This is a genomic window from Bradyrhizobium sp. ma5 (assembly GCF_042258955.1).
Taxonomy (GTDB): domain Bacteria; phylum Pseudomonadota; class Alphaproteobacteria; order Rhizobiales; family Xanthobacteraceae; genus Bradyrhizobium.
Genome location: NZ_CP170156.1, coordinates 3245395 through 3472153, shown reverse-complemented (window position 1 = coordinate 3472153; position 226759 = coordinate 3245395). Strand labels below are relative to the sequence as shown.

The window sequence follows — 226759 nt, the reverse complement described above, 5'->3', positions numbered from 1 at the left end:
CGCCGGACACATCAGCAGCATGGTGTGGAACGGCGTCACCAGGATGCCCTCGTTCATGTAGAACGCATGCAGCAAGGTCTCGAGATCCGGTTGCCGGCCGGCGATGACGTCGGCGCCGCTACGCGGCGGGCGTGGCATGAACATGATCTCGGCACGCGCGCCGATCTGCGTGACGTGCCAGGGCAGACCGGCCGCTTCGATCAGCCGGCGGGCTTCCTGCGCGAGCCAGGTCGCGGTTCCGATCATCCGTTCGTAATTCGCTGATGTCAGGACCTTCTCCAGTACCGCGCGCATGGTGGCGACCGTCAGCGCGTTGCCGGCGAGCGTACCGCCGAAGCCGAGATGCGCGGACTGCCGTTTGCGCGGATTGACGTGCGGAACGAGCTTCCAGAGCCGCTCGGCGATCTCCTCGCTGAGACCGAACACGCCGGCGGGGATGCCACCCGCGATCGCCTTGCCGGCGACGAAGATGTCGGGATCGAGCCCGTGGCTCTCCGTGTAGCCGCCCGGTCCGCAGGACAGCGTATGCGTCTCGTCGATGATGAGCACGGTGCCGGCGCGGCGGGTCAGGTCGCGCAACGCCTGGTGAAAGCCAGGGTCGACCGGGATCATGCCGAAATTCGTCATCAAGGGCTCGGTCAGCACGCAGGCGACATCGCCATGCGCCAGCGCTGCCTCGAGTGCTGCGACGTCGTTGAACTCGACCACCCGGCTCACGTCGTCATGATCGATGCCGTTGGGATGGATCATGTTGCGCAGGCCGACGCGGCCGTCGCGGATCTCGACATGCGCCTCCTCGACGCCGCCATGGTAGCAGCCGGAGAACACCAGCACCTTGCGCCGGCCGGTGATCATGCGCGAGATGCGGATCGCGGCGCGGTTGGCGTCGGTCGCCGACGTAGTCAGCGTCCAGTATTTCGGACCGAAGCGGCGCGACAGCTCGGCGCCGACCCAGAGACTGTCCTCCGTCGGCAGCATCATGGTCGCGCCGCGCTTGAGCTGATGCAGCGCGGCCTCCGTCACCGCCTCCGGCGCGTGCCCGCACATGCCGCCGGTGTCGCCGAGGCAGAAATCGATATAGTCGCGGCCGTCGATATCCCTGATATGCGCGCCCAGCGCTTCCTCAACATAAACGGGGAAGCCGCCGGCCCAGCGCCGCATCCAATGCGACGGGCCGCCGTAAAGGTAGTGCTGCCGGCCTTGCTGCCAGGCCGCCGCCGATCGCGGATGCAGCGCCCGGAAACGTTCCTGCTCGGTATCGAGCAAGCGGTTCAGAACGCCTGCGCGCTCGGTAGTTGCTGATGTCATAGCGCGATCCAGGCGGTCTTGAGGTCGGTATAGGCGTCCAGCGCGTGGAGCGACTTGTCGCGTCCGAAGCCGGATTGCTTGAAGCCGCCGAGCGGTACCGTGATATCGGCGCCGCCATAGGCATTGACGTGCACGACGCCGGCCCTGATGGAGCGCACCATGCGATGCGCCGTCGACAGGCTTCCGGTCCACACCGCCGACGCAAGTCCATAGGGTGTCGCATTGGCGAGCGCTGTGGCCTCTTCCTCGCTGTCGAACCGCGTGACTGATAGCACCGGACCGAACACCTCCTCGCGCCAGACCTCCATCGACGGCGTCACTTCGGTGAGGATCGCGGGGGCCATGAAGTTGCCGCCGCTCTCGACGCGGATCTGCTCGCCGCCGGTCAGCCGCTTCGCGCCCTGCGCTTCCGCGCGGGCAACCGCGTCCAGATTCTTGCGCAACTGAGCCTTGCTCGAAATGGCGCCGATATCCGACGTCAGATCGAGGGGATCGCCGACCCTGAGCTTTCCGGTCGCGTCGAGCAGCGCATCCATGAAGCGGTCATAGATCGCGGACTGCACCAGCAGCCGCGAGCCGGCGACACAGACCTGGCCCGAGTTCCGAAAGATGCCGTTTGCGGAGACCTTGGCCGCATGTTTGATGTCGGGCACATCGGCAAACACGATATTGGGCGACTTGCCGCCAAGCTCGAGGTGAACCCGCTTCAGGTTCGACCGCGCCGAGCATTCCAGCAGCCGCCGGCCGACCGCGCCCGAGCCGGTGAAGGCCAGCACATCGACATCCATATGCAGCGCGAGCGCCTCGCCGGCCGATGCGCCGCGACCGGTGACGACGTTGAGCACGCCGTCGGGCAGACCCGCTTCGCTCGCAAGCTCGGCGAGCCGCAGCAGCGTCAGCGAGGCCAGCTCCGGCGGCTTGACCACGACGGAGTTTCCGGCAGCGAGCGCGGGACCGATCTTCCACGCCCCGATCATCAGCGGGAAATTCCACGGCACGATGACGCCGACGACGCCGAGCGGCTCGCGATGCACGAGCCCGAGCACGTCACCTGAGGTCGGCGCGATCTCGCCATACACCTTGTCGATCGCCTCGGCGTAGTACCTGACGGTGCCAGCCGCCGACAGCGGCTCGGCCTTGTAGGCCATGCTGATTTCGGTGCCGTTGTCGCGCACACCGAGCACCGCGATCTCAAGCGCGTGCTGCTCGATCAGATCGGCGAACCGCAGCAGCACCTTCTTGCGCTGCGCCGGTGCCGCGCGCGACCAGCTTCCCTGCTCGAAGGCCTGCCGTGCCCGCTTCACCGCAACGTCGACATCGGCCGCATCACCGTCTGCAATGGTCGTCAGCAGCGTGCCGTCGATCGGCGACACCACATCGAGCCGTGCCTCGCCAAATGCCGGCGTCGGCCGGCCGCCGATGAAGAGCTGCTGGGCCGGAATTGCGGCCGAACGTAACAGATCGATCTGGGCTTGCTGCATGCGTGATCATTGTGACGGTGACAAAAGCGGCTCCCGGCCGGAGACCGCTGGCATGGTGCAATCCTCGCCAAATCAAGGCTTTGGCAGCAATCAACCGATAGGTGGATGTTGCCGCGGCCAGCGCCCTCATAGCGTGATCGCACGATGGCCGAACGCCCTGCCCGCTGGGTGCAAACCAACTCGTCCACATCCCTCACGCCGCCGGCGAGCCGAAGGTCATGCCCGAGATCACGCAGCCCCGCATTCTTCTGATCGGCACCGGAGACACCAAGGCCGACGAACTGCTGTTCATGAGCGCGTGCATCGCCCGCGCCGGCGGCACGACGATCATGATGGACATCAGCGTACTCGGCGATCCGCCGTATCAACCCGCTCACGACAAGCACGCGGTGGCGGCGGCTGCAGAGACCACGATCGCGGCGATAGCATCCAGCGGCGACGAAAATTCCGCGATGTCGCTGATGGCCGTTGGCGCGGCAAATCTGGCGCGCGAGCTTGCGGCGCGCGATGCGATCGACGGCGTGATCGCGATCGGCGGCACCATGGGCACCGACCTTGCGCTCGACGTCGCACAGGCGCTGCCGCTCGGCCTGCCGAAGCTGATCGTCTCGACCGTCGCCTTCTCGCATCTGATCCCACCCGAGCGCGTCGCCGCCGATCTGATGATGATCCTGTGGGCCGGCGGCCTCTATGGCCTCAACGGCACCTGCACCGCCGTGCTGTCGCAAGCCTGCGGCGCGATCGTCGGCGCCGCGAAAAGCGCCATCAAGCCGAGCCGGGATCGGCCGGTGGTTGCGATCACCTCGCTCGGCAAGAGCTGCCTGCGCTACATGGTGGAGCTCAAGCCGCAGCTCGAGCAGCGCGGCTACGAGGTGGTGGTCTTTCACACCACAGGCATGGGTGGCCGTGCCATGGAGTCGATCGCGGCCCAGGGCGGCTTCGCCGCGGTGCTGGATCTTAGTCTACAGGAGGTCGCCAATCAGCTCACCGGCTCCGTGGTCAATTCAGGTGCCGACCGGCTGGAGAATGCGGGTAGGGCCGGCATTCCGCAGATCGTCGCCCCCGGGGCCGTCGACATGGTCGACTTCCCGGCATGGCTTGGAGTTCCGAGCGAGCTGTCGGATCGGCCGTTCCACGCACACAACCGCTTGCTCGCGTCGGCGACATCGGGAGCCGCCGATCGCCGCCGGATCGCCCACGCGATTGCGGAGAAGCTGGCCGGCGCCAGTGCGCCGGTCGCCTTTGTGCTACCGGCCGGCGGCATCCAGCAATGGGACCGCGAAGGCGAAGCCCTGCACGATCCGGACGCCCTCACCGCCTTCGTCGACGCGATGCGGTCGGCGGTCCGGCCACCGGTCGAGCTGCACGAGATCAAGGACCACATCAACAGCGCGACGTTCAACGAAACGGTGCTCGGCATCTTCGACCGTTGGGTCGCGGCCGGTATCATCCGCCCCGGCCGCGCGACGGTTGCCGCATGACGAGGCCACTCGCAAAGGCGCTGGTGCTCGACTTCGGCGGTGTCATCTCGAAAACCCTGTTCGAGACCCACGATTTGACCGAGCATGCGCTCGGGCTCGCGCCATGCACGCTGAAATGGCTCGGACCATTCGCTCCCGATAGCGATCCACTCTGGGCTGCGATGCAACGTGGCGAGATTTCCGAACGCGACTACTGGCTGACGCGCAGCCGCGAGGTCGGGCGCATGGTCGGCGAGGACTGGCGCGACATGGAAACCTTCGTGAAGCGCGCGCGCGGCGCCGATCCCGACACCGTGATCCGCCCCGAGGCGGCGCGCGCGATCACCCTTGCCGCCGACGCCGGGTTCCGGCTTGCCATTCTCTCGAACGAGCTCGACCTGTTCTACGGTGCGGATTTCCGCAGCCGTCTTTCGATCCTCAAGCGGTTCGAGGCCATCGTCGACGCGACCCATACCGGGATCCTGAAACCGGACCGGCGCGCCTATCAAAGCGTGCTGGACGAACTGGCGCTGGAGGCAGAAGATTGCATCTTCGTCGACGACCAGCGCCGCAACATCACGGGCGCCGCCGCGTGCAACATGCGCACGGTGCTGTTCGACGTGCGCAATCCAGCGGCGTCCTACAGCGAGGCGCTGCGGCATTTCGGGTTGCAATTCGATTAAAGCGTTTTCGAGCGAAGTGAGTACCGGTTCGCACGGAGAAAGCGCGTTAACGACAGAGAGCGATCATGCGCGACAGAAACTTCCTGGTTGAGAACAACGCCAAGCCGATCTGGCACCCGATGGCCCATCCTGCCGAGATGCGGGCGCAGCCGCCGCGGATCGTGATGAAGGGCGAAGGCGTCCACGTCACCGACATCGACGGCAAGACCGTGATCGATGCGGTCGGCGGCTTGTGGAACGTCAACCTCGGCTATAGCTGCGATCCGATCAAGCAGGCGATCTCAGATCAGCTCAGCGCGCTGCCCTATTATTCCGGCTTCCGCGGCACCTCGAGCGGCCCCTCGATCGAGCTCGCCTACGAGCTCACCGAATGGTTCAAGCCGGAAGGCATGGTTCGCGCCTTCTTCACGTCAGGCGGATCGGACTCGGTCGAGACCGCGCTGCGGCTGGCGCGGCAATACTGGAAGATCAAGGGACAAGCCGACCGCACCAAGTTCCTGGCGCTGAAAAAGGGTTATCACGGCACCCATTTCGGCGGCGCGTCGGTCAACGGCAACGCCAATTTCCGCCGCAACTATGAACCGATGCTGCCCGGCGTATTCCATATCCCGGCGCCGTCGACCTATCGCAATCCCTTCAACGAAACCGATCCCGCCAAACTCGCGCAGCTTTGCGCGGCGGCGATGGAAGAGGAGATCGCATTCCAGGGCGCAGACACCATCGCAGCCTTCATCATGGAACCGGTGTTGGGGGCCGGCGGCGTCATCGTGCCGCCGGACAGCTTCATGAAGTTCATGCGCGAGATCTGCGATCGCCATGGCATCCTGATGATCGCGGACGAGGTCGTTACCGGCTTCGGACGCACCGGCGCGTGGTCCGGCTCGCGGCTGTGGGGCGTGAAGCCTGACATGATGACGATGGCCAAGGCGATCACCTCGGGCTATTTCCCGCTTGGTGCGACGCTGATCGGCGAGCAGGTCGCGGAAGCCTTCGAGGCTGACACCACCAATTTCGGCTCGATCGGCCATGGCTATACGTATTCGGGCCATCCGGTCGGCTGCGCCGCGGGTATTGCGGCGCTCGCCGAGACCCGCCGCCTCAAGCTCGACGAGAATGCCGCCGCGCGCGGCAAGGACCTTGCGCAGGCGTTGGCCGCGCTCAAGGCGAAACATCCGCTGGTTGGCGACGTCAGGGGCAAGGGCCTGATGGCCGCGCTCGAGCTGGTCGCCGATCGCGACAGCAAGAAGCCCGCCGACAAGAAGACCATGGCGAAGGTGGCAGATAGCGCCTACGAGGCCGGCGTGATGCTGCGCGTCTCCGGCAACAACCTCATCCTGTCCCCGCCCCTGATCCTCACCGCGCTGGATGTGAAGGCGATCGCCGAAGGGATCGACGCCGGCCTCTCAGCGGCCGGCTGACGTGCTATTGGGCTTCCCTCGTCATTGCGAGGAGCGATAGCGACGAAGCAATCCATATCTCCACAAGCGGCGGGATGGATTGCTTCGCTTCGCTCGCAATGACGGGGAAGGACTACACGCAGAAGTCATCGCGCGCTGACGCAAGCGATAGCGCGCTCGAACAGCGCGCCATCCGCCTTGTCGCGGTCGAGGCAATCGGCGAGCGATGCCGCCGACATCCTCTGATCGGTGCAGAAGATCCGCATGAAGTCGGCCGCGAGCGCGACCTTGCGCGGCGCGGATTGGCGCTGCCAGTCGCCGCTGCTCAGATAGAGCAAGGACGCATCGTCAGCGCCGCTTTCGGCCGCCGCGCCGTGCGCGGCCGGCTGCACCGCCAAGAACGCCAGCAGCGCGCCGGCCATCGCCCCGATGCGATGCGCGCGGCCCCTCATTTGGTGTCCTTGGCATTCACCATCGGCGGCACGTCGAGCGCGGGATTGCGATCGAAGAAGTTGAATGGGCGCAGCCGGAAGCCATGCCACAGGCCCGGCATGACCGGCCAATCCTCGGCGCGCGGCACGTGGCGGAAGCCGACCGTGTACCACAGCACGAGGTCGCGATCCTCGATCGGCCGCTTTGCGGCGGTCCATTTCGGCAAGCCATCGACCTCAGGATTCTCGTTTGGATACATTCCCGCGGCGTATCTCTCGTCCTTGGCGTAGGCCGAGGTCCATAGCGTGTAGGCGCTGAAGCCGGCGCGCAGCTGGATCGGATCGTCCTTGGCGAGCAGCGAGACGTCGGAGTGGCCGGGCATCAGCTGATAGCTGGTGCGATAGCCCTGCTTGTTGGTCTTGCCCGTACTTTCGATCCTGAACTGCGCCGCGCTCAGCGGCGTCGTGATCGGCCCTTCGGTCGCGACCGGCCTGGTGTCGACCTGCCAGAGGCTCTTGCGCTGGCCTTCGTCCAGCCGGCGGACGCTGAAGCGGTCCTCGACCAGCCGGTTCGAGGTGCCGTCGACGTCCATGTCGATCCGGAACGTCATGTAGTGATCGTGATTGACCGCCAGCAGCCGCTCGTCGACCAGCGTCCCGTAGGCCGTATCCTGCGCGGCCGTCGAGTCGCTCAGTGTCCGGCTGGCGACGCCCTTGGTCGCATCGATGCCGTAGGCGCCGAGCCGCACGTCGATATTGCCGGCGCGGTCGAACACGTAGTCCACCAGATAATCGTAATTGCCGACCACCGGCGCCATCCGCACCACCAGCTCATTGTTCGGTCGCACCTCGGCGGTGTTGTTGATCAGCTCGCTGTGGCGCCAGATCGGATCCCCGGTCGGGCGCTCGAAGATGCAGACCGCACCCTTGGAGACGACAGGCATGCCCTTGGTGTCCGAGATCGTCAGATCGAGATAATGCGCGCCTTCGGGGCAATCGATGCCGCGCTGCAATTCGCTGGAGAGCACGCCGAAGCCGTATTCGCCGATATCCATATAGGCGCGGAACGACCAGGTCGGCGAAGGATCCATATAGGGCACGAACATCTCGCTCGCCGAGATCTGGTACGCGATGTCGCGGGACGTGCCGTGATCGTCGTAGCGGATCAGCGACAGCACCGCGCCGACGCGCGGCTCGAGCCGGACATGGAACGACCAGTTGTCCCAACGGACTTGGCCGCCCTCCACCTTCACATTGCTGCCCTCGGGCGCGGTGATCTCGATCGGCTTCGGCGGCTTGCGGTATTTTCCGGAGTCGGCGTAGGCATGCGAGGGCGTCTGCGCCGGCGGCGGCACCACGCCGAGATCGGTCACCGACAGCACCGTTTTGCTCTTGAGATCGACCTGGGCAACCAGGTTCTCGATCGGCTTGCCCCAGATATTGTTGGCTGCGCCCGTGGTGTCGACACAGGGAACGTTGAGCAGGCGGCGGCCTTTCAGGGCCGGATCGCTCACTGGACCGACCGTCAGCGGCAGGCACAGCACATTGTGGAAATCGGTGATGCCGCGCTTGGCCATTGCGGCGATCCAGCGCGGGTCCTGCTTCGGCAGATCGCCGGCCGACATCAGCTCGTCGATGGTCAGCGCGGCCTCGTGATCCCTGACCTCGTCCCAGCCGCGCAGGCTGCGCGCGGCGAGGTCGATATGCGCTTCGTAGAGATGCCCGCCACTCAGCAGCGTCACGTTCGCGCGTCGCGTGAACGGCTGTCCGGGCTTCCACGCCCGCACCTCGTCCTTGGGATCCTCGTCGACCGTCATGGAGACGACCCGCGTCGCATCGTCGAACTTGCCGGCGCCGCGGAGGATTTCGGAGACCGAACGGATTTCGTCCGTCGTCAGCCCGTCCATCGGGTGCATCGCGGCCGCCTGCGGCCACATCCTGCGCTCGGCCTGCGCCGGCAGCGTCGCTGCCATCGTCACCGCAACCAGGCCGGCCAATGCCCATCCGCCATGCCGCAAAACTAGAGCCATCACGCCCTCCACTCAAAGCCAGAACGGTCAGAATACAAGCAAAGGTGACGGCGTGAAGGCCTGCCTCACCCGGTAACCCGTTCCGACGCGCCTGGCAGGATGGCGGCCGCGGCCGGCCGCGGCGCGGCACGGTGGACGTCGAGCAGCCGTACGCCGAGACGGTCGCGCAACGCCGGCCAGATGCCGCGCGGCGCCACGATCATCACGACGACCGCAATGATGCCGAGCCCAACCAGATACCAGCCGCCGGACAGGCCGAGCGGTCCGGTCATCACTTCGCGCAGGCCGAAGAAGATGATGACGCCGAGGATCGGGCCCTCCAGCGTCCCGATACCGCCGATGATCACGATGAACATCATGTAGACGGACCAATTGACGTCGAACGCCGCGAGCGGCGCGATGAACAGATTGCCCATGAAACTCAGCGCACCCGCAAGCCCGCATCCCGCCGCCGACAGCACGAAGGCGATGAAGCGGTTGTGCCGGACGTCGACGCCGACGCTCATCGCGGCAAGATCATTGTCGCGCACGCTCATCAGCCCGAGCCCGAAGCTCGAGGTCATCATCTTGTACAGGGCCGCGATGGTGACGAGCGTCAGGCCACCGGCGAGCCAGAACATGGTCGGTTCGAACCAGTCGAAATCGATCAGCTTGCTGGTGGCGAGCGGCACGCCCGAGGTGCCGCCGACAGCCTGCGATTTCATCGTGAAGGCGCCGATGATCTCGGCGAACACCCACATCGCGATCGAGAAATAGGCGTCGCGCAAGCGAAACAACGGAAAGGCGATGATCGCCGCGACGGCCGCGGCCACCAGCGGCGCCACCGGCAGCACCCAGATCGGGGTCACCTCGAGCCAGCCGGAGGTCAGGAACAGCGCATAGGCGCCGAAGGCGATGAAGACCTGATGGCCGAGCGACACCAGCCCGGCGTAGCCCGCCAGCAGGTTCCACATCTGCGCCATCGTCAGCAGCAGCAGGCATTCGGTCGCGAGCCGCAGGATGCCCTCATTCAGCACGAAGGGTGCGCCGGCGATGACGGCGACCAGCACGATGGCACAGGCGAGGAGAATTGTCCGTGTCGGCATCTGCGTCATACCCTGCTCGACACGAGACCCGATGGGCGGATCAACAGCATGATAAAGAACAGGAGATGCGCGTAGAGCAGCCCCGCGTTCGGATCGATCTTCAGACCGATCAATTGCGCCATGCCGAGCGCGATGCCGCCGAGCAGCGCGCCCCAGAACGAGCCGAGCCCGCCGAGCACCACGACCTCGAAGGCGATCAAGAGCCGCTCGGCGCCCGAGAACGGCGTGAAGCTCGACCGCACCGCAAGCAGCACGCCGCCGATCGCGCCGAGCGCCAGCGACAGGCCCATGACATAATTATAGACCCGGTCCGGCTTGACCCCGGACAGCCGCACGATGTCGCGGCGGTCGGCGGTGGCGCGCACGATCCGTCCGAACTCGGTGTGGCGCAGCACGAGTTGCAGCGCCATGAACAGCAGCGCGGCAAGCACCAGGGTCAGCAGCGGCATGATGCCGATGTTGAGGCCGGCGATTTCCAGGCTGGCGCGCGACAGTTCACCGACCTGCAGGCTACGCACGTCGGCGCCGAAGATCTCGACCATGACGTTGCGCAGGATCACCGAGACGCCGAAGGTCAGTAGCAGCGGCGACAGCGGATCGGGCGACGTCACGACCCGGTTGACGATGGCGGCCTGGTAGAGCCAGCCAACCGCAAAGGACAGTGCGATCACCGGGATCAGCATCAGCAGCGGCGACACCTGCGGAAACAGGTTGGAAAGCAGCACGGCGCAGAACGCGCTCAGCACCATGAACTCGCCATGCGCGATGTTGACGACGCGCATCACGCCGAACACCAAAGCGAGCCCGATGCCGAGCAGGCCATAGAGTCCGCCCAGCAGGGCTCCGTTGATCAATGTCTCAACCCAGATCATGTCGTGCCAATCCTGGCTAGTTACCGAAATAGGCGTGGGTCAGCTGCTCCGGCTGCAATCCTTGCGCCGGACCGGTCAGCGACACACGCCCCTTCAACAGGCAATAAATTCGTTCAGAGGTCGCGAGCGCGCGCTTGACGTCCTGCTCGACCAGCACGACGGCGGTGCCCTCGCGGCGAATGTCGGCAAAGGAGCGATAGATCTGCTCGACCACGACAGGCGCGAGCCCGAGCGAAATCTCGTCGCACAGCAGCAGCCGCGGGTTCGACATCAGCGCGCGACCGATCGCCGCCATCTGCTGCTGGCCGCCGGAGAGCTGGCCCGGAAACATCCGCCGCCGCTCATCCAGGATCGGGAACAGGTCGAACACCCGCCGCAGCGTCCAGCTGCCCTTGCGACGGTTGACGCTGCCCATCAGCAGGTTCTCCTCGATGGTCAGCGAATCGAACAGCAGCCGGCCCTCGGGCACCATGATGAGGCCGAGCCGCGACACTTCTTCGGCCGGCATCTGCGAGATGTCGATGCCGTCGAAATGTACCGTACCGCGCCGCTCCTCATTGAGCCCGACCAGCGCCTTCAGGAACGTCGATTTGCCGGCGCCGTTGGCGCCGACCAGCGCCACCGCCTCGCCGTCGGCGACGGTGAAATTCATGTCGAACACGGCCTGGAGATCGCCGTAGAAGATCTGCAGGCCGTTCACATCAAGCAACGCCATCGGCCTTCAATCCCATGTAGATCTCGCGCACCACGGCGCTATCCATCACCTCGGCCGGCGGCCCTTCCAGCACCTTGCGGCCGAAATCGAGCACCAGGATCCGATCCGAGACCGCGCGCAGCGCGTGCGGAATGTGCTCGATCCAGATCATGGCGTGATCTGCCTTCACCGACTTGATGATGGCAACGAGGCGCTCGACCTCGGGCTCGGTCAGCCCCGCGGCGATCTCGTCGAGCAGGATCAGTTTTGGCTTCGAGGCCAGCGCCTTGGCGAATTCCAGCCGCTTGCGGTCGATCAGCGGCAAGGCGCCCGCGAGTTTGTCCGCTTTGGCGTCGAGCCCGGTCCGCTGCAGCACCTCCATCGTCCAGTCGGACGCCGCGTCGCCATAGAGGCCCGCACCGTAGGACGCTGCCACCAGCGCGTTCTCGTAGACCGACAGATGCGGAAACGGTTGCGGGATCTGGAACGCGCGACCGAGCCCCATCCGTGCCCGGCGATGCGGCGGCAGGCTTGATATCTCCCTGTCGTCGAGCATGATCGAACCGCCGTCGGCCGTGAGCAGGCCGACGATCAGGTTCAACAGCGAGCTCTTGCCGGCACCGTTCGGGCCGATCACGCCAAGGCATTCGCCGCGCGCCAGCTCGAAACTGACGTTGTCGGCGACCACGATCTCGCCGAAACGCTTCGACAGCCCGCTGACGCGCAGAAGCGGTGCCATCTCAGGCCAGCTTGGAGAGCAGCTGGAGATCGGCCTGCTTCGGGATGAACGGCGCCGTCCCGTTGTGCACGATGAGCAGCTCGTATTTCGCCTTGCCGCCCTTGGTCTTGCGCCATTGCCCGCCCGACAGCGACGTGACCGCGACGTTCTTGATCGGGCTGTCCTTGAACTTCACCCGGCCGACGACCGTCTCCATGTCGAGACCGGCGATCGCATCGCGCAGCGAGTTCTTGTCCTTGGGATCGCTGTTCTGCAACGCCGCGAGCCCGACCTCCCACAGCGCATGGGCGTAGCCGATCGGCTGGGTCCATTGCTTGCCGGTGGTCTTCTCCCACTCCGCGGCAAGCTCGGCGGCGCTCTGCCCGGTCAGCGAGGACTTGAACGGATAGGCCGGCGTCCACCACACCTCGGTCGACATGCCGTCGCCGCGATCGCCGAGCGCGTTCACCGCGGCCGGGAACAGGAAGGCTGCCGCCACGGTGCAGATCTGCGGCTTGAAGCCGGCCTGCGCCGCCTGGTTCCACAGCGTCACCCAGTGATTGCTGAAGGTGAAGCCGGAGACGATGTCGACGCCGTTGTTCTTGAACGAGGCGATCTGGTTGGTGAAATCGTCGGTCGCGATCTGGAACTTGCCGGCCGAGAATTCCTGATAGCCGGCGCCCGAGATGCCAGCCGGCAGGCCGAGCTTCGGATCGGAGAACGCCTGGCCCGGCGGATTGTCGATATAAAGTGTGCCGACCTTCTTATTGGTCTCGACCGACTGCCACATGCCGAGGAAATTCCTCGCGACGTCGTCGGCGCCCCAGAAGAAGTGATAGCTGTAGGGGAAGCCCTTGTCCGGCGTCGACTTGCGCGGGAACATCCAGCCCTGCCACGGCACCTGGGTCGAGATGGTGGGAATGCCGCGGGCGTCGGCGAGTTCCTGCACCGGCGGCTGGGCGTCACCGTCCTCGATCAGGATCAGGTCGCACTTTTCACGGAGCACCAGTTCACTTGCGATCACCGACGAGCGGTTCGGGTCGGATTGATTGTCCTTGAATACCAGCTCGACCTGATAGGTCTTGCCGCCGATCTTCAGGCCATCCTTCAGCCGCGCTTTGATGCGCTCGTGGATCCAGGGATCGGGCTCGGCGAACTGCGCGCGGACGCCGGAGAGGCATCCAACCCAGCCTATCTTGATGGTGTTGCCGGCGGCCCGCGCGACGTTGACCAGCGGCACGTTCATCGCCGATGCGAGGCCGGTGGCACCGGCCGCTTTCAGCAGCGTGCGCCGGTCGAGCCGGCCGGACGATGTCGTCTTTGAATTCTCAGTCATGTCCCTCTCCCCTCAATAAATGTTTGAAGCAAGTCTCGCCTACGCCGCCGACCGCTGGATCGCCGTGCGGCTCACCGCGGCAAATTTGCACAATGTGTTTTCGATGATCTGGCGCGAAATGCCGCGCACGATGAAGACCAGCCGCGAGCGCCGGTCCGCCGACGGCCAGCCCTGCAACGTGATCGGCGGATGGAACACGTGCTGGACGCCATGCACCACGACCGGCGCATCGGGCTGTTCGGCGACATGCACGATCGCTTTGAAGCGCAGCAGGTCCTCGCCCTTGAGCGCCGCGACATAATCGAGCCAGCGCGCAAACGCATCGCGCTGGATCGGCTCGTCGATGATCAGGCTGTAGGAGGATACACCGGCATCGTGCGCACGATGGCTGTGATGCCCGCAATCTGCGCCGTCGCAATCATGATCGGCGTGATGATGCGGCGCGTTCGCCGCCTGCGATGCCAGATCGAACCAGCGCACTACGTCGGCCGAGCGGGCCGACGGATCGAACAGTCCGGCATCGAGAACCCTCGCCGGATCGACCATCCCGTTCCGTACATGCGCGCGCGTCGCGACCGGATTGATTGCAGCGAGCCGCGCCTCGAGCCGCGCCAGCGCATCATCAGGGGCAAGGTCAGTCTTGGTCACCAGCAGCCGGTCGGCGACCGTGATCTGCCTGACGGCTTCACTGTGCGCCTCGAGCGTATGTGCACCATTGACGGAATCGACGGTCGCGACCACGCCGTCGATCCGGTAACGGCTGACGACATCGGGCGCCGTCATCAGCGTGTGCAGCACCGGCACCGGATCGGCGAGCCCGGTGGTCTCGACCAGCACGCGGTGGAACGGCGGGATCGCCCCGGTGGCGCGGCGGGCGGCGAGATCGGCCAGCGTCTCGATCAGATCCTCGCGCACCGAGCAGCAGATGCAGCCATTGTCGAGCAGCGCGAGGCGGTCCTCGCTGCTCTCGACCAGCAGATGATCCAGCGCCACCTCACCGAACTCGTTGATGATGGCGACGACGCCATTGAGCTCCGGCTGGCGCAGCAGATGGTTCAGCACCGTGGTCTTGCCGCTGCCGAGGAAACCGGTCAGCACCGTGACCGGGATCTGATCCGCCGTGTCCATCACGCGCCCCGCTGGTAGACCTTGCGGCCCTCGAAGAAGGTCATCTCGACCCGCGTGTCGGCAAGCTGGTCCGGCGGGATGTCGAAGATCATCTGGTCGAGCACGATCAGGTCGGCCGACTTGCCCACCTCGATCGAGCCGATCGATTGGCCGAGACCGGCCGCGCGCGCGGCGTCGATGGTGTAGATGTCGATCACGGTGGCGAGATCAAGCGCCTGCTCCGCCCACAGCGACTTGCCGGGAAAATCCCCGGTTGGATTTTGCCGGGTCACCATGCCTTCGATGCCCTGCCAGGGATCCGGGATCGGGATCACCGGCCAGTCCGAGCCGCCCGCCATCAGCGCGCCGGCCGCTTTCAGGTCCTTGTTCGGCCAGAAGCGCTGCGCGCGCTCCTCGCCCATCGCGGCCTTGTGCGCCTCAAGGAAGACGGTCGGATACCAGATGATCGGCGACAGATCGGCTGCGACGCCGAGCTCGGCGAAGCGCTTGATGTCGTCGGGCGCGATGTAGCTCGCATGCGCGATCTGGTGGACCAGATGGGTCGCCCCGTTGAAGCTGCGCACGACATCGATCGCGTCCAGCGCCTGCGTCACCGCGGCATCGCCCGCGCAGTGGATCTTCGCCGCGAGGCCGAGCTTCTCGCAGCGCCCGAGCCAGCGGATCAGATCGGGCACGGTCAGCATGGTCGATCCGCGGAAGCAGCAGCCGCGCACGGGATCGGCCAGATAAGGCTCGTGGAACGCCGCGGTCTTGGCGCCAGGCACACCGTCGAGGAACACCTTCACATAATCCGGCATCACATGCGCACCGCGATAGTGCTCGCGCAGCGCAAACAGCTCCTCGCCGGCCTTGCCGAACATGAAGCCCGGCTCGACCACCGGCATCGCGCAGACCGCCCAGGCGGTCAGCTCGCCGCGATCGTCGAGCCCCTTCAGCGCCGCCATGATCGGCTGCATGCTGGCGGCGTCGATGAAGGCGGTGACGCCATACGTGTTGAGCACCGAGATCGAGCGCGCCACCGCCGCGCGGTCCATCTCGGCTGTGTAGTGACCGGAGGCCGCGAGCGCCCGCTCGACCAGGCCGGAGGCGGCCTCGATCATGATCCCGGTGAGCGTCCCGGTCTTGAGGTCGCGGCCGATCTCGCCATCGGTCGGATCGGGGGTGTCGGCCTGCACGCCGGCCAGCCGCAGCGCAGCCGAGCTAGCCCAGCGATTGTGATAGGTGTCGTCGCGCAGCACGACGGGATGCCCGAGGCACGCCGCGTCTAGCAGCGCGCACGACTCCGTGGTGTTCATCTCGTTCAGGAGATTGTTGCCGAACTGCCCGCCGACGATCCAGGCGCCGGGTGCAGCCGCGGACGCCGCCTTGTGCAGGGTCTCGGCGATCCTGGGCACACTGTCGGCGTTGGAGAAGCGCAGCTCGTAGAGATCGGCCTGCCCGCCCATCATGATGTGATTGTGGATGTCGACGATCCCCGGCATCGCCATGCGTCCGCCGAGATCGACGGTCTTGGTCCCCTCGCCGATCAGCGCGGCGACGTCGCGCTCGTCACCGACGGCGACGAACCGGCCCGCCTTGACCGCCGCGCATGTGGCCCACGGCAACTCCCGGTTCGACGTGTAGATCCGGCCGTTGCGGAAGACCGTGTCGGCGAATGTCCTGTTCATACGGAGCAACTTCTCGATTGGGAAAGTCCGGAGCGTTCAGCCTTCGCCGTGCGGTGCACAGGTCGGAACCGCGCACGGCGCCGGCATGGTGACAAAGGTTCGGCATGTCAGCGTCGGGAACAATCCACCATCCGGTGGATGCTACGGCCTGACGGATTCAGGAGGCGGAAACGGGCAGCCGTCGGGGAGCCGCGCGATCGACGCGGCTCCCCTTTTTCTCCGTCTCGCGCGGTACGCCGGCGCGTGCGCTACTTGGTGAACATCGGACGTTTGGGCGGCGTCGCCGGCTCGTCCGGCGCCCACAACCGGAAGCTCAGATTGGCGAACACCGAGTAGCCCTTGGTGATCGACGCGGTATCGATTCCGGGCGGGCCCGCGGTGCCGCCGGAGGCGTTCGAGGAGAACTCATGCGTCGCCCAGACCGTCAGCGCGGCCGGTCCGAAATTGTAACCGACCAGGCCGCCGCCGGCCCAGATGTTGTACCGATTGACGTTGATCGCGCCGTTGTAGAACGCGCTCGACGTATCGCCGGTCACCTGCCCCGCATAGTAGGCGATCGGCCCGAAGGTCCAGTTGCCGGTCGTCTTGGCGGCGGTGAACTCGGCGTGGAAGACGTCGCCCGAGCGATTAGCCGGTGATCGAGTTCCTGGTATTGATCTCATGGTACAGATTGGCCGTGAGATTCCAGCCGTCCTTCAGGTAGGACACGACCAGCTCGGGCTGGAACGTCCACCAGGGATTGCCGACATTGTTCAGGCCGGACGGACCGCTGATCGACCCGTTCGGCACATACATGCCGAGGCCGGTCTTGACGAAGAAGCCGCTGTCGCCGAGCTTCCAACTCAACTCCCCCGGCACGATGAAGGTGTTGTGCATCCCGGCCTGCTGGACATTAATTGGCCCGCCGACATCGGCCATGATCCAGGGCTGCACGATCACCGCGTCATACGTCGCGCCGAGGAACGTCCAGCCCGGCACCCACAACAGACCGGATGCTTCGACGGCGGCGTGGACCGGCGTCGACGCACCACCGACGTTGGGCGCACCCGGGCCGACGATGTTCGCCTGATAGGTGAAGACCTGATTGAAGCTGTAAAGTCCGGGCGGCGGCGTGCCGGCCGTGCCTCCGCCGAGCGTGATGCCCGGCTTCTGCGCCCAACCGGGAGAACCGAACTCGTACGCATTGGCCGATGTTGCACCCGCACTCGCCATGATCAGCGCGGCAATGGCAATCTTTCGATGTGTTGTCATGTAGCCCCCTTGTCCCCACCGCACTGCGCTGCATTGCGATCGACGATCGATCGTGCAGGCTCCGCGCGGAGCGGGCGAAATCTAGGAAGGGGATTTCAACCGGCGTTATCCGGAATCGGCAGAAGCAACCACAGTGCAGTGAATATTCCTAGCGTGAGGCGGATGCGACACGCTGCACGGTGTGCGAGGGCAGCTCGCCGAACAGCTGCCGATAATTTTCGGTGAAGCGGCTCCAGTGCCAGAAGCCCCACCGCGCCGCGACGTCGCCGATCGAGACCGGCTGGCCGGTCGCGGCAAGCGCACGCAGCTCGCGGCGCACCGCGTTCAGCCGCAGCGTGCGCAGATATTGCAACGGCGTCAGCCCGAGCGCGTCCTGAAAGCATCCTTGCAGCGTCCTGCGGCTGATGCCGACATGACGGCAGAGTTCGGCGATGCGCGGCGGATCCTCGACCCGCTCGAACACATATTCGCGGATGCGATCGACCGTCTGCTTTTGTGCGGTGCAGCTGCGAACGTCGGTCCAGTCGTTCTCCGACAAGACGCCGGCCAACGCATCGACGAGGGTGTCTTGAAGCGAACTGCGCACGTGCTCGAACCCGAGCGCCGGTCCCAGCCGCTCGCCCTGATCGCAGAGCCGGCGAAGGCCATGCTGAAGACCGGCGAGCCCGGGTCCGCTGAAGAAATGCTGCTGCCCGCGAAGTCCCGCGATGAAGTCGGCGGCGCGGGTCTCGCCGAGCCCATCCAGGCATGAAAACAGCCGATCGCGGGCGACCGCAACCGACACGACGTCGACCCGCGTCGACGTCAGCAACGGCAGCAGGTTTGCGCCGTCGCTCAGCAAGAGCTGCGGAAACTCCAGCAGACGGCCGTTGTAGTATCCGGGATTGGATATCGCGAGCGGCAGGCTGAAGACGAGTGCATCCGGCCAGGCAGAGCCTTGCTTGAGCAGGGCCTGCGTCGTCGTCTCCCGGACGATCTCCAGACCGCGGAGGCGGATCATCACCAAGCGTCCGGCAAACCTTCCCGACGACACCTGGTCCATTCGCATGTTCCAGCCGCTCATGCGACCGGCATAGTCGTTCGCATCGACCGACTCGACGATCGACACGCCGGCCATGTCGGCCGCGGCGCGCTTGTCGCTCATGATGCACTCCCCCAGCATCCAGCTTGGTGGGCGCGGAGGGCGGTAACAATCAACCGTTAGAACGATACCGTCGAGGTAACCTGGTTTGTCCCTAGAAACCCAGTGCGAGCCCGTCCTTGCGATGGTCGGAGGCGCCGAGCAGAACGCCGCGCGCATGGTCGATGCGGATCGCCTGGCAGCCGCCGATCGGCTCCTCGGAGAAGCGGGCATCGTGGCCGCGGGCGCGAAGATCGTCGCGGATCGCTGGCGATATCGTCGTCTCCAGCGACAGCGCGCCGTCGAAGGCAAACGAGCGCGGTGCCTCGGCGGCCGCCTGGATGTCCATCTTCAGATCGAAGATGTTCGACAGCAGATTGGCATGGCCGGCGGCCTGGTAGTGCCCGCCCATCACCCCGAACGACATCACGGTCTTGCCGTCCTTGCGCAGCAGGCCCGGAATGATGGTGTGCATCGGGCGCTTGCGCGGCCCGATCGAATTGAGGTGTCCGGGCCTGGCGCGGAAGCTCCAACCACGGTTGTGCAGCAGGATGCCGGACTTCGGCGCGTAGATGCCGCTGCCGAACGGATAGAACAGCGAATTGATCAGCGAGACGGCGTTGAGATCGCGGTCGACCACCGTGACATAGACGGTGTCGCGATGCTCGACATCGTCCCAGATCGCGGGCGCGGAGGCGCGGCTCATGTCGATCTTGCTGCGGATCCTCCCGATATAGTCGTCGGCAAGGAATGCGGCCGGATCGACCTTGCTCGTCGAGGGATCGCAGAAGAAGGCATCGCGCGCGCGGTAGGCCGTCTTGGTCGCTTCGGCCAGCAGATGGATCCGATCGGCCTGCGCCAGCGTGCCGACATCGAAGCCGGCGAGTGTCCGCAGGATCATCAGCGCCGCCAGGCCCTGCCCGTTCGGCGGGCACTCGATCACGTCGTGATCATGGTAGCGCGCCGAGATCGGCCGCACGTAGTCCGAGCTCTGCGCGGCGAAATCCTCGGTGCTGTGGGCACCACCCAATCCACGCAGGATGCCGGCCATCTCGTCGGCGGCCTCGCCTGCGTAGAACGCCTCGCGCCCGTGCTGCGCGATCCGGTGCAGGGTCCGGCCAAGCGCAGGCTGCGTGCGGATGTCGCCGACCTCAGGCGCCTTGCCGCCGGGAAGGAATTGCGCAGCGGCATTGGCGTCGATCTCGATCCGCGCCCGGAAGCGGCGCCAGTCCTCCGCGACGCGCGGCGTCACGCAGAAACCCTGCTCGGCCGCCGCGATTGCCGGCCGGAAGATCTCCTCCAGCGACCTGCTGCCGTGATCGGCGACCAGCCTGCACCATGCGTCGACGGCACCCGGCACGGTCACAGACTCGGGCGCGGTCGGCGGAATGTCGCGCGCGCCGCTGCCGGCATATTTTTCAGTATCGGTGCCGGCGGGCGTGCGGCCCGAGCCGTTCAACGCGATCGGCTCGCCGGCCTTGGGCGAATACAGCGCAAAGCAGTCGCCGCCGATCCCGGTCATCTGCGGCTCGACCACGCCCTGCACCGCCACCGCGGCCACCGCGGCATCGACGGCATTGCCACCGGCCTTCAACATCTCGACCGCGGCAAGCGTCGCCTGCGGGTGCGAGGTCGCGGCCATGCCCCGCTCCGCAACCGCCACCGAGCGGCCGATGGCCATGAAATCACGCATGTCGAATCCTTCAATGTTCGTGAGCGGCAGCCGCTCGCCAACATTGTCGAAAACGACACCGGTCCTTGGGGGATTCTCTGCCGGCCGCGCGGTGAGCGGCAATCCACCTAACGGTGGAGCGGGTGAACGCGCGGGCGAAGCGAATAGCGAAGCTCGGACAGATCATGTCACGAGAATGCGGATGCTTGACCCACAGGCCGTGCAACGAACTCGGCGTCGTCCCGGCGAAGGCCGGGACCCATTACCACCGAAGGTGATTGTTGCGCGACGCTGGGGCCACATCTTTCCTTACCAACACAACCCTGTGGTTATGGGTCCCGGCCTTCACCGGGACGACGGGAGGAAAGAGCCGCGCCCTCAATGCGGCCGCGACATCAGCGCGACGACGGCGGAGCGGGTCTCGACGCCGAGCTTCTCGAAGATATGGATCAAATGCGTCTTCACCGTCGCGAGACCGATGCTCAGGCATTCGCCGATCTCGCGATTGGTGCGGCCGCAGCACAACAGCTCGACCACTTCCATCTCACGCGAGGTCAGCCCGTAGCGCGCCGGCTCATCGGCGTTCGACGACAGGCGGCTGGTCAGGTTGAATTCGAGATAGTCGTGGATCTTCTCGGCGATATGCATGCTGCCGTCGGGGATCGCGCAGCCCGGCGCCCAGAGCACGCTCATTCCGGCCACGATCCGGTCGTTGCGGCGGAAGAAGAACTCGATCATGTCGGCGACGCCGCACTGGCCGGCGAAGGCACGGTAGGTCGCCGCCTCTTGCGATGCGCACTGGTTGAGCGCGACGCTCAGCCGGGCAATCGGCCGGTTGCTCGCGGAGCGCGGATGCAACGGATCGAGCCGGTTCATGCCCGCAAGATACTGGTCGTGGAAACTCGGCGGGACGTTGCTAGAGAGCACGAAGCGGTTGAGGGTCAGATTGCCGTCGACCTCGTAGAACGCGGTTGCCGAGCCCTCGAGAATCCCCCGTGCGAACTGAATGGCCTGTGTGGTCGCCGGATCCGGTCGGCCCAGAAGCGCGATCATGACCTACCTCCCGATGTTTCCCGATGGCGAACGTCTGCGCGTCGCATGGCCGGCACGCTGGGGCAGACGCAAGGCGTAGTCAAGCAAATTGCGGGCCAAACACACATCCCGGAAACGGTTACGCCGGAGTAACCTGATAACCCCCTCCACCATCCGGTTGATTGCGGGCAACGCGACCGACGCGGAACTTTCGCACACCTCCCAATGTCATTGCTGGATCAAGAATGAATTCGCGTCGCATCATGGCCGCCTTCCCGTCGGCGGCCGACGAACAAGTCACGCTCGCCAACTGGCGTCAGCACCCGTTCAGCGAGTGGGCATTCCGCAACGTCCGCGAGCTGCTACCCACCGCCAACATCCCGCGCGCCTCGACGCCGGCGCCGCGGTCCTTTGCGCCGCGCTATCTCGACGACGTCAGCTTCGCTGACCCGCGCGGCGAGACGATCGGCGTCGGCCAGGCCCTGCGCGCAAGCCACACCGACGGCATCGTCGTGTCGCATCGCGGACAGGTCGCCTTCGAATGGTATGCCCACGGCCTGACGCCGGACACCCCGCATCTGATCTTCTCGGTGAGCAAGTCGGTCGCCGGAACGCTCGGCGGCATCCTGGCCGATCAAGGCAAGCTCGATCCCGACGCGCCGGTGACGCGCTATATCCCGGAGATGGAGGGATCGGTCTATGGCGGCGGCTGCACGGTGCGCCACCTGCTCGACATGAGCGTCGGCATCCGCTTCGACGAGGACTACATGGCGCGCGACGGCGACGTCATGAACTACCGGCGCGCGACCGGCTGGGAGCCACCGGACCCGACCGTGCCGCCGAGCAATCTGCGCGACTATCTGCGCACGCTGCGGCCGAATGGCACGCCGCATGGGCAAACCTTCCACTACGTCTCGACCAACACCGACGTGCTGGGCTGGGTCTATGAGCGCGCTTGCGGTGTGTCCTACGCGAAAATCCTCGCGCAATATCTGTGGCAGCCGATGGGCGCCGAGCACGATGCCTACATCGCCGTCGATTCGCGCGGCGCGGCGCGCGTCGCCGGCGGCATCTGCGCGACACTGCGCGATCTTGCCCGTTTCGGCGAGATGATGCGCAATCACGGCATCAGCAACGGACGGCAGGTGGTGCCTGGCTGGTGGGTCGACGACATCAGGCAGAACGGCAATGCCGAGGCATGGTCGCGCGGAGACCTGACCAAGGTGTTTCCGAACGGAAATTACCGCAACAAGTGGTACACGATCGATCGCAACGAAACCCCGTTCGCCGCGGTCGGCATCCACGGCCAGTGGATCTACATCGATCCGGCCAACGAGACCGTGATCGCGCGCGTCTCCTCGCAGCCGCTGCCGATGGATCTCGATCTCGACCACATGTGGATGCGCGGCTATCGCGCGATCGCGGCCAGACTTGCCGGCAAGGCCTGATACGGGAGAGCCAACGACGGCGCGCTATTCGATCGGCGGCCGCCGCGTATGCCAATCCGTTACCGATTGGAATGCGGTACCCGCGCGGACCAGCACGTCCTCAGAGAGATGCGGGCCGACCAGCTGCATGCTGAGCGGCATCTGGTCCGACGCCATGCCCATCGGCAGCGTGATGGTCGGGCTGCCCGAGAAGTCGAATACCGCCGTGAAGCGCAGGATGTTCAGGAGGACGTTGGGGTCGGCGCCGTATTCGCTCATCTTGGTGAGCGTCGGGATCGGCACCGGCATCGTCGGGATCAGCAAGAGATCGATATCCTCGAACATCGCGGCGAGGCTGCCTGCGAACTTCAGCCGCTCATGATGGATCGCGGCGATGTCGACGCCGCTGGTCGCCCTGCCCTGCTCGATGAGTTGCGCAAGGTCCGGTCCGTATTCCGACTTCCGTGACGGATAAGTATCGAGGTGCGCCTCCGCCGTCTCGACCGAGCACATCGCGATCCACTGGCTGACTAACTTCTGATAGGGCGGGAAATGCACCTCGCGGATCTCGGCGCCGAGATCGGCCAGCGTGCGCTCGGCCTGCACTAAAGCGGCGACGACCTGCCGGTCGATCCCCTCCTGGGTGTACCTGCGATCGACGCCGATCCGCAGGCCTCGTATGCTCTCGCCGACACCGGCCAGATAGTTCGGCACCGGCGCCCGCAAGGCAGTCGGATCGTTGGCATCCGCGCCGGCGATGACGCCGAGCATTGCTCCGGCGTCGGCCGCGCTGCGGCACATCGGGCCGACGTGATCGAGCGAGTCCGCCAGCGGGAAGACGCCGTGGCGGCTGACGCGGCCCCAGGTCGGCTTGATGCCGGTCAAGCCGCAGGTGGCCGACGGAAACCTGATCGAGCCGCCGGTGTCGCTGCCGATCGAACCGTAGCAGAGCCCCGCCGAGGTCGCGACGCCCGATCCGCTCGACGACGAGCCGACCCAGTAGTTCACATTCCACGGATTGAGCGGGGCCTGCACGGCCGGATGGTGGCTGGTATAGGCGCCCTCTGTCATCTTGAGCTTGCCGAGCGTGACCGCGCCGGCGACCTCGAGCCTATCCACGATCGTGGCATTGAAGGACGGAATAAACTTGGCGTGGATCGTCGTGCCGCCGGCGGTCGGCGCAAACGTCGTGTAGCAGAGGTCCTTCAGCCCGATCGGAACGCCATGCAGCGGGCCGCGCCAGATGCCCCTGGCGATCTCCGCATCGCGCTGCTTTGCCTGCGCCATGGCCCGCTCCGCAAGGACGAGCGCGTAGCCATGAAACTGCCCATCGAGCTTCGCGATCCGGCCGAGGATTGCCTCTGTGATCTCCGACGATTTCGCTTCGCCGCGGCGAATGAGCCCGGAGATCTCGGTGATGGACTTGTAGTGCAATGGATCCGCTGACATGTCGTTGTGGCCCCGGCTAGAACTGGACGCCGCGCGTCAGGGCACCGTCCACGACGAGGTTGGTCCCCGTGATGAAGCTCGCCGCCTTGCTCGCCAAGAACACGGCGGCGTTCGCCATCTCCTGCGGCGTGCCCATCCGGCCGGTCGGGTTGAGCGCCAGCGCCGTCTTGTACAGTTCGGGATTGCCGTCCTTGATCATGTTCCAGACGCCGCCCTCGAAATAGGTGTTGCCCGGCGACACCGAATTGGCCCGAATGCCTTTGGCCGCGAGCTGGTAGGCCAGCCCTTGCGTGTAGTGGATGATCGCGGCCTTGAACGTCCCGTAGGGACCGCTGGCAAAATCAACCTCGCGCCCCGACACGCTGGAGATCGTGACGATCGCCGCCGCCGCGCTCTTCTCGAGATACGGCATCGCCGCATTGACCAGCCGCACCGTCCCCATCATGTCGGTGGAGAATTCCTTCTCCCAGCTCTCCTCGTCCTGCCCGATCGACAGCGCGCTGACGTTGGCGACCACGACGTCGATGCCGCCGAGCTTGGACGCCATGTCGGCGACCCAGGCCTTCAGCGCCGGTCCGTTCGAGACGTCGACCGCACCACCGAAGGCCGCATTGCCCTTGGTCTTGATCGCGGCAACCGCAGCGTCGACATCCGCCTGGTTGCGCGCGCAAATGCCGACATTGGCACCCTCCGCTGCGAATGTGTCGGCGATCGCTCTGCCGATGCCCTTGGTGCTGCCGGTCACGAGAACCTTTGCTCCCTTGAGTCCCAGATCCATGTCCATTCCCTCCGTTGTTATCGATTATGGAACGCGTACTTCCTCACCACACGGCGTGGCCGATCAGAGCAGCAATTGCGCACGAACACTGTCCGCGTTGACCTCCTCACCGGCCAGCGATCGCGTGATCTTGCCCTTTTCCATGATGTAGCAGCGCTGGGCGATCGCCAGGATGGTGTCGAGGTTTTGCTCAACAAAAATGATCGTCGTCCCGAGCTCGGTGCGGAACGATTGCAGCGCCTCGCAGATGTGCTGCACGATCGAGGGCTGGACGCCCTCGGACGGTTCGTCGAGGATCATCAAGGATGGATTGCCGATCAGAGCGCGGCCAATCGCAAGCTGCTGCTGCTCGCCGCCCGACATGGTGCCCGCGATCTGCCGCCGGCGCTCCTTCAGGCGCGGAAAATACGTATAGACGAGCTCCGGCAGCTTCTTTCCGTCGGGGCCGCCGATCAGCTCGCCGACCTGCAGGTTCTCCTCGACACTCATCTGCGGAAACACGTCGCGACCCTGCGGAATGTAGCCGAAGCCGGCGCGCGCCCGCGCATCGGCCTCGAGCTGCGTCACATCCTGATCCATGAAGGTGATGGTGCCGCGCCAGCTCTGCAGCAGGCCGATCAGGCAGCGCATCAAGGTCGACTTGCCGACGCCATTGCGGCCGATCACGCCGACGATCTCGCCCCGCGCGACCTGCATGCTGACGCCCTGCAGGATCGGCGTTGCGCCGTAGCCCGCCCAGAGTCCCGATACGTCCAGGATGCGATCAGTGGGCATGGGTCTTACCCAGATAGATTTCCGCGACTTTCTCGTCTTCCAGAATTGCGTCGAGGCTGCCGCGCGCGAAGATCTTGCCAAGATGCAGAACGGTGACCCGTTGCGCGACCTGACGCACGAACGCCATGTCGTGCTCGACGACAAGGACCGTCATGCCCTCGGCGTTGAACGACTTGATCAGTTCGCCGGTCTTGTAGGTCTCCTCCGGCGACATGCCGGCGGTCGGCTCGTCCAGCAGCAGAAGCTGCGGCTGCAACGCCAGCGCCATTCCGATCTCCAGCCATTGCTGCTGGCCGTGCGACAGCGCACCGGCGAGCTTGACAGAGTCCTCCGCCAGATTGAGCAGCGCCAGCAGCCGCTCCTCCTCAGCCCGGCATTCCGCACCCGAGAGCCGCTCCTGCAGCGCGATCTGGATGTTCTGCCGCACCGGCAATTCCTTGAACACGCTCGGCGCCTGCATCTTGATGCTCATGCCGCGCTGCACCCGCGCGTAAGGACGCTCGGCGGTGATATCGACGGAGTCGAAGAAGATGCTGCCGGTGGTCGGCGGATAGAGGCCGACGATCAGCTTGAACAGCGTGCTCTTGCCGGCCCCGTTGGGCCCGATCAGGCAATGGACCTCGCCGGCATTGACCGTCAGGTCGACGTCGAAGACGGCGGTCAATCCACCGAAACGCTTCGATACGCCTTTCACGTCAACGAGGGCCATGGATCAGGTCTCATCCGATTGCAGACGGCCGGCATCCGCCAGCGCAGGAGCCTCGTCGCGCCGCTGGCGCCTGCCCCACCAGTCGACGACGAGCTTGCCGATTCCAAGCACAAAGCCCTGCGGCGCCAGCATCACCGTGGCGAGCAGGAGCACACCCATCAACACCAGTGCGGCCTGCTGGCTGTAGATTGTGATGGTCTGGAAGCCGAACAGCAGCAGGAACGATCCGACCAGCGTCGCGGTGAGATCATTGCGTCCGGAGAACGCCACCCAGACGATCGGCATCGCCGCCGCCGGCAGGCCGATGCTGGACGGCGTGATGAACTGCCCCCAGGACGTGTACAGCGCGCCGCTGAGACCCGCGAGGCCGCTGCCGATCACGAATGTCAGGAGCTGGTATTTGCGGACGTCGTAGCCGAGCATCTCGGCGCGCTGCGGGTTTTCCCGCGTCGCCACGATCACGTTGCCGATGCTCGAGTTCACCAGCATGCGCAGCGCGACGTAGACGATCACGATCAGTGCAATCATGAGGTAATAGAGCGCCGACCCCTCGATATCGAAGCTGCCGACGGTGAGCGGGTCCATCCCCTTCATGCCGTTGAAGCCGTTCAGCCGCGCCGGACCAATGTGCCATTCTGGTCCGGCGGTCTGCCCGAGGAAGAAGGCCAGCACCAGCGTCGCCGACAGCGTCACGATGCCGAAGAAGATCCCGCTGATGCCGCCCCAGATCATGAAATAGCCGAGGATCCCTGCCGCCATCATCGCGATGACGACCGAGAGCACGAGTGCTGCGATCGTGGCCGTGCCCCCGCCCATGTTGATGGCGAGTACGCCATAGCCGTAACCGGCGATGCCGAAGAAGAAGGTCTGGCCGAACGACAGCATGCCGCCGTAGCCCCACATCAGGCAGAGCCCGAGCGCCATGAAGATCCAGATCAGGAAGTAGGCAAAGTTGCCGACATCGTAGGAATCAGCGAACAGCGGATAGATCAGCGCGCCCGCCAACACGGCAAGAAAGCAGGACCAGAAGATCTTTCCGCGTCCGAGCGTCTGCGGACCGTCGAGCAGCTTCAACATCGGAAATTCCCGTCTAGCGCCCACGACGAACCAGCACGCTGGATAGCCCTTCAGGCAGCACCCGTATGATCAGGATGACGGCAAACAGCATGCCGATCTGCCCAATGATCTGGCCATAACTCGCGTTCAGCGCCATCCTGATCATGGCCAGGAACACCGCCGCCGGCGCGGTTCCGAGCAGGACATTGGCGCCGCCAATCACCACGGTGACAAAGCTCTCGACCACGAAGGTCGCGCCCATGGTCGGGATCAGCGTCATGGTCGGCGCGTAGAGCGCACCGCAGAGCCCCGCGAGCGCCGTGCCTATCCCGAAGCTGATGGAATAGATGCGCCCGGTGCGCGCACCGAGCGCCTTGGCCATTGCCGCATTTTGCATCGTGGCGCGCGCGATCACGCCGAAGCGCGTCTTCATGAAGATAATGTAGAGGCCGGCCAGCACGGCGACCGCGCACCCGAACAGCACAAGGCGATAGGTCGAGAACGTGTAGCCGCCGATCGCAAAACTTCCTTCCGGCGTGCCGATGCCGCGCACCGCGGAGCCAACGATCAACAGCATCGACTGGGTCACGATCAGGCTGAGGCCCCAGGTCGCCAGCAGCGAGTCCAGCGGACGCTTGTAGAAGCGCCGCACGATCAGCAACTCGACGATCATGCCGATGATCCCCGCGGTCAGCGCGGCCAGGATCTGGGCGATCGGGAGCGGCACGCCGAGATTCACGAGCCCGACCGTCACATAGGCCCCGCACATGATGAACTCGCCATGCGCCATGTTGATGACGCCCATCATGCCGAACACGATGGCAAGGCCCGCCGCCGACAGGATCAGGAACGCGAAGACGTCGGCGAACTGATAGAACAGCGAGAAGAGTTCAGCCGACATTCCGCTCTCCGTGATCACGGCGCCGCATCATTGCGGCGCCCGTTCGCTTCAAACTCGAGATGCAGAACACGAGCAAGATTCGTGCCCGCGCGCGTCACGATTTGCTGGGAAGATGGCTCGGCGTGTACTGATCCTTGTCGTTCTTCTTGGTGAGGTCGCAGCCGATCTCGCCAAGCCAGTATGGCTGGATCGTCCCGTAGTCCTTCTCGACGGTCACCTCATGCTTGGGTCCGACCGAGATCAGGCGCATGCGGTGCGACGTATGCTGGCTCTTCGGATCGATGCAGACCTTGCCCTCGGGTGCGTCGATGCAGGCATCGCCGGTCGCGATCACCTTGCGCATGTCCTCGAGCTTGGTCGACTTCGCCTTCTCGACCAGCGCCTTGTACATGTAGAGCGCGTTATAGGCGTTGTAGCCCATGTCGTTGATGTAGAGCTCGTCCGGGAACTTGGCGTGCCAGCGCTTTTTGAAATCGTTGGCTTCGGGCGTGTCGATCTCCTCGAACCAGTTGGCGGTCGCATGCATGTTATTGAGCGCCGGCGGCTTGAACCGCTTGTGCTCGAAGCCGAGCATGACCTTGATCGAGGACCCCATCGGCAGATTGAGGTTGGCGGCGGCCGCCTGCTCGAAGAACGAGTCCTGCGCGGCGCCGACATTAATCGTGAGCAGCCAATCCGGCTTCGCCTTCTGGATGTTCTGGATCGTCTGCGCGAACTGCGACACGCCGAGCGGGATGAACTCCTCTCCCACGACCTCGCCGCCGAGATCCTTCATGATCTTGCGGTTCCACTCGGCGGAGATCTGGCCGAAATTATAGTCGGCCGCGATAACGTAGACCTTCTTGCCGAACTTCTGGACCATCCATGGGATTAGCGTCGAGAACTGCTGCTCAGGCACCGCGCCCATGCTGACCATGGAGGCATCGCACACGCCGCCTTCATACTGGTTCGTGTAGAAGTATGGCGTCGAGGTGCGATCGACGATCGGACGCAACGCCTCGCGCGACGCAGAGGTGATGCCGCCGATCAGCACATCGACCTTGTCGCGGTTGAGCAGCCTTCGGCCGAACTCCTGGTAGCGGGCATTGTCACCTTGGGGATCAAGGTGAATCAGCTCGATCTGGCGGCCGAGAATGCCGCCGCTCTTGTTGATCTCCTCGACCGCGAGCTGCGATCCATGCAGCTTCGGCATGCCCATGAATGCCAGGTCGCCGGAGACATCCTCCAGCAAGCCGACCTTCAGCGGCGGGTCGGCCGCCTGAGCGGCACCAATTGCAGCCGTCCCGAGCACGGCACCAAGCAAAGCCATTCCAAATATACGCCCCGAATTCATCGCGATGTTCCTTGTTGAAAGATGTTGGACGTCACGCCTTGAGGTAATTCTTCAGGATCGACGCCCCCATCGTGTACTTGGGGTCGACCATGTTGCCGAGCCGCATGCGGCCGGCCTGGCTGAGCAGCATGTAGGCGTCGATCTCGTCGAAGCCGTAGTCGGCACTCATCCACCGCACGAGCTCGCGATAGGCGATCCGCGCGGCGTCTTCGAGCGGCCGCGCGCTGCCGATCGTCATGATGAAGTCGCGCGTCTCGAGCCGCGGCCAGGCGAAGCTCCAGTTCTTGATCAGATCGATCTGCAGCGTGACGGTGGCGCGCTGTTCGAGCGCGACGCCCGAGAGCTCTCCGTCGCCCTGCGTGGCATGGCAGTCGCCGACATAGAGCAGCCCGCCTTCGGTATGCACCGGAAAATAGATGATGGAGCCAGGTGCGACGTCGGGCAGATCCATGTTGCCGCCGTGATAGTCGGGCTGCAGCGAAGAGATTGCCTCGATCTCGGGCGACACGCCGATCGTGCCGATGAACGGCTCGTACGGCAGCGTGATCTTGTCGTTCCAGCGCACGCCGTTGCGGTCGACATGCAGCTTCTTGACGCGCTCCGGCAGCGGCGGATTGAGTAGCGCCGTAGATGCCGTTCCGACCAGGCCGCCGAACTCCGGAATGATGCAGGTGGTGCCGGCCGGCTGCGCGCCGCGGGTCTCGACATCGCGGATATAGACGGCGAGGCAATCGCCCTTCCTGGCGCCCTTGACCGCGATCGGCCCGCATTGCGGGTTCAGGTAAGGAAAGTTCAGCTTCGCCGTGGGGCTGTCGCTTTCGCTGGTGAGCACGCCGCCGAAGGCATCCTCGGTCTCGACGACGACCACCCCGCCGGGATCGATCGACAGCGTCGGCTTGGCATAGGGTCCATAGACGTAATGGAAGCTGCCCTGCTGCTCGATCGTCAAACTATGGGTCGTGCCTGTCGCGCCCTTGGCGACGGCCCGCTTGGCCATGATGGAACTCTTCAACCAGTCTTCGGTCATGCGAACGGCTCCTCAACTCAGATCGCGGGATGGCGCTTGTGCCAGTCGGTGACGCGCTGGAAGGCATCGCCCGCACGGACGAGACTTGTCTCGTCGAAATGGCGGCCGACAAACTGGAAGGCGACCGGACCGCCGTTCGGCGCGAAGCCGCCGGGAAGCGTCACGGTCGGGCTGCCGGTCATGTCGAACGGGCAGGTGAAGCGCAGCAGCCCGGTAATCAGCGACGGGTCCTCGCCCAGCGCCGCCATCTTGGCCAATGTCGGCGCAGCGAACGCCTGGGCTGGAACCGCGATGAGATCGATCGTCTCGAACAGCAGCCGCACGGCGCCGCGAAATGCTTCGCGCCGCAGCACGATCTTCTGATAATCCATGCCGGACAGCGCGCGGCCGAGGTCGAGCAGGCCGGCGAGCGCCGGACCGTATTCGTCCTTGCGCGCGGGATAGGTTTCTTCGTGCGCAACGGCCACTTCGATGCCGCACAGCGGGAACCAATCCTCGATCACCGCTTTCGGATCAGGGAACGTGATGTCCTTGATCTTCGCGCCGAGATCAGCGGCAACCCGCAACCCTTCGCTGAGCACCTTGCCGGCAGCCTCGTCAGTGCCCTCGCTGGTCCAGCGCCGATCGACGCCGATCGTCATGCCGCGCAGGTCTCCGGACATACCGGCGAGATAATCAGGCACGGCCAACGGCACGGATGTGGTGTCCTTCGGATCCTGGCCGGCGATCACGGCGAGGATCGCGCCGCAATCGGCCGCGCTGCGCGCCATCGGGCCGATGTGATCGAGCGTGGCCGCGAGTTCGAAAGCGCCGTAACGGCTGACACGGCCCCAGGTCGGCTTCAGCCCGGTGATGCCATTGGCAGCCGAGGGAAAGCGGATCGAGCCGCCGGTATCGGTTCCAAGCGATCCGAAGCAAAGCCCCGCCGCGGTGGCGACGCCGGAACCGCTCGACGATGCGCCGGACCACAGATCGGCATTCCACGGGTTCTTCGGCGGATCGATCTTCGGGTGATGATCGGCATAGGCGCCCTCGGTCTGCTGCAGCTTGCCGAGGATCACAGCACCGGCATCCTTCAGCCGCGCGACCACCGTGGCATCCTCACCCGGACGGAACTCGCGATGAATGGTCATGCCGTGCGCGGCGGGCGCGCCCTTGACCCAGCACAAATCCTTGACGGCGATCGGCACGCCGTGCAGCGGCCCCTTGATCTTGCCGGAGGCGATCTCCTTTTCGGCTGCCGCGGCGTCAGCAAGCGCTGCCTCGCCCATCACATGGGCATAGCTCTTGAGCTTGCCGTCGAGCTGCTCGATCCGCCCGAGCATCGCTCTTGTCACCTCAACCGACGAGAGCTTTTTGGCCTGGATTTGCTGCCCGACCTCAATGAGCCCGAGATTGTGAAGTTCCGTCGTCGGCATCGTTTCTCATCCCCGCACTTGGCACGACGCAAGCGCAGGCACTGCCCATCACCGCGCATGCGCCTCCGGCTTGGCGACACGGATGTGTCGCCAATTTGTTTTGGCGGCAAAAGCAAAAAGCCACCCGCCCCTCCAAACGAAGGTGACGAATGGCCCAAATGCCGCGGCTATGAACTATCGCGTGGGTCCGGGATCGAACGGAGCACTCTGCGCGGCGATCGGGACGTCATCGGCCAAATCGACGCACGCAAGGTTCGACAGGAAGCCCTGTAGGAGAAAATTCTAAGGAGGTGTGCAGCGCGTTGTCAACGAGGCTGGCTGCACAAATTTCGCGAGGTGCTGCGCAGCAAATCGGCATGACCTCTTGCACCGGCCTCTGCGAAGATGGTTTCCTGCATGAAGTGCACTGAAAGTCTTCGATGACAAAGCCGTCCATTCCCGTTGGGATTATCTGCTCGCAGCATGGGCCCTATCAGGCCATGGGGCGCGAGATCCTGAAGAGCGCCATGATGGCGGTCGACGAGATCAACGAGCAGGACGAGTTCGACTTCGCGATATCGGCACATGTCCGCGATCCCCGCGGCATCATTTCAGAATACCATACGGTCTGCGATGATCTCATTCGCAATGTCGGGGTCGAGCACATCATCGGCTGCTACACCTCGGCCTCGCGCAAACAGGTTCTTCCGATCGTCGAGCGCACCGACCGCCTGCTCTGGTATCCGGCGCGCTACGAGGGGTTCGAATGCTCCGACAACGTCATCTATGTCGGCGCCTCGCCAAATCACAACGTGCTGCCGCTGGTGCGCTACGTGCTCGACAATCTGTCGCGCGAGATCTTCTGCGTCGGCTCCAACTATGTCTGGACCTGGGAAACCAACCGCGTCACCCGCGAGCTGGTGACGGCGGCGCGGGGACGGATTCTGGCGGAACGCCTGCTCGAGCTCGGTGAGAGCGCAGTTACGCACATCGTCGACGAGATCGTGCGGCGCCGGCCGCCGGTTGTCTTCAACACGCTTGTCGGCAGTTCGAGCTATGATTTCATCCGTGCGTTTCATGCCGCAACCCTTGCTGCGGGTCTCGACATCCCGATGCTGAGCTGCAGCCTGTGCGAGCCCGAGCTCAAGATCGCAGGTCCCGCATCGGCCGGCTGCATCACGTCGTCGGCCTATTTCGAAAGCATTCGCCTCCCCGAGAACCAGGCCTTCGTCGCGCGCTGGAAGGCGCGTCACGGCGCGCACAGCAGCCCGTCGGTGGACGGGCAATCCGCCTATGTCGCGGTCTATCTGCTGGCCCGCGCGCTGCAACGTGCCGGCACATCCGATATCGGCGAGGTGCGGCGCGCCGCAGCCGGCCATCGCTACAATTCGCCACAGGGTCCGGTCTGGATCGACGGCAGCAACAACCACTGCGTCTTGACGCCGCGGCTCGCCGTCTCCAACGCCGAAGGACAGTTTGACATCTTCTGGGAAGCTGAAGCTCCGGTTAGACCGGATCCCTATCTGACGCAGCTCGACATCGCCGCCGGTCCCGCAAGGGATGGAACGTTGCCGAATGCGCCGCATTTGCGGGTCGTGAAATGAGCAAGCCGTCATCATTTTCGCTGCGCGGACGCAATGCGCTCGTCGCCATCAAGGACGAGCGCGACGCCACCATCGTCAGGCGTCAGTTCGAGCGTCTCGGGATCGACATCGTCACATGGGATGGCGACGCCGATATCGACTGCCGGCCGGATGTGACGCTGATCGACGACGAGTTCCTTCCGCTCACCTCGCCGGCGCAGCGCGCATCGCTTGGGCGAAGCCCGGTCATCGCCCTGCTCGGCACCGAGACGCCGAGCCGCCTGAAGCTGGTACTCGACCTCGATCCGGCCTCGTTCCTGGTCAAGCCACTGCGCTCGGCCGGCATCTATGCCGCGCTTGTCCTGGCCTTCGAGCGAAGCGAGCGCACCAGCGAGCTGAAGCAGCAGGTGCTCAAGCTCGAACAGCGTCTTCGATCCCGCCGCGTCGTGCTCGCCGCCGTCCTTCAGGTCATGCACACCCATGCGCTGGCCGAGCCGGCCGCCTTTGCGCTGATCCGGCGGACGGCCATGGAGCAGCGCAAGACCATCGAGGAGCTCTCGGCCGAGATCACGGCAAACGGCTCCCTGCCCCGCGCGGCCGGCTAGACCTTACGACTATTTCTTCAGTTCCGCATAAAGCTGCATCACCCGTTGCGGCAATACCTCGATCCGGGGCACCCGGAGCGCGTGGCGCTCGCCGAAAATGCGATCGAGCTGCGGAAATCTGTCCTCACCGATGCCGAAGGCAAAAATATCGGCGCCGCGCCGCCGCAGCTGCTGAGCGGCACGGCGCGCGTCCTCCACCAGATATTGCGGATCGGGCACATCGACGTCGGACGGCTCACCATCGGTCAGAACCAGCAACACTTTGCGGAATGCGCGTCGTCCCGCGAGGTAGCCCCCGGCGTGGCGCAACGCGGCACCGAGCCGGGTGGAATGGCTGCTGCCAAGGCCCGCGAGACGCGAACGCACCACGGCGTCCATCGGCTCCTCGAAGCTCTTGATGCGGAGATAGCGCACGCGCTCGCGGCCGTCGGAGCTGAAGCCGTGCACCGCGATCGCGTCATTGGCGGCCTCGACCGCCGTTGCCATGATCGCGGCGGCCTTGCGCTCGACGTCGAGAACGGTCCGGCCGCGACGATCGCGGTCCGCGGTCGATTGCGACAGGTCCAGCAGCAGCAGAACGGCAAGATCGCGCGGTCCCGGCGCATCGCGCTGGTAGACCCTGGGCTCGCTGATACTGCCGGTACGACGTTCGATCGTCAGTGCGATCGCCGCATCGATGTCGAGCGCTTCGCCGTCGCGCTGGCCCTTGTGTCTGATACGGCGGCCGATTGAGGCGTCGCGGGTCAACTCGGTGATCCAGCGCATCGCCTCGGCATCCGTCGAAGGGTCGAACGGCTGGGCGGATACCGCTGCATCAGCCTCCAGGATCGTGGTCCAGTCCGCCCGCTCGGTGCGCGTGGCATAGTCCCATTCCGGGTAGGTCGCGGCCGGAAATCCATCCAGCAGGGTCACTGCCGCAGCCTTCGCGCGCAGCGTCTCGTCGGGCCTTGCATCGTTGTCGGTGGATTTTCCATCGGCGTCGTCGCGGCGCTCGATCCGCACGGAATCGACCGCAAGTTCGATCGTCTCGGCCGGGCTGTCCGGCTGATCGCCAAAATCCCACAGCGCCAGATTGTCATCGCGATAGGCCGGTTCGACGACGTAGCTCTTGGCATTGAACTGCAGCCGCATCTGCCCGATGTCGTTGCCGAGCAGCCCGCCGATCTCGCGGCTGATGGCCGGATCAATCCAGCGGCCGGCGGCTTCGGCAAACAGCGCGCGCCCCTTGGTCACCCACGCATCCGGATCCTGATAGTCCGGATCGATCAGCGCCCGCGCCAATCGCATCATCAATCCGGCGGCAGTTGCCTGGCCCGTTGGCGTCGCAGTGTGAAACGGCAACCACAGCCGGCGCAGCCCCGGCATCTCGCGAAGCGTCAGCGTCTCGACCCTGGCATCCTCGATCAGCGAGACCAGCGCAATCTGCAGCGCCTTCAACCGCCCCACGGGAAAGCGGACGGTGGAGTGCACCAGATGCGCGCCGGCATGCGCGACCGCCGCGAGATAGATGCTGTCCGCCTCCTCACCCGCGAAACCGGGAAAGGTCTCCGGGAGGCCGATCAGGCCGGCGGCGAGCGAGGCACGCCGCGGCACCGGCGTCGGTGCAACGGCAAGCTTGCGGAAACGCGGCTTCCTGTTCCACAGCGCGAGCGTGGTTGCGGCGAGGCGCTTTTCCAGCCGTGCAAAATCATCGCCGGTCCGGCCGACCGCGAACAGCCGCACCGAGAGCGGATCGTCGAGCGCGAAATAGGCGCGCCGGCGCGATGCGCGGCCGCCGCTTGCGCGCAGGCCGGCCGAAACCCAGGCGGAAAAATCATCGGCCCCGGCATGTGCGAGCAGCGGCTCCAGCCGGCCGATCGCAAGGCCCACCGATTCCGGGCCTGCATCTGCGAGTTGGCCAAGCGCTGCAAGAACCGCGGTGAGTTCTCCAGCACCCGCAAGCCGCGACAGCACTTTGGACAATTCGGTCAGCAGCCCATGGGCGGTGCGGCTTCCGGCGCTGCGGCCGATATCGCCCGCGGCGCGTCCGATCGCGATCAGATCATCGGTCGATCGCGGCGCCTGCCATTGCTCCGATAGCTTTAGAAAACCCAGCACCACGGCCTGGCCGAGGTTGGCCTCGAACAGGTCGTGCACCGCCTCGTCCCAGGCCGTCAGAAGATCGAGCGAACCCATCCGGTGCAAGGCGGCCCGCGCCGACTGCACCGCCAAGGCGATCTCATCGTGGCCGCGCAACAGTGCCGCAAGCCGGCGTCCGGATCGGAAGCCATCGAGCGAACTGATTTGCGCGACCGCCACCTCCGGGCTTCCATTCACGCAGAGGCCGAAATCACGTCACGCAACGTGTTCCTGGTGTCCGCATCATCGGTCAAGGGAACGACGATCGTGGTCTCGCACGCCTTTTCGAGGCTGATGCCGCATCCGATCAAGCGGCCAGCATTGACCAGCATCCGGGTCGAGGCGCCTTCGTCGAGGCCCTGGCCCTTCAGGTTGCGGCTGTGCTGGGCGATCTTCACCAGCAGATCGGCGAGGTTGGGTTCGATGCCGGCCTCGCGCGACACCACCTCGGTTTCCGCCGACCGGTCGGGGTAACCGAAATCCAGCGCCGCAAAGCGCTGCTTGGTGGATTCCTTGAGGTCCTTGATCGCGCTCTGGTAGCCCGGATTGTAGGAAATCACGAGCTGAAAGTCCGAATGCGCGTGGATCAGCTCGCCACGCTTTTCCAGCGGCAGCACACGCCGATCGTCGGTCAAGGGATGGATCACGACCGTGGTGTCCTGGCGCGCCTCGACGATCTCGTCGAGGTAGCAGATCGCGCCGAGACGCACTGCCGTCGTCAGCGGCCCATCGCTCCATACCGTACCCTCGGCATCGAGCAGCCAGCGTCCCACCAGATCCGCCGCTGTCATGTCCTCATGACAGGCGACCGTAATCAGCGGACGGCCGAGCCGCCAGGCCATGTATTCAATGAAGCGGGTCTTGCCGCAGCCGGTGGGGCCTTTCAGCATCACCGGCATGCGGTTCGCATAGGCTGCACCGAACAGTTCGACCTCATCCTTGAGCGGCCGGTAATACGGCTCCTGGCGGATGCGGTACTGATCGAGCAGCAAAGCGGGATTGGACAAGCTCACGCCTCCCATGATCGCGCAGGCAGCCGTTCGCAACCGTTCGAACTCACGATGCGAGCAGCTCCTTGAGCTTGGTATCGATGAAGGCGACATCGACCGGGTTGGTCCCCGGCCCGCCCGCGAAATGGCCCCAGATCGACGGTACCGGCACGAACTTGGCGTTCGGCATGTTCGCGACCTCGTTCTCGCTGTCTTCAGGCGGGAAGTAGAGATCCGTCCGCCCGGGCATGACATAGGCCTTGGCCTTGATCGCCTTCAGCGCAGCCTTGAAGTCGCCATTGTAGATCTCGTTGGCGCTGATGTCGCCGTTCTGCCAGGTCCACAGCATGGTGAGCAGGTTGTTCGGGTCCTTCGGCAGGAAGAAGCCTTCCCAGAATGCCACCAGGAAATCCTCCAGCGACGAATAGCCCATCGTCTTGATGTCGAGCTGCTCGCGGTAGAAGGCCTGCGAAAAGCCCCAGCCGGCATAGACCCGCGCGGCGGCGCGCAAGCCGCGAGCCGGCTTGTCGGTGTACCAGCCCTCCTTCCAGGCCGCGTCTGCCGTGAGCGCGGCTTTCACGCCTTCGAGGAACACATAATTGTGGCGCGAGCATTTCGCCGAGCCGCAGAACGGCGCCAGCAGGTCCATCATATCGGGATAGAGCGCGCCCCAATGGAACGTCTGCAACGCGCCCATCGACCAGCCGACCACCAGACGGATGTGCTTGATGCCGAATTTTTCGGTCACCAGCCGGTGCTGGGCGCGGACATTGTCGTAGGCCGTTACCTGCGGAAAACGCGGCCCGTTATACGGCTCCGGCGTGTTGCTCGGCGACGACGACAGGCCGTTGCCCAGCATGTTGGGAATGATGATGAAGTACTTCGCCGGATCGAGCGCCATGCCCGGCCCGATCAGCCATTCATTGTCGTAGTGCTGGCCGGAGTACCAGGTCGGATAGACGATCACGTTGTCCTTGGCCGCGTTGAGCTGGCCAAACGTCTTGTAGGCGAGCTTGCAGTCGCGGAGGGTCGCACCGCGCTGCAAGGTCAGATTGCCGAGATCATAGATCTGATAGTCGACGCTCATTGATGTACCCTTCTTGCTTGATCGAGCTTGTCGCTTATGCGGGGCGCGCTACCTTTTCGGTGGAAGACTCCACCCGCGCGATCGCCCCGTACACGATGCCGGCGATCAGCGCGGCTGATATCGCAGTGGACAGCCCCGGCATCAGATTTTCAACCGCAAATGCGCACAGCGACCCGATGCCCCAGGCGATGAACGGCTTCGCGCGCCAGTCGACGTCCGCACGCGACCCGGTGCGCAACAAATACTGATCGACCAAGATGATCGCACCGATCGGCGGCACGAGGATGCCGAGCAGCGACAGCCACTGGATGAAGAACGCCCAGACGTTGCCCGCGGCAACCACGATGCCAATGGCGCCGAGGATCACGGCCATCAGCCGCATGTTGGTCCCGAGGATACGGGACCAGCCGGTGGCCGCATTGTAAAGACAGTGCGAGCAGACCGATCCGAGATTGGCGTAGAGGAAGATGAAGGCGAGAATGCTGAGCCAGGTGAGCTGCTTGCCGTTCATGTAGCCGAACATGTTGTCGACGCCGAACGGGTTGGCGTTCGGAACCGCAAGCGCAGCCGTCATCACGCCACCGACCAGCATCGCCACCAGATTGGCGAACGGAAACGCGCTGAACGTGGCAAACAGGGACGCCCGTGGGCTCGGCGCCCAGCGGTTGAAGTCAGCAGTCACCGTGCCGGCGTCAATGAACAGCGCAAGCACCACCGTCAGGCCGACGCCCATCGACATGCTGGCGACGCCGTTATTGCCGGCATAACTGAAGATCGCCGCTGCCGTCGTGGTCGAGGCTGCATCGGCTGCGACCCAGAGGCCGAGGACGACAAACAGCGGCACCGACGCAAGCCCGATATAATGCAATCCCTTCACGCCGACGAAGGTGATCCCGATATAGAGCACGCCAGCGACGATGGTCATCGCCACATAGTTGAGGCCGTAGGTCGAGGAGATCAATGCGCCCGTGATGCCGGTCTGCACCGCATACCAGCCGAGCAGCAGGGTCGACAGCAGGCCCGACGCCAGCACATAACCCTTCTTTCCGAACACGATGCTCGCGATCAGCGCGAAGTTCATGCCCTTCCGCGTGCCGATCAGGCCGAGTGCGCCCACATAGGCGAACATGATCAGATTGCCGATGATCATGGCCACCAGTGCGTTCTTGAAGCCCATGCCCAGCACCAGCAACGATCCCGTCATGGCGCCGGTGATGATCATCGGAAAGCCCAGCCACACCATGGTGACCGAGAAGGCGCTGCGCCGGGCGCTGATCGGCACCGGCTCGTGCTCGAATTCATGGCCGAGAAGTTCGTCGATCTGCCCTTCGGACTGATGCACCAGCCCGCTATTTGCTTCGCTGCTCATGGTAACCCCCGTTTCCCGCTGCAACAGTTTCAGAATCGCGCCGGCGCGAATGATCGCGCCGGCACGGCTCGCCGTTTCCAAATCAACGATGTGCGACTTTCTGGTTCGGAATGCCCTCGATCGGACACTCGTCGGTCCCGACGGTCGGACGCGTCATGGCTTCAACCATCTCGCGCGTACCTTCGGGGTCCGTGATCCAATTCTTGTAGAAGGTGTACGGACAGACCGCGTGGCCGCGATCGCCCTCTCCGGAGTTGATCAGGCCGGTGTAGCCGCGGTGCATCAGCTTGAAGAGATGGTTCTGCGACTGCATGTTGCGGCGGGCATCGCGGATCAGCGACACCGAGAGCTGGGCGTACTGGATGCCGTTCTCCTCGGTGCCGCACTCGCCGAGCGTCCGGCCGTCGAAGCCGATGAGCGCAGAATGGCCGAAGTAGGAATAGACGCCGTCGAAGCCGGAAGCGTTGGCGACCGCGACGTAGCAGTTGTTGGCCCAGGCCATCGACTTCGAGATCTGGATCTGCTGCTCCTTGGCCGGATACATGTAGCCCTGGCAGCGGACGATCAGTTCGGCGCCGCGCATCGCGCAGTCACGCCAGATCTCCGGATAGTTGCCGTCGTCGCAGATGATCAGGCTGATCTTCAGGCCCTTCGGCCCCTCCGAGACGTAAGTGCAGTCGCCGGGATACCAACCCTCGATCGGCACCCACGGCATGATCTTGCGATACTTCTGGACGATCTCGCCCTTGTCGTTCATCAGGATCAGCGTGTTGTACGGCGCCTTGTTGGGATGCTCCTCGTGGCGCTCGCCGGTCAGCGAGAACACGCCCCAGACCTTGGCCTTGCGGCAGGCATCGGCGAAGATGCGGGTTTCCTCGCCCGGCACGGACGAAGCCGTCTCGTACATCTCCTTGGAGTCGTACATGATGCCGTGGGTCGAGTATTCCGGGAAGATCACGAGATCCATGCCCGGCAGGCCGAGCTTCATGCCCTCGACCATCTTGGCGATGTTGCGCGCGTTATCCAGCACCTCGGCCTTGGTGTGCAGGCGCGGCATCTTGTAATTGACCACGGCGACGCCGACCGTGTCCTTGCTGCTCGATATATCTCCATGCAACATGTCTCGACTCCCTTTCTGAACGATAATTCCCGCTACACGGCCATGTGCAGCTGGATGAGATCATCGGTGAGCTCACCGATCGCGCCCTTGGCGACGACGCGTCCCTTTTCGAGTAACGCGAAGCGGTGAGACGCGCGCCGCGCGAACGCGACATTCTGTTCGACCAGCACGACCGTGATGCCGCGCTCGCGATTGAGCTTGACGATCACGTCCTCGATCTGCTCGACGATGTTCGGCTGGATGCCCTCGGTCGGCTCATCCAGCAGGATGACCTTGGGCTGGGCAAGCAGCGCGCGTGCGATCGCAAGCTGCTGTTGCTGACCGCCGGAGAGATTGCCGCCGTAGCGGTTGAGAAAATCCTTGAGCACCGGAAACAGCTCGAGCACCCACTCCTCGATGCCGTTGGCCGATTTCGCCGCGAAGGTCCCGAGCGTCAAATTCTCCCGCACCGTGAAGCGCGGCAGGATGCCGCGGCCCTGCGGCACATAGGCGATGCCGGCCTTGGCACGCTGATGGGTGCGCAACGGCGAGATGTCGGCGCCGTCGAGCGACAGACGTCCGGTGCACCGGTCCATCAGGCCGAGGATGCTGCGCATCAGCGTGGTCTTGCCGACGCCGTTGCGGCCGAGCACCGACAGGAACTCGCCATTGCCGACCATCAGGTTGATGCCCTGCAAGGCGCGGCTGTTGCCATAGAATGCGTCGACGTCGGTCAGCTCAAGCATGGCTGATGCCTCCCGATCCGAGATAGGCGCGGCGCACTTCCGGATGCGCCTCCACCTCCGCGGCGGTGCCCTCGGCCAGCATCTGGCCCATATGCATCACCGAGATGATGTCGCCGATCGCCTTGACGAAGCCCATGTCGTGCTCGACCACGATCAGCGTGTGCTTGCCCTTCAGCCGCACGAACAGTTCGGCGGTCTTGCGGGTTTCCTGCGCCGTCATGCCGGCAGTCGGCTCGTCCATCAGGATCAGCTCGGCGTCCTGGGCGACCAGCATGCCGATCTCCAGCCATTGGGTCTGGCCGTGCGACAGATACGCGGCCGGCCGGTCGAGCTGTTCGGTGAGCCCGACCAGCTCGGCCAGACGCTCGATGTCGTCGCGCGCAGCATTGCCGATACTCCAGCGCAGATTGCCGAACACGGAGGTGCGGCGCGCCCGCGCCACTTCGAGATTGTCGCTGACCGAGAGCTCGCGGAAGACGCTCGGCACCTGGAACTTGCGGCCGACACCGGCGCGGGCGATCTCGTATTCCTCGAGCTCCTGCAGCGCGGTGCCGTCAAAGCTGACGGTGCCGGCGCTCGGCTTGACCTTGCCGCAGATGATGTCGAGCGCCGTGGTCTTGCCGGCGCCGTTCGGCCCGATCAGGCAGCGCAGCTCGCCCTTGCGCACGCTCATGTTGAGCGAATTGAGCGCCTTGAAACCGTTGAAGCTGACCGAGACGTCGCGGAGATCGAGATGGGAGTTCACGTGCTGCCCTCCGTCTGGCTGACACCCCGTGCAACCGCGCCGCTGGCGGCCTGTCTGCGCTGGGCAACCCAGCGCCAGGTGGACTGCGCGAGGCCGGCGAGCCCCTTCGGCAGGAACAGCACCACGAGCACGAACAGCGCGCCCATCACCAGCGTCCAGGTTTCCAGGAACGCCGCGGATTCCGACAGCGCGCCCTGCATGCCCGCGACCAGCACCGCGCCGAGGAACGCGCCGACCAGGCTCTGCCTGCCGCCGACGGCGCACCACACCACTACCGAGAGCGAGAGCTGCACGCCAAGGAAGGTCGGCGAGGCAAACTCCATCACAATCGTGTAGAGCATGCCGGCGAGGCCTGCGATCGCAGCCGAGAGCGCAAACACGAAGATCTGGTAGAGCGCGACGTCGTAGCCGAAGTAGCGCACCCGGCTCTCGTGATCGCGGATCGCCTGCACGATCAGGCCGGCCCTGGACTTGGTGAAGGCAAAGGCCACCAGCAGGCTGAGCAGCACACATCCGGCAACGAGGTAGTAGGTTGCGCGGCCATAGGCATCGAACGCGACGCCGAACAGCTCGAGCTGGGCGAGATCGGTGATGCCGTTGAAGCCGCCGGTATAGCTCTGCTGGTCGATGATCACGAGATTGATCACCACCATGGTGGCGAGCGTGATGATCGAGACGTAGACCCCGGTGACCCGTCCCCGGAACATGAACCAGCCGAGCGCCGCCGCGACCAGCGCCGGTACGAGCAGCCCCGCCGCGATGGCGAAGCTGAGCGACCGGAACGGCTCCCAGAACCACGGCAGATGCTGGACATTGTTCCAGACCATGAAGTCCGGCAGTCCGCTCGCCCCCGTATGCACCGGTACGGTCTTGAGCTTCAGCGCCATCGCCATCGCGTAGGAGCCGAGCCCGAAGCTCATGGCCTGGCCGAGATTCAGGATGCCGCCGAAGCCCCAGGACAGCCCCAGCGATATCGTGAGGATGCCCAGCACCAGATAGCGCGCGACCTTGTTGAGCAGGAAGTCATTGTTGAGCAGCACCGGGAGCGCGAACACCAGCGCGGAAACGATCAGCAACGGTGCAAGTTGCGCGATCAGGCGCTGCAATCCGCTGGAATTGGAAGCATTCGACGGCATAGATGAGCGATCTGTCTCAGGCCCGCACGCGTGCGGTGAAAAGCCCCTCGGGGCGGAAACGGATGAGCACGACGATGGCGAGCAGCACGATCGTCTTGGCGACCGTGTCGTTCTGCAGGAAGGCGATGCCGCCGGAGAGCTCGCCGAGGATGAAGGCGCTCGCCACGGTGCCGGCGAGGCTCTGCACGCCGCCGAGCACGACCACCATGAAGGCGTCGACCACGTAGCCGGTGCCCATGTCGGGCGACACGCTCTTGAGCGGCGACACCAGCGCGCCGGCAAGTCCGGCAAGGCCCGCGCCATAGGCGAAGGTCAGCGCGTAAACCCGCTTGGCGTTGATTCCGAACGAGGCGGCGACCGAGCGGTCCTGGATGATGGCACGCAGCTTCATCCCGACCGTCGTGCGGTTCATGAGCAACCAGGTCGCCCCGAACAGCGCGATCGACACGACGAACAGGAACACCCGATACGACGATATCGGGATGCCGAACACGTTCATGCTGTCGGCCAGCGCCGGCGGCAGCTGCACATAGCGGAGTTCGCTGCCGACCATCAGCCGCACCGCCTGCTGCAGCATGATTCCGACGCCCCAGGTCGCAAGAATCGTATCGAGCGGCCGGTTGTTGAGCAGGCTGAGGACGTAGCGTTCGATGACCCAGCCGAAGGTTGCCACCACCAGGAAGATCGGAACGAGGCTCGCCAGCAGGCCGAGCCCGAGATAGGTGTGGAACACCCAGGCGGCGTAAGCGCCGAGCATCACGAACTCGCCATGGGCGAGATTGATGATGCCCATCGAGCCGTAGATGATCGACAGTCCCAGCGCCACCAGCAGCAGGATGGATCCGATGCTGAGGCCGGTGACGATTTGTTCGATGAGTTGGTCCACGTCGGGATCCGCTTTCGATGTTCGTTTGGGCGCCTGCGCCCCTCGCATGTGTGCGAGAGGCGGCTTTCGTTGCGGGAAGCCGGCCGCCGGCGCCGCACGCCGACGGCCGTCGTCAGCCCCCGTCAGCTCTTCTCGACCAGGCCCTTCTCGGTGCAGGACTGCCCGGGATAGGCCGCGTAAGGCACCGGCTTCAGCCAATCCTTGGCCTCGACGAGAATCTCGAACTGGCCGTTCGACTTCGCCTGCGCGATCTTGGGCCACAGCCAGGTGTGCAGATTCTCCGGCTCGATCCGGACCTTGCCTTGTGGCGCAGTCACTTCCTGGCCCTTGACCGCGTCGCGGATGTTCGGCGGCGTGAGGTCGCTGGTGGCGAGCTTTTCGACCGCCTGCTTGAACAGATAGGTCTGGAAGTAGCAGGCCTCCGAGACGAAATGCGTCACCTTGTCCGCGCCCCAGCGCTTCTTGTAGGCCTCGACGAATTTCTCGTTCTCAGGCGACTTGTGCACCATGAAGTACGGCGCCGAGGTGAAGTGACCGGCGGCAGCCTCTCCGCCCATCGCCGCGACCTCGTTCTCCGAGGTCGTGAGACTAGCCATCGGCATCTTCTCGGGATCGAGGCCGGCAGCCTTGTACTGACGATGCAGTGCCACCACGGAATCGCCGACCACGGTGGAGAAGATCACGTTCGGCTGCGTCGAGCGGATCTTGTTGATGACGGAAGAGAATTCGGAATGGCCGAGCGGCACATATTCTTCCGCCACGACCTCGCCGCCGAGTTTCTCAAGCAGCTTCTTGCAGTAGTTGTTCTCTTCCTTCGGATAGATGTAGTTGGAGCCGATCAGATAGAACTTCTTGCCGAACTTCTTGACCAGCCACGGCACGAACTCGTCCTGCTGCTGGTTCGGCACTGCGCCGGTGTAGATGACGTTCTTCGAGCACTCGCGGCCCTCATAGAGCGTCGGATACCAATAGAGATTGTTCTGTCGTTCGAAGACCGGAAGCACCGCCTTGCGGCTCGCCGAGGTATATGAGCCGAACACGCTCACGCATTTGTCGCCGACGACGAGCTTGCGGGCCTTCTCCGAGAAGGTCGCCGGATCCGACGCAGGATCCTCGACGATCGGCACGATCTTGCTGCCCTTGATGCCGCCGGCGGCGTTGATTTCCTCGATCGCAAGCAGCGTCGCCTTGTTGAGCGATTCCTCGATGATCGCGGTCGTTCCCGTCAGCGAGAACAGCACGCCGACCTTGATCTCGCCGCCCGCGGCGTAAGCGAGATCGGCGTTCTTGATCCAGATATGCGGCAGTCCGGCGCCGGCAAATGCGCCAAGCGCCGCGGTATTCCTCAGCAAAGTCCGCCGTGAAATGCTCATCCCTAGCTCCCTTCAGGACCGAAAAAACAAAAAGCCCTCCCGATGCGCGCTTACGCGAGCATTGGGAGGGCTTTGTTGCCGGTTGTGTCGAAGGCGGCGCTGTCGCCGCCGGCCCCGCTATTGGGGCTTACTGTTGATGATCGTAGCCAAGCAGTTCGAACGAGTCAACAATCGCCGCAGCGACTGCACTTGCCGACACGCGACGATCCATCGCCTGCCGTCGGATGAAGCCATAGGCTTCGGTTTCCGGCATCTGCCGCGTCGCCATCAGGATGGCCTTGGCGCGTTCCACCGTGCGCATCGAGCGCAGATTGTCGTCGAGCTTCTCGATCTTGCTGCGGAGCCGCCGTTCGTAGCTGAACTGGCTGCGCGCCAACACGAGGCTGGACAACACCGCATTCTGCGTAAACGGCCGCGGCAGAACGGCGTTGGGCGTTGCATGACACAGCGCATCGGCGTGAACGGCTTCCGTCGCCGGCAGGATCACGACCAGCGCGGAACGCGCATCGCCTGGAATCCACGGCAGGCGCCGCGCCAGATCCGGTGAATATTCGCAGTACACCACGTCGGCATCGGCCGGCACGCTCTCCGGCATCGGCCAGACCTGACGCACCCGCATCCTGAACCGCTGCAATTCGCGCAACAACATGCCGACCTGATCATCGACCGGGGCGACCACCACGGCCGACAGATCGGCAAGTTCCTGCACCATGGTCTTGCGTCCGCCGACGTCTCGGCTCAGCGACGGCTTACGCGACTGCTCGTTCATTGGACGCTTCCTGTTTGCGTTGCACGACCATACCCGATCAGGAACGGATCCGCATGCACCGGCTCCTTCGACTGGCTGACCACATCGAACTGCCCCTGACGGTTGGCGCGCCCGATGCGTGTCCACAGATCGGTATGACCCGACATCGGGTTGACGGTGACGGCACCTTGCGGTGCATCAAAGCTGGTGCCGAACACCATCGAACGGAGCACTTCCGTGTCGAGCGAATTGACCTGCTCGAGCGCCTTCGCAAACAGATGCAGCTGGAAATAGGATGCCTCGGCGCACATGTTGGTGGAGATGTCGGCGCCGAACCGCTTCTTGAAGCGCTGCACAAACGCGTTGTTGGCGCTGCCCTCGACGCCCTGGAAGTAGGATGCCGCGGTGACGTGTCCTGCGCCGACGTCGAAGCCCATGGCGGCGATTTCGGCTTCCGTCGTGGTCAGGCTGGCGATCGGCACTTGCTTTGGATCGAGCCCGACATTCGCGTAGGCCTGATAGAGGAAGACCGTGCCCTCCCCCACGACGGTCGAGAAGATCACGTCGGGCCTGACCCGCTTGATGTCCTGGATGATCGGGACAAAGTCCTGCCAGCGCGCGTAGACGTTGACGTAGCGTTCGCCGACGACCGAGCCGCCGTTGCTCTTCAGCAGCTCCCGCATCACCCGGTTGGACTCGCGCGGATAGATGTAGTCCGAACCCACGAAATAGAATCGTGTTCCGAACGTATCCATCAGATAGCGGCACAGCGCGAGGCTGTTCTGATTCGGCGAGGCGCCGGTGTAGATGACGTTCGGCGACGCCTCGAAACCCTCATAGAGCGTCGGGTACCAAAGCAGGCCGTTCAGCCGTTCGACCACCGGCAGCACCGCCTTGCGGCTCGACGAGGTGTAACAGCCGAATATAGTGCTGACCTGATCCTCCACCATCAACCGTTTGGCGTAGTGGCCATAGGCGGCCGAATCCGAGCCGGGGTCGTAGGCGACGGGAACCAGTTCGCGGCCGCAGACCCCGCCCGCCTCGTTCACCTCCTCGATCGCAAGCTGCGTGCCCTGATACTGGGTCTCCTCGATCACCGACATGAAGCCGGTTCGCGAGAACAGCACGCCTATCCGCCATGGAGCGGAGGTCGCTTGGGTAGGATTCGACATGATCAGGCCCTCGACAGAATTGGAGGGACGAGAGGGATTATTGTTCTTGTTGCTCTCGAACAGCATTGCCGGGGGCGGAAGATTGCATGTCATCTGCCGCGAGACAAGGACCCACGAAGCTCATCCTGTCAGCGGCGCTGACGCGAAAGCAGGCAAACCAGATGTCACCCGCGAATGATCACAAGTGCAGCGCACCGCTGACCATCTATCTCCGGTAGACGCGCAATCGATTGCCCGTATCAAGCGAACCGATCGATAGTAACTCCGGGGAAACCTACGCCCGGCGCCATTGCAGCAAGGAGTAAGGCGGATCCGACTCCAGGTGATGCTCGAAGACCCCTTCGACATCTGCACCGATTGCAACCGCCTGTTCGGGATCGCCGAGCAGATTGCCGACCATGCGAATGCCGCCGGCATGCGGCAATTCGACAAGTACCGCGATGTAAGGTCCATGCCCTTTCAGCGCGGCATGCGATGGATGCCACGCGCGTTCCCAGCTGAAGATCCGGCCGCGCGGCTCGACTTCGGTCCATGTCGGATCGAAGGCGTGGCAGCGATGACAGAGCCATTCGGGTCCGAACTGCCACGTGTTGCAGTGGCCGCAGCGTTGCACCAGCACCTTGCCTTGACGCAATCCTTCCCAATACGGCGCGGACAGGCCGTCGGGCTCCGCGACCGGGATCGGCAGGCCTGCCGGGAGATAGCGCGCGCTCGGCTTGCTCATAAGGTGGCCTCCGAACCCAGAATGAGGTCGCTCGCGGGAGAGACCATCGGACCTCCGATGACCATTGCGACGTCGCCGCGTCGCGCCTGGTTCGTCGAGGTGCCGCGCACCTGGCGAACCGCTTCCAGCACGAGCTCAAAGCCGTGCATGTAGCATTCGGCGAGGTTGCCGCCGCTGGTGTTGAGCGGCAGCCGCCCGGACGGCGCGATCAGGTTCTCGACGGTCAGGAACTCGTTGGCCTCCTCTGGCTTGAAGAAGCCGTGCTCCGCCAGTGCCATCACGACGCCGCCGGTGAAATTCTCGTAGGCTTGGACCACGCCGACATCGGACGGCCCTACGCCGGCCATGCGGTAGAGATCAGGGGCAACGGTGTCGAAACTCGCCGTAGCGTAGAGCGGCGCGTTGTGCGCCGTCGCCGCCGCACGATGTCCGGATCCGAAGGCGGCACCGAGCAGATAGGCCGGCTTATTCCGGAATTCTGCGGCGCGCTCCGCCGATACCAGCACCAGGGCCGCCGCGCCGTCATTCTCCATGCAGCAATCGTAGAGATGGAACGGCTCCACGATCCAGCGCGAGGCATCGTATTTCCCGGCGTCCAGCGGCTTGCCGTGCATCACGGCACGGGGGTTGGCCTGCGCATGGTGATAGGAGGCGAGCGCAATCGCGCGCAACGCCTCTTGCCGCACGCCGTGCTCGTGCATATAGCGCTGCACCCGCATGGCAAAGCGCTGCGGCGGCGCCAGCACACCATAGGGCATCAGGTAGGACCGTTCGCCCGAAACGGTGTGGATCCCGCCCGCCTGTCCGAACCGACCATACTGGCCCTGCGCCAGCGAGCGGAACACCACGACACAATCGGCGAGGCCCGCGACGATCGCGGCCGCCGCGTTGGCAACCGCAGCACAGCAACCGCCGCCGCCTCCGCCCCATTGCATGGTGGCGGCGCGCAATCGATGCGTCCCCAGCGCCGCGGCCAGCCGCGAGGCTTCGCTGCGATCGTCGCTGTAGGACGAGAAGCCGTCGATCTTGCGGGGATCGAGCCCGGCATCTTCGCAAGCCGCCAGAATCGCTTTCAGCGCGAGCTTGAACTCCGGGTCGGGAGAACCGCCGTGGCGATAGTATTCCGTTTCGCCGATCCCGATCACGGCGACTCGGCCCCGCAGCGTCCGCTCGTCTTGCGCGCGCGCCGTCACGGCCTCGCATCCCGTCGCGAAGGCTGGCTGCCGAAAGCCCCACCTGCGGCAAGGCGCGCGATCTCCGCCTCATCGTAGTTGAGCAACTCGCGCAGTACATTTTCGGTGTGCTGCCCAACCGCCGGTGCCGCAACGGGATCGACGATCGGGGTCCGCGAATAGCGGATCGGAAGGTTCACGTTCGGCACCCAACCCAGCGTCTCGTGCGGGATCCTCGTGACGATCCCGCGCTCCCTTGCCTCCGGGGAGCGGATCGCCTCGCCGACGGTGCGCACCTGACCGCAGGGCACCCCGGCCGCCCGCATCCGGGACTGCCAGTGCGACCAGGGCTGCCGGGCAAAGGCATCGCCGAGAATCGCAAACAGCTCCTCGCGCCGATGGATTCGATCAGGGCCGGTTGCATAGATCTCGGCCGCAGCAAGATCCTCACGCTCGAGAACCTGCGCCATCAGGCGCTGAAAGATCTTGTCGTTGCCGCAATTGATGTAGAAGGCGCAATCGCTGGCCTGAAACACACCCGACGGACAGGTATCCGGACTGGTATTGCCGCTTCGCTTCGGATCGGCATTGTTGAACAGCGACTGCATGGTCGCATAGCCGGTCATCAGCACGGCATTCTCGAACAACGACACCTCGATGGCCTGGCCCTGCCCGCTCCGCTCCCGCGCGAACAACGCACCAAGGATCGCATTGCTGGCCATCATCGCGGTGCTGATATCCATCACCGGCGACAATGCGCGCACGCCCTCGCGGTCGGCATAGCCGTTCATCGACACGAAGCCGCTCTCGACCTGCGCGATCGGATCGAAGCCGAGCCGATCCGAAAACGCTCCGTCGCGGCCATAGGCCGACACCGCGCAATAGATGATCTCGGGCTTGATCTTGCGGCAGCTTTCGTAATCAAGCCCCAGCCGCACCATCACGTCGGCCGAAAAATTCTCGACAACGACGTCTGCCGTCGCGATCAGCTCGCGCGCGACCTTCAGGCCCTCCGGCGATTTGAGATCGAGGGCAATGCTGCGCTTGTTGCGGTTGGTCCAGAGGAACGGCGCACCGTGCCTGAGATCCGGATGCACCGGGGGATAGCGGCGCAAATCGTCGCCCCGGCCGGGCGCTTCGACCTTGATCACCTCGGCGCCCATGTCGGCGAGGATCATGGTCGCAAACGGTCCCGCAATGAAATGCGAGAAATCGATCACCCGGACCCGCTCGAGCGCCCTTGGCGCATCGGCAGGGCGCCGCGTGTGCTCGGGGAAGTCGGCTTCAAGCTGATCCAGCATCGGGAGGTCCGTCAGTATGAGAAGTGTTGATCCGAAGGTCGCTTCCGTCGTCGTCAATTGCTCTTCGGCGGCTCGACGAGCGAGCATCCGCCCTGGTCGAGCGGCCGAAACGCCTCCGGCCCGGACAGCACGCCGACCTGCTCCAGCAGGTCCCACTTGCTCTTCGACGCATTCGGGCTCTTCACTTTGAAGATGTACATGTTGTGAATGGCGCGGCCGTCCGCGCGCACCACGACCGGCCCGAACAAGGCGTCGTCGATCGGCTTCTCCTTCAACTTCCGGATCACCGCCGGCGCGTCATTGGTTCCTGCCGCCAGCGCCGCGTTCAGGTAAGCCAGCACGGAGGAGTAGACGCCGGCGTGGAACGCGGTCGGCGATTGCCCGTGCTGACGCGCGCTGAATCTGGCCGACCAGGCGCGGCTGGCATCGTTGAGGTCCCAGTAGAACGGCTGGGTGATGATCAGCCCCTCCCCAACCGCAAGGCCGCTCGACTCGACATCGTTGGTGGTGGTCAGCAGCGCCGCGAAGGTACGCCCGCTCTGTTTCAGCCCGAACTCGGCGGATTGCTTGATCAGGCTGACCGTGTCGCCGCCGGCGGTCGCGAACGCGATCACGTCGGCGCCCGAGCTATCCGCCTGCAGGATGAACGAGGCATAGTCTGCATTGTTGATCGGCACGTTGACCGATCCGAGCACGGTGCCGCCGCCGGCGCCGATCACCGCCGTGCCGTCGCGCACCATCGACTTGCCGAGCGCATTGTCGGTCGCAATGAAGTACCATTTCTTGCCGCCGTGACGCACGAGGTAGGTGCCGATGGTGTGCGAGGCCGCCCAGGTATCGAAGGTCCACTGGATCGTGTTGGGCGAGCAGTATTTCCCGGTCAGGTCGGAGGATGCCGCGCTCGATGCAATCAGCGCCGCCTTGGTGCCGCGCACGACTTCGTTGACGGCGAGCCCGACGGCCGAGTTCGGCACGTCGGCGACCGCATCGACCTTCTCCTGATCGATCCAGCGCCGCGCGATTGCGGCGCCGACATCCGCCTTGTTCTGGTGGTCGGCGGAGACGATCTCGATCTTGAAATCCGAATGAAGGCGCATGAAATCCTCGGCAGCCATCCTGGCCCCCGTCACCGAGCCTTCGCCGGCATTGTCCGAATAAGGGCCGGATGCGTCGTTGAGCACGCCGATCTTGAGGGAGCGCGCAGCGTCCGCCGATGCGGGCGAACCGGCGCAAACGGCCAGCAGGGCCATTCCGGCGATTTGCGAAAGATACTTCATTGTTTCCACCCGTCGTCTGTTGTTGTTCTAGAGATCGAGCACGAGCGTGCGGGACTTGGCGCCCGAACAGCAGATCATGACGCTCTTGTTCGCCGCTTGCTCTTCCTTGCTCAGAAACTGATCGCGATGGTCGGGCGTGCCCTCGAGCACGCGCGTCTCGCAGGTGCCGCAGACTCCCTCGGTGCAGGCGTAGTTCGCGGTGATGCCGGCAGCCAGCAAGGCATCGAGAATCGTCATGCCGGGTTCGACCGCAATCGTGCGATTGCTTCGCGCAAGCTTGACGTCGAAGCCGCCCTCGGTTGAGGGCGCTTCGCGGGCCTGGAAATATTCGACATGCACGCGATCGGCTGGCCGATCGGCCGCCGCCGCCTCGAATGCCGCGAGCAAGGGCACCGGGCCGCAACAATAAAGATGCGCGTGGGCCGGTGCGTTGCCGACAATCGCCGGCAGGTCGAACAGACGCCCCGACCGCTCATCGTCGAAATCGACGTGTATCCTGGAGCGAAGATCGGATCGGAATGCGTCGAGCTCGTCGAGGAATGCCGCGGCGGCGCGGGTCCTTGCGGCGTAGAACAGCTCCCAGTGGCGACCGATCGCATCCAGACGCCGGATCATCGACAGCAATGGCGTGACGCCGATGCCGCCGGCGATCAGGACCGAATGCTCGGCCGCTTCGTGCAGCGCGAAATTGTTGCGCGGCCCGGATATCGTCACGATATCCCCGACCTTCATGGAGTCGTGGACGAAGCTGGAGCCGCCCCGGCTCTCGGCATCCTTGTTGACGGCGATCACATAGCGGTGCCGCTCGCGCTGATCGTTGACCAACGAATAGCTGCGGATCATGCCGTTCGGCAGATGCAGGTCGATATGGCTGCCGGCCGTAAACGGCGCCAGCTCGCCGCCTGTCCGCGCGATCAGCTCGTAGGAATTGATCCGCTCGGCCTCGTAGCCGATGCGCTTGACCAGCACGTCCTGCGTCATTTCAGCCATGGCGGATGCGCTCACAATTCGTACCCGAAGTCGGCACCAAGCTTCGCCCGCATGAACGGCGCGCCGACGTCGACCCAGGAATCCTCCGGCGGCAGCCGCAGCGACACCGCGCGTACCATGAACACGTCGGGGTCCGAGACGCCCTTGGGCTTCATCCCGTGATCGCGATGGGCGCCCAGCGCCTCCAGAATAAAACGCCGCGTCATCGCGATGCCGGTGTCGCTGGAACAGAGCGTCTCCCTGGTGCGATCGAAGATCGGCGAGACGCCGCTCTGGCAGGCGCCGTCCTGCACCCACAGCCCCGGCAGGCCCGAGAACCAGGTGGTACGCTGCGCCTCGTAATCGAATTGAAAGCCGTTCTGCGGATTGTATTTGGTCCAGTAGCCTGCATAGGGGACCGTCACCGGGTGCTGGACCAGCGCGTGGCGGCTGGCATGGCCGCTTTCGCGGCCCTTGTGACCTTCGGCGAACACCTGCCGCGTCTTCTCCAGCAGCGGCTCCGACGGATGATAGGAGAACATGATGCAGAGCGTGTTCTCGTCATCGATCGGCACCCAGGCGTGTCCGCTCAGATCCGGGAACGGCGACAGCGGGGGCACCAGCGTATAGAACGGCAGCATGAACTGGTTGACGCGCCAGTACAGCGTGTTGGCATCGTAATTGCGCCGCGCGGCGATGCTCATGCCGAAATCTTGCTTGATGCATTCGAAGGTCGGCCGCAGGTCGCGCTTCTGGATCCAGGCGCTGGTCGTGCCCTGGGCGTCGAGCCGCCCGTGCAGCAGCGGCGCGTGCGCCGAGTCGATCTCGCCTTCGACCGCTTGCAGCCAGTTACACTCCTGGACGCGGACCGAGATGTGCACCTGCTCGGCCGGCACCAGATTCCATTCGAGGTTCGGGAGCGGCGGAAGCTCGGCCTGATCCGGGCCGATGTAGGTCCAGATCATCCCGTTGCGCTCCTTGCAGGGATAGGCCTTGATCCGCACCCGCTCCTTGAGGCGGCTGCGCACCGGCTCCGCGGGCATATCCGTCACCGCGCCGGTGACGTCGAATTTCCAGCCGTGATAGACGCAGCGCAGCCCGCAATCCTCGTTTCGTGCGAAGATCAGCGGCGCGCCGCGATGCGGGCAGGCCTGATCGACCAGCCCGACCCGCCCCTCGGTGTCGCGGAAGGCGACCAGATCCTCGCCAAGCAGCCGGATGCGCTTCGGCTGTCCATCCTTGGCGAGGTCTGCCGACGGCAGGAAGGGAATCCAGTAAAGCCGAAACAGATCGCCGAGCGGCGTGCCCTTGCCGACCCTCACCAGGCGTTCATTGTCTTCGCGCGAGAGCATGAATTTGCCTCCTTCAATTGCGTGTGGCCGGGCCCGCCGCGCCGCCGAGAAGCGCGGCGACACGGTCGGACAGTCCGAGATCCTGAGCGGTCCAAAGCGGATCGGATGCGGTGAGCGGCTTGCGAGGCACGGGAGGCTGCTTGCCCGCCTCCACGAGGCCGACGATCAATTCGATGCGGCGCCGCTCGAGCTCCCGTAAGGCGTCCTCGACGACGGCGGCTTCCGCCGTGCATCCCGGCAGCTCCGGATAGGCAAGACGAACCCACCACTGCCCCGGCTCGGTTTCGACCGCCTCAGCCTCGAGCAAATAAGGAATCGACAGCAGCTCACGCAGGTCCAAGTTCAACCTCCCTGCACGATGTCTTGGCATCGCATTTGATACGTATACGTACTACATTGCCAAATGCCTGACAAGGCCGAAAGCAGTTGCATCGTGCCACGAACAGACCGGGGGGCGGTTCACCGCAGGGTTGAGGACGTCAGGCCAAGCTGCTAACGGCTAACGCGAATTCGAAAAATCGGAGTCCAACGACGGCATGGCAGCCGACAAGAATATGAAACCGAGTTCGGCGACGGACATTGCGCGCGACTGGCAGCTTGAAGGCGGCGTCGGGTTTCTGCTGCGGCTGCTGGAGGCTCGCTATGACGGGCTCTATCAGAGCATGACGCGCCAGAGCGACATCACGCCGCGGCAGTTCGGCGTGCTGATGGCGCTGTACCAATTGGGTCCTCTCACCCCCTCGGTGCTGGCGGAACGGATCAGCTGCGACCGCAACACGCTCAGCGAGATGCTGAAGCGGATGGCGGCGCGCCGGCTGGTCTCGAAGAAGAACAATCCGGACGACCGCCGCTCGCTCCAGGTGCAGATCACCGCCAAGGGCGAGGAAGCGTTGCTCGCCGTCATCCCAGCCGCTGCCGAGCTGCAAAACATCATGTTGGCGCCCTTGCGCAAGGAAGACCGCGCGCATTTCCTGAAATGCCTGCTCGCGATCGCGAAGGCTCCGCCGCCAGACGCTCCGTCCGATAGCTGAGATCGCCGGCGTCCGGCTGCCTAGGCCGGCGTCCTGCCAAACGTGCCCGCAGCCGCGAGCGCCGCAATTGCGTCCGGCGACAATCCGAGAATCCGCGACAGCACATCGTCCCGTTGCGCGCCGACCCCGGGAACTTGACTTCCGATTGACGTATCGGCCCCCGACATCTGCCATGGCGCGTTGACGCCGACGAACTCGCCGGCACCATCCGAGACCGTCCCGAACACGCCACGTTGACGCAGATGGGCGTCGGTCAGCGCGGCACCCGGCGTCCGGTACTCGGCGCAGGGAACGCCGGCTCGATCCAGCGCCGCGATGCATTCGGCGACGGTGTGGCGCTCGGTCCATTGCTCGATCACCTGCATCATGGCGGTCCAGTTGGCGCCTCGCGCCGGAATGGTCGCAAAGCGCGGATCGTTCGCCAGCTCGGCCTGCCCCGTGACCTCACATAGCGCCGCAAAATTGCGCGGCGTGACTGGGGCGATCAGGATATCGCCATCGCGGGTGCGGACCGGCCCATAGGTCGGACGCGGCGAGCGGATCGGGAATTGGGCTTCCTGGAGCTCATAGACCAGCAGGTTGAGCATACAGTCCATCAACGCCACATCGACGCGCTGCCCCTTGCCGGTGCGTTCGCGCTGGACCATCGCGGTCTGGATCGCGGAATAGCCGAAGATGCCGCCGAGGATGTCCGCAACAAAGATCGCTCCGGCCGCGGGACGCTCCCGGTCACCGGCATAACGCATCAGCGAGGTATCGAATCCGCTTTCGGCGTGCACGATCATCGCGTATGCCGCGCGCTCGGCAGCGGGGCCGGACTGGCCATAGCCCGAGATCGAGCAATAAATCAGACGTGGGTTGATCTCGCGGAGCGCGTCGTAGCCGAGGCCGAGCCGCTCCATCACCCCCGGACGGAAATTCTCGACAAGGATGTCCGCCTCCGCGACCATGCGATGCACGAGCTTGATGGCATCGGCGTTCTTCAGGTCCAGCGCCAGGCTGCGCTTGCCGGCATTGAGCTGGCCGAAATAGGTGCTGTGGCCTTCGCGCAGCGGCGTCCGCAGCCGCATGTCGTCGCCTTCCGGCGGCTCGATCTTGATGACCTCGGCGCCGACGTCGGCGAGCAGCCGCGCGCAATAGGGCCCCGCCACCATGATGGAAAAATCCAGCACCCGCACCCCGGCGAGCGGCGCCCTGTCGCCATCCTTCTGCATCCGATCGCTCCTATCTCGGCAGCCCGAGCGCGCGTTGCGCGATCAGGCTGCGCTGGATCTCGTTGGTCCCGATGCTGATGACCCACATCAGCGAATGCCGCAGATTTTGCTCAAAGCGGCCGTTATCGATCGCGCCCGGCATCTGCTCGGACAGCGCGGCGCGCATCCCGAGAATATCGAGCGCGGCCTCGCCGAAACGCTCCATCAGCTCTCCGGAGAACACCTTGCTGATCGCGCCATATTCCGGCGGCGTCACGCCGTCGGCGACAAGCTCGGCACAATGCATCATCAAGAGACGGCCGATCTCGATCTCGAACGCCAGGGTCGCCATCTTGTCGCGGACGATTGGGTTATCGGCCAGAGAGCGATCGCCGATGACATGCGCACGCAGCTGCTCGAAGGCGTGCGCGACCTTCAGGACGATCCCGCCACCGACCAGCCCTCGCTCGAAGGCCAGCGCGCCGGTCAGCACCTTCCAGCCGCCATTGACCTCGCCAACCAGGTTCTCGGCGGGAATCCGGACATTGTCGTAGAAGATGTTGGCAAACGTGCCGTCATACATGGTGACAGATGGACGGATGGTGATGCCCGGTGCATCCATCGGCACGATGAACATGCTGACGCCCGCGTGCGGCGGCTTGGCATCCTTGTCGGTTCGCGCGGCAAGGAACATGTATTTGCCCCACCAGGTGGTGGTCCAGATCTTCTGGCCGTTGATCACCCAGTGATCGCCGTCCTTGATCGCACTGGTGCGCAGCGCCGCGAGGTCCGAGCCCGCCTGCGGCTCGCTGTAACCCATGCCGTGCATGGCTTCGCCGCGCAGGATCTCCGGCAAGTATTTCCGCTGCTGTTCTGCCGTGCCGAACATCATCAGTGCATTGGCCTGGATCGCCGCACCGATCCGGGGCGCCTCGCCCCGCTCCATTGTCTCCATGAAGGCGATCTGCTCCAGCGGAGAGCGGGCCTGGCCGCCGAATTGCTCCGGCCATCCGAGGCCAATCCACCCGGTCTCGCCCACATCGCGCGCGAAGCTCGCATCGAACTCGCGCTTGGCGAATGGCCTCTGGTCGAACGCCTGCTTCGTGTCACCGGTCCAGTTTTGCGCGAGCCAGAGCCGGACCTGCTCGCGAAACGCATTTCCGGCGGACCCGAGGTCGTATTGCGGCAGCCCGGCGCCGTCCGCATCCAACAGCCGTGCGGCCAATCTCTGTTTCGCATCCGCGGCGCCGCCGAGCACTATGGTATCGAGGTGCACGCGCTTGAAATGGATCGGCGCCTCGTGCTCCTCGGCATAGCCGATCGCACCGAATGTATGCTGGGTCTCCAGCGAGACCTTTCGCAGCGCATTGCAGGAGAATGCCGACGCGCAATCGGCGAAGTAGCGCCAGTCGTCGTTGCTGCCATCATGCAGTCTGGCGGCATGCTCGAGGATCAGCCTGACGCCTTCGAGCGAGATCAGGCAATTCGCCAGCTTGTGCTGGATCGCCTGGAACTTGCCGATCGGTTGTCCGAACTGGTGCCGTTCCTTGGCGTAGTCCACGGCCAGCTCAAACGCACGCCGCGCCGCGCCGTAGGCACGCGCGGTCAATGCCGTCTTGCCCTTGATGCGGAGATCGTCCAGATCGACCGTCCCGACCGGAATGCGCGTGAGCGGCGCTGCGTTCAGCCTGACCTCGTACTGTCCCCACGCCCCCATCGCGCGGGTCGCGACGCATTCGACACTGACACCGCCAAGATCGATTAGCGCAAGATGGGCCTGCTCGAGCACGACCAGAAGGTGCGTGGCACCTCCCGCTGCCTCGACAAAGCGGAGCACTCCCGTTGCTGTGCTGTTCGTGGCCTCGACCGAACCAGTCCCGCGATCGGGATCCAACGCCCCGAACGAGAAGGCGACGATGGCCTTCCCGGAATGCAGCCGCTCCATGAGCTCGACCACGACGTCGACCTTCGATCCGGCAATCGCAAGATTGGCGAACGCCGCAGACCACATCGGCGCCGGGCACCCGGCGCGGCCAAGCTCCGCCATGACGACGAGAATCTCGGCGAGCCCGCCTTCGCCCTCGACACCGAGTGCGGCGACGCCCTGCCCGACCAGCTTGCGCCAGATCGCCGATACCTCGTCCGGCGAAGACGATGCCGTTACGCCGCGCGGACGCCAATGCTCGTCGAGGAAGCCGCGCAAGGAGTCGCGTAGCATCCCTGCGACATCGTCATTCGACGCTTCGGTCGTCGTCATTGCCCAGCCTCGAGCTACGCCTGGCCGAACCTGGGCTTGCGCTTCTCCTTGAACGACATCGTCGCTTCCTTGTGGTCGGCGGTCTCGAACGTCACCTGCTCCAGCGCCATCGAGGCCTCCAGCAGCATGTTCACGCGCTCCTTGACGATCTGGTTGATCGACAGCTTGGTCCAGCGAATGGCCCAGGTCGGGCCGTTCGCTAGCTCGATTGCGATCGCGCGGGCCTTGGCCAATACCTCGGCGCGCGGCGCGACATGGTTGACCAGCCCGATCCGCTCCGCCTCATTGCCCTTCAACAGGGTGCCGCGGATCAGGAATTCCTTGGCCTTGTTGATGCCGATCAGCAGCGGCCAGATCACCGTGCCGCCGTCGCCCGCCACCAGCCCGACGCGCGACACGTGGGTGTCGCCGATCCGGGCATCCTCCGCCATCACGGTGATGTCGCAGAGCAGTGCGTGGGTCGCAGCCAGGCCGATGGCGTCGCCGTTGATTGCCGCAATGATCGGCTTGTCGAGCTCGAGCTGGCGGGTCACGCCGCGCCGGCTGATCATGGGATCGTGCACCTCGCCCTCCTCGAGCACGTCGCCGCCCGGCCGCTCCGACATCGCCTTTACGTCACCACCGACGCTGAAGAAATCGCCGGCGCCGGTCAGCACCACGGCATTGACGGCATGATCGTCGGCAAGGTCGTCCCAGATCGTCCGCAGCTCGCGGATCAGCTTCTGATTGATGGCATTTCGCGCCTGCGGGCGATTCAAGGTCACGGTCGCGACCTTGTCCGCGACCTCGACCGTCAGGCATTCATACTTGGCGTAGTTGGACACGTTTGCCTCCATTGTTATTGCCGTTTGAGTGTTGATCTATTTGCCCGCGCCGCGCGTTACCGGCGCATCCCGGGCTGCACGTCGGCCAATGCGACGTGAAGCGACATGGCTCCCGGATCCTGCTCCAGCATGCGCTGCACGGATTCGAGGTGCGAGCGCAGCAGCCGGCTCGCCAGCGCCACGTCTCGCTCGCTGAGCGCCGCCAGGAACTGCCGCCGCTTCTCCGCGAGCCGCGCCATCGCAACCCCGCTGGAAGCGACCTTGGCGTAGACGAAGCGCATGTGGATCTCGGTGACCGAGTCCACGATCATCGCAATCACCTTGTTGCCGGTCGAAGCCGCGAGCAGCTTGTAGAACTCGCGCGAGCATTCGACCCGATCGAGCAGCCTGCCTTCCTTCGTCGCAAGCTCCGTCCGCTCAATATTGGCTTCCAGCGCATCGAGGTCGGCCCGGCGTGCATTTGCGCATGCCAGCTGCACCACAAGGTCGAGTACGTGGACCCGCGCCTCCGACAATTCCCGCACCGATATCGTCCCGAGGCTCAGCATGTCGCGCATGACCTCGTTCATGCGCCGGGTGTCGCCCTGCTGGATGAAGGCGCCGCCCTTGACGCCCTTCTGCAGCCGCAGCACGCCGGCCATCTCCAGGCTGCGCAGCGCCTCCCGCAGCACATTCCGGCTGACGCCGAGCTGCTGTGCGAGTTCGCGCTCGGCCGGCAGCTTGTCGCCGGGCTTCAGCACGCCGAGCGCCAGTTGCTCGCGAATGCGCTCGCAGATCTCCTCGAACGTCCGCCTGGTGTGGATCGGCTTGAATGTGGGCGTGGCCGCGACGGCGGCCGCACGAAGATCGGTGGCCCGCTCCCGCCGGTTCGGCGCGGCGGTGCGGGGGCGCTGCGGCGCGCGAGGGCTTGACTTGGTGCTCATGCGGTGAATTATTAAATGGATCACCCATTCAATGGAAGCCCCTTTTTGGCTTCCGGCAAAGAAAACAAACGGGAGCCCGTATGAGTTTTTCCGAGGAGCAGGTCGCGTTCCGCGACAATTTGCGCAGGATGGTCGCCAGGCACGTGGCGCCGATTGCCGCCGAAATCGACGAGACCGACCGCTTCCCGCTCGAGCTGGTCAAGCTGTTCGGCGAGATGGGATTGATGCAGCTCTGGGTGCCGGAGCGCTATGGCGGCCCGAACGGCAACCTCACCATGGCCTGCATCGCGCGCGAGGAGATCTCGAAGGTCTCGCCCGCCTGCGCATCGATTGCGGCGCTCAACACCATGTTCATCATGCCGCTGCTGCATTTCGGCTCGGAAGAGCAGCGCCAGAAATATTTGCCGATCATCGCCCAGGGCGGCGTGGTCACGGCGATCGCGATCTCCGAGCCACAGGCCGGCTCCGACGTTGCCGCGCTCAACACCCGCGCCCGGAAGGACGGCGACAGCTATGTCCTGAACGGCCGCAAGCAATGGTGCAGCTACGGCGTCGTCGCCGACTACATCGTGGTGATGGCGCGGACCAGTGACGGCGCCGGCGCGGACGGAATCAGCGCCTTCATCGTCGAGCCGAAGAAGATGCCGGGCATCACGTTCGGCCGCCACGAGCGCAAGATGGGCTTTCGCGGCGCGCCCAACACCCCGATCTTCTTCGACAATGTGCGGGTGCCGGCCGAAAACCTCGTCGGTGAAGAAGGCAAGGGCTTTCGCGCGTCGATGCGCGCGCTCGACCTCAACCGCCCGACCATCGGCGCGCAGTCGGTCGGCCTCGCCCAGGGTGCGCTCGATGCATGCGTCGCCTACGCCAAGGAACGCAAGCAGTTCAAGCAGCCGATCGCCGAGTTCCAAGGCGTGCAGTTCATGCTTGCCGACATGGCGATGCAGATCGAGGCGGCCCGCGCGCTGGTCTATGAATGCGCCCGCGCCGGCGATGCCGGCGACTGGAAGCGGCTCAACGTACTTGCCAGCATGGCCAAATGCGTCGGCAGCGACATGGCCATGAAGGTCACGACCGACGCGGTCCAGATCTTCGGCGGCTACGGCTACACCATGGACTACCCGGTCGAACGCATGATGCGCGACGCCAAGCTGACCCAGATATTCGAAGGCACCAACCAGATCCAGCGCGTGGTGATCGCCCGCGAGCTGCTGCGCTAGCGCAACAAGAAACGAATTACAGGGAGGAACGACCTTGAATCACATCATCGACCGGGCGTTGGCGGCCGTCGCGCTGTCAGCCCTGCTGGCGGCGCCTGCCTACGCGCAGAAGGCCTATGGACCCGGCGCCAGCGATACCGAGATTAAGCTCGGTCAGTCGACGCCGCTGAGCGGCCCCGCCTCCGCGTTCGGCGCCGGCGCCGGGCGCGCCGTGGTCGGCTATTTCGAGATGCTGAATACGAAGGGCGGCATCAACGGGCGCAAGATCAACTTCACCCAGCTCGACAACGCCTACAGCGCACCGAAGGCGGTCGAGCAATCGCGCAAGCTGATCGAGGATGTCGGCGTCTTGGCCGAGGTCGGTACGATCGGAACCGCGCCCAATGTCGCGATCCAGAAATACCTCAACGCCAAGCAGGTGCCGCAGCTCTTCATCACCGCCGGCGGACGCCGCTTCAACGATCCCAAGACGTTTCCGTGGACGATCCCGCTCTATCCGGACTTCGAAACCGAAGGCCGCGTCGTCGCCAAGTACATCCTGAAGGCAAAGCCCGACGCCAGGATCGGCGTGCTCTACCAGAACGACGACTACGGCAAGGACTATCTCAAAGGCCTTCGCGCCGGCCTCGGTCCGAAGGCCGAGCTGATCGTCGCCCAGGCCTCCTACGAACTTGCCGACCCGACGATCGACTCGCAGATCGTCCAGCTGAAGGCCGCCGGCGTCGACACGCTGATCGAGCAGTCGTCATCAAAGGCCGCCGCGCAGTCGATCCGCAAGGTCTACGAGCTCGGCTGGAAACCGCTGCACGTGATCGGCGGCTCGACGGCATCGGTTGAAACCATTCTGAAGCCCGCAGGCCTCGAGGCATCGAAGGGCCTGGTCACCACCCAATTCCTCAAGCAGCCCGGCGACCCGGCCTGGGCCAATGACGACGAGGTCAAGGCCTACAAGGATTTCCTGAAGACGTACGCGGCTTCGGCCAATCCGGACGACTATTCCGTGCTGGTTGCCTATATGAACGTGCACGCCGTGGAGCTGGCGTTGCGCAAATGCGGTGACGATCTCACCCGCGAGAACCTGATCAAGCAGGCGACGTCGCTCAGCGGCGCGCGGCTGCCGATGATGCTGCCGGGCGTCTCGATCAGCACCCGGCCCGGCGACTACACGCCGTTTCGGACCCTGCGGATCGCGACGTTTGATGGCGAGAGTTGGTCGCTGACGGGCGAGCCGCTGTCGGCCGATTGAGCCGGGTTGGCGAGAACCGTCATCAGCGGCTTCTCGCCAACGCCATCTCACGCGCGCAGGCTCGGCAGATCAAGGCCATTGGCCTGGGCGCATTCGATCGCGGTTTCATAGCCAGCGTCGGCGTGGCGCATGACCCCCGTCGCCGGATCGTTCCACAGTACGCGTTCGAGCCGGCGCGCCGCCTCCGGCGTGCCGTCCGCGACGATCACCATGCCGGCGTGCTGCGAATAGCCGATGCCGACGCCGCCACCGTGGTGCAGCGACACCCAGGTGGCGCCGCTCGCACAGTTAAGCAGCGCATTGAGCAACGGCCAGTCGGACACCGCGTCCGATCCGTCGCGCATCGCCTCGGTCTCCCGGTTCGGGCTCGCCACCGAGCCACTGTCGAGGTGATCGCGCCCGATCACGATCGGCGCCTTGAGCTCGCCGCGCGCCACCATCTCGTTGAAGGCAAGACCGAGGCGATGGCGGTCGCCGAGACCGACCCAGCAAATCCGCGCCGGCAGCCCCTGAAACTTGATGCGCGCCTTCGCCATGTCGAGCCAGTTGTGCAGATGGCCATCGTTGGGCATCAGCTCCTTGACCTTGGCGTCGGTCTTGAAGATGTCCTCGGGATCGCCGGACAACGCCGCCCAGCGGAACGGCCCGACGCCGCGGCAGAACAGCGGGCGGATATAGGCCGGAACGAAACCCGGAAAGTCGAACGCCTGCTTCAGGCCCATGTCCTTGGCCATCTGGCGGATGTTGTTGCCATAGTCGAGCGTCGGGATTCCCTGCGCGTGGAAATCCAGCATGGCCTGGACGTGATCGACCATCGAGGTCTTGGCTGCGGTCTCGACCGCCTTCGGATCGGCGGCGCGCCGCGCCTCCCATTCGGCGAGCGTCCAACCCTTGGGCAAATAGCCGTTGATCGGATCGTGCGCGCTGGTCTGGTCGGTGACGATGTCCGGCCGCACGCCGCGACGCACCAGTTCGGGAAAGATTTCGGCCGCATTGCCGAGCAGGCCGACCGACACCGGCTTGTGGGTCTTGGCCGCGTCGGCAATGATTGCGAGGGCTTCATCGAGCGTCGTCGCCTGGCGATCGAGGTATCCCGTGCGCAGCCGCATCTCGATGCGGCTCGGCTGGCACTCGACGGCGAGCATCGAGGCGCCGGCCATGGTCGCAGCGAGCGGCTGGGCGCCACCCATGCCGCCAAGGCCCGCCGTGAGGATCCATTTGCCGGCAAGGCTACCGCCGTAGTGCCGACGGCCGACCTCGACGAACGTCTCATAGGTGCCCTGCACGATCCCCTGGCTGCCGATATAGATCCACGACCCTGCCGTCATCTGGCCGAACATCATCAGGCCCTGGCGGTCGAGCTCGTTGAAATGGTCGAGCGTCGCCCAATGCGGCACCAGGTTCGAGTTCGCGATCAGGACGCGCGGTGCATCCGCATGGGTGCGGAAGATGCCGACCGGCTTGCCGGATTGCACCAACAGCGTCTGATCGCCTTCGAGCTTGCGCAAGGAGGTAGCGATCCGGTCAAAACTCTCCCAGTCGCGCGCCGCACGGCCGATGCCGCCATAGACCACGAGCTCGCTCGGACGCTCGGCGACGTCAGGGTCCAGATTGTTCATCAACATGCGCAGCGGCGCTTCGGTCAACCAGCTCTTCGCGCTGATCTCGGAGCCGCGGGGCGCGCGGATGATACGTTCGTTATCCAGTCGGCGGTTCATGACGGATGTCCCTATCGGCTACGCAAGTTTTGGAAACGGATCGGATGAAAGGGCCGCGATCGCAGCGGCGGGCAACGCGTCGGCTTCGATCAACGACGCCGCCCGCGCGAGATCATCGGCCATGTAACGGTCCGCGGCGAGCGCCGGAACATGCTCGCGCAACGCGGCAATTACCGCAGCGAGCGGTACGCTTGTCGCGTGTGGTGCGCGCAGCATGATGCCCTGCGCGGCGACCAGAAGCTCGATGCCCAAGATGGCCGCAAGATTGTCGGCCATGTCGGACAGCCGGCGCGCGGCATGCGCCGCCATCGAGACATGATCCTCCTGATTGGCGCTGGTCGGCGTGGAGTCGATCGAGCACGGCATCGCGCGCTGCTTGTTCTCGGCATAGAGCGCGGCCGCCGTCACCTCGGCAATCATGAACCCGGAATTGATGCCGGGCTCGGGGGTCAGGAACGGTGGCAGTCCGAAGTTCAGCGCGGGATCCACGAGGGTCGCGATCCGGCGCTCGCTGGTCGCGCCGATTTCGGAGAGCGCCAGCGCGATCTGGTCGGCGGCAAACGCCACCGGCTCAGCATGAAAATTGCCACCCGAGACGATCTCGCCGGTCTCGACCAGGACCAGCGGGTTATCCGTCACGGCATTGGCTTCAATGGTCAGCACGCGCGCAGCGTGAACGAGCACGGCGCCCGCGACCTGCGGCTGGCAGCGCAGGCAATACGGGTCCTGCACCCGCTCATCGCCTTCGAGATGCGATTGCCTGATGTCGCTGCCGTCGAGCAGCGCGGTCAGGGCCGCGGCCGCAGCGATCTGTCCATAATGGCCGCGCAAGGACTGGATTTCGGGACGGAACGGCACCGTGGAAGCCATCGCCGCATCGACCGACAGCGCTCCGGTCACCAGCGCGGCACGCGCCAGGCGATGCGCGCGCAGCAGGCCGGAAATCGCATAGGCAGTCGAAAACTGCGTGCCGTTGATCAGCGCGAGCCCTTCTTTGGGGCCAAGCGTCAGCGGCGCGAGCCCGGCAGCAGCAAGCGCGTCACGACCTGGCACGACCTTGCCATCAAGGAATGCCTGCCCCTCCCCGATCATGACGGCGGTCATGTGGGCGAGCGGCGCCAGATCGCCGGAGGCGCCGACCGAGCCCTGCTGTGGGACCAGCGGTGAGACGCCGCGCGCCAGCATACCCTGCAGCTGCTCGATGACGTCGCGGCGCACACCCGACGCGCCGCGGCCGAGCGAAATCACCTTCAACGCCATCATCAGGCGCACAATCGGCTCAGGCGTGGCCGGCCCAACTCCGCAGCAATGCGACAGGATGAGGTTGCGTTGAAGCAGCGCGGTCTGGTCGGGGGCGATCCGCGTCGACGCCAGTTTTCCGAAACCGGTGTTGATGCCGTACACGGGAATGTCGATCTGCGCCGCTTTCGCCACGATTGCCGCGGCCGCCTCGACGCGCGGCCAGAACGATGGATCGAGCGCGATGGGCGCACCGTCAAGCACGCGCGCCAGCACGTCGAGGCCGACCGTTCCGGGCGTTACGACAATCGGCGCAGCCGGATCGCTCGTTGGCCCCTCCACACCCGCCGGTGCAACGGATTGAAGCCGATGCGGTAGACCAGCTCGGCGGGACGCTCGATGTCCCAGATCGCCAGATCGCACCTTTTGCCGGCCTCCAGCGTACCGGTCTCGGCGAGCAAGCCGAGCGCCCGCGCCCCTTCCCGTGTCACCCCGGCGAGGCATTCGGCGACCGTCATCCGAAACAACGTTGCGCCCATGTTCATCGCAAGCAGAAGCGAGGTCAGCGGCGAGCTGCCGGGATTGCAATCGGTCGCGAGCGCCATGTTCACGCCGTGGCTGCGGAACAGCTCGACCGGCGGCTTCTGCGTTTCGCGAATGAAATAGAATGCACCGGGCAGCAGCACCGCGACGGTCCCATTCTTCGCCATCGCAACGGCGCCGGCTTCATCGGTGTGCTCCAGATGATCGGCCGAGAGTGCCGAGAATCGTGCGGCGAGCGCCGCGCCGCCGAGATTCGACAGCTGGTCCGCATGCAGCTTGACAGGTAGCCCCAACGCACGCGCCGCCGTGAACACCCGCGCCGTCTGCTCTCCGGAGAACGCGATGCCTTCCATGAAGCCGTCGACGGCATCGGCAAGGCCGGCCTTGGCTACCGCCGGCAGCATCTCGTTACAGACCAGATTAATGTAGCGGTCCTTGTCGCCATCGGCTTCGGGCGGCAAAGCGTGAGCGCCTAAAAACGATGTGCGGATCGCAACCGGCCGCAAGCGGCAGAGGCTGCGTGCCGCCGCAAGCTGCCGCATCTCGGTCTCGGCATTGAGGCCATAGCCGGACTTGATCTCGACGGTGGTCGCGCCCTCGCCGATCAACGCGTCCAGCCGCGGCAGCGCGCCGGCGATGAGCTCGGCCTCGGTCGCGCTGCGCGTTGCGGCTACGGTCGAGACGATACCGCCGCCCGCACGCGCGATCTCTTCATAGCTCGCGCCTTTCAGGCGAAGCTCGAACTCGTGCGCACGATTGCCGCCATAGACCAGATGCGTGTGGCAATCGACCAGCCCGGGCGTGATCCAGCGACCGCCGCAATCGATCCGCTCGACGGCGTCCGCATACACGGGAAAGTCCGACTGCGCGCCCGCATAGACGATGCGGCCGTCACGCGCCGCGACCAGGCCGCGCTCGATCTCACCGAGGTCGGCGCGATCATCACGCATCGTGGCGAGCCGGGCATTGTGCCAGATGCGGTCGAAACGCTCTGCCATGCGATCGTCCCCTCAAGGTGGGATGCTTGACTTATATGTCTAGACATATAATCGTGTCGGAGTTCTGTCCAGCCGGCATGGAAAAATGACACGACTGCATTTCGCATTCGCGCTGCTGCCTTCGGGCTGGGCCAATGACGTGCAGGTCGTGGTCGCCGACGGTGCGATCGCCTCGGTGACGGCAGGCGTGGCCCCCGCCGCCGGCGATGAGCGTCACCAATTGGCGGTTCCGGGATTGGCGAGCCTGCACAGCCACGCGTTCCAGCGCGGCATGGCCGGCCTTGCCGAACTGCGCGGCGACACCACCGACACGTTCTGGACCTGGCGCGAGACGATGTATCGCTTTGCGCTGACGATGACGCCGGACGACGTCACGGCCGTTGCGACCCTGCTCTATGTCGAGATGCTCGAGCGTGGCTTTACCCGCGTCGGTGAGTTTCACTATCTCCATCATGATCGCGACGGCTCGCCTTACGCCAATCCGGCTGAGATGGCCGTGCGTATTGCGGAGGCGACTGAGGCCTCCGGCATCGGGCTTACGCTGCTGCCGAGTTTCTATGCCCACAGCACTTTCGGCGGCGCAGCGCCGCACGCCGGGCAGCGTCGCTTCATCTGCTCGGTCGATCAGTTCGCCACGCTGATGGCTGCCTCGCGCGAGGCGATCCAAAAACTGCCCGGCGCCAACATCGGCATCGCCCCGCACAGCCTTCGCGCGGTGGCGCCGGATGAGCTCGCGGCAATCATTCCGCTTGCCGGGACGGATCCAATCCACATCCATACCGCCGAACAGGTGCGCGAGGTGGAGGATTGCGTGGCCTGGTCGGGGCAGCGGCCGGTCGAATGGCTGCTCGAACATGCGCCCGTCGATCGACGCTGGTGCCTGATTCACGCGACCCACATGGCGGATCGGGAAGTCGTTGCGCTCGCCGGCAGCGGCGCGGTTGCCGGCCTCTGCCCGGTGACCGAAGCCAGCCTCGGCGACGGCATCTTTTCGGCGCGCGAATTCCTCGCCGCGGGCGGCCGGTTCGGCATCGGAACGGATTCCAACGTGCTGGTCGGGGTCGCCGACGAGCTTCGCCAACTCGAATACGGCCAGCGGCTGAAGCATCGCGAGCGCAACGTGCTCTCCGGACAACCCGGTGCATCCACCGGCCGTGCCCTGTTCGACCACGCGCTCGCCGGCGGCGCGCAAGCTCTGGCACAAACCAAAGTTGGCCTCGCGCCCGGTGCCCGCGCCGACATCGTTAGCCTCGACACCGCGCACCCATCCCTGGCGGGAAGGTCGGGCGATGCCGTTCTCGACGGCTGGCTGTTTGCGACCGGAAGCGATGCAATCGACTGCGTCTGGGCCGGCGGCGACAAGCTGGTCGCGGGCGGACGGCACAGGTTGCGCGACACGGCGCGCGAGCGGTTCAATGCAAGCGTCCGGAGGCTCGTCGCATGAGCCTCGCCTCCGAACGAACCAAACCGGGTGCAAGCAGCAAGCCGACGCTCTACAAGCGGATCAGGCTCGATATCGAGACGCGGATCCTGACCGGCGAATGGCCACCGGGCCACCGCATCCCGTTCGAGCACCAACTGATGGCGCGCTATCGCTGCTCGCGCATGACGGTCAACAAGGCGTTGTCGGAACTGGCGCAGGCCGACCTGATCGAGCGGCGGCGGCGTGCCGGCTCCTTCGTACGCCGACCGCAGCATCTGTCGGCAGTGCTCAAGATTGCCGACATGCGCGCCGAGATCACCGCGCTTGGCCGCAGCTACGGCTACCAGCTGATCGATTGCCGGCGACGCACCGCGACCGCGGCCGATCGCGCCCGGCTCGGCGTGAGCACGGCCGGCAAGGTGATCGCGATCGCCTGCCGGCACAGTGCCGACAATGTGCCGTTTGCGGTCGAGGACAGGCTGATCGATCTCTCCACGGTTCCGGAAGCCGCGACGGCGGACTTTGCGCGCGAGCCGCCGGGATCATGGCTGCTGCATCATGTGCCGTGGACCGAGGCGGAACATACGATCAGTGCGGTTGTCGCGGACGATCGCACGGCGAAGGCGCTCGGCATCGCGGTCGGCGCACCCTGCCTGGTGATCGACCGCTACACATGGCGCAGCGCACGCACCGTGACCGCGGTACGGCTGCATTATCCGGGCGAAACGCACCGCCTGGTGGCTCGCTTCAAGGGAGGCTGAGGACGTCTTGCGCGGCATATTTCATGCAATGCATCATGGGCCACCATCCATCAACGTTTCTGATGCGGCAATCCGCCGCGACTGACGAAGAAATCAACAGGGTTCAATCCATCGTTCAAGGGGTCGACAATCATGCGTTCGTTCAAGCTATTGCCCGCAATCGCAGCTCTGCTCGCGTCCACCGCCGCGTTCGCGGATGACGTCAAGATCGGCGTCGGCATCTCCGGCTGGACCGGCTTCGCGCCGCTGACGCTCGCCAAGGAGGCCGGCATCTTCAAGAAGAACGGCCTCGATGTGACCTTGAAGAAGATTCCGCAGAAGGACCGGCATCTCGCCATCGCCTCGGGCGACATCCAGTGCGCGGCGACGACGGTGGAGACCTGGATTTCCTGGAACGCCAATGGCGTCGCGACCAAGCAGATCTTCCAGCTCGACAAGAGCTACGGCGCCGACGGCATGGCCGTGCGCAACGACGTCGCCGCGATCAAGGACCTCAAGGGCAAGACCGTCGCGGCGTCGGCACCGGGCACCTCGCCCTACTTCGCGCTGGCCTGGATGCTGAAAAAGAACGGCCTCACGGTGAAGGACGTCACCGTGGTGAATCTGGAGCCCGCCGCCGCGGCGCAGGCTTTCGTCTCCGGCCAGAACGACGCCGCGATGACCTACGAGCCCTATCTGTCGACGGTGCGCGCCGCCCCCGACAAGGGCAAGATCATCGCCACAACGCTCGACTATCCGATCGTGATGGATACGTTCGGCTGCACGCCGAAATTCCTGACCGACAATCCGAAGGCGGCGCAGGCGCTGGCCAATAGCTATTTCGAGGCACTCGACATGATCGCCAAGGATCAGGCCAAGGCCTACGAAATCATGGGCGCGGACGTGAAGCAGTCGGACGAGCAGTTCGGCGACTCGGCAAAGTACCTGCGCTGGCAGGACAAGGCCGCCAACCAGAAATTCTTCGCCGGCGACTTCCTCAGCTTCAACAAGGACGCCGCGGAGCTGCTGCTCGAGGTCGGCATCATCAAGGCCGCGCCGAAGGTTGAAGACATCTACGACGCAAGCTTCATCAAGTAACGCAGCCATCATTTCGGCCGGTCCCGCCTCGCGGCAGAGCGAGCGGGACCGGCGCATGAGATACGCCCGGATCAATTGATGCGTCCCCTCGAGCCCACAACATCGAAGCAACGCGTGGTCTACGGCCTCGCCTTCTTCGTGCTGTTCGTCGCCCTCTGGTCCTGGGCGACGTTCGGCGGCTATGTCTCGAAGACATTCCTCGCCAACCCGCTGACCATGGTGCAGGAAGGCTATGAGCTGCTCGCCAAGCAAGGCTTCCTGTTCGACATCGGAATGACGATCTGGCGCGTCATCGGCGGCTTTGCCCTTGCCGCCGTCATCGCGGTGCCACTCGGCGTGCTGATGGGAGCCTACAAGCCGGTCGAGGCCTTCCTCGAACCCTTCGTGTCCTTTGCGCGCTATCTGCCGGCCTCTGCCTTCATCCCGCTGTTGATCCTGTGGGCGGGCATCGGCGAATTACAAAAGCTGCTGGTGATCTTCATCGGCGCGGTGTTCCAGATCATCCTGATGGTGGCCGTGACCGTCGGCGCCACACGGCGCGATCTGGTCGAAGCCGCCTACACGCTCGGCGCCGGCGATAGCGGCGTCATCCGCCGCGTGCTACTGCCCTCCGCGGCGCCCGAGATCGCCGAGATCCTGAGGCTGGTGCTCGGCTGGGCCTGGACTTACGTCATCGTGGCCGAACTGATCGGCTCGTCGTCCGGCATCGGACACATGATCACCGACAGCCAGGCGCTGCTCAACACCGGCCAGATCATCTTCGGCATCATCGTCATCGGGCTCATCGGCCTGGTCTCCGATTTCCTGTTCAAGGCGTTCAACGCCTGGCTGTTCCCGTGGAAGCTCGCATGACCGCGCTCAGGATCGATCAGGTTTCGCGAACCTTCCCCGCTCGTGCGGGCAACGCGCCGACAAGGGCGCTCGAGCCGACCACGCTCGACGTCGGTGACAACGACTTTGTCACCATCCTCGGCCCCTCCGGCTGCGGAAAATCCACCCTGCTCCGGATCATCGCCGGGCTCGACCGGCCGACCAGCGGGCGGGTCACGCTCGATGGCCGCGAAGTCACCGGTCCCGGCGCCGATCGCGGCATGGTGTTTCAGTCCTACACCCTGTTTCCGTGGCTGACGGTGCGGGAGAACATCGCCTTCGGCTTGCGCGAGCGCGGCGTTCCGCAACAAGGGCGCCATGACATCGCCGACGCCTTCATCCGACGCGTCGGGCTATCCGGCTTCGAGAACCACTGGCCCAAACAGCTGTCGGGCGGCATGCAGCAACGCACGGCGATTGCCCGCGCGTTGGCCAATGATCCGAAGATCCTGCTGCTCGACGAGCCGTTCGGCGCACTCGACAACCAGACGCGGGCATTGATGCAGGAGATGCTGCTCGGGATCTGGGAGCGCGACCAGAAGACGGTGCTGTTCGTCACCCACGACATCGAGGAAGCGATCTTCCTCGGCAGCCGCGTCATCGTGATGAGCGCCCGTCCCGGCCGCATCAAGGCCGAGATCGCGGTCGACCTGCCGCATCCCCGCTCCTACAAGATCAAGACCACGCCCGAATTCGTCGCCCTGAAGGAGCGGCTGGTCGAGGAGATCCGCACCGAGGCCTTGAAGGTCGCCGAACAGGCCTGAGAGCCTGTTTCGAAGTGCGAGCAATGACATCGAGATTTCTTGACTAGCTCCGTCATGCCCGGCCTTGTGCCGGGCATCCACGTCTTTGCTTCAACCGGGCAAGAAAGACGTGGATGGCCGGGACAAGCCCGGCCATGACGAAGCAGCGCCAGTTTGAGGAAAACCGACGATTGGCTGCGCTGTCAGTGGCTGATCATCCAGGGACGCGCGGTCGGAAAACCCTTGGCGCCGCTCTTGGTCTTGGTCATCAGCCGCGCCGGCTTCTTCTTTCCCGTCGTGGAACAGCAGCCGCAGCCCGGGCCGTGCGCGGCCTTGTACTGATCGAGCGTCTTCGGCGCGTGCCGGCTCTGCTCGTTGGTGGCGTGCGCCTTGCGCTTGTCCGAGGGCATACAGAAGAACGCCGGGGCAGTCAGGATCACGCGCGGCGACGTCGTCTCGCATAGCGGACAGTCCTGCGGCAGGTCGCATTCCGCCATCGGCCGCATGTCGGTGAACGGGCCGCAATCGTTGCAGAGATATTCGTAGATCGGCATTTCCTTAATCCTTGCGCAGTCGTGTCTGACATCCGGCGATGGATGCGGGGCGGCCAATACGCAGCCGTCCCGCACCCTTCGCGCAGGGATCACTCAAAGGATCACTTGTCGGGCGAGATCGGCATCTGAACGTCGCCCTTGATGTGTTTGATCGGTCCTGCCGACGACGGCATGATGTCGAAGTCGAAGATCTCGGTCGGCAGCCACAGCGTGGCACAAGCGTTCGGCACGTCGACGACGCCGGAGATGTGGCCCTGGCACGGCGCGGTGCCGAGGATCGAATAGGCCTGGGCACCGGAGTAACCGAACTTCTTCAGATACTCGATCGCGTTCAAACAGGCCTGGCGATAGGCGATATGGACGTCGAGATAGTGCTGCTTGCCGGCTTCGTCGACCGAGATGCCTTCGAAGATCAGATAGTCCTTGTAGTTCGGCGTGATCGGCGACGGCTTGAACACGGGGTTCTTGATGCCGTATTTCGAGACGCCGTCCTTGATGACGTCGACCTTGATGTGCAGCCAGCCGGCCATCTCGATCGCGCCGCAGAAGGTGATCTCGCCGTCGCCCTGGCTGAAATGCAAATCGCCCATCGAGAGCCCGCCGCCCGGCACATAGACCGGGAAGTAGATCTTCGAGCCGCGCGACAGGTCCTTGATGTCGCAATTGCCGCCATGCTCACGCGGCGGCACAGTGCGGGCGCCTTCAAGGCCGATCTTGGCCTTGACGTCGCCCTTGGCCTGGCCGGCATGTGCGGTCGGCGCGAACGGCGGATTGGCGAGGCCCGGTACACGGGTCGGGTTGGTCGCGATCAGTTCGGCTTCGCGCGCATTCCAGGCCGCGAGCATCTTGGCGTCGGGCAGACAGCCGATCAGGCCGGGATGGATCAGGCCGGCGAAGTTGACGCCGGGGATGTGACGCGACGAGGTGTAGAGGCCCTTAATGTCCCAGATCGACTTCTGCGCCAGCGGGAAATGGTCGGTGAGGAAGCCGCCGCCATTCTGCTTGGAGAAGAAGCCGTTGAAGCCCCAGAGGCTCTCCTTCAAGGGACCGACGTCGAGCAGGTCGACGACCAGGAGATCGCCGGGCTCGGCGCCCTTGACACCGATCGGACCGGACAGGAAATGCACGATCGACAGATCGATGTCGCGCACGTCGTCAGCGGAATCGTTGTTCTTGATGAAGCCGCCGGTCCAGTCGACGGTCTCGATGATGAAGTCGTCGCCCGGGCTGACCCACTCGACGATCGGAACTTCCGGATGCCAGCGGTTGTGAATCTTGTCGTTTTCATAGGCCGACTTGCTGGGATCGACCTTGATCAGTGTATCTGGCATCGAGATGCTCCCCTTCGTTTACTGGTTAGACGGACAGGTACTTGGAAATCTGCGCGGCATCGACGCTAGCGCGCGGATCGTCGCGGACGATCTCGCCGTTCTCGATCACGAGCACGCGGTCGGCGATGTCGAGCGCAAAACTCAGCACCTGCTCGGAGACGACGATCGACAGCCCCCGCTCGTCTCGGATCCGCTTCAACGTGCGCGCCATGTCCTTGATGATCGACGGCTGGATGCCTTCGGTCGGCTCGTCGAGCAGCAACACTTTCGGCTTGGTCGCCAGCGCGCGGGCGATCGCGAGCTGCTGCTGTTGTCCGCCGGAGAGATTGCCACCGCGGCGGCCCTTCATCTCGAGCAGCACCGGGAACAACTCGTATATATCGCCGGGCACCTCGGAGCCGCCGGAGACCACGAGCCCGGTCTCGATGTTCTCCTTCACCGTCATGGTGGAGAAGATCATGCGGCCTTGCGGCACGTAAGCGAGCCCCTTCGCCACCCGCTCGTAGCTCTTCATCGCGCCGAGCTCGGTGCCATCCATGGTCACCTTGCCGCTCTTGGCCGGCAGGATGCCCATCAGCGACTTCATCAGCGTGGTCTTGCCCATGCCGTTGCGGCCCATGATCGCAACGATCTCGTTGGGCGCGACCGAAACGTTGAGGCCGTGCAGCACCTCGCTCTGGCCGTAGGCGACGTGAAGATCATTGATTGCCAGCATCGCGGTGTTCCTCAATGGCCCAGGTAAACTTCGATCACTTTGGGATCGTTCTTGACGTGCTCCATTGTCCCCTCGGAGAGGATCTGGCCCTGATGCAGCACCGTGACCTTGTGCGCGATGTCCTCGACGAACTTCATGTCGTGCTCGATCACCAGCACCGAGCGGTCCTTGATGATGCGGTTGAGCAGCTCGGCGGTCTTGGCGCGCTCCGAGACGCTCATGCCGGCGACCGGCTCGTCGAGCATCAGGAGGTCCGGATCCTGGATCAGCAGCATGCCGATCTCGAGCCACTGCTTCTGGCCGTGGCTGAGCTGGTCGGCATAGGTGTTGAGCCGGTCCTTCAGGAAGATCATCTCGGCGACCTCCTCGACCCGCTGCTTCACCGCGTCGTCGCGCTGGAAGGTCAGCGAGCCGAACACCGTGCGGCCGCGCGGGTAGGAAATCTCAAGGTTCTCGAACACGGTGAGATCCTCAAACACCGACGGCGTCTGGAACTTGCGGCCGACGCCGGCCTGCACGATCTCGTTCTCGCGCAATCTCGTCAGCTCTTGGCCGCGGAACTGGATCGAGCCTGACGTGGCCCGCGTCTTGCCGCAGATCAGGTCGAGCACCGTGGTCTTGCCGGCGCCGTTCGGGCCGATGATGACGCGGATCTCGTTCTCCTCGACATAGAAGGAGAGATCGTTCACCGCCTTGAAGCCGTCAAAGGACACGGTGAGTCCGGAGACCGCGAGCAGGAAATCCTTGGGCTGATGGCCGACGAGCATGATGGTCCCTCCTCACTCGGCCGGTGCGCCGTCGGCGATCAGGCCGGCCGCCGATTTCGATTTGCGTGATGCGAACAGGCGATCGATGCGCGGCTGGATATGATCCGCCCAAATGCCGGAGAGCCCGTTCGGGAAGGCGAGCACGACCGCGATGAACAGCGCGCCGAGGCCGAACAGCCAGAGCTGCGGGAAGGATTCTGAAAGGCTGGTCTTGGCGAAATTGACCAGCAGCGCGCCCCAGACAGCGCCGAAGATCGACATCCGGCCGCCGACGGCGGTGTAAATCACCATCTCGATCGACGGCACGATGCCGACGAAGGACGGCGACATGAAGCCGACCTCGAGCGTGAACATGGCGCCACCGATCGCCGCGAACACCGCCGCGGCACAGAACGCGAAGATCTTGAAATTGGCGACGCTGTAACCGGAGAAGCGCACGCGATCCTCCTGCTCCCTCATCGCCACCAGGATGCGCCCGAGTTTTGTCAGCCGGATGAATTGCGCGGCAACGATGCATCCGAACAGCAGCACAACCTCGACGAAATACAGAATGAACTTGGCGTGATCGGTGCGGATGTCCCAGCCGTGCAGCGTGCGCAAGTCGGTGATGCCATTGATGCCGCCGGTGTAGCCCTGCTGCCCCACGATCAGAATGGTGAGGATCGCCGCGATCGCTTGCGTGATGATCGCAAAGTACACGCCGCCGACCCGGCGCTTGAACATCGCAGCGCCGATGATCAGCGCGAACAACGCGGGAACCAGCAGGATCGCCAGCACCGTGACCGGAAAACTGTGGAACGGCTTCCAGAACAGCGGAAGCTGCGTGATCTGGTTCCAGTCCATGAAGTCCGGGATGCCCGGCGTCGACTGGATCTTGGTGTTCGCGACCGAGGACGCTTCGAGCTTGAGGTACATCGCCATGCAGTAGCCGCCGAGGCCGAAGAACACGCCCTGCCCCAGGCTCAGTATGCCGCCATAGCCCCAGCACAGCACGAGGCCGATGCCGACGAAGGCGTAGGTCAGGTATTTGGCGACCAGGTTGAGGCGGAAGATATCCAGCGACAGCGGCAGGATGAGAAGCAACAGCACCGCGAGCGCAAGGAAGCCGAGCAGTTCGGAGCGATTGAAAAAGCGCGAGTTGATGACCATGACCTGCCTGCTTGTTCTTATTTGCGGACCTTGAGCGCGAAGAGCCCCTGCGGACGCACCATCAGGATCGCGACGATCGTGAGCAGCGTGATCACCTTGGCCATCGATCCCGACAGGAAGAATTCCAGCGTCGATTGGGTCTGTGAGATTGAGAAGGCAGAGGCGATGGTGCCGAACAGCGAAGCGGCGCCGCCGAACACGACGACCAGGAAGGTGTCGACGATGTAGAGCTGGCCGGCGGTCGGCCCGGTCGAGCCGATCATGGTGAAGGCCGAGCCTGCGACCCCGGCGATGCCGCAGCCGAGGCCAAAGGTGTAGCGATCGACCTTCTCGGTGTTGATGCCGACGGCGCCCGCCATCACGCGGTTCTGCACCACCGCGCGCACCTGCTTGCCCCAGCTCGACCAGAACAGCACGTAGGCGACCGCGATCGTGATCAGCATGGTCAGCGCCATCACGAACATGCCGTTGATGGGGATCTGGATCGAGTCGGTCGCCTGCCAGGAGCCCATCATCCATTCCGGCAGCTCGACGCCGACTTCGCGCGCGCCGAAGATCGAGCGATAGGCCTGCTGCAGGATCAGGCTGAGACCCCAGGTCGCCAGCAGCGTATCGAGCGGACGCTTGTAGAGATGGCGTATCAGCGCCCATTCGACCAGCATGCCGAGCGCGCCGGAGGCGATGAACGCCAGGATCATGGCGATGAAGAAGTAACCGGGGAACAGCCAGGGCGCGACGTGCTGCACGGCGTTCGACGTCATCCAGGTGACGTAGGCGCCCAGGATCATGAACTCGCCGTGCGCCATGTTGATGACGCCCATCTGGCCGAAGATGATGGCAAGCCCCAGCGCCATCAGCACATAGACGGAGAACAGGATGAGCCCGGCAAATCCCTGCATCGCAAGGATGGCGCCGAGATCGCTGATCGAATAGTCGCCGAACATCTGGTCCTCCGTCATTCCAAAGGGCACGCGCCGCCGGTCAAGCGACGCTCGTTCCGTGGCGTGGACGATGACGTCCACGCCGCGACGCGTTGAAGTGAGGTTGCGTTTTAAGCGCCAGAACTCACTGGTAGCCCTTGGGGAACGGATCTGGCTCGACGAGATCGGCGGTCTCGTAGATCAGTTCATACTGGCCGTCGGCCTTGGCGCGCCCGACGCGGGTCTTCGACCACAGATGATGGTTCTCGTGGATCCGGACGTAGCCTTCCGGCGCGCCCTTGAACTCGACGCCGGGGGACGCCGCCGCGATCTTGTCGATGTCGAAGGAGCCCGCCTTCTCCACCGTCAACTTCCACAGCCACGGGCCGAGGTACGCAGCCTGCGTGACGTCGCCGATCACGGTCTTCTCGCCCCACATCTTCTTGAAGGCGGGCACGAATGCCTTGTTGTTCGGATTGTCGAGCGACTGGAAGTATTTCATGCAGGCATAGGCGCCGGCGATGTTCTCGCCGCCGATGCCGTCGATCTCGTCCTCGGTGACCGAGATGGTGAGCAGCGTCTGCTTCGACAGGTCGATGCCGGCCGCCTTGAGCTGCTTGTAGAACGCGACGTTGGAGCCGCCGACGATGATCGCGTAGATCACGTCCGGCTTGGTCAGCTTGATCTTGTTGATCACCGAGTTGAACTGGGTCGAGCCGAGCGGGAAGTACTCCTCGCCGACCACCTTGCAGCCCTGCAGATGATTCTCGATGTGCTTGCGCGCGATCTTGTTCGAGGTGCGCGGCCAGATGTAGTCCGAGCCAAGCAGATAGAAGCTCTTGGCGCCCTTGGTCTTGTTGACCCAGTCGAGGCCCGCGATGATCTGCTGCGTCGCCTCCTGGCCGGTGTAGATGACGTTCTTCGATTGCTCGAGGCCTTCATAGAAGGTCGGGTAGTACAGCATGCCGTTGTACTGCTCGAATACCGGCAGCACCGCCTTGCGCGAGGCCGAGGTCCAGCAGCCCATCACGGCCGCGCATTTGTCGTTGACCAGGAGCTTCTTGGCCTTTTCCGCGAAGGTCGGCCAGTCGCTCGCGCCATCCTCCTGGATGAACTTGATCTTGCGGCCGAGCACGCCGCCGGCGGCGTTGATCTGCTCGATTGCGAGCTTCTCGGCCTCGACCGATCCGGTCTCGGAAATCGCCATGGTGCCGGTCACGGAGTGCAGGATGCCGACCGTGACTTCGCTATCGGTGACTGCAAGACCCGTGGTGTTGACCGCGGAGGTTGCAGGAACGTCGGCGAATGCGGGGCGGCCCAGCATCGAAGCGGCCGGCAAAGCCGCCATTCCCATCAAGAGCTTGCGCCGGAGCGGAGACTTCAGGCCTGGTTTGGTTTCGTCTGACATGAGCACCCCATTGGTTCGAGAACGCTTATTGATCAGGCGAGGATTGCTCACTTTTGTGCAGCGCACAGATACGTGAGATCGCGTATACTGCACCGCAAAATAGCGACGTAGGTTTTTGGTACGGGATTTGCCCGCGATCAGAGCATCGTGGACCAGGAGTTAGAGCGAGTGGCAGGGCGGCAGCGGATAGACCGCGTCAGGCGCCAATACAATCAATGGGTCGCCAACCAGACGCTGGAAGACTACGCGCTGCGCTTCACCGCCAAGAGCGCGCGGCGCTGGTCCGCCGCCCGTGTCGCCAACACCGCGCTCGGCGCGATCTCCTTCCTTGCGCTGGAGGCGATCGGCGGCACCATCACGCTGAACTATGGCGCGATCAACGCCTCCGCAGCGATCCTGGTCGTCAGCGTCATCATCTTCCTCTGCGGACTGCCGATCGCCTACCATGCCGCGAAAAGCGGCATCGACATCGACCTGCTGACCCGCGGCGCCGGCTTCGGCTATATCGGCTCGACCATCACATCGCTGATCTACGCCTCCTTCACCTTCATCTTCTTCGCGATCGAGGCCGTAATCCTGGCCAGCGCGCTCGACATGTGCTTCGGCATCCCGCGGCCGATCGGTTACCTGATCAGCGCGGTCGTGATCATTCCGCTGGTCGTCTACGGCATCACGCTGATCAGCCGCTTTCAGCTCTGGACCCAGCCGCTGTGGGTGATCCTCCACATCATGCCGTTCGCGGCGATCGCCTGGGCCAATCCGCATTCCTTCACCGAGTGGCGCAAGTTCGCCGGCGAGCACGGCGACCCCGCCGGCAACCTCGATCTCCTGCTGTTCGGCACGGCCGCCTCCGTCGTGTTCGCGCTGGTGGCGCAGATCGGCGAGCAGGTCGACTTCCTGCGCTTCCTGCCGCGCGACCGCCGCACCTCGCGCAAGGCCTGGTGGATCGCGTTGCTGAGCGCCGGACCGGGCTGGATCGTGCTCGGCGCGCTCAAGCTGCTCGCCGGCTCGTTCTTGGCCTTCTTCGCACTCAGCCACGGCGTGTCGGCCGAGCACGCGGCCGAGCCCGCGAACATGTATCTGGAAGCCTTCCGCTACGTGCTGTCGCAGCCGGATCTCGCAATGGCGCTGACCGGGACGTTCGTGATCCTGTCGCAGGTCAAGATCAACGTCACCAACGCCTATGCCGGCTCGATCGCCTGGTCGAACTTCTTCTCCCGCCTCACCCACTCGCATCCCGGCCGCGTGGTGTGGCTGGTGTTCAACGTCGTCGTCGCGTTGCTGTTGATGGAAATCGGCGTCTACAAGGCGCTGGAGCAGACGCTGGCGCTGTATTCAAACGTCGCGATCGCCTGGGTCGGCGCGCTGGTCGCCGATCTCGTCATCAACAAGCCGCTCGGCCTGCGGCCGCAGCACATCGAGTTCAAGCGCGCCCATCTCTGCGACATCAATCCGGTCGGCGTCGGCGCGATGACGATCGCGACCGTGGTCTCGATCAGCGCATTCTACGGCCTGTTCGGCCCGACCGCGAAAGCGCTGTCCGCCTTCGTCGCGCTCGCGATGGCCTTCATCACTGCTCCGCTGATTGCGTGGGCGACCGACGGAAAGTATTACATCGCCCGCAAGCCGAAGCGGAGCTGGCAGAACCTTGAATCGATCCAGTGCTGTATCTGCGAGCATGCGTTCGAGCCCGAGGACATGGCCTCCTGTCCGGCCTATGCCGGCCCGATCTGCTCATTGTGCTGCTCGCTCGACGCCCGCTGCCACGACCTCTGCAAGCCGCATGGGCGGATCGGCGCGCAAGTCTCGGACGCGCTGGGCAAGGTGATGCCGCAGCCGATCTACGCCCGCATCAACTCGCAGCTCGGCCATTACCTCGGCGTATTCGCGGTCTCGGCCGGTCTCGTCGCGCTGGTGCTTGGCCTGATCTACCTGCAGACCACGGCGGCCGTGCATGCCAACGAACTATTGGCCGACGTGCTGTGGAAGGTGTTCTTTGCGCTGACCCTGATCATCGGCGTCGTCGCCTGGCTGTTCGTGCTGGCGCAACAGAGCCGGCGCGCCGCCGAAGACGAAACACGCCGGCAGACCACGCTGCTGATCCAGGAGATCGACGCCCACAAGCGCACCGATGCCGAGCTGCAGCGCGCCAAGGAAGTGGCCGAAGCCGCCAATCTCGCCAAGAGCCGATACGTCGTCGGCCTCAGCCACGAGCTCCGCTCGCCGCTGAACGCGATCTCCGGCTACGCGCAGCTGCTGGAGCAGGACGACAGCCTCCCGGTGCGGCCACGTGGGCAAGTGCGCGTGGTCCGCCGCAGCGCCGATCATCTGTCGGGTCTGATCGACGGCATTCTCGATATCTCCAAGATCGAGGCCGGCCGCCTCTATCTTTCGCGCGACGAGGTGCGGCTGAACGATTTCCTCGAGCAGCTGGTCGGCATGTTCCGCCTGCAAGCTGCTGCAAAAGGCATCGACTTCGTGTTCAGGCGGCCGGCCGTGCTGCCCGTCGTGGTCTATGCCGACGAGAAGCGGCTGCGCCAGATCCTGATCAACCTGCTCTCGAATGCGATCAAGTTCACGCAGACCGGCAAGGTGCAGTTCGTGGTGCATTATCGCAGCCCGGTCGCCGAGTTCGAGGTGATCGATACCGGGCCGGGCATCCAGCCCGACGATCTCGAACGAATCTTCGCCCCGTTCGAGCGCGGCACACTCGGCGTCAGCCAGCCGCAGACCGGCACCGGGCTCGGCCTCACCATCAGCCGCCTGCTCGCGGGTGTGATGGGCGGCGACATCAAGGTCTTGAGCACGGTCGGCACCGGCAGCACGTTCCGCGTCAAGCTGCTGCTCTCCGAGGTCACCAATCCACGCCGCGACGCGCCGGTCGACGCTCCCGTGTACGGCTATCACGGCCCGCGCAAGACGATCCTGATCACCGACGATGATCCGACCCACCGCGACCTCCTGCGCGAGATCCTGGCGCCGCTCGGCTTCATCCTGCTCAGCGCACCGGACGGACCCGGCTGCCTTGCGCTGGCGCAGCATTGCCGGCCGGACATGTTCCTGCTCGATATCTCGATGGCGGGCATGGACGGCTGGACGGTCGCTGAAACCTTGCGCTCCGAAGGCCACCACCAGGCTCGAATCCTGATGATCTCGGCCAGCGCGCTGGAAGCCCATGGCGCGCCGCTGGCGCAGCCGTTCCACGACGGCTACTTGATGAAGCCGATCGACATCCCGCGGCTGCTCGAGAGCATCCGCCAGCTGCTCAAGATCGAGTGGCAGTATGAGGCCGAGCAGGTTCCTCCTCCGCAATGGAAGCCCGACACGGGCTCGCGCCCGCCGGTTAAATATGTCGAAGAGCTGATCAGCCTCGGCCAGCTCGGCTATATCAGGGCGATCCAGCTCAAGCTCGACGAGATCGGCAACGAATGTCCCGAACATGCCGATTTCGTCGGCCAGATGCGCACGCTGATCGACCGGTTCGATCTTGATCAATATATGGCGACGTTGAAAACATTGCACAGCTATGACCATTGAACAGCGAAAGCGCGACGTCGCGCTCGTCGTCGACGACTCGCCCGAGACGTTGCGCCTGCTGACCGACGCGCTCGACGGCGCCGGCATGACCGTGATGGTCGCGCTCGACGGCGCCTCCGCGATGCGCATCGTCGACCAGATCACCCCCGATATCGTGCTGCTCGATGCCGTGATGCCCGGCATGGACGGGTTCGAGACCTGCAAGCGGCTGAAGCGCGACGCCGGGCTCGACGGCGTGCCGATCATCTTCATGACGGGGCTGGCCGAAACCGAGCACATCGTGCGCGGGCTGGAGGCCGGCGGCGTCGACTATGTCACCAAGCCGATCGTGGTCGAGGAGATGCTCGCGCGCATCCGGGTGCATCTCGCCAATGCGCGGATGACCCAGAGCGCCCGCGCCGCGCTCGACGTCTCCGGCCGCTATCTGCTCGCAGTCAACAGCGCGGGCGCGCTGCTATGGGCGACGCCGCAGGCACAGCGACTGCTGTCGGATACGCTGGCCGACGCCGCCGACAATTTCGTGCTGCCGGAGCCGATGCCGCAATGGCTAGACCAGGCGCAGAAAGGCAAAGCCGGAGCGAAGACCGCGGCCGTGGCGTCATTCCCCGGCAGCGAGCAGCTTCGGCTGCAATTCATGGGCAAGCTCGGGCCCAACGAATTCCTGCTGCGGCTGGCCAAGGACACCAGCGGCGACATGCCGGCCGAGTTCTCCAGCGAGCTCGGCCTGACCACGCGCGAGGGCGAGGTGCTGTCCTGGCTCTCCAAGGGCAAGACTAACCGCGACATCGCGCAGATCCTGGGCTTGAGCCCGCGCACCGTCGACAAGCACCTCGAGCAGATCTACGCCAAACTCGGCGTCGAGAACCGCACCGCCGCGGCCGCGATCGCGGTCAACGCCAGGCATCGCAAGTCGTAGCCTGCCGGTCCGCGTCCGCAAATGGCCAATCGGCTCGGACCGTGACAGGATGGGCATGATCGCTCATTCCTGTGGAGAATAGCCATGGATCGTCTGGCGGCGATGGAGACATTCGTGCGGGTGGTCGAGACCGGCTCGTTCTCCGGGGCGGCGCGACAGCTCCGGGTCGGCCAGCCGGCGGTTTCGAAATCAGTCGCGCAGCTCGAGGAATTTCTCGGGGTCAAGCTGCTCACGCGGTCGACCCATGGCCTCACCCCGACCGAAGCAGGGCTCGGCTATCTCGAGCGCGCCAGGCGCGCGCTTGAAGAGGCGGCCGAGGCCGAGATCGCGGCACGCGGCGCCGGAGCTGGCCTCAAGGGACGATTGCGGGTCTGCGCCGCCGTCACCTTCGCCCGCATCCATCTGATTCCGATGCTGCCGAAGTTTCTCGCACAGCACCCGGAGCTGGAGCTCGAAGTCGTGCTCGACGACCGCCAGATCGATTTCGTGCAGGAAGGTATCGACGTCGCGCTCCGGATGGGCAAGATGCCGGATTCGACGCTGACCGCGCGCCGCGTCGCGCGATGCAAGCGCCTCGTGCTGGGTACGCCGGCCTATTTCGACCGCGTCGGCACGCCGGCCACGCCGAGCGAACTGAGCCGGCACCAGGCCGTCGTTTATCTCCGCGAGGGCAGCGTGTGGTCGTTTCAGCGCGAGAGCACGGAACTCGCCGTCACGGTGCGGAGCCGGTTGCGGGTCACCGCGGCCGAAGGCGTCCGGGCTGCGGTGCTCGCCGATGCCGGGCTCGCGATCGCCTCGGAGTGGATGTTCACCCCCGAACTGAAAGCGGGCGCCGTGCGTGCGGTCCTGCCGGAATGGAGCCTCCCCGCGCTCGATCTCTGGGCCGTGCTTCCGACCGGGCGCGCCGCGACCGCCAAGGCCCGCGCATTCGTGAACTTCTTCGAGCGCAGCTTCAATGCATGACGCGTGATCCGCCGGTTGAAGCGGTTCGCCCCTATTCCAGCTAGGAATAAACGCTAGTCCAGCGGCAGCGCTACCCTGCGCGGCCATCTCCTTTAGCTTCCTGTGTGTGATTTCAACAAACGGACGGCGCTGCCGTCCACCACGCAGAAGCCAAGGAGAACCGCCATGTCGCTGCAAGCCAAGCTCGACGCTTTCAAGGCCGATTTCGAAGCCGGAAAGCCGCCCTACAACGTTCCGCCGGCCGTCATCGAGATCATGCACCGCGCCACCGCGGAGCTGATCGCATCCGGTGCCGCCCAGCGCGCCAAAAAGGCGGGCGATGTCGCCCCCGCCTTCTCGCTCCGGGATCCCGACGGCAACATCGTCAACTCGGCCGACCTGTTGAAGCGCGGCCCGCTGGTGCTCAGCTTCTACCGCGGCGTCTGGTGCCCGTATTGCAACATGGAGCTGCAGGCGCTGGAAGCCGCCAAGCCGGAATTCGACAAATATGGCGCGTCGCTGGTCGCGATCTCGCCGCAGACCGCGCCGAACAGCCGCAAATCCGTGCGCCAGAACAAGCTCTCGTTCCCGATCCTGTCCGACGCGAAGGGCCAGATCGGCGACGCTTTCGGACTGCGCTTCCATCTGCCCGACTATCTGGTCGAGCTCTACAAGCAGTTGAAGAACGATCTGCCGACCTTCAACGACGATCCGAGCTGGACGTTGCCGATGCCGGCCCGCTACGTCATCGGACAGGACGGCGTGATCCTCTACTCGGAGGTGAACCCCGACTATACCCGCCGCCCGGAACCTGAGGACATGATTGCAGTTCTCCAGCAGGCCGCTGCCGTGAAGGCATGACAGCGCGCAGAGCGGCCGGCGGCGATCGCCCATCGGCCGCTTTCCTCTTGCAGGTTATTCATGCGCAGCCGCCGAAATCCCTTGCGGATCGGCCGCTGCGCCAGGTCCGACCAATACATCCTCGCCAGCGTGCTGCCCCTTTCGCCACTGCGCCGGCGTCACGCCGATGTGGCTCTTGAAGGCGCGCTGAAACGCGGCCTCGGACTGGTAGCCGACCATCTCCGCAACAGCGCCGGTCGAAAGCGATGATCTCTTCAACTCGTTCGCCGCAAGCGTCATCCTGATATCGGTGAGCAGATCGCTGGGCGATCGCCCGAGCTTCTCCTGGAACTGCCGTGCCAGCGTGGCGCGCGACATGTTGCAGAGACGCGCAAGCTCCGGCAGCGACCATGCGCGCGCGGGCTGGTTGAACATGGCCGCCACCGCCGGCGCAAGTCGGGGATCGCCGACCAGTGCGAGCAGGCCGCTTGACCTGTCATCGGTCTCGCTCGCAAGCCGCAGCACAAGCGCAAACATCGCCGTGGACAGCGCGTCCAGCATGGCGCGGCCGCCCAGATGATCGTCGGCCGTTTCGCTGCGCATCAGGGACACGAGGCCAGCGAGCCGTGCGGCCGTGCCCTTTCCCATCCGTGGGCCGGCATGCACGACAAGACGCGGCGGAAGGTAGGTGCGCAACAGACGGTCGTGCGGAGGTGCAATCGCAAAGTGTCCGCACAGCAGGTCAAGCCGCTCGTCCGAACCCAGGTTTTCGCTGATCGTGAAATTCTGTGCCGCCCGGTTGCGCGCCGGCAGCGCTGTCGCGCCGCTGCCGTCGTGCATCACGTGTCGCGGGTTGCCGGGCAGCAGAAGAATGTCGCCGGTCTTCAGCAGCAACGGCCGGCCGCCTGCGGGATCGTCCAGGATCGCCGATCCGGCAAGCACCGCATGATAGGGGATCTCGTTGGTCGCGCCCGGCCCCTGGTCGATGCGCCAGGGCACGCTGTAGCTGCAACGAAGGTCGAGCCGCCCGCGCACCGGCATCATCTCGAATAGCCGGCTGAGCCAATCCATGGCCAATCCCCCGAAGCAGAGCATGAGACGATTGAGCATATAATTGAGCAATATGAACATTCAGTGTCTCACGTCTCGTTCCTATTGTCACTCCGCAATCGTTCACCACCCCAAACAAGGAGTGCCACCATGTCCCGTCTCTCAGTTTCCAATCTCGAAACCGATACCGGCCCGTCGGGCCAGATCTACGCCCAGATCAAGAAGGCGGCCGGCAGCGTCCCGAACGCCTACGCGGCAATCGCCGCCCACGGTCCGGCCGCGCTCAAGTCGATGCTCGCCGCCGATGCGGTGCTCGCCAGCGGCAGCCTTTCCAAGCGCGATCGGGAGATCATCAAGCTCGTAGTCAGCGCCGCCGGCGGCTGCGACTATTGTGTCGCCGCGCATTCTCATCTCGCCAAGCTCGCCGGTGTGAAGGCAGACGCACTGAAGCAGATCCGCGACGGCGCGCCGAGCGGTGATGCCAAGTCCGACGTGCTGATCGGCTTTGTCCGCAAGCTCGCACAGTCGAGCGGCACCATCAGCGCCGACGATTTCACCGCGATCAAGGCCGCCGGCTACAGCGACGCGCAACTGGTCGAGATCAGCCTGGCGTTTGCGACCATCGTCTTCACCAACGTCTTCAACCGCATCAACGACACCGACATCGACTTCCCCGCGGTCGCCTAGAGCGACCGAACGATGTCGCACGAAGGGATCACGACCATGACCACGCTTACCAACGCCACACAGAATCCACTTGTCCGCGCGCTCGACAGATCAGGCCTGCTCGCGGATGACCTCGACTACCACGTCGTCCGCGCCGCGATGGTGATCATGTTCCTGTTCTTCGGTTACCAGAAATGGTTTCCGTACGAATTCGAACGGCTGGTCCCGTTCATCAGCAACGGGCCGCTGATCTGGTGGCTGTATCCAGCCTTCGGCCATGCCGGCGCCAGCTACTTCCTCGGCGCCTCGGAGTGGACGTTCGGCTCGCTGCTGCTGGCGGGTTTCTGGGACAAGCGCCTCGGCGTGCTCGGCGCCCTCGGCTCGACCGGCACCTTCATCGCGACCGTCACCATCATCCCGTTCATGCCGGATGGTTGGGACGTTGCCGCGGGAGGCTTCCCTGCAATGACCGGCAACTTGCCCTTCCTGATGAAAGACGTCGTTCTGCTCGCCGTCTCGCTCTACCTGCTGAGGCAGGACCTGGTTCGCCTTATCAGGCAATAGGTGGCATCCGCTGATGGCGATGGATCGCCGGCGAACCCTGCGTTCGCCGGCGATCGCACGCTGATCGGGGATCGGGGAAACCGCTGATGTCGCGACATCGCAGCCATTGTTGCGGTGCAGGCAAGGTCAGATCGTGCGTCGACGTTACGCCATAAGCTGTTGCCGAGTTTGCGGAATGCGTTGCAGTTGCCGGTCCGTTCCTGTGCGGGATCGGGTTGGCGGTGCGGTATGTTCAATCTGGATCGCGTCGGCATTGCCATGCAGGAATGATCGGTCGCTCTCCCGGCCATGACCATAGTTCTGCCGTGCGGTCTAGGTTACAAAATACCGCCGGTGTTGTTCTGGGGTGGGTTGATGAAGAAGGACGACGTCACGTGTCCGCGCTGCGGGGCTGGATTCCGGCGCCTTGAGCTGTCATCCGGATCGGGAAGCAAGGGCGAGTATCGCTGCCCGGTCTGCGAGACAACCCTCGAGCAGTTCGATGGTGACAAGCTCGTGGCCTACCGCCTGACGATCCAACCCTCAATTCGCGGATTGAAGACCGGATAGCCCCCCGCTGCGTCGACTGCCGACGCAATCCCTCGATCACGATCGCCGCTTGAGGACATAACTGTCCATGATCCAGCCGTGCCGCTCACGCGCATCACGGCGCATGGCAACGATGCGAGGGCCCACCTCGGCCAATTCACCCGCCATGAGGATCTGATCGGGCATACCGAGATAGGCGCCCCACCAGATCTTCAAGCCCTCCGGATCCAGCGTCTGGAATGCCGCGCCGCCGTCGAGCATCACGACGATTGTGTCGACGCCGGGCGGCCAGCCGGCCTCGCGGAGCCGCCGGCCGGTCGTGACCAGGAACGGCTCGCCGATCTCGTTGAGTGGCAGCGCATGCGCCGCGCACAGCGCCTGGATCGACGTGATGCCCGGGATCACCTCGATCGACGGCGGCGGATCGAGCCGTTGCGCGATCCGCAGGCTCGAATCGTAGAGCGAGGGATCGCCCCAGATCAGCAGGGCGACGCGACCCTCGCCGCCGAGATGGCGCGCGATTTCCTGTGACCAGGTTGCGGCGATCGCATCGTGCCAATCGTCGACGCCCTTGCGATAGTCCGCCTCACCGGCGTCGCGCACCGGCAGGTCGAACTCGGCAATGCGCGTGCGATCGTTGTTCAACGCCTCTGCGCAGATCGTTCGGCGCAAGTCGGCGAGGTCTGACTTCGCGGTCCCCTTGCGTGGGATCAGGACCAGATCGGCGGCATTGATCGCGGCGATCGCAGCAAGCGTGAGCTGCTGCGGATCGCCACAACCGATACCGATCAGGGACAGCGTCAACATGGCCGCATCAACCTTGTTCCGGTGCCAGTGCACCGAACAGAATGACGGCAGCCGCCGTGGCAGCGCCCGCATGCGTGAGCCGTTCGGCGAGCTCTGCAATCGTGGTGCGGACCAGCCGCTCGTCGGCGTGGCCGAGCGACTCCGCGAGCAGCGCAGGCGTCTCGGGTGCGAGGCCATGCGCGATCAGTTTCGCGGCCAAGGGCGGAAACGTGCGCCGGCCCATATAGACGACGGTGGTCGCTTCTGGATCGGCCAGCGCCGCCCAATTCAGGTCCGCGGGCAACTCGCCGGTGACATCGGCGCCGGTCACGAACTGGACCCGGCGCGAAGTCAGCCGTCGGGTCAACGGAATGCCGGCTTGCGCCGCGGCAACCGAGGCCGAGGTCACGCCGGGAATGATCTCGTAGCCGATGCCGGCCGCGCGCAACGCCTCGATCTCCTCCTCGAGCCGTCCAAAAATGCCGGCGTCACCGGATTTCAGCCGCACCACGCGCACGCCGGCCGCCGCGTAGTCGACCAGCAGCCGGCTGACATGATGCTGCTTCGCCGAGAGACGGCCGGCGCGCTTGCCGACTGCGACGAGATTGGCGCCGGAGCGCGCGAGATCAAGGATCGCGCCCGAGGCAAGGTCATCATAGAGAACCACATCGGCCTCGCGCAGCCGCGCCGCTCCCTTCATGGTCAGGAGCTCGGGATCGCCGGGGCCTGCCGAGACGAAGGAAACGAATCCGCTCATCAATCCTCCGCAATCAGATGGAAGAATGTACCCGTGGCGTGACCGCGCCGCGATCCGGTTTCGGCCACGATCGCGCCGGTCGCATCGCGCACCACCGCGAGCGGCGTGTCCGGCTGCGCGATGATCGTCGAATAGTGAAATTCGTGACCGCGCAGACGAGAGCCTGGACCGTGCCCGGGCATCGCCGCGGCAAGCTCGGCGAGCCGGTAGCCGAGGTGCATGCGGCGCTTGGCATAGCTGGTCTCGAGGCCGAGCAAGCCCGCCATCGGGTAGCGCACACCTTCGGCGTCGGTCAACGCCGAACCCAACACCATGTAGCCCCCGCACTCGCCGTGCACCGGCCTCGTCTCCGCGAAAGCGCGCAATTGCCCAAGAAACCGCGTGTTGGAAGCAAGCCGGCCGGCATGCAGCTCAGGGTAACCACCGGGCAGCCAGCACACATCGGCGTCCGCATCGGGGCCTTCGTCGGCGAGCGGCGAGAACGTCACGATCTCGGCGCCGGCCGCGCGCCAGGCCTCCAGCATGTGCGGGTAGACGAAGGAGAATGCGGCGTCGCGCGCGAGCGCGATCCGCTGGCCCGGCGGCGTGATCTTGAGGCCCTGCGCGGTCGATTGCGGCGACCAGGCGCGCGCCGATTGCAACACGGCGTCGAGATCGACATGCTCGACGACGAAGCGTGCAGCCTCGTCGATCAGACCGTCGATCTGAACCTGCTCTTCGGCCTGCACCAGGCCGAGATGCCGCTTCGGCAACGCGATCTCGGCGTGGCGGGGAAGCGCACCCAGCACCGGAATGCCCGCACCCGCCATGGCACTGCGCACCAGCGCTTCGTGCCGCGCACTGGCGACACGGTTGAGAACGACACCCGCGAGCGGGACGCCGGCGCGAAAATCACGCAATCCCGCCGCAACCGCCGCCGCTGTCTGTGCTTGGCCGGAGGGATCGATCACCAGCAGCACCGGCCATCCCATCATCTCGGCAATATCGGCGGTGGCGCCGGTACCCGAGACGCCGCGCGTCGCGACCCCGTCGAACAATCCCATCGAGCCTTCGGCCAGCACGAGATCGGCGTCCGCGCCGCGGCCTGCCAGATGCGCGATCGCATCTGATGCCATCGCCCAGCTGTCGATGTTGACGGATGCGCGTCCCGTCGCGACCGCATGAAAGGCTGGATCGATATAATCCGGCCCGCTCTTGAGGCATTGTACGCTCAGCCCGCGATTGCGATAGGCGCGCGCCAGCGCCAGGGTCAGCGTCGTCTTGCCGACACCCGATGCCGGCGCCGAGATCACGAGCCCCGCGGTCATTGCGATGGTTCCGGAAAGCGTGGCTCGGCGCCGACCGGCCGGTAGCGGCGGTCGTAGTCGGCCGCATAGAGACGGCTCTCGGCGAATTCGCCGGCGCCGAGCGTCTTGCCGACCAGGATAAGCGCCGTGCGTTCGAGCTCCGGGCCGACCGCGGCATCAAGCGTTGCGAGCGTGGCGCGCACGATGCGCTGCTCCGGCCAACTCGCGCGCCAGACGATCGCCACCGGGCAATCCGCGCCATAGTGCGGCGTGAGCTCGGCGACGACCTTGTCGAGCAGATGGATCGACAGATGGATCGCCAGCACCGCGCCGGTCGCGGCAAAGGCTGCGAGCGTCTCGCCGTCAGGCATCGCGCTCGCCCTGCCCGGCGTGCGCGTCAGCACCACCGATTGCGCAAGACCGGGCAGCGTTAGTTCGGCCTCCAGTGCGGCCGCGGCCGCCGAGAAGGCCGGCACGCCGGGCGTGACCGAATAGGGAATCTGCAACGCGCGCAACCGGCGCAGCTGCTCGCCCATCGCCGACCAGATCGAGAGATCGCCCGAATGCAGCCGCGCGACGTCCTTGCCTTCGGCATGCGCCGCAGCGATCTCGGCGACGATGTCGTCGAGCGACAGCGGCGCCGTGTTGACGATGCGCGCATCCTTCGGGCAATGCGCCAGCACGCCCTCGGGGACCAACGATCCGGCGTAGAGACAGACCGGGCAAGCGGCGATGAGATCGCGGCCGCGCAAGGTCAGAAGGTCGGCAGCACCCGGCCCCGCGCCGATGAAATGCACCGTCATTCGCCGTCTCCTTCCGCGATCGCCGCAGTGGCCATCCGATCCTGCGACACGGCCCTCGCCGAAATCAGGCGCGCACCGCGCCCGGCGGCCGCGACCGCGGCAGCTTCGGCGACCGAACCCGTCCGAAATCTGGCCTTGACGAATTCGGATTGCGTCACGGTTTCTATCTCAGCCAACATTTCGGCGGGAATGCTCCGGATCGGCAATCCCAATTGCTGGGCCAGCGCCTTCAGTGCCACCGCACCGGCCTTGTCGCTCACCGTCGCAACCGCCGCAAGGCCGTTGGGCCCGCCGGCCGCATCGAGGGCTTCGCGCAAGGACGCGACACTGGCATTGCTCCTGAACCCCAGACCCGCGACCTTCATCGGACCGCGCTCCATTGCACGATCGGCCGCACGGCCTTCCAGGAGCGATAGCGGCCCAACGGCTCGGCCTGCGCGATCTCCACTCGCATCAATTCGCCGCCGTGGCGCTGATGCAGATCGGACAGCAGCGCCTCGGTTTCCAGGGTCACTGCGTGGGCGACCAGCCGCGTTCCCGGCGCGATGCGCGACCAGACGGCATCGAACATATCAGCATCGAGGCCGCCACCGATGAACACGGCATCAGGCGCTTCGAGGTTCGACAGGACGCCGGGCGCATCGCCTTCGATGACGGTGATCCGGTGGGTTAAGCCGAAGCTTGCCGCATTGCTGCGAATGTTGGCGGCCCGTTCGCCGCGGGCCTCGACGGTGATCGCCGTCCCGCCGGACAGCGCCCATTCGATCGAGATCGAGCCCGAGCCGGCGCCGATATCCCACAGCCGCTCACCAGGCCGCGGCGAAAGCGCCGACAGCGCCAGCGCGCGGACCGGCCGCTTGGTCAGTTGCCCGTCATGCGCAAAGAGTGCGTCGGGAAGTCCCGAACTGCGCGCGATCCCCTGCGATCCCGCTGCCTGCAGCGCAACGGTGACCAGACTGTCGCCGGAATCGCCGGCATAGCCGTCGGCCCGATGCTGCGTGATGGATTCACGCGGTCCGCCAAGCGCTGAAAGCGTCCACATCGCCGACGAACCCCAACCGCGCTCGGTGAGCCATTGCGCAAGATCGGACGCCGCGCTGCCATCGCGCACCAGGCAGATGATCCGTGCATCGCGCACCAGATGCGGCAGCAGCCGTTCGAACGGTGCGGCATGAAGGCCGAGGCAGACGACATTCTCGAGACGCCAGCCGAGACGCGCGGCGGCCAGCGAGAATGTCGACGGCGCGGAATGCGCGACCCACTCGCCGGCCTGCAATTTCCCGACAAGGCTGCCGCCGACGCCATGCCAGAACGGATCGCCAGAGGCGAGCACCGCGGTCGGTCGCCCCCGGCATGCAAGCACGATGTCCGCATCGAACGGCACCGGCCAGACGCGGCCGCGGCCGGTGATCCCAGCCAACGCCAGATGCCGTTCACCGCCGAACACCGTTTCGGCTTCACCAAGCGCCTTTCGGCTTGCGTCGGAGAGGCCGGCAAGGCCATCTTCGCCGATACCGATGACGGTCAACCAGGGATTACCCATGATGCGCGCCCTGATCCTGGGCGGAACGGCCGACGCCAATTCGCTTGCCGCGACGATCGCGCGCGCGGGCATCGACGCGGTCTATTCCTACGGCGGGCGCACCACAGCTCCTGCCGAACAACCGCTGCCGACCCGGATCGGCGGCTTGGGCGGCGTCAGCGGGCTTGCCGACTATCTGCGTCGCGAAGGCATCACGCATGTGATCGACGCGACGCATCCCTTCGCAGCCGAGATGAGCCGCAACGCGATCGCCGCCTGCGCGCAAACCGCAACGCCGCTGCTCGCGCTTGAGCGCGCGCCCTGGAATAGAACATCCGGCGATCGCTGGATCGAGGTCCCGGACGTCGTATCGGCGGTCGCGGCGTTGCCGGACGGCCCCGCCAACGTGTTCCTCGCGATCGGCCGCCAGCACATCGCGCCCTTCGGCGCCGGGCCGCAGCATGCCTACACGTTGCGTTTCGTCGACCCGCCCGACGAGAGGCTGCCATTGCCCGGTGCCGACGTCATCGTCTCGCGCGGACCATTCACGCTCGACAACGAGCTGAAGATGATGCGTGCGCGCTCTATCGAATGGATCGTCGCCCGCAACTCTGGCGGGGCCGGCGCACGCGCCAAGATCGATGCCGCCCGCACGCTTGGCCTTCCCGTCATCATGATCACGCGGCCGTCGCTGCCGGAGCGGCCGCGGGTCGAAAGCGTGCGCGAGGTGATGACATGGCTCGGTCATCGGACCTGCCTCGGCGCATAGACCCAGCGGCCGACCCGCCGCGTCGTCGAATTACAGACGATCACAAGCGTCCGCATATCGGCCATCTCGGGCTTGGCGTCGCGCAGTTCGACGGTCTCGATCCGCTGCTCGGGCGTACTGACCGCGCGGGCGAAAATCACGATGCGCTCGCCGCAGCCCGCCTCTTTCAAAATCTCGAGCGTCCGCGCAAAGCCATGAGGGCGGCTCGCCGAGCGCGGATTGTACATCGCGATCGCGAAGTCGGCTTCGGCCGCGAGCCGCAGACGCTGCTCGATCAGCGGCCATGGCTTGAGATTGTCGGACAGGTTGATCGCGCAAAAATCATGGCCGAGCGGCGCGCCGGCACTCGCCGCTGCCGCCAGCATCGCGGTCACGCCGGGCAAAACGCGGATCGGCAGGTCGTGCCATTGCGGCGCTTCGTCGAGCGCCTCGAACACGGCAGACGCCATCGCGAACACGCCGGGATCGCCTGAAGACACGACGACGACGTGGTGGCCTTCGGACGCCAGCCGCAGCGCCTCGGCGGCGCGATGTAGCTCCACGCGATTATCCGAGGGATACAGCGTGAGCCCGTCGCGCGGCTGCACGCGGGTCACATAGGGCGCATAGCCGACGATGTCGGTCGCCATTGCGAGTGCAGCGGAGACCTCCGGCGTGATCAGCGCCTCGTCACCCGGCCCCAGTCCCGCGATGGTCAACGTGCCGGTCATTGCGCGGCCTCCCTGCGCCGCCCCTGCCCGTGCACCAGCACGATCGCAAAATACGGACAGTCCGCCTCAGCGAGGTCGGCGAGCCGGGCGACCCGCTGATCGGGCATGGTACCGCGTTCGACGAGCCACGCATCGTCGAGGCGGCCCGCGGAGGCGAGCGCGCGGCGGATCTTCGTCAAGTTGCGGCCGGTCTTCATGACGACCAGCGCGTCGGAGCTGCGCATCCGCTGTTCGAGCTCAGCCTCCGGCAACGTGCCCATTAGAACCGTGGTCACATCGTCGGCAAGCGCGATCGGCTGGCCGACCGCATTCCAGCAACCGACCATGCCGGGAATGCCGGCAATCACCTCGATCTCGACACGACCTTGCAGGCGCGCATGCAGGTGCATGAACGAGCCATAGAAATAGGGATCGCCCTCGCAGAGCACGACGATGTCGACCGCGCGCGCAAGCCGCGCCAGGCGCTCGGTCCATTCGTCATAGAAGCCCGCAAGGAGCCGCGCATACTCCGGATTGTCGAACGCGATCTCGGTGGTGACCGGATATTCCATCGGATACTCGCTGACGCCGGCCGCGAGCATGCCTTCGACGATGCGGCGTGCCTGCCCCAGTTGCCCCTTCTTGCGAAAATAGGCAACGTGCTTGGCGGCGCGCACAACGCGGTCGGCGCGCACGCTCATCAGGTCCGGATCGCCTGGGCCGAGCCCGCAGCAAATGATGCGTCCCATCGCTATTCGCTCCGGCTCGCCAGCGCATTGACGGCGGCAACCGTGATCGCCGAACCGCCGAGACGTCCCTCGACCGTCAGCGCCGGCACTGGCGGCGCGGCCATCAATGCCGCCTTGGACTCGGCGGCGCCGACGAAGCCGACCGGGCAGCCGATGATCGCCGCCGGGCGCGGACAGTCGGAATCCTCCAGCATGTTGAGCAGATGAAACAGCGCCGTCGGCGCGTTGCCGATCGCGACGATCGCGCCGGCCAGATGCGGCCGCCACAGTTCGAGCGCCGCCGCCGAGCGCGTGTTGTGCATCGACTGCGCGAGTGCAGGAATTTGGGCATCGCCGAGCGTGCAGATCACGGCGTTGCCAGCCGGCAGCCGCGCGCGCGTGATGCCCTCCGACACCATGCGCGCATCGCAGAGGATTGGCGCACCGTTCTGCAAGGCGGTGCGTGCGCTCGCGGCCATGCCGGATGTGAAGCGGATATGCGCTTCCAGACCCACCATGCCCGCGGCATGGATCATGCGCACGACCACCGGTTCCTCGTCTGATGTAAAGCGCGCAAGGTCGGCCTCGGACCGGATGGTCGCAAAGGACTGGCGATAGATCGCCGCACCATCAGTCTCATAGACGTGCGGCATCAGCGGCCTCCCATCAGCACAGAGGGATTTGCGATGAGATCCGAACGGGTCAGCCCGCGCATGACCGGCACATCCCGCGTCGTGCCGCGACGGATCAGGTCAAAGCCGTCGCTTGACGCAACCAGGGTGACGTCAGCAGAGCCGGAATGGGCACAGCCCTTGGCGCAGCCGGACACGTGAAGCCGGGCATCGGCCGGGACAAACGATGCAAGCACCGATGCCAATGCACGCGTGTCGGCATGCGCCTCACGACAACGCGGTGCACCACTGCAAGCGATCACGCGGAGCGCCGGATCGTTGGGATCAGTAACCAGGTCTGCCCCACGGGGCATCTCGTGCATCCCTTCAGCCAGCACCATCCGCCACGGCGTCATGCGGAGCGCCTGCGTGCACCCGGCAAGATGGCTGAGCGTCTGGTGCGGCATCTGCCCAAAGGCTACGCCAACCAGCCCGCCAGTCGGATAGAGGCCGGGCACAGGATCTGCCGATCGAGCCACGGGCTCGGCGTCGCCGCGAAGCGACTGCGGCAAGCTCGCACCGCCGGCCAGATGAGCCGCCATCCGTCGCTTCTCACCCTTGGCTCCGCCGGAGGCGACGTACCATTCGGCCAACGCCAGCGCGATATCCACCGCCTCTCCGCGCGAGACAGAGCGGCCGCGCCGCGTGCCATCGGCACGCACTAGAAGTCCTCGGTTGCGGTCGCGCTCGATCCTGATATCGGCAGACGCGCCAGTCAGCACCCGCTCGCCGCCGTCATCGATTGCGAAACCGAACTTGGTCGGAAGATCGAGCGACGCGCCGGCGAGCGCCCGCTCAAGCTCGGCCGCGAGCAAAGGCGTGTCGTCATCGGGCGTCCAGAACGGCGTCACCAGAATGTTGCGCTGAGCCTCGGTTTCCGAATCCTGGTCCAGCAACGCGAGGTCGGCGAGCCCATCGATCAGAGGCGGATAAGCTTCATCGCCGACGCCGCGGATCTGGAGATTGGCGCGGCTGGTCAGATCGATCAGGCCGTTGCCGTATCGCGCAGCGAGATCAGCAATGCCCGCTGCCTGCGCCGCATCCAGCCGCCCGCCGCGCGGACGGATGCGCACCACGAGGCCATCGCCTGATAGCATCGGCCGCAGCGCGCCTGGACACCAGCCCTTGATCGCGATGGCGGTCATGAGGCCTCCTGCAACGCTGCCGCAATCGAATTACGCCGCGTCTGCCAGAGCGACGCGTCATGCAGCCGGGTGAAGCAGGTTTCGATCGCAGCCAGCGCCGTCGGATTCTCGCGCGCCATGAAGGCGCGGACGTCGTCATTGCCGAGCGTCGCGTCGTAATAGAGGTCGAACAGATGCGGCGGCACCGCACCGGCGAGATGCGCGAACGCCGCCATGTGCTCCAGCGTTGCCGATATTTCGGCGGCGCCACGGAAGCCATGGCGCATCATGCCGGCGATCCATGCAGGATTGGCCGCGCGCGCCCGCACCACCCGCGAGATTTCCTCGGTCAACGAGCGGGCCTGCGGTTGATCCGGCCGCGTTGCATCGAGGTGATAGAGCGACGGGACCTTTGCGCCGAGCCGCCGCGCCGCCGCGGCGATGCCGGCCTCATGCGCGGCATAGTCCGCCGCCAGCAGCAGATCGCTCTCCGGCAAATCCTGGGTATGGACGAAGCTGTCGGCCGCAGCGAGCCTCGCCTCGATGCCGGCGCGGTCGGGCCGGATCTCGCCGTCCGATGCAAAGGCCCAGGACGATGCCGACAGCCAGGCTTCGCCGGCCGCGTCGCGCGCCTCCTGAGTGAAGCCATCCGGGACAGACGCGATGCCGGCGCCATAGTGTCCGGGGCGAGGCCCGAACACGCGCGAGATGCGCTGCCGGTAGGGATTCTCGTCCGCCTCGTCGCTGCGCTCGGACAATGCCTCCGCCGCAGCTTCGAACAACCGCGCCAGCCCCGAGAAGACGTCGCGGAACAATCCTGACACCCGCAGCGTCACGTCGATGCGCGGGCGGCCGAGCTCTGCCGGCGCGATGATGTCGTAGCCCGACACCCGGCCCGATCCATGATCCCAGCGCGGCGCGATCCCGGCGAGATGCAGCGCCATCGCAAAATCCTCGCCGGCGGTACGCATCGTCGACGATCCCCAGAGATCGACGACGAGCCCTTTCGGCCAGTCACCGTGATCCTGCAAATGACGGCGCAGCAGCTCCTCGGCGAGCTTGACGCCTTGCGCATGCGCCGACGGCGTCGGCACCGCGCGCGGATCGACCGCAAATAGATTGCGTCCGGTCGGCAGCACGTCACTGCGTCCGCGATAGGGCGAGCCCGACGGCCCCGGCGCAACACGCCGGCCGGCGAGCGCATCGTGCAACGCTGCTCGCTCCGCATCACCGCAAGCGCCTTGCCCGAACACATGCAGCCCGTCGCCGAACTGGCTTTCCTTGAGATCGCAGACGAAGCGATCGATCTGCGGAATGGCCTCGGCCGCGGAGACTGACGCCGCGAGACCAAGATCGTCCTCCAGCCCGGCGATGCGCGCTTCCTCGCGGATCGCCGCAATCAGGCGCTGCCGCCGCGCCGGATCGAGACCGTCCGCGGTCGAATACTCATCGAGCAATCGTTCGAGATTACGCAAGCCCTCCGGTACCGCCGCCTGCGCGAGCGGCGGCGGCAGATGGCCGATCGTCACGGCGCCGATCCGGCGCTTGGCCTGCGCGGCCTCGCCGGGGTCGTTGACGATGAAGGGATAGATGACGGGCAGATCGCCGATCAGCGCCTCCGGCCAGCATGCGGATGACAACGCAACCGACTTGCCGGGCAGCCATTCCAGCGTTCCATGCGCGCCCATGTGGACGACGGCATCGATGCCCTGCCGCCTGAGCCACAGATGGAACGCGACATAGGCATGGCGCGGCGTGCGCGAGAGATCGTGATAGTCGGAATCGCGCTGGCCGACGTCACCGCGCTCCGGCTGAACCGCTATGATCGATTTGCCGCACTTGATGGCCGCGAATTGAAATGCGCCGTCACGGCAATCGGCATCAGCCTCCGGCGCGCCCCATGCGCGCGCAAGATCGTCCTGGAGCTGCTGCGGGAGGCTCGAGATCGTCGCGCGATACTCGGCCACGTCCCATGTCAGCTTCCGCTGCAGCAGCACGCCCCCCAGCGACTCCACCGGCTCCAGATCAAAGCCCGCAGCCGCGAGATCGGCCAGCAGCGTCTCCACCGAAGCAAGTGCATCGAGCCCAACGGCATGCGCGATCTGGTGCGGGCGCCCCGGATAGTTCGAGAGCACGACGGCGAACTGCTTGTCCCGGGCGGGCTTGCCGGCAAGCCGATACCAGGCAGCCACGCGCGCGGCGACTGCTGCGACGCGCTCGGCATCCGGTCGGTGCGCAAGATGCGCGAATTGCAGATCGGGATCGCGTTCACCAGGTGATTTGAAGCTCACAACACCCGCGAACAGGCGACCGTCGACTTCCGGCAACACCACATGCATCGCGAGATCGCCGGGCGACAGACCGCGCAGCGACAAGTCCCAATCCTCGCGCCGCGCCGTCGACAACGCGACCTGGAACACCGGACACGAGGTGGCGTCGAACGGCGTCGTGCCGTCGTCTCCGGCCGCGGAGAACGCGGTCGCATTGACGATGGCGGCCGGCGGGCATTGCGCGAATTGAGTGCGCATCCAATCGGCCACGCCCGCCGCCTTCAGCGAGGTGACGAACACGCCGTGGGCATCGAATCCCTTTTCGCGCAACGCATCGATCAGCGCATCGACCGGCGCGGTGTCGCCGGCCACCAGATAGGAGCGATAGAAGGTCACGAGAGCCCGCGGCCGGCCATCCGATGCCGGCAGCGCCGCGACGGCGCCGCGCCGGGATTCGTAGACGCCGATCTCGGGAAGATCGATCTCGCCGACGACCGGCCCGGCATAAAGGCCGGACGCCAGCGCCAGTTGCGCGATCACGGCCTGCGCCGCAACGGGGCCGCCCTTGTCGCACAGCACCTTGAGGCGGCGCAGCGTCGAGACCGGCAGGGTCGAAAATTCATCCAGCCGCAAATCGTCGCGGCCGTCCGCCGGCAGCACCACCAGGGCGATGCCGCGCTCCTTCGCCAGCCGATGCACCGCGGCCAGTCCGTACGACCAATAGGGTTCGCCGCCGATCAGCCGCACCAGGATGCCGCGCGCATGCGACAGGGTCCGCTCGATATAGGTATCGACCGACAGCGGATGGCGCAGCTCCGCGAGATTGGCGAGCCGCAGCGACGGCAGCGCCGCGCGGCCCCGCCGCCAGCCGGCCGCGAACGCGGCGAGATCGCTGTCGGAAAACGACAAGACCACGAGATCGGCCGGATCCTGGCCGAGGTCCCTTGGTGTCGCGGTCTCCTCAAGGCCGCGGCTCTCGCGGAAGACGACGTGCATCAGATACCTAGTCGCGCCCTGATCGCAGCTTCATCGATATCGCCGTGTTCGCCGATCACGACGAGCTTTGACCGCCGCGCCCGCGCGCCCCATGGCATGTCGAACTGATGCCTCACCCGCTCGCCGACCGATTGCACCAGCAACCGCATCGGCTTGCCTTCGACCGCGATGTAGCCCTTGGCGCGCAGCACGTTCTGCTCGCGTGCCAGCCCCTTGATCGACGCGATCAGCGCATCGACGTCCGCGATTTCCGGAAGCTCGATCACCACCGAGTTGAAATCATTGTGCTCGTGTTCGTCCTCACCGTCATGGTGGGACGGCCGCGACGCGAGGTCATCCTCTGCCGCAGCCTCAAGGCCGAGGATCACGCGGGCATCGATCGCGCCGTCGACGATGGGCAACATCGGCACCTCGCGCGGCATCTCGGCCGCGATCAGCTCTTTGGCCGCTTTGATCCCCTCGGCTCCGGCGAGATCGGCCTTGGTCAGCAGCACGATATCGGCGCAGGCGATCTGGTCCTCGAACACTTCCGACAGCGGCGTCTCGTGATCGAGATTGTCGTCGGCCGCGCGCTGCGCATCCACCGCGGCCGGGTCCGGCGCAAAGCGGCCGGCGGCAACCGCCTCCGCATCGGCCAGCGCGATCACGCCGTCGACCGTGATCCGCGAACGGATCTCCGGCCAGTCGAATGCCTTCAGCAGCGGCTTCGGCAGCGCGAGCCCGGACGTCTCGATCACGATATGATCGGGCCTCACAGGGCGCGCGAGCAACTGCTCCATCGCCGGGATGAAATCGTCGGCGACGGTGCAGCAGATGCAGCCGTTGGCGAGCTCGACGATGTTCTCGGTCGGACAATTGGCATCGGCGCAGGACTTCAGGATCTCGCCGTCGACGCCTTCGCTGCCGAATTCGTTCACCAGCACCGCGAGCTTCTTGCCGTTGGCATTGCGGATCAGATGCTGGATCAGCGTCGTCTTGCCGGACCCGAGAAAGCCGGTCACGACGGTGACCGGAACCTTGGCGAGCGTGGTCATTCTGCGGCCTCCGGCACGACGGCGATGGGTGGAATGCGGGCAAGCGATTGCTTGCGAAAGATTTCGGGACGGCTGCGCCACGGCACGATGCCGTCAGGCGCCGCGGCGTAGGCGGCGGCTCCTGCGATCACATCCTTGGCATTGTCGGCGGACAGGCGGCCATAGACATAGGACCACCGCCCCGGCGCGCTGAGCGCGACCGAGCAGCCCTGGCTGCAAGCCGACAGGCATTCGACGGGAACCAGATTGACGTCATCGGGCACGCCGGCCTCAACGAGCGCGGCATGCAGGCGCGCACCGGGTGCGATCTCACCTTCCGCGAGCGTCTGGCCCGCGCGACAGGTGATACAGACATGAAGTGTAACGCTCATCGCCCTTCCTGGATTGACTGCGGGAAGCGATGAGGCACACGAACCTGACGTGAACAGGTTCGTTCCCCGTCGCGGAACACCCCGTCCGCCGGTCTCAAACACATCGCGTCGGCAGGTCTCCCGGCTTGCGGAGTAGGATTTCTCCCTTGATGCCCACCTTCCCGACTCCATCAGGGAATCAGTGGCTTGGGCATCTCTCCGGTCACGGTCGCGGGGGCGGCTGCGCTTTGGGCAAACCCTGCGGTCTGAGCCCTATCGCATTCCCTCTTCGCCTGTCGTAGGACAGGAACCAACGCGGGGGCACCATTCGGCCTAGCCCCGCACTTGTCAAGCCGAAGGAACGTGATGATTTCTGATGGAAACGACGCTGAGGACGGCGCCGTCGGCACCGACCCCTCGCTGGATGCGCGCCACGCGGCCAAGATGGCGAAAAAGAAGGTCGCCCGCGACAAGATCATGGCGACCAAGAGCGGTGAAAAGGGCCTGGTCATCGTTCATACCGGCGCCGGCAAAGGAAAATCCTCCTCCGCCTTCGGTATGATCGTGCGCTGTGTGGCGCACGGCTTTCCCTGCGCCGTGGTGCAATTCATCAAGGGCGCCTGGGATACCGGCGAGCGCCGCCTGCTCACCGGACATTTCGGCGATCTCTGCCAATTCCACGCCATGGGCGAAGGTTTTACCTGGGAGACACAGGACCGCGCCCGCGACATCGCGGCAGCGCAGGCCGGCTGGGAAAAGGCCAAGCAGCTGATCGCGGATCCGAGCCTGCGCATGGTCGTGCTCGACGAGATCAACATCGCGCTTCGCTACGACTATCTGGCGATCGCCGATGTCGTCGACTTTCTGACGACGTCGAAGCCGCCGATGACGCATGTCGTGCTCACCGGGCGCAACGCCAAGGACGAATTGATCGAGATCGCTGATCTCGTCACCGAGATGACGCTGGTGAAGCACCCCTTCCGCTCCGGCATCAAGGCCCAGCCGGGCGTCGAGTTCTGACAGTTATTGCCATGGCGCGCGCATTGATGATCCAGGGAGCCGGCTCGGACGTGGGCAAGTCGCTCATCGTCGCCGGCCTCGCGCGTGCCGCGCGACGCCGCGGCCTGCGCGTGCTGCCGTTCAAGCCGCAGAACATGTCCAACAATGCCGCCGTGACCGTCGATGGTGGCGAGATCGGACGCGCGCAGGCCTTGCAGGCGCTCGCCGCCGGCGTCGAGCCGCATACCGACATGAACCCGGTGCTGCTGAAGCCGGAAACCGACGTCGGCGCGCAGGTCATCGTGCACGGCAAGCGGATCGCGACCGCCCGCGCACGCGAATATGCCGGCATGAAGCCGTCGCTGATGGGCGCAGTGCTGGAGAGTTTTGGGCGCCTGAAGGCGCGCGCCGACCTCGTGCTGGTCGAAGGCGCCGGCAGCCCCGCCGAGGTCAATCTGCGCAAGTCCGATATCGCCAATATGGGCTTTGCGCGCAGGGCCGACGTGCCCGTGGTCTTGGTCGGCGACATCGACCGCGGCGGCGTGATCGCACAGTTCGTCGGCATCCAGGCGGTGATCGATCCCGATGATGCCGCGATGATCCAGGGTTTTGTCATCAACAAATTCCGCGGCGATCCGACGCTGTTCGACGACGGCTACCGCCTGATCGAAGCCCGCACCGCGTGGCGCGGCTTTGGCGTACTGCCCTGGTTCGCGCGCGCCGGCGAGCTTCCCGCCGAAGACGCGCTCGGGCTCGGCGACGCGCGCAAGCCCGGCCAGTGCAAGATCGCCTTTCTGGCGCTGTCGCGGATTGCGAATTTCGACGATCTCGATCCGCTGAAGCTCGAACCCGGTGTCGATCTCGTGATGGTGCGGCCGGGCGAAGCCATCCCGGGCGACGCGAAGCTCGTCATCCTGCCCGGCTCGAAATCGACCCGCGGCGATCTCGCCTTCCTGCGCGCGCAAGGCTGGGACATCGATCTGCTGGCGCATCATCGCCGCGGCGGCCACATCCTCGGCCTGTGCGGCGGATATCAGATGCTTGGGCACAGCGTCGCCGACCCTGACGGGATCGAGGGGCTCGCCGGCGAAACGCGCGGGCTCGGGCTTCTCGATGTCACCACCACCATGACCGAACAGAAGACACTGACCCGCGTCAACGCGGTGCATGCTGCGACCCAGCAACCGATCAGCGCCTACGAAATCCACATCGGACGCACCGATGGCCCGGATCTCGCGCGGCCCTTTTCAATGCTTGACGGCGCGCCGGAAGGCGCCGTGTCGAGCGACGGGCGCGTTCACGGCAGCTATCTGCACGGCCTGTTCACCTCGGACGAATTTCGCAAGGCGTTCCTTGCCCAGCTCGATATCCCTGCGGCGGATCAGCCGTACGGCGCGAGGGTCGAGAGCGCGCTCGACGCGCTTGCCGAGCACATCGAGACGCATCTCGATGTCGAAGGCCTGCTCGCTCTGGCACGCTAAACCGACAACGCGGCAGAAAGGCGGGACCATTCGGCCTCGCTGCCCGGCAAGCCCAAACGCAGCCATCCCGGATTTTGCTGAAAAACCCGCGACCAGATCTGCGCGCGGGCAAGCTTCTCCTGCGCGGCCAACGCGTCGCCGGTGTCGAAGAGACGGAACAGCGGCGTGCCGCCGAGCAGCGTCCAGCCCTGCGATCGCGCCGCCGTATCGAGCCTGCCACAGTCGTCCGCCAGCCGCGCAATCGTCGCTGATGCCCAGTCGTGATCGAGCAAGGCGCGCCGCCCGATCGCGATTGCGGCGCCCGAAACCGGCCATGGGCCCGCCATCGCCGCAAGCGCGGCGATATCCGGCTCGCTGCCAACGGCGAAGCCGAGCCGCAAGCCGGCAAGTCCGTAGAACTTTCCGAACGAGCGCAGGATCAGGAGGCCCGGCCGTCCCGCCTCTGGCGCAAGCGAGACGCCGGGTACGGCGTCTGCAAAACTCTCGTCTACGACGAGCCGGCCAACGCGCGGCAGCAGCGCGAGCAGTTCGTGCGGATCATGGTGTCTGCCGTCCGGATTGTTCGGATTGACGACAACGGCAAGATCGCCTCCCGCAAGCGCGCCGAGATCGGAAACCTCGGCAACGTCCCAACCGGCAGCCGACAATAACCCGGCATACTCATTGTAGGTCGGCGCAAGAATCCGCGCCCGCCCGCGCGGCACCAGATGCGGCAGCAATTGAATTGCGGTCTGCGCCCCGCCCATCGCCACGATCGGCGCGTCGGTGCGGTAGACCCGCCGTGCGGCATGATGGAGAGATTCAATGTCGGACCGCGACGGCAACGCGTTCCACTGCCGCGGCTCCACATCAACGAAGGGATAAGGCACCCGATTGATCCCCGTCGACAGATCGATCCAGTCTTCCGCGGCGCCGCCGAAGCGCTGCTGGGCGACATCGAGATTTCCGCCGTGCTCACGCATGCGCCGCTCCTTCACGCCAGCGCCAGCGCCACGAACGCCGCGGCCAGCAGCATCATGGCGTAGCGATAGAGTTTCAGCCCGGTGAGGACGTCGGCGGCAGCCGGATCGCGCGCGCCCTCGTTCAGCCAGGGCTCATCTGCGATGCTGCCGTGATAGATGCGGGGCCCGCTGAGGCGCACATTGAGCGCGCCGGCCATCGCGGCTTCGGGCCAGCCGGCATTCGGCGAGCGATGGCGCCGCGCATCGCGCAACGTGCACGACCAGGCCTGCGAACGATGCGGCGCGAGCAACACGAACAGCAGGCCGGTCAGCCGTGCCGGAATCAGATTGGCGAGATCGTCGATCCGGGCGGCGGCCCAGCCGAACGCCTCGTGCCGCTCGGTGCGATGGCCGATCATCGAGTCCAGCGTGTTGATCGCCTTGTAGCCAAGGATTCCCGGCAGGCCGAACAGCGCGCCCCAGAACACCGGCGCCACGATGCCGTCGGAGGCGTTCTCGGCAAGGCTCTCGATGGTCGCGCGCGCGATGCCGGCGTCGTCGAGCGTTGCCGGATCGCGTCCGACGATCTGCGCGACCGCCGTACGCGCGGCCGCGATGTCGCCGGAGGCAAGCGGATGTGCCACCGCCGCGACATGATCATGCAGCGAGCGTAGTGCGACCAGCGGCCACGCCAGCACACCGACAAGGACGACGTGAACCCATCCGGATGGGAGCAAAGACTGCACGGCCCAACCGAGCGCCGTCGCCAGCGCGATCACCAGGATGGCAGCCGCGACACCAGCCGCGCGACGAAACGCCGGCGGATCGGAGGCCCGGTTCCAGGCGGTATCGACAAGATGGATCAGCCGGCCGAGCCAGGTCACGGGATGGCCGATGCGGGCAAACAGCCAATCCGGCCAGCCGATCAAGGCGTCCACAGCCATCGCCACCGCCATCGCTCCTGCAAAACCCACGCGCCGCTCCTCACCGCGATCCCCCTGATGCGCAAGACGTCGGCCGAGTGCAAGCCCTCCGGGACGGATTTCGGCTTTGTCTTTTGCCGCGATTGGTGGTTAGAGCGTTTTCGAGGCGAAGCGGATACCGGTTCGCAACGGGAGACCAAATGGCCGTCATTCTGATCACCGGCGGGGCCCGGTCCGGAAAAAGCCGGCGCGCCGAATTGCGCGCGCGCAGCTTTCCAGGTCAGCCGGTCTATGTTGCGACCGCCGAGGTGCTCGACGCGGAAATGGATGAGCGCATTGCCAGGCATCGCGCGCGGCGCGGCAATGACTGGATCGAACGCGAGGTGCCGCTCGACCTCGTGGAGGCACTGGCCGAGACCGATGGCGGCGGCGCAAGGCTGGTCGATTGCCTGACGCTCTGGCTGTCCAACCTGCTGCATGCGGAGCGCGACTGGTCGCAGGAAGTCACGCGGCTGGCGGACGCGTTGTCGCGCCAGCGCAGCTCGGTCATCATGGTCACCAACGAGGTTGGCCTCGGCATCGTGCCTGATAACGCACTGGCGCGGACCTTCCGCGACGCCGCAGGTCTCATGAACCAGAGCATTGCCGGCGCGGCAGACGAGGTCGAGTTCGTCGTTGCGGGTCTGCCGATGAAGCTGAAATGAGCAACACGATCGATCCCGCCAAAGGCCCCGCGATGGTCTCGTTCGACGATACGTTTCGCCGGCAACTGCACGAGCTGTTCGTGTGGCGGCGCGACGTGCGCCGCTTCCAAACCGATCCGCTGCCGGATGGTACGATCGAGTGGCTGATCGAGGTCGCCTGCCTCTCGCCATCGGTCGGGCTGAGCCAGCCCTGGCGATTCGTCATTGTCGACGATGCGGCGCGGCGCCGCGCTGTCATCGAGGACTTCAAGACCTGCAACGCCGACGCGTTGCGATCCTATTCCGGTGAGCGTGCGGCGAAATATGCCGCATTGAAACTATCAGGTCTCGAAGAGGCGCCAGGCCATCTGGCCGTGTTCGCCGAGAAGAGCGACCAGATCGGCTCCGGTCTCGGGCGCGCGACGATGCCGGAGACGACAGAATATTCGGTGGTGGCCGCAATCTGTTCGATGTGGCTGGCCGCGCGCGCGGACGGCATCGGGCTCGGCTGGGTCTCGATCTTCAATCCAGGTCGCGTTCACGAGATTCTGGAAATACCTGATACGTGGAAATTCATCGGCTACCTCTGCATCGGTTACCCCCAGGCGGAATGCGACCGTCCGGAGCTCGAGCAGGCCAAGTGGGAATCGCGGCGAGGTCCCGGTGAATTCACCATCCGGCGCTGAACAATCCCCGACCGGCAGCGGCGCCGAGAACAGCGCCGCCCACTGGCGCGCCGACATCGCCTCCCTGGTTTTTCCGCTCCCGGAGCACGGCGCCATCTGCGCGGTGCATCGGGGCGCGCTTCGGACTCTGCTTGGCGCCGACCCGACGCCGGAAGGCTGCCTCGGTTATTTCGCGCGATTTGAAGACGCGTTCAGGGCGGCAGCGAGCGCCAAGATCCTGCGCAAGCGCATCCCCCTTGGAACAAATCTGCATCTTACCAGTCGCGACATCGCTCGAAAGCTGCTAGAAGCCGACCAAATCGAATGTGGAGAACGACCATGAGCCAGTCCCCGGCCGCGCAAACCCAGGTCATGCAATCCCAGGTCACGCATCTGCCGGTCGCCGCCCGACAGGTCGGACGGCTTGCCCAGTCCCTCATGGCGATGACGCTCGGCCTGTTCATCGTCGGCGTGGTCGGCTTCTCGCACATCGACGTGATCCACAACGCCGCGCACGATGTGCGCCATTCCAACGCTTTCCCCTGCCACTGATCTCGTCGGCATGAGCACGTTTCGCTCGATCGTCTTCTCCTCGGTCATTGCCGGATTCATCGTTGGCCTGATCGTCACCGCGGTCCAGCAGTTCGGCACCGTCCCGCTGATCCTCAAGGCCGAGGTCTATGAGAAGGCGGCCGAGCACAAGCACGAAGCCGCCGCGCCACCGCAAGTGACCCTCGTCCACGATCATGCGGAACATGATCATGGCGCCGAGGCGTGGGAGCCGCGCGACGGCCTGGAGCGCAATCTCTATACCGCGGGAGCGAACATCCTGACCGGGATCGGATTTGCGCTGCTGCTTTGCGGCTTCTTTTCGGTCCGCAGCGGCGCGACCGGCGAGCCGATCTCGTGGCACGAAGGCTTGATGTGGGGCCTCGCAGGCTTTGCCGTTTTCACGATTGCGCCGGGCCTTGGGCTGCCGCCTGAACTGCCGGGCGTCCCCGCCGCCCCACTGCTCTCGCGTCAAATCTGGTGGACGACAGCGGTGCTGGCGACATCGGCCGGCCTCGGGCTGATCGTGTTCCGGCGCTCGATGCCGGCCGCGATCGCCGGCGTGGTCCTGATCATGCTGCCGCATTTGATCGGCGCGCCCGAGCTGGAACATGTCGAGACCAACGTGCCCTCGTCATTGTCGCATCAATTCGTGGTCGCGGTCACACTGACCAGCCTGGTGTTCTGGTCCTTGCTCGGCGGCCTGACCAGCGCCGCGTTCGCCTATTTCGACCGGCCCGCATCGGCGTAGCGCCGCTGCCTGACAGCGTGGCCGCTCAGCTCGCCTGCCTGAGCGGCTTGCCGGCCCGCAGCTCCCTGTCCTGCACCAGCACCTTCTCGGCATAGAGCTGGTCGATCTCCTGCCCGGACAGCCCGAGTTCGCCCAGGATCTCCTCATTGTGTTCACCGAGCAGGTCGGCCCTCAGCTCCGTGCGCTGCGGCCATTCCGAGAAGCGCATCGGCGCGCCCGGGATCGCAAATTGGCCGATCCGGGGATCGCTGACATGGCGGACCGTGCCGCGCTCGATCAGATGCGGCTGGGCCATGGCGTCATTCAGTGTCAGCACCGGCGCGCAGGGGATCCGCTCCTGCTCCAGCGCGGCGATCGCCGCATCGCGTGACGGAAACGTCTTGAGCCAGGCTTCGACGATCTCCCCCACCAGCACCCTGTTGTCGGCCCGGGCGCGCGCGGACTCGAACCGCGGATCCTTCTCGAGTTCCGACCGCCCCAGCGCACGGACCATTTGCGGCCATTGATGCGCCAGTGCGCAGATCACGAGAAACTCACCCCGGCCACAGTCGAACACGCCCACCGGGCCGCCATTCGGGTGCAGCGAGCCTTCCCGCTGCGGCACGAAGCTGTCCCCGCGCAGCGAGACCTTCGGCACATTTGCCTCGTGCATGTGGAAGTAGGTGTCGAGCAGCGTCGATTCGATGAACTGCCCTTCTCCGGTCCGCTCGCGGTGGAGCAGCGCAAAGCCGACCGCCATCGCTGCTGCAACGCCGGTCGAGGCGTCCCCGATTGCCACCGGCACCTGCGCCGGCTTCCCATCGGGATCGCCGATCACGCCCGTGATGCCGGCAAAGGCCTGCGCGATGTAGTCGAAGCCGGGCTTGTCGCTCAGCGGCCCGGTCTGTCCGGCGAATGAGATCGAGCACATGACCAGCCGCGGATTGATTTTCCTCAGCGTCTCGTAACCAAGTCCGGCGCGCTCCATCACGCCGGGCGTAAAGTTCTCCACCAGAACGTCGGCCTTGGCGGCGAGCCGGGTCAGGATCTCGCGGCTTTTCTCATGCTTGAAGTCGAGCGCCAGGCTGCGCTTCGAATGATTCTGCTGGAAGAAATACGTGCTCTGCGAGGTGTTCCTGTGCGCGGGATCGCGTGGCTTCAGGCCCTGGAAGCGCGATCGGTCGCCAAACGGAGCGAGCTCGATCTTGATGACGTCGGCGCCGGCTTCGGCCAGCAGACGCGTGCAGGTCGGGCCTGCGACGAACTGGGTGATATCGAGCACGCGATAGCCGGTCAGCATTTTCGGAGGCAGGGTCATCTCAATTGTCCAGTTGTTGCGATTGAAGAGTTTCGGCGGGCGCGTCTCCGCCCGTCCGCCTCGTTCCAAACAGATTGCTGCGGGCCTGCGCGTCGAGCGTCTTGCGCACCGCGCGCCGCCCGACCGAGAGCCCCTTCTGGAGCAGCGGCCGCGCGCGCAGCTCGGCGAACCAGCGCCTGACGTGCGGGACATCGTCGAGCGTGAAACCTTGCGCCTTGTGGGTCATCACCCAGGGAAAGCAGGCGATGTCGGCGATCGAATAGTCGTCGGCGGCGACATAGCCGCTCTCGCCGAGCCGATCATTCAGCACGCCGTAGAGACGGCGCGCCTCGTTGCCGTAGCGCTCGACCGCATAGGGAATCTTGTCCGGCGCATAGAGCGAGAAGTGCCCGTTCTGACCCAGCATTGGCCCGAGCGCGCTCATCTGCCACATCAGCCATTGTTGCACGCGGGTGCGGCCATGCAGGTCGCGCGGAACGAACCTGCCGGTTTTCTCCGCGAGGTAAAGCAGGATCGCCCCGGACTCGAAGATCGTCAGCGGCTCGCCTCCGCCGGGCGGGTCCCTGTCGATCATGACAGGGATCCGGCCATTCGGATTGAGCCTCCGGAATTCGGGCCTGAACTGGTCGCCGCGCGTGATGTTGACCGGCATGACGGTGTACGGCAGCCCGCATTCCTCGAGCATGATCGAGATCTTCCAGCCGTTCGGCGTCGGTGCGAAGTGAAGATCGATCATCGGAGCCTCCGGCACGGCTCAAGCCAGCTGCTTTTCGCGCGACAGCGACAGTCCGGCCTCCTGCAGCCGCCGCTCGAGCATCGGCACCCGGTCGTTGCCCCAGAACTGCTCGCCGCGAAACACGCAGATCGGCACGCCGAAGATATGATCGCCCTGGCTCTCCTGCTGCGCCTCCTCATATTCGCGGCGGCCGTCGCCCTCGAAATAGCTCCGGAATTCAGCGCCGGACATGCCGAGCGACTCGATGAAGCGTTCCACGGCATCGACCTCGTCGACCGCGAGCTCGCGGCGGAAGAACAGCTCGTAGACCAGGCGGCTGTATTCGATCAGACGTCCGTGCTTTTCCGCGAACAGCCCGCCGATCAGCGCCGGCGCGGTATCGAAGATCTTCAGCGGGCCGCGGATGATCTTCTTGTCGCCGCGCTCGTTCGCGGACCGCCGTGCATCCATGTAGGAATACTTGACCTTGTATTCCGAATAGACACTGCGCTGGCCGGAGCCCTTGATCCGGAGCTGGAACGGCCGCCACTGCACCTTGATGTCGAACTTCGTCTCCAGCTCGAACACCGGATCGAATGCCAGCCAGGCATAGGGGCTCTTGTAGTCCGAATACATCTTGAGAATTTCGCGGGACATTGTCTTTCCTTTGTCGATTGTCATTGCGATTGAGCGACGAGCGGGCACTGGCTCTCGGACAGCGGCTGCGCCGCCTCGGATGCCGGAATGACTTTCTCGATGGTGTAGTAGTCCCAGGGCTTCCTGACCTCGCCGGGGGCCTTGATGCTCGCCATGTAGAACGGATGCATCAGCCAGCCATCAGCGCGCACAAAACCGTTCTCGACATACATGTCGTTGACCGGGAGCTTCCGGATCTCGTCGGCGACCTTCAGACCATCGAGCGTCCTGGCGGCAGCGACGGCCTGGAGATAATGCATCGTCCCCGAGTAGACCGCGGCCTGGTCCATGGTCGGCATCGCATGATGCTGCCTGAAGAAGCGCTCCGACCAGGCGCGCGTCTCGTCGGTGCGGTCCCAGTAGAACGGGGTCGCGAAGGTCAGGCCCTGCACATTGGCAATGCCGAGTGCGTGCACGTTGGTGATGTAGGTTAGGGGCACCACGATGTGCTGGCCGCCCTCGGCGATGCCGAACTCCTTGGCCTGCTTCAGGGCATTGGTGGTGTCCTCTGCAGCGGAGATCAGCCAGATCACCTTGGCCTTTGACGCCACCGCCTGCAGCAGGAACGAGCTGAAGTCGGGATTGTTCTGCGGGAAGCGCACCGAGCCCAGCACCTTGCCCCCGGCCGCCTTGATCGCACCCGCCGCGGCATCTTCCATCGCCTTGCCGAAGGAATAGTCGGCCGAGAGAAAGAAGAACGTATCGAGCCCGCGCTCGATCAGCGGCTTCGGCAGCGGCGCCGAAATCGCATAGGCGTTGAGCGACCAGGAGAATGCGGTCGCCGCGCAGGCTTGCTGAGTGATCGCCGGGCTTCCGGTCACGCCGTGGATGACGATCTTGTTGCGCGTCCGCGCCAACTCCTGCACGGCGAGCGCCACGGCGGATTGCGCGACATCGACGACGACGTCGGCACCGCCATTGTCGAACCAGTTGCGGGCTATCGCCGCGCCGACATCGGCTTTCGCCTGGTGATCGCCGGAGATCACCTCGATCGGACGGTCCAGCACCTTGCCGCCGAAATCCTCGACCGCCATCCTGGCGGCGAGCACCGAGCCCGGCCCCATGATGTCGCGATACATCCCCGACATGTCGGTGAGCACGCCGATCCTGACCGGCTGCGCATCCTCAGCCTGTACCGGCGCCAGCATCGCGCTGCCGACCAGCAACGCGATCGCCGCAGCTGTGATTGTTCGTTTCTTCGCCATGACTATCCTCGACGCTCCCGCTTGGGACGGCATGCATGTGCCGGCCTTCTTTGCTTTCAGATGATCCGCCTCGACGTCAGATCGTCGATCCGTTGCCCCGAGAGGCCGAGCAGGCCGCCATAGATCTCCTGATTGTTCTGACCTAGGGTCGGCGCCGGCGCGGTGTATCCCTTGTGCGTTCGTCCCATCTTGATCGGGAACCCGGCGCCGATGACGCGCTGCTCCAGCGGCTCGGTCGGATGCACGACCGACTGCAGCATGTCGCGTGCGCCGAGATGCTCCCACGCGAGGATGTCGTCGATGTCGCGGATCGGGCTCGCGGCGACGTCGCCGCGATTGAGCGCCTCGATCGCCTCGATCGTGGTGCGGCCCAGCGTCCATTCGCCGACGATCGCATCGACGATCGTGTTGTTGGCGACGCGCCAGCCGGTGTTCATGAACTTCGCGTCCGCGGCGAGGTCGAGCCGGTCCATCACACCCAGCAGCGCCAGCCAGTCCTCATTCGTGGCGGCGCCAAGCGCGATCGCGCCGTCGCGCGTGGCATAGGTGTTGAAGGGCGAGAATCGCATGATGCGATTGCCCTGCCGTGGCGCCATCCCCATCTGCGGATAGCAATCCAAGGGCTCGTCGAGCACCAGCGACAGCAGGCAGTCGGCCATCGCGACGTCGACGAACTGGCCTCGTCCCGACATACGTTGCTCGGTCAGCGCGGCGAGAATGCCGGAGACGGCGAAGGCGCCCGTGATGCCGTCAGCGAGCGCGGTGCCGGCCTTGCTTGGGGTGCCGTCGGGTGCACCGGTGATCGACATCAGGCCGGACGCCGCCTGGATCATCAAATCGTAGGCCTTGAGACGCCGGTCGGTGCCAGTCGAGCCGTAGCCGGTCAGCGCGCAATGCACGATCGCGGGGTTGACCTGACGGTTTGCTTCATAGTCGATCCCTAGCCGCTCGGCAGCGCCGGGACGCAGATTCTCGACCAGGATGTCGGACTTGCGCAGCAGCGCATGGAACAGCTCCATGCCTTCCGCCGTCCGCATGTTCAGCGTGATCGACTTCTTGTCGCGGCAGCGCTTCAGATAGGCGAGGCCGAGATCGCTGTCATGCTTGCGGTCGAGCGAGACGCCGTCCTTGCCGAGAAACGGCGGCCCGGTCATGGTGGGATCGCCCTGCTCCGGGGTATCGATACGAATGACCTCTGCGCCGAAGCCCGCCAGCATCAAGGTCGCAAACGGACCTGAATAGAACCGCGTGAGATCGAGAACGCGGACCCCGTTCAGCGCGCCTTGCCTCGTCATCGTCGGGCTCGCCGTCATCCGCAATTTCCCTTCCCGCTTGCCGCCCTGTCGTTGTCTTCATCGTTGACGCGGCGGGCATATAGGTCAAATATTTTCCGATCCGGATTATTGATGCGAAAATGGAATGAATGATGCGCGAGCGACGCCCACGCCGGTTCGAGGTCAGCCTCAAACATCTTCGCGCCGCCAACTCGGTCGCGGTGTATGGCAGCTTCACCGCGGCCGCCGCCGACCTCGGCATGACGCAGTCGGCGGTGAGCCGCCTCGTTCTTCAGCTCGAACGGCAGCTCGGCGTCTCGCTGTTCCTCAGATCGACGCGCAACGTCATCCTGACCGCACCTGGCCGCGAATTCACCGCATCGACGCAGCGCCTGCTCGCCGATCTCGGCGCCCAGGTCGACAACGCCCGCGCGCTCGGCGAGCAGATCAAGGGACGCCTGATCATCTCCTGCCTGTTGTCACTCACGCATCACGTGGTGCCGGAGGCCGTGCTGAAATACAGGAAGGCGCATCCCGGCGTCGAAATCCACCTGCGCGAGGGCCTCGGCAGCGAAGTCTATGAGGATGTCCGCAGCGGCCTCGCCGACTTCGGCGTCGGCAACGTCACCGCGCTCGGCCAGGAGGTCGTCAGCGACGACGCGGTCCAGGAGTCCTGCTTCGCGATCCTGCCGTCGCGCCATCCGCTGCGCAACAAGGCGACGCTGAACCTCCGCGAACTGCGCAACGAAACCTTCGTCTCGCTCCCGACCGGCTCGGGCCTGCGGAAGCAGATCGACAGCGCCGCGACAGCAAGCGGCATCGTGCTCAAGCACAGCACGATCGTCGAGCAGTTCGGCACGCTCTACGATTTCGTCGCAGCCAATGTCGGCATCTCGATCGTTCCCGCCTCGGCGGTGCCGCCGCGCGCCCCGCGCGGCGTGATCGTCAAGCGGCTGGTGTCGCCGCCGCTGGTTCGCAAGATCGGGATCCTGCGGCTGAAGAACCGCCCGCTGACGCCGGCTGCAACCGGATTCCTGGATATCTTCAGGCCGCTGTTCCTGAGCGCGTCACGGCGATAGCCCAAGACTCCCAAGAATCATTTGAGATTCGCGGCGGAGCCTGATTAGGTTCGGCGATGCCGTCTGCTGCCCGCCGCACCCGGCGCGCGTGACGGCGGCAATGCCGAACCGACAGGACCCGACCACCGATGACCAGGACGCGACGGACACGACCGACGATTCGTGACGTCGCTGCCGAGGCCGGCGTCTCCGTCTCAAGCGTCAGCCGCACGCTCAATGGCGGCATCTATACCAGCGCCGAACTGCACGCCCGCATCATGCGCGCGGTGAAGCGTCTGAGCTTCGAGCCCGACCAGGCAGCGCAGGCGCTGCGCTCAGGGGCATCCAACACGATCGGCTGCATGGTGGCCGATTTCTCCAATCCGCACTACACCGGCATGGTGAGCGCGGCGGAGGAGGAATTCCAGCGCGCCGGCTTCCTGCTGATGCTGGCGGCGACCAAGCATGAGGAGGCGCGCGAAGCGGCGTTCCTGTCGGCGGTCCGGCGGCGCCAGATGGATGGCTTGCTGCTGTTCGCCGGCGACAATTCACACAAGGATTTCATGAAGGGGCTGGCCATGCTCGACCTGCCCTGCGTCACCGTCGATCGCGACGTGCCTGATAGCATCGCGGTTCGTGTCGATCACCGCGGCGGCGCGCTGGAGGCGACGCGCTACCTGATCGGCCTCGGCCATCGCCGGATCGCGCTGCTGACCGGAAGCGCCGCGGTGCTGCCGAGCTCGGAGCGGCTCGCGGGCTACCGGCAGGCGCATCAGGAAGCGAAGATCGAGGTCGATCCAACCCTGATCCGTCCGCACATGCAGGGCGCCAACACCGCCTTCAGCTCGGTGTGCCAGCTGCTGCAAATGACAAAACCGCCGACCGCGATCATCTCGCTCGGCACCAGCATGCTGGCCGAGGTTCTGGAGGCGATCACCAGCAACGGCCTACGCTATCCGCAGGACGTATCGATCGTGTGCAGCGGCGACACCGACCTCGCCCGCCACGCGACCCCCGCGATCTCGGCCTTGAGCTGGGACATGAACGAGGTCGGTCGCACCGCCGCGCGGCTGCTGCTGGAGCAGATCCGCGAGCCCGACAAGGCCGGCAGCAGCGCCCCGGTGTTCCTGCCAACGCGCCTCATCCTGCGGCATTCCTGCGCCGCGCCGGCAACGCCCGCGCGCGGCCGGAAGTAACGTTGCGCCGATCAATCGGCCTGCGGTGCGGCCGCGTACTGCGCGTCGGAGACGTGCTCCATCCAGGTCGCGTAGTCGCCATCGAGCGCCTCGTGAATCGCGATATGGCTCATGCCCGTGGTTGACGCCGCGCCGTGCCAGTGTTTCTCGCCCGGCGGAATCCATACCACGTCACCCGGACGGATCAGGCGGATCGGGCCGTCCCAGCTCTGCACATATCCGACCCCGGCGGTGACGTAGAGCGTCTGGCCGAGCGGATGGGTGTGCCAGGCCGTGCGCGCCCCCGGCTCGAAGGTGACCCGTGCGGCCTGCACCCGGGCCGGCGCGGGCGCATTGACGATCGCGTCCGCCCATACCGTGCCGCTGAACCAATCGGCGCTGCCGCGCCGGCTTGCAATCAATCCTGCGCGCTTGATGTCCATCTGTGATCCTTTCATCTTTTCAAACTGGAAACGGTTCCAGTGCTACGTCATTGCGAGAAGCTCGCGACAAAATTGCAAGGCAATTTTGCGCTGTAGCGACGAAGCAATCCATCGTCCCGCATATGCCACGCGATGGATTGCTTCGCTGCGCTCGCAATGACGGAGCGAGACGCCGCCTCAGCGGAGCACAAACCCTTCATAGCCGCGCTGCGCGATCTGCGCGATGCGGTGGCGGTAACCCTGGCCGACATAGGGCATGAACACCCGCGGCTTGCCCGCGATGTTGGCGCCCTGGTACCAGGAATTGGCCTTCGGATAGAGCGTGCGGCTGGCGGCGTCGGCGACATGCGCCATCCAGGCGCGCTCGGCGTCGGGCTCCGGCTCGATCCGCGTCAATCCCTTGGCGCGCATGCTGCCGAGACAGGCCGCGATCCACTCCACATGATTCTCGCAAGCATGGATCACATTGCCGATGACAGAGGGGCTACCCGGCCCGGTCACGACGAACAGGTTCGGAAACCCCGACACCATCAGGCCGAGATAGGCGCTCGGGCCGTCGGCCCAGGCCTCCTTCAGCGTCGCGCCGTCCCGCCCGCGGATCTGCATCGCGGCGAGCGCCCCGGTCATCGCGTCATAGCCCGTCGCGAACACCAGCGCATCCAGCGCGAACGACCGCGTCGCGGTCTCGACGCCGGTCTCGGTGACGGTCTCCAGCGGCTCCGCGCGCAAATCGACCAGCTCGACATGCGGCAGATTATAGGTCGCGAAATACCCGGTATCGATGCAGATGCGTTTGACGCCGAGCGGATAATCCTTCGGTGACAGCGCCTCCGCTGTCGCCCCGTCGTGCACGATGCCGCGGATCTTGTTGCGCACGAAATCGCAGGCGACGTCGTTGACGGCCGCATCGGTCAGGATGTTCGGGTACGCGGTCAGGATGCCGCCGCCGCCCTGCTCCCACAGTTGCTCGTAGCGCGCCCACTGCGCGTCTCGCTCGGGCACCGGTGCGTCGAAGGCATTCGCAGGCACCCGCCCGAACTCCGGCGTCTCGAGGCTCTCGCGATATTTCGCGATCACCGGCTCGGCGGCCGCGATGTCGGCATCGCCTAGCGGCGCGTTGCGTGCCGGCACCGAATAATTCGGCGTGCGCTGGAACACGGTCAGGCGGCTCGCCGCCTTTGCGACCATCGGGATCGTCTGCACGCCCGACGAGCCGGTGCCGATCACGGCAACGCGCAAGCCGGAAAAGTCGATCTCCTGATGCGGCCACTGCCCGGTGTGATAGACCGGTCCGCCAAAGCGTTCGAGGCCCGGAAGCTTGGGCTTGTTGGGCACCGAGAGATTGCCGGTCGCCATCACGCAAGTCGATGCGACGATGCAATCGCCGCGATCGGTGCGCAATGTCCAACTCTCGCCGGCCTCGTCCCAGTCGGCGCTCGTCACGCGGGTGTCGAAGCGGATCAGCGAGCGCAGATCGAACCGGTCGGCGACGCGCTGCGCGTAGCGCAGGATCTCCGGCTGGGCGGCGTACTTCTCACTCCAGCGCCATTCCTGCCGCAGCTCCTCCGACCAGGTGTAAGAATAGAACAGGCTCGGGATGTCGCAGCGCGCGCCCGGATAGCGATTCCAGTACCAGGTGCCGCCGACGTCGGACGCCGCCTCGATGCCGATCACTTTCAGCCCGAGCTCACGCAACCGGTAGATCGCATACAGTCCGCCGAAGCCGGCACCGACCACGACCGCATCGCATTCGGCGACCAGCGGCGGCCTCGCGCCATGGTCCGGGCTCGTCTGCTCCAGTCTGCTCATTTGTCACATCTCTCCGGGCGCAGGAATATTGCCATCGGTGGGAACGCGCGCTAGTCTGGAAACGTTTCCAGACTGGAAGCGCATACGATAATTGTCGCCGGGCGTCAACGCACCGGCCGTCGACCGGGGGAACCGCGCGCACGTCACACGGCGATCAGCGGACAATCAGGGAGTGACTGAGGGATGTTGGACGGATTCTGTCTTCGTGCGTGCCTGGCGGCCGCGGTAACGATCGGCGCGCTGTCGCCGGCGCTGGCGCAGAAGAACTACGGCCCGGGGGTCTCGGATACCGAGATCAAGATCGGCAACATCATGCCCTATAGCGGTCCTGCTTCGGCCTACGGCGCGATCGGCAGGACCGAGGCGGCCTATTTCAGGATGATCAACGACCAGGGCGGCATCAACGGACGCAAGATCAACTTCGTCAGCTATGACGACGGCTTCTCGCCGCCGAAATCGGTCGAGCAGGCGCGCAAGCTGGTCGAGGGCGACGAGGTGCTGCTGGTGTTCCAGCCGCTCGGCACCGCGCCCAATGTCGCGATCCAGAAATATCTCAACGCCAAGAAGGTCCCCCACCTCTTCATCGCATCGGGCGCGACGCGCTTCGGCGATCCCCAGGGCTTTCCCTGGACGATGGGCTGGCAGCCGAACTACCAGAGCGAAGGACGAATCTACGCCAGATACATCCTCGACAAATTCCCGAACGGCAGGATCGCAGTGCTCTGGCAGAACGACGATGCCGGCAAGGATGCGCTCAAGGGGCTGCGCGACGGCCTCGGCGAAAAGGCGAGCAGCATGATCGTCGCCGACAAATCCTACGAGCTGACCGATCCGACGCTGGATTCGCAGATCGTAGCGCTGCGCGCCTCCGGCGCCGACATCCTGTTCACCTGGGCGGCGCCGAAGGGTGCGGCGCAGACCATCAAGAAGGTCGCCGAGCTCGGCTGGAAGCCGACCTTCTTCCTGACCTCGACCGCGACGTCGGTCGCCTCGGTCATGCGCGCCGCCGGCATCGAGCATTCGCAGGGCATCATCTCGGTCGCCTACCTCAAGGATCCGACCGACACGATCTGGAACGACGATCCCGAAACCAGGGAATGGCGGGCGTTCATGGACAAGTACATGCCCGACGGCGACAAGACCAACGGCAATCACGTCTATGGCTACGCCGCCGCGCAAACGCTGGCGCAGGTGCTCAAGCAGTGCGGCGACGATCTCACACGCGAAAACGTGATGAAGCAGGCCACCGGCCTGAAGGACTTCGCGCCGAAGATGATCCTGCCCGGGATCAGGATCAACACCAGCGCGACGGACTTCCGCCCGATCGAACAGTCGCAGCTGATGCGGTTCGAAGGCGAAAGCTGGAAGCTGTTCGGCAACATCATCACCGGCGAGGTCGGCAGCGAATAGTGCGCCTGTGCACACTGTTGAATCCTATCCGACCCGTCATCCTGAGGTGCGAGCCTCTTCGGCGAGCCTCGAAGGATGAATCGGCCACAGTGGGGCCGTGCATCCTTCGAGACGCGCTACGCGCTCCTCAGGATGACGGGGCTAGTGGCGACGCTTTCGCAGGGACGACACCGGGCGGATTGTTCGACAGTTCAGCTCGAGACTCAATTCCCTAGCATCACCCGCCTCTACCCGGCCGGCGTCAGGATCGCCTGCTGTGCCGCATGCCAGCTCGCTTCGTCGGGCGCGCAGAGCAAGCCGCCGGTCAGATTGACCGGCTTGTAGGGCGATCCGTCGAAATGTGCGCTGTAGCCGCCGGCCTCGCGATGCAACAGCCAGCCTGCTGCATGATCCCACGGCATCAGCTTGTTGTAGAACAAGAGATGGCAATGGCCGGACGCCGCCATGCGATACTCGTGCGCGGCACATCTGAGCCAGGCGCTGGCGCCCAGCCTGGATAGATTGCCGGCGACAGTTCCGCGCAGCGGCTCGGGCAGGAAGTTGACGCCGACCACCGCGTCCATCTGCTTGACCGGCACCGCCGGAGCGACCTTCAAATCATGCCGCCTGCCGTCCGGCATCTCGAGCCAGGCGCCCTCGCCGCGCAGCGCGAACGCGGTGTCGTTGCAGACAGGGTCATGGATCGCGCCGAATACGATCTCGCCGCGCATCGTGGCGGCCACCATGGAGCCGAACAGCGGCAGGCTCGAGGTGAAATTTCGCGTGCCGTCGATCGGATCGACGATGAAGGCGAGCTCCGCGGTTCCAACCAGATCGAGCGCGGCCGGATCGCGTGCCGTGCCTTCCTCGCCGATCACGACGGCATTCGGAAACGCCCGGAGCAGCGCGGCCGAGATCGCCTGCTCGGCAAGTTCATCGGCCTCGGTCACCACGTCGAATGCCGACGTCTTGGTACGGACCTCGATCTCTCGGACGCGGCGGAACCGCGGCATCATCTCGGTGCGGCCGACCTCGGCGAGGATGTTTCCGATGTTCAGTGCATCGGCATGGGACAGTTTCACGCGGCATTCTCCTGCGTTGCACCGCCATCCTATCGCAGGATCATGACCGCGCGGCAATCACCGGCGCTGGTTGTAGACATCGATGCAGACGGCGCCCAGCAGCACGAGGCCCTTGATCACCTGCTGATAATCGATGCCGATGCCGAGGATCGACATGCCGTTGTTCATCACGCCCATGATCATGGCGCCGACCACCGCGCCGCCGACCCGGCCGACGCCGCCATAGGCCGAGGCGCCACCGATGAAGCAGGCGGCGATCACGTCGAGCTCGAAGCCGAGGCCTGCCTTCGGCGTCGCAGTGTTGAGCCGGGCTGCGAACACCAGCCCGGCAAGCGCCGCCAGCACGCCCATGTTGACGAAGGTGAAGAAGGTCAGCCGCTCGGTCTTGACGCCCGACAGCTTCGCGGCCTTGGCGTTGCCGCCAACCGCATAGATCTGCCGGCCGATCACGGTCCGCCGCGTGACAAACCCGTACAGCGCGATCAGCACCGTCATGATGACGAGCACGTTCGGCAGGCCGCGATGCGAGGCGATCAGATAGGTGAAGTAGAGCACCGCGCCCGCCAGCGCGATGCTCTTGGCGATGAAGAACGCGTAGGGCTCGACCTCGATGCCGTGCGACTGCTCGCGCGCCCGGCTCTTGGCGCTCGCCAGCACCATCGCGAACGCCAGTACGACGCCGATCAAGAGCGAGGTCGGATAGAGCGTGCCGGCGCTCGGAAACAGCTCGGGGATGAAGCCCGACGACAGCTTCTGGAAGGTCGGCGGAAACGGCCCGACCGAGCGGCCCTGCAGCACCGCGAGCGCAAGGCCCTTGAACACCAGCATGCCCGCCAGCGTCACGATGAAGGACGGAATCTTGAAATAGGCGACCCAGTAGCCCTGCGCCGCGCCGATCGCGGCACCGACCAGAAGACAGACGATGAAGGCGGTCGGATAGTCGACATGGTAGGTCACCATCAGCACCGCCGCGACCGCGCCGACGAATCCGGCGACCGAACCGACCGAAAGGTCGATATGCCCGGTGACAATCACCAGCAGCATGCCGAGCGCCATGATCACGATGTAGCTGTTCTGCAGCACGAGGTTGGTGAGATTGACCGGCTGCAACAGCGTGCCGTCGGTCACGATCTCGAAGAACAGCATGATCGCGAGCAGCGACAGCAGCATGCCGTAGTTGCGCAGATTGTTCTTGATGAAGCCGGAATGCTTCGGAGTCTCGGGAAGTGATACCGTCTTGTCGGTCATTGTGCTCCGCCTCCCGCCCGCGCCTCACTGGCAGGGGCGCCGTTCCCGGACATCCTGACATTGCGCATGATGGCGCGCATGATCTTCTCCTGCGTCGCGTCGCCCTTCGCGAACTCGCCGACGAAGGCGCCGTCGTTCATCACGCAGATCCGGTCGCAGATGCCGAGCAATTCCGGCATTTCCGACGAGATCACCACGACGCCCTTGCCGGCGTCCGCGAGCTCGTTGATGATACAATAAATCTCGTATTTTGCCCCGACGTCGATGCCGCGGGTCGGCTCGTCTAGAAGCAGCACCTGTGGATCGGTCATCAGCCATTTCGACAGCACGACCTTCTGCTGGTTGCCGCCCGAGAGCTGTCCGGCCTCCTGATAGACGTCGGAACAGCGGATCCGCATCCGGTTGCGATAATCGCTCGCGGCCTTCAGCTCGACGACATCGTCGATCACGCCGCGATCCGACACCTGGCGAAGGCTCGCCAGCGTCACGTTCTTGCGGACGTCGTCGGCGAGGATCAACCCGAGCTGCTTGCGGTCCTCGGTGACATAGGCGAGGCCGGCATTGATCGCAGCCGGCACGCTGGCGAGGTCCGCCTCGCGTCCGTCAAGGCTGATCCTGCCGGAGATATTGTAGCCCCAGGCCCTGCCGAACAGGCTCATGGCGAACTCGGTGCGGCCGGCGCCCATCAGGCCGGCGATACCGACCACCTCGCCGCGGCGCACCCTGAAATCGACGTTCTTGATCACCTGCCGGGCGGTGTGCAGCGGGTGATAGACCGACCAGTTCTCCACCGTCATCACGGGATCGCCGATCGCAACGTTTCGCTCCGGGAAGCGATGCGCGAGATCGCGGTTGACCATGCTGCGGATGATGCGGTCCTCGTCGACCCGCTCGGTTCGGCAATCGATGCTATCGACGGTGCGGCCGTCGCGCAGCACCGTGATCCGGTCGGCGACGCGCGCGACTTCGTTCAGCTTGTGCGAGATCAGGATCGAGGCGATGCCCTGCTCGCGGAACACCAGCAGCCGGTCCAGCAGCGCAGCGCTGTCGGCCTCGTTGAGGCTCGCGGTCGGCTCGTCCAGGATCAGGAGCCGCACCTTCTTCGACAGTGCCTTGGCGATCTCGACCAGCTGCTGCTTGCCGACGCCGAGATCGGTGATCAGCGTATCCGGCGATTCCCGCAGGCCGACCTGCGCCAGCAGCTCTGCCGTCCGCCGGTACACCGCATTGCGGTCCACCACCCCGAACCGCGACGGCGCGCGCGACAGGAAGATGTTTTCGGCGATCGACATCAGCGGGATCAGCGCCAGTTCCTGGTGGATGATGATGATCCCCAGCGCCTCGGAGTCGTTGATATCGCGGAACCGGCGCTCCTCGCCGTCGAACAGGATCGACCCTTCGTAGCTGCCGGCGGGATAGACCCCGCTCAGCACCTTCATCAGGGTCGACTTGCCCGCGCCGTTCTCGCCGACCAGCGCATGGATCTGCCCGGCTTCCACGGTGAGGCTGACGTCGCGCAATGCCTGCACGCCGGCAAAGCTCTTGCTGACGTTACGCATCTCAAGCATCGCCGTCATCGCATCATGTCCCGCAACGTCACTCGGCCTCGGCGCTATCAGTCCCGTTCACCTGCCCCTAGTCGAATTGCGAGCGCTTGTAGTAGCCGCTGTCAATCAGGACTTTCTCCCAATTGGTCTTATCCACCACGACTGGCTTGAGCAGATAGGACGGAACCACCTTGACCCCGTTGTTGTAGGTCTTGGTGTCGTTGACGGTGACCTCCTTCTTGCTCAGCACGGCATCGACCATGTCGGCCGTGACCTCGGCGAGATCGCGGGTGTCCTTGAAGATGGTCGAGTATTGCTCGCCGCGCAGCATCGCCTTGATCGAGGGCACTTCAGCGTCCTGGCCACTGATGAACGGCATCGGCTGATCCTTGCTGCCGTAGCCGACCCCCTTCAGCGAGGAGATGATGCCGATCGACAGGCCGTCATAGGGCGACAGCACCGCGTCGACGCGCTTCTTGCCGTAAAAGGCGCTGAGCAGATTGTCCATCCGCGCCTGCGCGGTGGCGCCGTCCCAGCGCAAGGTCGCGACCTTGCCCATGCCCATCTGGCCGCTCGCGACCACGAGCTTGCCGCTGTCGATATAGGGCTTCAGCACCGACATCGCGCCGTCATAGAAGAAATAGGCATTGTTGTCGTCGGGCGAGCCGCCGAACAGCTCGATGTTGAAGGGCCCCTTCCCGTCCTTCAACCCGAGCGCATTCACGATCGAGCTCGCCTGCAGCACGCCGACCTGGAAATTGTCGAAGGTCGCGTAATAGTCGACGTTCGGCGTGTCCCGGATCAGGCGGTCATAGGCGATCACCGTGATGCCTTGCGCCTTGGCCTGCTTCAGCGCATCGGACAACGTGGTGCCGTCGATCGCCGCAATGACCAGAACCTTGGCGCCCTTGGTCACCATGTTCTCGACCTGGGAGAGCTGGTTCGGGATATCGTCGTCGGCATATTGCAAGTCGGTGCCGTAGCCGCGTTCCTTCAGTACCTTGACGATGTTGTTTCCGTCGTCGATCCAGCGCGCCGAGGATTTGGTCGGCATCGCGATCCCGACGGTCGGCTTGGCCTGGGCCATCGCGTCGCGATCGGACACCGTCGCGGCAAGGCCGGCCAGCGCGAGCGCGAGCGCGAACAAGGTGGTCTTCAATTTGAACATGCTTCACTCCCTTGGTTTTTTTGAGTTGGGGTACCGTACCGTGGACAGCGTCAATCGCCGGCTATCATTCGTGGGTTCGCTGCAGATCTACGGCGACGTCGGATCGGCGCCGGGGCCGTGACGAACCGAAATTGCGGAATGTCGATTGAACCCGTCAACAGCGCCAATGTCCGCACGACCAGTCGATCCTGCAATGCCGGGTTCATCCGCAATTCATGTCGTGCGACGAACGAGGCGCAGGAATGACGTGGGGATCATGGGGCGCCTGTCTCCCGGAATCGCTGGCGAGCGCTGGCCTCCGCCAGAACTTCTGGCGGTGCGGCACCTTGCTTCTGGCAACCTTTGGTGGACGTTGCCCCCACCATATTGATGCAAGCGCCAGCCGGTCATTTATTTAAGCATATGAATAAATTGACCGGAGGTCGGCGGACCATAGGGCGTTGTCTCCCGGAATTGTTGACAAGCTCCGCAGACCGCTGGGGTCCGGCGGGGATTTTCGCAACCTTTGGTCAGATTGTGCCTCTACTATGCGATGGACGCAAGTACCATTTATTTCACTGAATGAATAAATTAACCGAACCGCCGCGCGACACCGGCAGCCGCCTTCAGGCGTCGATCTCCGAGAGATCATCGACGACCAGCAGGGCTCCGGCAAAATCATCGTCGCTGAAATAGGTGCTGCGGGTGATGACCACGGGGATGCCGGCCCCAGCGGCGGCGGCGAGACCGTTGCCGGAATCCTCGACCGCGATGCAATCCGCCGGTCCGAGCCCCAGCCGCGCCAGGACCTCTACATAGACGTCCGGCGCCGGCTTCTTCCGCGGCACGTCGTCGCCGGCAACGATCGCCTCGAACAGATCGGCCCAGTCGAGCCCCAACCCAACCGACAGCAGCGCGTCGATATTGCCATGCGAGGTCGTCGTGGCGATCGCCAGCCGTTGGCCGCGGCTGCGCGCGCCGGCAAGCCAGGCCCTTACGCCCGGCCGCAACGGGCAGCCGCCCGCCGCGATCAGCGCGGCATAGCGCGCGGTCTTGATCCGGTGCAGGTCGGCGATGTCCGCGAAGGTCAGCAACGGAACCGCGTTGCGCTGATCGAAGGCGCGGATGCGCTCCTTGCCTCCGGCGACCCGAAGCAGCCGCGCGTAGGTGACCTGGTCCCAGAACCAATCGAGGCCAGCCTCGGCGAACGCCTCATTGAAGGCGCGGCGGTGCACCTCCTCGGTCTCGGCGAGCGTGCCGTCGACATCGAAGATCAAGGCACGGGCGCCCGCAATGATGTCGCGCATCCCGGCGCTCCGGATCGCTGCGAGCGCCTGGTTCATCACCCCTCGCCCGCCGCGCCGGTCGCCTTCGCGAACACGCGGCTGGCAAGCACGTCGCCGGCCTCGATCGACATTACGTCGTCGGCCGTGAGCGTGCGGTCGAGCTTGGCCACGATCCGGTTGGCCTGGCGCAGCCGGATGCGGTCGAGCGCGTTGCGGATCGAGCGTGCATTGGAAAACAGCGGCTGTTCCTTGCGGATGCCGATGTACCGGGTGAAGGCCTCGCGTGCTTCCGGGGAGAAACGATAATTCTGCTGCTGCAACATCAGCTCGGCGATCCAGAGCAGTTCGCCGTCGGAATAGTCCGGGAAGTCGATGTGATGCGCGATGCGGGAGCGGAACCCCGGATTGCTCTGGAAGAACTTCTCCATGCGGTCGCCGTAGCCGGCCAGGATCACCACCAGATCCTCACGCTGCGCTTCCATGATCTGCAGCAGGATCTCGATCGCCTCCTGCCCGTAGTCGCGCTCGTTCTCGGGGCGGTACAGGTAATAGGCCTCGTCGATGAACAGCACGCCGCCCATCGCCTTCTTCAAGATCTCTTTCGTCTTCGGCGCGGTGTGACCGATATATTGCCCGACGAGATCGTCGCGCGTGACGCTGATGACGTGGCCGCGGCGCACGAAGCCGAGCTTGTGCAGGATACCGGCCATCCGCAGCGCGACCGTGGTCTTGCCGGTGCCGGGATTGCCGGTGAACGACATGTGCAGGGTCGGGAATGTCGTCGCCAGCGCCATCTTCTGCCTGATGCGTTCGACCAGCAGCAGCGAGGCGATCTCCCGGATCCGGGTCTTCACCGGCTTGAGGCCGATCAATTCGGAATCGAGCTGGTCGAGCACGTCGCCGATGCCGAGGTCGGCGAACTCATGCCGGAGGTCGATGGTCTCGGGCGGCGTCTCGCGGATTTGTTCTTGCGCTTGCGTCATCATCCTCTCGCTTTGAAAAAGGCTCCGTCGCCGCGGCGGCGACGACGGAGAAGTGCATCCGGACCAGGACGGTCGAGGGAGCAATCCGCCTGGCTTACAAGCCGGACGCGGTCACTGATCGGCGTAGCGCTCGCCCTCGGGGCGACCAGCCGCATAGGAATGCGTCGCGTAACGCAGGTTGCGTCCGGTACCTTCCGCACGATCGAGCCGGAAGCCGGGTTCCTCGCGCGGCCGGTCGACGATGAAGGAAAGCCGCACCGACTCCCAGCCATGGCCGGAATCGAAGCCGGAGATCCGGATGTAGCGGTCGCCATAGACCCGCCGGCAGTCTGCGAGCTCCTTCATGATGCCGGCCGCATCGCGCAGGTCGAACATCGGCAGGCCCCACATGTCCCAATAGGTGTTGCGGGGATGCGGGTCGTCGGTGAACTCGATGTTCACCGCCCAGCCCTTGTCGAGGCAGTATTGCACCTGCGCGGCGATCTGCTCATCGGTGAGATCGGGCAGGAAAGAAAAGCAACCTTGGGTCACGCGCATGAGAAACTCCTGTCAGACTGCTATGCTCGGCGTGGGAACGAAATCGGGGGCATCGGTCGATTCGTAGTTGAAGGTGACGTCCTTCCAGACGTCGAGCGCCTCGCGCAGCGGCGTGCAGGTCTGCGCCGCCTTGGCCAGGATCTCCGGCCCCTCATGGACGTAGTCGCGTCCCTCGTTGCGGGCGAGGATCATGGCTTCCAGCGCGACGCGGTTGGCGGTGGCGCCGGCCTGGATCCCGCGGGGATGGCCGATCGTGCCGCCGCCGAATTGCAGCACGACGTCCTCGCCGAGCAGGTCGAGCAGCTGGTGCATCTGGCCGGCATGAATGCCGCCGGAGGCCACCGGCATCAGCTTGTTGAGGCTCGCCCAGTTCTGGTCGAAGAACACGCCGTGCTCGAGCTGCATCGGGTTGAAGTCCTCGCGGCAGATATCGTAGTAGCCGCGCGTGGTGTTCGGATCGCCCTCGAGCTTGCCGACCACCGTGCCGGCATGGATGTGGTCGACACCGGCCAATCGCATCCATTTCGCGATCACGCGGAACGAGACGCCATGGCTGCGCTGCCGCGTGTAGGTCGAATGGCCTGCCCGATGCAGATGCAGGATCATGTTGTTCCTGCGCGCCCACTTCGCCATCGACTGGATCGCGGTGTAGCCGATCACGAGGTCGATCATGACGATGTTGGAGCCGAGCTCATGGGCGAACTCGGCGCGCTCGTACATGTCCTCCATGGTCGCCGCGGTGACGTTGAGATAAGTGCCCTTGATCTCGCCGGTAGCGGCCTGTGCGCGGTTGACCGCCTCCATGCAGTATAGGAAGCGCTCGCGCCAGTGCATGAAGGGCTGCGAGTTGATGTTCTCGTCGTCCTTGGTGAAGTCGAGCCCGCCCTTCAGCGCTTCATAGACAACACGGCCATAGTTGCGGCCGGACAGGCCGAGCTTCGGCTTCACGGTGGCGCCGAGCAAGGGACGGCCGAACTTGTCGAGCCGCTCGCGCTCCACCACGATGCCGGTCGCCGGGCCCTGGAACGTCTTCACATAGGCGATCGGCAGCCGCATGTCCTCGAGCCGCAGCGCCTTCAGCGGCTTGAAGCCGAACACGTTGCCGATGATCGAGGCGGTCAGGTTCGAGATCGAGCCCGGCTCGAACAGGTCGAGATCATAGGCGATATAGGCGAAGTAGCTGCCCGGCGAGTTCGGCACCGGATCGACGCGATAGCACTTCGCCCGGTACTTCTCTGCGGCGGTCAGCCGATCGGTCCACACCACGGTCCAGGTCGCAGTCGAGGATTCGCCCGCCACCGCCGCGCAGGCTTCGGTCGGATCGACGCCGTCCTGCGGCGTGACGCGGAACAAGGCGATGACGTCGGTGTCCTTGGGCTCGTAGTTCGGCTCCCAATAGCCCATCCGCTTGTATTCCATCACGCCGGACTTGTAGCGATCCTTGCCACGCACCGTGATCGACTGCTGTATGTTCATCTCAATCTCCTTGTCGTCGTTCGCCGCCATTTGCTCAGGCGGCCTGGGTGATCTTTCCAATCTGCGGATCGAGTGCACCGGCGCGATAGCGTCGGGCCATCTCCGGCAGTGCAACCACCTTGATCCGGGCGGCATTGCCGGCCGTGCCGAACTGCTCGAAGCGGTCACGGCAGAGTTCGCGCAGCGCATCCATCGCCGGCTTGAGGAATTTGCGCGGATCGAACTCGCTCTTCGACTGCACGGCGACCTTGCGGAACGCCGCGGCCATAGCCAGCCGGCAATCGGTGTCGATGTTGACCTTGCGCACGCCGTGCTTGATGCCGCGGACGATCTCCTCGACCGGCACGCCCCAGGTCTGCGGCATCTCGCCGCCGAACTGGTTGAACATGTCCTGCAGCGGTTGCGGCACCGAGGACGAGCCGTGCATCACCAGATGCGTGTTGGGCAAGCGCGCGTGAATCTCCTCGACCACGCGCATCGCCAGGATCTCGCCGTCGGGCCGTCGCGTGAACTTGTAGGCGCCGTGCGAGGTGCCCATCGCGATCGCGAGCGCATCGACCTTGGTGGCGCGGACGAAATCAACCGCCTGGTCCGGGTTGGTGAGCAGCTGATCGTGGCTGATCTTTCCTTCGACGCCGTGACCATCCTCCTGCTCGCCGCCGCCATGTTCGAGCGAGCCGAGCACGCCGAGCTCGCCTTCGACCGACGCGCCGACCCAGTGCGCCATGTCGACCACCCGGCGGGTGATATCGACATTGTAGTCGTAGTCGGCCGCGGTCTTGGCGTCGGCCTTGAGCGAGCCGTCCATCATGACGGAGGTGAAGCCGTAGCGGATCGCGGTGGCGCAGGTCGCCTCCTCGTTGCCGTGATCGAGATGCAGGCAGAGCGGGATCTGCGGATACATCTCCTCCAGCGCATCGATCATCTTCGCCAGCATGATGTCGTTGGCGTAGGACCGCGCGCCGCGCGAGGCCTGGATGATGACAGGCGCATCGCAGGAAGCCGCGGCCTCCATGATGGCGAGGCCCTGCTCCATGTTGTTGATGTTGAAGGCCGGCACGCCGTAGCCGCGTTCGGCGGCGTGGTCCAGCAATTGCCTCAGGGTTATCCGCGCCATAGTGGCGTCCTCCTTTCAATCCGCTCGTTGTATGAGCTGCTTTGCCGCGGCTGCGATCGCCGCCGGCGTGATACCGAATTCGCGGTACAGCACGTCGGCCGGCGCCGAAGCGCCGAAGCCGCTCATGCCGACGAATACGCCGTCGTCGCCGAGCCAGCGCGCCCAGTCGCCCTCGACGGCGGCTTCCACGCCGACGCGCGGCGCACTGCCCAGCACCTCGGCGCGATAGTCGCGCGGCTGCTGGCGGAACAGGTCGAAGCACGGGGCCGAGACGACCGCGGCCTTCACCCCTGCTTCCGCCAGCAGCTTTGCGGCTTCGAGCGCGATCGACACCTCTGAACCCGTTGCAATCAGGGTGACGTCACGCCCGAAGGCCGGCTCGACGAGAACGTAGGCGCCGAGCGCGACCTGGTTGTCCTTGCTGCCGTCGCGAACCGTCGGCAGCGCCTGCCGCGACAGGCAGAGGATCGACGGCGCGGTCTCTGCCTTCAACGCGCAGTCCCAGGCCTCCGCCGTCTCGACCGCATCGGCCGGGCGGAACACCAGCACGTTCGGGATCGCCCGCAGCGCCGCCAGATGCTCGACCGGCTGATGTGTCGGGCCGTCTTCGCCGAGCCCGATCGAATCGTGGGTCATCACATGGATGACGCGGATGCCCATCAATGCTGCGAGCCGGATCGCCGGCCGGCTGTAATCGGCGAAGCTGAGGAAGGTGCCGCCATAGGGGATGAATCCGCCATGCAGCGCGATGCCGTTCATCGCGGCCGCCATGCCGTGCTCGCGGATGCCGTAGTGGATGTAGCTGCCGTCGAGTGTTTCCGGCCGCACCGAAACCTGAGACTTCGCCAGTGTCAGGTTGGAGTGCGTGAGGTCGGCCGAGCCGCCCAGGAGATTTGGCAATGCCTCCGCGATCACATCGATGACCTGCTGCGAGGCCTGCCGCGTGGCGAGCTTCGGCCGCTCGGTCGCGAACCGCTCCACGAGCTTGGCCATCGCCTCGACGTAGGCACAGGGTAACTTCCGATTCAGCGCGTCGTGGAATGCAGACCTTTCGCCTCTGTCGGCCTTGCAGGCGCTGCGCGAGCGCTCGATCCAGGCCCGCCTTGCGTCGCGACCGCGGCCGCCGAGTTCGCGCCACTCCGCCAGCACCGCATCGGGGATTTCGAATGCCGGATACGGCCAGCGCAGTGCGGCGCGGGTCTTCGCCGTCTCATCAGTGCCGAGCGGCGCGCCGTGCACCTTCTCGCTGCCCTGCCGGTTCGGCGCACCGAACCCGATCACCGTGCGGCAGGCGATCAGCGACGGACGGTCGCTCGCGCGTGCCTGCCTGATCGCCGCAGAGATCGCCTGCGGATCGTGACCGTCGATACGGCAGACGTTCCAGCCGCTGGCCGCAAACCGCGCCGTCTGGTCATCCGAGCAGGACAGCGACGTGGCGCCGTCGATCGAGATCCGGTTGTCGTCGAACAGCACGATCAGCCGGTTCAGTCGCAAATGGCCGGCGAGCGAGATAGCCTCATGGCTGAGGCCTTCCATCAGGCAACCATCGCCGGCGATCACGTAGGTGTAGTGATCGACCAGATCGTCGCCGAAGCGTGCGTTCATCAAGCGCTCGGCGAGCGCCATGCCGACCGCGGTCGCGATCCCCTGCCCGAGCGGCCCGGTCGTGGTCTCGACACCGGGCGTGTGGCCATACTCGGGATGCCCCGGGGTTTGCGATCCCCATTGCCGGAACGCCTTGAGCTGATCGAGCGTCATGCGCTCGTAGCCGGTCAAATAGAGCAGCGCATAGAGCAGCATCGAGCCGTGCCCGGCCGACAGCACGAAGCGGTCGCGGTCGGGCCAGGCCGGATCGGCCGGGTCGAACTTCAGGAAGTCGGTGAACAGCACGGTCGCGACATCGGCCATGCCCATCGGCATGCCGGGATGGCCGGACTTCGCCTGCTCCACCGCGTCGATGGCGAGGAAGCGGATGGCGTTGGCCATCTCGTCGCGGCTGACGTCGGGCCGGCTGGCAACGGACGCAAGTGCGGTCATATCGTTCGCCTCTTTCGTTCGATCAGTTGCAGGATCAGCGGGGTCAGGATCAGCTGCATCGCGAGATCGAGCTTGGCGCCATGAATCACGATCGAATTGGCGCGCGACATAAAGCTGTTCGGGATCATCGAGAGCAGATAGGGAAAATCGATGCCACGCGGGTTCTTCAACCGGATCACGACCATCGATTCATCCGGCGTCGGGATCCAGCGCGCGATGAACGGGTTCGACGTGTCGACCGTCGGGACGCGCTGGAAGTTGATGTCGGTCTCGCTGAATTGCGGACAGATGTAGTTCACATAGTCCGGCATGCGGCGCAGGATGGTGTCGGTCACCGCCTCGGTGGAGTAGCCGCGATGGCTGCGGTCGCGATGCAGCTTCTGGATCCATTCGAGGTTGATCACCGGCACGACGCCGATCTTGAGGTCGGCGTGTTGCGCGACATTCACCTTGTCGGTGACCACAGCGCCGTGCAGGCCCTCGTAGAACAGCAGGTCGGAATTCTCCGGTAACGCTTCCCACGCGGTGAAGGTGCCGGGCTTGGCGCCGTAGAGCCGCGATTCCTCCTCGTCATGCACATAGTGCCGCGTCGTTCCGCTGCCGGTCTCGGCATAGTCGCTGAACAGCCTCTCCAGCTCCTCGAACAGATTGGTCTCGGGGCTGAAATGACTGAAATGCTTGTCGCCGCGCTCGGCCTTCTCCAGCATCTGGCTGCGCATCTCGGCGCGGTCGTAGCGATGGAACGCGTCGCCCTCGATGTAGGCCGCGACCACATTCTCGCGGCGGAAGATGTTTTCGAACGTCTTCTTTACCGAGGTGGTGCCGGCGCCGGACGAGCCGGTGATCGAGATGATGGGATGTCGACGAGACATGCGCTCCCCCTCAGCGGAACAGGCCGCGCCGCGCGAACAGCGGGGCATCGCTGCTCTCGAACAACGGCTCGACGGTCAGGTGGATCGCATCGACGTCGCGCACGGCGCGCGCCGATCCCATGATCAGCGGCACGCGCTGATGCGGCGTACGTGCCGAGAGATCGAGAATGCGCGACCGGCCGCTCGAGGCGGCACCGCCTGCCCATTCCATGATCAGCGCGATCGGGTGCGCCTCATACAGCAGGCGCAGCCGGCCTTCGCGGTAGCCCTGGCGCGCATCCGCCGGATACAGGAACACGCCGCCGCGCATCAGGATGCGGTAGGCCTCGGCCACCAGCGAGCCGATCCAGCGCATGTTGAAGTCCTGGCCGCGCTCGCCGTTCACGCCGGCAAGGCACTCGTCGATATAGTTGCGCACCGGGCCGCTCCAGTGCCGCCGGTTCGAGGCGTTGATGGCGAACTCCGACGCGTCTTGCGGCACCCGCAGCTCACGCGCAGTCAGGACGAACTCGCCGGTTCGCGGGTCCAGCGTGAAACAGTCGACGCACTTGTCGAGCGCCAGCACCAGCACGGTCTGCGGACCGTAGATGAAGCAGCCTGCGGCACATTGCGCCGTGCCGGGCTCGAAGAAGGTCGAGAGGATGTCGTTGCCCTTCGGCCGGATCGAGAAGATCGTGCCGATCGAGATGTTGTTTTCGAGATTGGCCGATCCATCGAGCGGATCGATCGCGACACAGAGCGGCGCACCGATATCGAGCGTCTCCGGGAGCTCGACCTCCTCCGACAGCACAGCGGCGACCGGAGCAGTGCGCAACGCGTTGCGCATCAGGCCGTCGGCGGCGATGTCGATGGTCTTCTGACGATCGCCGTCGGGGTTGACGCCGCCGCTCTCGCCGCCGATGCCGGCAAGCGGTCCGGCGGCGATGATGCGCGAGAGCTCGATCGCGGCGCCGGCAAGGGCTTCGATCACCGCAACGGTCGCGGCGCGCAGCGGGTTATGCTGCGTCGGCCAATCCAGATGGGCATGCAATGCAGGACGAATCTCCACCGGCCTCTCCCTTGATCGCGCCCTCTGTCCCGAGGTGTCGAGAGGCGACCTCAGGGGAGTCGCCTTGGCCGTATCAACGCGCGAATTGCCCAATTAGGGAAATTTCATTATCTTTGGTCTGGGCAAAGTATTTCTTATGGAGCTTGTGATGGCCGGGAACTTCTCGCGGGACCTCACCATCCGCCAGCTGCGCGCGCTGTCGGCCGTGCACGGAGCCGGCTCGATCACGTCGGCAGCCAACCAGTTGAACCTGACGCAGCCGGCGGTGACGCTGCAGCTCCGCAACCTGCAGGCACTCGCGGGATTGCCGCTGATCCAGCGCACCGCCGACGGCATGGCACTGACGGATGCCGGCGCGCATGTGCTGGCGCTCATCGAGCGGATCGAGGCGGCGCTGAAGGACTGCGAGCAGTCGCTCGACATGATCGCAGGCCGCAGCGGCGGCCGCGTTGCGATGGGCGCGGTCTCGACCGCGAAGTACTTCGTGCCGTTCGCGATCGCGGCGTTCTCGCGGCGCTTTCCCAAGATCGAGGTGACGCTCAGGATCGGCAACCGCGAGGAAATCCGCGACGCGCTGCGCGGCTACGATCTCGACATCGCGGTGATGGGCCGGCCGCCGGCCGATGTCGAAGTCGAGATGAAGCCGCTCGGCCGGCATCCGCACTTCATCATCGCCGCACCCGATCATCGGCTGGCGCGGCGGCGGCACGTCGCGACATCGGAGCTCGCCAATGAAACCTTCATCACCCGCGAGCAGGGATCCGGCACGCGGATGCTGATGCAGCAATATTTCGAGCGGGTCGGGCTGGAGCCGAAGCTCGGCATGGCGATGGACAGCAACGAGACCATCAAGCAGGCGGTCATGGCCGGGCTCGGCATCGCCTTCATTTCCCAGCACACGGTGTTCCATGAACTGGAAGATGGCCGGCTGGTGGTGCTCAAGGTGAAGGGCCTGCCGATCGTCCGGCAGTGGCACGCCATCAGGCGTACCGACAAGATCCTGCTGCCGCCCGCCCAGGCCATGCTGGACTTCCTGGGCAAGGAGGGCTGGCGCTACCTCCCGAATTCGCGCTGACGTTGCGACACCCGTTCGATCGAAAAAATCGAGTTAACGCCGTATGTTAAGCATTGAAGTTCCCGCGAACGCGTGCCACATCTTGATTGCGGTCACTGGGGGACCGTATCCCTGCGAGGGAGGATGAACTGCAAAACCAGTCCCCGCCGATGCCTGACTTCAAGGCGTTATTCGAGGCGGCGCCCGGCCTTTATCTGGTGCTGACGCAGCCTGACTTCTGCATCGTGGCAGTGAGCGACGCCTATCTGCGCGCCACCAAGACCGAGCGCGCCGCGATCCTTGGGCGCGGGCTGTTCGAAGTATTTCCCGATAATCCGGACGATCCGGCCGCCGACGGCGTGCGCAACCTGCGCGCGTCGCTGGAACGTGTGGTCCAGTTTCGCCGCCCCGACACCATGTCGGTGCAGAAATACGATATCCGCAAGCCCGAGTCAGAGGGCGGCGGATTCGAGGAACGCTACTGGAGCCCGCGCAACACGCCGGTGTTCGGACCGAGCGGACAGTTCAGCTACATCATCCATCGGGTGGAAGACGTCACCGGATTCATTCACCTGAAACAGCGCGGCGCCGAGCAGGACAAGCTGACCGACCGGCTGCGCGAGCGCACCGAGCAGATGGAAGCTGAAATCTTCATGCGCGCGCGCGAGGTCGAGGTCGCGCGGGAACAGCTCGAGGCCGAGCAGAAGCTGCGCCAGGTGCAGAAGATGGAGGCCGTCGGGCATCTCACCGGCGGCATCGCCCACGACTTCAACAACATCCTGACCGTCATCACCGGTCTGATCGACATCCTCGCCGAGGCCGTGGAACATGACGCCGCGTTGTCGTCGGTGACAAAGATGATCAGCGATGCCGCCTTTCGCGGCGCCGAGGTGACCAAGCATCTGCTGGCCTTCTCGCGGCAGCAGCCGCTGCAACCGCGTGAAGCCAACCTCAACACGCTGGTGCAGGACACCGCGCGGCTGCTGCGCCCGTCGCTCGGCGAGCAGATCGAAATCGATACCGCGCTCGAAACCGACGCCTGGCCGGCCTTCATCGACCCCAACCACATGTCGACCGCACTGCTCAATCTCGCCCTCAATGCCCGCGATGCGATGCCTGACGGCGGCAAGCTGATGCTGGAGACCAGCAACGTCATCCTCGACGAGGTTTATGCCGCGGCCAACCTCGATGTGCGCGCGGGTGAATATGTGATGGTCGCGGTCAGCGACACCGGCGCCGGAATCCCGGAACCGATCCGCGAAAAGGTGTTCGAGCCGTTCTTCACCACCAAGGATACCGGCAAAGGCACCGGTCTCGGGCTGAGCATGGTCTACGGCTTCATCAAGCAATCCGACGGGCATCTCAAGATTTATTCCGAAGAGGGCCACGGCACATCGATCAAGCTCTATTTGCCGCGCAGCATGGGCGACATGGTCGACGTCGAGCCGCCGCCTCCGGTCGACATGCGTGGCGGCCACGAATCCATCCTGGTCGTCGAGGACGATCCGCTGGTCCGCAACTATGTCAGCGCCCAGCTCGAGCAGCTTGGTTACCGCACGATGGTCACCGCCAACGGCCCGGAGGCATTGGCTGCGGTCGAGAACGGCTTCGTCTGCGACGTGCTGTTCACCGACGTCATCATGTCCGGCGGCATGAACGGCCGGCAGGTGGCTGATGCCGTGATCGCCAGGCTGCCCTCGGTGCGCGTGCTCTTTACGTCGGGCTATACCGAGGACGCGATCATCCATCACGGCCGGCTCGACCCGGACGTCACGCTATTGCCAAAACCCTATCGCAAGGCCGACCTCGCCCGCATGATCCGCCAGGTGCTGACCCAGCCTCCCGCATCGGCGGTGGCGGCCAAGTAACGCGGCTTGTAACGCAGGCCCGCTCAGGGACCAAAGCTCGAGCGGCTCTGGATTTTCCAGGCGCCGCCGAGCAGGCTCAGCACATAGAGGGAATCGTAGACCCCGATCACCGATCCGTCCTCGCGGTAGCGCGTATAGCGGACGGCGTAATGTGCTTTCGCCGGCGAGGACTGCACGAGCTTCGTTTCGTTCCAGGCGCTGTGATGCCAGCCGTCCTGTTTGCGCAGCCGCTCGAACAGGTCCATCGGATTGTTGTCGGGCTGCTGATAGACGGTGACCACGCCACCGGCGATCCGCACATGCGGGAAGTGCATCAGCCCGTCCATGGCCGCGGCGTCATAGTCGTTGAGCGCAGCCATCCAGCGCGTCAGGACGTCCTCACATCTGGATTGGTCGTCGCGCGCGATCTGCGCCTCGACGGTATAGGTCGCGGCCGGCTCCGGCATCACGCGCCTCCACTTTGCTTATTGATCTGGTCGGCCGGCACGGCGCATCCGGACAGGAACAGCGCAGCACAGGCCTTGGCGCGTGCTGCCATCTCGCTGTGCAGTGGCGCGGGCTTGTGCCCGAACATGACGTCGCGTTGCGGCTTGAACACGAGCATGCCGAGCAACATGCCGGCTGCGGCTTCGGTGTCATCGAGCACGATCCGCCCTCGCCGCTGCTGGACGCCGAGCCAATTCGCCAGCGCAGCGATCGAGCGCTGCATGGCCTTTTCATAGAACGTCTCGGCGATGTCAGGAAATTTGTCGCTCTCGGCCAGGATGATCCGCTGCAGCGCGATGACCTCGGCATCGAGAATGAGCTCGGCGCAGGTCAGCAGCGCCGCCTCGAGCGCCGCCGCAACATTGCGGCCATCACAGGCGCCGAGATTCACGACGGACACGAACCGCTCGACCCGGTCGGTCACCATGCCTTCAAACAGCGCCAGCTTGGTCGGGATCAGACGATAGAGCGTCTTGGTGGAAACGCCGGCGCGGCAGGCGACATCGGCGATGCTGGCCGCGGCGAAGCCGCGTTCCGAGAATTCGCGCCGCGCCGCCTCATAGATGAGTGCGCGTGTTTCGTCGTCGGAACGAAGCTGCGGCCGCCCGCGGCCGCGCCGCTCCGGCGCGGCCTGCTCTGTCTGGTCGTTGTCGTTCCGGTTCATGCGCGAGCCATGCTTTTAGATGATGCCTGTCATTCTATTGACAGTCCAAATATGGGCTCTATTTTGGAAAACATCAAGTTTCCTAATTATCCCGGGCCACCGAAATCAAAATTCCTACGGTTTCCCAGTAGGATAGAACGATCAGGAGCACCTGCCATGAGCCAGCACGAAACGTCCTTCAAGACCGAGAGCCAGGTTCCGGCCGAGACCGCCAAGCAGTTGATCACAAGTCCCGAGGCGGCCAAGCCGTCCGCCGCCAAGGGTAAGCTTCGCCGCCTGCTCATGACCGGCGCAGCACTCGCCCTGCTGGCGGGCGGCGCCTGGTATGGCTGGGATTACTGGACGGTCGGCCGCTTTCAGATCTCGACCGACGACGCCTATGTGAAGGCCGACAACACGACGATCGCACCGAAAGTGTCAGGCTATCTCAGCGCGGTGCTGGTCGGCGACAATGAACATGTGCGCGCCGGCCAGATCCTGGCGCGAATCGACGAGCGCGATTTCAAGGTCGCGCTTGATCAGTCGAAGGCTGACGTCGCCGCCGCTGAAGCTGCGATCACCAGCAAGCGCGCCCAGCTCGACGTGCAGCACTCGGTGATCGAGGCGGCGCGCGCGACGCTTGCGGTGGACACGGCCAACCAGACTTTCGCCGAGCAGGAGAACAAGCGTTACACCGACCTCGCCGGCACCGGCTTCGGCAGTGTGCAGAACGCGCAGCAGGCGCAGTCGCGCTATGCCAGCGCGCAGGCCGCCATCGCCCGCGACACCGCAAACCTCGCCTCCGCCGAACGGCAGGTGGAACTGCTCAAAGCCGACATCGCCCAGGCCGTCGCCGCGCAGGCCCGCGCAACCGCGCTTCAGCATCAGGCCGAGTTGAACCTCGGCTACACCACCATCATCGCCCCGATCGACGGCGTGGTTGGCAACCGCACCCTGCGCACCGGCCAGTTCGTCCAGGCCGGCACGCAACTGATGTCACTGGTGCCGGCCACCGGCGCCTATGTGATCGCGAATTACAAGGAGACGCAGCTCACCAATGTCCGCAAGGGCCAGCCGGTCGAGATCGAGGTCGACATGTTCCCCGGTCAGGTCGTGCGCGGTCATGTCGACAGCCTCGCGCCCGCCAGCGGCCAGGAATTCGCGCTGCTGCCGCCGGACAACGCCACCGGTAACTTCACCAAGGTGGTGCAGCGCATCCCGGTGAAGATCGTGCTCGACGCAACCAATGTCGACCTGCGGCCGGGCATGTCGGTGATCCCGTCCATCGCGACGCTGTCGCATCCCGTCGGGGACACTCCGCGCTCCAGCGCCTCGCCCAAGCTCGCTGTCGCCTCTTTCAAATAGGTGATGTCATGTCCGACCTCGCGCTCTCCTCCCCGGCTGCTGCGCCCCGCGCGGCAGCGGTAGCGGTCGATCCCAACCGCGCCAGCATGGCCGTCTGGATCTCCATCGTCGCCGCGATGATCGGCGCCTTCATGGCGATCCTCAACATCCAGATCACCAACGCCTCGCTGCTCAACATCGAGGGCGGCATCGGCACCGGCGTCGACAACGGCTCCTGGATCTCGACGTCCTATCTGATCGGCGAGATCGTGGTGATCCCGCTGACCGACTTTCTCAGCCGGGTGTTCTCGTTCCGCAAGATCATCATCGGCTTCGCCACCCTGTTTGCGATCTTCTCGGTCGCCTGTGCCTTCACCCACGACCTACCCTCGATGATCGCGATGCGCGGCCTGCAGGGCTTCTTCGGCGGCGTGCTGATCCCGATGGCCTTCACGCTTGTCTTCACCAAGCTGCCGAAAGTGCAGCAGCCGATCGGCCTTGCGATGTTCGCGCTCGCCGTGACCTTTGCCCCGGCGATCGGCCCGACCATCGGCGGCTACCTGACCGAGAATTACGGCTGGCAGACCATCTTCTTCGTCAACGTGGTTCCGACCGCGGTGATGGTCATCACCCTGTCCTTCACGCTGGAACGCCAGCCGATGCAGCTGCATCTGCTGCGCGAGGGCGACTGGCTCGGCATCGCCACGATGGCGATCGGCCTGGCATCGCTGCAGGCTGTGCTCGAGGAAGGCAACAAGGACGACTGGTTCGGCTCGCCCTTCATCGTCAAGCTTGCGGTGATCGCCGCCGTCAGCCTCACTTTGTTCGTCTGGATCGAGCTCGTGGTCGAGAAACCGTTGCTCCGGCTGCGGCTCCTGACCCAGCGCAGCTTCGGTTTCGGCACCATCTCGGCGGTGTTCGTCGGCTTCGCGCTGTTCGGTTCGGTCTACCTGCTGCCGGCCTATCTCGGCCAGGTGCAGCGCTACAATGCCGAGCAGATCGGCCAGGTGCTGGCCTGGACCGGCCTGCCGCAGCTGATCCTGATCCCGCTGGTGCCGAAGCTGATGCAGCGCTTCGACGCGCGATTCATCGCCTTCACCGGCATGATCCTGTTCGCGGTCTCATCCTTTATGAACATACAGATGTCGCTCGACTATTCCGGCGACCAGTTCTTCTACCCGAACATCGTTCGCGCCGTCGGCCAGGCGATTACGCTTGCACCGCTGTCCGCCATCAGCCTCGGCAGCGTTGCGCCGCAAGATGCACCTGCGGCCTCCGGCATCTCCAACATGATGCGTAACCTCGGCGGTGCGATCGGCACCGCGTTGCTCAGCACCATCGTCACCAAGCGCGAGCAGTTCCACTCCAACATCATCGGACAGTCCGTGCATCTGGGCCGCGAGGAGGTGCGTGCCCGGATCGCCGAGGTCACCAACTACTTCCTCAGCCACGGCATCTCGGACCCCGCAACCGCACACAGCCAGGCGATCGTTGCGATCGGCAATATCGTGAAGCGCCAGGCGCTGGTGCTTGGCTTCAGCGACGCCTTCGCGGTGATCGGCGTGGTTCTGGTGCTTGCCGCGATCGCGATCGTGCTGACCGGCAAGCCAAAGAACGCGGCGGGCGGCGCGGGCGGGCATTGAACGATCGAGGGCGGCGGCCACGGCCATCGCCCCGCTCTCAGCTTGCTTCGCGGAGCTTGAAGCGCTGGATCTTCCCGGTCTGGGTCTTCGGCAACGCTTCGACAAAAGCGATCGCGCGGGGATATTTGTACGGCGCGATCGTCGCCTTGACGTGATCCTGCAACGCCTTGACTTCGGCATCGTCACCGCGCACGCCCTGCTTCAGCACGATGAAAGCGGAGACGATCTGCCCCCGCTCCTCGTCGGGTGCGCCGATGACAGCGCATTCCGCGACATCGGGATGTCCGAGCAGCGCCGCCTCGACCTCTGGACCGGCGATGTTGTAGCCCGCCGAGATGATCATGTCGTCGGCGCGCGCCACGAATGACAGCCGGCCATTCTCGTCACTGACGAAGGCATCGCCGGTGATGTTCCAGCCATCGCGCACATACTTGGTCTGCCGGGAGTCGGCGAGATAACGGCAGCCGGTCGGGCCGCGAACCGCCAGCTTGCCGACCTGGCCCGGCGGCAGCTCGTTCATGTCTTCGTCCACGATCTTCGCCTGGTAGCCGGAAACAGGCGTGCCCGTGGTGCCGGCGACGGCGCTGCCGGTACGGTTGGTGATGAAAATGTGCAGCAGTTCGGTGCTGCCGATGCCGTCGAGGATCGGCTTGCCGGTCTTTTTAGTCCAGCTCTCGAACACCGGCGCCGGCAGCGTCTCGCCGGCCGAGACCGCGAGCCGCAGCGACGACAGATCGGCGCCCTGGTCCATCGCGGCCATCATCGCCCGATAGGCCGTCGGCGCGGTGAAGCAGATCGTCGCCTTGTAGGTCTCGATGATCCGGATCATCTCGCTTGGCGCCGCATTCTCCAGCAGCGTCGCGGTGGCGCCGTAGCGCAACGGAAAGATCGCGAGCCCGCCGAGCCCAAAGGTGAACGCGAGCGGCGGCGAGCCGACGAACACGTCGTCTGGCGTCACCTTGAGCACTTCCCTGGCATAGCCGTCGGCGACGATCAGGAGATCGCGGTGGAAGTGCATCGTCGCCTTAGCCTCGCCTGTGGTGCCAGACGTGAAGCCGAGCAGCGCGACGTCGTCGCGGCCGGTCTTCACCGCATCGAATTTGACCGGCTTGTTCAGCGCAATCCGGTCGAGCTCGGCGTCGTGGTTTTGCGTGCCGTCGAAATTGACGACCTGCTTGAGGAATTTGCTGGTCTTGGCGCAGGCCACCAGCTCATCCGCAATGCGGCTGTCGGTCAGCGCCAGCGCAATCTCGGCCTTGTCGACGATCTTGGCCAGTTCGCCGGCGCGCAGCATCGGCATGGTGTTGACGACGACAGCGCCAGCCTTGGTCGCCGCGAGCCAGGCCGCGACCAGTGCCGGGTTATTGCCCGAACGGATCAACACGCGATTGCCGGGCTTGACGCCGTAGTTCTCCACCAGCGCATGCGCCAGGCGGTTCGACCAGTCGGTCAATTCCTTGTAGGTGCGCTGGCGGCCGTTGCCGATCAGCGCGATGCGATCGCCCATGCCCTGCTCGACGATGCGGTCGGTCAGTTCGACCGCGGCGTTGAGATAATCGGGATAGCTGAATTCGGGCCGGTCGAGCAGCAGCTGCGGCCATTGCTGAACCGGCGGCAGGTTACGCCGCGCGAAATCGTCGACATGCCCGGATGGGCCGAGCCCGGGAAATTCACCTGACATTCGATTGCCCCTCGCTTTCTATCCAGAAAGGCCAAGACCAACATCAAGATCAACATCGAGAAAACCAGTATCGAGGACGCCCGGCAGCGTCCCGATCGCCAATCATTTTATACTTAAACTAATTTAGCGCAAGGGTGGAAATCGCGTAGACGTGGCGCGGGCCAGCAAACCTCAGAGTTGCGTGAGCTGCTTCAGCCGCGCGACCATCGCCGACTCCGGGTCGGCGAGCGGTGCGATCGCGGTGAAATGATTGGCATCGGGCACAACGCCGAACCGCGTCGCCACGCCGGCTCCGCCCCAGACGTCAGCGATGGTCCGGCTCTGCCGGTGATATTCGGCGCTCTCTTCGCCACCGACCACGGCATCGAGCGTGGCACCTGCGGGCGCTTTCCAGAGCAGCGGGCTCGCCGCCCTTGCTGCGTCGCGGTCAAGGCCAAGCGCCTTGTTGATGGAGGTGCCGACCAGCGGCTCGAGCTCGAACAGGCCGGAGATCGCGTAAGCAGCCCTGACCAGATCCGTCGGCAGCGACGCATCGTAGGCCGGCCAATCGGTCGCAAGCATGCATGCGGCAAGATGCCCGCCTGCGGAGTGTCCCGACATGACCAGCGGCCGGCCGAGCTTCGCCAGTTCGCGTGTTGCCGCGCGCATCTCGGCGATGATGTCGCCGACCGTGACGTTGGGGCAGAGGTCGTAGCTCGGCACCGCAACGCTGATGCCGTGACCATTGAGGCCCCGCGCGCAGTGGCTCGACGACGAGCCATCAAGCGCCTGCCAGTAGCCGCCGTGGATGAAGACCACCAGCGGCCCGTCGCGATCACCCTCAAACAGATCGATGACGTTGCGGCTGCCCGGACCATAGCTTAGCCGCCGCGGCGGATGCTGCTCGCGATAGGCCGCGGAGTCCCTCGCCCAACCAGCCATCAGCGCCGGGTTTTCCGGCACCCGCGCGCGGTTGTTGTATTCGACCTCGTAATCGACCTCGCACACGGCTTAAGCGGTCCTCGCCTTGGCGGAGCGCTGGGCCGAGCCCTTGGCCTTGGCGAGCAGCCGCATCAGTTCGCGGATATCCTTCGGCGACAGGTCGCCGAAGATATCGGCGATCCATTTCTCGTGCTCGGCCGCCATCTTGCGAAATTCGGCGCGGCCGAGCTTGGTCAGCCGGATGAACTGCACGCGGCGGTCGGTCTCCGAGGTGCGGCGATCGAGATGGCCGGACTCGACCAGGCGTTCGACCAGCCCGGTGACGTTGCCGTTCGACACCATCATCCGCTTCGACAGGTCCGACAGCGTCATGCCGTCGGAGACCTTGTCGAGCTGGGCCATCAGGTCGAAGCGCGGCAGCGTGACATCGAACTTCTCACGCAACTGGCTGCGCACCTCGCCTTCGATCAGCGTGGTGCAGGTCAAGAGACGCAGCCACAGCCTGAGCTCGGTGCCATGATCGTCGGGCAGTTCGACGGCTTTGGTTTCGGAATCGAGGTTCATGCGGCGATCGTGCCTCCGCGCCGGGTTTCGGTCGGACCGATTGCTTTGAGCTTCAAGCAATTCGCGCTGCGCCGCAAGGACAATTGCGAATCCTGCTCGAAACTCCCGGTCGATCGGTAATTTGTTTAAACTTCAAGCAATTGGCGCGACGCTTGCATGTGCAGCGCCTGCATGGGGCGCGGCGTTTGCCCTGACGCAATGCCACATCGCTTGCAGCGGTCGCGCGCGTCAGACTAAGCTGAGGTCAATGAGGCTGAGACAAGGGCAGCAAGCCGGTGGTTGGGGGAAAGACATGAAACATGTGACGAAGCTCGTGGGACTGGCGGCGCTGCTGGGTATCGCGGTGACCCCGGCGATCGCGCAGGAGAAGATCAAGATCGGCGTGCTGGTAACAACCTCCGGTCCGGCCGCAGCGCTTGGCCAGCAGGTCCGCGACGGGTTTGCGCTCGCGGTCAAGGATCTCGGCGGCAAGATGGCCGGCCGCGAGATCGAGATCGTCAACGCCGACGATGAGCTCAAGCCCGACGGCGCCGTGGTCAAGGTCCGCGGCTTGCTCGAGCGCGACAAGGTCGATTTCGTGGTCGGCCCGATCTTTTCCAACATCCTGCAGGCGATCCACCGCCCGGTCACCGAGAGCAAGACTTTCCTGATCAGCCCGAATGCCGGTCCCTCCAGCTACGCCGGCAAGGAATGCAACCCGTTCTTCTACGTGACGTCGTACCAGAACGATCAGGTGCACGAAGTCCTCGGCAAGGTGGCGCAGGACCGTGGCTACAAGCGCGTCTATCTGCTGGTGCCGAACTATCAGGCCGGCCGCGATTCCGTCGCCGGCTTCAAGCTCGACTACAAAGGCGAGATCGTCGAGGAATCCTACACGCCGATGAACACGCTGGATTTCCAGCCCGAGCTCTCCAAGATCGCCTCGCTGAAGCCGGACGCGCTGTTCACCTTCATGCCGGGCGGCATGGGCGTGAACCTCGTGAAGCAGTACAAGCAGGCCGGCGCGACCGTGCCGGTGCTCTCCGCCTTCACCGTCGACGAATCCACTTTGCCCGCGCAGCAGGATGCCGCGGTCGGCATGTTCGGCGGCGCGAACTGGGCACCTGATCTGGACAATCCCCAGAGCAAGAAGTTCGTCGCGGCCTATGAGGCGGCCTACAAGGGCGTGCCCGGCACCTACGCCATGCAGGCCTATGACGCAGCGCTGTTGATCGACAGCGCGGTCAAGGCGGTGAAGGGCGACCTCTCCAACAAGGACGCGGTCGCTGCGGCGCTGAGAAAGGCCGACTTCACCTCGCTGCGCGGTAACTTCAAGTTCAACAACAACGGCTATCCGATCCAGGATTTCTACCTCACCAAGGTCGCGAAGCGGCCGGACGGTAAATTCCAGACCGAGATCGTCGAAAAGGTGTTTTCGAACTATGGCGATCGCTACGCCAAGGACTGCGCGTCGAAGTAAAGATCAGGAGGAAACATGACGATGAAAGACGAGATCGCCGGCATCACACGAGCCAATGACGGCATTCAGGGTATTTCCTGGAGCATCCTCGGCCAGACCTATGTGCCGAAGAGCCGTACCGAGCATTCGTTCTCCTGGCACGCCACCTTCCCGCCCGGCACCTTCGTTCCGCCGCACATCCATCCCGACCAGGACGAGTATCTCTACATCCTCGAGGGCAAGCTCGACTTCATGCTCGACGGCGCCGATGAATCCGCCACACCTGGCGATCTGGTGCGCCTGCCGGCGGGCAAGCCGCACGGCATCTTCAACAAGTCGCAGCAGTCGGCCAAGACGCTGTTCTGGGTGTCGCCGACGCGCAGGCTGTACGACCTGTTCTGGGCGATCCACAACATGAAGGAGCAGAACCCGGATGACGTGGTGCGGCTCGCCGCCGAGCACAACATCCACTTCCTGCCGCCGCCTCCGGCGTAGGACGCTCCTCCGTCATTGCGAGCGAAGCGAAGCAATCCGTCGTTCGGCGATCGCGGAACGATGGATTGCTCCGTCGCTACGCTCCTCGCAATGACGATCTAGAGATCGCCGACGGGACTTCTCTTCCTTGAAAGACCTACTGCCGCGCCACCACGCGCGCGGCGAAGCCGGCCTTCGCCGCATAGCCGCGCACGATCGCCTCACGCGCTTCGTAGTTGAGAATGGTGTCGACGTCGGTAAAGCCCTGCGGCGCGAGCTGCTCGACGGCGTCGATCACGCCCTCCGGGCCGCCGCGGCGGTTGGAGGCGACGATGTCGGCGGTCATCGGCAGCCGCTGCCGCTCATAGGCCGCCAGCGCCTGGCGCGGATGCTCGGCCCGCGCCAGCATGTCCGCGAGGCACCGCGCATCGAGAATGGCCTGCGACGCGCCGTTCGAGCCGACCGGATACATCGGATGCGCGGCGTCGCCGAGCAGCGTGACGCGGCCGCTCGACCAATAAGGCAGCGGATCGCGGTCGCAGCACGGATACTCCCAGAACTCCGGCGTCGCGTTGATCAGGCCAGCGAAGTCGACCTGCGGGATGGTGAAACCAGTGACATAGGGCATCATCTCGTCGCGGCGGCCAAGATTGGACCAGCCCTCGCGCCGCGGCGGCGGCGAAGAGCCGTCGCCGATCCGCACCAGCACCGCCCAGTTGGTGAGGCGGCTCGCCGAACTCGAGCCTGGTGCGATCGGGTAGATCACGGCCTTGGCATTCAGCCCGCCGGCGATGATCATCGAACGGCCGGTCAGGAAGGCCGGCCAATCGGTCGCGCCGCGCCAAAGCATCAGCCCGTTCCAGCACGGCCCGCCCTCGTCCGGAAACAGCGTCTGCCGCACCTTGGAATGGATGCCGTCGGCACCGATCAGGATATCGCCGCGCGCGGTGTGCACATGACTGCCGCTGCGATCGAAGAAGTAGGCGGACACACCGCCCTCATCCTGCGTAAAGGAGCCGAGCCGGCAGCCGGTGCGGATCGCATCGGCACCAAGCCGGTCGATCACCGCCTGATGGATCACGCCCTGCAGGCGGCCGCGATGAACAGAGAATTGCGGCACGTCGTGGCCGGCATCGAGCCCGCGCTTCTCGTGCCAGACCTGCTGACCATGCCGCGTCAAATAGAACAGCTCAAACGTACGGATCGCGACCTCGTCGAGCTTGTCGAGCAGGCCGAGCCCCGCCAGCTCGCGGATCGCATGCGGCAGTGTGTTGATGCCGACGCCGAGCTCGCGGATCGTCTCCGACTGCTCATACAGCTCGCAACTAATGCCGCGCGAGCGCAGCATCAACGCAGTGGTGAGGCCTCCGATTCCGCCTCCGACGATAATCGCCTTCATCGTCCCTTACTCCACTCAAACACAGGACGTTCTTACGCTTTCGCCTAGGGTCGCATGGCCCGTTGCCCGGCCGCAAGCGGGTTTGTCGCCCGGGACTTGGGCCGGCCGGCGATGATTGGGCTTAGGCTTAACATTGCTTCAGCGAACTCCAATCCATCCCCGTCACCCTGAGGAGCGCGGAACGCGCGTCTCGAAGGGTCGACGGCCGCCAACCGGCCGTGCATCCTTCGAGACGCCGCTTCGCGGCTCCTCAGGATGACGGACAATCCGGCATCGTCGTTAATCCGGCACCACCGCGATGGCCTGGATTTCCACCTTGGCGCGGTCCTCGATCAGTCCCGCAACCTGGATCGCGGTCATCGCCGGAAAGCGCCGGCCGATCGCGTCGCGATAGACCACGCCGATCTCCTTCAGCCGCGCGGAGTATTCCTTGCGGTCGAGCAGGAACCAGGTCATCGACACGATGTGTTCGGGCCCGGCTCCGCCGGCGGCGGCGACCGCGACGATGTTGTGCAGGGTCTGGCCGATCTGCGCCACGAGATCGTCGCTCTCGAACACGCATTGCCCGTTCCAGCCGATCTGGCCGGCGATGAAGATCTGTTTGCCGCGCGCGGCCATGCCGTTGGCATAGCCGATCGGCTTGGCCCATCCGTCCGGTTGCAGAATTTCGATCATCTCAATTGCCCTCGAAAGCGGGTTTCTGCTTGGCGGCGAAGGCCTCGAAGGCGCGGCGGAAATCGCCCGTCACCATGCAGATCGCCTGCGCCTGCGCTTCGGACTCGATCATCTCGTCGACGCCCATCGCCCATTCCTGATTGAACATCGTCTTCGTCACGCCATGTGCGAACCACGGTCCATCCGCAAGCGAGCGCGCCAGTTCCTGCGCGGCAGCGGCGAGTTCGGCCGGCGGCACCAGGCGGTTGTGGAAGCCCCACGCAAAACCTTCGTCGGCGCTCATCGCGCGTCCGGTATAGAGCAGATCGGCGGCATGGCCCTGCCCGATCACGCGTGGCAATAATCCGCACGCGCCCATGTCGGCGCCGGCAAGCCCGACGCGGGTGAACAGGAACGCGGTCTTGGCCTGCGGCGTCGCCAGCCGCAGGTCGGACGCCAGCGCCAGCATCGCGCCGGCGCCGGCGCAGATGCCGTCGATCGCGGCGACAATGATCTGGGGGCATTTGCGCATCGCCCGCACCACCTCGCCGGTCATCCGGGTGAAGGCGAGCAGGTCCGGCATCGCCATCCGCGTCAACGGCTCGATGATCTCGAACACGTCGCCGCCGGAGCAGAAATTGCCGTCGGCGCCGGTCAGCACGATGGCGCGGACATCGGAGGCATATTTGAGGTTGGTGAAGAGATCGCGCAGTTCTTCATAGGACTCGAAGGTCAGCGGGTTCTTCTTGTCCGGCCGGTTCAGCGTGATGGTCGCGACGCGGCCGCTCGCGTCGGTCGACCAGCGGAAGTGTTTTGCGGGATAATCCCTGAACGGACGGAGCTTTGCTTTCATCTCGGACATGATGTGTTCCTTCACCCGGTAAAGACTTCGCCGCCGGCAACCGCGACGGCTTGTCCGTTGATTGACGATGCGCCCTCTGACGCGAGCCAGAGGATGGTGTCGGCGACCTCCTCCGGCGTGACCAGCCGCTGCATCGGATTGACCTTGGCGAGCGTGGCGCGCGCCTGCTGCTCGCTGCGCCCGGTCTTGGCGACGATGTTGGCGGCCGCATCCGCCACCAGCGGCGTGTCGGTGTAGCCGGGGCAGACCGCATTCACGGTGACGCCGCGCCGCGCATATTCCAGCGCCAGCGAGCGCGTCAGGCCGACGACGCCGTGCTTGGCCGCGACATAGGCCGAGACATAGGCGTAGCCGGTAAGGCCTGCGGTCGAGGCAACGTTGATCACGCGCCCGCGGCCGCGCTGCGCCATCCCTGGCAACACCGCATGCGTCACCAGGAACACGCTGGAGAGATTGCTCGCCAGCATGTCCGCCCACAGCCCCGAGTTCGTTTTGTCGAACGGCGCGCTCGAAGCCTTACCGGCATTGTTGACGAGAATATCGATCGGGCCGGCCTCAGCCTCGATCTGCGCGATACCCTTGGTCACCGCAGCTTCATCGGTCGCGTCGATCGAAACGGCGGCGCCCACGTGCGCTCCGAGCAACGCCGCCGTCGCCTTCAGTGCGTCGATCCGACGTCCGGCGATGCTGACGCGCACGCCGGCTCTTGCGAGCGCGATTGCCGTCGCGGCCCCGATGCCGGAACCGGCACCCGTGACCAGCGCATGGGCGTTGGGCCAGAACCCTGTCATGCCTTCACTCCCGCGGCTACGCGTTCGAGATTGGCCTCGTATTGCGACTTGCCCGACAGATACTGCTTCGGCCAGGCGATCTGTTTGACGCCGATCTTCGCGGCCTCATGCAGCGTCCAGGCCGGGTCGGCGAGATGCGGCCGCGCGATGGCGCAGAGATCGGCGCGGCCGGCGGCGATGATCGAATTGGCGTGGTCGGCCTCCGAGATCGCGCCGACCGCGATGGTGGCGATACCGACCTCGTTGCGGATCTTGTCGGCGAACGGCGTCTGGTAGAGCCGGCCATAGATCGGATGATCGTCGGCCCAGACCTGGCCCGAGGAGCAATCGATCAGGTCGGCACCGGCCGCCTTGAATAATTTCGCGAAGGCCAGCGCATCCTCAGGCGTGTTGCCGCCCTCGGCCCAATCGTGACAGGACAGGCGGACCGACATCGGCTTGTCCTCCGGCCACACCGCGCGGATGGCGCGGAACAATTCCAGCGGATAACGCGCGCGGTTCTCGATCGATCCGCCATAGTCGTCGGTACGGCGGTTGGTCAGCGGCGACAGGAAGCTCGACAGCAGATAGCCGTGGGCGCAGTGCAGCTCCAGAATGTCGAAGCCCGCGGCGGCACCACGCCTGGCGGCGGCAACGAACTGGTCGCGCACCTCGTCCATCTCGGCGCGGCTCATCGGCTCCGGGATCTGGCCGTCGGGCAGATAGGGCACCGCCGAGGCCGACACCAGTGGCCAGTTATGGTCCGACAGCGGTTCGTCCATGCCTTCCCAGGCAACGCGCGTCGAGCCCTTGCGCCCGGCATGGCCGAGCTGGATGCCGATCCTGGCTTGCGAATTGCGATGCACGAACTCGACGATGCGCTTGTAGGCCACCGCCTGCGCGTCATTCCACAGGCCGCAGCAGCCGGGCGTGATCCGCGCCTCCGGCGAGACGCAGGTCATCTCGGTGAACAGCAGCCCTGCGCCGCCGAGCGCGCGGGAGCCGAAATGCACCAGGTGAAAGTCGTTCGGCACGCCCTCCTCGGCCGAGTACATCGCCATCGGCGAGACGATGATCCGGTTGTGCAGCGACAGGCCGCGGATATGGAACGGCGTCAGCATCGGCGGCGTGACGCGGTCGTTGGTCGCCGGCACCCCGCTGCGCTCGGCAAACCAGCGCTCATAGCCTTCGAGCCATGTCTTGTCGCGCAGCCGCAGATTCTCGTGGCTGATGCGTTGCGAGCGGGTCAGCAGCGAATACATGAACTGCTCCGGCTCCAGCGTATCGGCATAGCGCGAGCCGACCACCTCGAACCATTCCATCGCATTGCGCGCGGCATTCTGGATCCGCGCCACATCGACCCGGCGCAGTTCCTCGTAAGCCTTCAGCACGGCGGGAATGCTGTCCTTCGTCGCGCCGTGGATCTTGAACTGGTTGGTGAGCTCGATCGCATCTTCCAGCGCGAGTTTGGTCCCCGAGCCGATCGCGAAATGCGCGGTGTGAGCGGCATCGCCCATCAGCACGACATGGCTGTTGCCGTTGAACGCGGTCCACTTGCCGCAGATCAGCCGCGGAAACGACAGCCAGGCCGAGCCACGCAGATGCCGCGCGTTGGAGACCAGATGATGCCCCTCGAGGATTTCGGCGAACACCTTCTCGCAGAACGCGATGGATTCGCCCTGCTCCATCTTGTCGAGGCCGTGGGCGAGATACGCCTCTTCGGTGGTCTCGACGATGAAGGTCGCCGCGCCCTCCTCGAACTTGTAGATGTGCGACTGGAACCAGCCATGCTCGGTCTTGCGGAAATCGAAGGTGAAAGCATCGAACGGCCTGACGGTGCCGAGCCAGATATAGCGGTTCGGCCGCATCAGCATGTCGGGCTGGAAGGTTTCGGCATATTTTGCGCGAACCTTCGAGTTGACGCCGTCGCACGCCACGATCAGATCGGCGTCGGGGAATTCGAGATCGGAATTGACCTCGCGTTCGAAAATCAATTCGACGCCGAGCTCCTCGGCGCGCCCCTGCAGGATATTGAGCAGCCGCTTGCGGCCGATACCGACGAAGCCGTGGCCGGTGGTGCGCATCCGGCGGCCCTTGATCAGGACCTCGATGTCGTCCCAATGGTTGAAGGCCTGCTCGATCGTATCAGCGGTGACCGGGTCCCATTTGCGCATGTTGTCCATGGTCGCATCGGAGAACACCACGCCGAAGCCGAACGTGTCGTAGGGCCGGTTGCGCTCGACCACGGAGATGACATGCGTGGGATCCAGCATCTTCATCAGGATGCCGAAGTAGAGCCCGGCCGGCCCGCCTCCAATGCAAACGATGCGCATGGCGTTCTCGCCTTTCCGTTTGAGCATGATCGCGTCGGAAAACCGGGTGCCCCTTTTCCGGATCATGCTCTGGCTTCGGCCGGGGTCAGTTTCCCTGCCAGCCGATACGGCATATTATTTTATACTTAAAATAATTGTCAAGGGTGGTTGTCGGCTCATTCATTGCTGTCGTCCCGGCGAAGGCCGGGCCCCATACGCCGCAGCAGGCCTTGCCGGCGGGACTCGTCGTTCCAGCAACGCGCAATAATGACAAATTGTGGTTATGGGTCCTGGCCTTCGCCGGGACGACATCGAGGATGAGGCGCCGCCGGCGCGCATGTGTCGGCGTCACTTTAGGGCGATGTGGCAAGATGGCGGACTAGCTGCACTAATCTGCACTCCTCATCTCGCTGCCCGTCATTCCGGGGCAGCTCGAAGGGCTGAGCCCGGAATCCATCAGGCCGCATCATGTGCGGCGAAATGGATTCCGGGCTCTCGCTTCGTGAACCCCGGAATGACAGCGGAGAGACGTCGCGCGCGCCTCAATGCACCGCGGCGTACAGGATCTTGTCCTGGGTCGCATCCGCCGCGTCAAACTCGGCGACGATGCGGCCAGTGCGGGCGACCAGGATGCGGTCGGAGACCGCGAGGATCTCCGGCAGATAGGACGAGATCACCACCACCGCCTTGCCCTCGTCGGCGAGGCGGCGGATTTCGCCGTGGATGTGCGGGATGGTACCGACGTCGACGCCGCGCGTCGGCTCGTCGAAGAAGATGATCGACGGCTCCTGCACCAGGGTCTTGGCCAGCACCACCTTCTGCTGGTTGCCGCCGGACAACTCGACGATCCTGGCCTTGCGCTGCAGCGCACTGATCTTGAGCCGGTCGACCCAGTAACTGGCGAGCTTGCTGCGCCTGGCGCGCGACAGCAGCAAACTCCAGCCCTTTCGCGTGGCGAGGCTGCCGATATAGACGTTGTCGTCGACCACCATGGTCTCGAAGAAGCCGTTGGCCTTGCGGTCCTCGGTGATGTAGGCGATGCCGTCATTGATCGCCTGCCGCGGCACGCGATAGCGGATCGGTTTTCCCCGCAGCCGGATGGTGCCGCCATTGACGAGGTTGCGCTTCAGCGCGCCATAGACGATCTTGGCGATCTCGGTGCGGCCGGAGCCGATCAGGCCGGCAATGCCGACCACCTCGCCGGCATAGACCGAGAACGACATGTTCTTGACCGCCATGCCCATGGTGACGTTCTCGACCGTCAGCACCTTCTCGCGGCGCTGATGGGTCTTCGCTCTTCCGCCATAGACCGCCTGCGCCACCTCGCGCCCGACCATGTGCTGCACCAGCGCGTCGCGGCTGAGCTGCTTGGCGGGCGCCGTGATCACCAGCTTGCCGTCGCGCAACACGGTGATGCGGTCGGCGATCTGCAGCGATTCTTCCAGCGCATGGGAGATGTAGATGATCGAGACGCCGCGGGCGCGCAGGTCGCGCACCAGATGGAAGAAGTGGACGATCTCCTCCGGCGTCAGCGATGCGGTCGGCTCGTCGAAAATGATGATGCGCGCCTTGTTGTAGATCGCGCGTGCGATCTCCACCATCTGCTTCTTGGCGGTGCCGAGCAGCGCCACCGGCGTTGCCGGATCGACGTGGAAATTGAGCGACTGCAACAGCTGCTGGGCCTGGATGTTCAGGGTGCGGAAGCGCGTCAGCAGCTTCTCGTTGCCGAGCTCGATGTTCTGCGCCGCGGTCATCGTCGGCACCAGGCTGGTCTCCTGATAGACCATGCAGATGCCGGCATCGAGCGCGTCGCGCGGCTGCTCGAAATTGGCGGGCTTGCCATCCAGCAGGTAGTCGCCGGAGGTGAGATTGATCGCACCCGCGATCGCCTTGCACAGCGTCGACTTGCCGGCGCCGTTCTCCCCGACCAGCGCGTGCACCTCGCCGGGATAGAGATCGAAATTGACCCCCTCGATGGCGTGGACACCGCCATAGATCTTGGAGCCGTTGCTGATCCGCAGCACCGGCTCGCGGGCTGCCGACTGAGTGGCGGGTGCCGCCTGCATCACGCCGTCATTCATCGCAGCTCTCCCGTGTAGCGCAGCAGCCGTCCGGCACCCCGCGCCGCGATCACGATCCCGGAGGGCGTCGCGCAGGCAGCGGTGACGCCGTGAAAGCGGCCGCCGGCGCGGCTGTGCAGGCTGTCGCTGGCCTCGCCTTCGGCATCGAGATGCACGAGCAGGCCATAGGAGCGCGGCGGCGCCCATGGCTTCTGGATGCCGAGCGCCTTGACGCTGCCGATCTGCATCGGCTCCAGGCAATCGCTGCCGCCGACCAGCGCCGGCGCCACCCAGTACTCCGGCGGCATCGTCGCCATCATCTCCTCGCGGAAATCGTCTTCCTTCAGCACGAACTCGATCAGATGCGTGCGGCGCGCGAACATGCCGAGCAGCAGCCCGCCATGGCCGTCCGGATGCAGCCGTGCCGGATAGCCCGCCATGTTGGCGGCGACTGTCTCGCGCGGACCGAGGCCAGTGCCAGCTAGCGCGAACCGGCTGAAGCGATGTGCCCAGCTTTCGGTGAGCCACAGGCTCTTGCCGTCGGCCGAGACCATCACGCCATAAGGATACGGCAGATCGCGCAGCAGTACCTGCGGATCGTCGAGACCGGCGCCGCAGCCGATGAGGCGACCGCCGGCGCGCTTCTCCATCAGATCGTGCCGCCACTCGCTCGGGCGGCGGCCGGCGCTGCCTTCGACGGCATAGATGCGACCATCGGGCGCCGCCGTGACCGACAACAGCCCCGTGAGCGCGCTGCCGCCCGCAGCCCCCAGCCAACGCGGCGCGGGTTTTGCGGCATCGATCGCGGCAAGCCCCCTGCCCGCAACGCAGACCAAAAGGCGGCCGTCCGGATGCAGCGCGAGCCCGCCGGCATCATCCTCGAACTCGGCGACAACCGTGCGGGTCGCGAAATCACTGCCGCTGAGCTTCAGCACTTGCCGGCCGGCGGAGACATAAATCGCGCCGTCGCCGGCGGCGATGACGTCGTCGATTCCCGGCAGCGGCTCGCCGATCGGCACCGCGGTGTCGAGCCGGTCGTTCGGGCTCATCGCGCCATCGAGCGGCGGGATCGCGTTCTGGCCGCCGTCGCGGTCGGTGACGCTGCGGATATCGCGCAGCAGATGATCGAAAAATCCCATTATTTCGTCACCCTGCTTTTGGCGCCCCAATAGGCATCGTAGCCGGTCCAGCTGTCGTCGACGCCGTCGAGCTTGATGCGGCCGATCCGGTTGTTTTCGAGCCCGCCGAGATAGAGATAGCCCTGATGCTCGCGCATCGAGGTCAGGGTCGAATGCGAGATGCCGGTCGGGTCCCACCACGACTCCAGCGCCTCGCCCTTCTCGTTGAACTTCAGCACGCAGCCATGGTTGAGCGCGGGCGCCAGCCACTCGTCGGCCGGCACCTGCTTGACCATGCGCAGGCGGAAGCCGGGCTTGCGCGCAGCAAGGTCGAAGGTTGGCGTGCGGATGCCGACCAGCGCCAGCCAATACGTGCCGTCGGAAGCGCGGTTGATGTTGTCGGGGTTGCCCGGCAACTCGTCCATCAGCACTTCGGTCTTGCCCTTGTTCGGGCCGTCGATCCAGTGGCGGAACACCTTGCACAGCGAGGTCGACGCAATCAGGATCGACTTGCCGTCGTGGGAGACGCAGATCCCGTTCGGGAAATAGAAGTGGTTGATCACCGTGCGCGTGGTCTTGGTCGCCGGGTCGTAGCAGACCACGCGGCCGTTGGGCCGGCCCTCGAGGATGTCGAGGGTGTTGGTGGTCATCTCGTAGCGCGTGGTGCAGTCGCTGAAATAGATCTTGCCGTCGGGCGCGATGTCGAGATCGTCGGCCATGCGCAGGCGGGAGTCATCATTCAGCTTGTACCAGGTGCGGTTGGTCTCGTCGGTGACCTTGAAGATGCGGCCGTCGGGCGCGATGCCGTAGACGCCCATGCCGGCGACGGCGACGATCAGATTCTCGTCGCGATCGAACTGCATGCCGAGCGGCCGGCCGCCGATATGGGCGAACACCTCGCGGGTCTTGAAGTCAGGCCCGGAGAATCGGATCACATTGCCGTCGCGGGTCGAGCCGTAGAGCCGGCCCTGACGATCGAGGATGACATCCTCGGGCCCCTCGACCTGATCGACGCCGATCGCCTGCGCGTTGATCAGCCGGTCGTTCTGCGCGTAAGGCGAGGCCGCGCCGGGCTGCACCGCCGGCGCCGACGCCAGTGGCACGAAGGCCGGATTGACGTAGATCTTCTGGATCGCCTTGCCGCGGTTCTTCGACCATTTGACGTCGATGCCGACGGCGGCGAGCAGGATCATGCCGGTTACCGCCGAAGTGACGTAACCCGGGATGCCCATGCGCACGAGGCCGTTGATCAAGAGGAAGATGATCAGCGCGCCGATCATCGCCCGCCACACCGTGCCCTTGCCGCCGGCCAGCGACACGCCGCCGAGCACCACGGCGGTCAGCGCCTGGAATTCCCAGCCCACGCCGGTGGTGGAATCCGTGGAGGCCTGACGTGCTGCGTAGAAGATGCCGCTCGCCGCGCACAGCGTGCCCGACAGCACATAGGTCATGAACAGCATCAACCGGACGCGGATGCCGGCATGGCGCGCGGCCTTGCGGCTGGCGCCGATCGCGGTGAGATGCCAGCCATAACGCGAGCGCGACAGGAAGATGTGGCAGATCAAAAGCACCACGAACAGCGTCGCCGCATTGACGGGAATGCCGAGCACGCTGCCACCGCCGATGAAATCCCAGGCGTCGCTCTCGACCGAATTGGTCGCAAACACCTGGGCGTAGCTGGTGTTGAGCAGATTGACCGAGGCGCGCAGGATGATCAGCGTCACCAGCGTGGTCAGGAACGGCCGCGTCTTGAGAAAGCCGATCAAAAAGCCGTTGATGCTGCCGAGCACCGCGCCGACCAGAAGCGTCGCCGGCACGGCAAGCCCGACCGGCCATTCGCGCACCAGCAGGAAGTAGAGCGCCGCGAAATTGCACAGGGCGAAGATCGCGCCGACCGACAGGTCGATGCCGCCGGTGACGAGGCAGAAGCCCATCGCGAGCGCGACAAACCCGAATTCGGCGAATAGCCGCAGCAGCGAGACCGAGTTCTGCACCGAGGCATAGTCGGGAATGGTGAGCGCGAAATACGCCCACAGCCCGATCATCACGGTGAAGGGAACGACCGGCTCGAACCACTGTTTCAGCAACAGCTCCGACAGCAGGAGCCGGGGTGAGAACCGCCGCACCGAAGCGGAAAAGGAATCAACTGCCATCGACATCGCCAAAGCACTCCTGATCCGGTTTCAACGTCTCCGGATTCTGACCCGTGATACAGCCGGCGCGGGAATGCCCCCCGCGCCGGCTGTCTCGCGCCTTGTTAGTTTTTCTTGGGTAGCGCGAAGCAGGTACCGCCGAGCGAGGCGTTCGACTTATCGATCCAGATCGGGCGCGTGTAATAGGACAGGTTCTTCGAGCCGGGCTTGTCGCCGGACATCAGCAGCGTCTCGGCTGCGAACATCAGGTCGTGGCCCTGCTCGGTTGCCTTGTAGCTGAGGAACTTGCTGAAATTGCCTGACGTGACCTGGTCGCAATCGAGCTGCGAGCCCTCACCCGAGGCGAACACCTTCACGTCGTCGATCTTGCCGGCATTGCGGATCGCCTGCGCGGCGCCCGATTCCATGATGCCCCAGAATCCGATCGAGGCGCAGAGATCAGGATGCTGCTGGATCACGGTGGCGGTGATGTTGAGCGCGGTGTTGGCGTCCCAGTTCGCTGCCTGGTTCGACACCACCTTGATGTTGGGATCCTTGTTCAGGACATCCATGATGGCGCCAACCTGATCGACGCTGGCGGCTGCGGTCAATTCGCCCTGCACGATCTGCACCTTGCCCGATTTGCCGGAGCCGGTGCCGCAGGCCTTGACGGCTTCGTTCGCCAGCATCCGGCCGATCTCGCGCCAGTCGACGCCGACAAAGGCGCCGGACTTGTAGTTGGAGGCCATGTTGACCTGGATCACATGGGTGCCCTGGGCCTCGGCGCGCTTCAGATCCTTCATCAGCAGTGTCACGCTCGGATTCTGCACGATCAGGACGTCGGGCTTCTGGTCGACCAGCGCGGTCAGCGCCTGCTGCATTGCCGATGGATTGTTGTTGGGGTCGCGCACGATGTATTTCATGCCGCGCCACTCGGCCTCTTCCTGCACCACGCGGCCCCATTCGTCGGACAGCGGCACGCCGAGCGCAATCGGCAGATAGGCGACGGTCTTGCCCTGCAGCGACTTGTCGTAGGCGGCGCGCAGCTCGCGCCCGGCCTTGGTACCTTCCTCCTGCGCCGATGCCGCGAACGGCATCGCGGCGAGCGTCACCCCGGCGAGCAGGGTCGTCCAGAACTTGGTCGTCTTCATCGTCTCCTCCACACAAAATTCTTTTGATTGATTGGAATTGTTTTTTTGATTGGCGCGGCGCGCTCAGTCGCCTTGTTTCAGTCTCCTTGCCGCGCGGTCTCCTCGTCACGGGGATGCAGCCAGTTGTCGAGCACGATCGCGGCCAGCAGCACCACGCCCTTGATGATGTTCTGCACCTCGCTGTTGACGTCCATGATGGTGAAGGCGTTGAGCAGCGTGCCGATCAGGACGCAGCCGACCACGACGCTGAACACGCTGCCGCGGCCGCCGATCAGGCTGATGCCGCCGATCACGACGACCAGCACGACGTCGAAGATCATGGTGCCTTGGGTGATCGCCATCTGCATGCTGCCCGTGGTGCCGACCCAGACCAGGCCCGCAATCCAGGCGAGCAGCGCAACCAATACGTGCTCCAGCACGATCAGCGGACGCAGCGGAATGCCGGTCAGCCGCGCGGCCTCCGGATTGTCGCCCTGCGCATAGATGAAGCGCCCGATCGAGGTCCGCGATAGGAACAGGTGCATCGCGATCGCACAGACCGCGAACACCAGGATCGGAACCGGGATGCCGAACAGCCGACCCGCACCGAGATACATCAGGCCCGGCGCGTCCTTCGGCGCGTAGACCACCCAGGCCGGCGCGATCCAGAACGCGAGGCCATAGATCACGAAGCCGGCGGCCAGCGTCACGAACAGCGCCGGCGCCTCGACGAAGGCGACCATGACGCCGTTGACGACGCCGATCAGCACCGCAATGGCCAGCGCTAGCAGCACTGCCGTGAAAAAGGGCATGCCGTTCTGCATGTAGATCAGCGCGATCGCCCAGGAACCGGCCATGATCGCGACCTCGGAGAGGTCGATGCCGCGGCTGATCACGATCAGCCCCATGCCGAGGCCGAGCACGCCGAGGATGGAAATGCTGCGCAACAGGTTGAGCAGATTGGAGACTGTGGCAAAACCGTTCAGCGTCAGGCCGAACACGACCAGAAGCGCAATCGTGATCAGGAGCACGATCTGCTCCTGGCTCGGCTTTGCGAACATTGAGCCCGAGCGAGATGATGCCGCAGGGACAGCAACGCCGCGCGATGGCGATTGCACGCTCATCGTTTCCTCCAGGTATTATTTTGCTTGAGACTTTAAGAGCGCCAACTCATATTCGTCAAATGCATTCGACGGATACGGATTGATTATTTCTATGCATGTGCGCGATATCGATCTGAACCTGTTCGTCGTGTTCGACGCGATTTACACCGAGGGCGGCGTCAGCCGCGCCTGCTTCCGCCTCAATTTGACCCAGCCCGCGGTGAGCCATGCGCTGGGCCGGCTGCGCGCGATGTTCAACGATCCGCTGTTCGTGCGCCGCCATCACGTGATGACGCCAACCCCACTGGCGCGCCAGATCATCACCACGGTGCGCCAGGCGCTCAACGGCCTGGAGACGACGCTGACCGACACCAACCGCTTCGATCCGGCCAGGACGCCGAAGCGGTTCGTGATCGGCCTGCGCAACAACCTCGAGGCGCCGATGCTGAGCGCGCTGATCAACCGCATCAGCACTGTCGCGCCGCTGGTCGAGATCGCGACCGTGCGCAGCGAGCGCAACAATCTGGAGCGCGAGCTTGCCGCCGGCACGCTTGATGTCGCGATCGATACGCTGCTGCCGCTCTCGACCGAGGTGCGGCGCGAGCAGATCCTGACCGAGCATATCGCGGTGTTCGCCCGGCGTGGCCATCCCGAGCTCGGCAAGCGGCTCGACAAGAAAGCGTACCTGCGCCTGGAACATGTCTGCGTGACGTCGCGGCGCAGCGGCCTGTCGTTCGAGGACTTCCAGTTCCAGCGGCTCGGCCTGACCCGCACCGTGCGCCTGACCTGCCAGAATTTTGCGACCGCCTGCCACGTGGTGAGCCGCAGCAACATGCTGCTGACGGCATCGGAGAGCGCCGCCTCCGTGCTGGAGGATCCCGGGCTGTTGCAGTGCTTCCCCTGCCCGTTCCCGATCAGCCCGCACGTCAATTATCTCTATTGGCATGCCACTGCCGAGGGCGACACCACCAACCAATGGCTGCGCGAGCAGCTGCGCGCCGCCGCGGCGCTGCTGGCCGGCAGCCGTTTCAGCAAGAACCGCCGCGCGGCAAGAACGCGCCCCAAAGTGGGCATCCCGGTGCCGACCAGCCTCGCCGCGGAGTAGCGGCGGAGTTCAACTCGGCTAGAGTCCGCTCAGGCCGCTGTCGACCGCAAGCGTCTGCGCGGTGACGTAGACGCTTTCATCCGACATGAAGAACAGCACCGCATAGGCGATCTCCCACGCCGTGGCCTGGCGGCCGAACGGAACCTGGCTCTTGCCGCGCGACGGCCGTCCCGCACCGGCCTCGCGGCCATTCGGCGTGTCGACCAGCCCGGGATAGACCAGGTTGGCGCGGATACCGCGTCGTGCGCCGGTATGCGCGATGTTGCGCATCAGGCCGCCGAGCGCGGCCTTGGAGGAATCATAGACCGCCATCTGCGATCCCGCCTTCAGCGCCGCGATCGAGGAGATGAAGACGATCGAACCGCCATCGGCGAATTTGGGCAGAGCCGCGCGGCAGCACAGCATCGGGCCGCGGACATTGACGTCGTAGATCCTGTTCCATTCCTCGGCGCTGACATTGTCGAGCCCGGTCTTGCCGAAGGTGCCGATGTTCAGCACCATGCCATCGAGCCCGCCCATCGCGTGGTGGGCCTCGTCGATCATCCTGATGACATCGGCCTCCCTGGTGACATCCGCAGCGATCGCGAAGGCTTGGCCGCCGTCATCGGCGATGCGCGCGACCGTATCCTCGGCGGAGCCACGGTTGAGGTCGGCGACCGCGACATGCGCGCCTTCGCGCGCGAACAGCAGGCTCATCGCGCGGCCGTTGCCGATCGGATCGGTCGCGGCGTCGAACACGCGCTGGCCGCCGCCGACCACCAGGATGCGGCGGCCCTTGAGGCGGCTCCTGCCCGGCGCAGTGCCTGACGATTCCGCGCTCAGCGGACGGACATAGCGCTCCGGCTTGGGGTCTTGCGAGGTCCCTTGCTTGGCCTCTTGCGAAGTCTCCGACATCCCATCAACCCCGCTTCTTGCCGCCCTCATAGACGGCCATGCCGGCGGCTGGATCGAGGTCGGTCTCGGTCGCCTCCGTCAGCCGCGCCATCATCATGTAGAAGCCGAGCGTGACGATCGCCTCGACGACCTCCTGATCGCCGAAATGCTTGCGCATGCCGGCGAAAGCCGTCTCGCCGACGCGGACCTTCTCGACCACCTCGCGGCCGAAGCGGAGCAGCGCTCGCTCGGCGGCGTTGAGTGCAGCGTCGTCATAGTCGCCGCGCTCAACGGCATCGATTTGCGCTTGCGTCACGCCGACGCCGAGCGCGATCGGCACATGCTGCCGCCACTCATAAGCGCCGCCCTCGAGCTGCGCGGCTTGCAGGATCAGCAGCTCGCGGTTGACTGCGGAGAGCTTCTGCTTGTGCAGGATCGAATTGGCGAACCGCATCGCCGGGATCATGTTGGCCTCGGCATGAGCCATCATGCGGAAGATATTGAGCTTGACCGGCATGCGGTCGAACGCGGCGCGGATGTCGCCGCTCGTGGTGTCCGGATCAATCAGAGGCAGCCTTGCCACGCGTCTCTCCCTTTTTTCGTTGCTTCTTGTCCAATGTGTCTGCGTCCTTTGCCGCAATCAGCGACAGGAAGAACGCGAGATAGCGGTCGATCGCCTCGATCACCTTCGGCCGCGGCGAGGCCTGCGCGCCCATCACATAATGTTCGAGCCTGACATAGATCAGGCCGGCCGCGAACAGCCGTGCCGCCTCGCGCGGGTCTGAGGTCGAGATCAGTCCGGCGAGCGCGAAGCCGCGGAAATAGTCCGTCATCAGGCTCTGTTCGCGCGCGTAGAAATGGTCGGCGAACTTGGCGCGGATGCCGGGCACACGGTTGCGCTCGGCGGTGATGACCTTCTGGAACTGATGCTCGCGCGGATCCGACCATTGTTCGACGAGGTCGAGCGCGAACTGGCGGCAGAACGCCGCCGGCTGCCGCGCGAGCTGCCGGTAGCGCGGCGCCTCGAGCCGGTCGGCCGAACTCGCCGGACCGTGCTCGCTGACGATCGCTTCGAGGATCGCGGCCTTGCCCGGGAAATGATTGTAGAGGCTGCTCTCGCGGATGCCGACGCGGCGCGCGAGCTCGCGCATCGACGCACCGCCATAGCCGCTTTGCGCGAACAGGCTGAGCGCCTCGCTGAGGATGCGCTCGCGGGTGGAGGTCACGACCGCCTCGGCCGCGTTGGATGTGGAAGCCGCCATACCGTCTTGACTAACGAACGATCGTTCGCTAGTCAACCGTACGAACGATCGTTCGTCTGTACGGCAGCGGTCACGACCCGCAAGCCGCGCAGGCGGCGGGCGAAGTATTCGCGTTTCAACTCCGCCCGAAGAGGCGGAGAGCAATCTGGGGAGATTCCGTCATGGCGCGCCTCGTCCGCTCTCATTTGCGCGCGGCCTTTTTGCTGCTGTCGCTGATCGCCGCCGGCGCCGCACAGGCCGAGAGCCCGAAATACGACCCAGGCGCCGACGACAAGACGATCAAGATCGGAACCACCGCACCGCTGTCCGGCCCCGTCTCGGCCTTTGCGCAGATCGCGAAATCGGCGGAGGCCTATTTCCGCAAGGTGAATGACGAGGGCGGCATCAACGGCCGGCGGATCCAGATGATGATCGCCGACGACGCCTACAGCCCGCCCAAGACCGTGGAGCAGACCCGTCGCCTGGTCGAGAGCGACGAGGTGCTGTTGATCTTCGGCGGCGTCGGCACGCCGACCAACAGCGCCGTGCACAAATATCTCAACGACAGGAAGGTGCCGCAGCTCTTCCTCGGCTCGGGCGCGGCGAAGTGGGACGATCCGAAGAACTTTCCGTGGACCGTCGGCTGGCAGCCGACCTATCGCGACGAGGCCATCGCCTACGCCAAGTACATCAAGGCGAACCACCCGAACGCCAAGGTCGGTGTGCTCTATCAGAATGACGACCTCGGCAAGGACTATCTGAAGGCGCTGGAGGAAGGCCTCGGCAGTACCGAAGCGATCGTGGCGCGCGCGGCTTACGAGACCACCGCCCCCACCGTCGATACGCAGATCCTGCTGCTCAAGAGCAGCGGCGTCGACGTCGTGCTGGTCGCGGCGACGCCGAAATTCGCGGCGCAGGCGATCCGCAAGATCGGCGAGATCGGGTGGAAGCCCACCACCATCATCTCCAACGTCTCGGCCTCGATCAGCGGCGTGCTCGAACCCGCCGGAAAGGACAATTCCACCGGCGTGATCTCGAGCCAGTACCTGAAGGACTCCACCGACCCGGCGCTGAAGGACGACGCCGGCTACAGGGAATGGGTCGCCTTCATGGACAAATATCTGCCCGACGCCAACAAGAGCGACTGGCTCAATGTCTACGGCTACACCATCGCGCAGACGCTGGCCGCGGTGCTGAAGGCCGCCGGCAACGACCTTACCCGCGCCAACGTGATCAAGCAGGCGACCAGCATCAGGGATCTGCATCTGCCGATGCTGATCAACGGAACGGCGGTCAGCAATTCGCCGGAGCGGTATACGCCGATGACCAGCCTGCAACTGATCCGCTACGACGGCACGCGCTGGGTGCCGTTCGGCGAACTCATCAGGAACTGAGCACCGCATGCGCCAGATCACGATCGGCAGCATGCGGATCGATCGGCTGGTCGAAATCCCCTCGCTTGCCTTCGACAAGACGTGGCTGTTCGCCAACGTCACCGACGAGGTGATCGCCGCGAACCGAAGCTGGCTCGATCACCGCTATATCGAGCCGGAGACCGGTCGCTTCATCCTGAGCCACCACTCCTATCTGGTGCGGACGCCGCGCTGGACCGCAGTCGTTGACACCTGCTGCGGCAATCACAAGCCGCGCCCGCGCGTGCCGGCCTGGAACAATCTCAACCAGCCCTATCTGGAAAACATGGCCGCGTTCGGAGTACGGCCCGAGCAGGTCGACTTCGTGATGTGCACGCATCTGCATGTCGACCACGTCGGCTGGAACACGCGGCTGATCAATGGACGCTGGGTGCCGACCTTTCCGAAGGCGCGTTATCTGATGGGACGCGCCGAGTTTCGCCACTGGGAGGCAGCGCACCGGGCGAACCCGCCGACGCCGGTCAATCACGGCGCGTTCGAGGATTCGGTGCTGCCCGTTGTCGCGGCCGGTCAGGCCGAATTCGTCGAGACCGATCACCTGCTGTTCGACGACCGCGACGCGGGCCTGTGCTTTGCGCCGGCGCCGGGCCACACCGCCGGCAACATGCAGATCCATCTCAACGGCGGCAGCGATCACGCCGTGATGTCGGGCGACGTGATCCATCATCCGATCCAGTGCGCGGAGCCGTGGCTGTCGAATGCCGCCGATGTCGATCCCGCGGCAGCGCTCGCCACCCGTGTGACGCTGCTGGAGCAATTGGCGGACACGCCGAGCTATCTGCTGACCGGGCACTTCCCCGCCCCGACCGCGGGCCGCGTGGTCCGGCATGGCGAGGCCTTCAGGTTCAGGTTCGAGGGTTGAGCGTGTGAGCCGCGGCCACGGCGGCCGGGATCGAAGTCAGATAGCGGGGTTCAGCCATGCGGTTCCGCGCTTGAATCGGCTGCTGCGGGCGGGCATAAGAGCTGCCATCTCCCCTAAAAAATGGCCATAGCCCAAGGATTTACGATGCCCGCCTATCGCTCCCGCACAACCACCCACGGCCGCAACATGGCGGGTGCCCGCGGCCTGTGGCGCGCCACCGGCATGAAGAACGAGGATTTCGGCAAGCCGATCATCGCGGTGGTCAACTCCTTCACCCAGTTCGTGCCCGGGCATGTGCATCTGCAGAACCTCGGACAGCTCGTGGCGCGGGAAATCGAGAAGGCCGGCGGCGTCGCCAAGGAATTCAACACCATTGCGGTCGACGACGGCATCGCGATGGGCCATGACGGCATGCTCTACAGCCTGCCCTCGCGCGAACTGATCGCCGACAGCGTCGAATACATGGTCAACGCGCATTGCGCCGACGCGATGGTCTGCATCTCCAACTGCGACAAGATCACCCCCGGCATGCTGATGGCGACGCTGCGCCTCAACATCCCGACCGTGTTCGTCTCGGGCGGCCCGATGGAGTCCGGCAAGATCCTGCTCAAGGGCAAGAAGCGCGCGGTCGACCTGATCGATGCGATGGTTGCCGCGGCCGACTCCAACGTGTCGGACGAAGAGGTCGAGGCGATCGAGCGCTCGGCCTGCCCGACCTGCGGCTCCTGCTCCGGCATGTTCACCGCCAATTCGATGAACTGCCTGACCGAGGCGCTCGGCCTCGCGCTGCCCGGCAACGGCTCGGTGCTGGCGACGCACGCCGACCGCAAGAGCCTGTTCGTCGAGGCCGGCCATCTGATCGTCGATCTCGCCCGCCGCTATTACGAGCAGGACGACGCCAAGGTGCTGCCGCGCAACATCGCGAACTTCAAATCGTTCGAGAATGCGATGACGCTCGACATCGCGATGGGCGGCTCCACCAATACCGTGCTGCATCTGCTCGCCGCCGCGCGCGAGGGCGAAGTGCCGTTCACGATGACCGACATCGATCGGCTGTCGCGCAAGGTGCCGGTGCTGTGCAAGGTCGCGCCCTCGGTGCAGGACGTCCACATGGAGGATGTGCATCACGCCGGCGGCATCATGGCGATCCTCGGCGAGCTCGACCGCGCCAGGCTGCTCACGACCGACGGACCGACCGTGCATGCCGCGACGCTGGACGACGCGCTGAACCGCTGGGACGTGGTGCGGACCACGAGCGACAAGGTGCGCAACTTCTACCGCGCCGCGCCGGGCGGCGTGCCGACCCAGGAAGCCTTCAGCCAGGACCGCCGCTTCGACGAGGTCGATATCGATCGCGCCGAGGGCGTCATCCGCAACGCCGAGCACGCCTATTCCAAGGACGGCGGCCTCGCCGTGCTGTTCGGCAACCTCGCCGAGGACGGTTGCATCGTGAAGACCGCCGGTGTCGATCAGAGCATTCTGAAATTCTCGGGCCCGGCTCGCATCTTCGAGAGCCAGGACGCCTCGGTCGACGCCATCCTGACCAACAAGGTCAAGGCCGGCGATGTCGTGCTGATCCGCTATGAAGGTCCGCGTGGCGGCCCGGGCATGCAGGAGATGCTCTATCCGACCAGCTATCTGAAGTCGAAGGGCCTCGGAAAGGCCTGCGCGCTGATCACCGACGGCCGCTTCTCCGGCGGATCGTCGGGCCTGTCGATCGGCCACGTCTCGCCGGAAGCCGCCGAAGGCGGCCTGATCGGCCTGGTCGAGGAAGGCGATATCATCGAGTTCGACATCCCGAACCGCAAGGTCAATCTCAAGGTCGATGATGCCGAGCTCAAGCGCCGCCGCGCAGCGATGGAAACCAAGGGCAACGCGGCTTGGAAGCCGGCCGCGCCGCGCAAACGCGCCGTCTCGACCGCGCTGAAGGCCTATGCGGCCTTCGCGAGCAGCGCGGCAAAGGGTGCCGTGCGCATCCTGCCGGAGTGAAACAATCCAGAGCCCTGTGCCGATTCAATTGGAACGGGGCTCTGGACGCATCAGGTCACCTGCAAGTCGGCCGCTTCGATCCGGATGCGGTCGGCATGCAATGACCAGTCGCAAAGTGCCTGTTCCTGACAGAATATGAGCTTGGCCATCTCGGTGGCCTGGCCTTCGCTCGAGGCGTCGACCTCGAGTTCGCCCTGGCAAACTTCGCGCTGGCGGCCGTTGCCGCCGAGCACGTCCTTCATGAATTGAACGACGAAACGCGACATGGAACCCTCCCTGCTGCGCCGGCAGAGCCCGGGGGTACCACGTTAGCACTAACGCAAAATGGTGTTGAGTTAATTCAGCGCGCGCGGATGCGGCGCTTCGCGGCGGTGGAAAACTAGGCGCCGGCCTGCGGCAGGCTGGCGGCAGCGATCGCGACGATCTGCGCAATACGACGGCCGATTTTCGCGGGCGCGTTGCGGAGCAATGACTGGACCTGTCGCATGACATTTCTTCCTTCGGTGCCTCGAACGGGCGGGCACGAAGGGAAAATGGCGATTTCCGGCTAAGCCGTCGATATCTCGGGGAAAATAGCAACGGACGCGTTGCCGGGCGCCGTTTCGACAGTGGGTTTATTGCCTCGATCGAGGCCAAGACGAAGGAGATTTTCTCCGGTGTTTTTGGCGCACAACAACGCTCGCACGACCGGCCATTTGCGCGAGCACGCACCGGCGGACAGTTCCCTCCGCCCCTGCGGTGTCTCCCCCGTAAGGCCGGGCGCTTGCACGATTTCTGTATATTGGAAATGTACCCCTGAGTTGCCCGACGCGTCAAGCTGCCCGATCGAACCGCCGGCAGCCCGTCGGCTTCTTTGCATGGGGTTATTTTCGATATTTTGGCCGCGCGCAGCCGCGGCCCCGCAAGGGGGCCTGACCGGCGTGCTGACCTCACCTGGCTGACTTCATCGTCGACAGCAATGATCGTCGACCTACCCCGGCATAAACCCGAACGCCTTCTCGAACCGTCTCGCATAGACCGGCCAGACCTCGGGATTGATGATGCGCGGCGGGCGCTTGCCGTCGAGTGCGTCGAGGATCTGCTCGGCCGCGATCCTGCCCATGTTGATGCGCGCCTCGCGGGTGACGCCGGCGGTGTGCGGGCTCGCCAGCACGTTGTCGAACTGCAGCAGCGGATGATCCGGCGGCGGCGGTTCCTTGGACCAGACGTCGAGGCCGGCGCCGGCGATGCGCTTCTCTCGCAATGCCTCTTCCAATGCCTTCTCGTCATGGATAAAGCCGCGCGCGGTGGTGACGAAGTAGGCGTGCGGCTGCATCAGTGCGAATTCGCGCGCGCCGATCATGCCTCGGCTCTTGCCGTCCAGCGGACAGGAGATCGAGACGAAGTCCGCGCGACGCAAGAGATCGTCGAGTTCGACCTTCTCCCCGCCCCGCTTCGCCATCTCATCCGCCGTCAGGTAGGGATCGTAGGCGATCACCTTCATATGCAAGAGGCCCTTGCACAGCTCGGCGATGCGGCGGCCGACATTGCCGAGGCCGACGATGCCGACGGTCTTCTCGTTCAGCTCGTTGCCGATCAGGTCGTTGCGGTTGACGTTGGCCTCGCGCCGCAGCCTGCGGTCGGACTGGATGATGCGCTTCGACAACGTCAGCATCATGCCGAGCGCGTGCTCGGCGACCGAGTTGGCGTTGCCGCCGGACTGGTTGACGACCAGCACGCCCGCCGCGGTGCAGGCATCGACATCGACCGGATCGAAGCCGGCACCGTTCGAGGACACGATCAACAGGTTCGGCGCGCGCTTCAACAGTTCGGCATGGGCATGGAAATGCGGCGCCAACTCGTCGCGGGCGGCGCCGATCTGATAGGCATGTGCGTCGGCGAGAACCGGCGCGAACGTCGCCTCCGGCGTCTCGTTCTCCAAACGGTCGAGCCGGACATCCGGCCGCTTGTTCAGGATGTCGACGTAGATCTCGTGGGCGAGGTATTTGACGTAGAACACGCGCTTGTTGTTGACGGTCATGTCTTCGGGCAGCTTTCAGTTTGGGAAGCCATAGAGTCGTGCGGGATTATCGACGAGGATGCGGTGGCGTGTCGCGGCGTCCGGCGTCCACTGCTGGAACAGCGTCAGCAGATGGCCGGCGTCGGGCATCTCACCCTCGACGCGCGGATGCGGCCAGTCGCCGCCCCACACCAGCTGTTCGGAGTTGGCCGACACCAGCGCCTCGTGGAATGGCCGCGCATCCGGATAATCCGGCGCGCGCTGGCTCAGGCGATGCGCGCCTGACAGTTTGGCCCAGCACCAGCCCTCGCCCACCGCGCGCAGCAGGCTCTGAAAGCCCGCGGTATTGATCCCGGCGGCCGCATCAGTGCGGCCCATGTGGTCGACCACGACCGGCAGGCCCAGCGCCTTCAGCGTCGGGATCGTGTCGGGCAGATCCTTCACGTCGATCCAGAGCTGCAGATGCCAGCCGAGCTCGGCCATCACGGCTGCGTGCGTCTTCGCGACATTCAGGGGAATGCCGCCGCGATAGTGCAATTGCCCGCCGCGGAAGAAATGGTTGAAGCGTAAGCCGCGGACGCCGAGCACATGCCATTGCCGCAGCGTGCCCGCCGCCACATCGGCATCGGCCACCGCGACGCCGCGCAGCCGCGCCGGCTCGCGTTGCAACGCATCGAGCATCGCCGAATTGTCGTGGCCATGCGCGCTGCCCTGCACCAGCACGCCGCGGGTGAAGCCCAGTGCATCGAGCATGCCGAGATAGCTCGCGAGCGGCGCGTCGGGCGGCGTGTAGCTGCGATCGGCGGCATAAGGGAAGCGGTCCGACGGGCCGAATACATGCGCATGCGTATCGCACGCCTTTGGCGGCAGCTTCTCTCTCGGCGGCGTCACCGGACGTGGCGGCAGGCAGGGTGGAATCTCTGATACAGCCATCTTCCTACTCCGCCTTCATGCCGGCGGCCTTGATGATCGGTCCCCATTTGTCGTAGTCGGCCTTGATCTTGGCGGCGAACTTGTCCGGCGTCGAGCCGATCGGGATCGCGCCGAGCTTGCCGAGACGCTCCTTCACGGCATCGGTGTTCACCGCCGCGACGAAATCATGCGAGATCTTCGCAACGAGATCCGCAGGCATGTTGCCGGGTCCGAGCAGACCCCACCACACCTCGGTGTCGTAGCCCGGCACGGTTTCCGACATGCTGGGCACATCTGGCAGGAACGGCGCACGCGAGTCCGTCGTCACCGCCAGCGCGCGAACCGTGCCGGCCTGCAACTGTCCGACCGATTCCGGCCCATTGTTGAACGACATCGGAATTTGCCCGCCCAGCAGATCGTTGATCGCGGGCGCACCGCCCTTGTAGGGGATCGCGTTGAGATCAATCTTGGCAAGGCTGTTGAGCAATTCGCCGGCCAGATGGGTCGAGGTGCCGTTGCCGGCATGGGCAAACGACAGGCTGCCGGGCTTCGCCTTCGCCGCGGCGATGACATCGCCGACCGACTTGAACGGCGAGTCCGCGCGCACCAGCAGCACGTTCGGCGACGATGCGAGCAGCGAGATCGGCGAGAAATCCTTGAACGTGTCGTAAGGCAGTTTGGGATAGAGGAACGGATTGGTGGCGTGGCCGCTCGCCACCATGATCAGATTGTAGCCATCAGGCGCGGCGCTTGCGATCGCCTGCGAGGCGATCACCCCGCCGGCGCCGGGCCGGTTCTCCACCACGATCGACTGCGTCCAGGTTTTCGACACGGCTTCGGCGAGTGTCCGCGTCAGCACGTCGACGCCGCCGCCCGGCGGATAGGGAACGAGAATATGAACGGCCTTTGCCGGGTATGGCTGCGCGGACGCGAGGCCGGCCACAACCATGGCCACTGCCGCAATGGCGGTCCGCCAGACCCATCCGGCCATCGACGCCTCCCGTCCCTTGATCGTTCCGTCCCTTTGTCGTTACCGCCTGTATGGCACGCCGGTTCGGCGCTGCGATGACCGAATTGCGCAGATCGCGATGCGGTCGGGGCATGTTGACAATCGCAGGCACCGCGTCAAGTTTTGGATCGCAAGCGAACATCAGCGTCGCATGACCAGGGAGAACAGGATGGCGGCCGCGGAACAAGCCTCGTCCCAGAAGACGGCGACCACCTGGCACGGCATCGTGCTGCAGACGCTGAAGCGGAACGAGATCAAGCTGGTGCCCTATGTGCCCGACCGGGTGCTGACCACGCTGATCAAGGACCTGCACGCCGATCCCTATTTCACCACGTTTCCGACCGCGCGCGAGGAAGAGGCCGTCGGCATCGTTTCCGGCGCCTGGATGGCGGGCACGCGCGGCGCCGTGCTGATGCAGACCTCGGGCTTTGCCACGCTCGCCAACGTGCTGGCCTCGCTCGCGGTGCCCTACCAGATCCCGCTGATCATGTTCGTCTCCGAGCGCGGCACGCTTGGCGAGTTCAATTACGGCCAGGCGCTGGTCTGCCGCACCATGCGCCCGGTGCTGGATTCGCTGGCGATGGAGCATCACACCATCACCCGGCTCGACGAGCTCGAATTCATCGCCGACCGCTCGATCAAGCAGGCCGTCACCACCCAGGCGCCGGTGGCGCTGATCCTCTCGCCGCTGTTGACCGGCGGCAAGACCTTCGACAAGTGAGATCAGCCATGACCAACACACCAGCGCGCAACACCAAGGTGATGAACCGCTTCGAGCTCACCCAGCGCCTCGTCGCCGGGCTGAAGGACGAGGCCGTGATCGGCGGCATCGGCAACACCAATTTCGATCTTTGGGCTGCCGGCCACCGGCCTGAGAATTTCTACATGCTGGGCAGCATGGGACTTGCGTTTCCGATCGCGCTTGGCGTCGCACTGGCGCAGCCGAAGCGCCGCGTGTTCGCGCTCGAAGGCGACGGCTCGCTGTTGATGCAGCTCGGTTGCCTCTCGACCATCGCAACGCTGGCACCGACAAATCTCACCATGGTGGTGATGGACAACGGCATCTACCAGATCACCGGCAGCCAGCCGACCCCGGCCGCAGGCCATACCGACATCGTCGCGGTCGCAATCGCCAGCGGCATCGCGAACAGCTCCTGGGCCGCCGACGAGGACGATTTCGAGCGGCTGATCGAGCAGTCCAAATCGGCAGCCGGCCCAACCCTGATCGGCGTCCGCATCGACGACAAGCCCGGCACCGGCACCACCCGCCGCGACCCCGTGCAGATCCGCGAGCGCTTCATGCACGGGATGGGAGTCAGGCAGCTGCTGTAAGACGCCGCGAAGCTCAGCGCACAAGCCGAAGACGGCCCGCCAATCCGCAAGACCGACCATACGGGGGAAGGTCGAACCAGCACGCTGGTTCGTGATTTACCCAAAAACAACCTATGCTAGTATTCTATTGGTCCGCGCGGGGGACACTGCAGCAATGCGCTGATAACTTTGGCCTGCCCAGGCGGCACTTCACGGCTCGCCACTTCAGTTAGCGTAGGCTCCTCCGTCATGCTCGCACTGTTGTCACTACCCATCGAGCTGCTGCGCATCGCCTACTATGCGCTGCAAGGCCTCGTCGACGCGCTGCGGGCACGTAACCGATTGCGGTGCGAGTTCACTGTTCTGATCAACGCGCCGCGCGAGGCCGTGTGGCGCTTCAATATTGCGGACCGCATGGTGTTCGATGGGCCGCCGATCATGGAGATATCGCGCGAGCCGGTGCCCGACAGCGCCGATCTTTGGCTGACAAGCGCCACCGTGAACGGCCAGGTTCGGGCACAGAACGTCTCGCGCGAGCTCGAGCGCGACGAGGAAAAAGGGATCATCCGGGGACGAATCGTGGCACACCCGCTCTCCATTCCACCGGAAGGCGGCCGCGATACCGTAGCCGAGCTCACGATCGAGGCGACGTCCGCGGGAACGAAGCTCATCGTATCCAATGAATTGACCCCGCACGTCTTTCGCGACCGTATCAACTATCCGATCAGCCTGCGCCGCATGGCGAATCTGATCAAGCAGCAATGCGAGAAAGAAGCCGGCACCGCCAATCGTCTTTCCACGGTCGGCAACAACGGATGGCTGTTGTCGATCGTGGCCCTGCTCAGCTTCTGGTACCTCGTAGGGTGGAAGGCGGCGCTGCTCCTGACCGTGGTCGTCGTCCTGCACGAAGCCGGTCACGCCGCGGCGATGCTGATGGCCGGTGTCGGCGTGCGTGGCATATACCTCGTGCCCTTCTTTGGCGGGATGGCCGTTCCCAAGACGGCCTATCGGACGGAGGGCCGGCTCGGCTTCATTGCGCTGATGGGCCCAGGCCTGAGCCTCGTTCCGACACTCGGCCTGTTCGCCGCATATCAGGCCACCGGTCAACTCTATCTTGGAAAGCTGGCCGAACTGTTCGCATTTGTGAATGCAAGCAACCTGCTGCCGATCTATCCCCTCGATGGCGGCCTGATCCTCAATGCTCTCGTTGGCTCGGTGAATCGGAGGTCCGCGTTGATCGTGGGCTGGATCGGAATCCTGATCGGCATCGCGCTCGCCGTCTACCTCCAGTCGTTCCTGATCGGGATTCCCTTCTTGTTGTTTGCTCTGCAGCGCTACCTCAGCGGCGGCCGGACCATGGAGCTTGAACGGCTGACCCTGCACGACGGGGTCATGCTGGCAATTGCCTCAACAGCAACCTTCGCCCTGTACATGCTCGTGCTGAAGGCGACGTGGCCGCTTCCGGCCGTCCGCCTTTGACGCCGCGTCGCAGCACACACGCTGCTCAATTCATCCGCAATTCCGTAATGTGCCGGGGATCCGGCGCAAGCTCGCCGCGTTCGACGCGCTTGACGATGTCGGTCAGCGCGGCGTTGGCATTGCACGCGAGGCCGAGCTTCTCGCCCTCGCGCACCACAAAGCCGTTGAGGAATTCGATCTCGGTGCGGCGGCCCTTCTGCATGTCCTGGCCCATCGAGGGACGCTGTGCCGATGAGGTGCGCTTGGCATCCTTGAACCGCTGCTCGTCGCAGGCGCGGGTGGCCGCCTCATCGCCCTCGCCGGCGCGCGCGATCGTCTCCGGCGGCAGATGCAGGATCTCTTCCAGCTGATAGCCCTGCGCCTGGCCGACGCGGATCGCCTCGCTGCCGAGCCGCGTCGAGAAGCGGCGCAGCGGTTCGCTTTGCAGCACCTCGCCGCCCGCTAGACCCGTGCAGGCCGACAGCCCGTTGCCCATGACGTTGGCGACGAGCTTGGACCAGCGTTCGCCCCAGAGATTAGAGGTCACCTTGGCGCTGTCGGAGAAGCCGACCAGGCGGCAGACTTCCTCCGCCCGCGCAGTGACGCGGCCATGCACCTCGCCGGCGCGAAACACGGTATGCGCCGCCCCGCCCTTGCCGGCACCGCGATGGATATGGCCGGGCTCGGGCAGGTTCACGGTGATGCTGCTCGCAATGCAGCCGAGCGTCTTGCCCCAGCCGACGATGCCGGCGATCGTCTCCTCGTTCATGCAGTTCTGCAGCGACACGACGTAGCCGTCGGCCGCCAGATACTGCCGGATCAGCATGGTCGCCCAGGCGGTGTCGTAGGACTTCATGCAGACGAAGGCGATGTCGACCGGCTTCTCCTTCGCCAGCTGCTGCGCGTCGGTGACATCAAGCGCGCGCACCGGCACCGAGAACTCCGCAACGTCCATCGCGTGCGTGACGCGCAGTCCGTGCTTGCGCATGTGCGCGACATGCTCGGGCCAGGGATCGATGAAGGTGACGTCCTCACCCGCCTGCACCATATGCGCACCCGCATAGCCGCCGACCGCACCCGCACCGACGATCGCGATCTTCCGACCCATGTTTCCACCCTGCTCTTGAGGCGGCCCCTGGCTGCGTCCGCTTGTTGCGGACCAGTCTAGGGGATCGGGCCGTCAGGCCAATCAGGCGCCTCATGAAAAAGCGGGACTGTGCCATGCGAAAATCCCCGCGGGCGACAAGCCCGCGAGGATGTCCGCAGTCGGAAATCCAGATCAATCGATGATCTTGACGATACGGCGGGTGCGCGGCTCCACGATCACGCGGCGATCGTTGACAACAGCGTAGCGATATTCGGTGTAGCGCGGCACCGGGCGCAGCACGACGGTGTCGGGCAGCGGCTCGCCGACCACGACGCGTTCGCGCACCACGACCGAGGGTTCGTCGCGCGGGATCGAGGTGATCACCGCATTCGGAATCTCGAGGCCGGCACCGACCGCAGCACCAACGGTGCCGCCGACAATCTCGCCAACCGGGCCTGCGATCTCGCCACCGGTCCGCGCACCGTTCGCGGCACCCGCCGCAGTCGTGGACTGTGCGAACGCCGAACCGGACGCAAGCAGTGACGCAGCGGCAACAAGGGAAACAGCAAAACGCTTGTTCATCATTCTCCTCCTCCGAGCTATGAGACGCCCCTTCAACATCGCAGGGAACGAGACGTTCCAGTTCCAACTCGGCAACTTGCGCGCAAATTCCAGTTCCGCAGCAACTCGCTTCAGTTCCGGCACAAACGAAAATGCTGGTCCGGATAATGTCCGAAGCAGCATTCATCGTTGGTTCAGATTCAGAGATGGTTCAGAGCAGGAGCGCGCTGCGCGCCGTTCATTCCGGCGGTTTTTGACCGGCTCGTCGTCTTGGCGTTCGCCGTCTTGGAGGTGCTTTCGCAGGGGCGTCAGCTGAAGGTTTGATGCGGATTCGCGTCGTCCCGCCCTTGGGCTGCTCGATCTCGAACGCGTTTGTCCTGCGCACCAGCTCGCTCAGGGTGCGGAAGCCGTAAGTCCGTTGATCGAAATCCGATGCCAGATTGGCCAATTGCCGTCCGACCTCGCCAAGCGTCACCCAGCCGTCCTCGCTGGCCATCTGGCCGATCACCTTCTTGAGGATGGGCGTGGCGGCGTCCGGCGGCTGCAACGGCTGGGCGCGCACCGCTGCGTCCTGATTGCTCGTCACGCCGCCGCGCAAATTCTCGGTATAGACGAACCTGCGGCAGGCCTGCCGAAAACTCTCCGGCGTCTTCTGCTCGCCGAACCCGAATACGTCGATGCCGTGCTCGCGGATGCGGGCGGCAAGCCGGGTGAAATCACTGTCCGACGACACCAGGCAGAATCCATCGAACCGGCCGCTGTGCAGCAGGTCCATCGCGTCGATCACCAGGGTGATGTCGGATGCATTCTTGCCCGTCGTATAGGCGAATTGCTGCTGCGGGATGATGGCGTGCTTGGACAGAATGTCGGCCCAGCCCTTGGACCTCGGATTGGAGAAGTCGCCATAGATGCGGCGCACGCTGGCCTCACCGATCTTGGCGATCTCCTCGAACAGCCCATCGGCGATCCTTGCAGATGCATTGTCGGCGTCGATCAGGACCGCCAGACGGGGCGAACGGAGTTCGGAAGGCATGGCTTCTCTCTGCTGGGATACGGTGGATCAAGATGCGCGGATAGTTCCGGAACCGGCGCAGCCGCCGCATCGGAGCACATCGTGCGTCCCAAGCATAGGGTCGGTGGCATTGCCGGGACTTTCGCGGCGAATGCACCCTTGGGTGTGGTCAGAGCACCTCGCCCATATCGATCGCGCGCCTCGCGAATTCGATGGCCTTCTCGGCGGTGATCGCATCCGCCGTCGTCGTCGCCTCGTCGCGCACCGACGGCGGAGACGCGATCCGGATCTTCTTGCCGTTCGACCGGCGGATGGTCGCGCGCCAGCGATCGACATCGCGCCGGTAGGCATCGATCACAAAATCCCGATAGGTGACGCCGCTCATGAGCGGCTGAAGCGACGCCGCTTCGAGGCCGGCCGGCCGGCTTGCGACATCGCGAACCATCTCGACAATTATCTCGACCGCATGCTCACGCGCGGCACCGGTCGCGTCCCTCAGCAGATAGCTCACCGCTGCGCCGATCTGCGCCCTTGCGCGATCATCGCTCGCAAAATCCAAATCGACCTGAACTGACATGATGGGGAAAACGCCTCCTCCGGACCCAAGATCGGATACCTCCCGGCATCCGGTACGCTGCAACAGGAAGACCTTTAGTCGGCCCCCCATTAAAGCCGGATTATCGGACAGGCCCCGATTTCTCGGATGCCGTTAACCGGGCTTTGATGCCGCTTCGGAAGATGTCCGAAGCGGCATCGAACGTCGATCAGATCACAGAGGGCCGGCGCCGCGCGCCGATTCGTCCCTGGCCCAGTCGGGCGCCGCAGGCCGGCTCACGTTGCCAATTCGCACGTGATCACCAATTGACATATCACTGCTATCCGTGTGACATTTTATAGAACGGGCCGACAAGAGCCCGGCAACGTCCACTTGGGGAGGACAGCATGACCGTTTCCGACGTCACCGCATCGGCCGGAAGCCGGGCTCCGGCCGCCGTCGCGCGCACCGCGCAGGCGCAGCAGGTCGCCGACATCGCGGCACGGCTCGAACGCCTGCCGCTGACCTCCTATCAGCGCTGGATCTTCGGCATCATCGCGACCGCATGGTTCTTCGACAGCATGGACCTGGCCGCGCTGACCTTCGTGCTCGGCTCGATCCGCCAGACCTTCGGCCTGTCGACGGCGGAAACCGGGCTGCTGTCCAGCATGAGCTTCCTCGGCATGTTCGTTGGCGCCGCGTCCGCCGGCCTGCTGGCCGACCGTTTCGGCCGCGCCCGCGTCTTCCAGGTCAGCATGATCTTCTGGGGAGTGGGCAGCCTGTGCTGCGGCCTCTCGACGACGGCGACCGCGCTCGGCGCATCCCGCTTGCTGCTCGGCTTCGGCATGGGCATGGAGTTTCCGGTCGCGCAGTCGATGGTTTCGGAGATCATGCCGGCCAAGAACCGCGGCCGCTACATCGCTTTCCTCGAAGGGTTTTGGCCGCTCGGCTTCATCGCATCGGGCCTGCTGACCTATTTCGTGCTGCAGGTCGCGGACTGGCGCTGGGTCTTCATCCTGCAGGCGATCCCGGCCGTGTTCGTGCTTATCGTGCGACGCTACGTTCCGGAATCGCCGCGCTGGCTTGCGTCCCACGGCTATTCCGAGCGCGCCGAAGCGACCGTGCGCGACATCGAAAGCAGGGTCCGCGATCGTTTGGGCAGCAAGGAACTGCCGCCGGTGGTGCGCCAGGCTGCCGCGCCCGCGTCCGAAGTGACCGGCCTGAGGACACTGTTTTCGGGCATCTACGCCAAGCGGACCGCGATGTTGTGGACCTTGTGGTTCTTCGCGCTGCTCGGCTTCTATGGTCTGACCACATGGCTCGGCGCGCTGCTGCAGGCCAAGGGATTCCCGATCACCAAATCGGTGTTCTACACCATCCTGATCTCGCTCGCGGGCATCCCCGGCTTCCTGGTCTCGGCGTGGCTCGTCGAATCCTGGGGCCGCAAGGCAACGCTGGTGATGAACCTGCTCTGCGGCGCGATCGCCTGCCACTTCTATGGCTCGGCGGCGGACCAGACCCAGCTCATCATCGCCGGCCTCTGCATGCAGTTCTTCCTGTTCGGCATGTGGTCGGCGCTCTACGCCTATACGCCTGAACTGTACCCGACCCATGTCCGCGCCACCGGAACCGGCTTTGCCTCCGCGGTCGGCCGAATCGGTTCGCTGATCGGCCCCTATGTGATCGGCGTGATCCTGCCTGCGGCGGGACAGAGCGGCGTGTTCGCACTGGGCGCCGGCGCGTTCGTGCTGGCGGCGCTGGCGGTGCTGTTGCTCGGCGAGGAAACCCGCGGCCGGACGCTGGAGAGCATTTCGCACTGATGATGCGCTGCTGCTCGCGGCACGCAGCCGGATTCGGTGTAGCGCCGATCGAGCGGCCTTGTCAGTGCCATCAGGGCGTGTGAGATATCTGCTGTATAGCAGCACGCAAGATCCCGATGGCCGATTCGAGCAAACGATCCAGCACGGCGCGCGCCCGCGCAGCAGCAAACCGCCGGCCGGCGCGGCCATCGTCCGCCGCCGCCGGCAAGCCGCGCGCCGCCGCGCAGGCCCTGCTCCCGCAAGGCGACGTCACCCTCACCGATCGCGCCTATGCCGAGCTGGAAGAGCTGATCGTGACGCTGCAACTGCCACCCGGCACCGCGCTGTCCGAGCTCGTGCTCGCCAAGCGGCTCGACATCGGCCGTACCCCGATCCGCGAGGCGTTGCAGCGGCTGTCGCGCGACGGCCTCGTCAACATCCTGGCCCGTCGCGGCGTGCTGGTGTCGGAGATCGACCTGCGCGCCCAGCTCCGCCTGCTCGAGGTGCGGCGCGAGCTGGAACGGCTGATGGCGCGCGGCGCCGCTGAGCGCGCCACCACCGAGCAACGCAAGCAATTCTCCGAGATCGCCGCCGGCATGCGCCGCGCGTCGGAAAAATCCGACGATCTGCTGTTCATGCGGCTGGATCACCAGTTCAACACGCTGATCTCGGCGGCGTCGCGCAACGAGTTCGCGTCCCGCGCCATGGGCCTGATGCACGGCCTGTCGCGCCGGTTCTGGTATCAGCATTACAAGGAAGCGGCCGACCTGCCGCTTGCGGCGCGGCTGCACGCCGACGTCGCCGAAGCCGTCGCCGAGCGCCGCGTCGACGCCGCGGGCGCAGCCTCCGACAGCCTGATCGACTACATCGAGAGTTTTGCGCGTTCGACGCTATAAGCGTTCAGAACTCGACGACCGTGCGGATCGACCGTCCGCGCCGCAGCACCTCAAAACCATCATTGATGCCGTCGAGGCTGCAGCGGCCGGTGATCAGTTCGTCGAGCTTGAGCCGGCCGTCGAGATAGGCCTGCGCCAGCAGAGGGAAGTCGCGCCGCGGCCGCGCGCCGCCGTAGCTCGAGCGGCGAAATCGCTTCTCGCCCATCAACGCGCCCCAGCGGAAACTCACGTCTTGCGTGACGTCGATCTTGCCGAGCCAGATCACCTGACCGCCCGGCCGCACCGCCTCCGCGGTCTGCCGAAATGCCTGGGGATGGCCTGCCGCCTCGAGGATGACGTCGGCCCCTCGTCCGTGCGTCGCCTCCTTGGCGAACTGGACCGGGTCCTCGCGCGCCGCGTTGATGGCGTGCGTGGCGCCGAGTTGCCGCGCCAGCGCAAGCTTTGCATCATCGAGGTCGACCGCGATAACAGCGCCGGCGCCGGCGAGCCGGGCGCCCTGCACCGCCGCCAGCCCGACCGCACCGCAGCCAGTGACCATCACGATATCGCCGTGGCCGATGGCGGCGACGTTCAGCGCGGCGCCAACGCCGGTCATGACGCCGCAGCCGATCAGGCAGGCGCGATCGAACGGGATGTCCTTCGGCACGACGATCGCCTGCTGCGCCGGCAGCACGACATATTCCGAGAATGCGCCGAGGAACATCAGATGCGCCAGGCTGCGGCCACCCGCGAGCTGCGCTTTCGACGCGCCGTCGAAATGCACGCCTTCCGCGCCCCTGGCGAGGTAGGTCTCGCACAGGATCGGCTGCGCCCGGTCGCAGTGAAAGCAGTGCCCGCAATGCGGATTCCAGGACAGGATGACGTGATCCCCGGCGCGCACGTCGCGCACCGCGCTGCCGACCTCCTCGACCACGCCGGCGGCCTCGTGCCCGAGGATCATCGGCAAGGGATAGCGCAGCGATCCGTCGATCACCTCCAGATCGGTGTGGCAGAGCCCCGCGGCACGCACCTTCACCACGACATCGGTCGGCGTGGGCGGCGCAAGCGAAACGCGCTCGATGGAGAGCAGCGTTCCGCTTTGATGCAGTACCGCCGCGCGACAGGTCAGGGTCATCTCATATTCTCTCGCCCGGAAATCAGCGTGGGGTTACACCGTGCGTCCGGACCGCAGCGCCGCGACCGCCTCGTCGAGATCGGCCGAGGAGAGCTCCCATTCATTGCCGAAATTGGCGACGATGCGCCGCATGAAGCTCTGGTGCAGCGCCTTCGCAGCAACGGCGTCGTGCAGATGATCGTAGAGCAGCGCGAAAGCCAGTTGTGCCGGCTCGGGCCCCTCATAGCTCCATTCAAAGCCGTGTTCGGTGAGCCGAAGCTGGTCGTAATGCGGTGACAGCGGCTCGCCGTCGACCAGCACGGAAATGCCGTCGATGGTGCGGTCCCCGGCATAGCTCGCCATCGGAATCTCCCTGTGCTGCAGCATCATGTCAGGATCCCGGTGGGCGCATCTTGAGGTCCTTCTTGACGACCTCGGGGAAGATCCACATCGCGACCGTGGCGAATACGCCGAGGAACGCGACCGCGTAGCTCGGTCCCTGCTGTCCGAGATAGACCATGAAGAAGTACCCGCAGGCCGCCGTGGCGAGGCACGCCAGCGACAGTATGAGCTTGATGTGGCTTGGCATCGAGACCTCCCTTCAGGTCATCCAGATGTGAAACGACGGTGCAGCCACGCCGACCAGCAGCGCCAGCGCCGCAATCATGGTGCAGCAGGACAGCCGCAATCCCGCGCGTCCGTCGCGCCACCAGTCCGGCAACGCCTGAAACAGCCCGGGCAGGAACAGGAACAGCACACCGCCCACCACAACGACGGTGGTCCAGCGCAGCTCGACCAGGGCGAATGCCAGCGTGCCGGCGAGCAACATCGCCCATAGGGCGGTCGTCATCGTCACCGCCAGAACCGCGCGTCCACGCAAGGGATACATGCCGGCGAGCTGCAGGAAGCCGATGCAGCACACGCTCCACAGCAGGCCGAACCAGGCGAGGCCAGCGAGATTGGGTTCAAGCTGCGGCATGCGGCACCGATTGCTCCTTCACCGCGACCCGCGGCGTCCGCGCCGTGCGTCGCATGTCGGTCTTCACGTAGCGCGTGCTGTAGCCGTTGAAGACGTGGCCCAGCAGGCCGCGGTTGAGATCGGAGGTGCCGAACACATAGTCCATCACCGGGAAGGTGAGGTTCATGTTCCGCTCCATCATGATCGACTGGTTGTGATGGGCGGTATGATGCCGGCGGATGGTGTTGACGAACGGCATGTTGCGCACGAAGGCGTTTTCCTCGACGTGACAGCAGAAATGCATGAATTCGTAGATCAGGTACATCGACGTGGTCGTGGTGATCAGCAGCCAGCCGGTATTGGCCGAGATCACGAGACCGGCGACGATCGCCGGCGGGATCGACATCAGGGTGAACACCACGAGCGCATAGGGCGGGAAGAAGGTGACGCGCCAGTCGTGATGATCGGCGAAGCGCATCTCCTCCTCGGTGAAGAACTGATGGTGCATCAGCGTGTGGCGGCTGTAGATCGCGCGTAGCAGCGGCACGTTCGACGGCCTGTGCATGACGAAGCGATGCACCGCCCATTCGAAGAAGTTCGCAATCAGGAACACCGCCGGAATGGTGAGGTATTCCCACCATTTCACGTTGTGCACATTGGCCAAATAGACGTACAGCGCGGTGAAGCCGATCGTGTAGATCAGCACGACGTGCAGCCAGCCATTGTACCAGCCCACCACGCGCTCGCGGTAGGTCGCGCGATATTTGCGCTGGCGGTCGGTCATCCCTGTTGCAGCCAACTCCATCGCGGCGTCCTCCATCGTCGTTATCTGACATATCAGTAGCACATCAGATGCGAAAGGCAAGCTGCCTTGGTGCGCGGCATGCGATCGGGAAGCAGGGACGGCGCACGGAACCCGCGCAGGACGGAGCAGCAAAGCCCGGGCTGGTTTCGAACGATCGGGTGATACCGCCCTTCCCGCCCACCTCGGCGGCAAGGCTCAGACAGGAGCCCAATAAAAAGCCGCCCCGGACGATGTCCGGGGCGGCTGGTCTTCGACAGATCAGACGATCAGAGCAGTCCCGCGCCGCGGGCCCATTTGTACTTGGCACCCAGCACCTCGACCGGCAGTTCGGTCGAATAGGCGTAGGCCGGAATGCCATTCTGGTAGAGATATTCGGCGGCTTCCTCGACTTCGACGTCGCCGGCGAGCGAGGCGACGATCGGCTTCACGAAGCCCTTGGCCTCCATCTCCTTCTTCACCTCGACCATGTTCCGGGCGAACACCATCGGCGGCGTCACGATGGTGTGCCAGTAGCCGAGGATCAGCGCGTGGATACGCTCATCGGAGAGACCGAGCTTCACGGTGTTGACGTAGGTGATCGGCGGCTCGCCGCCGGTGATATCCACAGGATTTCCGGCCGCGCCGAACGGCGGGATGAACTTGCGGAACGCCGCATCGAGATCCGGCGGCATCTGCATCAGCGACAGGCCGTTGTCGACGACGGAGTCCGATAGCAGCACGCCCGAGCCGCCGGCGCCGGTGATGATCAGGACATTCTCGCCCTTCGGCGTCGGCAGCACCGGTACGCCGCGAGCGAATTCCAGCAGCTGCCGGAGCGAGCGCGCGCGGATCACGCCGGACTGCTTGAACACGTCCTCGTAGATCTTGTCGTTGCCGGCGAGCGCGCCGGTGTGCGACGACGCCGCCTTCGCACCAGCCGAGGTGCGGCCGGCCTTCAGCACGACCACCGGCTTCTTCTTGGAGACGCGCTTGGCCGCCTCCGCGAAGGCCCGGCCGTCCTTCAGGTCCTCGCAATGCTGCGCGATCAGATTGGTGTTGGGGTCCTGCTCGAAGAAGGCGAGCAGATCGTCCTCGTCAATGTCAGACTTGTTGCCGAGGCCGACGATCGCCGACACGCCCATCTTGGCCGAGCGCGAGAAGCCGATGATCGCCATACCGATGCCGCCCGACTGCGACGACAGCGCGGCATGGCCCTTGACGTCATAGGCGGTGCAGAACGTGGCGCAGAGGTTGGCCGGGGTATAATAGAAGCCGTAAATGTTCGGCCCCATCAGGCGGATGTTGTACTTCTTGCCGACCTCGACGATCTCGGCCTGCAATTCGGGTGCGCCGGCTTCGGCGAAGCCCGAGGGAATCAGCACCGCGCCGGGGATTTTCTTCTCGCCGCACTCGACGAGCGCGCCGGCGACGAATTTCGCCGGGATCGCAAACACCGCGGTGTCGATCACGCCGGGCACGTCCTTGACGCTCTTGTAGGCCTTGTAGCCGAGGATCTCCGCGGCCTTCGGGTGGATCGGATAGATCTCACCCTTGTAGCCGCCGTTGATGAGGTTCTTCATCACCGAGTTGCCGATCTTGCCGTCCTCGGCGGAGGCGCCGATCACGGCGACGCCCTTCGGCTGCATGATGCGGCTCATCGCGGCGACGATCTCTTCGGTCGGGCGCGGCGCCGGGCGCGGCTTGTAGTCGAAGTCGACGACGATGCGGACGTCGGCGGCGATCGCGTTCTTGCTGGTGGCGAACACCGGATTGAGGTCGAGTTCGACGATCTCCGGGAAATCGCTGACCAGTTGCGACACCTTGACGATGACGTCGGCGAGCGCCTCGCGGTTGACCGGCTCGCCGCCGCGCACGCCCTTCAGCATCTCATGGGCCTGAATGCCGTCGAGCATCGACAGCGCATCGTCCTTGGTCGCGGGCGCGAGGCGGAAGGTGATGTCCTTGAGGATTTCGACCAGCACGCCGCCGAGGCCGAAGGCGACCAGCTTGCCGAACGAGCCGTCGGTGATCGAGCCGACGATCACCTCGGTGCCGCCGCCCAGCATCTGCTGGACCTGGATGCCCTCGATCTTGGCATCGGCCTTATATTTCTTGGCGTTGGCCAGAATGGTCTCGTAGCTCTTCTCGGCGTCCGCGGCGCTCTTGACGCCGACAATCACGCCGCCCGCCTCGGTCTTGTGCAGGATGTCGGGCGAGACGATCTTCATCACGACCGGGAAGCCCATGTCGGAGGCGATCCGGGCGGCCTCGGCGGCCGACTTGGCGACGCCCTCTTTCGGCACCGGAATGCCGTAGGCGTCGCAGACCACCTTGCCTTCGGGCGCGGTGAGGCTCGTGCGCTTGTCGGCCCTGACCGCATCGAGAATTTTGCGGACCGCATCCTTCGAATTTGACATTGGCTTCCTCCTGGGACAGATTTCGTGGCATTTGGTATGCCAAAAACGTAATTGTCAAGGTCGGTTGATGCCCAAAAATGCCGAAAAATATGGGCAGCTTGACATTCTGGTATTTGGCATGCCAAAAATCTAAGGTACTTTCTTCTGCTAAGAAGACGTCTCCAAGAGGAGGAGACGAGTCGTGCCAGAACCGAAACAGACCAAGGCGTCGCCCACTATGGCTGACACAGATATTGCCATCGTCCGGATCGCCCCGGAGACGAGCTTCAAGAACAAGGCCTATGAGGCCTTGAAAGAAGCGATCCTGAAGATGGACATCTACGCGACGCCGGAGCCCGTGATGCTCGACGAGCGCGCATTGTCCGAGCGTCTCGGCGTCAGCCGCACGCCGATCCGCGAAGCGATTGCGATGCTCGAGCAGGACGGATTCGTGAAGACCGTGCCGCGCCGCGGCATCGTTGTGGTCCGCCGCACCAAGGCGGAGATCGTCGACATGATCCGCGCCTGGGCGGCGCTGGAGAGCATGGCGGCGCGCCTGATCACGACCACAGCGCGGAAGAAGGACATCTCGTCGCTGCGCGACTTCTTCAAGGACTTCAGCGACGATCGCCTGCCGCAGGATCACGTCGAGGAATATTCCAAGGCCAACATCGCCTTCCACCAGGCGCTGATCTCGCTGTCCGAATCGCCTGTGCTGGTCGACCTCACCAACGACCTGCTGCTGCATGTGCGCGGCTATCGCCAGCTCACGATCGGCCGCAAGGACCGTACCGCGACCTCCCTGCCCGAGCATCTCGGAATCATCGAGGCGCTGGAAGCGCGCGACACCGAGCTCGCCGAAAAGCGCGCGCGCGATCACACGCTCGGCCTTGCCGCCTATGTCGAGGCGCATGGCCAAGAATTATTCACGTAGAAAACCGTTCACGTAAGTTTGAGAGTCCACACCCGCTTCAGACGACAATCAGATCGTCCGAACCAAGAACGATCAGGGAGACGATGCCGATGCTGAATACCGCTACGAAGTCCGAGGCACCGGGCACCGAGCAGGAACTAACCGATGGCTTCCACCTCGTCATCGATGCGCTCAAGCTCAACGGCATCGACACCGTCTATGGTGTGCCGGGTATCCCGATCACGGACCTGGGCCGCATGGCCCAGGCGGAGGGCATTCGCGTGCTCTCGTTCCGCCATGAGCAGAATGCCGGCTATGCGGCCTCGATCGCCGGCTTCCTGACCAAGCGCCCCGGCGTCTGCCTCACGGTGTCGGCGCCCGGCTTCCTCAACGGCCTCACCGCGCTTGCCCACGCCACCACCAACTGCTTCCCGATGATCCTGATCTCGGGCTCGTCCGAGCGCGAGATCGTCGATTTGCAGCAGGGCGACTACGAGGAAATGGATCAGCTCGCGATCGCAAAACCGCTCTGCAAGGCGGCGTTCCGCGTGCTGCACGCCCAGGACATTGGCATCGGCCTTGCGCGCGCGATCCGCGCCGCGGTGTCGGGCCGTCCCGGCGGCGTCTATCTCGATCTGCCCGCAAAGCTGTTCGGCCAGGTCATGGACGCGGCGGCCGGCGAGAAGTCGCTGGTCAAGGTGATCGATGCCGCGCCGGCCCAGCTCCCTGCCCCGTCGGCGGTCAAGCGCGCGCTCGACGTGCTGAAGAACGCAAAGCGTCCGCTGATCATCCTCGGCAAGGGCGCGGCCTATGCGCAGGCCGACGAGGCGATCAAGAATTTCGTCGAGAAGAGCGGCGTGCCGTTCCTGCCGATGAGCATGGCCAAGGGCCTGCTGCCCGATCTGCATCCGCAATGCGCGGGTGCGGCGCGCTCGACCGTGCTGAAGGAAGCCGATGTCGTGATGCTGATCGGTGCCCGCCTCAACTGGCTGCTCTCGCACGGCAAGGGCAAGACCTGGGGTGACGCTCCGAAGAAGTTCATCCAGGTCGACATCGAGCCGAAGGAAATGGATTCCAACGTCGAGATCGTCGCCCCCGTGGTCGGCGATATCGGCTCCTGCGTGTCCGCGTTCCTCGACGCCATGGGCGCCAACTGGTCGGCCGCACCGAGCGACTGGCTCGCGACCGTGGCGAAGAAGCGCGACGACAACGTCGCCAAGATGGCGCCGAAGCTGATGAGCAACGCATCGCCGATGGATTATCACGGTGCGCTCGGCGCGCTGCGTACGATCATTACGGAACGTCCCGACACCATCTTCGTCAACGAAGGCGCCAACACGCTCGACCTCGCCCGCGGCGTCGTCGACATGCACAAGCCGCGCAAGCGGCTCGACGTCGGCACCTGGGGCGTGATGGGCATCGGCATGGGCTATTCGATCGCGGCTGCGGTCGAGACAGGCCTGCCCGTGCTCGCGGTCGAAGGCGACAGCGCCTTTGGCTTCTCCGGCATGGAGGTCGAGACCATCTGCCGCTACAAGCTGCCGATCTGCATCGTGATCTTCAACAATGACGGCATCTATCGCGGCACCGACGTCAACAGCGCCGGCGACGATCCGGCCACCACCGTGTTCGTCAAAGGCTCGCGCTACGACAAGATGATGGAAGCCTTCGGCGGCGTCGGCGTCAACGCCACCTCGCCCGACGAGCTGAAGCGCGCGGTCAATGCGGCACTGGATTCCGGCAAGCCGACCTTGATCAACGCCGTGATCGATCCGGCGGCGGGCTCGGAGAGCGGCCGCATCGGCAACCTCAATCCTCAGAGCGTTCTGAAGAAAAAGTAAGCAATCCCCTTCAACCCATTTTCCCTGCGGGTGCAGGGGTAGACCAGAGTACGGAGCATACATTATGACCAAGGCGCTCAAGGGCGTTCGCATTCTCGATTTCACCCACGTCCAGTCGGGCCCGACCTGCACGCAATTGCTGGCCTGGTTCGGCGCCGACGTGATCAAGGTCGAGCGTCCCGGCGTCGGCGACATCACGCGCGGCCAGTTGCAGGACATCCCGAACGTGGACAGCCTGTATTTCACCATGCTGAACCACAACAAGCGCTCGATCACCCTCGACACCAAGAACCCGAAGGGCAAGGAAGTGCTGACCGCGCTGATCAAGCAGTGCGACGTGCTGGTCGAGAATTTCGGCCCCGGCGTGCTCGATCGCATGGGCTTCCCCTGGGAGAAGATCCAGGCCATCAACCCCAAGCTGATCGTCGCCTCGATCAAGGGTTTCGGCCCCGGCCCGTATGAGGATTGCAAGGTCTACGAGAACGTCGCGCAGTGCACCGGCGGTGCCGCCTCGACCACCGGCTTCCGCGACGGCCTGCCGCTGGTCACCGGCGCGCAGATCGGCGACAGCGGCACCGGGTTGCACCTCGCACTCGGCATCGTCACCGCACTCTACCAGCGCACCCATTCGGGCAAGGGCCAGCGCGTCACCGCGGCGATGCAGGACGGCGTGCTCAACCTCGCCCGTGTCAAGATGCGCGACCAGCAGCGCCTCGCCCACGGCCCGCTGAAGGAATACAGCCAGTTCGGCGAAGGCATTCCGTTCGGCGATGCCGTGCCGCGCGCCGGCAACGATTCCGGCGGCGGCCAGCCCGGCCGCATCCTGAAGTGCAAGGGCTGGGAGACCGACCCGAACGCCTACATCTACTTCATCACCCAGGCCCCGGTCTGGGAGAAGATCTGCGACGTGATCGGCGAGCCGACCTGGAAGACCGATCCGAACTACGCCAAGCCGCCGGCCCGCCTGCCGCGCCTCAACGAGATCTTCGCCCGCATCGAGCAGTGGACGATGACCAAGACCAAGTTCGAGGCGATGGAGATCCTCAACAAGGACGACATCCCCTGCGGCCCGATCCTGTCGATGAAGGAGATCGCCGAAGACCAGTCGCTGCGCGCGACCGGCACCGTGGTCGAGGTCGATCACCCGACCCGCGGCAAGTACATCTCGGTCGGCAACCCGATCAAGCTGTCGGATTCGCCGAGCGAAGTCGCCCGTTCGCCGCTGCTCGGCGAGCACACCGACGAGATCCTGCGCGAGGTGCTCGGCTTCAGCGATCACCAGGTCGCCGAGATCCACGACTCCGGCGCGCTCGACCCGCCGCGCAAGCAGGCCGCCGAGTAACGGCTGCGCACAGACGAGACGACAAATGGCCGCGGGCAACCGCGGCCATTTTTTTTCCGGCTGGTCGTCTGCTCTCCCATCAACGCGGACGTTGATGGGATCGAGCCCTCATGATGGTGCGACCGCTCAATTTCTGCGCGCCGCGTCGGAAGTGCCTGACGCCAAAGGTATGCCGGATGAGCGCGTCGATCTCGGCGGCGCAAGATCCTGGATAAAGTCTCTCAGCGCCTCGGTATCGAACGGCTTGCGGAGTATTTTTAGACTTGGCGGAGCGGCTTTTGCGGCATCGCTGTAACCGGTAGTAAGGGCTATCGGCAAACCGGGGTACCGCGACCGAACTTCTCTCGCGAGCCCGACGCCATCGATGGTCCCTGGCATGACGATATCGCTGAAGACGAGATCGATCCTTGTACCGGTATCGAGCAGTTTCAATGCCGCTTCGGCCGAATCTCGATAGATGGTTTCATAACCCAGATGCTCGAACAGCGATGATGTCACATCCGCCACTTCGGGGCTGTCGTCGACAACGAGGACCGTCTGCCGCGGCGGCTGCCGTGGCCTTGCCCGGGCGGCGGCGAGCTCTTTGTTGGTGATCTGCTCGTCCGCACAGGACGGCAGATAGATTGTAATCGTTGTTCCTTGTCCGACCTTGCTGTCTGCCGTCACCGTTCCGCCCGCCTGGTGCGCAAAACCGTAAACCTGGGACAAACCGAGCCCGGTCCCTTTTCCGACCTCCTTGGTCGTGAAAAACGGATCGAACATCTTGGACAGAAGATTTGGCGGAATACCGGTGCCCGTATCGCCAAGTGTGATCGCAAAGAAGGCCTTGCCACGGCGATCGCCGCCGGTTTCCTGATTTGCGGTGACCGCGTGGACCGACAACGTGAATGTGCCGCCGCTTGTCATTGCGTCTCGCGCATTGACGGCAATGTTGACGATCGCAAGTTCAAGTTCGGCAAGGTCAACCTTGACCGGCGAAACAGCCTCGCCAACGTTCTCGTTGTACACGATGTTGCCGCGCAGCGAGCTCTCGATCATGGTCCGCATGTTCTTGATGGACGCATTCAGATCGACGACCGTCGGGCTGAGATGCTGGTGACGAGAGAATGTCAACAATTGGCGCGTGAGACTCTCGCCCCGTTTGGCTGCGGTTTGTATGGCGTCGATGGCTTTTGGCAGTTTTGGATCAAGCAGGCGTTGAAATATCTGGGCACTGCCTCCGATGATCATCAAGAGATTGTTGAAGTCGTGCGCGATCCCGCCGGTCAGCTTGCCGATTGCCTCCATCTTCTGAGACATCGCGAGCTGTTCGCGCGCCTGGACCAGCTTTTCCTCCGCGTCGCGGCGCTCCGTCGCATCGCGCAGGATACTGATGAAACCGATCAGATTTCCTGCGTCATCATGGCTCGATGAGACTGAGCCCGTGATGAAAAACGGCGTACCATTCTTCCTGATACGCCAACCCTCTACGTCGTACTTGCCGCTTTCGATTGCCGACTCCAGCGCGTGTGTCGGAGAACCCGCGCGGCGTTCATCCGGCCGATAGAATATCCCGAAGTGCTTGCCGATGATTTCTTCCGAGCTGTAGCCGATGATCGTTTGAGCAGTGCTATTCCAGCTCGTCACGTGCCCTTCTCGATCAAGCGCAAAAATTGCGTAGTCGACGACGCCTTCGATCAGGGTCTGGAAGTGCCGTCTGATGCTGTCGAGCGCCAACGCTTTCCGTTCGAGTTGACCGTTCAGCTGATCCTGGACGGAAAGCAAATGGGCTTCCCTGGCCTGGCGCGTCGCGCTTGCCGCGGCCAGGGCAAGAGGCGGCGCCGACACGATGATCGAAAGCACGAGCAGGGATAACAGCGCTCCGTTCGGATCGATTTTCGGAAATGGATCATTCCCCACCGAGAACCCCCACACGGCGGTTCCGATGAAAATGAACGCGGCCGTCGCCACGGTGCATCGATCGCCGCGCAGAGCGGCCCAGATCAAGGGCAGCAGAACCAGAAAGCCCAGAAGGCTCCGATGTGGCAGCAACACGTCGAGGCCGTTGCTGACGAGATCGCTACCGATCAACGGGCTGTAAGCCGCGAGCCCGATCATACCGGCGAGAGCAGCGACCGTAATCGATTCCAACAGCGCCCATCTGGAAGCAATGCGTAAGGGCATCGTCGCCCAGAGCACGATGACCGGAGCAATCACCAGGGCGCCGGCAGCGTCCGCAAGCCACCAGGTCACCCCGGCCACGACGGAATCGGAAAAATTCGATTCGTTGGCGAACGTGAAGCCGGCCAAGGCGATGGCTGAACTGATCATCGTGGTCGGCGCAAAGGAAATGATTGCAAACTTTGCGACACCGGATGGTGTGGCAAACGTCTGGCGACCGTTCGACCAGCGGCCGATCAACCATGTCCCGGCACATGCGGCAAGGAGGCTGCCGATCCCGGCGGCGCCGAACTCCAGGAGCGATCGGTCGGCCATGAGATACGAAGAGATGGCCCCCACCACGATCGCGGGCCAGATCCGGTAGCCGCGCAGCAGGACCAGGGCGAGCGCAAGCCCGGTTGGTGGCCATAGCGGTGTCGCGGTTGGATTTATTGCGGGAAGGAACCGCGCGGATTCGGCAACGCCAGCATAAATTGCGGCAACTATCAGGATTTCGACCGCGTAGGTCGCAACGCTCCGCGCGTCGCCAAAAGCGAAAATCCCGGCCTTGGCGAACGTTGCCCTTTCCATCGCGAGCCTTTGCAGTGGGCATCTCAACAATGCGGACGCAGTTTTGACCAAAACATGGCCGCACGATCGTGAGTAGAGAGGCGCTAGGCAACTTCGGAACGAGAGGCCATCGGGCAGCACCGTTGACCTAACGGCGGTGGTACGCTACGCGCGCGGTGGTATCCGGACTACGAATCGATCCGATCCCGCCGCGTTTCGGTCGGATCATCAGCAATCATTTTCGCCGTTGGCGCAAGAACTCTCGCTGCCGCTCTCATGACCGCTTCGGGTCAGAAGCGGACCCTGGCCTCATCTGCATCTTATCTGGGCAAAACAGGCAATCCGCGGCCGTGATTTGCGAGGGGCGGCGGAACTCTAATGGGGTAGCGGAGACACGAGATCTACTTCGCACCCTGAAATAGTCACGGAGCGCCGGGAGGCGAGCGAACGGGCGTGTTCTGGAAGAACAGGATGGCCCATCGGTCGCCGATATCCTGGCATATATAGCTCTGCGTCGCCTGAGGAGGGCTCTCCTGCCCCTGCCTCGCCGGTCCGCCGCTGGTCGAGACGAGATAAAGCGTCTCCGACAGCGGGCGGATGTCGACGAGATCGACGAGCAGCCGCGATCCCTGAAGCTCCGTTGCGAAGGGCTGTGCGTGAAATTTTGCGATGGCCGCGCGGCCGAGCAGGCGCGAACCGTTGAACGGGACGAAAATCGCGTCCTCCGCGAAGGACTGCGCCATCCGGTCAGCGTCGTTGGCGGCCCAGGCGGCCTTGATATCGGCGAGCAGTGCGTTGATTGCGTTGAGCGCCCGCTCCTCGCGCGCGTCCGTCTTGCTGCTCATTGTCAACGTTGCCCCTGCTTGCTGGCTGCTGCGATGCTGTCGAGTTGCGCGATCGCCTCGGGCGGCAGTTGCAGGGCGCCGGCTGCAAAATTCTGGTGGAGATGCGCGACCGATGACGTGCCGGCGATCAACAGCACGTTCGGCGCGCGCTGCAGCAACCATGCGAGCGCGACCTGACGGGTCGTTGCGCCGAGGCTTTGCGCGACGCCGTCCAGAATGGGCGAGTTGAGCGGGCGGAATCCACCCAGGGGGAAAAACGGCACATAGGCGACCTGCCTGGCCGCGAGGTCGTCGATCAAGGCGTCGTCGATGCGATGCGCCAGATTATAGTGGTTCTGCACGCAGACGATGGCGGCGATCCTGCTGCCTTCTTCGAACTGCGCATGGGAAATGTTGCTCAGGCCGATATGGCGGATCAAACCTCGCTGCTGCAATTCGGCCAGCACGGAGAGCGACGCTTCCACCGAACTGTCGTCGGGGCCGAATTGGCCGCCGAGGCGCAGATTGACGACATCGAGCACATCAAGGCCGAGATTGCGCAGATTGTCGTGCACGGCGTCGATCAATTCCTGCCGGGAGATCGCCTGGGGCCAGGATTTGTCCGGACCCCGGCGCGCGCCGACCTTGGTCACGATGGTGAGGCCGGCGGGGTAAGGGTGCAGAGCTTCCTTGATGATCTGATTGGCGATGTGCGGACCGTAATAGTCGCTCGTATCGATGTGGTTGACGCCGCAGCGGACAGCCTCCCGCAGAACGGCAAGCGCGGCTGAGTGGTCCTTGGGTGGTCCCCATACCATGGGCCCCGTCAACTGCATTGCGCCAAAGCCCATGCGATTGAGCGTCAAGGTGGTCCCGGCGGGTGTGAAGGCGCCGCCTGAGGATATGGTGGTCGTCATCGGATCTCCGATTTCATGAACTTACATATGTTAACTTACATCCGTTAAGTTTACAGGTCAAGCCGAACGCGCGTAAGGTTACGGGCATCAGCCAAAGGAATCGGATGAAGGCGCGTCAACGGAATGCGAGAGGCGAAGGCGGACAATTGCGCGAGGACATCCTCGTGGCCGCCATTACGCTGATCGAAAAAGCCGGCTCATGCGAAGGCGTTTCACTGCGCGCGGTCGCCAAGCAGGCCGGCATCGCCGCACCGTCGGTCTATCCGCACTTCGCCGATCGCGACGCGCTGCTGCTTGCGGTTCTGCAAAAGCTGTTCGATGAACTCGTCGCGCTGCGCACCAAGGCGGAAGAGGCAGCCGGCAGCGGTGCATGGGAGCGCCTGCGTGCCGGCGTCTTCGCCACAGTCCGTTTCGGGCTGGAACGGCCGGGCCATTACAAGATGCTGTACGAAGGCCGCGTGATATCCGGCCTGAGCGATCCGAAAGCAGCAACGTTCGGGCGTGCGATCCAGATCCGCGTGGTGGCGCTGATCAAGGATATCCTCGCGGCGACGCCCGGCCGCGAGGCGGAAGATGCAGAACGGCTGTCACTGCTGCTATGGGCGGCGACCCACGGCGTGATCTCGCTCCAGATCAACAAGCCCACCTTGCGCTGGCCCAAAGCAACAACCCTCGTCGAGGAGCTGATGCGCGCCCTGATCCGGCCAGGCGCGGCTGCAAGCTGAGCAAGATGCGGCCTGGCGGCGCGGCCTTCCGGTCGATCGCGCCGTGCGGCAATCAGGACAGCGCCTTCATCAGCAGAGTCGCGATCACGATCATGATTGCCCCTCCGACCCGTGTCGATATCTGGGCAAAGGCCATCAGCCCCATGCGATCAGCGGCTCCGAGGATCGCGACGTCGCCGGTGCCTCCCAGTCCGGAGTGGCATGCGGTCACGACCGCAGCCTCGATCGGATACATGTTCAGCCACTTTCCGACGAAGAACCCGGACGCCGTCATCGCGAGCACGGTCGCGGTGCAGATCGAGATGTAGCCGGGATTGAACGACGCGACGAGCTGCTGCCACGACACAAGCAATGTTCCCATCGCGACCAGGATCGCAAAGGTGAGATTGGTCGACATGAATTTGTTGATCTGGTAGGCGCCGAGTTCCATCTCGGCGGGAAGCGTCCTCGTCAGCTTGAGGGTGACGGCTGCGATGATCATGAGGATCGGTCCGGGAATGCCGGTGTACGGCGCCAGCACCATGCCGAGCACGAACAGCACGCACGACAGCACGATTCCGGCACCGAGAAGGCCGAGATCGATCGGACGATCGGATCGCGCGGGGCCGAGGATGCCTTCATCTCCGGTCTTGACCAGCATGCCCTGACCATTGAGATCCCGTCGCTTCTCGCCCAGCCGAACCAGCAATCCGGCGGTGACGATGGCAACCACATTTCCCAGCAATGCCGCAGGGACCATCTGCGCGACAAGGTCGGCCTGCGGTTGATGAAGCATTTCCGAGTAAGCGATGGACAGCGGCAACACGCCCTCCGCCAGACCGCCCCCGATGATCGGTATGATCACGAAGAAGAACGTATCCCTCGGGCTGTGACCGAACAGCATGCCGACCGCGATGCCGATCACGACCGCGCTCAGGGTCCCGATCAGCAGCGGAATGAACATCTTGAGAAAGCCCTGCACCAGGACGCGGTGGGGCATCCCCAGGATCGAGCCTGCGACAAGACACGCGATGAAGAAATACTGAAAGTTGGCGGTACGAAACGTCGTCGTGATGGCCTTGAGGGCGGGCTCGGGCATCAGTCCGTAGCTGACGAGCGCCGCGGGAACGAACAGGCACAAGATCGCCGTGCCGCCGATTTGCTTCAGGACCGGAATGGTCTGACCGAGCTTGCCGAGAAGGAAGCCAAGCAGCATCAGGACGGAAAGGCCACCGATCACGTCGTTCGGAAGCTTTCCCGAATAGACGGCGACCGAGCAGACAAGCGCAGCGAAGAGATAGACACCAATCGGCAACGGTCCGATCTTCAGTGCGGCAGATGCGGACGAGCCGGGCGAGTCCGTCGCATCGTTGAGTTTAACGGTCGTGTCGGTCAAGAAAGCCTCCCTTGATGGTTTTCTAGTCGTTGAGCGTCGCCACGGCGCCCGGCGTCCGGCTCAGAACATCCAGGGATTCTCAGCCCTGTGCCGGGCCTCGAAGGCGCGGATGTCGTCGGCAAAGGCGAGCGTGGAGCCGATCGCATCCCGTCCCGTGAGGAATGCCTCTTTCCTGGCGGCCTCGATCGCAAAGCGCACGATCCGGCCATTCCCGCCCTCGATCCGGATGGTCTGTTGCTCGAGATCGACGGTGAGGCGGTTGCTTGCCGGATCGGAGACGGCATCGGCGAGAGCGCCGCACGTGGCCGCATCGAGGCTGATCGTGAGCAGGCCGTTGTTGGCGCAATTGTCGTTGAAGATGCCGGCGAACGTCGTGCCTATCAGCGCGCGGATGCCGAGTTGCTGAAGCCCCCACACCGCATGCTCGCGGCTCGATCCGCAGCCGAAATTCGGACCGACCACGAGGAAGCAGGCGTCGCGGTATCCGTTCTGGTTCAAGACGAAGTCGGGGTTGGGCCTGCCCGCGTTGAAGCGAAGGAGATTGAAGGCCCCCTCGCCGAGCCCGCTGCGATCGATCCCCTTGAGGAACATCTTGGGCATGATCACGTCGGTATCGACATTGGGCGTCATCATCGGCGCCGCGGTTCCGGTCACGCAATGGAACGGCGTCATTGCGTACCTTCCTTGATCAGGGCGCGCACGTCGGTGATGCGGCCGGTGACCGCCGCAGCCGCGACCATTGCGGGGCTCATCAAATGGGTCCGGGCACCCGGGCCCTGCCGCCCCTCGAAATTGCGGTTGGTCGATGAAGCGGATCGTTGACCCGGCGCAAGAATGTCGTCGTTCATCGCAAGGCACATCGAGCAGCCGGACTGCCGCCACTCGACGCCGGCATCGATCAGGATCTGAGCGATCCCTTCGATTTCGGCCTGCGCCCTGACCTGCGTCGAGCCGGGAACGACGATCGCGCGAACACCCGCCGCGACATGACGGCCGCGGAAGACCTTTGCTGCCTCGCGCAGGTCCTCGATGCGGGAATTCGTGCATGAGCCGATGAAGGCGAAATCGATCGGGACCGATTGAATCGGCGTGCCCGCCTGCAACCCCATATAGCTCAAGGCACGGACGGCAGCGGCGTTGTTTTCGGGATCCGGCACCTGACCGGTGACTGCGATCGCCTGATCGGGACTGGTGCCCCACGTCACGACCGGCGCGACCTCTCCGGCGTCGACCGTCATCTCGCGGTCGAACCGGGCGTCGGGATCGGAGCCAAGCTGCAACCAGGCGCGGGCAGCACGGTCCCACATCTCGCGTTTTGGCGCCCGCGGCCGTCCCTCGAGATAATCGAGAACCTTCTGGTCGGGCGCGACGACGACGCCGCGTGCGCCGGCCTCGACGATCATGATCGACATCACGATGCGCCCTTCGACGCTCATGTCGCGCACGGCGGGCCCCGCGAACTCGACCGCATAGCCGGTCGCACCGTCCGCGCCGATGCGCCGGATGATCTCCATGACGATGTCCTTGGGCGCGACCCCGAGCGGCAGGTGCCCGGCCACGTTGATACGCATCGTCTTCAGGCGACGGTAGCGGACCGTCGAGGTCGCCAAATAGTGCTCGATGTCGGATGTGCCGATCCCGTATCCGAGCGCGCCGAACGCCCCGTAGGCCGTAGTGTGGCTGTCTCCCGCAGCGATGACCATTCCCGGCATCACCAGGCCCTGCTCCGGCGCAACGACGTGCTCGATGCCCTGCCGGGGATCCATGATGTCGAAATACTCGATGCCGAAATCGCGCGCGTTCTCGGCGAAATAGTCGACCTGCCGCGCCGCTTCGGCGTCGGGCATCCGGCGCGTTCGACGTGCCGCGGTCGGATTGACATGGTCGACGACCATGAGAGCCGCCGACGGATTCCAGACCCCGCGCCCGGTGGCGCGCAATCCTGCGAAAGCCTGCGGACTGGTGTACTCGTTGAGCACCGTGCGATCGACGTAGAGCAGAACAAGACCGTCGTCGTCGATCCGCCGCACCACATGCGCGTCGACCAGCTTGTCGTAGAGCGTGCGCCCCGGCATTCTGCCTCCCGAATGGAAAATCTGACTTTCAGCGAGGGTGCAGGCCGGGGTTCTGGAAATCCAATGTCACGTCATGATATGATTATGCAGAATTTGCATAAGCAGGCCGGACCATGGAAATCAATTGGCTGCACGACTTCATTGCGGTGGCGACGGCGCGCAGCTTTTCGCGCGCCGCGGAGGAACGAAATTCGTCGCAACCTGCGCTCAGCCGGAGAATCAAGGCACTGGAGCTATGGGCCGGCGCCGCACTGTTCGAACGCACGACACATGTCGTGCATCTCACCGCTGCCGGCGAAGCTTTCCGCCTGACGGCTGAAGACATCGTGCGGCGGCTCGCCGCCGGCCGGCTCGAAACGCAAGAGCTGGCGCGCGGCTCGTCCGATGCCCTGAAGTTCGCATCGACCAATGCGCTGTCGTTAACCTTCTTCCCGGATTGGCTTCGGCAGATCGAGATGGCGCTTTCCTTTGTGCCGAACGTCCAGCTCGTCGCCAACCATATGGAGGCCTGCGAGCGCATGCTGCTTGCGGGCGAGGTGCATTTCCTGCTTTGCCATCATCATGCGGCTGCTGCGACTACGCTGACGAATTCGCATTTCCTGTCGATTCACGTCGGCAATGATCGCCTGATACCGGCCTCCGTACCGGGTTCGAAGTCGGGCAAGGCTCCTCGATTCAGGTTGCCCGGAACCAGCGCTGCGCCCGTGACGTTCCTGAGCTTCAAGACCGAGTCGGGCATGGGAAGGATTCTGGATGCCGTCCGCTCGGCATCGCCGCTGCAAGCGCATTTGAAGCCGGCATTCACCTCGCACCTCGCAAAACTCCTCGTCACGATGGTGCAAGCCGGCCGCGGGATGGCCTGGCTTCCGGAGAGCCTCATCACCGACCAGCTTGCGTCGGGCGAGCTGGTCGCGGCGGGCTGCCCGGAATGGAATATCCCGATTGAGATCCGGGTGTTTCGTCCGCGATCGCGGCTGACGCCCGCGGCAGAGGCGTTCTGGAAGCACGTTCAGGAGCGCCCGGCCCGGAATCGCGACGTCAAGGTCGCTCGTTTGCGCCGCGGTCGATCAAAGGGGGCGCACCCATAAACCTTCGCCGATGTCGGGTTCGACCCGACACCCACCGCCTTTCTGCGATGACAACAAATGTCACGATGGACCAGAAGGCGACATCGCCGACGCGCCACAATTGTCGCCGGCGACTTCTTCGATTGAACTGCCTAGCCGTGCAGTTGCGAGTTGAGGCCGCCCCAATTGGGTGTACGTCGCGTTGCCTCAAGAGCGCCGCTCTGGGAATTACGACGGAATAGAAGGCCCTTCTGGCCCGAGAGTTCTTTGGCTTTCAATACTCGGCCATCTTCCAAAAGGATGCGCGCGCCGGCCGTGACATAACAGCCCGCTTCGACGATACAATCGTCACCCAAAGCAATGCCGATACCGGCGTTGGCTCCGATCAGGCAGCGCTCGCCAACTGTAATCCTCTCTTTCCCTCCTCCGGAAAGAGTGCCCATGATCGACGCTCCGCCACCAACGTCGCTGCCGCTTCCGACAACCACACCGGCGCTTATCCGGCCTTCGACCATGCAGGGGCCGAGCGTACCCGCATTAAAGTTGCAAAAGCCTTCATGCATGACGGTCGTGCCCGGAGCCAGGTAAGCCCCAAGCCTGACGCGATCCGCATCTGCAATTCTCACGTCCGCAGGCGTCACATAATCAGTCATGCGCGGAAACTTGTCGACGCCGGTCACCTCAAACGCAACGGCACGCCTTCGCGCTAAGATGCGCGCTTCCGATACACGAGAGCATTCACAGGGACCGAGCGTCGTCCAGGCAACGTTGGGCAACAGACCGAAGATTCCGTCAAGGTTCATGCAATTGGGCTGGACGAGCCGGTGGCTCAGGAGGTGGAGTCGAAGATATGCGTCGTGCACATCAATCGGCGCAGATGCAAGGGAGTCAATTTCTGTACGAATGGCAACGATATCGACATTGCGAATGTCGTCATGTCGCGCATATCCGTCTGCCGACTCGCCCAACGATCTGCTGATCTCGTCGCTCGCCAGCCGGACCGTTGCCGCCTTGCCGCTCTCCGCAACGAGGCGTAGCTGAAGAAACCAGGAATCCAACACGCGACCATCAGCGGCAATCGTCGCAAATCCCTCGCCGCTCGCGCCCCTCAGCTCCATTTGGATGTCTCCCACTACGATCCTGCACGTGGAGCATACGCGAGCGCTCGTAAAAATGGCAACGTCCGGGCTTTCAAACACGTTTGCTTTGGATCATTTTCGACGGATTCATCAGGGATCTGTCAGTTTGGCTGCGCCCCGCCGGCAATGCCGTGACGCGACCGATCACGCGCCGGATCAGCCGCCTTCGCCGCCATCGGCCTCGCCCTCGTCGCCCGGCACGTATTCCAGAATATCTCCCGGCCGGCAGTCCAGTTCGCGACAGATCGCCGACAGCGTCGAGAAGCGCATCGCCTTGGCCTTGCCGGTCTTCAGGATCGACAGATTTTGAATAGAGATGCCGATCGCGTCCGCGAGGTCTCCGAGGCGGCGCTTGCGCTTTGCGAGCATGACATCGAGGTTCACCACGATGGGCACCGGCATTCACCTCAAATCGTGAGCTCGTTTTCGGACTGCAGCAGGATGGCGTGTTCGAGCACGAATTTCAGCGCCATCAGGAAAACCCCGCCCGCGATGGTGCCGACGTCGACGTTGTAGCTCGGCAGGAAGAACTTGATGTCGCCGGTTCGATACAAGACATAAAGCACCGCATTGGTCGTGATCGTATCGACGAACGGCCAGACCACCAGAAAGATCCCCATCCACCACACCCCCTGCAGCGTTTCGGACGCGAAGATCCGCCCGTTGGCGAATCGGTTGACCATGCGATGAAGGATGCCGATCAGCACGGCGTAAAACGATACCCCAAGCGCGAACAGCGACCAGAACAGCACCTGGCCCATGGTCGACATGGTCAGCGGGTTGGCGACGATGCTGGCGCACTTCGCCTGCTCGCCGCTGAGGCTTTCGGCGATCGCGCCCGCGGCAGTCGTAGTCCGGTAATAGGCCAGCCACAGCACCACAGGCAGCGCGGCCCAGATCGCCCAGAACGCCCAATCGAGCCGGCGAAACCAAAGCTGGCGCTGCTCGCGAACCGACTTCCTCATTGCACCCATCCGAATAATTTTTTGCCCTGCAGGCCGTTACGGCCTGAAAGCATCATGCTGCGGTAATGTTGTTGACTCAACCTTAAGCGTGATTTATTTCATGTTTATCATGAAATTTTTCATGAAGAAGGTGGATGATGACGTTACCCCAGATATTAACGGCCTCCCCAGGGCCCTGAAACAGCTGATCCGCGCTCACCTCACGCGCCGCCTGATCGTGGCCGCGTTCCACATTCCGCTGCTCGGCAGCGCCGCCGATGCCGCCAAAGCCACTGACAAGGCCAGCGATCCGGCCGGCGTCTGGCTGACCCAGTCCGGTGACGCCAGGATCAAGGTCCAGCGCTGCGGCAGCGCGCTGTGCGGCCGCGTCGTCTGGCTGAAGGAGCCGACCGACAAGGCCACCGGCAAGCCGCAGCGCGACGACAAGAATGCCGATCCCACGCAGCGGACCCGGCCGGTGATGGGCATCTCGCTCTTCATCAACATGCAGCCCGCAGGCCCGAACAAATGGGCCGGCAGGATCTACAACGCCGATGACGGCAAGACCTATGAAAGCTCGGTGACACTGGTTTCGTCGGGCACGCTGAACGTTCGCGGCTGCATGGGAACGCTATGCGCGGGCGAAGACTGGACGCGGTGAAAGGATCTGGCCCCGACCCTTCATCGGCCAAGAAGAAAAGCAAACCCAGTCACTCAAGGCCGCCCCGTTTGGGCGGCCTTTCTTTATGACGCAGCGACGGCGGTGGTCGGGCTGCATCGAAGGGCACCGCGCAAGAGCAGCAGGATTGCTGATCTGGTGAAGGCCCGATTGCCCAGGCTTTGCCGCTGCTCAGGCCGTTCTCCCCTTCAATCTGGGATGCCAGTCGGTCCGCTTTGTTGCATTGCACCATTGTCCATGCTGCTATGCAAACAAATCCGTTGCCTCTGGCATCTGGTATACATAGTTTGGCTGCAGATGATGAGCCGGCCCGTTGCTGGCCCTGGCAGTTGAAAGGGGACACCAATGTCCAAGACTACCGCACTCACGCTCTCCCCCTCGTCCACCCTGTTCGGCCGCCTGATGGCCACGATCGACCGCCTGCTGATGAAGAGCGCGGAGATCTCCAACCGCAATGGCGACCTGCCGCGCGTCGGCCTCTGAGGCTTGCGATTCCGCGCGCGCTGCACCGAGACTGTTTCGCGCAAGACGCGATCTGACATTGAACCTTCGACCAATGGCCCCGATTTTCGGGGTCATTTTTTTTGCGCGCTGAATTACTCTCACTGCGGTGACCGCCTTCAGTCCTCTGCGGCATATGCGCACGCGACCTCTGCGACAGCTTGAACCTTGGCATATCAAATACCAAGATGACCGAGCCGCGCCACAAGCAGAATGACAAAGCGCGCACTGGGAGGATGAATGTCGGACATGGTTCAGGCAACTGCGGCCCCCGCGGCCGCGCGTGTCAGCGATACCTATCGCTGGACGCAACTTGCGATCGGCGTCGCCGCGATGGTGATGATCGCAAACTATCAATACGGGTGGACATTCTTCGTCCCCGACATCCAGAAGAAGTTTGGATGGGACCGCGCATCGATCCAGTGGGCCTTCACGCTGTTTGTGTTGTTCGAGACCTGGCTGGTGCCGGTCGAGGGCTGGTTCGTCGACAAATACGGTCCGCGCCTCGTCGTGCTGATCGGCGGCATTCTCTGCGCGATCGGGTGGGCGATCAACGCGCACGCGACCTCGCTGAACGGCTACTATCTCGGCATGATCGTCGCCGGCATCGGCGCCGGCGGCGTCTACGGCACCTGCGTCGGCAACGCGCTAAAATGGTTTCCCGACAAGCGCGGACTTGCGGCGGGCATCACTGCAGCCGGTTTCGGCGCAGGGTCCGCACTGACGGTTGCGCCAATCCAGGCGATGATCAAGGACTCCGGCTTCCAGACCACCTTCCTCTATTTCGGTCTCGGTCAGGGCATCATCATCGTGCTGCTCGCCTTCTTCCTGCTCGCGCCGAAGGCCGGACAGGTGCCGGCCGTCGTGGCCAATGCCAACATCATCCAGACCCGGCGCAACTATCAGCCGACCGAAGTGCTGCGGCAGCCGATCTTCTGGCTGATGTACTTCATGTTCGTGATCGTCGGCGCCGGCGGCCTGATGGTGACGGCGAACCTGAAGCCGATCGCGGTCGACTGGAAGGTCGACAGTGTGCCGGTCACGCTGATGGCGGTGACGATGACGGCAGTGACCTTCGCGGCCACCATCGACCGCGTGCTCAACGGTCTGACGCGTCCGTTCTTCGGCTGGATCTCCGACATGATCGGCCGCGAGAACACGATGTTCATCGCCTTCGGCATGGAGGGCTTCGGCATCTGGATGCTTTATCTGTGGGGCCACGATCCGGTCTGGTTCGTGCTGCTCTCGGGCTTCGTGTTCTTTGCCTGGGGCGAGATCTATTCGCTGTTCCCCTCGACCTGCACCGACACGTTCGGCGCCAAGTTCGCGACGACCAATGCCGGTCTGCTCTACACCGCGAAGGGCACCGCGGCGCTATTGGTGCCGATCGCCAACTACATGCAGCAGTCGTCGGGCCATTGGGACAACGTGTTCATCATCGCAGCCGGCGCCAACATCCTTGCCTCGCTGCTTGCGATCGGCGTGCTCAAGCCTTGGCGGAAAATCGTGGTCGAGAAATCGGCGGCGATGGCTTAAGCAACGCGCCACTCTTCGACTGACGAAAGCGCCCGGTCAAACGCCGGGCGCTTTCATTTTGCGGCATCGATCGCAAACTCAAATCAGCCCAAAGTATGCCAGTTTTGCTGCGACGCAGCAGAAAGATAGGCTTGCTTTCTGGAATATAGTATACCAACCTCGCGCCAAGCGCTTGCGACGATACGCCACAAGAATTGCGACACTGGGTCACAACAAGACCGGCGCGCTCGGGAGGATTTGATGGTTTCCAGCAATGCTGCCGTAACACAAGCACAACCTTCGTCCAGTGGCTTCCGCTGGCTTCAGCTCGCCATGGGCATCGTCTGCATGGCGATGATCGCGAACCTGCAATATGGCTGGACGCTGTTCGTCGATCCGATCGACGGCGCGCATCACTGGGGCCGCGCGGCGATCCAGTTCGCCTTCACGATCTTCGTGGTGACGGAGACCTGGCTGGTGCCGGTCGAGGCCTGGTTTGTCGACAAATACGGCCCGCGGATCGTCATCATGTTCGGCGGCGTCATGATCACGCTGTCCTGGGTGCTGAACTCCTACGCGGATTCACTCACCCTGCTCTACGCCGCGGCTGTCGTCGGCGGCATCGGCGCCGGCTCGGTGTACGGCACCTGCGTCGGCAATGCGCTGAAATGGTTTCCCGATCGCCGCGGCCTCGCCGCCGGCGCAACGGCGGCCGGCTTCGGCGCAGGTGCTGCGCTGACCGTGGTGCCGATCGCCAACATGATCGCCTCGAGCGGCTACCAGACCGCGTTCTTCGATTTCGGCATCGGGCAAGGCCTGATCGTGTTCCTGCTCGCCTTCTTCATCCAGAAGCCTGCGGTGACGATCCCGCCGAAGAAGAAGCAGCTCAACCTGCCGCAGACCAAGATCGACTTCACGCCGCCGCAGGTGCTGCGCAGCCCGATCTTCTGGGTGATGTATCTGGTGTTCGTGATGGTCGCCTCCGGCGGCCTGATGGCGGCCGCGCAGATCGCGCCGATCGCGCACGACTACAAGATCGCCACCACGCCGGTCTCGCTCGCCGGCTTCCAGATGGCCGCGCTGACCTTTGCGATCTCGCTCGACCGCATCTTCGACGGGTTCGGGCGGCCGTTCTTCGGCTGGGTCTCCGACAATATCGGCCGCGAGCACACCATGTTCATCGCGTTCGGCACCGGCGCGCTGATGCTGCTGACGCTGTCCACCTGGGGCCACAACCCGCTGGTGTTCGTGCTGGCGACCGCGGTCTATTTCGGCGTGTTCGGCGAGATCTACTCGTTGTTCCCGGCGACCTCCGGCGACACCTTCGGCTCGAAGTATGCGACCACCAACAACGGCATGCTCTACACCGCGAAGGGCACCGCCGCACTGTTGGTGCCGGCCGCCAGCATTGTTGCCGCCAGCTATGGTTGGCAGGCGGTGTTCGTGATCGCGGTCGCGCTGAACGCCACCGCGGCGCTGATGGCGCTGTTCGTGATCAAGCCGATGCGCCGCGCCTTCATCAACGGCAACGAGGCTGCCGCTGCCGCCGCCGAGACCGCGACGAATGCCAAGACAGCTTGATATTTCGACTTGAAATGCCGGCCTGATTTCGGAACTGGCTGTGAACTGATCGAGGCGCACTTCGGTGCGCCTCTTTCGTTTTGACCCGACAGGGATGCCAGATACCACAGGCGCCCGGGAGCCGTGGACAGCCAGCCCGCTCAGGCCAGGTCACAATCGTCTGAAACGTCAGCGACTCTGCCTATTTCAGCTGTTCGCAGGTGGTAGATTTCCGTGACGGCCGCGTTGACAATTGGCATTTTGTATACCAGAATCCTGTCAACGATAAACCAAGGAGGTTGCCATGCAAGTCGGAGATATCCTGCGCAAGAAGACCCCTCGCGTCGCCACGGTTCGCATGAACGAGACGGTGGCGATCGCCGCGCAATTGATGCGCGCCAGCAATATCAGCGCGCTCGTGGTCAAGGATGTCGTTCGCACCGAGGGCAACACCGCCGTCGGCATGTTCACCGAGCGCGACGTGGTGCGCGCGATTGCCGAGCACGGCGCGGCCGGCGCCAGCATGAAGGTCTCGCAGCTCGTCTCGGTGCAGCAGCTGGTGTCGTGCACCTCGAGCGACACGCTCGAGCACATCCGTCATCTCATGACCAAGCACCACATTCGCCACGTGCCCGTGATCGACGATTACAGCCTGATCGGCGTCGTCAGCATGCGCGACATCGCGGCCGCGTTCGACGAGGAAACCTCCGCGTTGAACAAGCAAGCCGTGCCGGCGTAACAGGCAGCTCGATTGCCGCTGCTCTCGGCCAGGCGCTGTGTGTTTGGTTCAACGGCGCCTGAGCAATTGACTGAAACTTTCGGCCCTGCCCCGCCTGACCTCCGCGCCCCGTCATTTCCGCATGGGCGCGCCGCAGGTCGCCGGTAGACATTTGCCGGACAGGACTGCATCCTTCCCTCGACATCCAAAAACAACACCGTGCGCGGCCGTCCGCGTCGCGGAAAATTCTGATGGAAACGAGGGCAGCATGATCAAGACACGCTTCACCGAAATGTTCGGCGTCGACCACCCGATCGTGCAGGGCGGCATGCAGTGGGTCGGGCGCGCGGAGCTGGTTGCCGCCGTCGCCAATGCCGGCGCGCTCGGCATGATCACCGCGCTGACGCAGCCGACGCCGGACGATCTGCGCAAGGAAATCGCGCGCTGCCGCGAGCTGACCGACAAGCCGTTCGGCGTCAACCTGACCATCCTGCCCGCGATCAAGCCGCCGCCTTACGCCGAGTATCGCCAGGCCATCATCGAGAGCGGCATCAAGATCGTCGAGACCGCCGGTAACAAGCCGCAGGAACATGTCGACGAGTTCAAGCGACACGGCGTCAAGGTGGTGCACAAGTGCACCAGCGTCCGCCACGCGCTGTCCGCCGAGCGGATGGGCGCCGACGCGATCTCGATCGACGGCTTTGAATGCGCCGGCCATCCCGGCGAGGACGACACCCCCGGCCTGATCCTGATTCCGGCTGCCGCCGACAAGGTGAAGATCCCGATGATCGCCTCGGGCGGCTTCGGCGATGCCCGCGGCCTCGTCGCAGCGCTGGCGCTCGGCGCCGAAGGCATCAACATGGGCACGCGCTTCATGTGCACCAAGGAGAGCCCGATCCATCAGCTGGTGAAGGAACGCATCGTCGCCAATGACGAGCGCGAGACCGAGCTGATCTTCCGCACCATGCGCAATACCTCGCGCGTCGCCAGGAATGCGATCTCGACCAAGGTCGTGCAGATGGAGAAGGAAGGCGCCAAGTTCGAGGACGTCCGCGAGCTGGTCGCCGGCGCCCGCGGCAAGATGGTCTACGCGACCGGCGATGCCGACGAAGGCATCTGGTCGGCTGGCCAGGTGCAGGGCCTGATCCACGATATTCCGTCCTGCGCCGAACTGATCTCGCGCATCGTGAGCGAGGCGGAAGCGATCATCCGCGAACGTCTGGACCGCATGACCTCTATCGGCAAGCGCCAGGCCGCGGAATAAGCGGCCGAGGGTAAGACGAGTTACCCGTCACCCTGAGGTGGCCGCTTCTTCAGCGGCCCTCGAAGGGTCGACGGCCACCGGCCGGGTCGTTCATCCTTCGAGACGCGCTGCGCGCTCCTCAGGATGACGGTACCTCAGAGGTATCTCGCGTTTGACGACACAAACAAGAACAAGCCCATGGTGCGATCGTTTCGCATCATGGGCATCGGAACAGCCGGCGGGAGCCTACATGCGTCTGTTCAAGGCGGCCGTTGCAGCCGCGCTCTGCCTGTCGGCCGCGTGTGCACACGCGGCCGGTCTCCGGCTCATCAAGGTGCAGTCCGACGGCGCCCCGCCGATGCAGATCGCGGTGTGGTCGCCCTGCGCCGCGCCCGCGGGCGAGGTCAAGCTCAAGACCTCGACGCTGCCCGGAACGGAGGACTGCCCCGTCATCGGCGAGAAGCTGCCGCTGGTCCTGATCTCGCACGGTTTCGGCGGCAGCTTCACCGGACATCACGACACCGCCGAGACGCTGGCCGATGCCGGCTTCGTCGTGGTCGCGGTCAATCATCCCGTTGATAGCGGCGCAGGCGATATGACCCGCGCCGATACGCTGGCCGCGCTCGTCGAGCGCTCCGCCGACATCAAGCGGGCGATCGACTACATGCTCGGCGCCTGGTCGGATCGCGCCAAGCTCGACCCCGGCAAGATCGGCTTCTTCGGCTTTTCCCGCGGCGGCTACACCGGCCTCGTCGTCGCCGGCGCCAAGCCGGACATCAGCAAGGCCACCGCGTTCTGCGATGTGCCCTATCGCAAGCCGAGCTGCGAGGAATTGCAGCGCAACGATCTTCCGGCGCAGGCTGTCGTGCATGACCCGCGCGTCAAGGCGATGGTGATCGCCGATCCGGCGTTCGGTCCGCTGTTCGATCGCGACGCCTTGAAGGACGTGACGATCCCGACGCAGCTCTGGGCCTCCGAGCTTAGCGGCGACGACAAGATCACCGAAATCAATCCCGGCTACGTCACGGCGATCAACGAGGGCCTGCCGATCAAGACCGACTATCACTTGGTCCACAATGCCGGACATTTCGTGTTCCTGGTGCCCTGCTCCGAAAGCCTGGCCGCCCGGCTGCCAAAGATCTGCACGGACCGGCCGGGCTTTGATCGCGTCGCGTTCCACAGCGAATTGAACGCTGACATCCTCGCCTTCTTCCGCAAAGAGCTGGACGTCCACCAGCCCTGACCTCACATCATCAAGCGCGCGACGTGTCCCAAGAGACCTGACGCAAGACACGCCTCGGCCAACACAGTCGGAGAGAACGATATGAAAGCTTACGTGTACGGAGCCAACGGCCCCGAAATCGCCGACGTCGCCAAGCCCGTGCCGAAGGGCACGCAGGTGCTGGTCAAGGTTCACGCCTGCGGGCTGAACCGCGCCGATCTCGGCATGACCAAGGGCCACGCCCATGGCGCGGCCGGTGGCGTCGGCACCGTGCTCGGCATGGAATGGGCCGGCGAGGTCGCCGAGCTCGGCCCCGACGCCAAGGGTGTCAAGGTCGGCGACAAGATCATGGGCTCCGGCGGCGCGGCGTTCGCCGAATACACACTCGCCGATCACGGCAGGCTGTTCCGTAGCCCATCGAACATGAACTTCGACGAGGCCGCCACCCTGCCCGTCGCGCTCGCCACCATGCACAATGCCGTCGTCACCAATGGCGCGTTGCAGGCGGGCCAGACCGTGCTGATCCAGGGCGCGAGCTCCGGCGTCGGCCTGATGGCGATGCAGATCGCGAAGCTCAAGGGCGCCAAGCTCGTGGTGGGATCCTCGACCGATGCGATGCGCCGCGGCCGCTTGACGGAATTCGGCGCCGATCTCGCCGTGGACTCGAAGGATCCCGGCTGGGTCGATCAGGTGTTGCAGGCAACCAATGGTGAAGGCGTCGATCTGATCGTCGATCAGATCTCAGGACCGGTCGCGAACCAGAACCTCAAGGCGACCAAGGTCAAGGGCCGCATCGTCAATGTCGGCCGGCTCGGCGGCACCCACGCCGATTTCAATTTCGACCTGCATGCGGCGCGCCGCATCCAGTACATCGGCGTCACCTTCCGCACCCGCTCGATCGAGGAGATCAGAGAGATCTTCGACGCGGTGCGCAAGGACATCTGGCCCGCGGTCGAGGCGCGCAAGCTGCAGCTGCCGATCGACCAGGTCTACAAATTCGCCGACATCGGCAAGGCGTTTGAGCACATGGAAGCCAACAAGCACCTCGGCAAGATCGTGGTGACGCTGTAGCCAAATACTCCACTCTGTAGGATGGGTAGAGCGAAGCGAAACCCATCCTACGCCCTTGCACTCGGTCTTACCTGCGTGATGGCGACGCCGGAGATTGCAAGCAGCCCACCGACAACCAATTTCGGCGTCACGCGTTCGCCAAGGAACATCACGCTCGAAATCAGGGCGAACACCGGAAGCAGCAAACCGAACGGCGCGACGCGGCCCATCGAGCAACGGGCGATCAGCCAGAACCACAGGCCAAAGCCGACAATGCCACCGATGAAGATGGTGTAGGCGAGCGCCAGCCAACCGTGTTGGTCCGCCGTGCCAAGGCTCGCCAGCTGTCCATATTCAAGCAGCAACGACATCAACATCACCTGCGGCACGGTGAGTAGCGACGACCAGCCCATCAACATCAGGGGATCAAACGGGCCGTAGCGTTTCGTCAAGACGTTGGACACCGCGAACGCGAACGCCGCCCCGACCACAAGCAGCAGCGGAAGCGCGTTGGTCGACAGCCCCGGCCCCGCCGCCAACACCACCACGCCGGCGAATGCAAGCACCACTCCGGCTGACGTGACGAGCGACGGCCTCTCCGCGAGCAACGGCCAGGCCAGCAGGACGGTGAAAGGCGGCGCGAGTTGATATGCGACAGCCGATATGCTTCCCGAGCCGAGCCCAAGACCAACATAGAACAGCCCGAAGTTCAGTCCACCAAGGAAAAGCGAAATGGCCGCGATAGGGCCGAACTGTTGACGCGTGGGCCTCTTGACGAACGGAACAAGCAGCAGCGCGATCGCCAGGAAGCGCAGTGCGAGGAAGAACAGCGGCGGAAACTCGGTGACGCCCACCTTGATGGCCACGAACTGAAGACCCCAGAGCAAGGGAACGGCCACTGCGCAGACGATCTGGATGGCAGACATGGCATCATTCCTTTCAAGACCAATCAGTCCAAATATGGGCGCACCAATAGCGAAGGCGTCCATGGGTTATTGTTTATCTGATGAAGCGATCGAGAAGCGCGTCAGCGGTGGTTTGCCACGTGATCCGTGTCTGTGCCGTTTTGGCGACCACTCGTAACCCCCAAACGAAACAGACGAGAATTCGGGCGGCGCTTGCAGGCTCGACGCCATCGGCCAATCTGCCCGCCGCCTCCGCGCGGGACAGCGCGTCCGCCAACCTGGCTTCCATGGTTTTGAAAAAACCCGCGACGCGACGACCAGCCTCAGCATCCTGCCCGGCCAGTTCCATGGCTGTCGCCACCAGCAGGCATCCGCGCCGGCCATTGGCGCCGCTGGCACGCTCGACGTAACCGGCAAGGTAGGCCCGCAGGCCGGCGACCGGCTCTCCGCGAGGGGCGAGTTCAACATCCATCCGCGTCTGGGCATCGGCAATGTAGCGATCGAGCGCGCGCAGGAACAGCGAGTGCTTGTCACCGAAAGCGGCGTAAAGGCTGCCGCGCGAGAGTTTCGTCGCACGCAGCAGGTCCGGCAGCGCCGTGGCGTGATAGCCGCGCGACCAGAACACATCCATCGCGCGTTCGACGGCGGCTTCGACGTCGAAACTTCGGGGACGGCCACGGGGCGACTGCACGGGGGCTTGGCGGCTCATTGTCAATATATAGACTGATCGGTTCATATATCGCAAGCGGTCGTTTCAGGGAGATTTTTGACCGACCCGCAGAATGGGTGGAGCAGGGTGCGGTGGACCAGTCATTCCGTAGGATGGGTAGAGCGAAGCGAAACCCATCACCTCACCGCGCGCAGACAATTGATGGGCTTCGCTGCGTCCTACCCATCCTACGGCTGTATCGTCCGCTACCCGATTTTCAAGAAGACATAACCCAACCGTCGCGCATCACAAGATCGGACCAAAATGGGATACTCTTGATCTGCCGCGGCGGCAGCATCGGACGACCGAGGTCTCCGCCGAATTCTATTTCAAAATACTCTGTGAGGTTCGTCGCGTAAAAGATTACGTCTGAGTACATGGCGGACAACACCGGGTTCCCTGCCTCATGCGGCCGCTCGGGCAAATACCGATGACCTAACAACGGTATCAATTTCGGCGCGCGCGCAACGAATGGACGCGCCACCTCTCTTCGAGCGCCCGCGTTCTCCGGCTTTTCTCCCCACTCCCCTCGCCAGGCGAAACCCCTTTCGACAGAGGCCAGCAGGCCTTCGATTGGCCATTTCAGCGCCTTCCTGATCGCGCCTTCATCGGTCCAAAGATACCCCGCAACCGGCCGTTTCTCTCTCAGCAGAGCTATCAAATCTGGCGGGAAAACCAGATCGAACTTCTCCTGGGCGTTATCAAGCTCCGCTTGTGTGTATCCCTTGCTCCATTCGCCAAGCTTCATTGTCTGTCACTCTCAGACGAGCGGCCAATGGCTTCGCCGTTCTTGAACCGAAGACTAGCACATCGCGTTTGAACGCGAGGCGATGTCCGTTCCTGGTCGGGCATAGGATGGGTAGCGCGTAGAGTGGATCAGCGAAGCGTAATCCGCCCTCGCGCGCTCTTTCCCCTGCAATATTCAGCCGACCGGTCCCGGAGTCCAATAATCCCCCGCAAGCGGGCTAACTTTTACGTCGCTAATGACTCCGAGCTCCAGGCTTGGATCGAAATAGCGCATCGTCCGCTCATTGAGGTCAATGATGCGGCCAGGCCGTAGTGGCCCCACGTCATTTATCTTCACGATGGCCTTCTTGCCTACAGCCTCGACGAGGGCATATTTCGGCCTCGCGCCAAATTGGACCCCACCAAACTTCCGACGCAGACTTGTCTTGATGGCAGCCGCCCAGACCGAGCGATCATAGCGCTCGCCGGAGGCTGTGCTCGGACCGCCCTCCTCCTTGCCGGGCTCGAACGGATTGTACATGGAGGCCGCGCCGACGATCGCATCTCCACAAGCAGCATTGACGACATCGCTTGAATGAACTGCACCGATTTCACTTCCAGAAGCGCGGCCAAAAATGGCGAGCGCAACTACGGCGCCGCAGACTGCGGCACTCGAGCCGAACAGCATCATAACTCCTTGACTGATTTTTCTCGATCGTTCGGTTCCCGATTCCGCAAACATGGTCGAGTGAACGCGGAGGCGCTAACTCTGGGCAATTCTTTGCGGATTCGTGCCATTTCCGGCGACGGAACCATTGTGGGAACCGCGGCGGTCCCACACAGTGTTTTTAATTCTCGCCCGACTAAGACAGAGATTGCGTCAGCAGCATGACTGGATGGAACCTGTTCGACCGCGCGTCAACAGTGTATCGGCGCTACCTTCCGTACCCGCTCGATCGACGAGATCCGCGAGGTCTTCGACGCGGTGTGCAAGGACATCTGGCCCGCGGTCGAGGCACGCAAGCTGTAGCTGCCGATTGACCAAGTCTACAGATTCGCCGTCGCCCGCAAGGCGTTCGAACACATGGAAGCCAACAAGTACCACGCTGTAGCTGCGTTGGCGTATTAGCGAAGCGGGCTGTGACGAGCCACGCGACCACTGCGCTGATGGGAAAAGCGACAACGCACGGAATTCTGAATCGAGGCGCTGGTTGCCGGATGAGCTTCGACGGTCACCGCATCGACGGTTACCAGTCGTCGTAGAGCCATTCCCTTTGCATCCGAGGCGGCGCTCTCGCGTAGGGCGGCTCATATGTCCGCTGGGGCTTGCGCGAGGTCGGAGCCGGCTGCGCCGGAGGCGCTGACGTCTTCCGCTCGGAAACCTTCGCGAGTGCCCGTTTCAATTCCTCCTGGCTTGCCTTGAGCTCCTCAATGGCCTTGGAGCTCTCGCGGGCCGCTTGTTGCTGGTCCGCCTTGAGCTGTTCGATGTTTCGCTGCACGTTCGCAAGATCGCGTGCAATGGTTTGCAGCAGCTCGGTTCGATCCGGAAGTGCTGCAGGAACTGGCGGCGCGGTGTCCTGCATTGCTTTCGGCGCGGCGTCCTGCGGTGCGGTCGAAGGCGCGGGCGTCGGTTGCTGCGGTGCGGCTTCCGCCGCGGCGACCTGAACCGTAGATGGAGCGGGCTGCGCGGGAAGCGGCGGATCATCCCGTGGCGATGATGGAGTTGAAGCCAGCTGCGGCACCCAGCGGGCGACGACCAGCTTGGCTCTCGCACCATACGACGACTGCGAAGCCAAGGCTGCGATAACGACACACGCCGCGAGCGACAAGGCGCCAAAGGCCCGGAAAGCCGGCCTTCCGGACGATGATTGCGAGCCAGGTCCGGACGAAGCAGGGGCAGGCTCGACCAAAGGCGGGTCAGATTGAGCCGGCGGTGGTGGCGCAGCATCGCGCTCCATCTTTGCAAGCCGCTCACTCAAGCGTGTGAGCTCCTCATCAGCGCGGACGATCTGCTTGTGGGCTTCCGCGAGTCGCTCATCGGCACTTGCGATCGGCCGCTCAGCAGGTTCACCTGCATTCGGAGTGGGTGTGGCGTTCATTGGCGTGTCCCTCTTCCGTCCAATGTCATCCAAGACTGCCGTCTCGGTTATCCATCAGGGTCGACCAGCGCCCAGCCCCCGGTTAGGTCTCGTCCAAGCAATAGTAGCGTGCTTGACGTCTCGTGATAAGCAGGATCGTCCTCCCGTTTTCGCGCGGAACACCGGTCCCCGGCCAGCCGGAAGCCAAACGCGCCGCGAGAACGAGGATCGATGCCTGAGTGAGACGCTGTGAACTCGCGTCCAGCACGCTGGATTCGGAATAGTTCGCAACAACTCCACTGTTGAGATTCGCTCTTGCAAGTGAGTGGCGATTGCGCATCGTGAACGACACTTGATGTTCACAGATGGCCTGCTAAACCCCCGCCCATGAGCTCTTCCAGCACCAGCGCACCCAACACCAAGACATCCGTCGCCGCGATCTCGATCCTCGCCAGCGGCAGCATGGCCGTGGCGAAATTCGTGGTCGGCATCGCGATCGGATCGCTGGCGCTGATCTCCGAGGCGCTGCACTCTTCGATCGACCTCGTCGCCACGATCATCACCTGGGCGGTGGTGCGGGTATCGGACCAGCCGGCCGACGCCGAGCATCATTACGGCCACGGCAAGTTCGAGAGCGTCTCCGCGCTCTTCATCATCGCCCTGCTCTATGTGCTGGCCGGCGGCATTCTGGTGCAGGCTTATAGCCACCTGCGCGAGGGCGCGCCGCCGCCGTCGATCTCGGCCATTCCGTTCATCGTCCTGGTCATCGATATCGGCGTCAATCTGTGGCGCGCCCGCGCGCTGCACCGCGCGGCGCGCGACACCAAGAGCCAGGCGCTGGCCGCCGACGCGCTGCATTTCGCCTCCGACGTGATGGGATCTGCAGCGGTCATCGTCGGCCTAGTGCTGGCGGGCTTCGGTTTCTGGTGGGGCGATGCCGCGGCCGCGATCGCGGTTGCCGTGATGATCGCCCTGCTCGGCCTGCGCATGGCGCGGGAGACGGTCGAGACCCTGCTCGACCGCGCGCCCGAAGGCGCATTGGAAAAGGCCATCGCGGCGATCAAGGCCGTGCCCGGCGTCGTCGACGTCGAGCGGCTGCGGGTCCGCATGGTCGGCGCCACGCATTTCATCGACGCCATCGCCGCTGTGCCGCGCACCTACCCGATCGACCGCGTCGAGGACATCAAGCGCAGGGCGCAGCAGGCGATGACTAAGACATTCGGCGACGCCGACCTCACGTTCACGGCGGTGCCGGTGGCGCGCGACAATGAGAGCGTGCGCGAGCGCATCATGGTGATCGCGCGCAATTCCGGCCTCGCCATCCACCACGTCACCGTGCACGACATCGGCGGCAAGCTGATCGTCGGCATCGACCTCGAGGTCGACAGCGGCATGGCGCTGGACGCCGCACACGACATCGCCCACGAGCTCGAGCGCGCGATCCGCGAGGACTTTGGCGAGGACGTCGAGGTCGACACCCATATCGAGCCGCTCGAGCCGGAACTGCCATGGGGAACCGACGCCGCGCCCGACCGCGTCGAAGCCATCAAGACCGCGCTGACCGGATTTGCCGATGGTGGCGCGATCCATGACATCCATAATGTGCGGGTCCGCAACACCGACGCCGGCGAGGTCGTCAACTTCCATTGCCGCGCTGCGCCGTCGATGAGTGTGATCAAGGTGCACGAAAGCGTCGACGAGATCGAACGCGAGCTGCGTCGCACGTTCCCCACCGTGAAGCGTGTGATCAGTCACGCAGAACCGGCGCGCGCGTAATACTACGGAGCCGTTCCTGTTTCGGACTCACTTTGCGCCTGATGATTCTCTCTTGGACAAGAATTTTTTCGTATTAACGAATCGTTGACTCTCGACAGCCCGGGAAATCTGGATTCAAATCATCATGATTCGGATGCGACGTGGGGAGCATCCGATCCGGGTAAAAAATCAGCTTAGATGGGGGTCTAAGGCATGGCGCGCGCGCATGCAGCGAACGCTTGTGTCCAATCCGATTCGATCAAGGGATTGGCGCAGTCGATCGCGAAACCGGCCTATCACAGGCTCTTGACGGCCGAGCCTGCACTGCGCCGCGCTGTTCCTACGCTGATCATCGCCTTCCTCATCACAATCTGCCTCGGCGCCTTCGTCCAGGTGATCGACCAGAACCGGCAGAAGCGCGGCGCGATGAAGCGCGACCTTGCCGCACTCTCCGACATCCTCGCCGAGCGTCTCGACCGCCTGACCTCGGTGCGGCGCGACCGGCTCGCCAATATCGAGCGGATGCAGGAGCTGCTGCCCGATCTCATTCCGTCCTGGGGCATCGCCAACGGCCGCCACGTCATCATCACCAGCGCCGACCACCGCGTGCTGGCGCGCGTGCCGATCGACGGCGCCGGCGAGAACGACCGCGTCCTCGACATCGTCTCCACCGCGCAGCTCCTGATCGCCCCGGGGCAGCAGGGTGCAGTCAGTGACATGACGCTGCCGGGCGGCACCGGCGCGCTGGCGATCTCGCAGCTCGTCAAGTCGCTGCCCGGCCAGGTCGTCGTCATCCAGGAGATGAACGAGCCGATCTGGGGATCGGACGCCGCGCTCTCGGTGACGCTGTCGGCAACCACGAGCTTCGTGGTGCTGATCCTCGGCTTCGCCTTCCACTGGCAATCGACCCGCGCCCGCGAGGGCGACCTGATCAACGATGCGGTGCGCGGCCGGATCGACACCGCGCTCAATCGCGGCCGCTGCGGATTGTGGGACTGGGACCTGTCGCGCGGCCGGATCTTCTGGTCGCAGTCGATGTTCACCCTGCTCGGCCTCGATAGCCGCAACGACCTCCTCACCTTCGGCGAGGTCAACGCGCTGGTGAACTCCGACGACATCAACCTGTTCGACATCGCCGAACAGCTGATCTCGGGCAAGATCGATCACATCGACCAGAGCTTCCGCATGCGCCATGTCGGCGGCCACTGGATCTGGCTGCGCGTGCGCTGCGAGCTCAGCCACGCCGCGGCCGACAGCGGCCTGCATCTGATCGGCATCGCCGTCGACATCACCGAACAGAAGAGTCTCGCCGAGAAGTCGGTGGAAGCCGACCTCCGGCTGCGCGACGCCATCGAGACGATTCCGGAGGCCTTCGTGCTGTGGGACGCCGAGGACCGCCTGGTGCTCTGCAACTCGCACTTCCAGCGGCTGCACAAGCTGCCCGATAGCGCCGTCAGCCCCGGCACATCCTATGAGACCGTGATCGAGGTCGGGAGCATGCCCGAGGTGCGCACCCGCTTGCATGAAAGCGGCGTGCCGGCGCCCGGCGCCCGCACCTTCGAGGCGCAGCTCGACGACGGCAGCTGGCTGCACATCAGCGAACGCCGCACCAAGGACGGCGGCTACGTCTCGGTCGGCACCGACATCACCCGCATCAAGGCGCACGAACAGAAGCTGGTCGACAACGATCTGCGCCTGCGCGCCACCGTGATCGACCTGCAGCGCTCGCAATCCGAGCTGGAACGCCAGGCCGTGGAGCTCGCCGACCTCGCCGAGAAATATTCGCAGGAAAAGACCCGCGCCGAGGACGCCAACGCCGCAAAGTCGAAATTCCTCGCCAATATGAGCCATGAGCTGCGCACGCCGCTCAACGCCATCATCGGCTTCTCCGAGATCATGGGCTCTGGCCTGTTCGGGACGCTCGGCTCGGACAAGTACGCGGAATATTGCCACGACATCCTGACCTCGGGGAAATACCTGCTCGAGGTCATCAACGACATTCTCGACATGTCGAAGATCGAGGCCGGCCGCATGAAGTTCGACATGGAGCCGCTCGACCTCTCCGGCATCCTCGCCGAGTCGCTGCGGGTGGTCTCCGGCCGCGCCGAGCACAAGGGCCTGTCGCTGGAATCGGATATCGAAAGCACGATCTCGGTCGTCGCCGACCGCCGCGCGGTCAAGCAGATCATCGTCAACCTGCTCTCCAACGCCGTGAAGTTCACGCCCGACCACGGCCGCGTGCTGGTGCGCGGCCAGATGCTCGATGACTCGATCGTGCTGCTGATCGCCGACAGCGGCATCGGCATCGCGCCGGAATCGCTGCGGCGGCTCGGCAAGCCGTTCGAGCAGGTCGAGAGCCAGCTCACCAAGAGCTACCAGGGCTCGGGCCTTGGACTTGCGATCGCGCGCTCGCTCACCAACCTGCACGGCGGCTCGATGAAGCTGCGCTCCAAGCTCGGCGTCGGCACCGTCGTCCGCATCACCCTGCCGCGCGATCCGCGCTCCGTGCAGAGCAGGCTGCGTGAGGCGGCCTGAACCACGCCTACTTGGCGAGCAGGCCCTCCAGCGACGCCGGATCACCGAGAACGGCCAGCGTCTCGCGCGGCGTAAGGTGGTCGACGGCCTCGTCGAAGTTGTTGCTTGCGTCGATCCGCGCGCGGGCCACCGCGAGGTGAAGGTCGATCTTGCCCGGTCCACCATGCTTCGCCGGCGGAAGCGATGACAGATGGCGGTGCAGCAAGCCGGAATCCTGCCGCAGCGCAGCCAGCGCAGGCACTGATGCGTGAGCAGGAGACGCCGCCAGTTCGTTGGCGCGGACCAGCACGCTCGGTGGCCTCACCTCCTCCGGCGTCGTGAACAGTGCGCGCATCGCGGGCTTGGCGGTCCACGCGCCGATCGGAATCGCGAACAGAAGGCCTACGATCACCGGCGACATCCACAGCAGCAGCGGCAACGACACCGCCCAGGCGCTGATCGCCATCGCGACACCGCAGACGGTCGGGACGCCGTACTTCCGATAGAGCTCTCGCCGCTCGACCTCGCCATCGTCGCGCCGCTGCGTCTGCCAGCCGGCATCGCGGCCGAGCAGGATCTCGACCACGGCGATCGACTGGAACACCATCATGACCGGTGCGACCATCGCCGAGATCAGCACCTCGGCAATCACACCTGCCAGCGCCCGGAAGCCGCCACCGAATTGCCGGCGCGTGTCCGACCGTGTCAGCAACAGGATGAAGCCGAGCAGCTTCGGCACGATCAGAAGGGCCATCGTGAGGCCGAACACCCACGCGGCGAGCACGGGATCCTGCGCCGGCCAGTTCGGGAACAGCGAGAAGCCCTTCGGGAAATATTCGGGGCGAATGAAGCGCGCCTGCAACGAGATCAGGATTCCGAGCAGCAGGAACGCAAGCCAGAGCGGCGCGGTGATGTAAGAGCCGATCCCGGTCATGAAATGCAGCCGCGAGATCCAGTGCAGGCGGCGTGTGGTCAGCACCGCGAGATGCTGCAGATTGCCCTGGCACCAGCGCCGGTCACGCGCGGCAAAATCCAGCAGCGACGGCGGCACTTCCTCGAAGCTGCCGCCGAGCATCGGCGCCATGTAGATGCCCCAGCCTGCGCGCCGCATCAGTGCCGCCTCGACGAAATCGTGGCTCAGGATATGCCCGCCGAACGGCTTGCGGCCGGAGAGTTCCGGCAGCCCCGCCTGCTCCGCAAAGGCCTGAATCCTGATGATGGCGTTGTGCCCCCAGTAATTGCCCTCGGAGCCGTGCCACCACGCGACGCCGGCCGCGACCATCGGCCCGTAAAGCCGGCCGGCAAATTGCTGCAAGCGGCTGAACAGGCTGCGTGCATTGACGATGATGGGTAGCGTCTGCAGCAACGCCGCTTGCGGATTGGTCTCCATGGCATGGACCATCCGAACCATGGTATCGCCCGACATCAGGCTGTCGGCGTCGAGCACGATCATGAACTGGTAGGCGCCGCCGAACCGGGTGATCCACTCGCCGACATTGCCGGACTTCCGCGCGGAGTTGTCGGCGCGATGCCGGTAGTAGAGCCGTCCCCCGCCGCCGCAGGCATCGCTGAGCGCGAGGAACGCCTGTTCTTCGGCGATCCAGATATCGGGATCGCGGGTGTCGCTCAGCACGAACCAATCGAAGCTGTCCGCTTGTCCAGTCGCTTCAATGGACTCGTAGATGGCCTGCAGGCGCGCCATCAATTGATACGGATTCTCGTTGTAGGTCGGGAGCAGCACTGCGGTCCGGCTCGCAAGCTGTGGCAACGGACCATCGTCGCGAATCGGCAGGGCATTCCCGTTGCGCCGAAGCAGCACGAAGAAGCCGGCCAGCGCCGAGGCGAACGAGAACGCGATCCAGGCGAGCAGCGCGACGAACAGCGCCAGCACCATGCCTTCCATGATCGTCACGCCGCCGACCTGGACCACCATGTACATCTCGTAGGCGCCCGCGCCGGTCAGTGCGACGGTCAGCATCAGAACGAACGCACGGCGCATGAACATGCTCGCACCAACCGACACCCGCTTGCTCACCGCGCGCGGCGGCCGGCCGAGATCGGCCGCTGCCATCGCGAGCGGGCTCTCTTCTGGCAGGAAGCCTTCTGCCGCTGCCGCGACGTGGGGACGAGGCGATGTGACTATGGCGCCCATCGATAGACCCAGATCTCCGAAATCGGCTTGTCATCCTGCGCCAGATGGGCGCGCAGTTCGATCGGATCCTTCTTGGCGGCGCACTGGAAGCTGAGCCGCCATCCGCCCGTATTCGGGTTCGGCTGAGTGACGACGTTCGTGATCTCGGCCTTCTCGGCCGACACGACGCCCTTGATGTTGTTGGGATCGACACCTTTCAGATTGTCTCCGAACAGATCGAGCACGAACAGCTTGCTGTTCTCGCCATGCGCGCCGATGCCAGTGCGCGTGAAGCGCGCCAGCGAATGCGGCTTCGGCGCGTCAGGTCCCCAATGCAGGCGATAGGTGAGATTGGTCTCGCTCTTGGCCTTGAGCGGCGCCTTCGGCCGCCAGAACGCGGCAATGTTGTCGTGGATCTCCTCCCTGGTCGGAATCTCGAACAGGATGACCGCGCCCTCGCCCCAATCGCCGATCGGCTCGACCCACAGGCTCGGGCGCTTCTCGAAGCTCGATTCGATGTCCTGATAGGCGAAGAAGTTCTTCTCCCGTTGCATCAGCCCGAAACCGTGCGGATTGATATCCTGGAACGTGCTGATCTGGAGGTCGCGCGGATTGCTCAGCGGGCGCCAAAGACTCTCGCCCCTGCCGTTGTAGATCGCAAGCCCGTCGGAATCGTGCACCGACGGTCTGAAGTCATCGACCTCGTTGCGATCGTTCGGCCCGAAGAAGAACATGCTGGTCATCGGCGCAACGCCGGCGTGCTCGAGATCGGCACGCGGATAAAGCGATGCCTCGACGTCGAACACCGTGGTCTTCCCCGGCCTGATCGTGAAGCGATAGCTCGCCGCACAGCTCTTGCTGTCGAGCAACGCGTGAATGACGAGGGATGTCGCGTTGGGCACGGGCCGCTCGAGCCAGAACGCCTTGAAGAACGGAAACTCCTCGCCCTTCGCCTCGCCGGTATCGATCGACAGGCCGCGCGCCGACAGGCCATAGGTCTCGTCCTTCGCGACGGCGCGGAAATAGCTCGCTCCGAGGAAGACGCAGACCTCGTCGTAATAGTCCGGCTTGTTGATCGGCGCGTGGATTCGAAATCCGGCGAAGCCGAGATCGGTCTCGGTGAACCCAGGCACGGCCTCACCGAACGAGAACATGGCCTTGCTGTAGCTGACTTCGCTCACCTTGCCGTCGGCGACCTCGAAGATCTTGACCTTGTTCTTGTAGAAGAAGCCGCGGTGGAAGAACTGCGCCTCGAACGGCAGCTTCTGGCCGCGCCACAGCGCGCGCTCCGGCACGAAGCGGATCGAGCGGTACTGATCGTAGTTCAGGTCGGTCAGGCCATTCGGCAACTTCTCGTCCGGCGCCTCGAACGACTTGCTGGCGAGATTGCGGGCAAGCTCCCTCACGATCGACGGGTTGAAAGGAGCATCAACCGTGTTCCCCGCCGCGGCGGCCTCCCGCTGCGGCAAAAGCATGAGTGCCGGCAACATGGCCGATCCGTGGAGTAACTGGCGACGATTCAAAGCGGCTCCTGCTTGCTGACCGGGACGCCGCAATGAAACCGCTCAGCCGTCGCTGAGTTCCATTATTGCCGGGCGCGCAGGACGATTGCTTCGCCGCGCGACGAGGCGCGGCGATCGTCTGAAGGGGAACCATCCTGAAAGCGCCTCGATTGCCGCGCTTACGCGCTCTCCAGCTTCGGCGCGACCTCGCGCGCGACCTGCACCAGGGCCGCGATCAGCGGCGTCATCGGATCGCGCTGCGGGATCACGAGGCCAATGCTGTAGTCCACCACCGGATCGACGATCGGAATGCTGCGCACGGCATCGGCAAGGCCGAGCGTCTCGGCGAGCTTGGCCGGCATCACGCTGGCCCAGCGTCCGGTCTTCACGTGGGTGTAGAGCACGAGCAGTGAATTTGAGGTCAGCGACGGTGTCGCCTCGGCACCGACCGAGGTCAGCGCGCGATCGATGATGCGGCGGTTCTGCATGTCGGGCGTGAGCAGGCACAGTGGCACGGTGCCGACTTCCTTCCACGTCACCTGCTTGCGGTCGCCGAACATTGCATCCGGCGCGGTCAGCAGACGATAGCTCTCGTTGTAAAGCGGAATGGTGCGGACCTTGCCGATTGGCTCGTTCTCGATGTAGGTCAGCCCGGCATCGACCTCGAGATTTTCAAGCAGGCCGAGCACGTCGGCGGACGTGCACGACTGGATGCGAAACCGCACATCGGGATGGCGCGCGCGGTACGGCGTGGTGAGCGAGGCCACCATGCCGAGCGCAGTCGGGATCGCGGCGATCCGGATCTCGCCCGACAGCTTGTCCTTGAGGCTGTTGATCTCCTGCTTCATCGCCCGCGTATCGCCGACGATGCGCCGCGCCCAGTCCAGCGTCCGTTCGCCCTCCGGCGTGAAACCCTGAAACCGCGATCCGCGCTGCACCAGCATGACGCCGAGGATTTCCTCGAGCTGCTTGAGACTGGTCGACATGGTCGGCTGGGTGACCCCGCAGGCCTCCGCAGCACGGCCGAAATGCCGTTCCTTGGCCAACGCCAGCAGAAGTTCCAGCTTGTCGATCAAGGTTCAAACCCCTTCGGAAAACGGCGCCCCAAATGGCAGCCCGACGCGTCCATAGGTAGCACGATCGGGGTGCGATCCCGAAATCCAAAGCGCCCCGGAAGTCCGTGATTCCAGAACATTATTGCGATCCCGGATCGATCCATTCGGCAACGCTATTAATCGCATTTCGCAATCGCCGCATGAGACAGCTTTATTGATGTTTCGAAGGATTCCAATTCTGATGTGCAAAGCAAAAAACGGATCGTGAGAAGCGCGGATGACGGTGGGATACGAACCTTGGGACACGGCGCGCGGCACGGAGATCATCGCCGAGCATGCCGGGCTGGAAGGCGCCACGCTGGTGATCCTGCACGCGCTGCAGGAAGCCTTCGGCTACGTGCCGGAGCCTGCGATCCCGATGGTGGCGGAGGCGCTCAATCTGTCCCGCGCCGAGGTGCACGGCGTGTTCACCTTCTACCACGACTTCCGCACGCAACCGGCCGGACGCCACGTCCTCAAGCTCTGCCGCGCCGAGGCCTGCCAGGCTGCCGGCGGCGATCGGATTGCGGCGCGGGCGGAGGCCAAGCTCGGCGTTTCCCTGGGGAATACCACGGCGGACGAGCGCGTGACGCTGGAGCCGATCTACTGCCTCGGGCTCTGCGCCACCGCACCCTCGGCGATGCTGGATGGCCGGTTGGTCGGCCGGCTCGATGAAGCGCGGATCGACGCGCTGGTCGCGGAGGCACAGCGATGACGATGCGAATTTACGTCCCTCGCGATGCCGCGGCCGTCGCCGTCGGCGCCGACGAGGTCGCCCTCGCCTTCGCGCAGGCCGCAGCCGCGCGTGGCGCAGCAATCGAGATCGTCAGGAACGGCTCGCGCGGGCTGTGCTGGCTGGAGCCGATGGTCGAGCTTTCGACCGCCCAAGGCCGCATCGCGTTCGGCCCGGTGACACCGGCGGACGTGCCGTCGCTGCTCGATGCGATGACCGGCAACGGCCAGCATGCCCTGCGGCTTGGTGTCACGGACGAGATTCCCTGGCTGAAGCGCCAGACGCGATTGACCTTCGCGCGCTGCGGCGTGGTCGATCCGCGCTCGGTCGACGACTACTGCGCCCATGGCGGCTACAAGGGCCTGGAGCGGGCGTTGACGCTGACCTCCGCCCAGATTCTTGCCGACGTCACGACGTCGGGCCTGCGCGGCCGCGGCGGCGCCGGCTTCCCGACGGGCATCAAGTGGAAGACGGTGGCGCAGGCCAGCGCCGACCGCAAATACATCGTCTGCAACGCCGACGAAGGCGACAGCGGCACCTTCGCCGACCGCATGATCATGGAAGGCGACCCCTTCGTCGTGATCGAGGGCATGACGATCGCGGGTATCACGGTCGGCGCCACCAAGGGCTACATCTACATTCGCTCGGAATATCCGCACGCGGTCGAGGCGATGAACGCGGCGATCGTGGCGGCCCGCCGCGCCGGCTTCCTCGGCAAGCGCATCGGCGGCACCAAGCATGAGTTCGATCTCGAGGTTCGGGTCGGCGCCGGCGCCTATGTCTGCGGCGAAGAGACGTCGCTGCTCGAAAGCCTCGAAGGCCGCCGCGGCATCGTGCGGGCCAAGCCGCCGCTGCCGGCGCACAAGGGCCTGTTCGGCCGCCCCAGCGTGATCAACAACGTGCTGTCGTTCGCGGCGATCCCCTTCATCCTCGACAACGGCGCCAAGGCCTATGCCGATTTCGGCATGGGCCGCTCGCGCGGCACGATGCCGATCCAGCTCGCCGGCAACATCAGATATGGCGGGCTGTTCGAAACCGCATTCGGCGTCACGCTCGGCGATCTTGTCGACGAGATCGGCGGCGGCACCTTCACCGGACGCGAAGTGCGCGCGGTGCAGATCGGCGGTCCGCTCGGGGCCTACTTCCCTCGCGCGCTGTTCGACACGCCGTTCGACTATGAGGCATTCGCCGCGCGCGACGGCCTGATCGGCCATGGCGGCATCGTGGTGTTCGACGACACCGTCGACATGGTCAAGCAGGCGCGCTTTGCGATGGAATTCTGCGCTGTCGAATCCTGCGGCAAGTGCACGCCGTGCCGGATCGGCTCGACCCGCGGGGTCGAGACCATCAACAAGATCATCAACGGCGAGCGTGTGACGGAAAACCTCGCCGTGATCGAAGACCTCTGCAACACCATGAAGTTCGGCTCGCTGTGCGCACTCGGCGGCTTCACGCCCTACCCGGTGATGAGCGCACTGAAACACTTCCGGGAAGATTTCGGCCCCGCACCGGCCCGGCTGCAGGCCGCGGAATAACAGGAAATCACGATGTCGCTGATCCAGGAAATCGATTTCGGCACGCCAAAGTCCAAATCCGAGGCGATGGTCACGCTGACCATCGACGGCAATCAGATCACAGTGCCCGAGGGCACCTCGATCATGCGCGCGGCGATGGAAGCCGGCACCCAGATTCCAAAGCTCTGCGCGACCGACATGGTCGACGCCTTCGGCTCCTGCCGGCTCTGCCTGGTCGAGATCGAGGGCCGCGCCGGCACGCCCGCGTCCTGCACCACGCCTGTCATGCCGGGCCTCGTCGTGCATACCCAGAGCGACCGGCTGAAGAAGCTGCGCAAGGGCGTGATGGAGCTCTACATCTCCGACCATCCGCTGGACTGCCTGACCTGCGCGGCGAACGGCGACTGCGAATTGCAGGACATGGCGGGCGCCGTCGGCCTGCGCGACGTGCGCTACGGCTATGAGGGCGAGAATCATGTTTTCGCCAAATCGCACGGCTGCGAAAACGACAACTGGATGCCGAAGGACGAATCCAATCCGTACTTCACTTATGACCCCTCGAAGTGCATCGTCTGCTCGCGCTGCGTCCGCGCCTGCGAGGAAGTGCAAGGCACCTTCGCGCTGACGATCTCCGGCCGCGGCTTCGACAGCCGCGTCTCGCCCGGCATGAGCGAAAGCTTCCTCGGCTCCGAATGCGTGTCCTGCGGCGCCTGCGTGCAGGCCTGCCCGACTGCGACGCTGACCGAAAAATCCGTGATCGAGATCGGCCAGCCCGAGCACTCGGTCGTCACCACCTGCGCCTATTGCGGCGTCGGCTGCGCCTTCAAGGCCGAGATGCGCGGCGAGGAAGTGGTGCGCATGGTGCCGTGGAAGGACGGCAAGGCCAACCGCGGCCATTCCTGCGTCAAGGGCCGCTTCGCCTGGGGCTACAC

The 226759-nt window shown here is 64.7% G+C and carries 207 protein-coding genes, 1 pseudogene and 1 riboswitch (2 of these 209 running past the window's edge); of the genes and pseudogenes, 66 read left to right on the top strand and 142 right to left on the bottom strand.

Features of this window, described 5'->3' with window-relative positions; all coding sequences use genetic code 11:
* Together ACE103_RS15860 and ACE103_RS15855 are read right to left on the bottom strand one after the other, a co-directional pair.
* Nucleotides 1-1308, bottom strand: the 5' portion of a protein-coding gene (locus ACE103_RS15860; protein WP_375780179.1) for a transaminase. The gene continues 81 nt to the left of window position 1, outside the view; only the first 1308 of its 1389 coding nucleotides appear in the window; the start codon lies at nucleotides 1306-1308; the stop codon falls past the left edge of the window.
* Nucleotides 1305-2789, bottom strand: a complete 1485-nt coding sequence (locus tag ACE103_RS15855; protein ID WP_375780178.1) for an aldehyde dehydrogenase — start codon at nucleotides 2787-2789, stop codon at nucleotides 1305-1307. The genes ACE103_RS15860 and ACE103_RS15855 overlap by 4 nt, the downstream gene beginning before the upstream one ends.
* Before the next feature lie 218 nt (nucleotides 2790-3007).
* On the opposite strand from ACE103_RS15855, the gene ACE103_RS15850 reads away from it, so the two are divergent.
* The 3 genes from ACE103_RS15850 (at nucleotide 3008) to ACE103_RS15840 (ending at nucleotide 6350) form a co-directional block, all read left to right on the top strand.
* On the top strand, nucleotides 3008-4270 hold the full coding sequence (locus ACE103_RS15850) for a Tm-1-like ATP-binding domain-containing protein (protein WP_375780177.1): 1263 nt from the start codon (nucleotides 3008-3010) through the stop codon (nucleotides 4268-4270).
* Nucleotides 4267-4932: an HAD family hydrolase gene (locus tag ACE103_RS15845; RefSeq protein WP_375780176.1), complete on the top strand. Its 666-nt coding sequence runs from the start codon at nucleotides 4267-4269 to the stop codon at nucleotides 4930-4932. The genes ACE103_RS15850 and ACE103_RS15845 overlap by 4 nt, the downstream gene beginning before the upstream one ends.
* Before the next feature lie 65 nt (nucleotides 4933-4997).
* Nucleotides 4998-6350, top strand: a complete 1353-nt coding sequence (locus tag ACE103_RS15840) for an aminotransferase class III-fold pyridoxal phosphate-dependent enzyme (RefSeq protein ID WP_375780175.1) — start codon at nucleotides 4998-5000, stop codon at nucleotides 6348-6350.
* A 125-nt stretch (nucleotides 6351-6475) separates the two neighbouring features.
* Here ACE103_RS15840 and ACE103_RS15835 read toward each other — a convergent pair whose 3' ends face one another.
* The 14 genes from ACE103_RS15835 to ACE103_RS15770 all read right to left on the bottom strand — a co-directional run bounded on the left by ACE103_RS15835 (nucleotide 6476) and on the right by ACE103_RS15770 (nucleotide 21386).
* On the bottom strand, nucleotides 6476-6751 hold the full coding sequence (locus tag ACE103_RS15835) for a hypothetical protein (protein WP_375780174.1): 276 nt from the start codon (nucleotides 6749-6751) through the stop codon (nucleotides 6476-6478).
* Nucleotides 6752-6777: 26 nt separating this feature from the next.
* Nucleotides 6778-8790, bottom strand: coding sequence for a tyramine oxidase (locus tag ACE103_RS15830; RefSeq protein WP_375780173.1), 2013 nt, complete (start codon nucleotides 8788-8790; stop codon nucleotides 6778-6780).
* 65 nt (nucleotides 8791-8855) lie between these two features.
* Nucleotides 8856-9884, bottom strand: a complete 1029-nt coding sequence (locus ACE103_RS15825; RefSeq protein ID WP_375780172.1) for a branched-chain amino acid ABC transporter permease — start codon at nucleotides 9882-9884, stop codon at nucleotides 8856-8858.
* A complete protein-coding gene (locus ACE103_RS15820) occupies nucleotides 9881-10747 on the bottom strand; it encodes a branched-chain amino acid ABC transporter permease (RefSeq protein WP_097676476.1) in 867 nt (288 codons plus the stop codon). The genes ACE103_RS15825 and ACE103_RS15820 overlap by 4 nt, the downstream gene beginning before the upstream one ends.
* Before the next feature lie 16 nt (nucleotides 10748-10763).
* On the bottom strand, nucleotides 10764-11462 hold the full coding sequence (locus ACE103_RS15815; RefSeq protein WP_375780171.1) for an ABC transporter ATP-binding protein: 699 nt from the start codon (nucleotides 11460-11462) through the stop codon (nucleotides 10764-10766).
* Nucleotides 11449-12180: an ABC transporter ATP-binding protein gene (locus ACE103_RS15810; RefSeq protein ID WP_375780170.1), complete on the bottom strand. Its 732-nt coding sequence runs from the start codon at nucleotides 12178-12180 to the stop codon at nucleotides 11449-11451. The genes ACE103_RS15815 and ACE103_RS15810 overlap by 14 nt, the downstream gene beginning before the upstream one ends.
* 1 nt (nucleotide 12181) lies before the next feature.
* Nucleotides 12182-13495, bottom strand: a complete 1314-nt coding sequence (locus ACE103_RS15805) for an ABC transporter substrate-binding protein (protein WP_375780169.1) — start codon at nucleotides 13493-13495, stop codon at nucleotides 12182-12184.
* Between the two features lie 39 nt (nucleotides 13496-13534).
* Complete coding sequence (locus ACE103_RS15800; RefSeq protein WP_375780168.1) at nucleotides 13535-14623, bottom strand: CobW family GTP-binding protein; 1089 nt, start codon at nucleotides 14621-14623, stop codon at nucleotides 13535-13537.
* Nucleotides 14623-16290, bottom strand: coding sequence for an amidohydrolase (locus ACE103_RS15795; RefSeq protein ID WP_375780167.1), 1668 nt, complete (start codon nucleotides 16288-16290; stop codon nucleotides 14623-14625). The genes ACE103_RS15800 and ACE103_RS15795 overlap by 1 nt, the downstream gene beginning before the upstream one ends.
* A gap of 248 nt (nucleotides 16291-16538) precedes the next feature.
* Nucleotides 16539-16952 (bottom strand): hypothetical protein, encoded by a 414-nt coding sequence (locus ACE103_RS15790; RefSeq protein ID WP_375780166.1) that lies wholly within the window; start codon nucleotides 16950-16952, stop codon nucleotides 16539-16541.
* A complete protein-coding gene (locus ACE103_RS15785) occupies nucleotides 16918-17541 on the bottom strand; it encodes a transporter (RefSeq protein ID WP_375780165.1) in 624 nt (207 codons plus the stop codon). The genes ACE103_RS15790 and ACE103_RS15785 overlap by 35 nt, the downstream gene beginning before the upstream one ends.
* A gap of 148 nt (nucleotides 17542-17689) precedes the next feature.
* The gene (locus tag ACE103_RS15780) at nucleotides 17690-18685 is read right to left on the bottom strand and encodes a helix-turn-helix domain-containing protein (protein ID WP_375780164.1); all 996 of its coding nucleotides are present in this window, start codon (nucleotides 18683-18685) and stop codon (nucleotides 17690-17692) included.
* A gap of 91 nt (nucleotides 18686-18776) precedes the next feature.
* Nucleotides 18777-20354, bottom strand: a complete 1578-nt coding sequence (locus ACE103_RS15775; RefSeq protein ID WP_375780163.1) for a gamma-glutamyltransferase family protein — start codon at nucleotides 20352-20354, stop codon at nucleotides 18777-18779.
* A 357-nt stretch (nucleotides 20355-20711) separates the two neighbouring features.
* Nucleotides 20712-21386, bottom strand: a complete 675-nt coding sequence (locus tag ACE103_RS15770) for a LuxR C-terminal-related transcriptional regulator (RefSeq protein ID WP_223968711.1) — start codon at nucleotides 21384-21386, stop codon at nucleotides 20712-20714.
* A 224-nt stretch (nucleotides 21387-21610) separates the two neighbouring features.
* Here ACE103_RS15770 and ACE103_RS15765 point away from each other — a divergent pair, with 224 nt between their 5' ends.
* Nucleotides 21611-22813 (top strand): serine hydrolase domain-containing protein, encoded by a 1203-nt coding sequence (locus tag ACE103_RS15765; RefSeq protein ID WP_375780162.1) that lies wholly within the window; start codon nucleotides 21611-21613, stop codon nucleotides 22811-22813.
* 24 nt (nucleotides 22814-22837) lie between these two features.
* Here the strand turns inward: ACE103_RS15765 and ACE103_RS15760 are convergent, their stop codons facing one another.
* From ACE103_RS15760 to ACE103_RS15720, 9 genes are all read right to left on the bottom strand, one after another.
* Nucleotides 22838-24241, bottom strand: a complete 1404-nt coding sequence (locus tag ACE103_RS15760; RefSeq protein ID WP_375780161.1) for an amidase — start codon at nucleotides 24239-24241, stop codon at nucleotides 22838-22840.
* A gap of 16 nt (nucleotides 24242-24257) precedes the next feature.
* Entirely contained in the window at nucleotides 24258-25019 is a 762-nt protein-coding gene (locus tag ACE103_RS15755) for an SDR family NAD(P)-dependent oxidoreductase (RefSeq protein ID WP_375780160.1), read from the bottom strand.
* 63 nt (nucleotides 25020-25082) lie between these two features.
* The gene (locus ACE103_RS15750) at nucleotides 25083-25793 is read right to left on the bottom strand and encodes an ABC transporter ATP-binding protein (protein WP_375780159.1); all 711 of its coding nucleotides are present in this window, start codon (nucleotides 25791-25793) and stop codon (nucleotides 25083-25085) included.
* Nucleotides 25783-26502 (bottom strand): ATP-binding cassette domain-containing protein, encoded by a 720-nt coding sequence (locus ACE103_RS15745; protein ID WP_375780158.1) that lies wholly within the window; start codon nucleotides 26500-26502, stop codon nucleotides 25783-25785. Before ACE103_RS15745 ends, ACE103_RS15750 begins: the two co-directional genes overlap by 11 nt.
* Nucleotides 26503-26505: 3 nt before the next feature.
* The gene (locus ACE103_RS15740) at nucleotides 26506-27579 is read right to left on the bottom strand and encodes a branched-chain amino acid ABC transporter permease (RefSeq protein ID WP_375780157.1); all 1074 of its coding nucleotides are present in this window, start codon (nucleotides 27577-27579) and stop codon (nucleotides 26506-26508) included.
* Nucleotides 27580-27592: 13 nt separating this feature from the next.
* Nucleotides 27593-28459, bottom strand: coding sequence for a branched-chain amino acid ABC transporter permease (locus tag ACE103_RS15735; protein ID WP_223968694.1), 867 nt, complete (start codon nucleotides 28457-28459; stop codon nucleotides 27593-27595).
* A 94-nt stretch (nucleotides 28460-28553) separates the two neighbouring features.
* On the bottom strand, nucleotides 28554-29768 hold the full coding sequence (locus ACE103_RS15730; RefSeq protein ID WP_223968692.1) for an urea ABC transporter substrate-binding protein: 1215 nt from the start codon (nucleotides 29766-29768) through the stop codon (nucleotides 28554-28556).
* Nucleotides 29769-29823: 55 nt separating this feature from the next.
* Nucleotides 29824-30819, bottom strand: coding sequence for an acetamidase/formamidase family protein (locus tag ACE103_RS15725; RefSeq protein WP_092125403.1), 996 nt, complete (start codon nucleotides 30817-30819; stop codon nucleotides 29824-29826).
* Nucleotides 30820-30836: 17 nt separating this feature from the next.
* Nucleotides 30837-32237 carry an amidase gene (locus ACE103_RS15720; RefSeq protein ID WP_375780156.1) on the bottom strand — a complete coding sequence of 467 codons (1401 nt, stop codon included), beginning with the start codon at nucleotides 32235-32237 and terminating at the stop codon, nucleotides 30837-30839.
* Nucleotides 32238-32656: 419 nt separating this feature from the next.
* Here ACE103_RS15720 and ACE103_RS15715 point away from each other — a divergent pair, with 419 nt between their 5' ends.
* Together ACE103_RS15715 and ACE103_RS15710 are read left to right on the top strand one after the other, a co-directional pair.
* Complete coding sequence (locus ACE103_RS15715; protein ID WP_375780155.1) at nucleotides 32657-33820, top strand: transporter substrate-binding domain-containing protein; 1164 nt, start codon at nucleotides 32657-32659, stop codon at nucleotides 33818-33820.
* Nucleotides 33817-34404: an ANTAR domain-containing response regulator gene (locus ACE103_RS15710; RefSeq protein WP_375780154.1), complete on the top strand. Its 588-nt coding sequence runs from the start codon at nucleotides 33817-33819 to the stop codon at nucleotides 34402-34404. Before ACE103_RS15715 ends, ACE103_RS15710 begins: the two co-directional genes overlap by 4 nt.
* A gap of 9 nt (nucleotides 34405-34413) precedes the next feature.
* On the opposite strand, the gene ACE103_RS15705 is transcribed toward ACE103_RS15710, so the two are convergent.
* From ACE103_RS15705 to ACE103_RS15615, 19 genes are all read right to left on the bottom strand, one after another.
* Complete coding sequence (locus ACE103_RS15705; RefSeq protein WP_375780153.1) at nucleotides 34414-36702, bottom strand: nitric oxide reductase activation protein NorD; 2289 nt, start codon at nucleotides 36700-36702, stop codon at nucleotides 34414-34416.
* Between the two features lie 14 nt (nucleotides 36703-36716).
* Nucleotides 36717-37529, bottom strand: a complete 813-nt coding sequence (locus ACE103_RS15700) for a CbbQ/NirQ/NorQ/GpvN family protein (protein ID WP_275945287.1) — start codon at nucleotides 37527-37529, stop codon at nucleotides 36717-36719.
* Between the two features lie 49 nt (nucleotides 37530-37578).
* Entirely contained in the window at nucleotides 37579-38598 is a 1020-nt protein-coding gene (locus tag ACE103_RS15695; protein WP_375780152.1) for an alpha/beta fold hydrolase, read from the bottom strand.
* Nucleotides 38599-38632: 34 nt separating this feature from the next.
* The gene (locus tag ACE103_RS15690) at nucleotides 38633-39967 is read right to left on the bottom strand and encodes a purine-cytosine permease family protein (RefSeq protein ID WP_375780151.1); all 1335 of its coding nucleotides are present in this window, start codon (nucleotides 39965-39967) and stop codon (nucleotides 38633-38635) included.
* An 82-nt stretch (nucleotides 39968-40049) separates the two neighbouring features.
* The gene (locus tag ACE103_RS15685; RefSeq protein WP_092125395.1) at nucleotides 40050-41087 is read right to left on the bottom strand and encodes an aliphatic amidase; all 1038 of its coding nucleotides are present in this window, start codon (nucleotides 41085-41087) and stop codon (nucleotides 40050-40052) included.
* Between the two features lie 32 nt (nucleotides 41088-41119).
* On the bottom strand, nucleotides 41120-41812 hold the full coding sequence (gene urtE / locus ACE103_RS15680) for an urea ABC transporter ATP-binding subunit UrtE (RefSeq protein ID WP_092125394.1): 693 nt from the start codon (nucleotides 41810-41812) through the stop codon (nucleotides 41120-41122).
* On the bottom strand, nucleotides 41805-42557 hold the full coding sequence (gene urtD, locus ACE103_RS15675; RefSeq protein WP_375780150.1) for an urea ABC transporter ATP-binding protein UrtD: 753 nt from the start codon (nucleotides 42555-42557) through the stop codon (nucleotides 41805-41807). Before urtD (ACE103_RS15675) ends, urtE (ACE103_RS15680) begins: the two co-directional genes overlap by 8 nt.
* Nucleotides 42554-43693 (bottom strand): urea ABC transporter permease subunit UrtC, encoded by a 1140-nt coding sequence (gene urtC / locus ACE103_RS15670; RefSeq protein ID WP_375780149.1) that lies wholly within the window; start codon nucleotides 43691-43693, stop codon nucleotides 42554-42556. Before urtC (ACE103_RS15670) ends, urtD (ACE103_RS15675) begins: the two co-directional genes overlap by 4 nt.
* Before the next feature lie 16 nt (nucleotides 43694-43709).
* The gene (gene urtB / locus ACE103_RS15665) at nucleotides 43710-44579 is read right to left on the bottom strand and encodes an urea ABC transporter permease subunit UrtB (RefSeq protein WP_375780148.1); all 870 of its coding nucleotides are present in this window, start codon (nucleotides 44577-44579) and stop codon (nucleotides 43710-43712) included.
* A gap of 122 nt (nucleotides 44580-44701) precedes the next feature.
* Nucleotides 44702-45952 carry a transporter substrate-binding domain-containing protein gene (locus ACE103_RS15660; RefSeq protein WP_223968670.1) on the bottom strand — a complete coding sequence of 417 codons (1251 nt, stop codon included), beginning with the start codon at nucleotides 45950-45952 and terminating at the stop codon, nucleotides 44702-44704.
* Nucleotides 45953-46079: 127 nt separating this feature from the next.
* On the bottom strand, nucleotides 46080-46721 hold the full coding sequence (locus ACE103_RS15655; RefSeq protein WP_092125390.1) for an ANTAR domain-containing response regulator: 642 nt from the start codon (nucleotides 46719-46721) through the stop codon (nucleotides 46080-46082).
* Nucleotides 46718-47872, bottom strand: a complete 1155-nt coding sequence (locus ACE103_RS15650) for a transporter substrate-binding domain-containing protein (protein WP_223968668.1) — start codon at nucleotides 47870-47872, stop codon at nucleotides 46718-46720. The genes ACE103_RS15655 and ACE103_RS15650 overlap by 4 nt, the downstream gene beginning before the upstream one ends.
* A 274-nt stretch (nucleotides 47873-48146) precedes the next feature.
* Nucleotides 48147-48596, bottom strand: coding sequence for a Zn-ribbon domain-containing OB-fold protein (locus ACE103_RS15645; RefSeq protein WP_375780147.1), 450 nt, complete (start codon nucleotides 48594-48596; stop codon nucleotides 48147-48149).
* Nucleotides 48593-49789 carry an acetyl-CoA acetyltransferase gene (locus ACE103_RS15640; protein WP_375780146.1) on the bottom strand — a complete coding sequence of 399 codons (1197 nt, stop codon included), beginning with the start codon at nucleotides 49787-49789 and terminating at the stop codon, nucleotides 48593-48595. Before ACE103_RS15640 ends, ACE103_RS15645 begins: the two co-directional genes overlap by 4 nt.
* Nucleotides 49786-51069, bottom strand: a complete 1284-nt coding sequence (locus ACE103_RS15635) for a CaiB/BaiF CoA transferase family protein (protein WP_375780145.1) — start codon at nucleotides 51067-51069, stop codon at nucleotides 49786-49788. Before ACE103_RS15635 ends, ACE103_RS15640 begins: the two co-directional genes overlap by 4 nt.
* Before the next feature lie 53 nt (nucleotides 51070-51122).
* The gene (locus ACE103_RS15630; protein WP_375780144.1) at nucleotides 51123-52346 is read right to left on the bottom strand and encodes an ABC transporter substrate-binding protein; all 1224 of its coding nucleotides are present in this window, start codon (nucleotides 52344-52346) and stop codon (nucleotides 51123-51125) included.
* Between the two features lie 27 nt (nucleotides 52347-52373).
* Nucleotides 52374-53336: a PDR/VanB family oxidoreductase gene (locus ACE103_RS15625; RefSeq protein ID WP_375780143.1), complete on the bottom strand. Its 963-nt coding sequence runs from the start codon at nucleotides 53334-53336 to the stop codon at nucleotides 52374-52376.
* Nucleotides 53337-53347: 11 nt separating this feature from the next.
* Entirely contained in the window at nucleotides 53348-54667 is a 1320-nt protein-coding gene (locus tag ACE103_RS15620; RefSeq protein WP_375780142.1) for a Rieske 2Fe-2S domain-containing protein, read from the bottom strand.
* Between the two features lie 13 nt (nucleotides 54668-54680).
* Nucleotides 54681-55007 carry a type II toxin-antitoxin system HicB family antitoxin gene (locus ACE103_RS15615; RefSeq protein WP_375780141.1) on the bottom strand — a complete coding sequence of 109 codons (327 nt, stop codon included), beginning with the start codon at nucleotides 55005-55007 and terminating at the stop codon, nucleotides 54681-54683.
* 214 nt (nucleotides 55008-55221) lie between these two features.
* Here ACE103_RS15615 and ACE103_RS15610 point away from each other — a divergent pair, with 214 nt between their 5' ends.
* Nucleotides 55222-55698, top strand: coding sequence for a MarR family winged helix-turn-helix transcriptional regulator (locus ACE103_RS15610; protein WP_375780140.1), 477 nt, complete (start codon nucleotides 55222-55224; stop codon nucleotides 55696-55698).
* A 20-nt stretch (nucleotides 55699-55718) separates the two neighbouring features.
* On the opposite strand, the gene ACE103_RS15605 is transcribed toward ACE103_RS15610, so the two are convergent.
* Genes ACE103_RS15605 through ACE103_RS15590 form a run of 4 tightly spaced genes read right to left on the bottom strand, consistent with a single transcriptional unit; the run spans nucleotide 55719 to nucleotide 60895 of the window.
* Complete coding sequence (locus ACE103_RS15605; RefSeq protein ID WP_375780139.1) at nucleotides 55719-56912, bottom strand: CaiB/BaiF CoA transferase family protein; 1194 nt, start codon at nucleotides 56910-56912, stop codon at nucleotides 55719-55721.
* 10 nt (nucleotides 56913-56922) lie between these two features.
* Entirely contained in the window at nucleotides 56923-59148 is a 2226-nt protein-coding gene (locus tag ACE103_RS15600; RefSeq protein ID WP_375780138.1) for an acyl-CoA dehydrogenase family protein, read from the bottom strand.
* 14 nt (nucleotides 59149-59162) lie between these two features.
* Nucleotides 59163-59972: an enoyl-CoA hydratase/isomerase family protein gene (locus ACE103_RS15595; protein WP_223968647.1), complete on the bottom strand. Its 810-nt coding sequence runs from the start codon at nucleotides 59970-59972 to the stop codon at nucleotides 59163-59165.
* Between the two features lie 56 nt (nucleotides 59973-60028).
* Complete coding sequence (locus ACE103_RS15590; RefSeq protein WP_375780137.1) at nucleotides 60029-60895, bottom strand: FadR/GntR family transcriptional regulator; 867 nt, start codon at nucleotides 60893-60895, stop codon at nucleotides 60029-60031.
* A gap of 80 nt (nucleotides 60896-60975) precedes the next feature.
* Here ACE103_RS15590 and ACE103_RS15585 point away from each other — a divergent pair, with 80 nt between their 5' ends.
* Both ACE103_RS15585 and ACE103_RS15580 read left to right on the top strand, forming a co-directional pair.
* Nucleotides 60976-62115, top strand: coding sequence for an acyl-CoA dehydrogenase family protein (locus ACE103_RS15585; RefSeq protein ID WP_375780136.1), 1140 nt, complete (start codon nucleotides 60976-60978; stop codon nucleotides 62113-62115).
* Nucleotides 62116-62158: 43 nt separating this feature from the next.
* Nucleotides 62159-63361, top strand: coding sequence for an ABC transporter substrate-binding protein (locus ACE103_RS15580; RefSeq protein ID WP_375781115.1), 1203 nt, complete (start codon nucleotides 62159-62161; stop codon nucleotides 63359-63361).
* Between the two features lie 47 nt (nucleotides 63362-63408).
* On the opposite strand, the gene hutU is transcribed toward ACE103_RS15580, so the two are convergent.
* Genes hutU through hutI form a run of 3 tightly spaced genes read right to left on the bottom strand, consistent with a single transcriptional unit; the run spans nucleotide 63409 to nucleotide 67859 of the window.
* On the bottom strand, nucleotides 63409-65079 hold the full coding sequence (gene hutU / locus ACE103_RS15575) for a urocanate hydratase (protein ID WP_223968641.1): 1671 nt from the start codon (nucleotides 65077-65079) through the stop codon (nucleotides 63409-63411).
* A gap of 18 nt (nucleotides 65080-65097) precedes the next feature.
* The gene (hutH, locus tag ACE103_RS15570; protein WP_375780135.1) at nucleotides 65098-66660 is read right to left on the bottom strand and encodes a histidine ammonia-lyase; all 1563 of its coding nucleotides are present in this window, start codon (nucleotides 66658-66660) and stop codon (nucleotides 65098-65100) included.
* Nucleotides 66618-67859, bottom strand: a complete 1242-nt coding sequence (gene hutI, locus ACE103_RS15565; protein WP_375780134.1) for an imidazolonepropionase — start codon at nucleotides 67857-67859, stop codon at nucleotides 66618-66620. Before hutI ends, hutH begins: the two co-directional genes overlap by 43 nt.
* Before the next feature lie 85 nt (nucleotides 67860-67944).
* On the opposite strand from hutI, the gene ACE103_RS15560 reads away from it, so the two are divergent.
* The 5 genes from ACE103_RS15560 to ACE103_RS15540 all read left to right on the top strand — a co-directional run bounded on the left by ACE103_RS15560 (nucleotide 67945) and on the right by ACE103_RS15540 (nucleotide 72754).
* Complete coding sequence (locus tag ACE103_RS15560; protein WP_375780133.1) at nucleotides 67945-69303, top strand: formimidoylglutamate deiminase; 1359 nt, start codon at nucleotides 67945-67947, stop codon at nucleotides 69301-69303.
* Nucleotides 69300-70043 carry a histidine utilization repressor gene (gene hutC, locus ACE103_RS15555; RefSeq protein WP_375780132.1) on the top strand — a complete coding sequence of 248 codons (744 nt, stop codon included), beginning with the start codon at nucleotides 69300-69302 and terminating at the stop codon, nucleotides 70041-70043. Before ACE103_RS15560 ends, hutC begins: the two co-directional genes overlap by 4 nt.
* 132 nt (nucleotides 70044-70175) lie before the next feature.
* Nucleotides 70176-71120: an ABC transporter substrate-binding protein gene (locus ACE103_RS15550; RefSeq protein WP_375780131.1), complete on the top strand. Its 945-nt coding sequence runs from the start codon at nucleotides 70176-70178 to the stop codon at nucleotides 71118-71120.
* Between the two features lie 78 nt (nucleotides 71121-71198).
* On the top strand, nucleotides 71199-71972 hold the full coding sequence (locus tag ACE103_RS15545; RefSeq protein WP_375780130.1) for an ABC transporter permease: 774 nt from the start codon (nucleotides 71199-71201) through the stop codon (nucleotides 71970-71972).
* Nucleotides 71969-72754 carry an ABC transporter ATP-binding protein gene (locus tag ACE103_RS15540; RefSeq protein WP_375780129.1) on the top strand — a complete coding sequence of 262 codons (786 nt, stop codon included), beginning with the start codon at nucleotides 71969-71971 and terminating at the stop codon, nucleotides 72752-72754. Before ACE103_RS15545 ends, ACE103_RS15540 begins: the two co-directional genes overlap by 4 nt.
* A gap of 182 nt (nucleotides 72755-72936) precedes the next feature.
* Here ACE103_RS15540 and ACE103_RS15535 read toward each other — a convergent pair whose 3' ends face one another.
* From ACE103_RS15535 to urtA, 7 genes are all read right to left on the bottom strand, one after another.
* Nucleotides 72937-73287 (bottom strand): zinc ribbon domain-containing protein, encoded by a 351-nt coding sequence (locus tag ACE103_RS15535; protein WP_375780128.1) that lies wholly within the window; start codon nucleotides 73285-73287, stop codon nucleotides 72937-72939.
* A 101-nt stretch (nucleotides 73288-73388) separates the two neighbouring features.
* Complete coding sequence (gene fmdA / locus ACE103_RS15530) at nucleotides 73389-74618, bottom strand: formamidase (protein ID WP_375780127.1); 1230 nt, start codon at nucleotides 74616-74618, stop codon at nucleotides 73389-73391.
* A 25-nt stretch (nucleotides 74619-74643) separates the two neighbouring features.
* Nucleotides 74644-75333: an urea ABC transporter ATP-binding subunit UrtE gene (gene urtE, locus ACE103_RS15525; RefSeq protein WP_050400072.1), complete on the bottom strand. Its 690-nt coding sequence runs from the start codon at nucleotides 75331-75333 to the stop codon at nucleotides 74644-74646.
* Nucleotides 75334-75344: 11 nt separating this feature from the next.
* Nucleotides 75345-76100: an urea ABC transporter ATP-binding protein UrtD gene (gene urtD / locus ACE103_RS15520; protein WP_063695194.1), complete on the bottom strand. Its 756-nt coding sequence runs from the start codon at nucleotides 76098-76100 to the stop codon at nucleotides 75345-75347.
* Between the two features lie 12 nt (nucleotides 76101-76112).
* Nucleotides 76113-77249, bottom strand: coding sequence for an urea ABC transporter permease subunit UrtC (gene urtC / locus ACE103_RS15515; protein ID WP_375780126.1), 1137 nt, complete (start codon nucleotides 77247-77249; stop codon nucleotides 76113-76115).
* Between the two features lie 17 nt (nucleotides 77250-77266).
* Nucleotides 77267-78193, bottom strand: coding sequence for an urea ABC transporter permease subunit UrtB (gene urtB, locus ACE103_RS15510; RefSeq protein ID WP_097670824.1), 927 nt, complete (start codon nucleotides 78191-78193; stop codon nucleotides 77267-77269).
* Nucleotides 78194-78314: 121 nt separating this feature from the next.
* Complete coding sequence (gene urtA / locus ACE103_RS15505; RefSeq protein ID WP_375780125.1) at nucleotides 78315-79577, bottom strand: urea ABC transporter substrate-binding protein; 1263 nt, start codon at nucleotides 79575-79577, stop codon at nucleotides 78315-78317.
* A gap of 168 nt (nucleotides 79578-79745) precedes the next feature.
* Between urtA and ACE103_RS15500 the strand changes: the two genes are divergently transcribed.
* From ACE103_RS15500 to ACE103_RS15485, 4 genes are all read left to right on the top strand, one after another.
* Nucleotides 79746-83114: an ATP-binding protein gene (locus ACE103_RS15500; protein WP_375780124.1), complete on the top strand. Its 3369-nt coding sequence runs from the start codon at nucleotides 79746-79748 to the stop codon at nucleotides 83112-83114.
* Nucleotides 83104-84030 carry a response regulator gene (locus ACE103_RS15495; RefSeq protein WP_375780123.1) on the top strand — a complete coding sequence of 309 codons (927 nt, stop codon included), beginning with the start codon at nucleotides 83104-83106 and terminating at the stop codon, nucleotides 84028-84030. The genes ACE103_RS15500 and ACE103_RS15495 overlap by 11 nt, the downstream gene beginning before the upstream one ends.
* Before the next feature lie 84 nt (nucleotides 84031-84114).
* Nucleotides 84115-84993 carry a LysR family transcriptional regulator gene (locus ACE103_RS15490; protein ID WP_375780122.1) on the top strand — a complete coding sequence of 293 codons (879 nt, stop codon included), beginning with the start codon at nucleotides 84115-84117 and terminating at the stop codon, nucleotides 84991-84993.
* Between the two features lie 165 nt (nucleotides 84994-85158).
* Nucleotides 85159-85833: a peroxiredoxin-like family protein gene (locus ACE103_RS15485; protein WP_342722870.1), complete on the top strand. Its 675-nt coding sequence runs from the start codon at nucleotides 85159-85161 to the stop codon at nucleotides 85831-85833.
* 54 nt (nucleotides 85834-85887) lie between these two features.
* On the opposite strand, the gene ACE103_RS15480 is transcribed toward ACE103_RS15485, so the two are convergent.
* Nucleotides 85888-86883 carry an AraC family transcriptional regulator gene (locus ACE103_RS15480; RefSeq protein ID WP_375780121.1) on the bottom strand — a complete coding sequence of 332 codons (996 nt, stop codon included), beginning with the start codon at nucleotides 86881-86883 and terminating at the stop codon, nucleotides 85888-85890.
* A gap of 129 nt (nucleotides 86884-87012) precedes the next feature.
* Here ACE103_RS15480 and ACE103_RS15475 point away from each other — a divergent pair, with 129 nt between their 5' ends.
* The 3 genes from ACE103_RS15475 (at nucleotide 87013) to ACE103_RS15465 (ending at nucleotide 88641) form a co-directional block, all read left to right on the top strand.
* The gene (locus ACE103_RS15475; protein WP_375780120.1) at nucleotides 87013-87549 is read left to right on the top strand and encodes a carboxymuconolactone decarboxylase family protein; all 537 of its coding nucleotides are present in this window, start codon (nucleotides 87013-87015) and stop codon (nucleotides 87547-87549) included.
* Between the two features lie 36 nt (nucleotides 87550-87585).
* Nucleotides 87586-88092 carry a YkgB family protein gene (locus ACE103_RS15470; RefSeq protein WP_375780119.1) on the top strand — a complete coding sequence of 169 codons (507 nt, stop codon included), beginning with the start codon at nucleotides 87586-87588 and terminating at the stop codon, nucleotides 88090-88092.
* A gap of 354 nt (nucleotides 88093-88446) precedes the next feature.
* Nucleotides 88447-88641, top strand: a complete 195-nt coding sequence (locus ACE103_RS15465) for a hypothetical protein (RefSeq protein WP_223968606.1) — start codon at nucleotides 88447-88449, stop codon at nucleotides 88639-88641.
* 36 nt (nucleotides 88642-88677) lie between these two features.
* Here ACE103_RS15465 and cobF read toward each other — a convergent pair whose 3' ends face one another.
* Genes cobF through cbiE form a run of 6 tightly spaced genes read right to left on the bottom strand, consistent with a single transcriptional unit; the run spans nucleotide 88678 to nucleotide 93795 of the window.
* Complete coding sequence (gene cobF / locus ACE103_RS15460) at nucleotides 88678-89427, bottom strand: precorrin-6A synthase (deacetylating) (RefSeq protein WP_375780118.1); 750 nt, start codon at nucleotides 89425-89427, stop codon at nucleotides 88678-88680.
* Nucleotides 89428-89434: 7 nt separating this feature from the next.
* Nucleotides 89435-90163, bottom strand: coding sequence for a uroporphyrinogen-III C-methyltransferase (gene cobA / locus ACE103_RS15455; protein ID WP_375780117.1), 729 nt, complete (start codon nucleotides 90161-90163; stop codon nucleotides 89435-89437).
* Nucleotides 90163-91470, bottom strand: coding sequence for a cobyrinate a,c-diamide synthase (locus ACE103_RS15450; RefSeq protein WP_375780116.1), 1308 nt, complete (start codon nucleotides 91468-91470; stop codon nucleotides 90163-90165). The genes cobA and ACE103_RS15450 overlap by 1 nt, the downstream gene beginning before the upstream one ends.
* A complete protein-coding gene (cobM, locus tag ACE103_RS15445; protein ID WP_375780115.1) occupies nucleotides 91467-92252 on the bottom strand; it encodes a precorrin-4 C(11)-methyltransferase in 786 nt (261 codons plus the stop codon). Before cobM ends, ACE103_RS15450 begins: the two co-directional genes overlap by 4 nt.
* On the bottom strand, nucleotides 92249-92617 hold the full coding sequence (locus ACE103_RS15440) for a cobalamin biosynthesis protein (protein WP_223968597.1): 369 nt from the start codon (nucleotides 92615-92617) through the stop codon (nucleotides 92249-92251). The genes cobM and ACE103_RS15440 overlap by 4 nt, the downstream gene beginning before the upstream one ends.
* Nucleotides 92614-93795, bottom strand: a complete 1182-nt coding sequence (gene cbiE, locus ACE103_RS15435; protein ID WP_375780114.1) for a precorrin-6y C5,15-methyltransferase (decarboxylating) subunit CbiE — start codon at nucleotides 93793-93795, stop codon at nucleotides 92614-92616. Before cbiE ends, ACE103_RS15440 begins: the two co-directional genes overlap by 4 nt.
* On the opposite strand from cbiE, the gene ACE103_RS15430 reads away from it, so the two are divergent.
* Nucleotides 93794-94543, top strand: a complete 750-nt coding sequence (locus ACE103_RS15430; protein ID WP_375780113.1) for a cobalt-precorrin-6A reductase — start codon at nucleotides 93794-93796, stop codon at nucleotides 94541-94543. The genes cbiE and ACE103_RS15430 overlap by 2 nt on opposite strands.
* Here the strand turns inward: ACE103_RS15430 and cobJ are convergent.
* From cobJ to ACE103_RS15395, 7 genes are all read right to left on the bottom strand, one after another.
* Complete coding sequence (cobJ, locus tag ACE103_RS15425) at nucleotides 94519-95253, bottom strand: precorrin-3B C(17)-methyltransferase (RefSeq protein ID WP_375780112.1); 735 nt, start codon at nucleotides 95251-95253, stop codon at nucleotides 94519-94521. The genes ACE103_RS15430 and cobJ overlap by 25 nt on opposite strands.
* Complete coding sequence (locus tag ACE103_RS15420) at nucleotides 95250-95981, bottom strand: precorrin-2 C(20)-methyltransferase (protein ID WP_375780111.1); 732 nt, start codon at nucleotides 95979-95981, stop codon at nucleotides 95250-95252. Before ACE103_RS15420 ends, cobJ begins: the two co-directional genes overlap by 4 nt.
* Nucleotides 95982-95983: 2 nt before the next feature.
* Complete coding sequence (locus ACE103_RS15415) at nucleotides 95984-96613, bottom strand: precorrin-8X methylmutase (RefSeq protein WP_375780110.1); 630 nt, start codon at nucleotides 96611-96613, stop codon at nucleotides 95984-95986.
* Nucleotides 96613-97707: a precorrin-3B synthase gene (gene cobG, locus ACE103_RS15410; protein WP_375780109.1), complete on the bottom strand. Its 1095-nt coding sequence runs from the start codon at nucleotides 97705-97707 to the stop codon at nucleotides 96613-96615. The genes ACE103_RS15415 and cobG overlap by 1 nt, the downstream gene beginning before the upstream one ends.
* A gap of 65 nt (nucleotides 97708-97772) precedes the next feature.
* On the bottom strand, nucleotides 97773-101021 hold the full coding sequence (gene cobN, locus ACE103_RS15405; RefSeq protein ID WP_375780108.1) for a cobaltochelatase subunit CobN: 3249 nt from the start codon (nucleotides 101019-101021) through the stop codon (nucleotides 97773-97775).
* Nucleotides 101021-102055: a cobalamin biosynthesis protein CobW gene (cobW, locus tag ACE103_RS15400; RefSeq protein WP_375780107.1), complete on the bottom strand. Its 1035-nt coding sequence runs from the start codon at nucleotides 102053-102055 to the stop codon at nucleotides 101021-101023. The genes cobN and cobW overlap by 1 nt, the downstream gene beginning before the upstream one ends.
* Nucleotides 102052-102426, bottom strand: coding sequence for a DUF1636 family protein (locus tag ACE103_RS15395; RefSeq protein ID WP_375780106.1), 375 nt, complete (start codon nucleotides 102424-102426; stop codon nucleotides 102052-102054). The genes cobW and ACE103_RS15395 overlap by 4 nt, the downstream gene beginning before the upstream one ends.
* A gap of 92 nt (nucleotides 102427-102518) precedes the next feature.
* A riboswitch (cobalamin riboswitch) is annotated at nucleotides 102519-102735 on the bottom strand.
* Nucleotides 102736-102771: 36 nt separating this feature from the next.
* Between ACE103_RS15395 and cobO the strand changes: the two genes are divergently transcribed.
* Together cobO and ACE103_RS15385 are read left to right on the top strand one after the other, a co-directional pair.
* Nucleotides 102772-103425: a cob(I)yrinic acid a,c-diamide adenosyltransferase gene (gene cobO, locus ACE103_RS15390; protein ID WP_375780105.1), complete on the top strand. Its 654-nt coding sequence runs from the start codon at nucleotides 102772-102774 to the stop codon at nucleotides 103423-103425.
* 11 nt (nucleotides 103426-103436) lie between these two features.
* Nucleotides 103437-104885: a cobyric acid synthase gene (locus ACE103_RS15385; protein WP_375780104.1), complete on the top strand. Its 1449-nt coding sequence runs from the start codon at nucleotides 103437-103439 to the stop codon at nucleotides 104883-104885.
* On the opposite strand, the gene cobD is transcribed toward ACE103_RS15385, so the two are convergent.
* Both cobD and cbiB read right to left on the bottom strand, forming a co-directional pair.
* Complete coding sequence (gene cobD, locus ACE103_RS15380; protein WP_375780103.1) at nucleotides 104882-105847, bottom strand: threonine-phosphate decarboxylase CobD; 966 nt, start codon at nucleotides 105845-105847, stop codon at nucleotides 104882-104884. The two genes, ACE103_RS15385 and cobD, sit on opposite strands and share 4 nt — an antisense overlap.
* 11 nt (nucleotides 105848-105858) lie before the next feature.
* The gene (gene cbiB / locus ACE103_RS15375; protein WP_375781114.1) at nucleotides 105859-106782 is read right to left on the bottom strand and encodes an adenosylcobinamide-phosphate synthase CbiB; all 924 of its coding nucleotides are present in this window, start codon (nucleotides 106780-106782) and stop codon (nucleotides 105859-105861) included.
* Nucleotides 106783-106949: 167 nt separating this feature from the next.
* On the opposite strand from cbiB, the gene cobU reads away from it, so the two are divergent.
* The 5 genes from cobU to ACE103_RS15350 are packed head-to-tail and all read left to right on the top strand — an operon-like array spanning nucleotide 106950 to nucleotide 109397.
* Complete coding sequence (gene cobU, locus ACE103_RS15370; RefSeq protein ID WP_375780102.1) at nucleotides 106950-107453, top strand: bifunctional adenosylcobinamide kinase/adenosylcobinamide-phosphate guanylyltransferase; 504 nt, start codon at nucleotides 106950-106952, stop codon at nucleotides 107451-107453.
* A 32-nt stretch (nucleotides 107454-107485) separates the two neighbouring features.
* Nucleotides 107486-108118 carry a 5,6-dimethylbenzimidazole synthase gene (gene bluB, locus ACE103_RS15365; protein ID WP_375781113.1) on the top strand — a complete coding sequence of 211 codons (633 nt, stop codon included), beginning with the start codon at nucleotides 107486-107488 and terminating at the stop codon, nucleotides 108116-108118.
* Nucleotides 108096-108440 carry a hypothetical protein gene (locus ACE103_RS15360; protein ID WP_375780101.1) on the top strand — a complete coding sequence of 115 codons (345 nt, stop codon included), beginning with the start codon at nucleotides 108096-108098 and terminating at the stop codon, nucleotides 108438-108440. Before bluB ends, ACE103_RS15360 begins: the two co-directional genes overlap by 23 nt.
* A 29-nt stretch (nucleotides 108441-108469) precedes the next feature.
* Nucleotides 108470-108649, top strand: coding sequence for a CbtB-domain containing protein (locus tag ACE103_RS15355; RefSeq protein WP_223968828.1), 180 nt, complete (start codon nucleotides 108470-108472; stop codon nucleotides 108647-108649).
* Between the two features lie 10 nt (nucleotides 108650-108659).
* Nucleotides 108660-109397, top strand: coding sequence for a CbtA family protein (locus ACE103_RS15350; RefSeq protein ID WP_223968566.1), 738 nt, complete (start codon nucleotides 108660-108662; stop codon nucleotides 109395-109397).
* Nucleotides 109398-109422: 25 nt separating this feature from the next.
* Here ACE103_RS15350 and ACE103_RS15345 read toward each other — a convergent pair whose 3' ends face one another.
* From ACE103_RS15345 to ACE103_RS15325, 5 genes are read right to left on the bottom strand one after another with little or no spacing between them, the layout of a single operon-like run.
* Nucleotides 109423-110694: a CaiB/BaiF CoA transferase family protein gene (locus ACE103_RS15345; RefSeq protein ID WP_375780100.1), complete on the bottom strand. Its 1272-nt coding sequence runs from the start codon at nucleotides 110692-110694 to the stop codon at nucleotides 109423-109425.
* A 1-nt stretch (nucleotide 110695) separates the two neighbouring features.
* Nucleotides 110696-111430: a glutathione S-transferase N-terminal domain-containing protein gene (locus ACE103_RS15340; protein ID WP_375780099.1), complete on the bottom strand. Its 735-nt coding sequence runs from the start codon at nucleotides 111428-111430 to the stop codon at nucleotides 110696-110698.
* Nucleotides 111431-111448: 18 nt separating this feature from the next.
* Nucleotides 111449-112066, bottom strand: coding sequence for a DsbA family protein (locus tag ACE103_RS15335; protein ID WP_375780098.1), 618 nt, complete (start codon nucleotides 112064-112066; stop codon nucleotides 111449-111451).
* A gap of 20 nt (nucleotides 112067-112086) precedes the next feature.
* Nucleotides 112087-113310, bottom strand: coding sequence for an ABC transporter substrate-binding protein (locus ACE103_RS15330; RefSeq protein WP_375780097.1), 1224 nt, complete (start codon nucleotides 113308-113310; stop codon nucleotides 112087-112089).
* A gap of 56 nt (nucleotides 113311-113366) precedes the next feature.
* Nucleotides 113367-114605: a CaiB/BaiF CoA transferase family protein gene (locus ACE103_RS15325; RefSeq protein WP_375780096.1), complete on the bottom strand. Its 1239-nt coding sequence runs from the start codon at nucleotides 114603-114605 to the stop codon at nucleotides 113367-113369.
* A gap of 131 nt (nucleotides 114606-114736) precedes the next feature.
* On the opposite strand from ACE103_RS15325, the gene ACE103_RS15320 reads away from it, so the two are divergent.
* On the top strand, nucleotides 114737-115663 hold the full coding sequence (locus ACE103_RS15320; RefSeq protein WP_375780095.1) for a LysR family transcriptional regulator: 927 nt from the start codon (nucleotides 114737-114739) through the stop codon (nucleotides 115661-115663).
* Between the two features lie 128 nt (nucleotides 115664-115791).
* Nucleotides 115792-116838 (top strand): LacI family DNA-binding transcriptional regulator, encoded by a 1047-nt coding sequence (locus tag ACE103_RS15315; RefSeq protein WP_375780094.1) that lies wholly within the window; start codon nucleotides 115792-115794, stop codon nucleotides 116836-116838.
* Between the two features lie 11 nt (nucleotides 116839-116849).
* Here the strand turns inward: ACE103_RS15315 and ACE103_RS15310 are convergent, their stop codons facing one another.
* Nucleotides 116850-117260 (bottom strand): cupin domain-containing protein, encoded by a 411-nt coding sequence (locus ACE103_RS15310; RefSeq protein ID WP_375780093.1) that lies wholly within the window; start codon nucleotides 117258-117260, stop codon nucleotides 116850-116852.
* A 177-nt stretch (nucleotides 117261-117437) separates the two neighbouring features.
* Nucleotides 117438-119069 (bottom strand): flavin-containing monooxygenase, encoded by a 1632-nt coding sequence (locus tag ACE103_RS15305; RefSeq protein WP_375780092.1) that lies wholly within the window; start codon nucleotides 119067-119069, stop codon nucleotides 117438-117440.
* A gap of 183 nt (nucleotides 119070-119252) precedes the next feature.
* Here ACE103_RS15305 and ACE103_RS15300 point away from each other — a divergent pair, with 183 nt between their 5' ends.
* Complete coding sequence (locus tag ACE103_RS15300) at nucleotides 119253-120479, top strand: ABC transporter substrate-binding protein (RefSeq protein WP_375780091.1); 1227 nt, start codon at nucleotides 119253-119255, stop codon at nucleotides 120477-120479.
* Nucleotides 120480-120706: 227 nt separating this feature from the next.
* Here the strand turns inward: ACE103_RS15300 and ACE103_RS15295 are convergent, their stop codons facing one another.
* From ACE103_RS15295 to ACE103_RS15240, 12 genes are all read right to left on the bottom strand, one after another.
* Nucleotides 120707-121540, bottom strand: a complete 834-nt coding sequence (locus ACE103_RS15295) for an inositol monophosphatase family protein (RefSeq protein ID WP_375780090.1) — start codon at nucleotides 121538-121540, stop codon at nucleotides 120707-120709.
* 57 nt (nucleotides 121541-121597) lie between these two features.
* Nucleotides 121598-122788 (bottom strand): multiple monosaccharide ABC transporter permease, encoded by a 1191-nt coding sequence (mmsB, locus tag ACE103_RS15290; protein WP_375780089.1) that lies wholly within the window; start codon nucleotides 122786-122788, stop codon nucleotides 121598-121600.
* A complete protein-coding gene (gene mmsA, locus ACE103_RS15285) occupies nucleotides 122785-124365 on the bottom strand; it encodes a multiple monosaccharide ABC transporter ATP-binding protein (protein ID WP_375780088.1) in 1581 nt (526 codons plus the stop codon). Before mmsA ends, mmsB begins: the two co-directional genes overlap by 4 nt.
* 58 nt (nucleotides 124366-124423) lie before the next feature.
* Complete coding sequence (gene chvE / locus ACE103_RS15280; protein WP_375780087.1) at nucleotides 124424-125503, bottom strand: multiple monosaccharide ABC transporter substrate-binding protein; 1080 nt, start codon at nucleotides 125501-125503, stop codon at nucleotides 124424-124426.
* Between the two features lie 605 nt (nucleotides 125504-126108).
* Nucleotides 126109-126825 (bottom strand): HAD-IA family hydrolase, encoded by a 717-nt coding sequence (locus tag ACE103_RS15275; protein WP_375780086.1) that lies wholly within the window; start codon nucleotides 126823-126825, stop codon nucleotides 126109-126111.
* Nucleotides 126825-127751, bottom strand: coding sequence for a CbbX protein (gene cbbX / locus ACE103_RS15270; protein ID WP_375780085.1), 927 nt, complete (start codon nucleotides 127749-127751; stop codon nucleotides 126825-126827). The genes ACE103_RS15275 and cbbX overlap by 1 nt, the downstream gene beginning before the upstream one ends.
* A gap of 111 nt (nucleotides 127752-127862) precedes the next feature.
* On the bottom strand, nucleotides 127863-128288 hold the full coding sequence (locus ACE103_RS15265) for a ribulose bisphosphate carboxylase small subunit (RefSeq protein ID WP_375780084.1): 426 nt from the start codon (nucleotides 128286-128288) through the stop codon (nucleotides 127863-127865).
* Between the two features lie 12 nt (nucleotides 128289-128300).
* Nucleotides 128301-129764 (bottom strand): form I ribulose bisphosphate carboxylase large subunit, encoded by a 1464-nt coding sequence (locus ACE103_RS15260; protein ID WP_375780083.1) that lies wholly within the window; start codon nucleotides 129762-129764, stop codon nucleotides 128301-128303.
* A 34-nt stretch (nucleotides 129765-129798) separates the two neighbouring features.
* Nucleotides 129799-130881 (bottom strand): class II fructose-bisphosphate aldolase, encoded by a 1083-nt coding sequence (gene fba, locus ACE103_RS15255; protein ID WP_375780082.1) that lies wholly within the window; start codon nucleotides 130879-130881, stop codon nucleotides 129799-129801.
* Nucleotides 130882-130896: 15 nt separating this feature from the next.
* Nucleotides 130897-132918: a transketolase gene (gene tkt / locus ACE103_RS15250; RefSeq protein WP_375780081.1), complete on the bottom strand. Its 2022-nt coding sequence runs from the start codon at nucleotides 132916-132918 to the stop codon at nucleotides 130897-130899.
* Nucleotides 132915-133790, bottom strand: coding sequence for a phosphoribulokinase (locus ACE103_RS15245; RefSeq protein WP_375780080.1), 876 nt, complete (start codon nucleotides 133788-133790; stop codon nucleotides 132915-132917). The genes tkt and ACE103_RS15245 overlap by 4 nt, the downstream gene beginning before the upstream one ends.
* Before the next feature lie 10 nt (nucleotides 133791-133800).
* The gene (locus ACE103_RS15240) at nucleotides 133801-134820 is read right to left on the bottom strand and encodes a class 1 fructose-bisphosphatase (protein WP_375781112.1); all 1020 of its coding nucleotides are present in this window, start codon (nucleotides 134818-134820) and stop codon (nucleotides 133801-133803) included.
* Nucleotides 134821-134986: 166 nt separating this feature from the next.
* Between ACE103_RS15240 and ACE103_RS15235 the strand changes: the two genes are divergently transcribed.
* Together ACE103_RS15235 and ACE103_RS15230 are read left to right on the top strand one after the other, a co-directional pair.
* On the top strand, nucleotides 134987-135913 hold the full coding sequence (locus ACE103_RS15235) for a LysR family transcriptional regulator (RefSeq protein WP_375780079.1): 927 nt from the start codon (nucleotides 134987-134989) through the stop codon (nucleotides 135911-135913).
* A gap of 149 nt (nucleotides 135914-136062) precedes the next feature.
* Nucleotides 136063-137760, top strand: coding sequence for an ATP-binding protein (locus ACE103_RS15230; RefSeq protein ID WP_375780078.1), 1698 nt, complete (start codon nucleotides 136063-136065; stop codon nucleotides 137758-137760).
* A 23-nt stretch (nucleotides 137761-137783) separates the two neighbouring features.
* Here ACE103_RS15230 and ACE103_RS15225 read toward each other — a convergent pair whose 3' ends face one another.
* Together ACE103_RS15225 and ACE103_RS15220 are read right to left on the bottom strand one after the other, a co-directional pair.
* The gene (locus ACE103_RS15225) at nucleotides 137784-138206 is read right to left on the bottom strand and encodes a hypothetical protein (RefSeq protein ID WP_375780077.1); all 423 of its coding nucleotides are present in this window, start codon (nucleotides 138204-138206) and stop codon (nucleotides 137784-137786) included.
* Nucleotides 138206-138910, bottom strand: coding sequence for a TetR/AcrR family transcriptional regulator (locus ACE103_RS15220; RefSeq protein WP_375780076.1), 705 nt, complete (start codon nucleotides 138908-138910; stop codon nucleotides 138206-138208). The genes ACE103_RS15225 and ACE103_RS15220 overlap by 1 nt, the downstream gene beginning before the upstream one ends.
* A 156-nt stretch (nucleotides 138911-139066) precedes the next feature.
* On the opposite strand from ACE103_RS15220, the gene ACE103_RS15215 reads away from it, so the two are divergent.
* Together ACE103_RS15215 and ACE103_RS15210 are read left to right on the top strand one after the other, a co-directional pair.
* Nucleotides 139067-140254, top strand: coding sequence for an HlyD family secretion protein (locus tag ACE103_RS15215; RefSeq protein WP_375780075.1), 1188 nt, complete (start codon nucleotides 139067-139069; stop codon nucleotides 140252-140254).
* 8 nt (nucleotides 140255-140262) lie between these two features.
* Entirely contained in the window at nucleotides 140263-141876 is a 1614-nt protein-coding gene (locus tag ACE103_RS15210) for a DHA2 family efflux MFS transporter permease subunit (RefSeq protein WP_375780074.1), read from the top strand.
* Nucleotides 141877-141913: 37 nt separating this feature from the next.
* On the opposite strand, the gene ACE103_RS15205 is transcribed toward ACE103_RS15210, so the two are convergent.
* From ACE103_RS15205 to ACE103_RS15195, 3 genes are all read right to left on the bottom strand, one after another.
* Nucleotides 141914-143557, bottom strand: coding sequence for an AMP-binding protein (locus ACE103_RS15205; protein WP_375780073.1), 1644 nt, complete (start codon nucleotides 143555-143557; stop codon nucleotides 141914-141916).
* A 171-nt stretch (nucleotides 143558-143728) separates the two neighbouring features.
* Entirely contained in the window at nucleotides 143729-144544 is an 816-nt protein-coding gene (locus ACE103_RS15200; protein ID WP_375780072.1) for an alpha/beta hydrolase, read from the bottom strand.
* A gap of 3 nt (nucleotides 144545-144547) precedes the next feature.
* Nucleotides 144548-145042: a MarR family winged helix-turn-helix transcriptional regulator gene (locus ACE103_RS15195; RefSeq protein WP_097670770.1), complete on the bottom strand. Its 495-nt coding sequence runs from the start codon at nucleotides 145040-145042 to the stop codon at nucleotides 144548-144550.
* Nucleotides 145043-145334: 292 nt separating this feature from the next.
* Between ACE103_RS15195 and ACE103_RS15190 the strand changes: the two genes are divergently transcribed.
* Nucleotides 145335-146501, top strand: a complete 1167-nt coding sequence (locus ACE103_RS15190) for an ABC transporter substrate-binding protein (protein WP_375780071.1) — start codon at nucleotides 145335-145337, stop codon at nucleotides 146499-146501.
* A 21-nt stretch (nucleotides 146502-146522) separates the two neighbouring features.
* A complete protein-coding gene (locus ACE103_RS15185) occupies nucleotides 146523-146975 on the top strand; it encodes a cupin domain-containing protein (RefSeq protein WP_375781111.1) in 453 nt (150 codons plus the stop codon).
* 136 nt (nucleotides 146976-147111) lie between these two features.
* On the opposite strand, the gene ACE103_RS15180 is transcribed toward ACE103_RS15185, so the two are convergent.
* The 10 genes from ACE103_RS15180 to ACE103_RS15135 all read right to left on the bottom strand — a co-directional run bounded on the left by ACE103_RS15180 (nucleotide 147112) and on the right by ACE103_RS15135 (nucleotide 160515).
* Nucleotides 147112-148353: a flavin-dependent oxidoreductase gene (locus tag ACE103_RS15180; protein WP_375780070.1), complete on the bottom strand. Its 1242-nt coding sequence runs from the start codon at nucleotides 148351-148353 to the stop codon at nucleotides 147112-147114.
* A 279-nt stretch (nucleotides 148354-148632) separates the two neighbouring features.
* Nucleotides 148633-149028, bottom strand: coding sequence for a RidA family protein (locus ACE103_RS15175; RefSeq protein ID WP_375780069.1), 396 nt, complete (start codon nucleotides 149026-149028; stop codon nucleotides 148633-148635).
* Nucleotide 149029: 1 nt separating this feature from the next.
* Nucleotides 149030-149869: an enoyl-CoA hydratase family protein gene (locus tag ACE103_RS15170; RefSeq protein WP_375780068.1), complete on the bottom strand. Its 840-nt coding sequence runs from the start codon at nucleotides 149867-149869 to the stop codon at nucleotides 149030-149032.
* A gap of 11 nt (nucleotides 149870-149880) precedes the next feature.
* A complete protein-coding gene (locus ACE103_RS15165; RefSeq protein ID WP_375780067.1) occupies nucleotides 149881-150660 on the bottom strand; it encodes an SDR family NAD(P)-dependent oxidoreductase in 780 nt (259 codons plus the stop codon).
* On the bottom strand, nucleotides 150657-152972 hold the full coding sequence (locus ACE103_RS15160) for a bifunctional salicylyl-CoA 5-hydroxylase/oxidoreductase (protein ID WP_375780066.1): 2316 nt from the start codon (nucleotides 152970-152972) through the stop codon (nucleotides 150657-150659). Before ACE103_RS15160 ends, ACE103_RS15165 begins: the two co-directional genes overlap by 4 nt.
* Nucleotides 152973-153493: 521 nt before the next feature.
* Nucleotides 153494-155017, bottom strand: coding sequence for a sugar ABC transporter ATP-binding protein (locus tag ACE103_RS15155; RefSeq protein WP_375781110.1), 1524 nt, complete (start codon nucleotides 155015-155017; stop codon nucleotides 153494-153496).
* A gap of 11 nt (nucleotides 155018-155028) precedes the next feature.
* Nucleotides 155029-156150 (bottom strand): SMP-30/gluconolactonase/LRE family protein, encoded by a 1122-nt coding sequence (locus tag ACE103_RS15150; RefSeq protein WP_375780065.1) that lies wholly within the window; start codon nucleotides 156148-156150, stop codon nucleotides 155029-155031.
* Nucleotides 156150-158288: an ABC transporter permease gene (locus ACE103_RS15145; protein ID WP_375780064.1), complete on the bottom strand. Its 2139-nt coding sequence runs from the start codon at nucleotides 158286-158288 to the stop codon at nucleotides 156150-156152. Before ACE103_RS15145 ends, ACE103_RS15150 begins: the two co-directional genes overlap by 1 nt.
* 98 nt (nucleotides 158289-158386) lie before the next feature.
* Nucleotides 158387-159412 (bottom strand): sugar ABC transporter substrate-binding protein, encoded by a 1026-nt coding sequence (locus ACE103_RS15140; protein WP_375780063.1) that lies wholly within the window; start codon nucleotides 159410-159412, stop codon nucleotides 158387-158389.
* A gap of 77 nt (nucleotides 159413-159489) precedes the next feature.
* The gene (locus ACE103_RS15135; RefSeq protein WP_375780062.1) at nucleotides 159490-160515 is read right to left on the bottom strand and encodes an ABC transporter permease; all 1026 of its coding nucleotides are present in this window, start codon (nucleotides 160513-160515) and stop codon (nucleotides 159490-159492) included.
* Nucleotides 160516-160594: 79 nt separating this feature from the next.
* Here ACE103_RS15135 and ACE103_RS15130 point away from each other — a divergent pair, with 79 nt between their 5' ends.
* Nucleotides 160595-161599 (top strand): LysR family transcriptional regulator, encoded by a 1005-nt coding sequence (locus ACE103_RS15130; protein WP_375780061.1) that lies wholly within the window; start codon nucleotides 160595-160597, stop codon nucleotides 161597-161599.
* 18 nt (nucleotides 161600-161617) lie between these two features.
* On the opposite strand, the gene ACE103_RS15125 is transcribed toward ACE103_RS15130, so the two are convergent.
* Genes ACE103_RS15125 through ACE103_RS15115 form a run of 3 tightly spaced genes read right to left on the bottom strand, consistent with a single transcriptional unit; the run spans nucleotide 161618 to nucleotide 163734 of the window.
* Nucleotides 161618-162493 carry an SDR family NAD(P)-dependent oxidoreductase gene (locus ACE103_RS15125; protein WP_375780060.1) on the bottom strand — a complete coding sequence of 292 codons (876 nt, stop codon included), beginning with the start codon at nucleotides 162491-162493 and terminating at the stop codon, nucleotides 161618-161620.
* Between the two features lie 4 nt (nucleotides 162494-162497).
* A complete protein-coding gene (locus ACE103_RS15120; protein ID WP_375780059.1) occupies nucleotides 162498-163055 on the bottom strand; it encodes a carboxymuconolactone decarboxylase family protein in 558 nt (185 codons plus the stop codon).
* The gene (locus tag ACE103_RS15115; RefSeq protein WP_375780058.1) at nucleotides 163033-163734 is read right to left on the bottom strand and encodes a TetR/AcrR family transcriptional regulator; all 702 of its coding nucleotides are present in this window, start codon (nucleotides 163732-163734) and stop codon (nucleotides 163033-163035) included. The genes ACE103_RS15120 and ACE103_RS15115 overlap by 23 nt, the downstream gene beginning before the upstream one ends.
* Nucleotides 163735-163895: 161 nt before the next feature.
* Here ACE103_RS15115 and ACE103_RS15110 point away from each other — a divergent pair, with 161 nt between their 5' ends.
* The 3 genes from ACE103_RS15110 (at nucleotide 163896) to ilvD (ending at nucleotide 167997) form a co-directional block, all read left to right on the top strand.
* Entirely contained in the window at nucleotides 163896-165107 is a 1212-nt protein-coding gene (locus ACE103_RS15110; RefSeq protein WP_375780057.1) for an ABC transporter substrate-binding protein, read from the top strand.
* A 7-nt stretch (nucleotides 165108-165114) separates the two neighbouring features.
* Nucleotides 165115-166008 (top strand): MBL fold metallo-hydrolase, encoded by an 894-nt coding sequence (locus ACE103_RS15105; protein WP_375780056.1) that lies wholly within the window; start codon nucleotides 165115-165117, stop codon nucleotides 166006-166008.
* A 144-nt stretch (nucleotides 166009-166152) separates the two neighbouring features.
* A complete protein-coding gene (gene ilvD, locus ACE103_RS15100; RefSeq protein WP_375780055.1) occupies nucleotides 166153-167997 on the top strand; it encodes a dihydroxy-acid dehydratase in 1845 nt (614 codons plus the stop codon).
* A 50-nt stretch (nucleotides 167998-168047) separates the two neighbouring features.
* Here the strand turns inward: ilvD and ACE103_RS15095 are convergent, their stop codons facing one another.
* The 4 genes from ACE103_RS15095 to ACE103_RS15080 form a co-directional block, all read right to left on the bottom strand.
* Entirely contained in the window at nucleotides 168048-168263 is a 216-nt protein-coding gene (locus ACE103_RS15095) for a hypothetical protein (protein WP_092125295.1), read from the bottom strand.
* A gap of 704 nt (nucleotides 168264-168967) precedes the next feature.
* Nucleotides 168968-170017, bottom strand: coding sequence for a hydroxyacid dehydrogenase (locus tag ACE103_RS15090; RefSeq protein ID WP_375780054.1), 1050 nt, complete (start codon nucleotides 170015-170017; stop codon nucleotides 168968-168970).
* Between the two features lie 15 nt (nucleotides 170018-170032).
* Nucleotides 170033-170929, bottom strand: a complete 897-nt coding sequence (locus ACE103_RS15085; RefSeq protein ID WP_375780053.1) for an amidohydrolase family protein — start codon at nucleotides 170927-170929, stop codon at nucleotides 170033-170035.
* A gap of 4 nt (nucleotides 170930-170933) precedes the next feature.
* On the bottom strand, nucleotides 170934-171899 hold the full coding sequence (locus tag ACE103_RS15080; protein WP_375780052.1) for a Bug family tripartite tricarboxylate transporter substrate binding protein: 966 nt from the start codon (nucleotides 171897-171899) through the stop codon (nucleotides 170934-170936).
* Nucleotides 171900-172086: 187 nt separating this feature from the next.
* Between ACE103_RS15080 and ACE103_RS15075 the strand changes: the two genes are divergently transcribed.
* From ACE103_RS15075 to ACE103_RS15065, 3 genes are all read left to right on the top strand, one after another.
* A complete protein-coding gene (locus ACE103_RS15075; protein WP_050405122.1) occupies nucleotides 172087-172638 on the top strand; it encodes a thiamine pyrophosphate-binding protein in 552 nt (183 codons plus the stop codon).
* A gap of 8 nt (nucleotides 172639-172646) precedes the next feature.
* Nucleotides 172647-173249 (top strand): thiamine pyrophosphate-dependent enzyme, encoded by a 603-nt coding sequence (locus ACE103_RS15070; RefSeq protein WP_375780051.1) that lies wholly within the window; start codon nucleotides 172647-172649, stop codon nucleotides 173247-173249.
* A 228-nt stretch (nucleotides 173250-173477) separates the two neighbouring features.
* A complete protein-coding gene (locus ACE103_RS15065; RefSeq protein WP_375780050.1) occupies nucleotides 173478-174707 on the top strand; it encodes a hypothetical protein in 1230 nt (409 codons plus the stop codon).
* Between the two features lie 25 nt (nucleotides 174708-174732).
* Here the strand turns inward: ACE103_RS15065 and ACE103_RS15060 are convergent, their stop codons facing one another.
* The 4 genes from ACE103_RS15060 to ACE103_RS15045 all read right to left on the bottom strand — a co-directional run bounded on the left by ACE103_RS15060 (nucleotide 174733) and on the right by ACE103_RS15045 (nucleotide 177923).
* On the bottom strand, nucleotides 174733-175794 hold the full coding sequence (locus ACE103_RS15060) for a ketopantoate reductase family protein (RefSeq protein WP_375780049.1): 1062 nt from the start codon (nucleotides 175792-175794) through the stop codon (nucleotides 174733-174735).
* Between the two features lie 171 nt (nucleotides 175795-175965).
* Nucleotides 175966-176355: a DUF1236 domain-containing protein gene (locus ACE103_RS15055; RefSeq protein WP_212310961.1), complete on the bottom strand. Its 390-nt coding sequence runs from the start codon at nucleotides 176353-176355 to the stop codon at nucleotides 175966-175968.
* A 217-nt stretch (nucleotides 176356-176572) separates the two neighbouring features.
* The gene (locus tag ACE103_RS15050) at nucleotides 176573-177367 is read right to left on the bottom strand and encodes an NYN domain-containing protein (RefSeq protein WP_375780048.1); all 795 of its coding nucleotides are present in this window, start codon (nucleotides 177365-177367) and stop codon (nucleotides 176573-176575) included.
* 148 nt (nucleotides 177368-177515) lie between these two features.
* A complete protein-coding gene (locus tag ACE103_RS15045) occupies nucleotides 177516-177923 on the bottom strand; it encodes a hypothetical protein (RefSeq protein ID WP_223968435.1) in 408 nt (135 codons plus the stop codon).
* 365 nt (nucleotides 177924-178288) lie between these two features.
* Here ACE103_RS15045 and ACE103_RS15040 point away from each other — a divergent pair, with 365 nt between their 5' ends.
* Both ACE103_RS15040 and ACE103_RS15035 read left to right on the top strand, forming a co-directional pair.
* The gene (locus ACE103_RS15040; protein WP_375780047.1) at nucleotides 178289-179701 is read left to right on the top strand and encodes an MFS transporter; all 1413 of its coding nucleotides are present in this window, start codon (nucleotides 178289-178291) and stop codon (nucleotides 179699-179701) included.
* 116 nt (nucleotides 179702-179817) lie between these two features.
* Entirely contained in the window at nucleotides 179818-180576 is a 759-nt protein-coding gene (locus ACE103_RS15035; protein WP_375780046.1) for a GntR family transcriptional regulator, read from the top strand.
* 4 nt (nucleotides 180577-180580) lie between these two features.
* On the opposite strand, the gene ACE103_RS15030 is transcribed toward ACE103_RS15035, so the two are convergent.
* The 6 genes from ACE103_RS15030 to ACE103_RS15005 all read right to left on the bottom strand — a co-directional run bounded on the left by ACE103_RS15030 (nucleotide 180581) and on the right by ACE103_RS15005 (nucleotide 185828).
* The gene (locus ACE103_RS15030; protein WP_375780045.1) at nucleotides 180581-181690 is read right to left on the bottom strand and encodes a Zn-dependent alcohol dehydrogenase; all 1110 of its coding nucleotides are present in this window, start codon (nucleotides 181688-181690) and stop codon (nucleotides 180581-180583) included.
* A 33-nt stretch (nucleotides 181691-181723) separates the two neighbouring features.
* Nucleotides 181724-182032 carry a DUF6166 domain-containing protein gene (locus tag ACE103_RS15025; RefSeq protein ID WP_223968428.1) on the bottom strand — a complete coding sequence of 103 codons (309 nt, stop codon included), beginning with the start codon at nucleotides 182030-182032 and terminating at the stop codon, nucleotides 181724-181726.
* A gap of 28 nt (nucleotides 182033-182060) precedes the next feature.
* Nucleotides 182061-182258 (bottom strand): hypothetical protein, encoded by a 198-nt coding sequence (locus ACE103_RS15020; protein ID WP_375780044.1) that lies wholly within the window; start codon nucleotides 182256-182258, stop codon nucleotides 182061-182063.
* A gap of 12 nt (nucleotides 182259-182270) precedes the next feature.
* Entirely contained in the window at nucleotides 182271-182648 is a 378-nt protein-coding gene (locus tag ACE103_RS15015; RefSeq protein WP_375780043.1) for a hypothetical protein, read from the bottom strand.
* Nucleotides 182635-183432: a sterol desaturase family protein gene (locus ACE103_RS15010; RefSeq protein ID WP_375780042.1), complete on the bottom strand. Its 798-nt coding sequence runs from the start codon at nucleotides 183430-183432 to the stop codon at nucleotides 182635-182637. Before ACE103_RS15010 ends, ACE103_RS15015 begins: the two co-directional genes overlap by 14 nt.
* A gap of 266 nt (nucleotides 183433-183698) precedes the next feature.
* Nucleotides 183699-185828: an acetate--CoA ligase family protein gene (locus ACE103_RS15005; RefSeq protein WP_223968425.1), complete on the bottom strand. Its 2130-nt coding sequence runs from the start codon at nucleotides 185826-185828 to the stop codon at nucleotides 183699-183701.
* 217 nt (nucleotides 185829-186045) lie between these two features.
* Here ACE103_RS15005 and ACE103_RS15000 point away from each other — a divergent pair, with 217 nt between their 5' ends.
* From ACE103_RS15000 to frc, 3 genes are all read left to right on the top strand, one after another.
* Entirely contained in the window at nucleotides 186046-186741 is a 696-nt protein-coding gene (locus tag ACE103_RS15000) for a GntR family transcriptional regulator (RefSeq protein WP_051346457.1), read from the top strand.
* Nucleotides 186742-186830: 89 nt separating this feature from the next.
* Entirely contained in the window at nucleotides 186831-188561 is a 1731-nt protein-coding gene (oxc, locus tag ACE103_RS14995) for an oxalyl-CoA decarboxylase (protein ID WP_375780041.1), read from the top strand.
* A gap of 64 nt (nucleotides 188562-188625) precedes the next feature.
* Nucleotides 188626-189903, top strand: a complete 1278-nt coding sequence (gene frc / locus ACE103_RS14990; RefSeq protein ID WP_223968423.1) for a formyl-CoA transferase — start codon at nucleotides 188626-188628, stop codon at nucleotides 189901-189903.
* Nucleotides 189904-190029: 126 nt separating this feature from the next.
* Here the strand turns inward: frc and ACE103_RS14985 are convergent, their stop codons facing one another.
* From ACE103_RS14985 to ACE103_RS14975, 3 genes are all read right to left on the bottom strand, one after another.
* Complete coding sequence (locus tag ACE103_RS14985; RefSeq protein WP_375780040.1) at nucleotides 190030-192633, bottom strand: MASE1 domain-containing protein; 2604 nt, start codon at nucleotides 192631-192633, stop codon at nucleotides 190030-190032.
* A 401-nt stretch (nucleotides 192634-193034) separates the two neighbouring features.
* A complete protein-coding gene (locus ACE103_RS14980; RefSeq protein ID WP_375780039.1) occupies nucleotides 193035-193457 on the bottom strand; it encodes an SgcJ/EcaC family oxidoreductase in 423 nt (140 codons plus the stop codon).
* Nucleotides 193458-193459: 2 nt separating this feature from the next.
* Complete coding sequence (locus ACE103_RS14975; RefSeq protein ID WP_375780038.1) at nucleotides 193460-194353, bottom strand: oxidoreductase; 894 nt, start codon at nucleotides 194351-194353, stop codon at nucleotides 193460-193462.
* Between the two features lie 146 nt (nucleotides 194354-194499).
* Between ACE103_RS14975 and ACE103_RS14970 the strand changes: the two genes are divergently transcribed.
* Nucleotides 194500-195078, top strand: coding sequence for a TetR/AcrR family transcriptional regulator (locus ACE103_RS14970; protein ID WP_375780037.1), 579 nt, complete (start codon nucleotides 194500-194502; stop codon nucleotides 195076-195078).
* 52 nt (nucleotides 195079-195130) lie between these two features.
* Here the strand turns inward: ACE103_RS14970 and ACE103_RS14965 are convergent, their stop codons facing one another.
* The 3 genes from ACE103_RS14965 to leuC are packed head-to-tail and all read right to left on the bottom strand — an operon-like array spanning nucleotide 195131 to nucleotide 198528.
* Nucleotides 195131-196453, bottom strand: coding sequence for a 2-hydroxycarboxylate transporter family protein (locus ACE103_RS14965; RefSeq protein ID WP_375780036.1), 1323 nt, complete (start codon nucleotides 196451-196453; stop codon nucleotides 195131-195133).
* Between the two features lie 60 nt (nucleotides 196454-196513).
* Nucleotides 196514-197125 carry a 3-isopropylmalate dehydratase small subunit gene (leuD, locus tag ACE103_RS14960; RefSeq protein ID WP_375780035.1) on the bottom strand — a complete coding sequence of 204 codons (612 nt, stop codon included), beginning with the start codon at nucleotides 197123-197125 and terminating at the stop codon, nucleotides 196514-196516.
* Nucleotides 197122-198528 (bottom strand): 3-isopropylmalate dehydratase large subunit, encoded by a 1407-nt coding sequence (gene leuC, locus ACE103_RS14955; protein ID WP_375780034.1) that lies wholly within the window; start codon nucleotides 198526-198528, stop codon nucleotides 197122-197124. The genes leuD and leuC overlap by 4 nt, the downstream gene beginning before the upstream one ends.
* 113 nt (nucleotides 198529-198641) lie before the next feature.
* On the opposite strand from leuC, the gene ACE103_RS14950 reads away from it, so the two are divergent.
* A complete protein-coding gene (locus tag ACE103_RS14950) occupies nucleotides 198642-199616 on the top strand; it encodes a LysR family transcriptional regulator (RefSeq protein ID WP_375780033.1) in 975 nt (324 codons plus the stop codon).
* 131 nt (nucleotides 199617-199747) lie between these two features.
* Here ACE103_RS14950 and dapD read toward each other — a convergent pair whose 3' ends face one another.
* The 3 genes from dapD to ACE103_RS14935 form a co-directional block, all read right to left on the bottom strand.
* The gene (gene dapD, locus ACE103_RS14945; RefSeq protein ID WP_375780032.1) at nucleotides 199748-200713 is read right to left on the bottom strand and encodes a 2,3,4,5-tetrahydropyridine-2,6-dicarboxylate N-succinyltransferase; all 966 of its coding nucleotides are present in this window, start codon (nucleotides 200711-200713) and stop codon (nucleotides 199748-199750) included.
* A 177-nt stretch (nucleotides 200714-200890) separates the two neighbouring features.
* Entirely contained in the window at nucleotides 200891-201136 is a 246-nt protein-coding gene (locus ACE103_RS14940; protein ID WP_375780031.1) for a helix-turn-helix domain-containing protein, read from the bottom strand.
* 5 nt (nucleotides 201137-201141) lie between these two features.
* Nucleotides 201142-201699, bottom strand: coding sequence for a DUF2975 domain-containing protein (locus ACE103_RS14935; RefSeq protein WP_223968403.1), 558 nt, complete (start codon nucleotides 201697-201699; stop codon nucleotides 201142-201144).
* Nucleotides 201700-201820: 121 nt separating this feature from the next.
* Between ACE103_RS14935 and ACE103_RS14930 the strand changes: the two genes are divergently transcribed.
* The 8 genes from ACE103_RS14930 (at nucleotide 201821) to ACE103_RS14895 (ending at nucleotide 210187) form a co-directional block, all read left to right on the top strand.
* A complete protein-coding gene (locus ACE103_RS14930; protein ID WP_375780030.1) occupies nucleotides 201821-202339 on the top strand; it encodes a DUF2147 domain-containing protein in 519 nt (172 codons plus the stop codon).
* Between the two features lie 363 nt (nucleotides 202340-202702).
* The gene (locus tag ACE103_RS14925) at nucleotides 202703-202840 is read left to right on the top strand and encodes a hypothetical protein (protein ID WP_375780029.1); all 138 of its coding nucleotides are present in this window, start codon (nucleotides 202703-202705) and stop codon (nucleotides 202838-202840) included.
* A 258-nt stretch (nucleotides 202841-203098) separates the two neighbouring features.
* A complete protein-coding gene (gene oxlT / locus ACE103_RS14920) occupies nucleotides 203099-204394 on the top strand; it encodes an oxalate/formate MFS antiporter (RefSeq protein WP_375780028.1) in 1296 nt (431 codons plus the stop codon).
* Nucleotides 204395-204634: 240 nt separating this feature from the next.
* Nucleotides 204635-205954: an oxalate/formate MFS antiporter gene (gene oxlT, locus ACE103_RS14915; protein ID WP_375780027.1), complete on the top strand. Its 1320-nt coding sequence runs from the start codon at nucleotides 204635-204637 to the stop codon at nucleotides 205952-205954.
* A gap of 283 nt (nucleotides 205955-206237) precedes the next feature.
* Nucleotides 206238-206672, top strand: coding sequence for a CBS domain-containing protein (locus tag ACE103_RS14910; protein WP_223968393.1), 435 nt, complete (start codon nucleotides 206238-206240; stop codon nucleotides 206670-206672).
* A 247-nt stretch (nucleotides 206673-206919) separates the two neighbouring features.
* On the top strand, nucleotides 206920-207915 hold the full coding sequence (locus ACE103_RS14905) for a nitronate monooxygenase family protein (RefSeq protein ID WP_223968391.1): 996 nt from the start codon (nucleotides 206920-206922) through the stop codon (nucleotides 207913-207915).
* Between the two features lie 229 nt (nucleotides 207916-208144).
* A complete protein-coding gene (locus ACE103_RS14900) occupies nucleotides 208145-209137 on the top strand; it encodes an alpha/beta hydrolase family protein (RefSeq protein ID WP_375780026.1) in 993 nt (330 codons plus the stop codon).
* Nucleotides 209138-209218: 81 nt separating this feature from the next.
* Entirely contained in the window at nucleotides 209219-210187 is a 969-nt protein-coding gene (locus tag ACE103_RS14895; RefSeq protein WP_375780025.1) for a zinc-binding dehydrogenase, read from the top strand.
* A gap of 47 nt (nucleotides 210188-210234) precedes the next feature.
* Here ACE103_RS14895 and ACE103_RS14890 read toward each other — a convergent pair whose 3' ends face one another.
* From ACE103_RS14890 to ACE103_RS14875, 4 genes are all read right to left on the bottom strand, one after another.
* Entirely contained in the window at nucleotides 210235-211092 is an 858-nt protein-coding gene (locus tag ACE103_RS14890; RefSeq protein WP_223968385.1) for a DMT family transporter, read from the bottom strand.
* A gap of 73 nt (nucleotides 211093-211165) precedes the next feature.
* On the bottom strand, nucleotides 211166-211780 hold the full coding sequence (locus ACE103_RS14885) for a TetR/AcrR family transcriptional regulator (RefSeq protein ID WP_375780024.1): 615 nt from the start codon (nucleotides 211778-211780) through the stop codon (nucleotides 211166-211168).
* Nucleotides 211781-211997: 217 nt separating this feature from the next.
* Nucleotides 211998-212528: a hypothetical protein gene (locus ACE103_RS14880; RefSeq protein ID WP_375780023.1), complete on the bottom strand. Its 531-nt coding sequence runs from the start codon at nucleotides 212526-212528 to the stop codon at nucleotides 211998-212000.
* A gap of 174 nt (nucleotides 212529-212702) precedes the next feature.
* Entirely contained in the window at nucleotides 212703-213197 is a 495-nt protein-coding gene (locus tag ACE103_RS14875) for an RlpA-like double-psi beta-barrel domain-containing protein (protein WP_375780022.1), read from the bottom strand.
* 237 nt (nucleotides 213198-213434) lie between these two features.
* Between ACE103_RS14875 and ACE103_RS14870 the strand changes: the two are divergent.
* Nucleotides 213435-213635, top strand: a pseudogene (locus ACE103_RS14870) (hypothetical protein); the annotation flags it as partial.
* 118 nt (nucleotides 213636-213753) lie between these two features.
* Here ACE103_RS14870 and ACE103_RS14865 read toward each other — a convergent pair.
* Nucleotides 213754-214605 carry a hypothetical protein gene (locus ACE103_RS14865; protein WP_375780021.1) on the bottom strand — a complete coding sequence of 284 codons (852 nt, stop codon included), beginning with the start codon at nucleotides 214603-214605 and terminating at the stop codon, nucleotides 213754-213756.
* Nucleotides 214606-214971: 366 nt separating this feature from the next.
* On the opposite strand from ACE103_RS14865, the gene ACE103_RS14860 reads away from it, so the two are divergent.
* Nucleotides 214972-216360 carry a cation diffusion facilitator family transporter gene (locus tag ACE103_RS14860; protein WP_375780020.1) on the top strand — a complete coding sequence of 463 codons (1389 nt, stop codon included), beginning with the start codon at nucleotides 214972-214974 and terminating at the stop codon, nucleotides 216358-216360.
* A 192-nt stretch (nucleotides 216361-216552) separates the two neighbouring features.
* Entirely contained in the window at nucleotides 216553-218874 is a 2322-nt protein-coding gene (locus ACE103_RS14855; RefSeq protein WP_223968378.1) for a PAS domain-containing sensor histidine kinase, read from the top strand.
* A 7-nt stretch (nucleotides 218875-218881) separates the two neighbouring features.
* Here ACE103_RS14855 and mdoH read toward each other — a convergent pair whose 3' ends face one another.
* From mdoH to ACE103_RS14840, 3 genes are all read right to left on the bottom strand, one after another.
* A complete protein-coding gene (mdoH, locus tag ACE103_RS14850; RefSeq protein ID WP_375780019.1) occupies nucleotides 218882-221005 on the bottom strand; it encodes a glucans biosynthesis glucosyltransferase MdoH in 2124 nt (707 codons plus the stop codon).
* Nucleotides 220993-222459, bottom strand: a complete 1467-nt coding sequence (locus ACE103_RS14845; protein ID WP_375781109.1) for a glucan biosynthesis protein G — start codon at nucleotides 222457-222459, stop codon at nucleotides 220993-220995. Before ACE103_RS14845 ends, mdoH begins: the two co-directional genes overlap by 13 nt.
* Nucleotides 222460-222665: 206 nt before the next feature.
* Nucleotides 222666-223562: a LysR family transcriptional regulator gene (locus ACE103_RS14840; RefSeq protein ID WP_176532448.1), complete on the bottom strand. Its 897-nt coding sequence runs from the start codon at nucleotides 223560-223562 to the stop codon at nucleotides 222666-222668.
* Between the two features lie 256 nt (nucleotides 223563-223818).
* On the opposite strand from ACE103_RS14840, the gene ACE103_RS14835 reads away from it, so the two are divergent.
* The 3 genes in view from ACE103_RS14835 to fdhF are tightly spaced (at most 12 nt apart) and all read left to right on the top strand, a layout consistent with a single transcriptional unit that may run on beyond the window.
* Nucleotides 223819-224295 (top strand): formate dehydrogenase subunit gamma, encoded by a 477-nt coding sequence (locus ACE103_RS14835; protein WP_375780018.1) that lies wholly within the window; start codon nucleotides 223819-223821, stop codon nucleotides 224293-224295.
* Nucleotides 224292-225848: an NADH-ubiquinone oxidoreductase-F iron-sulfur binding region domain-containing protein gene (locus ACE103_RS14830; protein ID WP_375780017.1), complete on the top strand. Its 1557-nt coding sequence runs from the start codon at nucleotides 224292-224294 to the stop codon at nucleotides 225846-225848. The genes ACE103_RS14835 and ACE103_RS14830 overlap by 4 nt, the downstream gene beginning before the upstream one ends.
* Before the next feature lie 12 nt (nucleotides 225849-225860).
* On the top strand, nucleotides 225861-226759 hold the 5' portion of the coding sequence (gene fdhF, locus ACE103_RS14825) for a formate dehydrogenase subunit alpha (protein ID WP_375780016.1). It continues 1978 nt past the right edge of the window; the window shows 899 of its 2877 coding nt (coding positions 1-899); its start codon is at nucleotides 225861-225863; its stop codon lies off the right edge, out of view.

Excerpts from the sequence above, each read along its gene's own strand:
- ACE103_RS15855 (WP_375780178.1), bottom strand. The coding sequence starts at position 2,789 with ATGCAGCAAGCCCAGATCGATCTGTTACGTTCGGCCGCAATTCCGGCC.
- ACE103_RS15850 (WP_375780177.1), top strand. The coding sequence starts at position 3,008 with ATGCCCGAGATCACGCAGCCCCGCATTCTTCTGATCGGCACCGGAGAC.
- ACE103_RS15845 (WP_375780176.1), top strand. The coding sequence starts at position 4,267 with ATGACGAGGCCACTCGCAAAGGCGCTGGTGCTCGACTTCGGCGGTGTC.
- ACE103_RS15840 (WP_375780175.1), top strand. The coding sequence starts at position 4,998 with ATGCGCGACAGAAACTTCCTGGTTGAGAACAACGCCAAGCCGATCTGG.
- ACE103_RS15835 (WP_375780174.1), bottom strand. The coding sequence starts at position 6,751 with ATGGCCGGCGCGCTGCTGGCGTTCTTGGCGGTGCAGCCGGCCGCGCAC.
- ACE103_RS15830 (WP_375780173.1), bottom strand. The coding sequence starts at position 8,790 with ATGGCTCTAGTTTTGCGGCATGGCGGATGGGCATTGGCCGGCCTGGTT.
- ACE103_RS15825 (WP_375780172.1), bottom strand. The coding sequence starts at position 9,884 with ATGACGCAGATGCCGACACGGACAATTCTCCTCGCCTGTGCCATCGTG.
- ACE103_RS15820 (WP_097676476.1), bottom strand. The coding sequence starts at position 10,747 with ATGATCTGGGTTGAGACATTGATCAACGGAGCCCTGCTGGGCGGACTC.
- ACE103_RS15815 (WP_375780171.1), bottom strand. The coding sequence starts at position 11,462 with ATGGCGTTGCTTGATGTGAACGGCCTGCAGATCTTCTACGGCGATCTC.
- ACE103_RS15810 (WP_375780170.1), bottom strand. The coding sequence starts at position 12,180 with ATGGCACCGCTTCTGCGCGTCAGCGGGCTGTCGAAGCGTTTCGGCGAG.
- ACE103_RS15805 (WP_375780169.1), bottom strand. The coding sequence starts at position 13,495 with ATGACTGAGAATTCAAAGACGACATCGTCCGGCCGGCTCGACCGGCGC.
- ACE103_RS15800 (WP_375780168.1), bottom strand. The coding sequence starts at position 14,623 with ATGGACACGGCGGATCAGATCCCGGTCACGGTGCTGACCGGTTTCCTC.
- ACE103_RS15795 (WP_375780167.1), bottom strand. The coding sequence starts at position 16,290 with ATGAACAGGACATTCGCCGACACGGTCTTCCGCAACGGCCGGATCTAC.
- ACE103_RS15790 (WP_375780166.1), bottom strand. The coding sequence starts at position 16,952 with ATGAGATCAATACCAGGAACTCGATCACCGGCTAATCGCTCGGGCGAC.
- ACE103_RS15785 (WP_375780165.1), bottom strand. The coding sequence starts at position 17,541 with ATGACAACACATCGAAAGATTGCCATTGCCGCGCTGATCATGGCGAGT.
- ACE103_RS15780 (WP_375780164.1), bottom strand. The coding sequence starts at position 18,685 with ATGAGCGACAAGCGCGCCGCGGCCGACATGGCCGGCGTGTCGATCGTC.
- ACE103_RS15775 (WP_375780163.1), bottom strand. The coding sequence starts at position 20,354 with ATGCGTGATTTCATGGCCATCGGCCGCTCGGTGGCGGTTGCGGAGCGG.
- ACE103_RS15770 (WP_223968711.1), bottom strand. The coding sequence starts at position 21,386 with ATGATCGCGCTTCTGGGCCGACCGGATCCGGCGACCACACAGGCCATT.
- ACE103_RS15765 (WP_375780162.1), top strand. The coding sequence starts at position 21,611 with ATGAATTCGCGTCGCATCATGGCCGCCTTCCCGTCGGCGGCCGACGAA.
- ACE103_RS15760 (WP_375780161.1), bottom strand. The coding sequence starts at position 24,241 with ATGTCAGCGGATCCATTGCACTACAAGTCCATCACCGAGATCTCCGGG.
- ACE103_RS15755 (WP_375780160.1), bottom strand. The coding sequence starts at position 25,019 with ATGGATCTGGGACTCAAGGGAGCAAAGGTTCTCGTGACCGGCAGCACC.
- ACE103_RS15750 (WP_375780159.1), bottom strand. The coding sequence starts at position 25,793 with ATGCCCACTGATCGCATCCTGGACGTATCGGGACTCTGGGCGGGCTAC.
- ACE103_RS15745 (WP_375780158.1), bottom strand. The coding sequence starts at position 26,502 with ATGGCCCTCGTTGACGTGAAAGGCGTATCGAAGCGTTTCGGTGGATTG.
- ACE103_RS15740 (WP_375780157.1), bottom strand. The coding sequence starts at position 27,579 with ATGTTGAAGCTGCTCGACGGTCCGCAGACGCTCGGACGCGGAAAGATC.
- ACE103_RS15735 (WP_223968694.1), bottom strand. The coding sequence starts at position 28,459 with ATGTCGGCTGAACTCTTCTCGCTGTTCTATCAGTTCGCCGACGTCTTC.
- ACE103_RS15730 (WP_223968692.1), bottom strand. The coding sequence starts at position 29,768 with ATGGCTTTGCTTGGTGCCGTGCTCGGGACGGCTGCAATTGGTGCCGCT.
- ACE103_RS15725 (WP_092125403.1), bottom strand. The coding sequence starts at position 30,819 with ATGACCGAAGACTGGTTGAAGAGTTCCATCATGGCCAAGCGGGCCGTC.
- ACE103_RS15720 (WP_375780156.1), bottom strand. The coding sequence starts at position 32,237 with ATGCCGACGACGGAACTTCACAATCTCGGGCTCATTGAGGTCGGGCAG.
- ACE103_RS15715 (WP_375780155.1), top strand. The coding sequence starts at position 32,657 with ATGACAAAGCCGTCCATTCCCGTTGGGATTATCTGCTCGCAGCATGGG.
- ACE103_RS15710 (WP_375780154.1), top strand. The coding sequence starts at position 33,817 with ATGAGCAAGCCGTCATCATTTTCGCTGCGCGGACGCAATGCGCTCGTC.
- ACE103_RS15695 (WP_375780152.1), bottom strand. The coding sequence starts at position 38,598 with ATGAGCGTCGACTATCAGATCTATGATCTCGGCAATCTGACCTTGCAG.
- ACE103_RS15690 (WP_375780151.1), bottom strand. The coding sequence starts at position 39,967 with ATGAGCAGCGAAGCAAATAGCGGGCTGGTGCATCAGTCCGAAGGGCAG.
- ACE103_RS15685 (WP_092125395.1), bottom strand. The coding sequence starts at position 41,087 with ATGTTGCATGGAGATATATCGAGCAGCAAGGACACGGTCGGCGTCGCC.
- urtE (WP_092125394.1), bottom strand. The coding sequence starts at position 41,812 with ATGCTTGAGCTGACCGACGTCGACGCATTCTATGGCAACAGCCGCGCC.
- urtC (WP_375780149.1), bottom strand. The coding sequence starts at position 43,693 with ATGCCGTCGAATGCTTCCAATTCCAGCGGATTGCAGCGCCTGATCGCG.
- ACE103_RS15660 (WP_223968670.1), bottom strand. The coding sequence starts at position 45,952 with ATGAGCATTTCACGGCGGACTTTGCTGAGGAATACCGCGGCGCTTGGC.
- ACE103_RS15655 (WP_092125390.1), bottom strand. The coding sequence starts at position 46,721 with ATGAACGAGCAGTCGCGTAAGCCGTCGCTGAGCCGAGACGTCGGCGGA.
- ACE103_RS15650 (WP_223968668.1), bottom strand. The coding sequence starts at position 47,872 with ATGTCGAATCCTACCCAAGCGACCTCCGCTCCATGGCGGATAGGCGTG.
- ACE103_RS15645 (WP_375780147.1), bottom strand. The coding sequence starts at position 48,596 with ATGAGCAAGCCGAGCGCGCGCTATCTCCCGGCAGGCCTGCCGATCCCG.
- ACE103_RS15635 (WP_375780145.1), bottom strand. The coding sequence starts at position 51,069 with ATGCTGGATCAGCTTGAAGCCGACTTCCCCGAGCACACGCGGCGCCCT.
- ACE103_RS15630 (WP_375780144.1), bottom strand. The coding sequence starts at position 52,346 with ATGAAGTATCTTTCGCAAATCGCCGGAATGGCCCTGCTGGCCGTTTGC.
- ACE103_RS15625 (WP_375780143.1), bottom strand. The coding sequence starts at position 53,336 with ATGGCTGAAATGACGCAGGACGTGCTGGTCAAGCGCATCGGCTACGAG.
- ACE103_RS15620 (WP_375780142.1), bottom strand. The coding sequence starts at position 54,667 with ATGCTCTCGCGCGAAGACAATGAACGCCTGGTGAGGGTCGGCAAGGGC.
- ACE103_RS15610 (WP_375780140.1), top strand. The coding sequence starts at position 55,222 with ATGAAACCGAGTTCGGCGACGGACATTGCGCGCGACTGGCAGCTTGAA.
- ACE103_RS15605 (WP_375780139.1), bottom strand. The coding sequence starts at position 56,912 with ATGCAGAAGGATGGCGACAGGGCGCCGCTCGCCGGGGTGCGGGTGCTG.
- ACE103_RS15600 (WP_375780138.1), bottom strand. The coding sequence starts at position 59,148 with ATGACGACGACCGAAGCGTCGAATGACGATGTCGCAGGGATGCTACGC.
- ACE103_RS15590 (WP_375780137.1), bottom strand. The coding sequence starts at position 60,895 with ATGAGCACCAAGTCAAGCCCTCGCGCGCCGCAGCGCCCCCGCACCGCC.
- ACE103_RS15585 (WP_375780136.1), top strand. The coding sequence starts at position 60,976 with ATGAGTTTTTCCGAGGAGCAGGTCGCGTTCCGCGACAATTTGCGCAGG.
- hutU (WP_223968641.1), bottom strand. The coding sequence starts at position 65,079 with ATGAACCGCCGACTGGATAACGAACGTATCATCCGCGCGCCCCGCGGC.
- hutI (WP_375780134.1), bottom strand. The coding sequence starts at position 67,859 with ATGGCAGAGCGTTTCGACCGCATCTGGCACAATGCCCGGCTCGCCACG.
- ACE103_RS15560 (WP_375780133.1), top strand. The coding sequence starts at position 67,945 with ATGACACGACTGCATTTCGCATTCGCGCTGCTGCCTTCGGGCTGGGCC.
- hutC (WP_375780132.1), top strand. The coding sequence starts at position 69,300 with ATGAGCCTCGCCTCCGAACGAACCAAACCGGGTGCAAGCAGCAAGCCG.
- ACE103_RS15550 (WP_375780131.1), top strand. The coding sequence starts at position 70,176 with ATGCGTTCGTTCAAGCTATTGCCCGCAATCGCAGCTCTGCTCGCGTCC.
- ACE103_RS15545 (WP_375780130.1), top strand. The coding sequence starts at position 71,199 with ATGCGTCCCCTCGAGCCCACAACATCGAAGCAACGCGTGGTCTACGGC.
- ACE103_RS15540 (WP_375780129.1), top strand. The coding sequence starts at position 71,969 with ATGACCGCGCTCAGGATCGATCAGGTTTCGCGAACCTTCCCCGCTCGT.
- ACE103_RS15535 (WP_375780128.1), bottom strand. The coding sequence starts at position 73,287 with ATGCCGATCTACGAATATCTCTGCAACGATTGCGGCCCGTTCACCGAC.
- fmdA (WP_375780127.1), bottom strand. The coding sequence starts at position 74,618 with ATGCCAGATACACTGATCAAGGTCGATCCCAGCAAGTCGGCCTATGAA.
- urtE (WP_050400072.1), bottom strand. The coding sequence starts at position 75,333 with ATGCTGGCAATCAATGATCTTCACGTCGCCTACGGCCAGAGCGAGGTG.
- urtD (WP_063695194.1), bottom strand. The coding sequence starts at position 76,100 with ATGCTCGTCGGCCATCAGCCCAAGGATTTCCTGCTCGCGGTCTCCGGA.
- urtC (WP_375780126.1), bottom strand. The coding sequence starts at position 77,249 with ATGGTCATCAACTCGCGCTTTTTCAATCGCTCCGAACTGCTCGGCTTC.
- urtB (WP_097670824.1), bottom strand. The coding sequence starts at position 78,193 with ATGTTCGGCGACTATTCGATCAGCGATCTCGGCGCCATCCTTGCGATG.
- urtA (WP_375780125.1), bottom strand. The coding sequence starts at position 79,577 with ATGTCAGACGAAACCAAACCAGGCCTGAAGTCTCCGCTCCGGCGCAAG.
- ACE103_RS15495 (WP_375780123.1), top strand. The coding sequence starts at position 83,104 with ATGACCATTGAACAGCGAAAGCGCGACGTCGCGCTCGTCGTCGACGAC.
- ACE103_RS15490 (WP_375780122.1), top strand. The coding sequence starts at position 84,115 with ATGGATCGTCTGGCGGCGATGGAGACATTCGTGCGGGTGGTCGAGACC.
- ACE103_RS15485 (WP_342722870.1), top strand. The coding sequence starts at position 85,159 with ATGTCGCTGCAAGCCAAGCTCGACGCTTTCAAGGCCGATTTCGAAGCC.
- ACE103_RS15480 (WP_375780121.1), bottom strand. The coding sequence starts at position 86,883 with ATGGATTGGCTCAGCCGGCTATTCGAGATGATGCCGGTGCGCGGGCGG.
- ACE103_RS15475 (WP_375780120.1), top strand. The coding sequence starts at position 87,013 with ATGTCCCGTCTCTCAGTTTCCAATCTCGAAACCGATACCGGCCCGTCG.
- ACE103_RS15470 (WP_375780119.1), top strand. The coding sequence starts at position 87,586 with ATGACCACGCTTACCAACGCCACACAGAATCCACTTGTCCGCGCGCTC.
- ACE103_RS15465 (WP_223968606.1), top strand. The coding sequence starts at position 88,447 with ATGAAGAAGGACGACGTCACGTGTCCGCGCTGCGGGGCTGGATTCCGG.
- cobF (WP_375780118.1), bottom strand. The coding sequence starts at position 89,427 with ATGTTGACGCTGTCCCTGATCGGTATCGGTTGTGGCGATCCGCAGCAG.
- cobA (WP_375780117.1), bottom strand. The coding sequence starts at position 90,163 with ATGAGCGGATTCGTTTCCTTCGTCTCGGCAGGCCCCGGCGATCCCGAG.
- ACE103_RS15450 (WP_375780116.1), bottom strand. The coding sequence starts at position 91,470 with ATGACCGCGGGGCTCGTGATCTCGGCGCCGGCATCGGGTGTCGGCAAG.
- cobM (WP_375780115.1), bottom strand. The coding sequence starts at position 92,252 with ATGACGGTGCATTTCATCGGCGCGGGGCCGGGTGCTGCCGACCTTCTG.
- ACE103_RS15440 (WP_223968597.1), bottom strand. The coding sequence starts at position 92,617 with ATGAAGGTCGCGGGTCTGGGGTTCAGGAGCAATGCCAGTGTCGCGTCC.
- ACE103_RS15430 (WP_375780113.1), top strand. The coding sequence starts at position 93,794 with ATGATGCGCGCCCTGATCCTGGGCGGAACGGCCGACGCCAATTCGCTT.
- cbiE (WP_375780114.1), bottom strand. The coding sequence starts at position 93,795 with ATGGGTAATCCCTGGTTGACCGTCATCGGTATCGGCGAAGATGGCCTT.
- cobJ (WP_375780112.1), bottom strand. The coding sequence starts at position 95,253 with ATGACCGGCACGTTGACCATCGCGGGACTGGGGCCGGGTGACGAGGCG.
- ACE103_RS15420 (WP_375780111.1), bottom strand. The coding sequence starts at position 95,981 with ATGGGACGCATCATTTGCTGCGGGCTCGGCCCAGGCGATCCGGACCTG.
- ACE103_RS15415 (WP_375780110.1), bottom strand. The coding sequence starts at position 96,613 with ATGCCGCACGTCTATGAGACTGATGGTGCGGCGATCTATCGCCAGTCC.
- cobN (WP_375780108.1), bottom strand. The coding sequence starts at position 101,021 with ATGCACGTCGTCTTCCGCGAGAGCCGCGGCCTTGAGGAGACCGCGACA.
- cobW (WP_375780107.1), bottom strand. The coding sequence starts at position 102,055 with ATGACCACGCTCGCCAAGGTTCCGGTCACCGTCGTGACCGGCTTTCTC.
- ACE103_RS15395 (WP_375780106.1), bottom strand. The coding sequence starts at position 102,426 with ATGAGCGTTACACTTCATGTCTGTATCACCTGTCGCGCGGGCCAGACG.
- cobO (WP_375780105.1), top strand. The coding sequence starts at position 102,772 with ATGATTTCTGATGGAAACGACGCTGAGGACGGCGCCGTCGGCACCGAC.
- ACE103_RS15385 (WP_375780104.1), top strand. The coding sequence starts at position 103,437 with ATGGCGCGCGCATTGATGATCCAGGGAGCCGGCTCGGACGTGGGCAAG.
- cobD (WP_375780103.1), bottom strand. The coding sequence starts at position 105,847 with ATGCGTGAGCACGGCGGAAATCTCGATGTCGCCCAGCAGCGCTTCGGC.
- cbiB (WP_375781114.1), bottom strand. The coding sequence starts at position 106,782 with ATGGCGGTGGCGATGGCTGTGGACGCCTTGATCGGCTGGCCGGATTGG.
- cobU (WP_375780102.1), top strand. The coding sequence starts at position 106,950 with ATGGCCGTCATTCTGATCACCGGCGGGGCCCGGTCCGGAAAAAGCCGG.
- bluB (WP_375781113.1), top strand. The coding sequence starts at position 107,486 with ATGGTCTCGTTCGACGATACGTTTCGCCGGCAACTGCACGAGCTGTTC.
- ACE103_RS15355 (WP_223968828.1), top strand. The coding sequence starts at position 108,470 with ATGCAATCCCAGGTCACGCATCTGCCGGTCGCCGCCCGACAGGTCGGA.
- ACE103_RS15350 (WP_223968566.1), top strand. The coding sequence starts at position 108,660 with ATGAGCACGTTTCGCTCGATCGTCTTCTCCTCGGTCATTGCCGGATTC.
- ACE103_RS15345 (WP_375780100.1), bottom strand. The coding sequence starts at position 110,694 with ATGACCCTGCCTCCGAAAATGCTGACCGGCTATCGCGTGCTCGATATC.
- ACE103_RS15340 (WP_375780099.1), bottom strand. The coding sequence starts at position 111,430 with ATGATCGATCTTCACTTCGCACCGACGCCGAACGGCTGGAAGATCTCG.
- ACE103_RS15335 (WP_375780098.1), bottom strand. The coding sequence starts at position 112,066 with ATGTCCCGCGAAATTCTCAAGATGTATTCGGACTACAAGAGCCCCTAT.
- ACE103_RS15330 (WP_375780097.1), bottom strand. The coding sequence starts at position 113,310 with ATGGCGAAGAAACGAACAATCACAGCTGCGGCGATCGCGTTGCTGGTC.
- ACE103_RS15325 (WP_375780096.1), bottom strand. The coding sequence starts at position 114,605 with ATGACGAGGCAAGGCGCGCTGAACGGGGTCCGCGTTCTCGATCTCACG.
- ACE103_RS15320 (WP_375780095.1), top strand. The coding sequence starts at position 114,737 with ATGCGCGAGCGACGCCCACGCCGGTTCGAGGTCAGCCTCAAACATCTT.
- ACE103_RS15315 (WP_375780094.1), top strand. The coding sequence starts at position 115,792 with ATGACCAGGACGCGACGGACACGACCGACGATTCGTGACGTCGCTGCC.
- ACE103_RS15310 (WP_375780093.1), bottom strand. The coding sequence starts at position 117,260 with ATGGACATCAAGCGCGCAGGATTGATTGCAAGCCGGCGCGGCAGCGCC.
- ACE103_RS15305 (WP_375780092.1), bottom strand. The coding sequence starts at position 119,069 with ATGAGCAGACTGGAGCAGACGAGCCCGGACCATGGCGCGAGGCCGCCG.
- ACE103_RS15300 (WP_375780091.1), top strand. The coding sequence starts at position 119,253 with ATGTTGGACGGATTCTGTCTTCGTGCGTGCCTGGCGGCCGCGGTAACG.
- mmsB (WP_375780089.1), bottom strand. The coding sequence starts at position 122,788 with ATGACCGACAAGACGGTATCACTTCCCGAGACTCCGAAGCATTCCGGC.
- mmsA (WP_375780088.1), bottom strand. The coding sequence starts at position 124,365 with ATGACGGCGATGCTTGAGATGCGTAACGTCAGCAAGAGCTTTGCCGGC.
- chvE (WP_375780087.1), bottom strand. The coding sequence starts at position 125,503 with ATGTTCAAATTGAAGACCACCTTGTTCGCGCTCGCGCTCGCGCTGGCC.
- ACE103_RS15275 (WP_375780086.1), bottom strand. The coding sequence starts at position 126,825 with ATGAACCAGGCGCTCGCAGCGATCCGGAGCGCCGGGATGCGCGACATC.
- cbbX (WP_375780085.1), bottom strand. The coding sequence starts at position 127,751 with ATGACGCAAGCGCAAGAACAAATCCGCGAGACGCCGCCCGAGACCATC.
- ACE103_RS15265 (WP_375780084.1), bottom strand. The coding sequence starts at position 128,288 with ATGCGCGTGACCCAAGGTTGCTTTTCTTTCCTGCCCGATCTCACCGAT.
- ACE103_RS15260 (WP_375780083.1), bottom strand. The coding sequence starts at position 129,764 with ATGAACATACAGCAGTCGATCACGGTGCGTGGCAAGGATCGCTACAAG.
- fba (WP_375780082.1), bottom strand. The coding sequence starts at position 130,881 with ATGGCGCGGATAACCCTGAGGCAATTGCTGGACCACGCCGCCGAACGC.
- tkt (WP_375780081.1), bottom strand. The coding sequence starts at position 132,918 with ATGACCGCACTTGCGTCCGTTGCCAGCCGGCCCGACGTCAGCCGCGAC.
- ACE103_RS15245 (WP_375780080.1), bottom strand. The coding sequence starts at position 133,790 with ATGTCTCGTCGACATCCCATCATCTCGATCACCGGCTCGTCCGGCGCC.
- ACE103_RS15235 (WP_375780079.1), top strand. The coding sequence starts at position 134,987 with ATGGCCGGGAACTTCTCGCGGGACCTCACCATCCGCCAGCTGCGCGCG.
- ACE103_RS15230 (WP_375780078.1), top strand. The coding sequence starts at position 136,063 with ATGCCTGACTTCAAGGCGTTATTCGAGGCGGCGCCCGGCCTTTATCTG.
- ACE103_RS15225 (WP_375780077.1), bottom strand. The coding sequence starts at position 138,206 with ATGCCGGAGCCGGCCGCGACCTATACCGTCGAGGCGCAGATCGCGCGC.
- ACE103_RS15220 (WP_375780076.1), bottom strand. The coding sequence starts at position 138,910 with ATGAACCGGAACGACAACGACCAGACAGAGCAGGCCGCGCCGGAGCGG.
- ACE103_RS15215 (WP_375780075.1), top strand. The coding sequence starts at position 139,067 with ATGAGCCAGCACGAAACGTCCTTCAAGACCGAGAGCCAGGTTCCGGCC.
- ACE103_RS15210 (WP_375780074.1), top strand. The coding sequence starts at position 140,263 with ATGTCCGACCTCGCGCTCTCCTCCCCGGCTGCTGCGCCCCGCGCGGCA.
- ACE103_RS15205 (WP_375780073.1), bottom strand. The coding sequence starts at position 143,557 with ATGTCAGGTGAATTTCCCGGGCTCGGCCCATCCGGGCATGTCGACGAT.
- ACE103_RS15195 (WP_097670770.1), bottom strand. The coding sequence starts at position 145,042 with ATGAACCTCGATTCCGAAACCAAAGCCGTCGAACTGCCCGACGATCAT.
- ACE103_RS15190 (WP_375780071.1), top strand. The coding sequence starts at position 145,335 with ATGAAACATGTGACGAAGCTCGTGGGACTGGCGGCGCTGCTGGGTATC.
- ACE103_RS15185 (WP_375781111.1), top strand. The coding sequence starts at position 146,523 with ATGAAAGACGAGATCGCCGGCATCACACGAGCCAATGACGGCATTCAG.
- ACE103_RS15180 (WP_375780070.1), bottom strand. The coding sequence starts at position 148,353 with ATGAAGGCGATTATCGTCGGAGGCGGAATCGGAGGCCTCACCACTGCG.
- ACE103_RS15175 (WP_375780069.1), bottom strand. The coding sequence starts at position 149,028 with ATGATCGAAATTCTGCAACCGGACGGATGGGCCAAGCCGATCGGCTAT.
- ACE103_RS15170 (WP_375780068.1), bottom strand. The coding sequence starts at position 149,869 with ATGTCCGAGATGAAAGCAAAGCTCCGTCCGTTCAGGGATTATCCCGCA.
- ACE103_RS15165 (WP_375780067.1), bottom strand. The coding sequence starts at position 150,660 with ATGACAGGGTTCTGGCCCAACGCCCATGCGCTGGTCACGGGTGCCGGT.
- ACE103_RS15160 (WP_375780066.1), bottom strand. The coding sequence starts at position 152,972 with ATGCGCATCGTTTGCATTGGAGGCGGGCCGGCCGGGCTCTACTTCGGC.
- ACE103_RS15155 (WP_375781110.1), bottom strand. The coding sequence starts at position 155,017 with ATGCAGGCGGCACCCGCCACTCAGTCGGCAGCCCGCGAGCCGGTGCTG.
- ACE103_RS15150 (WP_375780065.1), bottom strand. The coding sequence starts at position 156,150 with ATGGGATTTTTCGATCATCTGCTGCGCGATATCCGCAGCGTCACCGAC.
- ACE103_RS15145 (WP_375780064.1), bottom strand. The coding sequence starts at position 158,288 with ATGTCGATGGCAGTTGATTCCTTTTCCGCTTCGGTGCGGCGGTTCTCA.
- ACE103_RS15140 (WP_375780063.1), bottom strand. The coding sequence starts at position 159,412 with ATGAAGACGACCAAGTTCTGGACGACCCTGCTCGCCGGGGTGACGCTC.
- ACE103_RS15135 (WP_375780062.1), bottom strand. The coding sequence starts at position 160,515 with ATGAGCGTGCAATCGCCATCGCGCGGCGTTGCTGTCCCTGCGGCATCA.
- ACE103_RS15125 (WP_375780060.1), bottom strand. The coding sequence starts at position 162,493 with ATGTCGGAGACTTCGCAAGAGGCCAAGCAAGGGACCTCGCAAGACCCC.
- ACE103_RS15115 (WP_375780058.1), bottom strand. The coding sequence starts at position 163,734 with ATGGCGGCTTCCACATCCAACGCGGCCGAGGCGGTCGTGACCTCCACC.
- ACE103_RS15110 (WP_375780057.1), top strand. The coding sequence starts at position 163,896 with ATGGCGCGCCTCGTCCGCTCTCATTTGCGCGCGGCCTTTTTGCTGCTG.
- ACE103_RS15105 (WP_375780056.1), top strand. The coding sequence starts at position 165,115 with ATGCGCCAGATCACGATCGGCAGCATGCGGATCGATCGGCTGGTCGAA.
- ilvD (WP_375780055.1), top strand. The coding sequence starts at position 166,153 with ATGCCCGCCTATCGCTCCCGCACAACCACCCACGGCCGCAACATGGCG.
- ACE103_RS15095 (WP_092125295.1), bottom strand. The coding sequence starts at position 168,263 with ATGTCGCGTTTCGTCGTTCAATTCATGAAGGACGTGCTCGGCGGCAAC.
- ACE103_RS15090 (WP_375780054.1), bottom strand. The coding sequence starts at position 170,017 with ATGACCGTCAACAACAAGCGCGTGTTCTACGTCAAATACCTCGCCCAC.
- ACE103_RS15085 (WP_375780053.1), bottom strand. The coding sequence starts at position 170,929 with ATGGCTGTATCAGAGATTCCACCCTGCCTGCCGCCACGTCCGGTGACG.
- ACE103_RS15080 (WP_375780052.1), bottom strand. The coding sequence starts at position 171,899 with ATGGCCGGATGGGTCTGGCGGACCGCCATTGCGGCAGTGGCCATGGTT.
- ACE103_RS15075 (WP_050405122.1), top strand. The coding sequence starts at position 172,087 with ATGGCGGCCGCGGAACAAGCCTCGTCCCAGAAGACGGCGACCACCTGG.
- ACE103_RS15070 (WP_375780051.1), top strand. The coding sequence starts at position 172,647 with ATGACCAACACACCAGCGCGCAACACCAAGGTGATGAACCGCTTCGAG.
- ACE103_RS15065 (WP_375780050.1), top strand. The coding sequence starts at position 173,478 with ATGCTCGCACTGTTGTCACTACCCATCGAGCTGCTGCGCATCGCCTAC.
- ACE103_RS15060 (WP_375780049.1), bottom strand. The coding sequence starts at position 175,794 with ATGGGTCGGAAGATCGCGATCGTCGGTGCGGGTGCGGTCGGCGGCTAT.
- ACE103_RS15055 (WP_212310961.1), bottom strand. The coding sequence starts at position 176,355 with ATGAACAAGCGTTTTGCTGTTTCCCTTGTTGCCGCTGCGTCACTGCTT.
- ACE103_RS15050 (WP_375780048.1), bottom strand. The coding sequence starts at position 177,367 with ATGCCTTCCGAACTCCGTTCGCCCCGTCTGGCGGTCCTGATCGACGCC.
- ACE103_RS15045 (WP_223968435.1), bottom strand. The coding sequence starts at position 177,923 with ATGTCAGTTCAGGTCGATTTGGATTTTGCGAGCGATGATCGCGCAAGG.
- ACE103_RS15040 (WP_375780047.1), top strand. The coding sequence starts at position 178,289 with ATGACCGTTTCCGACGTCACCGCATCGGCCGGAAGCCGGGCTCCGGCC.
- ACE103_RS15035 (WP_375780046.1), top strand. The coding sequence starts at position 179,818 with ATGGCCGATTCGAGCAAACGATCCAGCACGGCGCGCGCCCGCGCAGCA.
- ACE103_RS15030 (WP_375780045.1), bottom strand. The coding sequence starts at position 181,690 with ATGACCCTGACCTGTCGCGCGGCGGTACTGCATCAAAGCGGAACGCTG.
- ACE103_RS15025 (WP_223968428.1), bottom strand. The coding sequence starts at position 182,032 with ATGGCGAGCTATGCCGGGGACCGCACCATCGACGGCATTTCCGTGCTG.
- ACE103_RS15020 (WP_375780044.1), bottom strand. The coding sequence starts at position 182,258 with ATGCCAAGCCACATCAAGCTCATACTGTCGCTGGCGTGCCTCGCCACG.
- ACE103_RS15015 (WP_375780043.1), bottom strand. The coding sequence starts at position 182,648 with ATGCCGCAGCTTGAACCCAATCTCGCTGGCCTCGCCTGGTTCGGCCTG.
- ACE103_RS15010 (WP_375780042.1), bottom strand. The coding sequence starts at position 183,432 with ATGGAGTTGGCTGCAACAGGGATGACCGACCGCCAGCGCAAATATCGC.
- ACE103_RS15005 (WP_223968425.1), bottom strand. The coding sequence starts at position 185,828 with ATGTCAAATTCGAAGGATGCGGTCCGCAAAATTCTCGATGCGGTCAGG.
- ACE103_RS15000 (WP_051346457.1), top strand. The coding sequence starts at position 186,046 with ATGGCTGACACAGATATTGCCATCGTCCGGATCGCCCCGGAGACGAGC.
- oxc (WP_375780041.1), top strand. The coding sequence starts at position 186,831 with ATGCTGAATACCGCTACGAAGTCCGAGGCACCGGGCACCGAGCAGGAA.
- frc (WP_223968423.1), top strand. The coding sequence starts at position 188,626 with ATGACCAAGGCGCTCAAGGGCGTTCGCATTCTCGATTTCACCCACGTC.
- ACE103_RS14985 (WP_375780040.1), bottom strand. The coding sequence starts at position 192,633 with ATGGAAAGGGCAACGTTCGCCAAGGCCGGGATTTTCGCTTTTGGCGAC.
- ACE103_RS14980 (WP_375780039.1), bottom strand. The coding sequence starts at position 193,457 with ATGAGCAGCAAGACGGACGCGCGCGAGGAGCGGGCGCTCAACGCAATC.
- ACE103_RS14975 (WP_375780038.1), bottom strand. The coding sequence starts at position 194,353 with ATGACGACCACCATATCCTCAGGCGGCGCCTTCACACCCGCCGGGACC.
- leuD (WP_375780035.1), bottom strand. The coding sequence starts at position 197,125 with ATGACGCCGTTCCATTGCGTGACCGGAACCGCGGCGCCGATGATGACG.
- leuC (WP_375780034.1), bottom strand. The coding sequence starts at position 198,528 with ATGCCGGGGCGCACGCTCTACGACAAGCTGGTCGACGCGCATGTGGTG.
- ACE103_RS14950 (WP_375780033.1), top strand. The coding sequence starts at position 198,642 with ATGGAAATCAATTGGCTGCACGACTTCATTGCGGTGGCGACGGCGCGC.
- dapD (WP_375780032.1), bottom strand. The coding sequence starts at position 200,713 with ATGGAGCTGAGGGGCGCGAGCGGCGAGGGATTTGCGACGATTGCCGCT.
- ACE103_RS14940 (WP_375780031.1), bottom strand. The coding sequence starts at position 201,136 with ATGCCGGTGCCCATCGTGGTGAACCTCGATGTCATGCTCGCAAAGCGC.
- ACE103_RS14935 (WP_223968403.1), bottom strand. The coding sequence starts at position 201,699 with ATGAGGAAGTCGGTTCGCGAGCAGCGCCAGCTTTGGTTTCGCCGGCTC.
- ACE103_RS14930 (WP_375780030.1), top strand. The coding sequence starts at position 201,821 with ATGAAGAAGGTGGATGATGACGTTACCCCAGATATTAACGGCCTCCCC.
- ACE103_RS14925 (WP_375780029.1), top strand. The coding sequence starts at position 202,703 with ATGTCCAAGACTACCGCACTCACGCTCTCCCCCTCGTCCACCCTGTTC.
- oxlT (WP_375780028.1), top strand. The coding sequence starts at position 203,099 with ATGTCGGACATGGTTCAGGCAACTGCGGCCCCCGCGGCCGCGCGTGTC.
- oxlT (WP_375780027.1), top strand. The coding sequence starts at position 204,635 with ATGGTTTCCAGCAATGCTGCCGTAACACAAGCACAACCTTCGTCCAGT.
- ACE103_RS14910 (WP_223968393.1), top strand. The coding sequence starts at position 206,238 with ATGCAAGTCGGAGATATCCTGCGCAAGAAGACCCCTCGCGTCGCCACG.
- ACE103_RS14905 (WP_223968391.1), top strand. The coding sequence starts at position 206,920 with ATGATCAAGACACGCTTCACCGAAATGTTCGGCGTCGACCACCCGATC.
- ACE103_RS14900 (WP_375780026.1), top strand. The coding sequence starts at position 208,145 with ATGCGTCTGTTCAAGGCGGCCGTTGCAGCCGCGCTCTGCCTGTCGGCC.
- ACE103_RS14895 (WP_375780025.1), top strand. The coding sequence starts at position 209,219 with ATGAAAGCTTACGTGTACGGAGCCAACGGCCCCGAAATCGCCGACGTC.
- ACE103_RS14890 (WP_223968385.1), bottom strand. The coding sequence starts at position 211,092 with ATGTCTGCCATCCAGATCGTCTGCGCAGTGGCCGTTCCCTTGCTCTGG.
- ACE103_RS14885 (WP_375780024.1), bottom strand. The coding sequence starts at position 211,780 with ATGAGCCGCCAAGCCCCCGTGCAGTCGCCCCGTGGCCGTCCCCGAAGT.
- ACE103_RS14880 (WP_375780023.1), bottom strand. The coding sequence starts at position 212,528 with ATGAAGCTTGGCGAATGGAGCAAGGGATACACACAAGCGGAGCTTGAT.
- ACE103_RS14875 (WP_375780022.1), bottom strand. The coding sequence starts at position 213,197 with ATGATGCTGTTCGGCTCGAGTGCCGCAGTCTGCGGCGCCGTAGTTGCG.
- ACE103_RS14865 (WP_375780021.1), bottom strand. The coding sequence starts at position 214,605 with ATGAACGCCACACCCACTCCGAATGCAGGTGAACCTGCTGAGCGGCCG.
- ACE103_RS14860 (WP_375780020.1), top strand. The coding sequence starts at position 214,972 with ATGAGCTCTTCCAGCACCAGCGCACCCAACACCAAGACATCCGTCGCC.
- ACE103_RS14855 (WP_223968378.1), top strand. The coding sequence starts at position 216,553 with ATGGCGCGCGCGCATGCAGCGAACGCTTGTGTCCAATCCGATTCGATC.
- mdoH (WP_375780019.1), bottom strand. The coding sequence starts at position 221,005 with ATGGGCGCCATAGTCACATCGCCTCGTCCCCACGTCGCGGCAGCGGCA.
- ACE103_RS14845 (WP_375781109.1), bottom strand. The coding sequence starts at position 222,459 with ATGCTTTTGCCGCAGCGGGAGGCCGCCGCGGCGGGGAACACGGTTGAT.
- ACE103_RS14835 (WP_375780018.1), top strand. The coding sequence starts at position 223,819 with ATGACGGTGGGATACGAACCTTGGGACACGGCGCGCGGCACGGAGATC.
- ACE103_RS14830 (WP_375780017.1), top strand. The coding sequence starts at position 224,292 with ATGACGATGCGAATTTACGTCCCTCGCGATGCCGCGGCCGTCGCCGTC.